211 protein-coding genes and 8 tRNA genes (2 of these 219 cut by a window edge) are annotated in these 230686 nt (G+C 49.1%); 98 read left to right on the top strand and 121 right to left on the bottom strand.

Features of this window, described 5'->3' with window-relative positions; all coding sequences use genetic code 11:
• The 4 genes from AWQ23_RS11265 to bchI form a co-directional block, all read left to right on the top strand.
• Nucleotides 1-150, top strand: the end of a protein-coding gene (locus AWQ23_RS11265; protein ID WP_062435468.1) for a hypothetical protein. 246 nt of this gene lie to the left of the window's left edge; 150 of the gene's 396 nt are visible here — the last part of the coding sequence; its start codon lies off the left edge, out of view; its stop codon occupies nucleotides 148-150.
• A 274-nt stretch (nucleotides 151-424) separates the two neighbouring features.
• Nucleotides 425-1264, top strand: a complete 840-nt coding sequence (locus AWQ23_RS11260) for a pentapeptide repeat-containing protein (RefSeq protein ID WP_062435465.1) — start codon at nucleotides 425-427, stop codon at nucleotides 1262-1264.
• Nucleotides 1265-2023: a DUF429 domain-containing protein gene (locus AWQ23_RS11255; RefSeq protein WP_062435462.1), complete on the top strand. Its 759-nt coding sequence runs from the start codon at nucleotides 1265-1267 to the stop codon at nucleotides 2021-2023.
• A 54-nt stretch (nucleotides 2024-2077) separates the two neighbouring features.
• Complete coding sequence (gene bchI, locus AWQ23_RS11250; protein WP_012307853.1) at nucleotides 2078-3160, top strand: magnesium chelatase ATPase subunit I; 1083 nt, start codon at nucleotides 2078-2080, stop codon at nucleotides 3158-3160.
• 67 nt (nucleotides 3161-3227) lie between these two features.
• Here the strand turns inward: bchI and uvrB are convergent, their stop codons facing one another.
• Complete coding sequence (uvrB, locus tag AWQ23_RS11245; protein WP_062435459.1) at nucleotides 3228-5249, bottom strand: excinuclease ABC subunit UvrB; 2022 nt, start codon at nucleotides 5247-5249, stop codon at nucleotides 3228-3230.
• A 192-nt stretch (nucleotides 5250-5441) separates the two neighbouring features.
• On the opposite strand from uvrB, the gene AWQ23_RS11240 reads away from it, so the two are divergent.
• The gene (locus tag AWQ23_RS11240; protein WP_012307851.1) at nucleotides 5442-5810 is read left to right on the top strand and encodes a hypothetical protein; all 369 of its coding nucleotides are present in this window, start codon (nucleotides 5442-5444) and stop codon (nucleotides 5808-5810) included.
• Between the two features lie 78 nt (nucleotides 5811-5888).
• On the opposite strand, the gene AWQ23_RS11235 is transcribed toward AWQ23_RS11240, so the two are convergent.
• The 8 genes from AWQ23_RS11235 to AWQ23_RS11205 form a co-directional block, all read right to left on the bottom strand.
• Nucleotides 5889-6356 (bottom strand): GNAT family N-acetyltransferase, encoded by a 468-nt coding sequence (locus tag AWQ23_RS11235; protein WP_062435456.1) that lies wholly within the window; start codon nucleotides 6354-6356, stop codon nucleotides 5889-5891.
• Between the two features lie 149 nt (nucleotides 6357-6505).
• The gene (locus tag AWQ23_RS11230) at nucleotides 6506-7096 is read right to left on the bottom strand and encodes a hypothetical protein (protein WP_062435453.1); all 591 of its coding nucleotides are present in this window, start codon (nucleotides 7094-7096) and stop codon (nucleotides 6506-6508) included.
• A 29-nt stretch (nucleotides 7097-7125) separates the two neighbouring features.
• On the bottom strand, nucleotides 7126-7581 hold the full coding sequence (locus tag AWQ23_RS16020) for a hypothetical protein (protein ID WP_157072222.1): 456 nt from the start codon (nucleotides 7579-7581) through the stop codon (nucleotides 7126-7128).
• Nucleotides 7582-7660: 79 nt separating this feature from the next.
• Nucleotides 7661-10534 carry an RNA helicase gene (locus AWQ23_RS11225; RefSeq protein WP_062435450.1) on the bottom strand — a complete coding sequence of 958 codons (2874 nt, stop codon included), beginning with the start codon at nucleotides 10532-10534 and terminating at the stop codon, nucleotides 7661-7663.
• 212 nt (nucleotides 10535-10746) lie between these two features.
• Nucleotides 10747-10995, bottom strand: a complete 249-nt coding sequence (locus AWQ23_RS11220; protein ID WP_062435447.1) for a DUF5340 domain-containing protein — start codon at nucleotides 10993-10995, stop codon at nucleotides 10747-10749.
• Between the two features lie 42 nt (nucleotides 10996-11037).
• Complete coding sequence (locus AWQ23_RS11215) at nucleotides 11038-12033, bottom strand: hypothetical protein (RefSeq protein ID WP_062435444.1); 996 nt, start codon at nucleotides 12031-12033, stop codon at nucleotides 11038-11040.
• Nucleotides 12002-12622 (bottom strand): aminoacyl-tRNA hydrolase, encoded by a 621-nt coding sequence (pth, locus tag AWQ23_RS11210; protein ID WP_030007320.1) that lies wholly within the window; start codon nucleotides 12620-12622, stop codon nucleotides 12002-12004. Before pth ends, AWQ23_RS11215 begins: the two co-directional genes overlap by 32 nt.
• Nucleotides 12623-12637: 15 nt before the next feature.
• The gene (locus AWQ23_RS11205) at nucleotides 12638-12868 is read right to left on the bottom strand and encodes a DUF2811 domain-containing protein (protein ID WP_030007319.1); all 231 of its coding nucleotides are present in this window, start codon (nucleotides 12866-12868) and stop codon (nucleotides 12638-12640) included.
• Nucleotides 12869-13380: 512 nt separating this feature from the next.
• Between AWQ23_RS11205 and AWQ23_RS11195 the strand changes: the two genes are divergently transcribed.
• Nucleotides 13381-14484, top strand: coding sequence for an aromatic ring-hydroxylating dioxygenase subunit alpha (locus AWQ23_RS11195; RefSeq protein ID WP_062435438.1), 1104 nt, complete (start codon nucleotides 13381-13383; stop codon nucleotides 14482-14484).
• Here AWQ23_RS11195 and AWQ23_RS11190 read toward each other — a convergent pair.
• Nucleotides 14481-14873 (bottom strand): SHOCT domain-containing protein, encoded by a 393-nt coding sequence (locus AWQ23_RS11190; RefSeq protein WP_062435435.1) that lies wholly within the window; start codon nucleotides 14871-14873, stop codon nucleotides 14481-14483. The two genes, AWQ23_RS11195 and AWQ23_RS11190, sit on opposite strands and share 4 nt — an antisense overlap.
• 123 nt (nucleotides 14874-14996) lie before the next feature.
• Here AWQ23_RS11190 and AWQ23_RS11185 point away from each other — a divergent pair, with 123 nt between their 5' ends.
• Together AWQ23_RS11185 and AWQ23_RS11180 are read left to right on the top strand one after the other, a co-directional pair.
• A complete protein-coding gene (locus tag AWQ23_RS11185; protein WP_012307841.1) occupies nucleotides 14997-15314 on the top strand; it encodes a DUF1825 family protein in 318 nt (105 codons plus the stop codon).
• Nucleotides 15314-16087 (top strand): HAD family hydrolase, encoded by a 774-nt coding sequence (locus AWQ23_RS11180; RefSeq protein ID WP_062435432.1) that lies wholly within the window; start codon nucleotides 15314-15316, stop codon nucleotides 16085-16087. Before AWQ23_RS11185 ends, AWQ23_RS11180 begins: the two co-directional genes overlap by 1 nt.
• A gap of 4 nt (nucleotides 16088-16091) precedes the next feature.
• Here the strand turns inward: AWQ23_RS11180 and AWQ23_RS11175 are convergent, their stop codons facing one another.
• The 3 genes from AWQ23_RS11175 to AWQ23_RS11170 form a co-directional block, all read right to left on the bottom strand.
• Entirely contained in the window at nucleotides 16092-16865 is a 774-nt protein-coding gene (locus AWQ23_RS11175; protein ID WP_062435427.1) for an ABC transporter permease, read from the bottom strand.
• A 26-nt stretch (nucleotides 16866-16891) separates the two neighbouring features.
• Complete coding sequence (locus AWQ23_RS16205) at nucleotides 16892-17059, bottom strand: hypothetical protein (protein ID WP_198158647.1); 168 nt, start codon at nucleotides 17057-17059, stop codon at nucleotides 16892-16894.
• Between the two features lie 74 nt (nucleotides 17060-17133).
• A complete protein-coding gene (locus AWQ23_RS11170) occupies nucleotides 17134-18090 on the bottom strand; it encodes a ParA family protein (protein ID WP_062435421.1) in 957 nt (318 codons plus the stop codon).
• Nucleotides 18091-18274: 184 nt separating this feature from the next.
• Here AWQ23_RS11170 and AWQ23_RS11165 point away from each other — a divergent pair, with 184 nt between their 5' ends.
• Nucleotides 18275-19375 carry an acyl-CoA dehydrogenase family protein gene (locus AWQ23_RS11165; RefSeq protein ID WP_071884925.1) on the top strand — a complete coding sequence of 367 codons (1101 nt, stop codon included), beginning with the start codon at nucleotides 18275-18277 and terminating at the stop codon, nucleotides 19373-19375.
• Nucleotides 19355-19426, top strand: a tRNA-Gly gene (locus AWQ23_RS11160). Before AWQ23_RS11165 ends, AWQ23_RS11160 begins: the two co-directional genes overlap by 21 nt.
• A 169-nt stretch (nucleotides 19427-19595) precedes the next feature.
• Here the strand turns inward: AWQ23_RS11160 and AWQ23_RS11155 are convergent.
• The 8 genes from AWQ23_RS11155 to tatA form a co-directional block, all read right to left on the bottom strand.
• Nucleotides 19596-20639, bottom strand: coding sequence for a hypothetical protein (locus AWQ23_RS11155; RefSeq protein WP_062435418.1), 1044 nt, complete (start codon nucleotides 20637-20639; stop codon nucleotides 19596-19598).
• 100 nt (nucleotides 20640-20739) lie between these two features.
• The gene (locus AWQ23_RS11150; protein WP_232308898.1) at nucleotides 20740-21573 is read right to left on the bottom strand and encodes a peptidase M10A and M12B matrixin and adamalysin; all 834 of its coding nucleotides are present in this window, start codon (nucleotides 21571-21573) and stop codon (nucleotides 20740-20742) included.
• A gap of 7 nt (nucleotides 21574-21580) precedes the next feature.
• A complete protein-coding gene (gene secG, locus AWQ23_RS11145) occupies nucleotides 21581-21823 on the bottom strand; it encodes a preprotein translocase subunit SecG (RefSeq protein ID WP_062435414.1) in 243 nt (80 codons plus the stop codon).
• A 59-nt stretch (nucleotides 21824-21882) separates the two neighbouring features.
• A complete protein-coding gene (gpmI, locus tag AWQ23_RS11140; protein WP_062435411.1) occupies nucleotides 21883-23460 on the bottom strand; it encodes a 2,3-bisphosphoglycerate-independent phosphoglycerate mutase in 1578 nt (525 codons plus the stop codon).
• A gap of 157 nt (nucleotides 23461-23617) precedes the next feature.
• Nucleotides 23618-25150: a Gldg family protein gene (locus tag AWQ23_RS11135; protein ID WP_062435408.1), complete on the bottom strand. Its 1533-nt coding sequence runs from the start codon at nucleotides 25148-25150 to the stop codon at nucleotides 23618-23620.
• Between the two features lie 29 nt (nucleotides 25151-25179).
• Nucleotides 25180-25971, bottom strand: coding sequence for an ABC transporter permease (locus AWQ23_RS11130; protein ID WP_198158727.1), 792 nt, complete (start codon nucleotides 25969-25971; stop codon nucleotides 25180-25182).
• Nucleotides 25961-26938, bottom strand: coding sequence for an ABC transporter ATP-binding protein (locus AWQ23_RS11125; protein WP_062435402.1), 978 nt, complete (start codon nucleotides 26936-26938; stop codon nucleotides 25961-25963). The genes AWQ23_RS11130 and AWQ23_RS11125 overlap by 11 nt, the downstream gene beginning before the upstream one ends.
• A gap of 38 nt (nucleotides 26939-26976) precedes the next feature.
• The gene (gene tatA, locus AWQ23_RS11120; RefSeq protein ID WP_041443593.1) at nucleotides 26977-27153 is read right to left on the bottom strand and encodes a twin-arginine translocase TatA/TatE family subunit; all 177 of its coding nucleotides are present in this window, start codon (nucleotides 27151-27153) and stop codon (nucleotides 26977-26979) included.
• Between the two features lie 164 nt (nucleotides 27154-27317).
• Between tatA and AWQ23_RS11115 the strand changes: the two genes are divergently transcribed.
• Nucleotides 27318-28049: a phycocyanobilin:ferredoxin oxidoreductase gene (locus tag AWQ23_RS11115; RefSeq protein WP_062435399.1), complete on the top strand. Its 732-nt coding sequence runs from the start codon at nucleotides 27318-27320 to the stop codon at nucleotides 28047-28049.
• Nucleotides 28050-28064: 15 nt separating this feature from the next.
• Here AWQ23_RS11115 and AWQ23_RS11110 read toward each other — a convergent pair whose 3' ends face one another.
• The 7 genes from AWQ23_RS11110 to AWQ23_RS16015 form a co-directional block, all read right to left on the bottom strand.
• Nucleotides 28065-28394: a hypothetical protein gene (locus AWQ23_RS11110; RefSeq protein WP_012307825.1), complete on the bottom strand. Its 330-nt coding sequence runs from the start codon at nucleotides 28392-28394 to the stop codon at nucleotides 28065-28067.
• Nucleotides 28395-28527: 133 nt separating this feature from the next.
• A tRNA-Arg gene (locus AWQ23_RS11105) sits at nucleotides 28528-28600 on the bottom strand.
• 31 nt (nucleotides 28601-28631) lie between these two features.
• On the bottom strand, nucleotides 28632-30308 hold the full coding sequence (locus AWQ23_RS11100) for a hypothetical protein (protein WP_062435396.1): 1677 nt from the start codon (nucleotides 30306-30308) through the stop codon (nucleotides 28632-28634).
• A gap of 75 nt (nucleotides 30309-30383) precedes the next feature.
• Nucleotides 30384-32078, bottom strand: coding sequence for a hypothetical protein (locus tag AWQ23_RS11095; protein WP_062435393.1), 1695 nt, complete (start codon nucleotides 32076-32078; stop codon nucleotides 30384-30386).
• Between the two features lie 69 nt (nucleotides 32079-32147).
• The gene (locus AWQ23_RS11090; protein WP_062435390.1) at nucleotides 32148-33125 is read right to left on the bottom strand and encodes an ABC transporter ATP-binding protein; all 978 of its coding nucleotides are present in this window, start codon (nucleotides 33123-33125) and stop codon (nucleotides 32148-32150) included.
• Nucleotides 33126-33318: 193 nt separating this feature from the next.
• Nucleotides 33319-33516, bottom strand: coding sequence for a DUF2949 domain-containing protein (locus AWQ23_RS11085; protein ID WP_012307821.1), 198 nt, complete (start codon nucleotides 33514-33516; stop codon nucleotides 33319-33321).
• Between the two features lie 446 nt (nucleotides 33517-33962).
• Entirely contained in the window at nucleotides 33963-34100 is a 138-nt protein-coding gene (locus tag AWQ23_RS16015) for a hypothetical protein (protein WP_157072221.1), read from the bottom strand.
• On the opposite strand from AWQ23_RS16015, the gene AWQ23_RS11080 reads away from it, so the two are divergent.
• The 4 genes from AWQ23_RS11080 (at nucleotide 34099) to AWQ23_RS11065 (ending at nucleotide 36641) form a co-directional block, all read left to right on the top strand.
• Entirely contained in the window at nucleotides 34099-34440 is a 342-nt protein-coding gene (locus AWQ23_RS11080) for a histidine triad nucleotide-binding protein (RefSeq protein ID WP_012307820.1), read from the top strand. The two genes, AWQ23_RS16015 and AWQ23_RS11080, sit on opposite strands and share 2 nt — an antisense overlap.
• Before the next feature lie 49 nt (nucleotides 34441-34489).
• A complete protein-coding gene (locus AWQ23_RS11075; protein ID WP_071884924.1) occupies nucleotides 34490-35050 on the top strand; it encodes a gamma-glutamylcyclotransferase family protein in 561 nt (186 codons plus the stop codon).
• A 42-nt stretch (nucleotides 35051-35092) separates the two neighbouring features.
• Nucleotides 35093-35581 (top strand): thioesterase family protein, encoded by a 489-nt coding sequence (locus AWQ23_RS11070; protein ID WP_012307817.1) that lies wholly within the window; start codon nucleotides 35093-35095, stop codon nucleotides 35579-35581.
• 73 nt (nucleotides 35582-35654) lie between these two features.
• Nucleotides 35655-36641, top strand: a complete 987-nt coding sequence (locus AWQ23_RS11065; RefSeq protein ID WP_062435387.1) for a saccharopine dehydrogenase-like oxidoreductase — start codon at nucleotides 35655-35657, stop codon at nucleotides 36639-36641.
• Nucleotides 36642-36698: 57 nt separating this feature from the next.
• Here AWQ23_RS11065 and AWQ23_RS11060 read toward each other — a convergent pair whose 3' ends face one another.
• The 8 genes from AWQ23_RS11060 to AWQ23_RS11025 all read right to left on the bottom strand — a co-directional run bounded on the left by AWQ23_RS11060 (nucleotide 36699) and on the right by AWQ23_RS11025 (nucleotide 43776).
• The gene (locus AWQ23_RS11060) at nucleotides 36699-37316 is read right to left on the bottom strand and encodes a HEAT repeat domain-containing protein (RefSeq protein WP_062435384.1); all 618 of its coding nucleotides are present in this window, start codon (nucleotides 37314-37316) and stop codon (nucleotides 36699-36701) included.
• 52 nt (nucleotides 37317-37368) lie between these two features.
• Nucleotides 37369-38175, bottom strand: a complete 807-nt coding sequence (locus AWQ23_RS11055) for a HEAT repeat domain-containing protein (protein WP_062435382.1) — start codon at nucleotides 38173-38175, stop codon at nucleotides 37369-37371.
• A 136-nt stretch (nucleotides 38176-38311) separates the two neighbouring features.
• Nucleotides 38312-38554, bottom strand: a complete 243-nt coding sequence (locus AWQ23_RS11050; protein WP_012307811.1) for a phycobilisome linker polypeptide — start codon at nucleotides 38552-38554, stop codon at nucleotides 38312-38314.
• Nucleotides 38555-38732: 178 nt separating this feature from the next.
• Nucleotides 38733-39605: a phycobilisome linker polypeptide gene (locus tag AWQ23_RS11045; protein WP_012307810.1), complete on the bottom strand. Its 873-nt coding sequence runs from the start codon at nucleotides 39603-39605 to the stop codon at nucleotides 38733-38735.
• A 118-nt stretch (nucleotides 39606-39723) separates the two neighbouring features.
• Entirely contained in the window at nucleotides 39724-40212 is a 489-nt protein-coding gene (cpcA, locus tag AWQ23_RS11040) for a phycocyanin subunit alpha (RefSeq protein WP_012307809.1), read from the bottom strand.
• Between the two features lie 105 nt (nucleotides 40213-40317).
• Nucleotides 40318-40836, bottom strand: a complete 519-nt coding sequence (locus tag AWQ23_RS11035; protein WP_062435379.1) for a phycocyanin subunit beta — start codon at nucleotides 40834-40836, stop codon at nucleotides 40318-40320.
• A gap of 735 nt (nucleotides 40837-41571) precedes the next feature.
• On the bottom strand, nucleotides 41572-43059 hold the full coding sequence (locus tag AWQ23_RS11030) for an ammonium transporter (RefSeq protein ID WP_062436641.1): 1488 nt from the start codon (nucleotides 43057-43059) through the stop codon (nucleotides 41572-41574).
• Between the two features lie 474 nt (nucleotides 43060-43533).
• Complete coding sequence (locus AWQ23_RS11025) at nucleotides 43534-43776, bottom strand: 2Fe-2S iron-sulfur cluster-binding protein (protein ID WP_062435376.1); 243 nt, start codon at nucleotides 43774-43776, stop codon at nucleotides 43534-43536.
• Nucleotides 43777-44003: 227 nt separating this feature from the next.
• On the opposite strand from AWQ23_RS11025, the gene hemL reads away from it, so the two are divergent.
• Both hemL and AWQ23_RS11015 read left to right on the top strand, forming a co-directional pair.
• On the top strand, nucleotides 44004-45302 hold the full coding sequence (hemL, locus tag AWQ23_RS11020) for a glutamate-1-semialdehyde 2,1-aminomutase (RefSeq protein ID WP_062435373.1): 1299 nt from the start codon (nucleotides 44004-44006) through the stop codon (nucleotides 45300-45302).
• Between the two features lie 129 nt (nucleotides 45303-45431).
• Nucleotides 45432-46694, top strand: coding sequence for a pentapeptide repeat-containing protein (locus AWQ23_RS11015; RefSeq protein ID WP_062435369.1), 1263 nt, complete (start codon nucleotides 45432-45434; stop codon nucleotides 46692-46694).
• A gap of 21 nt (nucleotides 46695-46715) precedes the next feature.
• Here the strand turns inward: AWQ23_RS11015 and AWQ23_RS11010 are convergent, their stop codons facing one another.
• The gene (locus AWQ23_RS11010) at nucleotides 46716-47318 is read right to left on the bottom strand and encodes a hypothetical protein (RefSeq protein ID WP_062435366.1); all 603 of its coding nucleotides are present in this window, start codon (nucleotides 47316-47318) and stop codon (nucleotides 46716-46718) included.
• A gap of 122 nt (nucleotides 47319-47440) precedes the next feature.
• On the bottom strand, nucleotides 47441-48475 hold the full coding sequence (gene trpD, locus AWQ23_RS11005) for an anthranilate phosphoribosyltransferase (protein WP_062435363.1): 1035 nt from the start codon (nucleotides 48473-48475) through the stop codon (nucleotides 47441-47443).
• Nucleotides 48476-48597: 122 nt separating this feature from the next.
• Between trpD and AWQ23_RS11000 the strand changes: the two genes are divergently transcribed.
• Nucleotides 48598-49095, top strand: a complete 498-nt coding sequence (locus AWQ23_RS11000; RefSeq protein WP_030007289.1) for a pentapeptide repeat-containing protein — start codon at nucleotides 48598-48600, stop codon at nucleotides 49093-49095.
• Nucleotides 49096-49175: 80 nt separating this feature from the next.
• Here AWQ23_RS11000 and AWQ23_RS10995 read toward each other — a convergent pair whose 3' ends face one another.
• Complete coding sequence (locus tag AWQ23_RS10995) at nucleotides 49176-50480, bottom strand: ABC transporter substrate-binding protein (protein ID WP_062435360.1); 1305 nt, start codon at nucleotides 50478-50480, stop codon at nucleotides 49176-49178.
• A 126-nt stretch (nucleotides 50481-50606) separates the two neighbouring features.
• Here AWQ23_RS10995 and AWQ23_RS10990 point away from each other — a divergent pair, with 126 nt between their 5' ends.
• Nucleotides 50607-52061 (top strand): carotenoid oxygenase family protein, encoded by a 1455-nt coding sequence (locus tag AWQ23_RS10990; protein WP_062435347.1) that lies wholly within the window; start codon nucleotides 50607-50609, stop codon nucleotides 52059-52061.
• A gap of 81 nt (nucleotides 52062-52142) precedes the next feature.
• On the opposite strand, the gene psbD is transcribed toward AWQ23_RS10990, so the two are convergent.
• Nucleotides 52143-53201, bottom strand: coding sequence for a photosystem II D2 protein (photosystem q(a) protein) (gene psbD, locus AWQ23_RS10985; RefSeq protein ID WP_012307174.1), 1059 nt, complete (start codon nucleotides 53199-53201; stop codon nucleotides 52143-52145).
• A gap of 399 nt (nucleotides 53202-53600) precedes the next feature.
• Nucleotides 53601-54434 carry an acyl-CoA desaturase gene (locus AWQ23_RS10980; RefSeq protein ID WP_062435344.1) on the bottom strand — a complete coding sequence of 278 codons (834 nt, stop codon included), beginning with the start codon at nucleotides 54432-54434 and terminating at the stop codon, nucleotides 53601-53603.
• Between the two features lie 407 nt (nucleotides 54435-54841).
• On the opposite strand from AWQ23_RS10980, the gene AWQ23_RS10975 reads away from it, so the two are divergent.
• On the top strand, nucleotides 54842-56071 hold the full coding sequence (locus tag AWQ23_RS10975; protein WP_062435342.1) for a methionine gamma-lyase family protein: 1230 nt from the start codon (nucleotides 54842-54844) through the stop codon (nucleotides 56069-56071).
• Here the strand turns inward: AWQ23_RS10975 and rodA are convergent.
• The 4 genes from rodA to AWQ23_RS10955 all read right to left on the bottom strand — a co-directional run bounded on the left by rodA (nucleotide 56068) and on the right by AWQ23_RS10955 (nucleotide 59558).
• On the bottom strand, nucleotides 56068-57330 hold the full coding sequence (gene rodA, locus AWQ23_RS10970) for a rod shape-determining protein RodA (protein WP_062435339.1): 1263 nt from the start codon (nucleotides 57328-57330) through the stop codon (nucleotides 56068-56070). The genes AWQ23_RS10975 and rodA overlap by 4 nt on opposite strands.
• Before the next feature lie 64 nt (nucleotides 57331-57394).
• Nucleotides 57395-58540, bottom strand: coding sequence for a quinone-dependent dihydroorotate dehydrogenase (locus AWQ23_RS10965; protein WP_062435336.1), 1146 nt, complete (start codon nucleotides 58538-58540; stop codon nucleotides 57395-57397).
• Between the two features lie 93 nt (nucleotides 58541-58633).
• The gene (locus AWQ23_RS10960) at nucleotides 58634-59170 is read right to left on the bottom strand and encodes a DUF2062 domain-containing protein (protein WP_012307793.1); all 537 of its coding nucleotides are present in this window, start codon (nucleotides 59168-59170) and stop codon (nucleotides 58634-58636) included.
• 67 nt (nucleotides 59171-59237) lie between these two features.
• The gene (locus AWQ23_RS10955) at nucleotides 59238-59558 is read right to left on the bottom strand and encodes a 2Fe-2S iron-sulfur cluster-binding protein (protein ID WP_012307792.1); all 321 of its coding nucleotides are present in this window, start codon (nucleotides 59556-59558) and stop codon (nucleotides 59238-59240) included.
• Nucleotides 59559-59763: 205 nt separating this feature from the next.
• On the opposite strand from AWQ23_RS10955, the gene AWQ23_RS16200 reads away from it, so the two are divergent.
• Nucleotides 59764-59940, top strand: a complete 177-nt coding sequence (locus tag AWQ23_RS16200; protein ID WP_012307791.1) for a hypothetical protein — start codon at nucleotides 59764-59766, stop codon at nucleotides 59938-59940.
• Between the two features lie 34 nt (nucleotides 59941-59974).
• A complete protein-coding gene (locus AWQ23_RS10950) occupies nucleotides 59975-60976 on the top strand; it encodes a zinc-dependent alcohol dehydrogenase family protein (RefSeq protein ID WP_062435333.1) in 1002 nt (333 codons plus the stop codon).
• Here AWQ23_RS10950 and AWQ23_RS10945 read toward each other — a convergent pair.
• Nucleotides 60973-62703: an ABC transporter ATP-binding protein gene (locus AWQ23_RS10945; RefSeq protein WP_062435331.1), complete on the bottom strand. Its 1731-nt coding sequence runs from the start codon at nucleotides 62701-62703 to the stop codon at nucleotides 60973-60975. The two genes, AWQ23_RS10950 and AWQ23_RS10945, sit on opposite strands and share 4 nt — an antisense overlap.
• 135 nt (nucleotides 62704-62838) lie before the next feature.
• Between AWQ23_RS10945 and AWQ23_RS10940 the strand changes: the two genes are divergently transcribed.
• The 4 genes from AWQ23_RS10940 (at nucleotide 62839) to AWQ23_RS10925 (ending at nucleotide 67885) form a co-directional block, all read left to right on the top strand.
• The gene (locus tag AWQ23_RS10940) at nucleotides 62839-64044 is read left to right on the top strand and encodes an aspartate aminotransferase (RefSeq protein WP_062435328.1); all 1206 of its coding nucleotides are present in this window, start codon (nucleotides 62839-62841) and stop codon (nucleotides 64042-64044) included.
• Nucleotides 64045-65455: 1411 nt separating this feature from the next.
• Entirely contained in the window at nucleotides 65456-65848 is a 393-nt protein-coding gene (locus AWQ23_RS16195) for a DUF262 domain-containing protein (RefSeq protein WP_198158646.1), read from the top strand.
• A 1-nt stretch (nucleotide 65849) separates the two neighbouring features.
• Nucleotides 65850-66500 (top strand): hypothetical protein, encoded by a 651-nt coding sequence (locus AWQ23_RS16190; protein ID WP_198158645.1) that lies wholly within the window; start codon nucleotides 65850-65852, stop codon nucleotides 66498-66500.
• 209 nt (nucleotides 66501-66709) lie between these two features.
• Nucleotides 66710-67885 (top strand): TRC40/GET3/ArsA family transport-energizing ATPase, encoded by a 1176-nt coding sequence (locus tag AWQ23_RS10925; RefSeq protein ID WP_012307786.1) that lies wholly within the window; start codon nucleotides 66710-66712, stop codon nucleotides 67883-67885.
• Nucleotides 67886-67951: 66 nt separating this feature from the next.
• On the opposite strand, the gene AWQ23_RS10920 is transcribed toward AWQ23_RS10925, so the two are convergent.
• The 4 genes from AWQ23_RS10920 to AWQ23_RS10905 form a co-directional block, all read right to left on the bottom strand.
• Nucleotides 67952-68956, bottom strand: a complete 1005-nt coding sequence (locus tag AWQ23_RS10920; protein ID WP_062435324.1) for a glycosyltransferase family 2 protein — start codon at nucleotides 68954-68956, stop codon at nucleotides 67952-67954.
• A 9-nt stretch (nucleotides 68957-68965) separates the two neighbouring features.
• Nucleotides 68966-69664: a C40 family peptidase gene (locus tag AWQ23_RS10915; RefSeq protein ID WP_030006592.1), complete on the bottom strand. Its 699-nt coding sequence runs from the start codon at nucleotides 69662-69664 to the stop codon at nucleotides 68966-68968.
• Between the two features lie 69 nt (nucleotides 69665-69733).
• Entirely contained in the window at nucleotides 69734-70183 is a 450-nt protein-coding gene (locus AWQ23_RS10910) for a hypothetical protein (protein WP_062435320.1), read from the bottom strand.
• Nucleotides 70184-70187: 4 nt separating this feature from the next.
• A complete protein-coding gene (locus tag AWQ23_RS10905; protein ID WP_030006594.1) occupies nucleotides 70188-71036 on the bottom strand; it encodes an ABC transporter permease in 849 nt (282 codons plus the stop codon).
• A gap of 188 nt (nucleotides 71037-71224) precedes the next feature.
• On the opposite strand from AWQ23_RS10905, the gene rpmI reads away from it, so the two are divergent.
• The 3 genes from rpmI (at nucleotide 71225) to AWQ23_RS10890 (ending at nucleotide 72739) form a co-directional block, all read left to right on the top strand.
• Nucleotides 71225-71428, top strand: coding sequence for a 50S ribosomal protein L35 (gene rpmI, locus AWQ23_RS10900; protein WP_012307781.1), 204 nt, complete (start codon nucleotides 71225-71227; stop codon nucleotides 71426-71428).
• Nucleotides 71429-71506: 78 nt separating this feature from the next.
• On the top strand, nucleotides 71507-71857 hold the full coding sequence (gene rplT, locus AWQ23_RS10895) for a 50S ribosomal protein L20 (RefSeq protein ID WP_012307780.1): 351 nt from the start codon (nucleotides 71507-71509) through the stop codon (nucleotides 71855-71857).
• A gap of 99 nt (nucleotides 71858-71956) precedes the next feature.
• Nucleotides 71957-72739: a transporter substrate-binding domain-containing protein gene (locus AWQ23_RS10890; RefSeq protein WP_062435318.1), complete on the top strand. Its 783-nt coding sequence runs from the start codon at nucleotides 71957-71959 to the stop codon at nucleotides 72737-72739.
• A 20-nt stretch (nucleotides 72740-72759) separates the two neighbouring features.
• Here the strand turns inward: AWQ23_RS10890 and AWQ23_RS10885 are convergent, their stop codons facing one another.
• Nucleotides 72760-75432, bottom strand: a complete 2673-nt coding sequence (locus AWQ23_RS10885; protein ID WP_198158644.1) for a hypothetical protein — start codon at nucleotides 75430-75432, stop codon at nucleotides 72760-72762.
• Nucleotides 75433-76042: 610 nt separating this feature from the next.
• On the opposite strand from AWQ23_RS10885, the gene AWQ23_RS10880 reads away from it, so the two are divergent.
• The 3 genes from AWQ23_RS10880 to AWQ23_RS10870 all read left to right on the top strand — a co-directional run bounded on the left by AWQ23_RS10880 (nucleotide 76043) and on the right by AWQ23_RS10870 (nucleotide 78644).
• Nucleotides 76043-76522 carry a hypothetical protein gene (locus AWQ23_RS10880; RefSeq protein ID WP_062435313.1) on the top strand — a complete coding sequence of 160 codons (480 nt, stop codon included), beginning with the start codon at nucleotides 76043-76045 and terminating at the stop codon, nucleotides 76520-76522.
• 54 nt (nucleotides 76523-76576) lie between these two features.
• Nucleotides 76577-77677, top strand: coding sequence for an IS4-like element ISSysp2 family transposase (locus AWQ23_RS10875; protein ID WP_062432013.1), 1101 nt, complete (start codon nucleotides 76577-76579; stop codon nucleotides 77675-77677).
• A 436-nt stretch (nucleotides 77678-78113) separates the two neighbouring features.
• Nucleotides 78114-78644 carry a tetratricopeptide repeat protein gene (locus tag AWQ23_RS10870; protein ID WP_062435311.1) on the top strand — a complete coding sequence of 177 codons (531 nt, stop codon included), beginning with the start codon at nucleotides 78114-78116 and terminating at the stop codon, nucleotides 78642-78644.
• A gap of 66 nt (nucleotides 78645-78710) precedes the next feature.
• On the opposite strand, the gene AWQ23_RS10865 is transcribed toward AWQ23_RS10870, so the two are convergent.
• The 10 genes from AWQ23_RS10865 to psbA form a co-directional block, all read right to left on the bottom strand.
• On the bottom strand, nucleotides 78711-84812 hold the full coding sequence (locus AWQ23_RS10865; RefSeq protein WP_083500711.1) for a DUF11 domain-containing protein: 6102 nt from the start codon (nucleotides 84810-84812) through the stop codon (nucleotides 78711-78713).
• A 155-nt stretch (nucleotides 84813-84967) separates the two neighbouring features.
• Nucleotides 84968-89839 carry a hypothetical protein gene (locus tag AWQ23_RS10860; protein ID WP_062435308.1) on the bottom strand — a complete coding sequence of 1624 codons (4872 nt, stop codon included), beginning with the start codon at nucleotides 89837-89839 and terminating at the stop codon, nucleotides 84968-84970.
• Nucleotides 89836-91374, bottom strand: coding sequence for a DUF11 domain-containing protein (locus tag AWQ23_RS10855; RefSeq protein WP_071884923.1), 1539 nt, complete (start codon nucleotides 91372-91374; stop codon nucleotides 89836-89838). The genes AWQ23_RS10860 and AWQ23_RS10855 overlap by 4 nt, the downstream gene beginning before the upstream one ends.
• 60 nt (nucleotides 91375-91434) lie before the next feature.
• Nucleotides 91435-91992, bottom strand: a complete 558-nt coding sequence (locus AWQ23_RS10850) for a DUF11 domain-containing protein (RefSeq protein ID WP_062435303.1) — start codon at nucleotides 91990-91992, stop codon at nucleotides 91435-91437.
• Between the two features lie 138 nt (nucleotides 91993-92130).
• Nucleotides 92131-94788: a hypothetical protein gene (locus AWQ23_RS10845; protein ID WP_062435300.1), complete on the bottom strand. Its 2658-nt coding sequence runs from the start codon at nucleotides 94786-94788 to the stop codon at nucleotides 92131-92133.
• A gap of 582 nt (nucleotides 94789-95370) precedes the next feature.
• Nucleotides 95371-96189, bottom strand: a complete 819-nt coding sequence (locus tag AWQ23_RS10840) for a hypothetical protein (RefSeq protein WP_062435297.1) — start codon at nucleotides 96187-96189, stop codon at nucleotides 95371-95373.
• Between the two features lie 254 nt (nucleotides 96190-96443).
• A complete protein-coding gene (locus AWQ23_RS10835) occupies nucleotides 96444-97271 on the bottom strand; it encodes a bifunctional diguanylate cyclase/phosphodiesterase (protein WP_062435295.1) in 828 nt (275 codons plus the stop codon).
• 289 nt (nucleotides 97272-97560) lie between these two features.
• On the bottom strand, nucleotides 97561-98049 hold the full coding sequence (locus AWQ23_RS10830) for a DUF3122 domain-containing protein (protein WP_062435292.1): 489 nt from the start codon (nucleotides 98047-98049) through the stop codon (nucleotides 97561-97563).
• Between the two features lie 23 nt (nucleotides 98050-98072).
• A complete protein-coding gene (locus tag AWQ23_RS10825) occupies nucleotides 98073-98582 on the bottom strand; it encodes a DUF3365 domain-containing protein (protein WP_232308897.1) in 510 nt (169 codons plus the stop codon).
• Between the two features lie 359 nt (nucleotides 98583-98941).
• Nucleotides 98942-100024 carry a photosystem II q(b) protein gene (gene psbA, locus AWQ23_RS10820; protein WP_062435289.1) on the bottom strand — a complete coding sequence of 361 codons (1083 nt, stop codon included), beginning with the start codon at nucleotides 100022-100024 and terminating at the stop codon, nucleotides 98942-98944.
• A gap of 200 nt (nucleotides 100025-100224) precedes the next feature.
• On the opposite strand from psbA, the gene AWQ23_RS10815 reads away from it, so the two are divergent.
• Nucleotides 100225-101091, top strand: a complete 867-nt coding sequence (locus AWQ23_RS10815; RefSeq protein WP_012307763.1) for a mechanosensitive ion channel family protein — start codon at nucleotides 100225-100227, stop codon at nucleotides 101089-101091.
• Here AWQ23_RS10815 and AWQ23_RS10810 read toward each other — a convergent pair.
• From AWQ23_RS10810 to AWQ23_RS10770, 9 genes are all read right to left on the bottom strand, one after another.
• Complete coding sequence (locus AWQ23_RS10810; protein ID WP_062435287.1) at nucleotides 101080-101991, bottom strand: RluA family pseudouridine synthase; 912 nt, start codon at nucleotides 101989-101991, stop codon at nucleotides 101080-101082. The two genes, AWQ23_RS10815 and AWQ23_RS10810, sit on opposite strands and share 12 nt — an antisense overlap.
• Nucleotides 101992-102001: 10 nt before the next feature.
• Nucleotides 102002-102949, bottom strand: a complete 948-nt coding sequence (locus AWQ23_RS10805; RefSeq protein WP_030006610.1) for a DnaJ C-terminal domain-containing protein — start codon at nucleotides 102947-102949, stop codon at nucleotides 102002-102004.
• A 98-nt stretch (nucleotides 102950-103047) separates the two neighbouring features.
• Nucleotides 103048-105306, bottom strand: a complete 2259-nt coding sequence (dnaK, locus tag AWQ23_RS10800) for a molecular chaperone DnaK (RefSeq protein ID WP_012307760.1) — start codon at nucleotides 105304-105306, stop codon at nucleotides 103048-103050.
• A gap of 107 nt (nucleotides 105307-105413) precedes the next feature.
• On the bottom strand, nucleotides 105414-106238 hold the full coding sequence (locus tag AWQ23_RS10795) for a tetratricopeptide repeat protein (RefSeq protein ID WP_232308896.1): 825 nt from the start codon (nucleotides 106236-106238) through the stop codon (nucleotides 105414-105416).
• 161 nt (nucleotides 106239-106399) lie between these two features.
• Nucleotides 106400-106972, bottom strand: coding sequence for a Uma2 family endonuclease (locus AWQ23_RS10790; RefSeq protein WP_062435282.1), 573 nt, complete (start codon nucleotides 106970-106972; stop codon nucleotides 106400-106402).
• A 77-nt stretch (nucleotides 106973-107049) separates the two neighbouring features.
• Complete coding sequence (locus AWQ23_RS10785; protein ID WP_012307757.1) at nucleotides 107050-107250, bottom strand: hypothetical protein; 201 nt, start codon at nucleotides 107248-107250, stop codon at nucleotides 107050-107052.
• A 75-nt stretch (nucleotides 107251-107325) separates the two neighbouring features.
• Entirely contained in the window at nucleotides 107326-108381 is a 1056-nt protein-coding gene (locus AWQ23_RS10780) for a metallophosphoesterase (RefSeq protein ID WP_062435279.1), read from the bottom strand.
• 5 nt (nucleotides 108382-108386) lie between these two features.
• Nucleotides 108387-109127: an HAD family hydrolase gene (locus AWQ23_RS10775; RefSeq protein ID WP_062435276.1), complete on the bottom strand. Its 741-nt coding sequence runs from the start codon at nucleotides 109125-109127 to the stop codon at nucleotides 108387-108389.
• 39 nt (nucleotides 109128-109166) lie between these two features.
• Entirely contained in the window at nucleotides 109167-111137 is a 1971-nt protein-coding gene (locus tag AWQ23_RS10770; RefSeq protein WP_062435273.1) for a hypothetical protein, read from the bottom strand.
• A gap of 172 nt (nucleotides 111138-111309) precedes the next feature.
• Here AWQ23_RS10770 and AWQ23_RS10765 point away from each other — a divergent pair, with 172 nt between their 5' ends.
• Complete coding sequence (locus tag AWQ23_RS10765; RefSeq protein ID WP_012307752.1) at nucleotides 111310-111606, top strand: 2Fe-2S iron-sulfur cluster-binding protein; 297 nt, start codon at nucleotides 111310-111312, stop codon at nucleotides 111604-111606.
• 132 nt (nucleotides 111607-111738) lie between these two features.
• Nucleotides 111739-111843 carry a photosystem II reaction center protein PsbM gene (gene psbM / locus AWQ23_RS10760; RefSeq protein ID WP_012307751.1) on the top strand — a complete coding sequence of 35 codons (105 nt, stop codon included), beginning with the start codon at nucleotides 111739-111741 and terminating at the stop codon, nucleotides 111841-111843.
• A 93-nt stretch (nucleotides 111844-111936) separates the two neighbouring features.
• Here the strand turns inward: psbM and AWQ23_RS10755 are convergent, their stop codons facing one another.
• Nucleotides 111937-112788 carry a universal stress protein gene (locus AWQ23_RS10755; protein WP_012307750.1) on the bottom strand — a complete coding sequence of 284 codons (852 nt, stop codon included), beginning with the start codon at nucleotides 112786-112788 and terminating at the stop codon, nucleotides 111937-111939.
• A 131-nt stretch (nucleotides 112789-112919) separates the two neighbouring features.
• Here AWQ23_RS10755 and AWQ23_RS10750 point away from each other — a divergent pair, with 131 nt between their 5' ends.
• Nucleotides 112920-113783, top strand: coding sequence for an energy-coupling factor transporter transmembrane protein EcfT (locus AWQ23_RS10750; RefSeq protein WP_041443581.1), 864 nt, complete (start codon nucleotides 112920-112922; stop codon nucleotides 113781-113783).
• On the opposite strand, the gene AWQ23_RS10745 is transcribed toward AWQ23_RS10750, so the two are convergent.
• Nucleotides 113784-114812: an ABC transporter permease gene (locus AWQ23_RS10745; protein ID WP_062435270.1), complete on the bottom strand. Its 1029-nt coding sequence runs from the start codon at nucleotides 114810-114812 to the stop codon at nucleotides 113784-113786.
• 197 nt (nucleotides 114813-115009) lie between these two features.
• Here AWQ23_RS10745 and aroC point away from each other — a divergent pair, with 197 nt between their 5' ends.
• Complete coding sequence (gene aroC, locus AWQ23_RS10740; protein WP_062435267.1) at nucleotides 115010-116104, top strand: chorismate synthase; 1095 nt, start codon at nucleotides 115010-115012, stop codon at nucleotides 116102-116104.
• Here aroC and AWQ23_RS10735 read toward each other — a convergent pair.
• Nucleotides 116101-117036 carry an AEC family transporter gene (locus tag AWQ23_RS10735; protein ID WP_065716821.1) on the bottom strand — a complete coding sequence of 312 codons (936 nt, stop codon included), beginning with the start codon at nucleotides 117034-117036 and terminating at the stop codon, nucleotides 116101-116103. The two genes, aroC and AWQ23_RS10735, sit on opposite strands and share 4 nt — an antisense overlap.
• A 135-nt stretch (nucleotides 117037-117171) precedes the next feature.
• On the opposite strand from AWQ23_RS10735, the gene AWQ23_RS10730 reads away from it, so the two are divergent.
• The 3 genes from AWQ23_RS10730 (at nucleotide 117172) to AWQ23_RS10720 (ending at nucleotide 119527) form a co-directional block, all read left to right on the top strand.
• Complete coding sequence (locus tag AWQ23_RS10730) at nucleotides 117172-117957, top strand: D-alanyl-D-alanine carboxypeptidase family protein (protein WP_198158643.1); 786 nt, start codon at nucleotides 117172-117174, stop codon at nucleotides 117955-117957.
• A gap of 69 nt (nucleotides 117958-118026) precedes the next feature.
• Nucleotides 118027-118869 (top strand): SWIM zinc finger family protein, encoded by an 843-nt coding sequence (locus tag AWQ23_RS10725; protein WP_062435261.1) that lies wholly within the window; start codon nucleotides 118027-118029, stop codon nucleotides 118867-118869.
• Between the two features lie 106 nt (nucleotides 118870-118975).
• The gene (locus AWQ23_RS10720; RefSeq protein WP_062435259.1) at nucleotides 118976-119527 is read left to right on the top strand and encodes a hypothetical protein; all 552 of its coding nucleotides are present in this window, start codon (nucleotides 118976-118978) and stop codon (nucleotides 119525-119527) included.
• A 93-nt stretch (nucleotides 119528-119620) separates the two neighbouring features.
• Here AWQ23_RS10720 and AWQ23_RS10715 read toward each other — a convergent pair whose 3' ends face one another.
• From AWQ23_RS10715 to AWQ23_RS10700, 4 genes are all read right to left on the bottom strand, one after another.
• Entirely contained in the window at nucleotides 119621-120166 is a 546-nt protein-coding gene (locus AWQ23_RS10715) for a hypothetical protein (RefSeq protein WP_062435256.1), read from the bottom strand.
• Nucleotides 120167-120432: 266 nt separating this feature from the next.
• Entirely contained in the window at nucleotides 120433-120918 is a 486-nt protein-coding gene (apcD, locus tag AWQ23_RS10710; RefSeq protein ID WP_012307741.1) for an allophycocyanin subunit alpha-B, read from the bottom strand.
• Nucleotides 120919-121098: 180 nt separating this feature from the next.
• The gene (gene glgP / locus AWQ23_RS10705) at nucleotides 121099-123663 is read right to left on the bottom strand and encodes an alpha-glucan family phosphorylase (RefSeq protein WP_062435243.1); all 2565 of its coding nucleotides are present in this window, start codon (nucleotides 123661-123663) and stop codon (nucleotides 121099-121101) included.
• A 215-nt stretch (nucleotides 123664-123878) separates the two neighbouring features.
• A tRNA-Ser gene (locus tag AWQ23_RS10700) sits at nucleotides 123879-123967 on the bottom strand.
• An 80-nt stretch (nucleotides 123968-124047) separates the two neighbouring features.
• On the opposite strand from AWQ23_RS10700, the gene AWQ23_RS10695 reads away from it, so the two are divergent.
• Together AWQ23_RS10695 and AWQ23_RS10690 are read left to right on the top strand one after the other, a co-directional pair.
• The gene (locus AWQ23_RS10695; RefSeq protein ID WP_062435241.1) at nucleotides 124048-124629 is read left to right on the top strand and encodes a TIGR04376 family protein; all 582 of its coding nucleotides are present in this window, start codon (nucleotides 124048-124050) and stop codon (nucleotides 124627-124629) included.
• A gap of 41 nt (nucleotides 124630-124670) precedes the next feature.
• Nucleotides 124671-125255: a Uma2 family endonuclease gene (locus AWQ23_RS10690; RefSeq protein WP_062435239.1), complete on the top strand. Its 585-nt coding sequence runs from the start codon at nucleotides 124671-124673 to the stop codon at nucleotides 125253-125255.
• Nucleotides 125256-125398: 143 nt separating this feature from the next.
• On the opposite strand, the gene AWQ23_RS10685 is transcribed toward AWQ23_RS10690, so the two are convergent.
• From AWQ23_RS10685 to AWQ23_RS10655, 6 genes are all read right to left on the bottom strand, one after another.
• Complete coding sequence (locus AWQ23_RS10685) at nucleotides 125399-125782, bottom strand: nucleotidyltransferase family protein (protein ID WP_062435238.1); 384 nt, start codon at nucleotides 125780-125782, stop codon at nucleotides 125399-125401.
• Between the two features lie 116 nt (nucleotides 125783-125898).
• A protein-coding gene (locus tag AWQ23_RS15855) for an IS5 family transposase (RefSeq protein ID WP_157072193.1) occupies nucleotides 125899-126692 on the bottom strand; the annotation gives its coding sequence in 2 pieces (ribosomal slippage) (nucleotides 125899-126356 and nucleotides 126356-126692; 795 coding nt in all).
• Nucleotides 126693-126770: 78 nt separating this feature from the next.
• Nucleotides 126771-129476 carry a DNA methyltransferase gene (locus AWQ23_RS10670; RefSeq protein ID WP_062435236.1) on the bottom strand — a complete coding sequence of 902 codons (2706 nt, stop codon included), beginning with the start codon at nucleotides 129474-129476 and terminating at the stop codon, nucleotides 126771-126773.
• Nucleotides 129477-129626: 150 nt separating this feature from the next.
• On the bottom strand, nucleotides 129627-130922 hold the full coding sequence (locus tag AWQ23_RS10665; protein ID WP_062435233.1) for a homoserine dehydrogenase: 1296 nt from the start codon (nucleotides 130920-130922) through the stop codon (nucleotides 129627-129629).
• Nucleotides 130923-130998: 76 nt separating this feature from the next.
• Nucleotides 130999-131478 (bottom strand): hypothetical protein, encoded by a 480-nt coding sequence (locus AWQ23_RS10660; protein WP_041443575.1) that lies wholly within the window; start codon nucleotides 131476-131478, stop codon nucleotides 130999-131001.
• A gap of 87 nt (nucleotides 131479-131565) precedes the next feature.
• On the bottom strand, nucleotides 131566-131853 hold the full coding sequence (locus AWQ23_RS10655) for a YggT family protein (RefSeq protein WP_012307731.1): 288 nt from the start codon (nucleotides 131851-131853) through the stop codon (nucleotides 131566-131568).
• 255 nt (nucleotides 131854-132108) lie between these two features.
• On the opposite strand from AWQ23_RS10655, the gene AWQ23_RS10650 reads away from it, so the two are divergent.
• Nucleotides 132109-132594: a hypothetical protein gene (locus tag AWQ23_RS10650; RefSeq protein ID WP_030006630.1), complete on the top strand. Its 486-nt coding sequence runs from the start codon at nucleotides 132109-132111 to the stop codon at nucleotides 132592-132594.
• Nucleotides 132595-132659: 65 nt separating this feature from the next.
• Here the strand turns inward: AWQ23_RS10650 and accC are convergent, their stop codons facing one another.
• The 3 genes from accC to glgA all read right to left on the bottom strand — a co-directional run bounded on the left by accC (nucleotide 132660) and on the right by glgA (nucleotide 136011).
• Complete coding sequence (gene accC, locus AWQ23_RS10645; protein ID WP_062435228.1) at nucleotides 132660-134006, bottom strand: acetyl-CoA carboxylase biotin carboxylase subunit; 1347 nt, start codon at nucleotides 134004-134006, stop codon at nucleotides 132660-132662.
• Between the two features lie 111 nt (nucleotides 134007-134117).
• Nucleotides 134118-134399 carry a hypothetical protein gene (locus tag AWQ23_RS10640; RefSeq protein ID WP_030006632.1) on the bottom strand — a complete coding sequence of 94 codons (282 nt, stop codon included), beginning with the start codon at nucleotides 134397-134399 and terminating at the stop codon, nucleotides 134118-134120.
• Between the two features lie 139 nt (nucleotides 134400-134538).
• A complete protein-coding gene (glgA, locus tag AWQ23_RS10635) occupies nucleotides 134539-136011 on the bottom strand; it encodes a glycogen synthase GlgA (RefSeq protein ID WP_062435226.1) in 1473 nt (490 codons plus the stop codon).
• A gap of 267 nt (nucleotides 136012-136278) precedes the next feature.
• Between glgA and AWQ23_RS10625 the strand changes: the two genes are divergently transcribed.
• Entirely contained in the window at nucleotides 136279-137136 is an 858-nt protein-coding gene (locus tag AWQ23_RS10625) for an urease accessory protein UreD (RefSeq protein WP_062435221.1), read from the top strand.
• Between the two features lie 48 nt (nucleotides 137137-137184).
• On the opposite strand, the gene AWQ23_RS10620 is transcribed toward AWQ23_RS10625, so the two are convergent.
• From AWQ23_RS10620 to AWQ23_RS10605, 4 genes are all read right to left on the bottom strand, one after another.
• Nucleotides 137185-137859: an HAD-IA family hydrolase gene (locus tag AWQ23_RS10620; protein WP_062435218.1), complete on the bottom strand. Its 675-nt coding sequence runs from the start codon at nucleotides 137857-137859 to the stop codon at nucleotides 137185-137187.
• Between the two features lie 6 nt (nucleotides 137860-137865).
• A complete protein-coding gene (locus AWQ23_RS10615) occupies nucleotides 137866-139047 on the bottom strand; it encodes an NAD(P)/FAD-dependent oxidoreductase (protein WP_062435215.1) in 1182 nt (393 codons plus the stop codon).
• 531 nt (nucleotides 139048-139578) lie between these two features.
• The gene (locus AWQ23_RS10610) at nucleotides 139579-139911 is read right to left on the bottom strand and encodes an STAS domain-containing protein (protein ID WP_030006637.1); all 333 of its coding nucleotides are present in this window, start codon (nucleotides 139909-139911) and stop codon (nucleotides 139579-139581) included.
• 52 nt (nucleotides 139912-139963) lie between these two features.
• Nucleotides 139964-142264: a glycosyltransferase family 2 protein gene (locus tag AWQ23_RS10605; protein WP_232308895.1), complete on the bottom strand. Its 2301-nt coding sequence runs from the start codon at nucleotides 142262-142264 to the stop codon at nucleotides 139964-139966.
• A gap of 545 nt (nucleotides 142265-142809) precedes the next feature.
• On the opposite strand from AWQ23_RS10605, the gene AWQ23_RS10600 reads away from it, so the two are divergent.
• The gene (locus tag AWQ23_RS10600; RefSeq protein ID WP_232308894.1) at nucleotides 142810-143892 is read left to right on the top strand and encodes a hypothetical protein; all 1083 of its coding nucleotides are present in this window, start codon (nucleotides 142810-142812) and stop codon (nucleotides 143890-143892) included.
• An 87-nt stretch (nucleotides 143893-143979) separates the two neighbouring features.
• On the opposite strand, the gene AWQ23_RS10595 is transcribed toward AWQ23_RS10600, so the two are convergent.
• Nucleotides 143980-146655, bottom strand: coding sequence for a DUF3131 domain-containing protein (locus AWQ23_RS10595; protein ID WP_232308893.1), 2676 nt, complete (start codon nucleotides 146653-146655; stop codon nucleotides 143980-143982).
• A gap of 722 nt (nucleotides 146656-147377) precedes the next feature.
• On the opposite strand from AWQ23_RS10595, the gene AWQ23_RS10590 reads away from it, so the two are divergent.
• Both AWQ23_RS10590 and AWQ23_RS10585 read left to right on the top strand, forming a co-directional pair.
• Complete coding sequence (locus AWQ23_RS10590) at nucleotides 147378-149423, top strand: SpoIIE family protein phosphatase (RefSeq protein WP_062435205.1); 2046 nt, start codon at nucleotides 147378-147380, stop codon at nucleotides 149421-149423.
• Nucleotides 149424-149719: 296 nt separating this feature from the next.
• Nucleotides 149720-149806 (top strand) — tRNA-Ser (locus tag AWQ23_RS10585).
• 2 nt (nucleotides 149807-149808) lie between these two features.
• Here the strand turns inward: AWQ23_RS10585 and AWQ23_RS10580 are convergent.
• The gene (locus AWQ23_RS10580) at nucleotides 149809-152199 is read right to left on the bottom strand and encodes a DUF3488 and DUF4129 domain-containing transglutaminase family protein (RefSeq protein ID WP_062436637.1); all 2391 of its coding nucleotides are present in this window, start codon (nucleotides 152197-152199) and stop codon (nucleotides 149809-149811) included.
• A gap of 194 nt (nucleotides 152200-152393) precedes the next feature.
• Nucleotides 152394-152465 (bottom strand) — tRNA-Asn (locus AWQ23_RS10575).
• A gap of 147 nt (nucleotides 152466-152612) precedes the next feature.
• On the opposite strand from AWQ23_RS10575, the gene AWQ23_RS10570 reads away from it, so the two are divergent.
• From AWQ23_RS10570 to AWQ23_RS10560, 3 genes are all read left to right on the top strand, one after another.
• A complete protein-coding gene (locus AWQ23_RS10570; protein ID WP_062435203.1) occupies nucleotides 152613-153212 on the top strand; it encodes a sigma-70 family RNA polymerase sigma factor in 600 nt (199 codons plus the stop codon).
• Complete coding sequence (locus AWQ23_RS10565) at nucleotides 153209-153631, top strand: hypothetical protein (protein ID WP_062435201.1); 423 nt, start codon at nucleotides 153209-153211, stop codon at nucleotides 153629-153631. Before AWQ23_RS10570 ends, AWQ23_RS10565 begins: the two co-directional genes overlap by 4 nt.
• 108 nt (nucleotides 153632-153739) lie before the next feature.
• Nucleotides 153740-154216 (top strand): Spy/CpxP family protein refolding chaperone, encoded by a 477-nt coding sequence (locus AWQ23_RS10560; RefSeq protein ID WP_198158642.1) that lies wholly within the window; start codon nucleotides 153740-153742, stop codon nucleotides 154214-154216.
• Nucleotides 154217-154222: 6 nt separating this feature from the next.
• On the opposite strand, the gene AWQ23_RS10555 is transcribed toward AWQ23_RS10560, so the two are convergent.
• The 3 genes from AWQ23_RS10555 to AWQ23_RS10545 all read right to left on the bottom strand — a co-directional run bounded on the left by AWQ23_RS10555 (nucleotide 154223) and on the right by AWQ23_RS10545 (nucleotide 159514).
• The gene (locus tag AWQ23_RS10555; protein ID WP_062435197.1) at nucleotides 154223-157162 is read right to left on the bottom strand and encodes a calcium-translocating P-type ATPase, PMCA-type; all 2940 of its coding nucleotides are present in this window, start codon (nucleotides 157160-157162) and stop codon (nucleotides 154223-154225) included.
• A 203-nt stretch (nucleotides 157163-157365) separates the two neighbouring features.
• A complete protein-coding gene (locus AWQ23_RS10550; protein ID WP_062435195.1) occupies nucleotides 157366-158349 on the bottom strand; it encodes an ATP-binding cassette domain-containing protein in 984 nt (327 codons plus the stop codon).
• Between the two features lie 37 nt (nucleotides 158350-158386).
• On the bottom strand, nucleotides 158387-159514 hold the full coding sequence (locus AWQ23_RS10545; protein WP_232308892.1) for a septal ring lytic transglycosylase RlpA family protein: 1128 nt from the start codon (nucleotides 159512-159514) through the stop codon (nucleotides 158387-158389).
• A gap of 398 nt (nucleotides 159515-159912) precedes the next feature.
• On the opposite strand from AWQ23_RS10545, the gene AWQ23_RS10540 reads away from it, so the two are divergent.
• A complete protein-coding gene (locus AWQ23_RS10540; RefSeq protein WP_062435193.1) occupies nucleotides 159913-162162 on the top strand; it encodes an ATP-dependent helicase in 2250 nt (749 codons plus the stop codon).
• Here the strand turns inward: AWQ23_RS10540 and argC are convergent.
• The 3 genes from argC to AWQ23_RS10525 form a co-directional block, all read right to left on the bottom strand.
• Nucleotides 162159-163217 (bottom strand): N-acetyl-gamma-glutamyl-phosphate reductase, encoded by a 1059-nt coding sequence (argC, locus tag AWQ23_RS10535; protein ID WP_062435191.1) that lies wholly within the window; start codon nucleotides 163215-163217, stop codon nucleotides 162159-162161. The genes AWQ23_RS10540 and argC overlap by 4 nt on opposite strands.
• Nucleotides 163218-163375: 158 nt before the next feature.
• On the bottom strand, nucleotides 163376-163630 hold the full coding sequence (locus tag AWQ23_RS10530) for a hypothetical protein (RefSeq protein WP_062435188.1): 255 nt from the start codon (nucleotides 163628-163630) through the stop codon (nucleotides 163376-163378).
• A gap of 838 nt (nucleotides 163631-164468) precedes the next feature.
• Nucleotides 164469-165764, bottom strand: a complete 1296-nt coding sequence (locus AWQ23_RS10525) for a PAS domain-containing sensor histidine kinase (protein WP_062435185.1) — start codon at nucleotides 165762-165764, stop codon at nucleotides 164469-164471.
• A gap of 138 nt (nucleotides 165765-165902) precedes the next feature.
• On the opposite strand from AWQ23_RS10525, the gene AWQ23_RS10520 reads away from it, so the two are divergent.
• The 3 genes from AWQ23_RS10520 to pyrC are packed head-to-tail and all read left to right on the top strand — an operon-like array spanning nucleotide 165903 to nucleotide 168848.
• Nucleotides 165903-166853: a branched-chain amino acid ABC transporter permease gene (locus tag AWQ23_RS10520; RefSeq protein ID WP_030006650.1), complete on the top strand. Its 951-nt coding sequence runs from the start codon at nucleotides 165903-165905 to the stop codon at nucleotides 166851-166853.
• Between the two features lies 1 nt (nucleotide 166854).
• Nucleotides 166855-167751 (top strand): branched-chain amino acid ABC transporter permease, encoded by an 897-nt coding sequence (locus AWQ23_RS10515; protein ID WP_062435183.1) that lies wholly within the window; start codon nucleotides 166855-166857, stop codon nucleotides 167749-167751.
• A 56-nt stretch (nucleotides 167752-167807) separates the two neighbouring features.
• Nucleotides 167808-168848 carry a dihydroorotase gene (pyrC, locus tag AWQ23_RS10510; RefSeq protein ID WP_062435180.1) on the top strand — a complete coding sequence of 347 codons (1041 nt, stop codon included), beginning with the start codon at nucleotides 167808-167810 and terminating at the stop codon, nucleotides 168846-168848.
• Here pyrC and AWQ23_RS10505 read toward each other — a convergent pair.
• Nucleotides 168845-169873 carry a hypothetical protein gene (locus AWQ23_RS10505; RefSeq protein WP_062435178.1) on the bottom strand — a complete coding sequence of 343 codons (1029 nt, stop codon included), beginning with the start codon at nucleotides 169871-169873 and terminating at the stop codon, nucleotides 168845-168847. The two genes, pyrC and AWQ23_RS10505, sit on opposite strands and share 4 nt — an antisense overlap.
• Before the next feature lie 312 nt (nucleotides 169874-170185).
• Between AWQ23_RS10505 and AWQ23_RS10495 the strand changes: the two genes are divergently transcribed.
• The 6 genes from AWQ23_RS10495 to AWQ23_RS10470 all read left to right on the top strand — a co-directional run bounded on the left by AWQ23_RS10495 (nucleotide 170186) and on the right by AWQ23_RS10470 (nucleotide 174979).
• Nucleotides 170186-170785: a chromophore lyase CpcT/CpeT gene (locus tag AWQ23_RS10495; protein ID WP_030006655.1), complete on the top strand. Its 600-nt coding sequence runs from the start codon at nucleotides 170186-170188 to the stop codon at nucleotides 170783-170785.
• A gap of 44 nt (nucleotides 170786-170829) precedes the next feature.
• The gene (locus AWQ23_RS10490) at nucleotides 170830-171045 is read left to right on the top strand and encodes an NAD(P)H-quinone oxidoreductase subunit O (protein ID WP_012307699.1); all 216 of its coding nucleotides are present in this window, start codon (nucleotides 170830-170832) and stop codon (nucleotides 171043-171045) included.
• Nucleotides 171046-171060: 15 nt separating this feature from the next.
• Nucleotides 171061-172032 carry a malate dehydrogenase gene (gene mdh / locus AWQ23_RS10485; protein WP_062435172.1) on the top strand — a complete coding sequence of 324 codons (972 nt, stop codon included), beginning with the start codon at nucleotides 171061-171063 and terminating at the stop codon, nucleotides 172030-172032.
• Nucleotides 172033-172042: 10 nt separating this feature from the next.
• Nucleotides 172043-172726 (top strand): 4'-phosphopantetheinyl transferase superfamily protein, encoded by a 684-nt coding sequence (locus AWQ23_RS10480; protein WP_062435170.1) that lies wholly within the window; start codon nucleotides 172043-172045, stop codon nucleotides 172724-172726.
• Nucleotides 172727-172791: 65 nt separating this feature from the next.
• Nucleotides 172792-173892: a branched-chain amino acid ABC transporter permease gene (locus AWQ23_RS10475; RefSeq protein ID WP_062435168.1), complete on the top strand. Its 1101-nt coding sequence runs from the start codon at nucleotides 172792-172794 to the stop codon at nucleotides 173890-173892.
• A gap of 127 nt (nucleotides 173893-174019) precedes the next feature.
• Nucleotides 174020-174979, top strand: coding sequence for a DUF362 domain-containing protein (locus AWQ23_RS10470; protein WP_062435166.1), 960 nt, complete (start codon nucleotides 174020-174022; stop codon nucleotides 174977-174979).
• A 107-nt stretch (nucleotides 174980-175086) separates the two neighbouring features.
• On the opposite strand, the gene AWQ23_RS10465 is transcribed toward AWQ23_RS10470, so the two are convergent.
• A tRNA-Gly gene (locus tag AWQ23_RS10465) sits at nucleotides 175087-175157 on the bottom strand.
• Between the two features lie 91 nt (nucleotides 175158-175248).
• Nucleotides 175249-175950, bottom strand: a complete 702-nt coding sequence (gene modB, locus AWQ23_RS10460; protein WP_062435164.1) for a molybdate ABC transporter permease subunit — start codon at nucleotides 175948-175950, stop codon at nucleotides 175249-175251.
• A 244-nt stretch (nucleotides 175951-176194) separates the two neighbouring features.
• On the opposite strand from modB, the gene AWQ23_RS10455 reads away from it, so the two are divergent.
• Entirely contained in the window at nucleotides 176195-176515 is a 321-nt protein-coding gene (locus tag AWQ23_RS10455; RefSeq protein WP_045441732.1) for a Mo-dependent nitrogenase C-terminal domain-containing protein, read from the top strand.
• Nucleotides 176516-176619: 104 nt separating this feature from the next.
• Nucleotides 176620-176871 (top strand): hypothetical protein, encoded by a 252-nt coding sequence (locus AWQ23_RS10450; protein ID WP_012307691.1) that lies wholly within the window; start codon nucleotides 176620-176622, stop codon nucleotides 176869-176871.
• A gap of 155 nt (nucleotides 176872-177026) precedes the next feature.
• Here AWQ23_RS10450 and AWQ23_RS10445 read toward each other — a convergent pair.
• Nucleotides 177027-177111: transfer RNA gene (locus AWQ23_RS10445), tRNA-Leu, on the bottom strand.
• Nucleotides 177112-177424: 313 nt separating this feature from the next.
• Between AWQ23_RS10445 and rpsD the strand changes: the two genes are divergently transcribed.
• On the top strand, nucleotides 177425-178033 hold the full coding sequence (gene rpsD / locus AWQ23_RS10435) for a 30S ribosomal protein S4 (RefSeq protein ID WP_030006662.1): 609 nt from the start codon (nucleotides 177425-177427) through the stop codon (nucleotides 178031-178033).
• A gap of 129 nt (nucleotides 178034-178162) precedes the next feature.
• Nucleotides 178163-179305, top strand: coding sequence for a hypothetical protein (locus AWQ23_RS10430; protein ID WP_062435159.1), 1143 nt, complete (start codon nucleotides 178163-178165; stop codon nucleotides 179303-179305).
• A gap of 27 nt (nucleotides 179306-179332) precedes the next feature.
• Here AWQ23_RS10430 and AWQ23_RS10425 read toward each other — a convergent pair whose 3' ends face one another.
• The 3 genes from AWQ23_RS10425 to AWQ23_RS10415 all read right to left on the bottom strand — a co-directional run bounded on the left by AWQ23_RS10425 (nucleotide 179333) and on the right by AWQ23_RS10415 (nucleotide 182200).
• Entirely contained in the window at nucleotides 179333-179713 is a 381-nt protein-coding gene (locus AWQ23_RS10425) for a hypothetical protein (RefSeq protein ID WP_030006664.1), read from the bottom strand.
• 82 nt (nucleotides 179714-179795) lie between these two features.
• Nucleotides 179796-180044, bottom strand: coding sequence for a Ycf34 family protein (locus AWQ23_RS10420; protein ID WP_062435156.1), 249 nt, complete (start codon nucleotides 180042-180044; stop codon nucleotides 179796-179798).
• A gap of 128 nt (nucleotides 180045-180172) precedes the next feature.
• Nucleotides 180173-182200: an elongation factor G gene (locus AWQ23_RS10415; RefSeq protein WP_062435153.1), complete on the bottom strand. Its 2028-nt coding sequence runs from the start codon at nucleotides 182198-182200 to the stop codon at nucleotides 180173-180175.
• A gap of 239 nt (nucleotides 182201-182439) precedes the next feature.
• On the opposite strand from AWQ23_RS10415, the gene AWQ23_RS10410 reads away from it, so the two are divergent.
• Nucleotides 182440-183357 (top strand): lipopolysaccharide assembly protein LapB, encoded by a 918-nt coding sequence (locus AWQ23_RS10410; protein WP_232308891.1) that lies wholly within the window; start codon nucleotides 182440-182442, stop codon nucleotides 183355-183357.
• Nucleotides 183358-183395: 38 nt separating this feature from the next.
• Here AWQ23_RS10410 and rph read toward each other — a convergent pair whose 3' ends face one another.
• Together rph and AWQ23_RS10400 are read right to left on the bottom strand one after the other, a co-directional pair.
• On the bottom strand, nucleotides 183396-184118 hold the full coding sequence (rph, locus tag AWQ23_RS10405; RefSeq protein ID WP_062435146.1) for a ribonuclease PH: 723 nt from the start codon (nucleotides 184116-184118) through the stop codon (nucleotides 183396-183398).
• A 115-nt stretch (nucleotides 184119-184233) separates the two neighbouring features.
• Nucleotides 184234-184305: transfer RNA gene (locus AWQ23_RS10400), tRNA-Lys, on the bottom strand.
• A gap of 279 nt (nucleotides 184306-184584) precedes the next feature.
• Between AWQ23_RS10400 and clpS the strand changes: the two genes are divergently transcribed.
• Genes clpS through AWQ23_RS10385 form a run of 3 tightly spaced genes read left to right on the top strand, consistent with a single transcriptional unit; the run spans nucleotide 184585 to nucleotide 186143 of the window.
• Entirely contained in the window at nucleotides 184585-184878 is a 294-nt protein-coding gene (gene clpS / locus AWQ23_RS10395; RefSeq protein ID WP_012307683.1) for an ATP-dependent Clp protease adapter ClpS, read from the top strand.
• Nucleotides 184879-185166, top strand: coding sequence for a DUF2103 domain-containing protein (locus tag AWQ23_RS10390; protein ID WP_012307682.1), 288 nt, complete (start codon nucleotides 184879-184881; stop codon nucleotides 185164-185166). It abuts the gene before it with no gap.
• A gap of 41 nt (nucleotides 185167-185207) precedes the next feature.
• On the top strand, nucleotides 185208-186143 hold the full coding sequence (locus tag AWQ23_RS10385) for a YegS/Rv2252/BmrU family lipid kinase (protein ID WP_062435143.1): 936 nt from the start codon (nucleotides 185208-185210) through the stop codon (nucleotides 186141-186143).
• Here AWQ23_RS10385 and AWQ23_RS10380 read toward each other — a convergent pair.
• Together AWQ23_RS10380 and ureG are read right to left on the bottom strand one after the other, a co-directional pair.
• Nucleotides 186109-186870: a hypothetical protein gene (locus AWQ23_RS10380; RefSeq protein ID WP_062435140.1), complete on the bottom strand. Its 762-nt coding sequence runs from the start codon at nucleotides 186868-186870 to the stop codon at nucleotides 186109-186111. The genes AWQ23_RS10385 and AWQ23_RS10380 overlap by 35 nt on opposite strands.
• 167 nt (nucleotides 186871-187037) lie before the next feature.
• Nucleotides 187038-187637, bottom strand: coding sequence for an urease accessory protein UreG (gene ureG / locus AWQ23_RS10375; protein ID WP_062435138.1), 600 nt, complete (start codon nucleotides 187635-187637; stop codon nucleotides 187038-187040).
• A gap of 165 nt (nucleotides 187638-187802) precedes the next feature.
• Between ureG and AWQ23_RS10370 the strand changes: the two genes are divergently transcribed.
• A complete protein-coding gene (locus tag AWQ23_RS10370; protein WP_062435136.1) occupies nucleotides 187803-189068 on the top strand; it encodes a dihydroorotase in 1266 nt (421 codons plus the stop codon).
• Nucleotides 189069-189141: 73 nt separating this feature from the next.
• Here the strand turns inward: AWQ23_RS10370 and ahcY are convergent, their stop codons facing one another.
• Entirely contained in the window at nucleotides 189142-190518 is a 1377-nt protein-coding gene (gene ahcY, locus AWQ23_RS10365; RefSeq protein ID WP_062435133.1) for an adenosylhomocysteinase, read from the bottom strand.
• Nucleotides 190519-190770: 252 nt separating this feature from the next.
• Between ahcY and grxC the strand changes: the two genes are divergently transcribed.
• The 12 genes from grxC to AWQ23_RS10300 all read left to right on the top strand — a co-directional run bounded on the left by grxC (nucleotide 190771) and on the right by AWQ23_RS10300 (nucleotide 200280).
• A complete protein-coding gene (gene grxC, locus AWQ23_RS10360; protein ID WP_030006673.1) occupies nucleotides 190771-191076 on the top strand; it encodes a glutaredoxin 3 in 306 nt (101 codons plus the stop codon).
• Nucleotides 191073-191549, top strand: coding sequence for a tRNA adenosine(34) deaminase TadA (tadA, locus tag AWQ23_RS10355; protein WP_198158641.1), 477 nt, complete (start codon nucleotides 191073-191075; stop codon nucleotides 191547-191549). Before grxC ends, tadA begins: the two co-directional genes overlap by 4 nt.
• A 52-nt stretch (nucleotides 191550-191601) precedes the next feature.
• A complete protein-coding gene (locus AWQ23_RS10350; RefSeq protein WP_062435131.1) occupies nucleotides 191602-191997 on the top strand; it encodes a phosphomannose isomerase type II C-terminal cupin domain in 396 nt (131 codons plus the stop codon).
• Nucleotides 191998-192030: 33 nt separating this feature from the next.
• On the top strand, nucleotides 192031-192360 hold the full coding sequence (locus AWQ23_RS10345) for an iron-sulfur cluster assembly accessory protein (protein ID WP_062436632.1): 330 nt from the start codon (nucleotides 192031-192033) through the stop codon (nucleotides 192358-192360).
• A gap of 82 nt (nucleotides 192361-192442) precedes the next feature.
• Entirely contained in the window at nucleotides 192443-192817 is a 375-nt protein-coding gene (rpsL, locus tag AWQ23_RS10340; protein WP_012307672.1) for a 30S ribosomal protein S12, read from the top strand.
• Between the two features lie 225 nt (nucleotides 192818-193042).
• Nucleotides 193043-193513 carry a 30S ribosomal protein S7 gene (rpsG, locus tag AWQ23_RS10330; protein ID WP_012307671.1) on the top strand — a complete coding sequence of 157 codons (471 nt, stop codon included), beginning with the start codon at nucleotides 193043-193045 and terminating at the stop codon, nucleotides 193511-193513.
• A 216-nt stretch (nucleotides 193514-193729) separates the two neighbouring features.
• Nucleotides 193730-195811 carry an elongation factor G gene (gene fusA, locus AWQ23_RS10325; protein ID WP_062436629.1) on the top strand — a complete coding sequence of 694 codons (2082 nt, stop codon included), beginning with the start codon at nucleotides 193730-193732 and terminating at the stop codon, nucleotides 195809-195811.
• A 22-nt stretch (nucleotides 195812-195833) separates the two neighbouring features.
• Nucleotides 195834-197063 carry an elongation factor Tu gene (gene tuf / locus AWQ23_RS10320; protein WP_030006678.1) on the top strand — a complete coding sequence of 410 codons (1230 nt, stop codon included), beginning with the start codon at nucleotides 195834-195836 and terminating at the stop codon, nucleotides 197061-197063.
• Nucleotides 197064-197220: 157 nt separating this feature from the next.
• Nucleotides 197221-197529, top strand: a complete 309-nt coding sequence (gene rpsJ, locus AWQ23_RS10315) for a 30S ribosomal protein S10 (RefSeq protein WP_198016669.1) — start codon at nucleotides 197221-197223, stop codon at nucleotides 197527-197529.
• 152 nt (nucleotides 197530-197681) lie between these two features.
• A complete protein-coding gene (locus AWQ23_RS10310; protein WP_012307668.1) occupies nucleotides 197682-198320 on the top strand; it encodes an LON peptidase substrate-binding domain-containing protein in 639 nt (212 codons plus the stop codon).
• A gap of 44 nt (nucleotides 198321-198364) precedes the next feature.
• Nucleotides 198365-199780, top strand: a complete 1416-nt coding sequence (locus AWQ23_RS10305; protein WP_030006679.1) for a GTP-binding protein — start codon at nucleotides 198365-198367, stop codon at nucleotides 199778-199780.
• Nucleotides 199781-199839: 59 nt separating this feature from the next.
• A complete protein-coding gene (locus AWQ23_RS10300; protein WP_062435128.1) occupies nucleotides 199840-200280 on the top strand; it encodes an OsmC family protein in 441 nt (146 codons plus the stop codon).
• Here AWQ23_RS10300 and AWQ23_RS10295 read toward each other — a convergent pair.
• Nucleotides 200277-201215 carry a serine hydrolase gene (locus AWQ23_RS10295; RefSeq protein ID WP_062435126.1) on the bottom strand — a complete coding sequence of 313 codons (939 nt, stop codon included), beginning with the start codon at nucleotides 201213-201215 and terminating at the stop codon, nucleotides 200277-200279. The genes AWQ23_RS10300 and AWQ23_RS10295 overlap by 4 nt on opposite strands.
• Nucleotides 201216-201282: 67 nt before the next feature.
• Between AWQ23_RS10295 and AWQ23_RS10290 the strand changes: the two genes are divergently transcribed.
• Complete coding sequence (locus AWQ23_RS10290; RefSeq protein WP_062435122.1) at nucleotides 201283-201864, top strand: DUF924 family protein; 582 nt, start codon at nucleotides 201283-201285, stop codon at nucleotides 201862-201864.
• 55 nt (nucleotides 201865-201919) lie between these two features.
• On the top strand, nucleotides 201920-202543 hold the full coding sequence (locus AWQ23_RS10285; protein ID WP_062435119.1) for a ribonuclease H-like domain-containing protein: 624 nt from the start codon (nucleotides 201920-201922) through the stop codon (nucleotides 202541-202543).
• A gap of 9 nt (nucleotides 202544-202552) precedes the next feature.
• Here the strand turns inward: AWQ23_RS10285 and AWQ23_RS10280 are convergent, their stop codons facing one another.
• The gene (locus AWQ23_RS10280) at nucleotides 202553-203104 is read right to left on the bottom strand and encodes a phycobiliprotein lyase (protein ID WP_062435115.1); all 552 of its coding nucleotides are present in this window, start codon (nucleotides 203102-203104) and stop codon (nucleotides 202553-202555) included.
• A gap of 89 nt (nucleotides 203105-203193) precedes the next feature.
• Nucleotides 203194-203946 (bottom strand): hypothetical protein, encoded by a 753-nt coding sequence (locus AWQ23_RS10275; protein ID WP_030006684.1) that lies wholly within the window; start codon nucleotides 203944-203946, stop codon nucleotides 203194-203196.
• 153 nt (nucleotides 203947-204099) lie between these two features.
• On the opposite strand from AWQ23_RS10275, the gene AWQ23_RS10270 reads away from it, so the two are divergent.
• Both AWQ23_RS10270 and AWQ23_RS10265 read left to right on the top strand, forming a co-directional pair.
• Complete coding sequence (locus AWQ23_RS10270) at nucleotides 204100-204489, top strand: hypothetical protein (RefSeq protein WP_012307660.1); 390 nt, start codon at nucleotides 204100-204102, stop codon at nucleotides 204487-204489.
• 24 nt (nucleotides 204490-204513) lie between these two features.
• On the top strand, nucleotides 204514-204939 hold the full coding sequence (locus AWQ23_RS10265) for a hypothetical protein (protein WP_062435113.1): 426 nt from the start codon (nucleotides 204514-204516) through the stop codon (nucleotides 204937-204939).
• Here the strand turns inward: AWQ23_RS10265 and hisD are convergent.
• Entirely contained in the window at nucleotides 204928-206241 is a 1314-nt protein-coding gene (hisD, locus tag AWQ23_RS10260) for a histidinol dehydrogenase (RefSeq protein ID WP_062435109.1), read from the bottom strand. The genes AWQ23_RS10265 and hisD overlap by 12 nt on opposite strands.
• Nucleotides 206242-206480: 239 nt before the next feature.
• On the opposite strand from hisD, the gene rpsT reads away from it, so the two are divergent.
• From rpsT to AWQ23_RS10235, 5 genes are all read left to right on the top strand, one after another.
• The gene (gene rpsT, locus AWQ23_RS10255; protein WP_012307657.1) at nucleotides 206481-206780 is read left to right on the top strand and encodes a 30S ribosomal protein S20; all 300 of its coding nucleotides are present in this window, start codon (nucleotides 206481-206483) and stop codon (nucleotides 206778-206780) included.
• A gap of 75 nt (nucleotides 206781-206855) precedes the next feature.
• Nucleotides 206856-207635 carry a TatD family hydrolase gene (locus AWQ23_RS10250; protein ID WP_012307656.1) on the top strand — a complete coding sequence of 260 codons (780 nt, stop codon included), beginning with the start codon at nucleotides 206856-206858 and terminating at the stop codon, nucleotides 207633-207635.
• A 208-nt stretch (nucleotides 207636-207843) separates the two neighbouring features.
• Entirely contained in the window at nucleotides 207844-211155 is a 3312-nt protein-coding gene (gene rpoB, locus AWQ23_RS10245) for a DNA-directed RNA polymerase subunit beta (protein WP_012307654.1), read from the top strand.
• A gap of 112 nt (nucleotides 211156-211267) precedes the next feature.
• Nucleotides 211268-213178, top strand: a complete 1911-nt coding sequence (locus AWQ23_RS10240) for a DNA-directed RNA polymerase subunit gamma (RefSeq protein ID WP_012307653.1) — start codon at nucleotides 211268-211270, stop codon at nucleotides 213176-213178.
• 92 nt (nucleotides 213179-213270) lie between these two features.
• Complete coding sequence (locus tag AWQ23_RS10235; protein ID WP_062435106.1) at nucleotides 213271-217266, top strand: DNA-directed RNA polymerase subunit beta'; 3996 nt, start codon at nucleotides 213271-213273, stop codon at nucleotides 217264-217266.
• Between the two features lie 98 nt (nucleotides 217267-217364).
• Here AWQ23_RS10235 and AWQ23_RS10230 read toward each other — a convergent pair whose 3' ends face one another.
• Entirely contained in the window at nucleotides 217365-218024 is a 660-nt protein-coding gene (locus AWQ23_RS10230) for a Uma2 family endonuclease (protein ID WP_062435104.1), read from the bottom strand.
• 109 nt (nucleotides 218025-218133) lie between these two features.
• Nucleotides 218134-219534 carry an aspartate ammonia-lyase gene (locus AWQ23_RS10225; protein WP_062435100.1) on the bottom strand — a complete coding sequence of 467 codons (1401 nt, stop codon included), beginning with the start codon at nucleotides 219532-219534 and terminating at the stop codon, nucleotides 218134-218136.
• Nucleotides 219535-219633: 99 nt separating this feature from the next.
• Between AWQ23_RS10225 and AWQ23_RS10220 the strand changes: the two genes are divergently transcribed.
• The 5 genes from AWQ23_RS10220 to AWQ23_RS10200 all read left to right on the top strand — a co-directional run bounded on the left by AWQ23_RS10220 (nucleotide 219634) and on the right by AWQ23_RS10200 (nucleotide 224824).
• Nucleotides 219634-220317: a Uma2 family endonuclease gene (locus AWQ23_RS10220; protein ID WP_062435097.1), complete on the top strand. Its 684-nt coding sequence runs from the start codon at nucleotides 219634-219636 to the stop codon at nucleotides 220315-220317.
• Between the two features lie 75 nt (nucleotides 220318-220392).
• Nucleotides 220393-221508, top strand: coding sequence for an ABC transporter ATP-binding protein (locus AWQ23_RS10215; RefSeq protein WP_062435095.1), 1116 nt, complete (start codon nucleotides 220393-220395; stop codon nucleotides 221506-221508).
• A gap of 85 nt (nucleotides 221509-221593) precedes the next feature.
• Nucleotides 221594-222895, top strand: a complete 1302-nt coding sequence (locus AWQ23_RS10210) for an ABC transporter substrate-binding protein (RefSeq protein ID WP_157072217.1) — start codon at nucleotides 221594-221596, stop codon at nucleotides 222893-222895.
• A gap of 85 nt (nucleotides 222896-222980) precedes the next feature.
• Nucleotides 222981-223961, top strand: a complete 981-nt coding sequence (locus tag AWQ23_RS10205) for a carbohydrate ABC transporter permease (RefSeq protein ID WP_232308890.1) — start codon at nucleotides 222981-222983, stop codon at nucleotides 223959-223961.
• A complete protein-coding gene (locus AWQ23_RS10200; RefSeq protein ID WP_012307645.1) occupies nucleotides 223961-224824 on the top strand; it encodes a carbohydrate ABC transporter permease in 864 nt (287 codons plus the stop codon). The genes AWQ23_RS10205 and AWQ23_RS10200 overlap by 1 nt, the downstream gene beginning before the upstream one ends.
• Here the strand turns inward: AWQ23_RS10200 and AWQ23_RS10195 are convergent.
• The 3 genes from AWQ23_RS10195 to AWQ23_RS10185 form a co-directional block, all read right to left on the bottom strand.
• On the bottom strand, nucleotides 224821-225510 hold the full coding sequence (locus tag AWQ23_RS10195; protein ID WP_012307644.1) for a GUN4 domain-containing protein: 690 nt from the start codon (nucleotides 225508-225510) through the stop codon (nucleotides 224821-224823). The two genes, AWQ23_RS10200 and AWQ23_RS10195, sit on opposite strands and share 4 nt — an antisense overlap.
• A gap of 131 nt (nucleotides 225511-225641) precedes the next feature.
• Nucleotides 225642-226166 carry an adenylyltransferase/cytidyltransferase family protein gene (locus AWQ23_RS10190; RefSeq protein WP_062435088.1) on the bottom strand — a complete coding sequence of 175 codons (525 nt, stop codon included), beginning with the start codon at nucleotides 226164-226166 and terminating at the stop codon, nucleotides 225642-225644.
• Entirely contained in the window at nucleotides 226166-226825 is a 660-nt protein-coding gene (locus AWQ23_RS10185; RefSeq protein WP_062435085.1) for a response regulator transcription factor, read from the bottom strand. The genes AWQ23_RS10190 and AWQ23_RS10185 overlap by 1 nt, the downstream gene beginning before the upstream one ends.
• Nucleotides 226826-227068: 243 nt before the next feature.
• Between AWQ23_RS10185 and cruF the strand changes: the two genes are divergently transcribed.
• The 3 genes from cruF to purT all read left to right on the top strand — a co-directional run bounded on the left by cruF (nucleotide 227069) and on the right by purT (nucleotide 230467).
• Nucleotides 227069-227977, top strand: a complete 909-nt coding sequence (gene cruF, locus AWQ23_RS10180) for a gamma-carotene 1'-hydroxylase CruF (RefSeq protein WP_062435083.1) — start codon at nucleotides 227069-227071, stop codon at nucleotides 227975-227977.
• Nucleotides 227978-228055: 78 nt separating this feature from the next.
• Nucleotides 228056-229249, top strand: coding sequence for a 2'-O-glycosyltransferase CruG (gene cruG / locus AWQ23_RS10175; RefSeq protein ID WP_062435081.1), 1194 nt, complete (start codon nucleotides 228056-228058; stop codon nucleotides 229247-229249).
• 45 nt (nucleotides 229250-229294) lie between these two features.
• Nucleotides 229295-230467 carry a formate-dependent phosphoribosylglycinamide formyltransferase gene (purT, locus tag AWQ23_RS10170; RefSeq protein WP_062435078.1) on the top strand — a complete coding sequence of 391 codons (1173 nt, stop codon included), beginning with the start codon at nucleotides 229295-229297 and terminating at the stop codon, nucleotides 230465-230467.
• Here purT and AWQ23_RS10165 read toward each other — a convergent pair.
• On the bottom strand, nucleotides 230464-230686 hold the final stretch of the coding sequence (locus AWQ23_RS10165) for an LCP family protein (RefSeq protein WP_062435075.1). 1241 nt of this gene lie beyond the right edge of the window; only the last 223 of its 1464 coding nucleotides appear in the window; its start codon lies off the right edge, out of view; it ends in the stop codon at nucleotides 230464-230466. The genes purT and AWQ23_RS10165 overlap by 4 nt on opposite strands.

Below are 230686 nucleotides of genomic sequence, written 5' to 3'. Positions count from 1 at the left end.
AGCACAAACTCCAACATTAATAACGCGGCTGCCGATTATCGCTCCCGACTACAGGAATATTGGCGTCAGAAAAAACAAGCCGAAACCTCTGCTGTTAATGGAACTCCGGAGGAAAGTTCGCTCATCACCCCCACAGAAACCTTCGAATAAAACCGACTTTTGTGGCCTCGGCCCATTTCCATTAGGTTCCCCATAGATCGATGCTTGATTACAACTCCGGATCGTCTGTGGGATTTTTATTGGGGAAAATTTCATCTGACAATTATCTTTTCATTGCGGCGATCGCCAATCCCCAGACCAGTAACTCTACAATGCGATAAAGCAGACTAAAGATTCATAAAACTCATAAAGTTCATATTCGCCATGTCTTGGGTCACAGCCTTGGCCCAGTCACAGTCTCAGGAGGAATACCATTTTGAAACGAATGGATGCGGGAGAATTATTAGAACGCTATGCGGCCGGAGAACGGGATTTCCGGGAAGTAGACCTTGAAGGGGCGTTTTTGGGGGGCGGCAACTTTGATGGGATCAATCTGCGGGAAAGTCATTTGTCCCGGATTGTGTTCACGGGGGCATCCCTTAAGCAGGCAAATTTTCGGGAGGCAGATCTTACCAATAGCAGTCTCCAAGCCAATCTCAGTGAAGCGAATTTAATTTCCTGTGACCTGACCGACGCGAATTTAACCACCGCCCAACTCACCTATGGGGGACTCCGGGCAGCCAATTTAACCAATGCTCAACTGGTCTCAGCGGATCTCAGTTGTGCCACCCTCAACGAAGCGATTTTGCGGGAAGCTAACCTGACCAATGCGACCTTAACGGATGCCTTTATTGGGCGGGCGAACTTAACCCAGGCCAACCTAGAAGGGGCCAACCTTGCAAATGCAAACCTCACCAGCACGATTTTGATCGGCGCGAATTTAAAGGGAGCCAACCTTTCCCACGCGATTATGCACGGGGTCAATGCCACCGGGGTGATCGCCGACCACGCAGATTTTAGCCAGGCGAAACTTAATAGCGCCAACTTTACCAACGTTAAACTGCGCCATGCGGTACTCCGGAAGGTACAAATGGCCTGGACGACCATGCGGGGGGCGGATCTGAGTGAGGCGCAACTTTTCCGCAGTAAGCTTTATTGGTCAAATTTCACCAGTGCGAATCTGACCCGGGCCGTACTGCTGGATGCAACGGTGGATCAAGTAAATTTCCACAACGCGATTTTTGATGGGACAATTCTCCCCGAAGGTCTTGATGTGGGTAATTAAGTGAAATTTCTGGGGGTTGATTTTGGTTGGACGTCCGGTGCCAGTGGTTTGTGTTGTCTAGAAATACAAGATCAGCATTTGGCGATCGCCCAGTTTGATCTGCTTCTTGATCCCGCCGAAATTGTCACTTGGGTTGATCAACTGCTCCCGAAAGAAACAATGGGCCTCGTTGCCGTTGATGCGCCGACAATTATCCCCAATGAAACGGGAACACGCCTCCCGGATCGCCTCACCCACAAATATTTTGGGAAATACCACGCGGGTTGTTATCCAGCCAATTTAAACCGCCCCTTTGCGCCCCGCACCACCCAATTGGGCTTGGACCTTGAAGCCTTAGGCTTTGGCCATGCCCCGGAAATTGACGCTCGAAAACCGGGCCGTTACCAGATTGAGGTGTTTCCCCACCCGGCGATGGTGCGTCTATTTCAGCTAGAGCGAATCATCAAATACAAAAAAGGAAAGTTAGGCGATCGCCGCCAGGAATTATTACGTTTGGTGAGTCTAATTGAAGCAGTATTGACGATCCTTACCCCGCAATTGAGCTTAAATCACCGCTGGGACGATCTCGTTCAACCGATCCCAACGGCCAAAGGCAGTGATCTCAAGGAAATCGAAGACCGCATCGATGCCTTAGTTTGTGCCTATGTGGGAGCCTACTGGTGGTACTGGGGCCAGGCGAAAAACCAAACCCTCGGCGATCGCCACTCCGGTTACATTATCGTCCCAGCACCTGTTACGATGGGTGATCAGCAATCATAAATTGTGAATTTTTAAGATAAAAAATTACGTTCCCTTACAAAAGTTTCTATTGATATGACAGTAACGGCTGAAGCTCCTCCCCAAGAAAAAGTAAAACGTCGTGTGGTGTTCCCCTTTACGGCGGTAATCGGCCAAGATGAAATGAAACTGGCCCTCAAACTCAACATCATCGACCCCAAGATCGGCGGCGTGATGATCATGGGCGATCGCGGTACCGGAAAATCCACCACCATCCGTGCTTTAGCCGATCTCCTGCCCGAAATCGAAGTGGTTGCCAACGATCCCTTTAACAGCGACCCCAAAAACCCTGAACTCATGGGCGATGAAGTGCGGCAAAAACTCGAAAACAACGAACCAATCGAAGTCGCCCGCAAAAAAGTGCCGATGATTGACCTGCCCCTCGGCGCAACAGAAGACCGGGTTTGTGGCACCATCGACATCGAAAAAGCCCTCTCCGAAGGGGTAAAAGCCTTTGAACCGGGTCTTTTGGCAAAAGCAAACCGGGGTGTCCTCTATGTGGATGAAGTTAACCTCCTCGATGATCACCTGGTAGACGTTCTCCTCGACTCCGCCGCTGGCGGTTGGAATACCGTTGAACGGGAAGGGATTTCCATTCGTCACCCTGCCAGTTTTGTCCTTGTCGGTTCCGGCAACCCCGAAGAAGGAGAACTGCGGCCCCAACTTCTCGACCGTTTCGGGATGCACGCTGAGATCCGCACCGAACGCAATCCCGAACAGCGCGTTGAAATTGTCGAACGTCGTTCGGCCTTTGACCAAAATCCCACAGAATTTCTGCAACAATACGACGCCGAGCAAAAAGCAGAACAGGAACGCCTTGTCCGCGCCCAGGAACTTTTACCCCAGGTCACCATTGATCGAGAACTAAAGGTGAAGATCTCCGAAGTTTGTTCCGAAGCGGATGTGGATGGTCTCCGGGGTGATATCGTCACCAACCGCGCCGCCAAAGCCCTCGCCGCCTATGAAGGCCGCACCGAAGTGACCGTGGATGATATTCGCCGGGTGGTTACCCTTTGTCTGCGACACCGTCTGCGGAAAGATCCCCTTGAATCAATTGATTCTGGTTACAAAGTCCAGAAAATTGTCGCCCGCGTCTTTGGTCTAGAAGAAGACGAGTAAACCATTTTTTGATTGCATAACATTACATCCTCAGGGCTGGAGAAATTCTCTCCAGCTTTTTTGTTCGCTAGTTATCGTGACTCCCTAAAAGTTGATGGCGGAGTTTTTTAATTTGATCGCGGAGTAGAGCGGCCTGTTCAAATTCGAGATTTTTGGCGGCTTCTTTCATTTGCTCTTCTAGCTGCTTAATCACATCGGGAATTTTTTCGAGGGGGACTTCCTCCATATGTTCAACAACTTGTTGTAATTGCTGGGTATTTAAGCGGCGGGAAATATCGAGAAAAGATAAAATTGCGTTTTCATCGCGTTTTTTGATCGGTTGGGGGGTGATGTTGTGTTTTTTGTTGTATTCGATCTGGATCTTGCGTCTGCGTTCTGTTTCGGCGATCGCCTTTGCCATACTATCGGTAAGATTATCGGCATAGAGGATCGCCTGACCCCGCACGTGGCGGGCGGCCCGCCCAATGGTTTGGATTAAAGACCGTTCCGCCCGCAGGAACCCTTCCTTATCGGCATCCATAATCGCCACGAGAGAAACCTCCGGTAAATCTAAACCTTCTCGGAGTAAATTGACCCCAATTAAAACATCAAATTCACCTTTGCGGAGCGCCTGCAAAATTTCAATTCGTTCGATGGATTTAATCTCAGAATGGAGATATTGCACGGCTACCTCCTGGTCACTGAAATAATCCGTTAAATCCTCCGCCATTCGTTTCGTTAAAGTGGTAATTAAAACTCGTTCTTTTAATTTTTCCCGCTGACGAATTTCCCCTAATAGATCATCCACTTGTCCGTCGGTGGGGCGCACATCAATTTCTGGATCGACAACGCCTGTGGGACGAATGACTTGCTCAATAACCTGCGCTTCTGATTGCTCGATTTCCCAATTACCGGGGGTCGCAGAAACAAACACACATTGATTGACTTTTTGCCAAAATTCTTCAGACTTTAAAGGACGATTATCGGCGGCACTAGGTAACCGAAAGCCATGGTCAATTAAGACTTTTTTGCGGGCTTGATCACCGTTATACATTCCCCGAATTTGCGGCACAGTGACATGGGATTCATCAACCACTAAAAGCCAATCTTCAGGGAAATAATCAATTAAACATTCGGGGGGCGATCCGGCTTCCCGACCCGCTAAGAAACGGGAATAATTTTCGACACCATTACAATAACCAACTTCCTGTAAAAGTTCGAGATCATAACTCGTTCGCTGCTTTAAACGCTGGGCTTCGAGGAGTTTATTCTCTGCTTCTAAAACTGTGAGTTGACTATCTAATTCGGCTTTGATTTGTTCACAGGCGATCGCCAACTGTTCTTGGGGCGTAACAAAGTGGCGGGCGGGATAAATATTAACCTGATCGAGGCTTTGTAAAATTTCACCCGTGACGGGATCAAGGAGACGAATTGCATCAATTTCATCCCCGAAAAATTCGACGCGAATTACCCGATCTTCGTAGGCAGGAACGATTTCTAAAATGTCGCCCTTCACCCGAAAATTGCCGCGACTTAAATCGGTATCATTGCGGTTATATTGCACGGTCACCAGTTGCCGCAGTACCGCCCGCTGATCCAATTCTTCCCCTACTTTGAGAGAAATAGCTGCCTTTAAATATTCACTCGGAATCCCTAACCCGTAAATGCAACTAATGGAAGCCACCACAATCACATCCTTGCGTTCAAACAGCGATCGCGTGGCGGAGTGGCGCAACATATCAATTTCGTCGTTGATCGAAGCGGTTTTTTCAATATAAGTATCGGTGACGGGAATGTAGGCTTCCGGTTGATAGTAGTCGTAATAACTAATGAAATATTCCACGGCGTTGTAGGGAAAAAATTGCCGCAACTCGTTACAAAGCTGTGCCGCGAGGGTTTTATTATGTGCCAAAACGAGGGTGGGTTTCTGCATCTGGGCGATCACCGCCGCCATCGTAAAGGTTTTGCCCGTACCCGTCGCCCCCAAGAGGGTCTGATATTTCGCTTGGGATTCTAAGGATTGCACCAATTTGGCGATCGCCTGGGGTTGATCACCAGTAGGTTCAAAAGGGGCATGGAGACGAAACAAAACATTACTCCCGTTAGACATAACTTAAATTAATGAGATACTTTAGAAACAATGTTGCGAATTTATGACAAAGTGTGTCTAAGATCAGCAAGGAATCTTTGTCCCATCATTTGGGATAATTGAAGTAAAGTAACGAAAAAATTCTTAAAACATAATCCTACTCAAAATTTTGATTCAGTAGGTGTTGGCTCAGATACCTCAAGGAGAAATCCCATGACCACCGAAAATTCGACTTCCACGAACGATAGCACAACTAAAAGTCCCACCCGTTCCCGTAGCACGGCGAAAAAAGACGAGGTGGTTGCTCTCTCTGTAAAAGAGCCTGCCAAATTAGGCCTCCCCAATAATCGTCCCATTGAACCCAGCCATCTCAAGGTGATGCATACTTACCGTTCCTCTGGTGCGGATCGCCCGGTGACCGCTGGCACAATGGAAATTTCTAGCACCATGACCGTTTCTGGGAATCGCCCGATTATGGCCAGCCACCTCCAGGTCAGCGACACTATCGTCATTATGGGGAATCGCCCCGTGGCCCCCAACGAAACCGATGATATGGCGACTTTGATCGGCTACCTCGACTAACTTTACAAAGTGGCGATTAAAAAATGGCGATCGCCAAACCATTTCCCCTATCCCCTAGGGGTTTTTTTGTGGAAAATTTTAACGAAGCTGCTTGATCATCCGGTAGTTCGTTAATGTTTGTTGGTGGCGTTGAACCTGTTGCTCTTGGAGAATCCGAAACCCCAAGGCTACAAAAAAAGGTTTCGCGGTAATACTGGCTTCGACGGTTAAGGTGCTGAGTTGCAGCCGTTGCGCTTGGGCGAGGAGTGCCTGATAGAGTTGGCGACCAATGCCCCGCCGTTGGTGATCTTTGTGGCAATAGAAACAGCCAATGTGACCCGCTGGCGAAAGTTCCGCAAACCCAAGGATTTGTGTATCCTCTTCGGCAACGTAGGTAAAGCAAGCATGACAACGGGTTTCCCAATCGCGGAAATACAGGTCATCGGGTGCCCAGGCTCGCAGTTGGGCCGGGGAATAGTCCTGGGCATTGACGGTATGGACAGTGTCGTGGAACAGTTGGGCGATCGCCGGAATATCCTGAGTTTGAAACGGACGAATCGTAACCATAACAACCCTTTAGACATTTTGTAGAAATGGGAAAATTCCTGCCTTCCTCTTTGGGGCAATTACTCACAGATGATTGGCTTCCGCAAGGGTGAACCTAAACGGGGAAGCGTTTCATTTTGGCGATTATTTTTGATTACTCAACATTCTGTTTATTCGACACTATTCTCACAAAGAGAATCAGTGATTTCAGAAAATTCGCGATTTGCAAGCTCCAAAAGCATTGTACTGAGCACCTCACAAAACTCAATTGTTTGCTGGGGTGTTGTATTGTTTGCATGGACACTCATAAAGCCGTGGCTAAACGCATGACGTAGACCTGTTGCGACATAAAGACAAACATCATGTTTTTCATCGATAAAGTTTTGTAACTCTTTTTTTAGCTTTTCAGACGCTAATTGTTCCCTAAGAAAGTTCAAAATATTAGAAAAATCTCTTAGTTTTGCTGCCAAGATTGGTTGAGATTCTCCAAAACGTTCATGGAGATGTTGCGGGTTCGATCTTGTTGCTTTATGTAGTTGTTCAAGGGCAGTATATGCCAAAAAAACCTTGAAAGTAGCACTGTATCCATTAACTGTTGATTCTTGACGAAAACCTTCTACATCAAGACCTTTAAAACCACTTGCTAGACGATACCTAGCCGCGAATCTATTTATTTCTGACAAATTGATATAATCAGGAATATTTTTATTATTAATCTTATTCCACTCGCAGAACTGTTTCCATTGACTTGGGAAAGGCATACAAGCTCTCTATTTTTTCATGCGTTGAACTACGGAGAAAATATCCGTTGATAGGCGCTCTCTAAATTACCAACACGACTTAATAATTGATTGAGAAGGACTCTATTTCCTTGGTAAACCTCTAGGCGGATGACATTGGGTTCTGAAGGTCGAATGGTTACAGTATATCTATAATTTCCATTGCGAAAAATGTATTGCATTCTGCTTGTAGTACCGATGACCTCTGACGTCTCTAAAAACAAAGAATCTCCTGTTCTCCTATTACGGCCTTTATACATATAGCCAAAGCCTTCGCTTTGAACACGTGCAATAGATATTTCCCATTCCCCATTTCTAAAAACACCACCTCTATTAGGAAATTCACAGTTCGAAGACAGACTATATCCATTATCGAAAAAGCGACAACTGCTTGCTTGGGCAGGCAGGCCTAGTACAGGAATAGTTGAAAAAGCCAAAAAAGTTGCGTACAAAGTTTTTTTGAGCATGAATAAGCTTCTCAATCAATTTAAGCCAATCTTATCTTGAAAGTGTGATTTTGAACTACTGTTGATGGAATTAGCGAATCTAAACGGGGAAGCGTTTCATTTTGGCGATCGCCTCTTTGGCAGTGCGCATGAGAACAGGTTTAATCTCCGGGATTTGGGGGATTTGCCAGAGAACATCGACCGTGCGCCGCAACATCCGCACAATATCTCCCTCATCAAGGCTGGTATTTTCACAGAGTTCAGTCCACTCGACCCCCAAGGCCCACTGCTCTACTAGGCCGATAAATTTACTTTCAAGCCAAACGGGCATGGTCACACCGCAATGTTTTTGCACTTGGTACAGTTGTCGCCGCAATTCCCACAGGCTAACGGGGTTATGGCCTTGGTCTTTTTTGCGGATGCCCAGCACTTCTAAAACGGCATTGGGTTGAGAATAATCTGTCCAACTATCACCCCGGGGCGGTTCGCTGATGATCGCACAGATAGCGGCGGCCAAATGTTCCGGCGCGAGGTGGTCTAATTGGCCAGAAAGCAGACACAGCGCCAACCATAGTTCGTTTTCCCCACGAATTGTTGCCGCAGTACGCCCCAAAACCGTTGGTGTATAGCCGTCGAGGGCGCGAAATTCCTGTAAGACTTCAATCAGGTTCAAGAAATCTTGCCAGTAATAGGAACGTTTGTTGGCGTGTTGACGGTAGAGGGTTTGGCGACGGTTTAATTCTTTGCGGAGGTCTTTGCGCCGCTGGTGACGTTTGAGGAGTTTGCCGGGTTTGTCCTGCTGGCTCAGGGGAGAAGCGGCAAATTTGGCCTGAACAGCGGCGAAGCGTTGTTTTTGGGCTTCTACTTCAGGGGCTTCGGTGAGGGGCAGAAGGTAATCGGCGATCGCCGCCACGAGGGGAAAAGCTTCAGCATCAATTTTGCCATTTTTCCCAAGGGTAAGATTTTGATCAATGGGTAACGGAATTTGCGCCAGTTGATCGGCGGGAAAAAGACCTTCATTGAGGGCCACCACGTCCGTTTCTTTAATTAGGTACCAACGTTTATCGGTGCCCAAACACAGAAACTGCTGTTCCTCAGTTTGTTCTACAAGGACGGCGGGAACCGCTTCTTTGACCCGCAGGTTTTTCCCTTTGAGGTGCAAAATGGAGCCGAGGGGGAGCTGATCCAACAAAGGGGCCAACAGTTTACGGTTTTCGAGTTCCGCCTGCTCCCGGAGAATCCCCAATAGCCGTTCTTCTTCCTTGAGCCGTTCCTTGAGTTTGCTGTAGCGTTCAAACTGCCGTTCATCAAAGGCCGCGAGGTCAATATCGAGGCGGGCAATTTCCGTAGTCAGTTCGGCGATCGCCTCCTGTTCCGGGCTGAGTTGTTGTTGTACCTGATATTCCGCAAAACTCCGGGATAAGAGTTCCTTTGATTCCTCCAGGCTATGTTTTTGTAAAAGGTTCAACACCATACCGTAGGAAGGCGTAAACCAACTGCGCAAGGGTTCTGCACTGGAGAGGGCAAGGCGAGAGGCTTCTTTTGCCCCTTCAAAGGGCGTTTCCACAGTGACCACATAGCCCACTTTATCCATGCCCCGACGACCCGCGCGACCCGCCATCTGCAAAAATTCCGAAGGTGTCAGCATCCGGTGTCCTTCATCAGTACGTTTCGAGAGGGCAGAAATTACCGTGGTGCGGGCGGGCATATTGATCCCTGCGGCCAAAGTCGCCGTCGCAAACACCAATTTCACGAGGCCCATTTCAAACAGCTTTTCGACCAGTTCTTTCCAGGCTGGCAGAATCCCCGCATGGTGAGCGGCGATGCCCCGCAGTAGAGGTTCCACCTGTTCGGGACGGGCGAATTTTGACTGTTGGGCGAGGTATTGCCAAAGCTGTTCGCGCAGGGGGAGATTTTCCTGGAGATAGTCCACTAACTTTTCGGTGGAAAAGGGATTTTTGGCGATGAAATCCAGCACCAGGGCTTTAAATTCTGGGGTGTCATCACATTGATTGAGGAGCTTTTCCTGGAGCTTCCCTTGGTTATCTAAGAAAAAGTGCAGCAGGGTCGCTTCCAAGAGTTTGGCTTCTTCTGGGGAAACGAGGGTGATGTCGTTGAGTTGGGTCACCGAGCGATCGCAGCCCCGCCGACTAAAGATAATGTAAATCGCGGGCAGGAGATCCTTCTGGCGGAGTTGGCGCACAATGGCAAATAAACTAGGACAATCTTCCCGTTGGCGTTTTTTGCGCTTACCCTGGGGGGCATTGGTACGCGATCGCAAGCGCGAATTCATTTTGCTCCCTCCCTGATCCAGGAGCGGGTACAAGCCTTTTTTATTGCTGTAAAGAAACTCTAGAGGTACGGGGCGGTGGTCAGAATCGACTAATTCGCAGCGGTGTTCTTTGCTGTTGGGGTGGTCTTCGTGGGCCGCTTGGCGGGTTTTGTTAATCCAGGCGGTAAAAATCTCTGGGTTGCCGATGGTCGCCGACAGGCCAACAATCTGAATTTCTGAGGGACAATAAATAATTGATTCTTCCCAGACGGTGCCGCGACCGCGATCGCTAATGTAGTGGCATTCATCCAAGACGACCGTTGAAACATTTTCCAGGGACGTGCCCACCTGACCAATGGGGGTTTCGTAGAGCATATTCCGGAAAATTTCCGTGGTCATGACGACGATGGTCGCCTGGGCATTGATGATGATATCGCCCGTGATCAAACCCACTTGTTTTTCGCCGAAGGTTTCGCCAAAATCCCGGAATTTTTGGTTAGAGAGCGCTTTCAGGGGAGTGGTATAAAAAACCCGTTGCCCCATGGCGAGGGCCCGGTGGATCGCATATTCGCCAATGACAGTTTTACCGGAGCCAGTCGGCGCACAGACCACCACGGATCTGTCGGCATCGAGGGCGGCGATCGCCTGTTTTTGAAATTGATCTAACTGAAACGGAAAAACTTGATTTAAATCTACTTGCAACCTAACCCACCTTTGCTCCTGATCCGGTACTTTGGCCTAACGAATTCGGTCTACCGAAATCAAAAAACTGTTTATGCTATGAATTTTTTGTTCAAAATCCATTATAAAGGGGAGTCCTCCAGGCCCAGCGGGAAAATGCCAACCTAGCTTGCCCAAAAAATGTGCTGTGGATAGCGTTTTTCGATTTGAAAAAATGGTGGAGTGTTGAAATTCTATGCTTCTGGGGTGTGATCTGGGGTTTGATTACTGAGGGACCAATGGTACTCGTAGGGGATACGGAGCTGGTCACAACTACGCTCTAGTTGCTTTTGCTGGGAAAAAGCCTTGCGTAGAGTGAGGATCAATTGTTGGATTTGGGTCTGGGTCATGGGATCTTTGGCAGCGACCCGTTGGGCTTTGCGCTCCAAAATTTGCAGGATCGTTTCGTAGTGGATGTGGGAAGGCAAGGGTAAAGGTTCCATAACAATCAAAAAGTATTGCGCAGACTTTGAGGTCTCACTATATCAGAGCTCCGGGGGCAACTTTTGGACGGGCGATCGCCAACCCCAAATTCCCAGGGGCAAAATTTCTGCCAGAATACTGACCCCCCGCATCAAGGCCACGATGGTTAACAGGCTGCCAACACCGACATTTGTATTTCCCACTGTTTCTAAAAGGGCCAGGGCGACCACTTCAAATACCCCCAATCCCCCCGGTGCCCCAGGAATAATAAATCCGGCCAACCACGCCCCACTAAAGACCCCCAGCAGTTGGGGAATCTGGGAGGCACTCAGGGGGGCGATCGCCCACCAAGTTAAAAGAAATCCCGTCCCCCGTAAGCCAATGAAAACCAGTTCTCCCAGCAGGGGTTGCCAGGGATAAATGTTCAGCTGCACCGGGTCATGATCCTGGGTTTTCCCTTGGGAAACTTTTTGGATGACAGGATTAAAAAAGTATGGATGAATGCCACCGAGGACACCAATCAAGCCCAGGGGCACCAATAGTTTTAAAAGCGGCAATTGCTCCAGTTGCGCGAGGCTAAGCCCCAACCCCAAGACCATGGCGATCGCCGCCGCCGCTGCCAATAAAAGCGGTTCCAATAGCACTGCTAAACTCGCTACGCCCCAGGGACTTCCTACCGCCACAATCCGGGTCATTCGTCCGTAGAAATGCCAAATATTCCCCGGCAAATACTTCGCCATATTCGTCCGCAGATATAAGGCGATCGCCTCCCCATAACCAAGGGGTACCCGAAAGATAGCGAGAATCCGTCCCCACACCAACGCCGACCACACATGGGATGCTGTTGTTACTAAGATACTTGTTCCCACCAAGAGCCACCCCCGATGATCCAGACGAATTTGGGCCACCTCTTGCCAATGGTTCCGGAGGGTTGCCAACAAAAAAAAGAGCGTCAGGCCAACAATAAACCAACGCAAATAGGGCTTGAGCCGCGATAACTTTCCTTTCAAAATTCCTGCAATACCCTTATGACTGACTCGATTCAACACTGCGGGCATTATAGAGGCTCATGGCCTTCTCCACCCCTTCCCGGAGACTTAGGGCCAATGCTTCTTCCGCAAGCCCTAGGACATCATTTAAAACAGGCTTTTCTGCTGGTGCAAACTTCCCAAGCACGTGGGAAATAGTCGGTCGGTCTCCTTTGAGTTGGGTTTTGCCGATGCCAATACGTAAGCGGGGAAATTTCTGGGTGCCGAGGTGGGAAATAATGGATTTGATCCCGTTGTGGCCCCCTGCTGATCCTTGCAGGCGCAACCGCAGTCGTCCTAGGGGGAGATCCATATCGTCGTAGACCACCAGCACCGATTCCGGGGGAATTTTGTACCAATCAATCACAGCCCGTAAAGACTGTCCAGAACGGTTCATATAGGTAGTGGGTTTGAGTAAACCGAGTTTCTGGCCATTGCGGCGCACCTCAGCCCAAACCCCTTGAAATTTTCGATTGTCTTGGAGGGTCGCACCCCAATCTGCGGCGAGGCGATCGACAAATTCAAAACCAATGTTATGGCGTGTGTGATCGTACTTTGGTTCTGGATTTCCCAGTCCCACAATCAACTGGGGAATGACGAGTGGTTTGTCTTGACCCATAACCTCACAAAATACTTAGTAGGACTTCGACTGCTCAAAGAGCGTTTCTAAGTATACTCTGGCGCAGGTACGGTAATTTTCTGCTTCCCGTGGGGTTTGTCCTTCCCCGGTTTGGAGCAGAAACTGGGACAATGCCGCCGCAAAAACCCGGTCTTGATCCCAATTGGGATGGGTTTCTAGGTAGTCGGTTAGGGATTGGTGTAGGGCTTCGGGAATTTCGGCCAAAATGCTCACGGTGGGGTTCATCATTAACTTTAGCTCTGTCGGAATCTGCGGGACTGAAAAATTAAACTAGCGAGGGACGAAGGAACGGATCTGGAAATTGCTGAAAAAGGGTCTTGGCGTTTCCTTCGGTTTCGTCGGTCGTCGCCCTATTGTTGTCTATAAAGGGGTGGGCTTGTCAATATTGCAAAATGTTACGCCAAGGCGATCGCCTTTTAGTCATCCACGAAAAATCAAGGGTTTCAAGGGCATTTTGTTTACAGTTCTTCATGTTTACACGCCCTTGCGGTGTGGATCTCGAGTTCAAAAAGAGAATTCCCCAGACCCATGCGAAGCCCCAAGAAAATCGTTTTGAGCTGTGGAAAACCTGGGGAAAGTTGTGGAAAAAATGAAATAGATTGGGGAAACCATGGGGAATCATTGGGGGAATTGTTGCAGGAAAAATAAGAATTGCAAATTTGTGAGGAAAGGTGAATTTTGTCAGGATTTTTGTTTAAATTTTAGAATCAAAATATCCTCCGGTACGCCGCTTCCCCATGCACAATCGCCACCCCCAAGCCGTCGCTAGTTCGAGTTCTGCTACCTCTCAAAAGCTTGATGTGCGCGCCTGTGGCATCAATAGAAACCATTGGTATGTGGCTGCCCGCAGTGCTGAGTTAACGGATCAGCCCCTGGGTTTTACCCTCTGGCATGAAGATTTCGTGCTCTATCGAGATCAAGCCGGTCAAGTCCAAGCCCTCGAAGACCGCTGTCCCCACCGCCAAGTGAAGCTCAGTTCTGGTCAAGTGGTTGGGGATAACTTGGAATGTGCTTACCATGGTTGGCAGTTTGATGCGTCTGGTACCTGTGCCCATGTGCCCTATCTCGCGGAAAATCAGAAGCGGCCCGCTTGTAAGATTCGCACCCTACCCGTGCGGGAACAGGATGGTTTTATTTGGGTCTTTCCGGGGGATCCCGAACATTTAACCGACGAGGCCATTCAACCATTGCCGATTCCAGAATGGGATCATTTAAATTACATCGTCAGTGTGACGACCATCGACTGTGAGGGGCATTTTTCCTATCTGATTGAAAACTTGATGGATATGTACCATGGTCACCTCCATGACAATTACCAAGCATGGGCCTCGGCAAAGTTGGAGGATATCCAGGTAACTGAGCAGCGGGTAGATGCCCACTACGAAGCCCAGAGCTATTACAAAATTGATAAGATTTGGTCGATCTCCCAATTGTTTTTTCCGGCCCTGCGCAAGCTCCACCCGGAACCGTTGGATGTGAGCTATGTTTACCCCAACTGGAGCGCGACTTTGGGGAATGATTTTAAGATTATGTGCTTGTTTTGTCCGACCCACAGCACTCGCACCCGCGCTTATTTGTTGCATTTCACTTCCCTCAATGCCTTCTGGCGACTCCACAAGCTACCTGTGCCGTTCCGCCGTTGGGTAAAGGATCTCTGTTTCAATGCAGCCAAAGGGCTATTGGATGGCTTGGTGAAACAGGATGTGTTGATGATCGAACAAGAACAAAAGGCTTATCTAGAAAATCCCCAACGCCAAAATGTGGAGCTAAACCGGGCGTTGATGGCGGTGCAACGATTGATTAAACAGCAGGCGATCGCCCAAGATCAGACTAATGCTTAGTTTAAGAGTTGGCGGCGTTTTTGCTCAAATTCATATTCGGTGATCAGTCCTTCTACTCGGAGCTTTTCCAGCTCCCGGAGTGCTTCGCCAATGGCAGCAGTTTGTTGGACAGCGGCGATCGCCTGGTCAGACGCTGGAGCTTTTGTTAGACCAAACCGGGCTTGGAACGAGTCAAAATCTTGCAGTAGGTACCAGACCGCTTCGATGGCACAGGCAATTTGGGGGATCGGCGTTGACCAGAGGAGAATATACACAACGCCCCAGACTGGTTGCCCGACATAAAATTTGTGGACGCCGGAGAGGGGCGTTACCGAACCAAGGAGGGCGAGACCGACAGCAACTTTTCGGTCTTTGGGCTGGGTCAAAAATTTGGCGATCGCCTGTTTCATGGCAGCTTAGATGTGGAAAACCATACTTTGCGACGGGAAATGCCTCCACTAAAATTTAAGGAAGACACTCACCCCCTATGGTAGAGCAACTTATCCAAGCCGCAGCAGTGCATAGGAGTAATGATGGGATTTTTTGATTCAGAAATTGTCCAGCAGGAAGCCAAAACTTTATTTGAAGACTACCAAAACTTAGTCCAACTCGGCAGTGACTTTGGTAAGTTCGACCGGGAAGGCAAAAAAATGTACATCGACCAGATGGAAAGCGTCATGGATCGCTACAAAATTTTCATGAAACGCTTTGAACTCTCCGATGACTTTATGGCTCAAATGGCCGTTGAGCAGATGAAAACCCAGCTTGGTCAGTTTGGCATGACCCCCCAACAAATGTTTGACCAGATGAATCTGACCCTCGAACGCATGAAGGCCCAAATCCCTGACTAATGGCAGCAAAAACAATTATCGCCTTTGACTTCGATGGGGTGATCTGTGACGGACGTCCTGAATACTTTCATTCCGCTTGGCTTGGCTATCAAAGAATTTGGCCGGACGAACCCATAACCCCAACAGCAACCTTACAGGCGAGTTTCAATGATCTACGCCCTCTGATTGAAACGGGTTGGGAAATGATTATCCTCCTGCGAGCCTTGCGGCAAGGAATTCCCACTATTCAGCTTTGGCAAGCATGGTCAGCCATTGTTCAGCGAATTTTACAGCAGGAAAATCTCAATGCTGTCCAGCTAATAGAAGCTCTTGATCAAGTGCGCGATCGCCAACTGCAAACCCAATTAGACCAATGGCTGGGGCGGCATCATTTTTATCCAGGAATGGTGGCTTTACTGCAAAACTTACTGGATCAGGATGACGTAACGCCTTACATCATCACAACGAAGGAAGCCCGTTTTACGCGACAGTTACTCCAGCACCAAAATGTCGATTTCCCGGCGGCACAGATTTTTGGCAAAGAGCAAAAACAGCCCAAAACCGTCACTTTAAAACAATTGCTTTCACCAGAGGTAGAGACTTTTTGCTTCATTGAAGATCGCCTCAAAACCTTAGAAAAAGTCCAACAGCAACCTGAATTAAACACCCTGCAACTGTTTCTCGCGGACTGGGGTTATAACACTGCCCCTGAGCGATCTAGCGCTACACAGCAGGGGATTCCCGTCGTAAATTTATCCCAATGGGTTCAAACGGCCACTGAAAAAATTCGCTAAAAGTCTACAGTTGCCGTTCTACTTGGATCATTCGCCGATAGGACAGCCATCCCCCGGCAATCATCGCCAGGGCAAAGATGCCCAAAAACCATAGATGATTGGCGATCGCCCCAATGGTTTCTCCCTCAGCCCAAAGACCCACCAAAGCCTCATTCATGTGAAAAATCGGATTGTATTGGGCCGCATTTAGCAAAGCCTCCGGGAAGAGGGAAGTCGGTAAAAAAGCGCCTCCAAGGATCAGTAACGGTACGCCGAAGGTCGCAACTAAAGCATTCACATCCTCTGTGCGTTTCGCCAGTTGGGTACCTAGAATAAAGCCAACCCCCACATAGGCGATGATACTCAGGAAAATAATCCCAATGCCCACCACCACCGACCCCGTAAAGGTCGCGCCCACAAAAATGGCGATCGCAAAGACCAATAGTGCCTGACCAATCCCTATCAAACAATGGGCCAGGAAAATCCCCAGAAAATAGGCCGTCCCACTCAAAGGAGAGATAAATAAACGCTTGAGGGTATGTTGTTCCCGTTCCGAAACGACCGTTGCAATACTCCCCCCCAAGCAACTGAAAAATAGAGCCGCTCCTACCAGCGTTGAGGGGGCGGCAAATTCCATGGCTTCAGCCAAGCTTAACCCTGCCCGTTCCGCCAAAATAAACCCATTGAGGAAGAGGAGAGAAACCGGAAATAAAATCCAAAAAATTAAGCTCCGTCGTCGCCGCCATAACTCCAATAAGATTCTCTGGCTAACGGCGATCGTTTCGTACCAATATTTCATCCGTAAAGGTGCCTAGCGATCATGGCCTACAGAGTTTGATCCAACTCCATAATCAATTCGTCTAATTCTTCGAGGGCTTGGTTAACATCGAGCCGTAGGGTACCAATATTCGGATTTTCAAGCAGCTTAAGTAATACCGTCCGTTTACCTTTGATCGCGTCAATTTTTGTTTTAAGCACAGCCAGATCTGTCATAGCAATTCAAACTTTGTAGGAATACATACCATCCGCTAAAGACCATACCCCAAAAAATAGGAGCTTGCCCAGGTCTATTCGATATCCGCGAGGTTAATTCGAGAAGGACGCTGCTCTGCGAGGCCCCCTGCTTCCTTGAGTTTCGCCAGGAACTCTTCTGTGAGTTTCATAAATGCCTTCGCTCCAGCCGTATTTGGCATCGAAACAACGACCGGCTGAAATGTATCCAGGGCCTTAGCGACATTCACATCCATGGGGATTTTGTATTTAAAAATTTGCGTACTGGTAAAGTCGTCACTAACCCGTTTCATCACTTGGTTATAGTAGCGATTGAGCAGGCTCCCACCAGAGAGAATAAAAACGATGCCCAATAGATCTAATTTAATCGGATCAATATTTCTAGGGTCAGTATCCTGGTGGCTATCCCGTAAGGCACGGATTCGCCGTTGCAGTAGTTGAATTCCCACCACAGACAAAGGTTCGGGGCGGGCAGGCAAAATATAAAAATCGCTGGCGGCCAAACCACTCCGGGTTACCAGGTTATAGCCGGGGGCACAGTCCATAATGATGAAATCATATTTATCCATCACCGGGGCCAGGATCTTACGAATTAAGACCAGCTCAAAATTGTTCCAGATGGCTTGAAAGTCTAGGCTGGGATCTTTATGGGCTTTTTGGTGCAGCATTTCCGAGACGAGATATTCGTCATAAAGCTCAATGTCACCGGGAAGGAGGTCTAAGCCCTGGACGTTGGCAATGTAAGGGCAAATAATGTCGTTGATGTCCAGGCTTTGTTTGAGGGTCGGCTTGATGGCCATTTCGATGAGATGGCTAATGGTACGGCGGCCTTTGCGGATTCGAGCAAAATCCTGGGGAGGCATCAAACTGAGGGTGGCACTAATCTGGGAGTCGAGATCAACAACAAGTACGCGTTTTTTGTGTTGGCGGGCAAGGCAGGCGGCGAGGTTGACGGTGAGGGTGGTTTTACCAACGCCCCCTTTCATGTTGACGGTACTAATGATGAGTGCCATAGGAACCTGGGAAATAGGTGGTTGGGTGAGTGGATTGACGGGGAAGTTAAGGGTGTTAGGTTAAGATTTTTAGTTATTGTACCGCCATCTTCTAGTTTCCTTTGGGAATTAGGGCAACCGCAAAATTGAGGATGCTAATGGTCAGGGACTCTGTAAAAAAGTAGGGTTAAATTATTTTTGATCAATGGGTCAGTTTACCTGGGAAAATTTAGCAGAATATCTCCGTTTATCGATTGCGCCCCAGGCGGAAAAGCTGGATCAAGATCCCCTTGCTCTCGGTCGAGCCCTTGATGATCTAGGCGATCGCCACCTCCTGGCGCTCCGGGTGCCCGAAAATTTAGGGGGTTCTGGGCTGAGTACGGTGGAATATTACCAAGCTACGGTAGCGATGGCGGCGGCTTCGGGCGCTTTAGCTTTTCTGCAAACCCAACACCAGAGTGCGGCCAGTCGCATTGCCCGGTTCGGCAACTCTGAGCAGCAACGATTATTACCCCAAATGGCCAGGGGGGATGTGCGGATTGGTGTGGGTTTTTCCCATCTCCGGCGGCGGGGTGAACCGGCAGTACAGGCAATTCCCCAGGGTGATCGTTATTGCTTAACGGGGACGATTCCTTGGGTGACGGGCTATGGTTTTTTTCAACAGGCGATCGCCGGAGCCACATTACCCGGCGGCTCAGAATGGTATGGTCTGATTCCCCTCGAAACGTGCCAACAGTCGGAGCAGGGAGAAATTTTTTGTAGTCAACCCCTCCCCCTCGCCGCCATGGGAGTGAGCCAAACGGTGACGGTCAAACTCCAAAATTGGTTAGTTCCTGCCACAGATGTTCTGGTAATTCAGCCCCCTGGCACGATCCACAAAGGCGATCGCCAACAGGTCTTGCACCATGGCTTTTTCGCCCTCGGTTGCGCGCGGGGGGTACTCGATTGGTTGGCAACGGTTGAATTTGATGATTTAGCGGCCTTAGAAGATCATTGGCAGACACTCCATGATCAGTTGTTTCGTGCCATTGAGGAACCCCAAACAGAAAGTTTCCAAACCCAATTGGCGTTGCGTCTAAGCGTGATCCAAATGGCCCAAACCTTCGCCCAAATTGCCCTTACTTGGTCCGGGGGAGCAGGAAATTTACTCACCAGTCCGGCCCAACGTCTTTATCGCGAAGCAATGATGTACAGCATCTTTGGTCAAACCCAGGCCATTCGCGCCGCCATGGTCAAAAGCTTGCTACCAGGAAAAACTTCAGGATATACTGTTAAATCGAATTACGCGGGTGTAGTTCAGTGGTAGAACGTCAGCTTCCCAAGCTGAATGTCGTCGGTTCGAGTCCGATCATCCGCTTTGACTTGGAAAATCAAGATTATTTCCCAGGATTAAAATTGAGTGGTTTTGCTCCATTCAGTTCGAAACAATTATCAGCCCCCCCAAACACCCGAAAAGGTTCCCAGCAGATTATTGAATCCACTGGGAACTGAAATTTTGAGATCATCTAAGGACAAAAATTCGCCTTTTAGTATTTACGCCAACGGTTGAGATAGAATTCGCCGATGCTGGCAACGCCTGTCGCTTGGTGAGTCTGGGCTTCTAAGGCGCGGAGGCGATCGCCTTGCAATTTGTATTGTTGCTGCAAATCCGCATGGGCCTGTTTCAAACTGGCGATCGCCTGGGCTTGGTCCGCTTGGGCGGCTATTTGTGCTCGACTAGACTGTAGCGCCTGTTCGAGTTGAGCGATCGCCTGGCGTTGCTGGGTCATTTGGCTTTGTAACGTTGCCTCAGCGGTACTGGCTGCCTGGAGTTGCTGTTGCAGTGTTGCTGTTTCTTGTTGCAGAGCCGTAAGGCGTTCCTGAAGTTGGGTTTGTTCAGTTTGGGCTTGTTGTGCCGCTACCCCCTGTTGCTGGAGTTGAGCAATCTCTGCTTTCTGAGATTCAAGGGTTTGAACAAGGGTTTTGTTTTCCCCTTGAATTGTTTCAAACTGGGTCGTTACTTGGTCAAGTTCTTGTTGTAATGCTTTATTTTTTTCGTTGGTTACAGCAAGATTTTTTGCTGATTCATTTAACTGTTTTGTTAAGTCTTGAATCTGATTTTTTTGATCAGCAATTTGCTTTTCGAGGGTCGCAATTTTTGGAGACTGATCGGTGACTGTCGGGGCTGATTTTTCGACAGTATTGGGACGAGCCACTGGCCGTTTAAGGGGAGGAGAAGCCTCTGCTAATTTAGCTTCTAGATCGGCAATGATCTTCGCTTGAGAAGCCACTTTTTCTGCTAATTCTGCATCGGGATCAGGGGCCGTTGGTTTGGTATTAGCGGCAGTGGTTTCGGCCAAATCTACTTGTACTTTTGCGGTGTCTTCGGCCTCGTTTTCAACGGACACCAAAAGATTCTTTTCTGCTTCCGGTGCTGTGATTGAGACAGTACCCGCCATTAGGTTCTCGACAAAGGCAGACCGGGAAAAGCCAGATTTTTGAGCCATTTCTGCAAGGCGATCGATGGCTTGGGACGTAAGGGATAGGGTAACAGCATTTTTGCCAGTGGTCTTACGTTTCTTTTTTGCCATGTAGATTGCCTCAAAATTTTCTCTAGCCTTTAACTATAGGATAGGCATCTGCCCACTGTAAAGTCAGAAAAAGCCTTCATAATACTTCACAAAAGAAATCTTATTGACCTTCTTTAAGGCTGTGGGGATCAGCGAGTTTTTTATTGGCAAAAGGAGGCATTGGCCAACCTAAGCGGGTCGGTTGTTGGTAAATTTTGCGGAGGGTATTGATATCAGCGGCAGAGATCCTTGCTTGGGTGCCCATTTGTCTCAGAAAAAGCGCATCTGCAGCATTGGGACTATGACCCCAGATACCAAGGGCGTGGCCCAATTCATGGCAGGCGGTGTTTTGGGTGGCGATCGCCCCTTGGTGATCATTCAGCAGGATGGTCATGCGGTGGCGGAGGATATTGTTGTCATCGATATAAAATTCGTAGCGAGTTTCGGCATTGCGGCCCAGGGAATAACGAATTTCGCCTGTTTCTGGGTCGGTCTCCCTTTGAATTGGGGGAGCTTGGCGCTGGATAATGATATCCGCAGTCTCTATTGTTTCTACCGTTAACAACGGTATGTATGCTTGCCATTGGGCGATCGCCGCAAAAGTAGCCCGTTGCCATTGCTGTTGGCGTTGTTGGGCCGCTGGACTGGCTGCCGGATCAAGGGGAACCACATAAACTTTCACCGGAAACTCCGACCAGATCAAATGACCCAGGGGGGAAGGGGTGACGGCCTCAAAGTAATCTGCCGCAGTTATCGGGTCTGGCGTCCCTTGGAGGGCTTCTGGCAAAGGATGAATTTGGGCTTGGGGTAACCGCGTGAGTAATTCTGGGCCTAAACCATAGCTGCTCCACTGAATCCCTAAGGCGATCGCCAGGCCCCCAAGGAGACCAAACCAAAAACGCCACCCCCAAAGGTGACGCCGCCAAGCACGAAAAATATCGTCCAACCTAGCCAAAAGAATCCTATTGGCCAACGACTGGTGTTAACCAACCCGCACTCAGAATGACTGTCAAGCTCATAAAGGTAATGCACAAAATCCAAGTGGCACGGTTGAGAGCTGTTTCGGCACTTTTTGTACTGGTAAACATCTGCGCCTGACCGCCAATGCCCCCTAAACCGTCTCCCTTGGGGCTATGGAGTAAGACCAGAAGCACAAGGCCAACAGCGGAGACCATCCACACAATTTGCAAAATAGATTCCAACATAGATCAATGACGAACGAATAAATGTTTGATTTCAGCGGGGAAACTTTAGGATAACCGATTTATCGACGTCGGGTCACGGCATAGGGGGCCGGAGCAATGAGAGACTGACCCGTCATTTCCTGTGGTTTGTCAATGCCAAGAATATCGAGGATCGTCGGGGCGACATCTGCTAGACAGCCATTTTCCCGCAACACCACATCAGCACCATGACCTACCACCTTACGGCGTTCCCCTTCAATCAAGATAAATGGCACAGGGTTAGTTGTGTGCGCTGTCCAAGACTTCCCATTTTGATCGGCCATATATTCTGCATTGCCGTGATCAGCGGTGATTAATGTCGTGCCGCCCATTTTGCCGATGGTTGCCACCAAACGGCCTAAACAATGATCAACGGTCTCAATGGCCTGTACCGCCGCTTCGAGTTTTCCAGTATGGCCGACCATGTCTGGATTGGCATAGTTAATCACCACCAGACTATAAATACCTTTTTCGATGGCTTGGCAGGCCGCATCCGTCACTGCCTTAGCGGACATTTCCGGCTTTTGGTCGTAGGTCGCCACCTGGGGGCTAGAAATTAACTCTCGGTCTTCTCCTTCGAAGGCAACCTCTAAGCCACCATTGAAGAAGTAAGTAACATGGGGATACTTTTCTGTTTCTGCGGTGCGGAATTGCTTCAGGCCATTGTCCGCAATCACTTCCCCAAGGATTTTCGTCAGGTTTTGGGGTGCAAAGGCGACCTGTACGGGCAAATTGGCGTCGTATTGAGTAAAGGTGACAAAATTGAGATCTGGAATCAATTCCCGCTCAAACCCTTGGAAATTTTTGTCTACTAGGGCATAGGAGAGTTGGCGGGCACGGTCGGGTCGGAAATTGTAGAAAATCACCCCATCGCCTGGTTCAATGGCGCCTTCCTTAAGGCGTACAGGTGGGATAAATTCATCGGTCACACCGTTGTCGTAGTGGCTTTGGAGAATCTCGGCGAAGGAACGTTGGTCGAGATTACCGTTTTGGGTCATCACGTCATAGGCTTGCTTGACGCGATCCCAGCGGCGATCGCGATCCATGGCAAAGTAGCGGCCACTGATCGTCGAGATCGAGCCGACCCCAAATTTATCGATGTGCGCTTGGATCTGTTGGAGGTAATTAATCCCTTCGGTGGTGTTGGTGTCGCGCCCGTCGGTGATGGCATGGATATGGACATCGGCAATGCCGTTAACCTTGGCTAGGTCTAACAAACCGAGGAGATGATTGAGATGGGAGTGGACACCACCATCTGAGCAAAGACCGATAAGGTGTAATTTTTTTCCGGCTTGGCGGGTTTCTCGGCAAACTCTAACGAGGACGTCATTGCGGAGGAAGGAACCGTCTTCAATGGCATCGGAAATACGCACCAGTTCCTGGGGGACGACACGTCCTGCGCCAAGATTTAAGTGACCGACTTCAGAATTCCCCATTTGGCCATCTGGCAGCCCCACCCTTTTTCCGGATGTATGGATTAATGTCGAAGGGTATGTAGCGAAAAAGGCATCGACATTTGGTGTATTGGCAGCCGCAATGGCATTTGCGTTAGCTTCTTGACGGTAGCCCCAGCCATCTAAGATTACGAGCACCACTGGGGATACAGGTGCGTTCGCCATGATGAATTCTTTCCTCTATTGTGGGTGTCTGTACGGGGGAATGCAAATCGATAATATCACTTTCTGTAATTTAGACTATCATTCCCGAAAATTAATAATGTTTTAATGTTGTTTTCTCAAAGTTTACGTAAATTTATCGGTCATCTCACATATTTTTCTAACGGCGTCGCCAAAGGCAAAAGATTGCGCCGCCTAAACCACCAAGGGGAAATAGGATGGGGGCAAACCAGGCAAGGGTTGCAATTTGCCAACGACGGAGATTTAGACGTCGCTCTTGGGGGGTTCTCGGTTGGATTGCGAGGGGCGCCTCTTCCGTTTGGGCCAGCCAATTCACGGTATTGAGCAAAAGGTCGCTGTTTAGGTATTGTTCTAGCCAACCATTGGTCACAAAGGTGGTGTTACCAATTGCCACAAGGCGAGTTGCCTTCATTGTAGCTTGGGAATCTATTTTTTCCAGGGCCCAGCCAAAGGTCAGGGGGCCGGGGCGATCGCCTGGGGGATCAAAGGTCGGATCCGGGATTTCGGGTTGGCTTTCAGCCCAGGCCTGGTCATCGGTACGGAGAATTGCGGTGGCGGCGATCGCCTCTGTGGTGTCGCTGAAAATGGGGCGCACCGCTTGATAGATGGAGTTTTGTCCAGCAAGGGCCGTGGTGATCGGATGGTCGCCGTATTGATTGAGGACAAGGGTCGATTGTCCTAAACCGAGGAAGTCCGCCCGGTTCCCTTGGTCGAGAATGAGCCGTTGATCGAGGCTGAGGCCCCACTTGTCCAGAAGCGAATTTAACTGGGGATCCGTTTGGGGATCAAGCAGAAGGAGGAGACTTTGGTTATTCGCAAGGGCAGTTTCCAAGAGGGCAACTTCTCCTGGGAGAAATGGCGTTTGGGGGCCAATGACTGCAATCAGATCGGCATCTGGGGGCACTGCGGGAGCTTGGGTGAAATTTAGCGGAGAGACTGCATAACCTTGGGTGGTCAAAAGTTGGGCCATTTGCCCTAGCCCTCCGGGAATTTGGTCGAGGGGCGGTTCGCCGTGGCCTTGGAGGACGTAGAGGTGGGGTTGGCGATCGCCTTGGATTTGCAGAATGCTATTGGTTAGTTGACTTTCTGTGAGGGGTTCCCCCTGGGCTAAAACTTTCAGCAGTTGGGTTTTATCGCCATACTCAAGGTGAACTTCGCCGCGACTCTCGACCTGGAATCGCTGTACCGCCTCGATATTACGGTCTGGATCGACAAAAATGTAGCGAAAATTATTAGGATTGAGCCGTTGATAATTGTCTAAAAAGGGCTTTAAATTCGCATCGTCCGTTTCCTGGAAGAGCCACAGGGTTAGAGGTTGAGATAGATTTTGCAGCACCCCTCGGGTTTGGCTAGAGAGGGTGTGGATTTGGTTTTCGGTGAGATCAATGCGGAGAGGGAGCTGGACAGCTAAAAAATTCGTCAGACAAAAAATGAGCAAAATGGCGATCGCCCCGACAACCCCATTCGTCCCCATCTGGGTAGATCGCTTGCGCCAGAACCGTTGCAGCCCCGTTCCCAAACCTGGAAAATGACTGATCCCCCAACCCAACAACAATAACCCAACCAGAATCAAGCCATAGGCGAAGCCTTCTCCCGTGGCCCCCAGGACGACAGCGCCCGCGACCACCAGGGTCAAGCCGAACCAGATAAAATATCGTGAAAATCGTTGCATGATGCTCTGTTAACAATATCAAGAAACCATCAACGCCGTGTCCAGCGCAAAGCTTCAATGGATTGGGCCGTGAGGACAACCCCCAGAATGCTATAGCTGAGGAGTAAGACCAGGCTACTGCTATCGAAAATTCCCTCGAGGAAATTGTTGTAATGCTTCAGTAAAGAGAAATGTTTGAGGCCATTACCCAACGGCCCCGACAGGCGATCGCCCAGCATATCCAACAGCCACAACATCAGCACTAGGGTAAAGGTCAAGACCGCCGCAATCAGGGAACTGTCTGTGAGAGACGAAACGAACATCCCAAAAGATAAAATAGCGGCCACCAAGAGCAACAAGCCCAAATGCGCTAAAAGAAAAAGACTGAGGGGAAAAGCTGGGGCTGCATTCACTAAGACAATCAGTTCCCACAGCACCATGGGCAAGAACAGTACCGAAAAAAAGGTCACGACTCCCAACAATTTGCCCACTGCCACCGCCCAGTTCGTTACCGGGGAAGTCGCTAAAAGTTCCAAAGTGCCCTGTTTGCGTTCTTCGGCATAGAGACCCATGGAGAGCAACGGCAACAGAAACAACACTAAAATGCCCAGGATGCCCCAAAAAGCCTGGAGAAATTCTGTGGCTACATCAATGGGAGGTAAGGCAACGCCCATCTGTTCTTGGGTCACGACAAAGGTGACAATGCCCTGGGGGCCAATCAGGAGCGTTAGGAAAAAAAATCCTCCCAAAAACCACAGCAACGTCGCAAAAATATAGGCAAGGGGAGCGGTGAAGTAGCTCTGTAGTTCCCGGCGAAAAATCGCCACAATGTTATTCAGCATCAGCATGGAGTTGTTCAGACATCGGATCGTTCGCCTCAGCGTCTAATAATTCTAAAAAAACGTCCTCAAGGCTGGGGCGCAGTCGCTGCATTTCATAGAGACCGACCCCTGCATTGACAAGGATTCTGGCAATGTCTTTACCCCATTCGGGATTGTCCGCAGTGGTGATCCGGAGGCGGGGACGACGGGGATTTATTGATGCTAAAGATTCGATATGAATGACACCAGGTAAGGGATCGAGGAGACGTTGGATTTGCGCCAGTTCGCCGTCGGTCTCTAGTTCGTAACCGTGGTGATTGAGGAAATGATTCTGGAGATTGTGGGGGGTATCGGTGGCGACGAGGTGGCCTTGGTTAATCATTACCACCCGGTCACAGGTGAGACTGACTTCTGAGAGGAGATGGGTGGATAACAAAATAGTGCGATCGCCGCCTAAGGATTTAATCAGGTGCCGCACTTCGATCATCTGAGCGGGATCTAAACCAACGGTGGGTTCATCGAGAATGATCACTGGGGGGTCATGGACGATCGCCTGGGCAATGCCGACCCGTTGCCGATAGCCCTTAGACAGATTACGGATGTGGTGGTTGGCTTTGGTTTGTAATTGGCACTGGGCGAGGGCAGCTTGGATTTTGTGGGGGCGATCGCCAGCATTGACCCCTTTGAGCTGTGCGACAAAATTGAGATAGCCAGCCACGGTCATATTGGGATAGAGGGGCGGATTTTCCGGGAGATAGCCCAGGTGTCGCCGCACTGCCATGGATTCTGTGTGGACATCGTAGCCCGCAATTTTCGCGGTTCCCGTTGTCGCGGGTAGATAGGCACTGAGAATGCGGAGGGTCGTGGTTTTCCCTGCGCCGTTTGGCCCCAAGAAACCGACAATTTCCCCTGTTTCTACCCGAAAACTGAGATCGGCGATCGCCTCTGTTTGGCCATAGGTTTTGCCAAGCTGCTCAACTTCAATCATGGTGCACTAAAAATTTCGTCAACCCCAAATAACTGAGCCTAGCGTTGGTCGGAGTCAAGATAATCCTCTTCCGTCTCCGGAGTTTCCATTTCTTCTTTGAAGCCCCGCAGGGTTTTTCCTAGGGCACTGCCCACTTCAGGGATTTTCTTTGGGCCAAAGATCAACACCACCACCCCTAAAATAATCAACACTTCAGGCCAACCTAAGCCGAACATGGGCGTACCCCTCACAAACATTAATTTATGGGACAATTGTGCCGCATTTGCGGCGGTTCCAGTATATCTTTGGTTCTAAATTCTGGGTCTAGGTCACCGCTCGCGTTACCTACAGGGATCTAGAACATTGTTTTAAACCACTTTTTAAGATTGCTTTTTCGCCCATGACTGCCCCTGCAACCAAGCCAAAATTTTATCCCCTCATCGAACAGCTCGCTGGTGTCATCCTCGAAACCTGGCATCAACACTTAGATCTAGAACCCTTTACCCTGCCGGAGGGCCTCGGCTACATCGAAGGGAAATTAGAAGAGGAACGGCTCACCATCGAAAATACCTGCTACCAGAGCCAGCATTTCCGTAAAATGCACCTGGAAATGGCCAAAGTGGGCGAAAACCTCGATATTCTCCATTGTGTGATGTTTCCCCGCGCGGAATATGCTCTACCAATGTTTGGCTGTGATTTAGTCGGTAATCCCCGTGGTGTGAGTGCGGCGATCGCCGATTTATCCCCGACTAGCGCCGATAAAACTTTGTCTGTAGATTACCAAACACGACTACGACAAAATCAAGACAACTTAAACTTTTCCCAGCCCCGTGATCTCCCGGAATGGGGCGCAATTTTTTCGGAATTCTGCCTCTTTATTCGTCCCAGCAATCCCAGCGAAGAACAGCAGTTTTTGGAACGAGTGCGGGAATTTCTGACGATTCATTGTCAGTTGGCCTTGGGTTTAGAAAAGCTTTCTCCCGCTGACCAGGCCATTTATCTGGCGGGACAACGGCACTATTGCCAAGAACAGCAGCGGAATGACAAAACGCGCCGTGTTTTAGAAAAGGCTTTTAACCCTGACTGGGCCGAGCGCTATATGAGCCAGGTGCTGTTTGATATTCCAGCCTAGATCGCGAACAAAGCTTTAATTACCGCAGCAACGGTCAATGCCCAGACTATCAAGGATTAAATCACTCACGGCATTGGCCACCGCAAATTCGCCGTAAAACGATTCTTTAAAATTAAATGAGCGCATTTCTGTGACGATGGCAATCACGAGGGAACCAAGGTCATTTTCCCCTTCGAGACGTTGACGCACATAAATTTCCCGGGCGCGATTGGCAATTTTTTCGTTGGCTGGTTCCGGTAAAAACTCCGTATCAAGCCAATGCTGTAGGGATTTTTCTAACCATTGTCCCTCAATGGCGGGATCAGTAATCGGTGGTAAGGTGATCGGCGGAATCGGTTCAGCCATATAAATTGCGGAGAAGGTGCACAGTAGCGGATTGACCCTCAGTATATCAATTTCCCTTAGACCTGGGGGCCTTTAAGAAAAACGACCTGCACCTTACGGAAGACAAGTCGTTAATGTTTTTTCTTTTTTTTCACGAGCACGGAGGGATTCGAACCCCCGACCCTCAGAACCGGAATCTGATGCTCTATCCACTGAGCCACGTGCCCATACAGGAATACAAGAATAACATGTTTTAGATCATTCGGTAGGGGTCGGCTGAAAAGTTTTCAGGTCGGATTGTCCGAGACGTTGGATCTGTTGTTGCAGTCCCCAAAGACAGCCAAAAATGATGCCCCACTGGGCGATCGCACTCCAGATCACCATACTGGGCACCGCCATAGCAACGGCACCGAGGGGAAACGCCGAAAAAAGGCCGAGGGTAATGGGCAAGGTAAAGCGTCCATGGAAGACCATGAAGAGGATAAAAGGGACAACACTAGGCCCAATGACGGCAATGCCAAACCAAATGGCGCGTTTTTGACGACGGAGAAAGATCCATTGGGTTAAAACGGCCAGAAGGAAAAGGCAACCTCCCTGGAGTCCTAAAGCTGCGATCACGAGCAATTTTTGGCTGGGCAGGGGGGACAAGAGGACAATGGCCATTTGGTAGCCCGTGGTGAGGAGCAATATCAAGGCGATCGCCCCTAGGGCTGGAGAGCGATCATTCCTGAAAAAAGCCCATTTAAACCGTCGGTGAGCAACATCCTGGTGCCGAAATCTTGCCCAATCCTGTACCCGCTGTCGGGTCGGTGTTAACAAAAGAATTAACCCCAACATTACCACCCAATAGAAGCCTTGTAGGGTTTGAAAATTGGCAAACAGACGTTCGGGGCGATCGCCAGCCCAAACAAACCCAGTCATAAAAATCGTGCTGCTAATGGCGACCCCGCAGCCCATGGCCTTCGTGATCATCGTGGCCTGGGGATCATAAAAACGCCGCCGAATCCCTTGCCAAGCCAAGGCCCCTAAAAGAGCATAATGGATCGCCATAAACCCAAGGCCCCCCAGCCCGATCACCCAAAGGGAAGAGCCATACCATTGGGTCTGAAACCAGTTATGGGGCAAGAAATAACCGATGGTTTCCGGGGCGAGGAAATTTTGGTCGACGAGGTAATAAAAGACATTACCTGGATAAAATAGCCGCACCCAATCAAAGGGGGTATAGCTGGGAAAATTATCCTCAAAGCAAGCCACAGACATCCCAAAGAGATACAGACCAAGGCCACCACTATAGAGCCAGGTGTGGAAGCCCCCCAACAGTTCGCGCCCCACGAAACTCCATAGAACCGCCCCCGTAAAGGCCGTGAAACTAGCGGCGATCGCCACCCCATAAAGCACCATTAGCCAACCCAGAGCAATGCCACCTTGAAAACCGAGCCACAGGTGCCAGGGCAAGACAAAAGCTAGGCCAACGTAAATGAGGCTAGGCACTCCCAAAAGCTTACCGAGCAAAATCTTTGAGACGGGTTGGGGACTGAGGCGCACAAAATCCAGGGTGCCCCGTTGTTCTTCCTTCGCGACATCGGCCCCAATTAAATGGGTACCAACCACCAGGAGAATCCCCAGGGCCACTAGGGTCAGGGCGAAAAACAGGTCAAAATGCCATAACTGCCAGTTGATCAGCCAGTCGTTGCCATCCCTCAAACATTGATAGGTAGACCGCCAGTAGTCATCTTCCGGGCCGGTGCAGTAACGGTTGTAGGGTTGATCAACCAGGGCATTTGGCAATTCTCCCAAGTAGAAAAGGTACAGGAGGAATTGGGTAAAGCAAGCAAGACCAAAGGCGATCGCCACATTTTTACGGGTGAAGCGGCCTTTTAATTCCCGAAAAAGTTGGGGATTCCAATCACCGAGGGGGTTGAGGATTCTATCCATGGTTGATACCTGGGATTATGATTCTTATCAAGGGAGAAGCATTTTCGACCGACGAGACTTCAGGTAGTTTAGAGATTAACCTGCTGGGGTTAGGATTTGCTTTAGCTCTGAGGTGCCAAGCTGCTGAATCCGGCGACCCACAACCCGATGCAGCACGGCGATCGCCCCGACTTGGCCCAAAATGGTGAGAAAAATGCTGGCTAAACTGGCGTTTTCAGTGGCGACCATCGGGATAATTGTCCAGAACCAAGGGGCCGCCTGTAATTCTGGGTTAACGCCATTAATACCGAGGAAAATGAAGGGCAAAATCACCCCACTGGTGACGAGAATCGTGGCGCCGATGCCTTGCCGCTTGCCTTTTTTCAGGAGTACCCGCTGGGCCACAACACAAAGCAGAACAACCATTAAGCCCTGCATCACCACTCCAAGCGCAAAGGAGATTTTGTAAGGGGGAGCGACAATTACAGCCACGGCCAAGGCGATCGCCCCGGTGACAATGGCAACATTCACCATCACCGCACCAATGGCAGGACTTCGTTCCCCAAAGAACCAATCTTGCCATTCTCCTTTTTGGTAACGGCTCCAATCTTGGAGGGACTGGAACGACGGCGAAAGCACCGCCATCAGAGCAAATAAGTAACAACTACCGGCCAGGGAAAGCAGTAGAAAATTAAATAACCAATCGTTGTGGTTGGCGATCGCCCCCAGGGGAGATTGCACCGTAAAGCCAAGCCCAAAAATGGTAAGCAACGCCGTTAGGCTATAACTCTGTTTCTTGCTAAGGAGGGTGCCATTGAGATAATGAAATTTCCGGCGGAACGCTTGGAGAAACCAGTAGATCCCCATTCCATAAAGCAACAGATAAATCAAACCGGCGATTGCCCCATTCTCCCAAAGATAAACCCGGAAAAAAGAAACATCGGCGAGGCTATCGTAGTTAAACGTGAGCAGTTGTTCCGCAGCGGCACTGGCTTGACCCAAATACACCAACATATGCAGCGGATTAAACAAATTGACGCCATCGATAAGATTGCCGACGTGGCTATTTTCCTGGAGGAGAAACGTCGTGCTCCCCATCATCAAGTAAAAAAGTCCCCCCGTCGCTAACCAAGCTTTGAGGGCGGGTTGGGTTGGATTCACCAAACTATAGAGCGCCGCACCACTATAGAAAAAGCCGTAACTAGCTGTTATCACACCGTAGAAAAGCAGGATTAACGGCAACGGAATGCCGCCCCTGAGTCCGGCCCAAAAGTGTAAGGGGAAAACCAAGGCCAGACCGACATAAATTAAACTTGGCACACCTAAAATCTTGCCAATGGCGATCGCCTGGGCCGACTGGGGACTCAATTTGACGAAGTTCAAAGTGCCTGCCTTTTGCTCTTTGCCCAAATCTTGGATTAGTAAATAAACGCCCCCCAACAGCGCCACGAAAAATCCCACCACACTGAGGGTAATAAATAGGTCAGTCCACCACAGGGGCCAATTTAGGTTTAAATTTCCCGCCGCATCAGCCACACAAAAGTTTTGGCTATGGATCAAATGGCTATTGGGATCAAAATCTGCCGGGGCGCGACCGATGCAGTAATGGTTGGTGGTGCTAATCCCAGCACTGGGGAGGGCGATTCTCAGGCTTAAATAAAATATTCCCTGCGTGAACAAAGAGGCGATCGCCGCTAAGCCGAGGGCTTTTTTAGACAGTCGGCCTTTTAGCTCCCGAAAAAGCTGAGGATTCCAGTCACCGATGCGGTCTAGCCATTGATGAAAAACCATGATGTTTTGGAGATGGAGATCAATAAACGATTAAAAAATGTAGGCAAACATAAATTCAAGCAACCACTGCTAGGTTGTTTGTTGGTGGCCAAGCTTCAGGAAAATGCTTTCTAGATCCTCCGTTTTGCCATAAAACTCAGACACTAGAATTCCTGCGGCAATGAGATCCTTTAAAAGTGCCGTGCTTTCTGCGGGAGTTCCCGCAAATTCTACTTGCAAACGATTGGGAGCGCAGCTTTCCCAACCCCGAACCAGGGGCTGCTGCTTTAGTTCTCCCACGAGTCCGTCTAGGTTATCCAGGGTACTAACCACTAAATATTGCCGGGAAAGCCGCTGGTACAAATCCTCTAGGGAGGTACTCTCGACGAGATAACCCAATTCCATAATGCCCACAGAAGAACAGAGTTCTGCCAAATCACTGAGGACATGGGAGGAGATCAGGATGGTCATGCCAGCTTCCTGGAGCACCTTAATAATTTCACGAAATTGCATCCGCGCAATGGGATCTAAACCCGACACCGGCTCATCCAGGAGCAATAGGAGCGGTTCGTGAATAATGGTGCGGGCCAGGCTGAGACGTTGTTTCATCCCCCGGGAAAGGGTGGCAATTTTGTCGTCCCGCTTGTGGGTAAGTTGCACCAGCTCTAGGACTTCGCTTAAACGACGCCGACGACGGGGTTGGTGGAGATTATAAAGGCGCGCGAAGTAGTCTAGATAATCCCAAACATTGAGGTCATCGTAGAGGGGAAAATCATCGGGGAGATAGCCGAGGTGCTGCTTGAGGTGGGGGTTGCTGTCATCCCGCAGGAGGCGATCGCCATGGATATAAATTTCGCCGAGGGTGGGTTCTTCTGCCGTTGCCAACATCCGAATTAATGTGGTTTTCCCAGCACCATTGGGGCCAATCAAGCCGTACACTTCCCCCGGTTGTACCTGAAGTTCCACATCACTCACAGCCACCTGTCGGTCAAACTGTTTCGTCAAATTAAAGGTGGCGATCGCCATTTGGTCAATGATCGGCGAAGAGGTCGATTGCGCAGCAAGCATAGGCCCTTAAATTTTCAACCTAATTTGCCCCTAGCTTAACCACAGTTAACCGCCGCTGCCCTGGGGCGTTACAAAATTGAAACAGCATCTCCCCAAGGATTTTTTCACTAAAAAGCAGGCCCCACTCTTGCGAGAACCTGCATCACGTATCATTCGTTGTGATTGGGTCAATCCAATTCAGCTTGAATTCTTTTTACGCTGTCTCCAGCCATTCATAAATGCGGTCTAACTGCTCTAGGGTCACCAGGCCATACTGCCACAGCACCATGGGTAAAGGATGATGGGCAGAGGTATTACTCCGATGGCGTTCCATCACAGAAATAGATTCCCCAGGGATGGCCAGTTCTTCTTGCAGGAAGTGAATAAATTTTGAGTAGGTGATCGGCGTCATATATGGTTTTGCGCTCCATAACTTATGGAAATTTCACTAATACTTAGCGGTGAGGGAGAGGAGGATATGCGTTGACTGGGGTGAGGGGAAAATTGAAATTATCCTAAAGGACTTTGAGACAAACAAACATTATCTTAAAGGTGAATTTTTGATAAGTCTGTAGTAGAGATCACAAGGGGTTAGATTTCGCCTAGGGAGATGGGAACTCAGTGAAAAAAAGGTGACCCACGCTCTGCTCATCAATACTCCAGCCTTTATAAGTTTCCCCGATTATAGGGAGTGTTTTTCCCTTGTGGTGTGCTGTTTCTGTTTTTGCAACCCCAGATTGGTTAGGATAAAAAGAACCAAATTTCACCGGCAAACCTAGAGGCCCTATTTAGGTCGATGGTGAACGAAAAAGTGGAACTGATAAGGTTAAGGCCCATATCCTACTGTGCTTTTTTGCATTAAGCAAGAATCTTAATATCTTTTTCGGTTTGTTTGCGGTAGCGGGGATTTGCTTCACTGAACTTAATACTCAAGCGCCCCAGGCGAGCAACCCGATAAAATAACTCCCCAGAGACTTTCACAAGGCGATAGCCCATGAGCGATACGATTTTTGGCAAAATTATTCGGCGAGAGATTCCGGCGGATATTGTCTATGAGGACGATCTAGCCCTGGCTTTCCGTGATGTCAACCCCCAAGCCCCTGTGCATATCTTGGTGATTCCCAAAAAGCCAATTCCCATGCTGACAGCGGCCGATGATACAGATCAAGCGCTTTTGGGTCATTTATTATTGACCGTTAAAAAGATTGCCCGCCAGGAAAACCTCGATAAAGGCTACCGTGTCGTGATTAATACCGGTGAAGATGGGGGCCAAACGGTGTTCCATCTCCATCTGCATCTCCTCGGCGATCGCCCCCTAGCTTGGCCTCCTGGCTAAATCCTTGTAGCGTAAACCCCAGGCTTTTATTCCCTTGAGGTAGCGGCCCATGTCCTTTGACCCTTCTGCGCCCCCTTTCCAAACCCACACAGCGTCCCAACCCCGCACCATCACCCACACAGACAGGGCTTTCTATTATTTCGCCTATGGGTCTTGTATGTGTCCTGTCGATTTGGCCCGCACCATTGAGGAGGATGCCCACCAATTCGTTGTGGGTCGGGGCATTTTACAGGATTATCGTCTGGCGTTTAATCGCCTTTCTCCCAAACGTAAAAGCTGTGGTGTTTTGGATGTGGTGCCCCACGCAGGCAGTCATGTGGAAGGTGTTCTCTACCATTTGCCCTGGCGAGTCAGTGAAAAGCTTGATCTGCGGGAGGAAGTCCCCACCAATGGTTATCGCCAAACCCAGGTGACCGTTGAATGCCAAGGCCAGCGGTTCCCCTCGGTGCGTACCTACGTCGTCGTCAATAAAACACCCCAGGAAGTTCCCCCAGACGATTGGTATTTTTATATTGTGATGCGGGGGGCAATGACCGCTGGCCTTTCCCGCGACTATTCTTGGCGATTGTTTAACCACATGAAACGTCTCCAACGGGGTCAGACCCTTTAAAATTTTTGATGCTGTGTGCTTAGGAAGAAGGATTGATATTTTATGGTTGCCCCTAAACAAGAAGAACTCCCCACAACGGCGATCGCCCGTTCCCCGGCCTTACATGCCACCAGTGAACCCTGGTTTGACTATCCAATTACGGTTTATCCCCATCACACCGATTATGCTGGCGTCGTTTGGCACGGCACCTATATTAAATGGCTAGAGGAAGCCCGGATCGCCTGCCTCCAATCCATTGGCCTCGACTACGCCGATCTGGTTCAACTGGGTTGCGAATTACCCGTGATCGCCCTATCAACCCGCTACCATAGTTTTCTGAAGATGGGGATGACCGCGATTATCAAAACCCGCATGCAAGAAATGAAAGGTGTCCGCATGGAGTGGGACTACCGCATTGAATCCCCAGACGGGCAAGAACTGTACTTCACCGGTCAAGTGACCCTGGTTAGCGTTGACCGAGAAAAAGGCAAAATCATGCGCCAATTGCCACCCGCCGTGGAAGAAGTCTTCAAGAAAATTCGTGGGATTTAAGGCCATTTCTGCCGATAATAGACAGTCTATGCTGGACTAACAGACAAAATTTTGACGTTTATCGAAAATCACTATGAGTAATATTATTCGCGTGGGTGTCCTGGGCTTTGGGGGCCTCGGTCAAGCTGCAGCCCGATTACTAGCTCCAAAATCAGAAATGCGCCTCGTCGCCGCTGCCGACCATAAAGGTTATATCTATAATCCTGAAGGCCTCGATACCCAAGCCTGCATCAGCACCTACAATCAGCAGGGTTCCGTGGGTCATGTGCCAGAATATGGCGTCCTGAGTCAAAACAGTATTGCCGATCTGATCGCTAATGCTCAAGTGGATGGTTTTTTCCTCGCTCTGCCAAACTTGCCCAACACGTTTATGGCTGATGTGACCCGGCAATTTATTGCTTCTGGTTGGCAAGGGGTGTTGGTGGATGCCCTGAAGCGCACCAGTGCGATGGAACAAATCCTCTCCCTCAAGGACGAGGTGAAAAACGCAGGTATTACCTACATGACGGGTTGCGGCGCGACGCCTGGTTTGTTGACGGCAGCGGCGGCGATCGCGGCCCAAAGCTATGCAGAGGTTCACAGCGTTAAAATCACCTTCGGGGTGGGTATTGCGAACTGGGAAGCTTACCGGGCGACCATCCGGGAAGATATTGCCCACATGCCTGGTTATGATGTGGACAAAGCGCGGGCTATGAGCGATGCAGAAGTGGAAGCCCTGTTGGATGAAACCAATGGCATTATTTCCCTCGAAAATATGGAACATGCCGATGATCTCATGCTGGAATTGGCCGGGATTTGTTCCCGTAATCAAGTTAGTGTCGGCGGTGTGGTAGATACGCGCAATCCGAAAAAACCCCTCAGCACCAATGTGCAATTGACGGGCCGTACCTTTGAAGGCAAGATTGCAACCCATACGTTTACCCTTGGGGATGAAACTAGCATGGCCGCCAATGTTTGTGGCCCCGCTTTCGGTTATCTCAAAACGGGGGTTTGGTTGCAAAAGCAAGGTTTAACAGGCATCTTCACAGCGGCGGATATGATGCCCCAATTTGTGAAGTAGTTTCGCTTGGAGAATGACATTCCCACAAATCCTCCTGGGTCAGGGGGATTTTTTTGCTTAGAGAAGACTCAGGATGGCCTTCTGAGTTCGGGCACGGATCGCGGCTTCTGGTTCTGTGGTGAGAAATTCGGTGAGTTTGTTTTTGATGACGATTTTTTTAGCTTCTGGAATGGCTTGCGACAAACCCTCTAGTCCGGCGATCGCCCCATAGCGAACCACCCATTCTCCGTCTTCAAGGGCTAGGAATAGACAATCACAGACTTTTTGCTGCTGCAATTCTCGCTCAGAATCTGGCACTTTATGCCATTGAATATTCCCTAACCCTTTGGCCGCAGAGCGCCGCACACTAAAGGCAAAATCCTTATTCGCCGCCTCAATTAGCAGGTCTAAGGCTCTGGGGTCACCAATCCCGGCAAAGATTCGTAGCATCCATGCCCGGGCCCCGTAGTTATAGCCATCGACATTTTCGAGGAGGTAGGGTACAACGGCCTCGCCAATATTGATCAAACCATTGACCGCCGCGACGGCCGCCCCCGGATTATTAAATTTCAGCACTTCTACTAGAGTTGGGATAGCTTGTTCATCTTTTGTTGCGGCGAGTTGCGCCACATTTTTGACCAGGTCTTGGGCTGAGGTGGGGTTGTTAACGGCACGAATTAAAACGTCGACGGTCATGGGTTCAGAAGTTAGCGATCGCAAAAAATGTAGGGATTTGGTTTAAAGGTTCCTAGAGCAGACTATCCATTAATTCGAGCAATTGTAAACCGTCCGCATCGAGGGTTGCGGCTGTCCGTTGTAAATGGGATTCGAGAATGCCCTTGAGGGAAATTAACTTTAAGCTATTTTCGGCATAGGCTTTGGCGATCGCCTGACCCGCCGGAACATAGCCGATAGCGCCCAAATCTAACAGCGCAGACCGTCGTAACTGTAGCTGGTTACCATTCAGGGCTTCCATTAACTGTTCAGCGTAGTGGGCTTCTTGAGTCAGTTGATACAAGGCCCGTAGTGCCGCGTAGCGAATTTTTGCGAATTCGTGATCTAAAAATGGCTCAATCTCGGCGATCGCCGCCGTGGCACCAATCGTCCCTAACGCCTCAATCACCGCTTCATAGGGCTGCACTAAATGGGGTTTGCCCTCAGCCTTGACTGCCGCCGCGACGCCACCTGCGAGTAGCGCTTGTAACGCGGGAATTGCCTGCCGGTCTCCCAACATCTCCAACGATTGGGCCGCCGATTCCCGCACATAATAATCAGGACTTTCTAAACTCTCAATTAACGGTTGCACCGCTGCCGGATTGCCCAGCTTGCCCAACGCCTTTGCTGCGTTCCGACGTAGGGGATAACCTCCATCCGGCGACCGATCCGTCTCATCTTTTAACGCTGCTAGCAACGCATTTACGGCCCGCTCATCCTGCACCCGGAACTTGCCAAACCACCAAGCCGCATAATAACGTTTGCCTGTATCTTCCGTTTGTTGGATGTTGGCGATCGCCTCCTCTAGGGTCCAGGCCTCAGCCATCTGCCAGTCCGACATAAATTCTCCTTTAAATAGCCCCCACAACAAGTCGGAGCAACAGCACTAAAACCAAAGCACTGCTACCCCGTCTAGAAAAAATATTCAAAACAACAATGTTATTAAGCTTATTCAGCGACAGAAAGAAACAACAAAATTATTCCTCGTCAGAAGCAGTCGCACCCGTATAAGGTTTAATCGAAACAATCTTGCCGCCTAGACGCAAAATCCGTTGCATCTCTTGATTCATCCGAGCATAGGGCACATTGATAAAAACACTGCCACTGCGACGAAAGGCATATTCTTGATTGTCTGTTTCTTCTGTTTGGCGCAGCCCTTGCACTTCGTAGGTAAAAACACGCGAAGCCGCTTCCGTTCCATTCGCAAATTGACTCAACATGGTTCTTTCTTGGAACTCCGTAAAAGATTTATGTACAATAAACGCTTAAGGTAAAGTCGCCAAAACCAGGCACAAAATCGAGAAGCTTAGACCCCCTCTCAAATTTTGTCCCTGATTTTCATCAATTATCCACTCCGGTAACAACTCAGAGATCACGCGCAAACGAGACCTCTAACCTTTACTGGCCAGCAGGTGAAATACTGGCGACTCTACCGCCCATCCGCTGAATTTCTTGCAGCTTCTGAGACAGACGAGATACCGGTACGAAGAAAACGCGACTGCTACGACGAATCCGAGGATAACGGGGCGTAGACAACGCAGCAACTTCAACCCGAACAACTTGGTCATCCGCACTCAAGCCAGTGGAACCACCAAGGGATTGACCAGGATGATAATCATCAGCCGCAGACCGGAAAGCCCAACCTTCGTTAACACCAGAAGGCCCAACCACCGCAGAGGTAGTATTACGAGCGAGCTCTTGGGCTAAGCGAGAAGCATTCCCCGCAATTTGAGCGCGATCGCTGTTGGCATAGCCCCGTTGCAGACTAAACATCCGGGTAAAACCAACGGTACGATGTCCAGTTTGAACAACATAACTACGGATGTAGGGCACAATGTTGTCCCCGAAGTTTTCCGTATATTCAGCGCTATCAATGTAAGAATTGATATCAGCTTCAAACCCTTCATTTTGATAGCGATCGAGGTGCTCAATCACCTCTGCTTCATCGTAGGGGGCCCGACCCAACAAGTGCTTGAAGTTCAGTTCAATCACACGGGTTTGGAAATTGTTGTATAAAAACTTTTCTTTATATAGCTCAGACTGGGCCACGGCACGGACAAAATCCCGCACAGAAATAAACCCATTCGTGAACAAAGATTCCGCAGCTGTTAAACGCTCAGAAGACATGACATAGTCATTGCCTAAAACCTGGCGATAAACGGCGCGGATGACGGTTTGTGCATCATCTCGAGAATAGTTAGCGCGCAGTTCGACGGGTGATTGGTCAAACGCAGCGGTTCCCAAGCGAGAGGCAGCGACAGTAACTGGCATTTGCCTAATACTCCTTGTTAAACCAATGTTTTTAGATAGAGCAAGACCCGGAGAAGTAAGTAGAACCCAACACTTAAGCTGAAAACCACTTACCCATCCGGGCCTAGACTAAGCAAAATTAGCTGAGGGCGTTAATTGCGTAGTCGATGTAGTTGTTAGTTTCAGTAGCAGCATCGCCAGTCAAACCATGGTTTGCTTTGATGTGCTTGAGAGCTTCAACATACCAGCTGGGAGAAAGATCGAAAGTACGGTTGATTTCGTCAACACCAGCGATGAGGTACTCATCCATGGGGCCAGTACCACCAGCAACTAGGCAGTAGGTAACCATGCGGAGGTAGTAACCGATGTCACGAGCACACTTGTCTTTACCGCGCTGGTCAGCAGCGAAGTTGTTGCCAGGAGTGCTGGTGGTGTAGGGGAACTTGCTGTAAACCGCTTGAGCAGCACCATTAACGAGGGTGTCAGCTTTTGCAGTCAACGTTTGAGCCGCTTCAAGGGCGAAAGCACCTTGACGAAGACGACCATAGAGGTACTGGAGCTCAGTGTTGCTGAGGAAACGGCCTTGAGAATCAGCGAGTGCTACTGCTTCGGTAAGAGGGGTTTTCATTGTCAGATTATCTCCCTATGGATTATCAATAATTTTCTTTAAAAGGGCGCCTTACAGTATCGGTAAGACTTAAAACGAAAAATGTCAGAGTTGAATTAAAAAAGATTATTCAACAGCTTTTGCAGCAGTTTCGAAGTAGAGTTCGATTTCCTGTTGGAGAGAGCTGCAGTCACCGGGAGTTACACCAGCGGGATCCATAACAATCGCTACAGCAGCTTTACCCATTGCACGTACACCAGCAGCAACGGAAGCACCGGGAACACCAAGCGCAACGTAGGTTTCACGGAGGCCATTGAGGCAGCGGTCGTTGAGTACAGACGCATCACCAGTGAAGGTTGCGTAGGTTACATAACGGAGGATGATTTCCATGTCGCGAAGACAAGCAGCCATGCGACGGTTGGTGTAAGCATTTCCACCGGGAGCGATGAGTTGGGGCTGGTCAGCGAAGAGTTGACGAGCAGCGTTGGTAACAATGGAAGACGCATTGTTGGTCATGCGGCTTACGGCATCAGAACGCTTGGTACCTTCGGCAACAACTTTTTTGAGAGCTTCGAGCTTGTCGCTAGAAATGAACTCACCTCGGGCATCAGCCTGAGAAACAACCCGGGTAAAAATATCAAACATGTTTTTATCTCCTACTTATATTTTGATGAGTGGGATTTATTTTGTGCGGTTTGCTTACTAACAAGAGTGAAGCAAGTGCTGAGGGGCTCTCTTGCTGAAAACAAAATCCTAGAGTCGATAAAAGGTTTTGTTTTCGAGTTGGAAACTTAATCCCCAAAGCCAATTAAGAGTGTCAGCTATTTTTGCTTGTTTTTCACCTTGGCATTTAAGAAACTTTACATTCATTGAATTTTTCAGATTCTCAAAGTTGCCAGATAAAGTTCATGCTAGTTCCTTGGAACCTATGGGGTTTCTAAGGAGTACTGCGAGTGACTCTTAATCTTAGGTAAATGTTATACAACGTCTGCCGGCATTTAAACATTACATCTTGTAAAAAGATCTGTCACAAAACTTCATGTTTATAGGCGATCGCCGCTAATTTTCTCAGGGAATCCTTGGGCTAGACAGAAGAAGAGTAAAGCATTTACAAGGTTGAGCAAAGCAGTTTTTAAGTGGACTCCCCCTTAGGTTAGATCTCTGAATTTTCAAAATTTCGCAGAAAATCAACTCAGGAAACCAAGCGGAAAGACCGGATTAATAAGTTAATATACTCACCGGCTTTTCTCACCTGTGCCAGACTTTTCTGGTCAATCAGGCAACGTAACAAAATGTGAACTCACATAAAAAAACCTCCCTTGAATTAAGGAAGGTTATGAAAGATTTCTTTAGATTATTTTAAGGATTTCCTGGGAGGATTTATCCCTCGGTTTCGGAACCAGTAGCAGTGCCTCGGAAGATGACATCAGACTCTTTAACAAAGCCACTGTAAGCTTCCATGCCGTGCTCACCGATGTCGAGACCCCGGAGTTCTTCGTCTTTTTCGACGCGAATCCCACCGAGGACTGCCGATAGGGCGTACCAAACAATGAAGCTAAAGGCGACGGTAAAGCCACCGATAGAAAGGATACCGACGATTTGGGCAATCAGTTGTTGGATGCCACCGCCAGTGAAAAGCCCGGTTTCTTGGGTAAATAGGCCCACGGCTAAGGTGCCCCAAATACCGCAGACGAGGTGCACAGAAGTCGCACCAACCGGGTCATCAATTTTAATGGCATCAAAGAAGGCCACAGAGAAAACGACGAGTACACCGGAAATTGCCCCGATGATTACAGCAGAAAGGAAACTGACGCCGTCACACCCAGCCGTGATCCCAACGAGACCTGCCAAAATGCCGTTAATAATCATGGACAGGTCTGGCTTTCCATCCTTTACCCAAGAGGTTGCGGTTGCTGTGATTCCCCCAGCCGCAGCCGAAAGGTTGGTGGTGATTGCAATGTAAGGTACGTGGGCATCTGCCGCTAACTGAGAGCCGGGGTTAAAACCAAACCAGCCAATCCAAAGAATTAGACACCCTAGGGTCGCAATACTCATGTTGTGACCGGGAATGGCATGGACTTGACCATCGCGGTATTTACCGAGGCGAGGCCCGACTACCGCAGCACCCACAAGGGCAGCCCAGCCACCAACGGAGTGAACAATGGTCGAACCAGCAAAGTCATGGAAGCCAAACTCGTAGAGCCAAGCACCATCCCATTGCCAGTGACCCGTGATTGGGTAAGACACAGCAACGAGCAGGAAGCTAAAGATTAAGAAGGCGTCGAATTTAATCCTCTCTGCCACGGCTCCGGAAACGATGGTGGCGGCGGTGGCGGCAAAGGCAACCTGGAACAGGAAGGAAACACTTTCCGGTACGAACTGAAGAACTTGAACTGTTTCACCATCAATAGCTTCTTCGATATACCATTCTTCGCCAGTGTAGGGAATACTACTACCGTTGAAGAAAAAGCCTTTCAAGCCAATGAAGCTTGTTCCTTCACCATACATAAAGGCATAACCAATCGCCCAATAAGCAATGGTGGCAACGGCAAAGACGATCAAGTTTTTGGAAAGGATATTGACCGCATTTTTTTGACGACAAAAACCCGCTTCAAGCATCCCGAACCCTGCATTCATGAAAATAACAAGGACGGACGCAATCAACAGGAAGATCGTGTCTAGAATAATTTGCACTTGACCTGCTTGATCAATGGCGACGTCGCTTTGGGCCATTGCTGCAGTCCCCCAAACGACGGTGATGATCGCCGCTAAGGGAATACAGGCAAGCCAGGCAGGGGAGAAATGACGGGAGAGCTGACGGGCCAAGCGAAGCACCACACTGTTATCTGTTGTGTGTGGAGACCGCATGTCTTCCCGTGCCCATCCACGTTGTTGAAAAGTTGACTTAGGCATTAGTTTGAGATGTTGTTTAGGCATTCACTCAATGGAATAACACAAGCAAAATTCGCTAATGGTAGCAGAAGTAACCTTTTGAAAAGCCATCAACGAAAGTTGCCGAAAAATCATCTATGGTCTGAAGCTGCACCAAGCTTGGTCTGGCACCTAAGGGCCTTAAAGTTTCCATGGTGATGGGATTTGGGGTTTTCACCATTGAGGACTTGCTGACATTTATTCAGAGCAAAGATGTTTCCAAAAAATCAAATCCCAACGCAAGTTTAAGGACTGATTGCGGTTATTCTAAGGCACCCTGGTTTTTAAAATGTTTACCACTAACATTCTGTATAAAATGATACGCTTCAGACAGATGAAAGGGGGGATTAGAACAGCTCTAACCCTTGCTATGTGAGCCTTTCCAAAGGCGTTTACTAATGCTGTTGTAATTTACCAAACGGGGTCACTGAAGAGATGAATGGTGATCTCAGGGCGATCGCCAGGAATGCCACTAATGCAAGCGCAAAGATTTGTGCCATCGTCTAACTCTATTTCACAGGCATGGCATGAGCCCATCAAGCAGCCTGTGGGGATCGCCACCCCAGCCCGCCGGGCCACCTCAATCATCGGCTCCCCTGCGGTGGCAGTGACGGTAACATCATTGGGCATAAAGCGAACGGCGATCGCGGACATAAAAGCGTAAAACTCCAGGAGTTGAAGACAATAAACTAAACTAGGGAATCCCCGCTAACCACAGGCGACAAGAATTCCATCGGAAAACATTTTAGGAACCGTTACTGCGTAAAATGATAATCCGCTATAATGGCTCCCTGCATTGGGATGCTTTCCACGAAGCCATCAGAAGCCACTCATTTTAACAAAAATAAGCTTTAAGAAAATTTGCGACAAGGAGAAAACGTTTGGTGACTACAGCCTTAAACACAACCAAATCCGAAGAGATTTTTAGTGCCGCCCAAAAGCTAATGCCTGGTGGTGTTAGCTCCCCGGTGCGGGCCTTTAAATCCGTTGGCGGACAGCCCATTGTTTTTGAGCGCGTCAAAGGCTCCCGCGTTTGGGACGTCGATGGCAACGAGTACATTGACTATGTGGGCACTTGGGGGCCTGCCATCTGCGGCCATGCCAACGATGAAGTCAATGCAGCACTCCGGGAAACCCTCGAAAAAGGAACAAGCTTTGGTGCCCCTTGCCTCAAAGAAAATATCTTGGCTGAAATGGTGATCAATGCAGTGCCCAGCATTGAAATGGTGCGCTTTGTAAATTCTGGTACAGAAGCTTGCATGTCGGTGTTGCGTTTGATGCGGGCTTTTACGGGGCGAGAAAAAATTATCAAGTTTGAAGGTTGCTACCACGGCCATGCGGATATGTTCCTGGTGCAGGCCGGATCTGGGGTGGCGACCCTCGGCTTACCCGATTCTCCTGGTGTGCCCAAAACCACCACTGCTGCCACATTGACTGCCCCTTACAACGACCTTGAAGCCGTCAAAAAATTATTCGCAGAAAACCCTGGTGAAATTGCCGGGGTGATCCTAGAGCCCGTGGTCGGTAATTCTGGGTTTGTGGTTCCCGATGCTGGTTTCCTCGAAGGATTACGGGAAATTACCAAGGAACATGACGCCTTACTGGTTTTTGATGAGGTGATGACGGGCTTCCGGATTTCCTATGGTGGTGCCCAAGAAAAATTTGGCGTGACCCCAGATCTCACCACTCTGGGTAAAGTAATTGGTGGCGGGCTACCTGTGGGAGCCTATGGTGGCCGTAAAGACATCATGTCCATGGTTGCTCCGGCGGGGCCGATGTACCAAGCAGGTACCCTCTCAGGGAACCCCTTGGCGATGACAGCGGGCATTAAAACCCTTGAATTGCTACAACGTCCTGGCATGTATGGACAATTGGAAACCATCACGAAAAGGTTAATTGATGGCTTGTTGAGCATTGCTCGGGAAGCGGGCCATGAAGTCACGGGGGGCAACATCAGTGGTATGTTCGGCATGTTTTTCACGGGAGAGCCTGTCCGTAATTACGAAGATGCGAAGAAATCGGACTTACACAAGTTCAGCCGCTATCACCGTGGGATGTTAGAACAAGGAATTTACCTCGCTCCTTCTCAGTTTGAGGCTGGTTTTACGTCCCTCGCCCACACTGATGAAGATATTGAAAAAACCTTGGCCGCAGCTAAGGTTGTCTTGAATAGCATCTAAAGCCTAAATTTTGGTTTTGTTTTTGAGTTACAGTGTTCTCTCTTTCTGTCACGGAAGGGGGAATTTTTTTGGGGATTGCGAAGGGATGAATCCGCTACAATTGCTTAAAAATTCTGTTTTCAGGGGTTTATGAGCCAAGCGAAACCAAATCCATCGCCTGAGGGGACTGAGCTTGAGGGGAAGCCTCCCGAATCTGAATTAACAACGGCCTCGGAACAGGCGAGATCTCAACCTGTACAAATTCCGCCACCCCGTTCGGATTTGGCGGAGCGGCACTTTTATCTGCGCAAAATTGATCCTGGTAGTCCTTGGCTTATTTCAACGGCGATCGCCGTGACGATGTTGGGGCTATTAAGCCATTGGCTTTGGCTTGGACTGTCCGGCACCCTCGTCACCCTCTTGCTCTCATTGCGGATTATTTTGCCCTCCCTAAAAAATTGGCTAGGGACTTTTTTGACCCCCGAAGAACGTCGCACCCTCATTGGTGTAGTGGCCTTTGTGGTGGCGATCGCCAGTTTATTGAGATTTCTCGGTTTCTATCGATTGGTAGGCTATTGGCTCAACCAGATTGTCTGGGATGAATTTGGCTCCTGGGCGGACTGGGTGGGGGCATTGGGGCAAATTATGATTGCCGTGCTGGCCGTCTATGTCGCCTGGGAACAATACGTTATCTCCCGCGATTTGACCATCCAACAAAACCGTATTACCCAGCAGCAAACCATTGATACCTATTTCCAGGGGATTTCTGACCTCGCCCTGAACGAAGAAGGACTCCTAGAAGACTGGCCCCAAGAAAGGGCGATCGCCGAAGGGAGAACCGCCGCTATTTTGAGCAGTGTCGATGCTGGTGGTAAAGCAAAAATCTTGCGATTTCTTTCCCAATCTCGATTTTTGACTCCCCTGAAGCGAGATGGTCGTTTGGGGCGAGCGATCCTAGACGGAACAGGCAGCTACGCCGAAGACCGAGAATGGGGCGTCCGCGTGATTGATTTAGGAGTGATGCTGGCAGGGGCCGATCTCGCCAATATGGATCTGCGCTGGACAGACCTTAGTGAAGCCAACTTAGTCCGGGCAAATTTACAAAATTGCGACCTAGTCCGGGCAAATCTTTCTCGCGCCATCTTAGTTGATGTAAACCTCCGGCTTGCGGACGTGAAAGGCATAACTTTCTTTTATGGCCCCTTCGAAACGGCTAGTCCCCGCATCAAAGCAAAGTTACCCAACTACCGCACTGGCGAATATACAGGGGCTGTGGTGGAAAATGCCGACTTTACAGGGATAAAGCGAATGAATGAGGAGCTACGTTACTATTGCTGTGCTTGGTGTGGCGAAAAAAGTCGGGCCACGATCCCTGGGGGCTGTGAAGGAATTCCGAATAAGTTGGGCCGTTAAATTAGCCGTAAAAGTAACTGTCTAACTCGTTTCCGCTTTAACCCAGAGGGCTAAACCACCGCCACGACCACGGGCCGCAATCACATCGGGGGAGACGTAAAAGTAACTGAAAAAGGCCTGTTTCCCAATGGTTGTTGCGTAGAAATCTTGCCTGGCCGTTTCACCGCCCCGGATTTGGCCTCGATAAAGCCTCAACCCACCCAAGCTTATGGTTATTTGCGTAAAGTCGAAGGCGAGTAACCGTTTTTGAGTCTGAAATTTCACTGGGCCAGTTAAGGATAAATGCAGTGGCCCCAAGTGAACGTTGTTAGTAACGCTGCCCCGCTGCCAATTCGTTGTTGGGTCTTGCTCCGTCAGAGCGTCATAGGCGATCGCCACCGTGACCCACTGGGGTAAATAGCGTCCCTGACCCAGCACTTTTCCCGCTTGTTTTTGGGCTTTTTTGGTGCCCGTAATAAAGGTGAGCTGCCAGGTACCCAAGAGAGAAACAAAAGGATAAGTCCGCTTCTCCCGTTTGGCTGTTTTTTCCAGGCCAAGCAACTGTGCCGTGAGGGCCTCTGGGGTAGGTCGCCGCTGCGAATTCAAAAGAACAGCACGGGTCAAAATGTCGGCTTGGGCAGTCATAAAAAAAGGGGATTCATCCTTGGTATATGGTTTTTCGGTGAAAATTTATCCAGTGAAAATTTAGCTGTGGTAGTCACAACCATTGGGCACTAGATTTTCCAGGGCGGCGATCGCCATAAAAATTATTTTAAGAAATTGACTAAGGTCTGGAGTTTGTCCCAAGCTGCCCCGCTAGCCATTACCGTTTGAGCTTTTTGAACGCCCGCGAGATGATCCCCCCAGGGCACGACTTCTGCAACCTGGAGCGCCAACCCCGCATTCAAAGCCACCGCATCCCGCTGGGCTTGGGTTCCTTTCCCCTGGAGAATATTCGTTAAAATCTCTTGGTTTACAGGCACATCGCCGCCCTTCAACGCTTGCAAGGAAACAGGCGTTAAACCCAGAGCAACTGGATCTAAAACGCTAGTCGTGACTGCACCACCATTCACAAGGGCCAAATCCGTTTTATCCCCAAGGCCCGCTTCATCTAAGCCTTCCCGACCATGGAGAACCATCGCCTTAGGGGTTCCCAGTTGATTGAGCGCTTGGGCCATCCGTTCAATAAACTGTGAATCATAAACACCAATAATCTGGCCTGTGGGCTGGAGGGGATTGACCAACGGCCCCAACAGATTAAACACTGTACGAATCTTGAGTTCGCGGCGGATCGGGGCCACACTTTTCATCGCCGGATGCCAGCCAGGGGCAAACAGGAACGTAATGCCCACCGCATCAAGGGCCCCATGGACTTTTTCCGTAGGAGCGCCAAGGTTGACCCCTAGGGCTTCTAAAACATCCGCAGAGCCGACTTTGCTCGAAGCTGAGCGATTACCATGTTTGGCAACTTTGACCCCAGCGGCTGCTGTCACGAAGGCCACCGCCGTCGAAATATTAAAGGTAGAAGAACCATCTCCCCCGGTGCCGCAGGTATCAATCACCGGTTGCCCATGGCTTAATAGCTGTTGCTGTCGGGATTGGGCTTTGAGGACTTGGGCCATCCCCGTCAGCTCATCAGCCGAAACCCCCTTTGTTTGTAGGGCCGCAAGTATAGCTCCAGATAGGGCTGGAGAAATCGCCTCTTGTAGCCAACCTTCCATGAGTTGAGAGGCTTGGGTTTGGCTTAGGGATTCGCCATTGATGAGTTGTTGGAGGAGAGCAGACCAATTTGGAGTTGTCATAGATTCGAGGCAAACGTGCTAGAGAGGTTTTCCAAAAACTCTATCGGATTTCCTCCCTTTCCGAGAATCTTTTAGAATATCCTTTGGAAAAATTTTGTTAAATGTCAGGCGAGTTGAGGGTTATGAAGGTTTTAGCGCGCATTGTTGTTTTAGGTTTCGTCATTTTCGGGCTTTGTTGGGGGACACCGGCTTACGGGGCCAGTCCTGCGGCCACATCCCGGTCGGCGATCGACAGTGAAGATCTCGCCGGCAGCAATTTTGCGGGGCAAAACCTCCAGGGAGTTGAATTTTCCCAGGTGAACCTTACCAACGCAGATTTAAGCGGCAGTGATCTCCGGGGGGCTGTTTTTAACAGCACGTTATTGGAAACGACCAACCTCCACGGGGCCGATTTTACCAATGGCATCGCCTATCTCTCTAAGTTTACTGGGGCCGATTTGACCGATGCGATTTTTGTGGAGGCGATTCTCCTGCGATCTACCTTTGAGAATGCCAAGATTGATGGCGCAGATTTCAGTTTTGCTGTGTTAGACGGGCCACAACAGAAAAAGCTCTGTGCCGCCGCCACAGGGGTCAATCCGGTGACGGGGATTGCCACGGCTGACTCTTTGGGCTGTTAATCAAAGCCTGAACATTCGATTTTCATGGGGATGAACTGGGGGAAATGCTCCCCCTTTTTTATGTTGTATCCCAGATAACCCTAGAGGGCTTCTAGGGGGTTAACGGTATCAATCACCGAGAGACTGGCATCTTCATTAACGGTCCAAACGTCGTAGTTTCCAGCCACGTCACCATTTTCATCAAAGTCAACGTTCCCGCTGGCACCTTGGTAGTTAATCGCTTGGCCTTCGCGGACAAGGGCGATCGCCTCACAGGGATCACTCACTTCTTGGCCGTCCCCACTGGTAACTTCCCGGAGGTGATTTTTAATGCCTTCGCCAGTATTCACATCTGCTGCTTCGGCGGCCAACATCATGGCGATCGCCGCATCCCAGGAATGGGGCACATAGGCCGTAACCTCCTTACCTGTTTTTTCGCGCCAGAGAGCTGTAAAAGCTTCTAAGGCCGGGCCATCCGCACCGGGAACCGTCCCCAGAGCCCCCGCAATAATTGACTGGCCAGCGGCGGTCGTACCTACCTGTTGGGTAAAGTCTTCGCTGTAGACGCCATCGGTTAATAGAACAGTGATCCCTTCGCTTAAGCCTTGTTCATAGGCGGCTTTGAGCAATAAACTACCAGTCTCTGCGTAGAGCACCCCAAGGACAGCATCGGGTTCCCCGGCAAAAGCGGCAGCCGCTTCACTATCGAGGGTGGCGGCTTTCGGGTCATAGCGCACCGGATTATCTTTGTTGACAATGGTGCCCCCAAGGTTTTCAAAGGCTTTGATAAATTCTTGCTCAAAGCCCACGCCATAGTCGTTGTTAATCACCACGGTAGAAACCCGTTCAAAGCCTTGTTTTTGCGCTAAAACAGCCAAAGCAGGGGCTTGGTAGCTGTCGGGGGGCGCAGTTCTAGCCCAATAGCCATCAAAATCACCATTCGCAGCCCGTTCTGTAAACACAGGACTGGTACTGCCGGGGGAAACGAGCATCACTTGGTTCCGCACCGCAACATCAACGGCGGCACTAGACACACTACTGGCAAAGGCCCCCACAACCCCGGCGACTCTATCGACTTCCGCCAGCTTTGTCATCGCTGCTCCTCCGGCGGTGGGGTCTGTTTGGGAATCTTCTTGGATGAGGGTAACGGGTTGCTCATTGACGCCCCCGCAAGCGTTAATCGTTTCTACGGCCAGCTCTACGGCGATCGGCATATTTTGCCCAATGGAGGAAAGGTCACCAGTGGTGGGGGTCAGGGAGCCCAATTTCAGGCCCTCAGCGCCGGTATTTGTACTGGTTTCGCCGTTACCATCGGTGGGGGCAGTGGTGTCTTGGCAGGCTCCGGTGAAGGTTGCGATCGCCGCCAGGGAAAGGGCGATCGCCAAATTAAATTTCGATGTTTGCATGGTTCAGATTTTTTCAAAAAAAGATTAAAATCCCCCTCATTTTATGCACAAACCCCAGGATGCAACCCCAAGAAAGGGGAGAAGGCGATTTACAATAGTTAACATTGCTTGAGGTTAAAACTGACTATGGTTGCTGCGCCAAATTCTCCACAACTATCGACCCAACCGGCTTGGTCACGACTTTTTGCGAACCCCGCCCAACCGTTTGATTTAACGCCTCTGCCCGTTCTAGAGGGGGCAATTCCACCAGGATTGCGGGGGAGTTTATTTCGCAATGGCCCCGGACGTTTGACACGGGGAGGGCAGGCCATGGGCCATTGGTTTGACGGCGATGGTGGCATTCTAGGGGTGTACTTTACAGAAGCAGGTGCCCAGGCCCAATATCGCTATGTAGAAACCCCCTACTTTCAGCAGGAAGCAGCAGCAGAAAGCTTACTCTATCCTAACTATGGCACCCTTGCTCCGGGACAAATTTGGCAGCGGTGGGGGAAACCTGCTAAAAACTCCGCCAATACTTCTGTGTTACCCCTGGGCGATCGCCTTTTAGTCCTGTGGGAAGGGGGGAAACCCTATGGCCTCAATGCCCAAACCCTCGAAACCTTGGGAGAGATGGATCTTGGCTTTGCCCACTCTAGCGATACCTTTTCGGCCCACCACAAAATTCAGCCTGAAACTGGGGAAATTTACAATTTTGGCGTGACCTTCGGCCCCAAGGCGACATTCCAGCTTTACCGTTGTCACCCCCAGGGCGAAATTTCACAGCAGACTCATTTTTCTGTACCAGGCTTAAAGGGATTGCCGCTGGTGCATGATTTTGTCTTGGCCGGAGATTACCTCGTGTTTTGTATTCCGCCGGTGCGCCTCCAAATGGTGCCGACGCTATTGGGCCTAAAAACCGTTAGCGATGCCCTTCAATGGCGGCCAGAACTGGGAACGACGATTGTGATCATTGATCGCAATACCCTCCAACCGATTAGCTTTTGCCAACAGGAGGCTTGGTTCCAGTGGCACTTTACCAATGGCTATGTTGATGATCATGGCGAAATTGTGCTGGAAATGGTGCGGTTTCCAGATTTTGCCAGCAACCAACAATTCATCGAAATTCCCCAGGGCAAAATTCACACCTATACAAAGGGCACCCTCTGGCGCTATCGACTGGCACCGAAAACAGCCAAGGTCATCGAAGCCTACGAAATTTGCGATCGCTCCTGTGAATTTCCGATCACCCTCGAATCTCACACCGGGCAACCTTGGCCCAAAACCTTTATGGGTGTCCACCGCCGAGAATCAGATATTGGTCATGAGATCATTAATGTGATCGCCGCCTTTGACCACCGTACAGAAACCTTCACTATGGCAGATATGGGCGCCAACCATTACCCCTCCGAACCCATCCCCGTCCAAAATCCCCAGAATCCCGATGAAATCTGGCTCTTAACCGTTGTCTTTAATGCTCCAGCGCAGCGCAGTGAACTCAGAATCTACGATGGCGATCGCCTGGAGGCTGAACCCCTTTGTATCCTAGAATTTCCTGAAATTATTCCCCCCAGCTTCCATGGCAAATGGCAGCCCACTCTTTAAAATTCCTAAGTAAAAGTTCCAAGAAAAAACCCTCCAACTTGGAGGGTAAGGGCTAAACAATTGAATCTTTGAAAAATGTTCTTAGAGCGCGTTACCACGGGGTAGAACTTCTTCAGGGAATACAAATTGTTCGTGAATTTGGTCTTGCGGTGCCATCCATGCACGCATACCTTCGTTCAACAGAATGTTCTTCGTGTAGAACGTTTCAAATTCGGGGTCTTCCGCCGCGCGGATTTCCTGGGATACAAAGTCATAGGCCCGTAGGTTCAATGCTAAACCCACAATCCCCACAGAACTCATCCATAGCCCAGTCACCGGTACAAACAGCATGAAGAAGTGCAACCAACGCTTGTTGGAAAACGCAATCCCGAAAATCTGAGACCAGAAACGGTTCGCGGTCACCATCGAGTAGGTTTCTTCTGCCTGGGTCGGCTCAAACGCTCGGAAGGTATTCGCTTGGTCACTGTCTTCAAACAGGGTGTTCTCTACCGTTGCCCCGTGGATCGCACAGAGCAGCGCACCACCGAGAATCCCTGCAACACCCATCATGTGGAAGGGGTTGAGCGTCCAGTTGTGGAAACCTTGTAAGAACAGAATGAAACGGAAGATACCAGCGACACCAAAGCTGGGGGCAAAGAACCAGCTAGACTGACCCAAGGGGTACATCAGGAATACACTGACGAATACCGCGATGGGGCCAGAGAAGGCGATCGCATTGTAGGGGCGGATACCCACCAGACGGGCAATTTCAAACTGACGCAGCATGAAGCCGATCAGACCAAAAGCACCGTGGAGGGCAACAAAGCTCCAGAGTCCACCGAGTTGACACCAACGAGCAAAGTTCCAGTTGGCTTCGGGGCCCCAGAGGAAAAGGAGGGAGTGACCGAGGCTGTCAGCAGGGCTGGATACAGCAACAGTCAGAAAGTTACACCCTTCGAGATAAGAGGATGCTAATCCATGGGTGTACCAAGAAGTAACGAAGGTGGTGCCAGTCAACCAGCCACCGAGAGCCATGAAGGCGCAGGGGAACAGGAGGATACCGGACCAACCGACGAAGACAAATCGATCTCGCTTCAACCAGTCATCGAGGACATCAAACCAGCCTCGTTCCTGGGGCGCGCGTCCGACTGCAATAGTCATAAGGACGAAGTCTCCAAAATAGTAAGCAACAAAAAATTACATATAATTTCGGGTGTTTATTTGATGAAACACCTTACTTTCGTCTAGGTTCTAGGCAAAAAATGATAGTGAATCTAGACAAATGTGAGAAAAGTTTACCTTTCTTAATAACCTATTTTAGGGGATAAAGGCTGATTTTGCCAAATATTTTTGCCGCCCTCACTCCCCTAAGACCCTTGAAATTGCCTTGATCTCGCCCCTAAATGACACCGCTGTTCACGGCGTTGGAGCGGGGCTTTGGGGCGGCATAGATTCTTCAATATCCAAGAAGTAATGAGTCTTGCCAAAAAAATAAAAAGATGCCCCCTTTTCAAAGGACATCTACAACAACTTAACTTTCCAGGATGGTCGTTATTTTTGTTACTTAGCCGGAGCGAGGCGAATATTTTTGGCCAATCCCAAGGCTTGTAGGAAACGAATTGTCATCCAAGTCATATCAATTTCCCACCAGTTGAGACCATGGCGCGCGGAATACTGATAGGCATGGTGATTGTTGTGCCAACCTTCGCCGTAGGTGACAAGGGCAACCCACCAGCAGTTCTTGGAGTGGTCGTTGGACTCATGGCTTTTATAGCCAAATTTATGGGTGGCACTATTCACAAACCAGGTACAGTGGAAAACCACGGCAAGGCGGAGAAACACGCCCCAAATCACGAAAGACCAGCCGTTACCGACCCAGGCTTCTCCCCAGGCATAAAGGGCTAAACCCAAGGCCACCTGGATGAGAACCATGTATTTTTGGCAAAAATTGTAGAAAGGATCGTCCTTAATGTCTTTGATGTAGCGATCAATGTCGCCACGGGCAGGAATTTCAAACAGCATCCAACCGATGTGACTCCACCAGAAGCCTTTATTGGAGTCATGGGGATCAGGAGTATGGTCAGAGTGTTTGTGGTGGATGCGGTGTAGCCCAATCCAATCAATCGGCCCCCCCTGACAGGCAAGGGTGCCACAGAAAATCAAGAAATACTCAAGCCACTTTGGTACTTCAAAGCTACGGTGGGACACGAGGCGATGGAACCCTAGGGTAATTCCAATGCCACCGGTAATCCAGTGAAACAATAAAAAGACGCCCACGGCTTGCCAACTAAAGTTACCGGGTAAAAAGGCAAGGAGGGCGACTAGATGGATCAAGCTGAAATAGATAATCGTTGTCCAATCTAGGGGGAGTTTTTGGGAAGTGGCAACAGTCATGAAATATCCTTTCTGGAAATTGTACTGTGGGACATGGTATGCGGAGGCTCCGTATTTTTTCCACTGTCCTACATGATAAACACAAGCACGGCTCAGCAAAGGGAAGATAAGAACACTTTAGAAAGACGGTGCCTATCGTCGGAGAAGTCTTTCAAAGCGAAGCACAAAAATCTTGAAAATTCGGAACTTTGGGCTGAAATAGCGCTTGGGTGTTTTCTAAACTTTACTTTTAGATGTAACCGGGTATTTTCTTCGTTAAATCAGATTTAAATTTAACATTTATTTACGAATTTAATCAAGATTTGCTGAATTTTAGCGCGGAATTATCGGGGCGTCCATTCCCTGGGTTAGAAGTTTGGGGCTTGGTATGATTGGCTCGCTCTTAATTTTTTGCTGTTCGTTTTTTTATGAATTCTGCTGAGATTGTTCGCCGGGCGATCGCCTCCCTGACCCCCACCTTCCAAACCATTGACCAACAAACCCAAACCAATCTCCGCAAAGTTTTGGGAGCCTTTCAGAAATATCGGGTGGGCGTCCACCATTTCAGCAGTGTCAGCGGTTACGGCCACGGAGATCTGGGGCGGGATACCCTCGATCAAGTTTATGCGGAGGTGATGGGGTCAGAAGCGGCTCTGGTGCGGGTGCAGTTGGTTTCAGGCACCCATGCGATCGCCGCTGCCTTGTACGGTGTCTTGCGTCCGGGCGATGAAATGCTCGCCGTGGCGGGTGCCCCCTACGACACCCTTGAGGAAGTGATTGGTTTGCGGGAGGAAGGTCAAGGTTCCCTGGCAGAATTTGGCATTGGCTATCGGCAGTTAGAACTCACCCCCACGGGAGAAATCGATTGGGAAACCCTCAAAACGGCAGTAAAGCCAAAAACACGGCTGGTATTGATTCAACGTTCCTGTGGCTATTCCTGGCGCAAAAGTTTGTCTACAGCAGAAATTCAGCGCATTGTTGAAATTGTCAGGGCCCAAAATCCGGACACCGTTTGCTTTGTGGACAATTGCTATGGAGAATTTATCGAAACCCAAGAACCCACCGCCGTAGGCGCGGATCTCATGGCGGGATCACTCATCAAAAATCCGGGGGGAACCATTGTCACGGGCGGCGGTTATTTAGCGGGTAAAGCAGATCTGGTTGAAAAAGCGGCCTGTCGGCTTACGGCACCGGGCATTGGGAGTCACGGGGGGGCAACCTATGATCAAAATCGGCTGTTATATCAGGGATTATTTCTCGCGCCCCAGATGGTAGCTGAGGCTGTGAAATGCACTCATTTGGTGGCCACGGTGTTTGCTGACTTGGGCTATGAGGTGCAGCCCAATCCCCTAGAAAAACGCCAGGATGTAATTCAGGCGATTCGCTTGGGTTCTCCGGAGAAATTGTTGGCCTTTTGTCGGGCTTGGCAAAAATTTTCACCCATCGGCTCTTACCTCGATCCGGTGCCAGCACCAATGCCCGGTTACGCCAGTGATTTAGTGATGGCCGGGGGGACATTTATTGATGGCAGTACCTCGGAGTTATCAGCGGATGGGCCACTGCGGGAGCCCTATGTTGTCTTTTGCCAGGGGGGCACCCATTACACCCATGCGGCGATCGCCCTCGAAGCGGTAATAGATGCCTTTGGGGATCTCTAGGGGGTGCGGTTGGCGACGGACTGCACCAGACCAATGGCGATGAAATTGGTTAAAAGAGAAGAACGACCATAGCTAAGCCAAGGCAATGGAATCCCGGTGATCGGCGCAATGCCAATGGTCATCCCCACGTTAATCAACACCTGAAACAGCACCATCGACAGCACCCCGACGGCGATCAGGGAACCAAAATTATCTTCGGTTTTGCAGGCAATGCGGATCAGGCGTAGGCACAACAGCCAAAATAAAAACATCACGGCGATCGCCCCCATAAAGCCTAATTCTTCGCCAACCACCGAAAAAATAAAGTCCGTGTGTTGTTCCGGGACGTAGTTAAGCTGGGTTTGGGAGCCATGGTAAAGACCCGTGCCCCACAGTTGACCAGAGCCAATGGCAATGCGCGATTGGATGAGGTGATAGCCGCCCCCAAGGGCGTCCTGTTCTGGATTGAGGAAAAGGGTGAGACGGTCTTTTTGGTAGGGTTGGAGCATATTCCAGAGGATGCCAGCCCCCACCCCGGCGATCGCATTGCCCGCCATTGCCCCAACGGTGCCGAGCCAGCGCCAAGGGAGGGTTAACCAAGCCGTCAGCCCCATTAAGCCAAACCAAATCAGCCAGACGGGAAAAGCAACCCCAAACAAAATAGCTGACACAATGGGCGAGATAATCAGGAGAATCCAGCCAAAATTGGCATTGGCCCAGTAGAGCATCCCCAGGGTGATCGCCCCGAAAACCAGCGAGGTGCCAAGATCCTGGAGCAAAATTAGACTGCCAGGGATCGCCGCAATCATAAACACCTTCAGTAACATGGGCAACCGTGCCGCCGTATCTTGGTGGAGAGTCGCCGCCAGAGAAAGAATTAAACTCACCTTGGCAAATTCCGAGGGTTGCACGTGGAAGCCCGCCACATTAATCCAGCTCTGGGCACCGTTGGCACTCACCCCAATGAACAACACAGCGATCAGGGACAGAATACTCAGGCCATAGACTAACCAATGGCCGACAATCATCGTTTGGTAGCGGGAACGGGCGATCGCCAAACAAACCCCTAGACCCACACCACCAGTGACCCAATGTTGCCACCAGTCCGTCGAACCAATATTGAGCTGGGCACTGCGGATCGCCAGACCAGCCAAGACCGTGAGGCCAACGGTGACTGTCATGAGCCACCAATCGATCCCCCACCAGGGGGCCAAAGCATTCACCAGAGGTTCCGCAATATAAGTCTTGAACGGATGACGACGTTGGGAGCGACGAAACATAGAATCATGTCCGAAAAAATCACTCCTATCTTGCCATAGACAGATGGCAGTCAACAGTAATTTGCTAGTTGTGCTTGTTGGCCATCCCAATCGCTTCGGAAATGTGATTGAGATTGTGGGTCTCTAATTTTTCCAACAGACCCCGCAAGATATTGGGGATAATCCAAGGGCCTTTGTAGATCCAGCCCGTATAAAGCTGCAACAAACTCGCGCCAGCCGTAATTTTTTCCCAGGCATGGTCAGCGGTAAAAATCCCCCCAACACCGATAATCGGCAAGCTGCCTTGGGTTTGTTCGTAGATAAAACGAATTACTTCGGTGGAACGTTGACGTACCGGCGCACCACTGATCCCCCCCGCTTCCTCGGTGACGGGATTGCCAGTTTTTTCAAGGATTTGAGTCTTGAGGCCGTCCCGTCTGGTGGTGGTGTTGGTGGCAATAATCCCAGCAAGTTGATAGTCCTGGGCAATTTTTACGATATTGGCGATCGCCTCCCAGTCGAGATCCGGGGAAATTTTAATAAAAATCGGCTGTTGTTTTGTATTTGCTTGCTGAAGTGCTTCAAGGATCGGTTGAATTTGTTCCCCACCTTGGAGCGATCGCAAGCCTGGGGTATTGGGAGAACTCACATTCACCACAAAGTAATCGGCCACCGCTTGCAATGCCTCAAAGCTCCCCAGATAATCTTGGGCTGCGGCCTCAAGGGGCGTCACTTTCGACTTACAGAGGTTAATACCGATGGGAATGGTGCGGGGTTCGATTTGCCAACTTTCCCCTAGGGTTTTCGCCATCACAGCGGCCCCTAGGTTATTCGCGCCCAAACGATTCAGGGCCGCTTGGTCAGCGGGTAAACGAAACAGCCTTGGCAGGGGATTTCCCGGTTGGGCATGGAGCGTCACTGCGCCCATTTCCGCAAACCCGAAACCAAAGCGTGACCACATCCCTGCCGCCATTGCATCTTTATCACAGCCCGCCGAAAGTCCCACCGGATTCGGAAAATCGAGGCCCCAGAGGGTCTGACTTAAGCGCGGATCTTGGACGCAAAATTCCGCGACCATCTGCTCCTTTGCCAGGCGACTCCAAAGCAAATCCGGCGATCGCTCTAACCAATGGAGGGCGTTAATGAGTTGACGGTGTCCCTGTTCTGGATTGTCCTTAAAGGCTGCCAGGACGAGGGGATAACCGGGTTTTGCAAAGTTCAAGAATGCCATGAGCTTGAGAAGAAAAGAAATGTTGGCTTGAGGAATCGCTTGTCGGGGAACGAGGCCCCAGGAAAATCCTTGAGATGTTGATTAATTAATTTTCTATCGATGATGGTCATGGGGAGGTTGCCGCCGCTGGAACTGCCGGGTCGCCCGGAGCGATCGCCAACGATATATTAGCCAGAGAGAGAGGAAATAGACCGCCACCGCCAAACCCACACCAACCACCGTACAGCCGATAAATAGGGTGCTGATAAAATTCATCCCCGCCAGACTCAAGTCAGACCAGGATTCTAGCTGGGCTTCATCAAAGGTGATCGGCTGTTGGAGTAGCACTTCTCCCACCTGGAAGTTGAAGTAAAAAATGGGCACATAGGTCAAGGGATTACTCACCCAGGTGCCCGCCGCTGCCGTCAGTTTGTTGCCATTAAAAACCGTGGCCAGAAGTAGACCAATGATTGTCTGGAGACCGAAAAGCGGAAAACTCCCGGCAAATGCCCCGCAAGCCCAACCCCTGGCGATCGCCTCTGGTGTGCCTTCTTGCCGTAACACTTTGAGGTACCAATACCGGATCCAACGACGCCAACGGGACAATACATACTTGAACTGTTTGTGAGGCAGCGGTTTCACAGTAACCATACGGATCTCAGCTAAAAAAAATGGGGAATCACTCCCCGAATTGGATGGGTTGAAGTGGAGAAAGAACTTAGGCGCTCTTACCAAATTGGCGATCGTAGACCATTTCTTCCTTATCTGATTCTAGCTTGACGTCAGAACGGGGGTAAGCAACGCAGAGCAGGGCATAGCCTTCGTCTTGTAGCTCAGGAGAAAGCCCGATCCCCTCTTCACGACTGACGCTGCCTTCGGTAATCAGTGCCGCACAGGTCGTACAGACCCCAGCACCACAGGAGGTGGGGAGATCAATGTTGTTGGCATGGGCAACATCGAGGATTGTTTGATCTTCTGGAACGTCGATGGTGTAGGTGTTGCCGCGATGTTTAATCTCTACTTTATAGGAGGTGGTCATAGGGGGGATTTTAACAATTATTTTAAGGTTTCTTTCGCTACATATTTTAAAGGATCGCCGCGCTTATTAAGAAATGTCGCTAAATCTAAACCTTAATTGCGTGGTCGCTGAGGCCGCAAAGTTCGGGTGTTAATTTGAAGGGCGAAATTCCCGTTAGAAAATCCTTTTAAAACGCTTTAATTCGTCCATTTCAAGATTAATTCCTATGTATAACGGCAATACTAAAAAAGACTATATCCAAGCTGGCCTTGTGGCTGGTTTAGGGGCTGGGGTGGCCACTTCCTTTGCGGTGGGCCAGGGGCAACATCCGGCGATCGCCTTGGGGATTACCCTGATGGCGGCGGTGTTTGCGATGGTTTGTCACCGTTATGATCTGATTTAGATTGAAATCGCAGTTTAGTTTTTAAAAATCCGCAATGAAGGCGATCGCCATGACCGCAGCGGGGCGCCCCAATGTCCTCCAGCTTATTGAGGTGCCGCAGCCGCAAATCACAACCCCCCAGCAAGTCCTTGTGAAACTCCAGGCGGCGGGGGTGAATCCCATTGATACAAAAGTCCGTAGTCGAGGCACGTTTTATGATGATCCCCTCCCGGCAATTCTCGGTTGTGACGGGGCCGGGATAATTGAGGCGGCGGGCCGTGATGTCGAAAATTTTGCCGTGGGTGATGCTGTCTATTTCTGCGATGGCGGATTGGGGAAAGCAGGCACCGGAAATTACGCCGAATATGCGGTGGTCGATGCCCGATTCATTGCGAAAAAACCAGAAAATTTATCCTTTGCGGCGGCAGCAGCGGCTCCCCTCGTCTTGATCACGGCCTGGGAAGCTTTAGGCGATCGCGCCCGGTTGCAGTCTGGCCAAACAGTACTGATCCACGCCGGAGCGGGTGGTGTGGGCCATGTGGCAATTCAACTGGCAAAACTGTGGGGCGCAACGGTCTTCACGACGGTGAGTACCCCCGACAAAGCGCGGTTGGCCCGGCAATATGGCGCCGATGAAGCAATTTTGTACCGCGACGTGGATGTGGCCGAAACGATACACAAGTTAACCGACGGGGCTGGGGTTGATGTGGCTTTTGATACTGTCGGCGGCCAAGTCTTTTGGGAGACAGTGCCAGCGGTGAAAACCTACGGCGATTTGGTGACAATTCTCGAACCAGATTTTCAGCTTGGCAATCTCAAACAGGCCCGGCTAAAAAATTTACGGATTAGCCTAGAACTGATGCTAACACCGATGCTTACTGGGGATGTGGCCGGACAAATGCACCAGGCCGATATTCTGCGGCAATGTACCCAATGGTTTGAGGCCGGGGAACTCAATATTCACCTAGGCCAAGCGTTTCCTCTGGCTGAAGCAGCAAAAGCCCACCAAATCATCGAACAGGGTTCCAGCACAGGAAAAATTGCCCTTACCATTTAGGCAAACTGTTGGGCATGGAATTGGGCATAGCGACCCTGGTGGGCGAGTAATTCCTCGTGGGTGCCGGATTCAACAATTTCCCCTTGGTCTAAAACGATAATGCGATCGCTGCTGCGGACAGTGGCCAGCCGGTGGGCAATTACAAACACGGTACGGTCTTGCATAATCCGTTCCAAGGCTTCCTGTACCAGAGCTTCGGATTCGGCATCAAGGGCAGAGGTGGCCTCATCCAAAATTAAAATGCGGGGATTGAGTAAAACAGCCCTGGCGATCGCCACCCGTTGCCGTTGACCACCAGAGAGATTAACGCCCCGTTCCCCCACATAGGTGTGGTAACCCTGGGAGAATTCCGAGATAAATTGGTGGGCATTGGCAATTTTGGCCGCCGCCTCTACCTGTTCTAAGCTAAATTCCGTTTGACCGAAAGCAATATTTTGGGCGATCGTTCCGGAAAAAAGTACCGTTTCCTGGGGGACAATGCCGATCTGCTGACGCAAACTTTTGAGGGTGACGGTGCTAGTATCAATGCCATCGATGAAAATTCTTCCGGCCACCGGATTATAAAAACGAGGTAATAAATTGACTAAGGTCGTTTTGCCCGCCCCCGACGATCCCACCAGGGCAATCATTTCTCCCGGTTGCACTGTCAAATTGATATTTTTTAAGACGGGCTTATCTGCTTCGTAGGCAAAGGAAACATTCTGATAGTCTACTTTCCCCGTCACAGCGGGCAATACCTGGGCATCGGCTGCTTCTAAAACCGTTGGCTGCACGGCCATCAGTTCAAATACCCGATCAACGGAGGCTTCCCCTTCCTTAAACTCGTTGAAATTGCTGGTGGTGATTTGGATTGGGTCAATCAGCAAGGCCACTGCTGCCACATAACTGACGAATTCCGCCGCCGTTAAATTTTCCTGGGCAATCTGCCAGCCCCCCAGGAAAAACAGAAAAATCACCGCCATCGCTTCCAGGAAACCCACCACCACAAATTGCAAGGCTTTAATCTGGGCAGTGCGGAACTTAGCGCGACGGTTTTGTTCGGCTTCCTCGGTGAACCGTTGCAACTCGTAATCTTCAGCGGCAAAGGCTTGCACAAGACGAATCCCATTAAACACTTCCGTCAGTAGAGAAGAAAGGTTAGAGGTGCGAGTTTGGCTGCGGCGGGAAAAATCCAGAAGTTTTTCCCCAAAGGAACCAATCAAAATCGCCATTAATGGCCCAATAATCAAGGCCGCCAGGGTGAGTTGCCAGTTGACATAGAACATATAGCCCAGCACCACGATCAACTGGAGAATGCTGGGCACAAACTGATGGAAAATTTTGTTGATTACTTCCCCCACCCGGTCTACATCTTCCGTGAGGCGGTAGGAGAGATCGCCCGTTTTTGCCCCCTCAAAGTAATTCAAACTGAGACGATGGAGGTGGCCATAGACCTGGGTGCGGAGTTGGAGGGCAATTTTTAGGGCTGCCTTGGCCATTAGGGTATCTTGGCCGTATTGCACCGCCCCCCGGATCAAAAAGATAATTGCTGCCTGGCCTGCTAAGTTGACGATGCCCTGGATATTCCCCGCACCAATATCGTTGGCCATATCACCCGCCAGGATCGCCAAAATCGGCCAAAAAACGGTGAAGCCGACGGTGCAAATAAGAGCTTGGCCAATGGTAAGCCGCTCGGCCTTAAGATAGGGCAATAACTGGAAATAGCTAGAACGGGGACGGCGTTTCAAGGGAATAGGTCTTTAAAAGGGTGAGCAGACCCATGGTAAGCGAATTCGGCGGCAATTCTTTAAGGAAAAATACATCCTGGGGACTATCGGTGCGATGATGATAGGCTATACCTTTATCTATTTTTTCCGGCTTCGATGAGTGTAGATTGGATTACGAGAGCAGATCGTCTCAGTGCTTTACCGCCCTATGTGTTTGCCCGGTTAGATGAGCTGAAAGCAAGGGCACGGGAACAGGGTATCGATTTAATTGACTTGGGGATGGGTAATCCAGACGGATTCGCCCCACAAGAAGCCATTGATGCGGCGATCGCTGCCTTTGAGACGGCCCAATTTCACGGGTATCCGCCCTTTGAGGGGACTGCTAGCTTTCGTAAGGCGATCGCCACTTGGTACAAACGCCGCTATGCCGTTGAACTAAATCCCGATAGTGAAGCTCTGCCTCTGTTGGGATCGAAAGAAGGTCTTGCTCACCTGGCCCTCGCCTACGTTAATCCAGGGGATACGGTGCTAGTGCCGAGTCCCGCTTACCCGGCTCATTTTCGCGGCCCATTAATTGCTGGCGCGAAGATCCACGAAATTATCCTCAAGCCGGAACAGGATTGGGTGATTGATCTCAGCAGCATCCCGGAAGAAGTAGCGAAAAAAGCCAAAATTCTCTACTTCAACTACCCCAGCAACCCCACCACCGCCACAGCCCCTCGGTCTTTCTTTGAGGAAGTAGTAGAGTGGGCGCACAAGTATCAGGTAATGCTCGTCCATGACCTGTGTTACGCCGAGCTTTCTTTTGACGGTTACAAGCCCACCAGCTTGCTCGAAATTCCTGGAGGGAACGAGATCGGCGTGGAGTTTCATACTCTCTCCAAAACCTACAACATGGCAGGTTGGCGCGTCGGGTTTGTGGTGGGCAATGCAGACATCATCCAAGGTCTGCGTACCCTCAAAACCAACCTTGACTACGGCATTTTCTCAGCGATTCAAAAGGCTGCTGAAGCAGCATTGGGACTACCAGACAGTTATATCCAAGGGGTACAAGAACGCTACCGGGAACGGCGAGATGCCTTGATCGAAGCCCTGGGGGAAATTGGCTGGAATATTAAACCTTCCAAAGCGACGATGTATCTCTGGGTGCCCTGTCCGCCGAGTATGAATTCCACAGATTTTGCGCTCTATGTATTGCGAACTACCGGGGTTGTTGTGACTCCAGGCAGTGCTTTTGGGGCTGGTGGGGAAGGTTATGTACGGATGAGTTTAATCGCCCCAGTTGATCGACTCCGGTATGCGATCGGCCTCTGGAAAAAAGCAGGCATCCACTTTGATATGTCTGCTCCAGATAACCACTAGATTCATAATATTTTTGGGATGCATCCTCAACTTTCCAGAAAGGTTGGGGATTGTTTGTAATCCGTAATCCAATAAAAATGGATAAAATTTAGAAGGCAATATGATTTTTTCTCTATGCAACAATTTATATGGTAAATCTATATTAAATATAAACTTTGTTAAATGGAGTAGATTTTGAAGACTTACATATCATTAAAAATCACGAAAAACTCTGACATTAGAGCATTTGTATAAACTACTGTCAGAATTGCACTTTTTGACTCTATATATTCAATTCTTCTGTATACTTTAAGTAATATGATTGATTTGTCATATCGAAGAAAATAATGTAGTGTTTAATTACGACCATCCAAGTATTTTAAAGGTAAGTTTTAAAATACAAACGAAATCACCCAAGCAACTAATTGCATTGCATGACAAAAAAAATTTATATTTTGCTCGGAAATGGTTTTACTATCGATTTTTTAAATAATGTTGAAAAACTTGATGTAATAGATGTAAGAAATCTATTTAAAATGGAGAAAAAGTACGTTGGCCTGGAAATAATCAAATCGGCTTTTTGTCTTACAAATATTGTCCAAATTTATGGAATCTAGGAGCAAGACCTAACTCTGATTTAAACCAAACAACTGAATTAATTGAAGACATCATAACCTGCGCCAATATTCTCCAAAAAACAAGAGAGACGAGGCAAATATTTACACAAAAGCTTACAGAGAATTAGCTACATATTTATATGCTTTATTTGTTTATTATGACAATAAAATAGATGTACCAAATATAGATTTAACAGGCTGGGGCTGGGGAAATTACCTAAAGAAAATATTTAATGATCCAAACATCTCTGAAGTTCACATTGTTACCTTAAATCATGATATTTGGCTTGAAAGAATTCTCCAAAAGCTAAATATTGATTTCAATATTTCTTGTTTCAAGAATCATGATTCAAAGTTCAAAATATATAAACCTCATGGGTCGGTTAGTTTCGTTCACAAAGTCAAAAAAGTAATCGATGATTTTAAAATCGACTATGACACAGATACCAATGATGGAAATGTTCAAGAATTTAATATTCAATATACTGATTTAAATGTACTGAATAAAATTAATGCAATTATACCTCCAGCAGGGGATTCAAGTAGATTAGATTTTAAATGGGCTTCAGAAGTCAGGCAACAAGCAAAAGAGGCGGCAAAACAATTAAACGAAAAAGATGAAATGATATTCTGTGGTATATCTTATTGGCATGTAGATAGATTAGAGATCGATAGTATATTAACTAATATATCTCCTAGCATAAGCAATGTTCAAGTGATAAATCCTTATCCTCCAAGAGTATTAAATGCAGTAATGACTACACTGTTTAAAAACGTAATTTTTTATAATGATTCGAATTCATTGAGCGATTAACATGAAAGTCTTAGACAGAAATAGCAATAATATTAATATTGCAACGTTTTGGGAAAACCACCAATTAAACAAATATAATTATAATCCTGCCTACCAAAGATCATCAGATGTTTGGGCATATACTAAGAAAGCTTTTTTGATTGATACTATTTTAAAGAACTTTCCAATGCCACCCATATTTTTACACCAACATATTGACAATAGTACAGGAAAGACTGTGTACGATGTTATCGATGGCAAACAAAGACTAACTACAATAATTGATTTTATAGAAAATAGAATAAGCGTACCAGATGATTTTAGTGATGGTATCTATGGAGATGAAAAATTGAATGGCTTAACCTTTCAAGACTTTGATGAACGAAATTTAATTGATTGGATTTTGGAAATATGAATTGACTATTGAATATGTTGACACTGATCAATTAGAGATTGTGAACAGTATATTTGACAGGCTTAATAGAAATGGAGAACCTTTAACACATCAAGAATTACGGCGTGCAAAGTATCATGACTCTGAATTTTATGGATTAATTAAAAAAGCAGTTAATATTGATTTCTGGCAACAGCCATTCGAAAAGCTTCAAAAAAATAGACTTGAACATGAAGAATTCACTTCCGAATTGTTATTTATAATTCTTGAAAACAATATATTTACGGGTGATCGTACAGAGGTAATTGACGATCTTTTTTTAAAATATGCCACTAACAAATTAAGTGATGAAGCCAAGGTTCTAAGTGAATTTGAATCAATATCAGAAATTCTTAATTCGTTCGATTTGGATTTCGAAAAATACAAAATATATGGCGTCAGTCATTTATATGGGTTGTTTGGACTAGGCTGGTATTTGAATTCGGAAAATATTAAAGTTGAAGCTATTGATACAAAGCTTAATCAGTTTTATGAAGTACTAAGAAATAGAGAGGATAATCCCCAAATCAATGAATATAAAATATCAATGAGCGCTGGTACTAAAAGTAGATCTCGAAGAATAAAACGAATCAATGCACTCCTAGAATATTTGGGTCAAGATAGAATTAAGTAGCACTTAATATTATTTTTAATTAAGGCATGTCAAGATAAATTACTGAGAGTTTGGCATTTAATTGTAAAAGCCTGGCCGTTTGCTTAAACGCGTGGTCTAAAGATTGCCCTTCGCTGCCGCTAAAAGTCGAGCCATAGCGAAAACCCGAGGCAATGGGAGATAATCAGTAAAGAAATGTAAAAACCTCTCAGCAAAGGACAAACGCAACCATGCGCGTAATTTTAATGACGGGAAAAGGAGGCGTCGGCAAAACCTCTGTCGCAGCAGCTACAGGACTCCGCTGTGCCGAGTTGGGCTATCGTACCCTAGTGCTCAGTACCGATCCCGCTCACTCCCTCGCCGATAGTTTTGATGTAGAGCTTGGCCACGACCCCATCGAAGTGAAACCAAACCTCTGGGGCGCAGAACTCGATGCCCTGCGGGAGCTGGAAGGCAACTGGGGCGCAGTGAAACGCTACATTACCGAAGTTTTGCAAGCGCGCGGCCTTGATGGTGTTCAAGCAGAAGAACTCGCAATTCTGCCGGGCATGGATGAAATTTTTGGCCTGGTGCGCATGAAACGCCACTACGACGAAGGTACCTATGATGTTTTGATCATCGACTCGGCCCCCACGGGTACTGCTTTGCGTTTATTGAGTCTGCCGGAAGTGGGCGGCTGGTATATGCGTCGCTTCTATAAGCCCCTCCAAGGGATGTCCGTGGCGTTGCGTCCCCTCGTTGAACCCATTTGGAAGCCCCTCACGGGTTTTTCGTTGCCTAACAAAGAAGTAATGGATGCGCCCTATGAATTTTATGAGCAGATCGAAGCCCTCGAAAAAGTGCTGACGGATAACACCGTTACTTCCGTGCGCCTGGTCACAAACCCTGAGCGGATGGTGATCAAAGAATCCCTCCGCGCCCATGCCTATCTGAGCTTATACAACGTTTCGACGGATATGGTGGTGGCCAACCGGATTATCCCCGACAGTGTCAATGATCCATTTTTTGCCAACTGGAAAGACAATCAACAGACCTATAAGCAGGAAATTCACGACAATTTCCACCCCCTCCCCGTGAAGGAAGTGCCCCTTTATCAGGAAGAATTATGTGGTTTGGCGGCCCTCGAACGACTCAAGGAAACCCTTTATGGCGAGGAAGATCCGACCCAGGTCTATTACAAAGAAGATACGGTGCGGATGATCCAAGGGGATGGCGGTTACAGCCTCGAACTTTACCTCCCCGGCATTCCCAAGGAACAAATCCAGCTCAATAAAACGGGCGATGAACTGAATATCCGCATCGGCAACCACCGCCGGAATTTAGTTTTACCCCAAGCCCTCGCAGCGTTAAAACCCTCTGGGGCAAAGATAGAGGAAGATTTCCTGAAGATTAAGTTTGCAGCCTAGACTGCCCGAAATCCTTTAAATAAAAATCATCCAACTCTCTGTTCTGTCTCTGGAATGGAGAGTTTTTTATTGGGCCGAAAAATGTTTAGACTGCCCAACAATCGAACGAACCCGGTAAATGGGCCGCCCCTGGGATTCGTGGTAGGTGCGGATCAGCAGTTCTCCCAGGAGGCCAAAGCCAAAGAGTTGCACCCCGGCTAATAAAAGGATCGCTACCAGGAGCAACAAAGGGCGATCGCCAATCGCTTGGCCTAAAAAGAGCTTGAGGAACGATAAATAGCCCCCCAGAATAAAGCCAACGAGCATAAAAATAATGCCGAGGTAGCCAAAAACGTGCATCGGGCGGGTGAGGAATTTTTTCATAAACCACACCGTCAGCAAATCCAGCAGCACCCGAAACGTCCGGTCTAGGCCGTATTTACTACTGCCAAACTGGCGCGCATGGTGCCGCACGGGAATTTCAGAAATAGTCGCTCCCTCAATAAACGCTAGGGCGGGGATGAAGCGGTGCAGTTCCCCATAGAGATTGAGATCTGCTAAAATTTCCGTCCGGTAGGCCTTGAGGGAACAGCCATAATCATGGAGATTGACCCCCGTCACCCGACCGATGAGAGCATTGGCAATTTTTGAAGGGAGCAGCCGTGTCCATTGATTGTCTTGCCGTTCCTTGCGCCAACCGCTGACGAGATCATAACCTTCGTTCATTTTCTGGAGTAGGTTGGGGATATCCGCCGGATCATTTTGTAAATCTGCATCGAGGGAAATAATGATTTCTCCCTGGGCATGTTGGAATCCCGCTGCCATCGCTGGGGTTTGGCCGTAATTGCGCCGCAGAATAATCGCCCGCAGGTCTTCCCGTTCGGTCGCTAATTTTTTTAAGAGTGCCGTGGAGCCATCCTTAGAGCCATCGTCCACACAAATAATTTCGTAGGCATAGTTGTGGGCTTGCATCACCGAGGCGATCGCCTGGATCAAGTGGGGCAAACTTTCCACTTCGTTGTAGATGGGCACCACAATCGACAGGGTTTGCGTGGTGGCAGGCGCTTCGGTAATCGGGGCAGGGCTAGACATCAATGGTGGTTAAATTTGACAGGCTAAGGACGGTGGGGCGTAACTTTCCATGACACGACCAAAGCCACAGAGGGTCTGGTGGTAGGCGCGACTAATCATGTCCCACGGCTCCCAGAGGCGATCGATGCCAATGCCATTGCGGCCCATCTCGATGCCGGAGCTATGGATATAATAGCCTTCTCCGAGGTACAGGGCGACGTGATCAATGCGTTGCTCTTTAGCAAAGAAAATCAAATCACCGAGTTCCAGTTCTTCTTGGGAAATAGGCTCCACGAAATCCCCCTGTTGATAGGAGTTGCGCGGTAACCAAATCCCCTGGGAAGCATAGGCCGCCTGGATAAACCCAGAACAATCATAATTCGGTGCGGTGGTGCCCCCCCATAGATAGGTATTACTCACTCGTTTCGCAGCGTGGGCAAAGATCAAAATATTTTCCATGCGCGCTTCGATTTCCGGGCGATCAACGGGGACAAATTCGTAGGGTTCTTCGGCGACTTCGAGGTGTTGTAAATCTGCTTTTTTGAGCCAGGTACAATAGCCATCTTCGACGGTCATCACCCGCACAGCCTGGTCTGTTTCTTTATTGAGCATTTGCACCCGACGACCAGCGGCAGCTTGGGTACCGAGGGACTGACATTCGGCGTCGTCATATAGATCGAGGGTTTGCAGGCAAAAGTATTCACCACTGGGAGAAGGGGACAGTTGCATAGATTTCAAAGGGGTTAGGGGGGATGGATGCGGGAGGAGAGAAATCAACGGTGCAGCCGTCTTTGCCGCCTATTCTATCCTGACCTCGGCCCGATGCAGCGATAATTGGAGGCGATCGCCATAGGTGAGATCCAGAATCAGGGGAGCAAGGACTTCGAGGGTGGCAGGCGCTTGGAAATGGCCCAGTTTCGTTTCAGGGTGCGGGTAATAAATTAGGCCATCATACCGCTGCTGGCGGTGCTCAATGTAACAGGGACTAAAGGAAAAGGTCTCTGGAGGAAAATCCGGGTGCCATTGCAGATTTGTGAACGTGTGACGGGGTTGAATCAGAGTAAAGGTTTTGGGCGCAATGGAAATATTGAGGGTGCCGGGGAAATAGCCGGATAAATCTAGGCCCAGGTTACGAAAATGAGGTGTTTGCAGCGCAATGGTACCCGCTTCATAGGGACTGTTTTTTGCTTGCCCCGAAGCCACTTGATGACCCCGTGTAAGCAAGCCTGTCACCGTTTGCCAGGTCATAGTTTTAATCCCGCTGGTGGGAAAATTGGTAAGCACCGACAAAGGCTAGGGCGATCGCCACCCCCGCCAAAATGGGAATCGCGTGCCAGGGAAATTCTGAGAGAGGCAAATAGGCCGCCGCCCGCAGTCCGGTGGTGGTGTAGGTGAGGGGAATGCAATAGACAATCGCCCGGAACAGACGGGGTAAAGTTTCCGGGTCGAAAAAGGTCGCCCCCAAAAAGGACATCGGCACAATCAAGAAATTATTAAAAATCCCCACACTTTCCAGGGATTTGACCCGTAGACCGACAATCACCCCTAACCCCGCAAACACAGCGCAGTTCAACAGCAGCAACAGAATGAACAGAGGATTGATAAAGCTAAAAACTTTGCCCGTAAAGAGAATCGCCACAATCAGCACCGACCCCGCCGTCATCAGTCCCCGCAGGATGCCAGCCATCATTTTCCCTAGGTGTAAGGCGAGGGGATGGACGGGCAACAGGAGCAATTCTTCAAAGGTTTTGCTGTAGAGGCGATCGCCACAGATCGAGAAGGTCGTCCCCCCGAAACTAATGGTCATCGAAGACAGGGCAACCATCCCCGGCAAGATAAATTCTAGGTAGGTATCCCCGGCGGGGGGAGTGATCGCTTGATCTAGGGCACTACCGAGTCCCAGACCAAAGGCCAAAATATAGATGAGTGGCGAAACCAAACCCGTTGCTGCCACCTGTTTGAGGCGCACCCGCAACTTTAACCAGTCCCCCCAAAAAACACCGAGGGTATCACCCCAAAGATGGGCGAGTTCAGAGCGTTGACGGGGCGGTGGGGTCGTGGTGGTACGGACTTGATCGGAGACGGCTTCTAGGTTAGTCACGGTGCTTTTTAGGACAACTTTACATCGCTTCACATTATCGAATTTTAGGCGAACTTGCTAGGGTTCATCATTTAGGTAGCTAATGATTCGGGGCTAGATTCGTAAACCAAATCAAACTGCCATGGGCCTTGAAGGATTTGGCATAAACGAGGTATTATTGTAAGCTGTGTCGATTTATAGAAACTTATATGCCTAAATTAAAGACTCGCCGTGCAGCTGCGAAACGGTTTAAGCTGACTGGCAGCGGCAAGAAAATCGCCCGTCGCAAAGCGTTTAAGAATCACCTTTTGAACCATAAGAGCGCAGAACAGAAGCGTCGTCGTCTGTCTGGGATGGCCCTCGTGGACAAGAGCGATGAGAAAAATGTTCGTCTGATGCTTCCCTACGCCTAGAGACAACGAACGGTAGAAACTGTCTGGTTTCTGAAAAATCGAGAGTTTTATTACTTAAATTATATATAGGTAAAGTTTATGCCAAGAGTAAAGCGCGGTAACGTCGCCCGTAAGCGTCGTAAAAAAATCCTTAAGTTAGCGAAAGGTTTCCGGGGTTCCCACTCCAAGCTCTTCCGCACTGCAAACCAGCAGGTCATGAAGGCACTCCGGAATGCCTACCGCGATCGCCGCAAGAAAAAGCGTGATTTTCGTCGTCTGTGGATCGTGCGGGTTAATGCCGCAGCTCGGTTGAATGGTCTGAGCTACAGCAAACTTACCCACCAACTCAAAAAAGCGAACATTGAGATCAACCGGAAGATGCTGGCTGAACTGGCTGTTGTTGACCCCCAAGCCTTTGCCCAGGTGGTTGAAGTGGCAAAAAGTGCCTAGACAGTAACACCATTTCGTAGGTTGTGGCATTATTAAAAGTGAAGAATTGAATTAGCCCCCAGAGTAGCCATTCTGGGGTTTTTTTGTTAGGGGGAACTCATGGCGCGCGGTGGAGTATTTGGATATGGGTTGGCGATCGCCGCTAGCTTCTTTTTCGGGTCAACATCTTTAACCCAAGCCACCCCCCTTGAAACCATCCAAGCACGGGGAATTCTCCGGGTCGCGGTCAAGGAAAATGTGCGGCCTTTAGGATTTCGGGATGAAGCGGGAAATTTACAGGGCTTAGAAATTGAGATTGCGCACCAACTGGCGGCGGAATTATTAGGCGATCGCCAAGCGGTAGAACTCATTCCCCTCACCAACCAGGAACGCCTCGATGCGGTACTGACCGGGGAAGTGGATCTCGTCATTGCCCAACTCGGTCTTAATGCTTCCCGTCAACGGCTCGTGAATTTTAGTCCCTACTATTACCTCGATGGCATTGGCTTCGTGACAAGGGATCGCGAGATCCAATCCCTAAATCAAATCAGTGATCAACGGGTCGTTGTCCTGGAAGGTTCCGAGGCGATCGTCGCCGTGCGCGCCTATTTTCCAGGAGTCACTCTCGTTGGCGTCAACTCCTACCAAGAGGCGTTAAATTACCTCGAAAATAACGAAACCGCCCTCTTTGCAGGGGATCATTCCGTCCTCACGGGTTGGGTACAGGAATATTCAGAATATCAACTCCTCCCCGCTTGGCTCACGGGAAATCCCTTGGCGATCGCCTTTCCCAAGGGAAGACAACACCAAAGCCTGAGCCAAGCCCTCCAGAAAACAGTAACCGATTGGCAAAATAGCAATTGGTTAACGGAACGTATCAATTATTGGGGTCTACCCCAATAGCAACTTAGTCTCAAAAGTAACTAGCGGCGAGTGCCCGTCACAAAAGGAGCATTAGGCTGACCCGTGCTAAAGGAGACCGTGAAACGATCATCCGTAAATTTTCCTGTGGCAAACTTATACTCATCCTGACTCCAACCAAAGACTAAGCTGGGACTATTGTAAAAAGATCCAAATTTAATTCCTGCGTTCACACCATATCTAGCAACCACAGTATCCTCATCAAAAGGTGTGTAATAACCAGACAGAGAGAAGTTATCTCCTAATTGAGTTCCTAACCTGAGCGTCAAGTTACTTTCATCAGAGTTGGGCAAAAGACCGCCGAAGTTTTGATCTGCCGATAAAGTCACTCCCCCAAGTCGGGCCGCCGCACTTACCGTTGCTCGGCTCCCGGTCGAACCCACAAAAATATCGCCAATTTGTTGATCTTGGTCAATCGCGTAATCCAAGCCTGCCGCTAAAGTAAACGAATTGCCATTATTTGCCGAAAAAGTTTTTGCAACATTGCCCCAGAGACGGCTGTAGTAGTCTTTATCAGGATTGAGGTAGCCAATACCACCCACTTCTGCGCGCACCCCAGCATTCACATTTTGATAGCGATAATCCCCTCCGACATAGGCCTTGAGCCAGTCTTGAGTGTCCTCGGCTGTGTAATCAATTAAAGCCCCTAGATAGTAGCGAGTCCGGTTGCGATTATCTGTGCGGTTGCCTGTAAAGCTGAGGTGAGGCACATAATTTGTTCGCTCACTGTAGCGAGTTTTGATGATTTGTGTTGCATCACGCTCAAAAAAGGCCAAGCCAATTTGAGTATAGGCATCCTGAATATCATCAAAGTCCAACAATAGCTGCTGATCAACACCACCAACCTCGTTGAGTAATGTCGCTGCTACTTGAGCACTCAGATTATCTGCAACTTCGGCACCCCCTTCACCATAAGCGGCTGCCACCAGACGCGGCCCACTAAAATCCTTAAAACGACTGCCATCTTCTAAGATTTCAATCTCACGATCAACCACAGGAGAAAGACCGACCCAAAAACTGTTCGAGGTTGCTGCGGGAATATCCTCTGGCGGAGTACTTAGATCCGTAACGCTTTCTGCACGGGAAACACTCCCTTGATAAGCTGTGAAGCTATTGGCAGGTAAGCGAGAATTGTTCGCCGCGCTAAACAAGTTAGCATTAACATTCGGATTTGGTGGTGCATCTCCCCCTTCTAGGGCTGGGTCAACATCCGGCAAGAGTAAGGTTGCTAGCTGCACTGCACTATCGAGGCCAAAATCTTCATCGTTGGGAATCGCTGCAAACCCGCGTACTGTTCGCCCTAAAACGGCTTCCTGGTCATTTTGCTTGAGCACTTGCCGTACATTGGCAATTCCAACACTGTAGGTATTATCTAAATTTTCGCGACGAATGGTTTGGCCCTGGCGACCTGTCTCTGGGCCAACGGCAACAATTCCAGAATTGGGTACGTTTAGTTCAATACCGACTTCTTGACCGGGTAATCCCCGTTGGAAACCAGGTTGCTTGATAAAGGCTAAGTTTTCTTCTGAAACGACCCCACCAAAAGCAATACCCGAATCTAGGAGCCGACTAGGAAGAAGGGTATCTGGGTCATAGCTTTGGGGATCGAAGGCAACTGGGGGTAAAAAACTACAAGTCTCGTCACTGTTTCCTCCTCCGGGATCAAGAATGTCGCATCCTCCTGTGAGGGTGAACTGGTATAAATAGCCCCCCAGAGTTACAGCCTGATCAATCTCAGTTTCCACCTCCCGGTCTTGGGCGGCAGATCGCAGGCGTACGTAAGTTCCCCGAAAATCTGTCACCGCCACGTTATCAGCGGTCGTTCCTTGGAAAATGTCAGAATCCAGCCGAGCAAAGCCGTCTACATTCACATCGCTCGTTGTGGCATCGGACAGGAGGCCAGAGGCGGCAATTTCCCAATCGGAAAAATGAGAAATCGGTACGCCATCCAGATTTTGTGTCGTGATTAAGGGATTAACACGATTGAGAGGCATTTTTTGAAGAAAATCGTCAGTCTCAGGTTCTGGTATCTCTTCTTTTGGAATTGGATCTGGCGTTAAGACAGGAATTTGCGCGACGTCACTGTCTGTTTCTGTGCTGGCTTCTGTACTAGAAACTGGTGACGATGTTGCTACAGGACGCGAATTTTCTTGATTCGTCATAACCCTCTCTTGCTGCTGTATTGGTTCAGATAAGCGAGGGGGTGTCTGAGAGTTAATGACACTCTCCTGTTGGAGATCACGAACTACCGATCGAATTTCACCCAACTCTTGTTGGATATTACTGAGTTGTTCTTGGAGTGCGGAGAGATCGCCGAGCTGCGAAAGGAGCTGGGCTAACTGGATTAACTCAGCCGACGAGAGACCTGTTGCTGGGGCTCCAGAGTTACCTGTGGTAGGGACTTGGGCAATTAGTTGTGCTGTTGGAGGAGCTGCGGCTGATGGCTTTGATTCATCTTGTGCTGTGGTGGCAGGGGCGCGGGCAATGAGTTGCTGCTTTGGATTAGGCCCAGGGACAGTATTCTGAACTACGGTTGAAACTTTTGCTGGAGACTGGACTGCTTGGGCTTCTGGTGCAGAAGTGGGGGATAAATTGACCTGCTCAAGGGAATTATCAACGCTGACATTAGTCGCTTCCATTGCGGCGGCGAGGGTGGCGAAAGGAGTGGAGGCCATCGCACAAAGAAGGCTACGGAGAATGGGGCGAGATCTAGGCAAGGTCATTTTGCTGTGGATTGTAAAAAATAGATGGTCACTAGAAAGATCTACAACAGAAACACAAAAGTAGCACGGCGCAATACAACTGGGCCTGAAGTTGGGCTTTGCTTTTAGCTCAACACCATTTTGCTGTGCCAATCGATAAAATTCAAGGCAAAGATTACTCGATAATATTTCACAATGTTAAATTTGAGTTATCGACAAGCTAACCTTATCAAAACAACAGTATCAATGATGTCTCTCGCCAGAAGATAGCTAAATTTGCTGAAAAAAGCAATATCTTAGATGGACTTACAGCAAGAAATCATTTTTTTGGGAAAGACAAAAATTTAAGATATGAACACCAAGCTCAAATGCTGTTGTATTTTTATGATAAATGGGTATATTGTCTAAGAGGACAAGATTAAATGCTAAAAGTCGTGATGGCTTTTAGATACTTTATCCTTTATTGTTCGCTCTTCTGCTCATATACTTACGTCTTCAGAACTAGCAGTGATTTTTTCCTATCAATTAGGTCACTGCTAGGCATGACAAAACAATCAACTCAACTTAGAAATATCCTAAATCCATGAAAAAATTTTCTTTTGCTTTAGCCGCCGCTAGTGCGCTCTCCCTCGGTCTCGCTTCCACTGCCCAAGCTGGTGAAGGTGGGATCGCCGCCGGTGCCGCTGCCACTTTTGATGCTGGTGATCTGACTAGCCTTTCTGTTGCTGCCGCTGTCGGTAAGGAATCTGCTGCTGTCGCTGTCCGAAGCAATATTAGCAATGTTATTTTGCAAGAAGTAGCAACAGATGGTAGCGGTAATCCTATTGAGGAAGGTCAAACTCCTGATGTCACCACTGGTCAGGGAATCCCTGGAACTGGAACTATTGTCTTGGTGGATGTTGCAGGTCCGGCAATCGCCACGACTGAAGCTTATGCACTGGGTGGTTCTGGAGACATTACAGTCAACAGTATTGCCTCTTCCGAAGCACTTGGCGCTGGTAACGTAGCACCGAATCCTGTCCTTGAAGGTGGCGACGATCTCAGTACAGGACAAAAAGCTTGAAAAGGATAGAGGGAGAGGGTTTGATGGAAATAAGCACAAATCAATCAAGCCCTCATGAATCAGATTAGCGAAATTCGCCGCCAATTGCGACCTCATCTCGGATGGCATGGAGCCAGACTGTCATTTATCGCCCTCTTCCTGGTGGCACTGTTCCGGGCTAAAACCGTCAATCTCGCCGAACTCGCCACCGTCTGGGGAGGCAATGCAGCAGAAGAGTCTAATTACAAACGCATGCAGCGATTCTTTCAGTCCTTTGACGTCAACATGGACAAAATCGCCAGGATGGTAATGAATATCGCGGCTATCCCGCAACCTTGGGTCTTAAGCATCGACCGCACCAACTGGTCATTGGGGACAACTGACTTCAACATCCTAATGCTGTGCGTCGTCCATGAGGGTATCGGCTATCCATTGATGTGGACGATGCTCAAAAAGAAGAGGGGCAACAGCAATAGTACAGAGCGGATGGATTTGCTCGAACGCTTTGAAACCTTATTTCCCAATATCGAGATTGCCTATCTCACGGGAGACCGAGAGTTTATCGGCAAGCCCTGGTTATCGTATCTGATGCTCGATAAGCCTATTCCCTTTCGTCTGCGCCTACGTCAGACCGACAAAATAAGTAAAGGCAAAGGTCAACCCGCCATCGCGGGGTCACATCTGTTTCGCTCCTTAGCCATTGGCGAAACAAGAATACTGCCAGGAAAACGGTGGGTCTGGGGTCGTCAGGTCTATGTCATGGGCACTCGTCTCGACTCGAAACGAAGAGCTAGTAAAAATGAGGATGAGTTTCTGATTATCATCACCACCCATGACCCTCAAAATGCTTTAGCAGATTACCGTCGTCGCTGGGGAATTGAAACCCTGTTTGGAGCTCTTAAGACCCGTGGCTTTTGCTTGGAATCGACCCATTTTACCGATAAGGTGCGTTTGTCGAAGCTGCTGGCTCTGTTGGCCATTGGCTTTGTTTGGGCGATGAAAGCGGGTTTATGGCGACATATCCAAAAGCCGATTCGTATCATCAAGGCCCATGGCCGTCGAGCTCGGAGTTTGTTTCGCTATGGCTTTGACTTATTGCGTCGCTTTTTTACCGCTTCTCCCCAATCTCTACTTGGGTCAGAGTTTCACCCCATACAACTTTTGTCCTGTACTTAGGGCGACGATACTAATCCTGGTATTGCTCAAGCAAACAATATCGGCGATGGTGGTCAGTCTTTTGTTGTTTTTGATCCGAGCACTGGCGACGTTGTTCTTGTAGAGGGTAATGCTCCTAATTAATCTCTGATAGTGATCCTAGACAAATTAAGTCGATAGGAATTTGAAACTAATCAGATAAGGTGTATTGCTTAAGGGTAATGCACCTTTTTTTGTGCTTTTCACTAAGATCTATAGTTGTATTACCAAAGCCTCAGCTAAACCCAACAAGAAACCACGGCAAAGCAGCGGATGGTTAACGGAACGTATCAATCATTGGGGACGCCCCTAAAGACCTGATACACTAGCAGGGCTTAAGTTTCTGTTGATTTTGCCGCAGCAGACTTAGGGAACAATAAAAATTTTTTATAAAACCTGCTATCAATCATTTCCTGTTATGGATCAAGAGTTTCTGCCAATCTTTTATCTGTCTATCCTCGTTGCTCTGCTAGGGGGATTAGCCTTTTTCCTATTCCGTCAAGTTATTAAGACCCGCCGCGTTGAAAACACTTTTTCTAAGCTACAAACCAAGCTCAAGCAAGGATCTGGCACTGCAAAGGAGTATTACGAACTGGGTAGTCTCTATCTCGACAAAAAACTCTACGTCCAAGCGGCCCAGCTACTGCAAAAAGCCCTGAAAATTGAGAATGAGCTGGAACCGGAAAACCAAGCCCTCGTTTACAATGCCCTCGGCTATGCCTATTTCGCCCAGGAACAATATGACCTCGCCATTCGCCAGTACAAAGCAGCCCTAAAGGAAGTCCCGGATTACGTCACAGCTTTAAACAATCTGGCCAATGTGTACGAAAAAAAGCAAATGACAGCGAAAGCCCTGGAAACCTATGAACTTGCCCTAAAAGCAGAACCAGAGAATAAAACAGCGAAAAAACGGGCCGAATCACTCCGCAAACGGTTTGTTTCTCCTTAGACCCCTTCCGGCCTTCGGCCACCTTCCCCAGAGAAGGATGTGCTGGGGCCTTTTTTGGCGGCTGAATTATTTCACACGAGCCCGGAAGCGGATATAGCCATAGGAATTAGCTGGAGTTGCAGGGCTAGTCGCGGGGTCAACATTAGCTAGCTCAACTCTCAGGGTTCCATTTGGATTATCGGCGGCGGTCATGGGTTGTAGGTTGTCTGGACGAATACATCCGCTAGGGGTAAGGTCAGGGCCGAAAAATTGTCCCGCATCAACATCAGCAACGCCCGTTAAATTGGTTTCACTGTTGTTAAAGTTCAGTTTAATACCCATAGATGAACCGTAAGCATCTGGCGAATAATCTAAGTATTGGGATAGGCGATCGCAAATTTTGATATTGCTGGCCGGGGCATTGCCTTGATTGAGGAAATAAATAGTGTATTCAACTGTATCATTCGGTTTAGCCTCAAGGCCTAACTCTCCCACTGTGAAGGTGTTACTTTGATTGCCCGCACTATAACCAGGCCAAAACGGCGCATTATCATTAGCTGCGGTACTGTCACTACTCGTATCATCCCTATACACAGTGTAATTTGTAGTATTGTTTTCGCTGATAACCGCAGTAATACGTTTTACAAGAATTAAATCAGGAGCGTTAGCAACACCATCAGTAATCGTTGTCCGGTCTAAATCCGTATTATTGTCGTCATTGGGATCGGGTTGATCGCCAAAGACTGTAACAAAATTTTCGAGAGTACTGGGGGCGGTGTCTTGGACATACACCGTAATCGTCAAGGTTGGTGCCGTGGCTCCTGGGGTAAGGGTTCCGTTGTAACTGCATTCAATATCCCTCAGATCTTCGGGGGTTGGCGGGCCTGGGGCGGTAAAGCTCACAAGCGGACAAGTCCAATCTGTGCCTGTGCCCGAAACATAATAAAGACCATCAGGCAACTGATCGATTAACTGTATCCCTGTTGCGTCGGCTGTACTGGCGCTTTCATTTTTTACGGTCAATGTATAAACTCCTTGGGCTTCTTTTGTGAAATTGCCGCTATGAGCTTTGTCAACAGACAGATCTGCACTGCCTGTAATACTGGTGGGATCGGTGTCAGTGTTATTATTCGTATCAGCATCTCCCGGCGTTGTGACGATGGCACTGTTGGTGATGGAATTAGTCCCTGTTGGTGTAGTTGGGCCGATATCTACAACAATATCAACGGTATTTGTTTGACCGGGGGCCAAATCATCATTACTTATGCAAGTGACGACCTCTTGGGTACTGGTATTTCCTTGGGTTGTAACACTACAGCTCCAGCCCTGACCAACTGCACTGTTATAGGACAACTCCAGAGGAAGCGTGTCTGTAATGGTGATCGGATTTGTAATGGTGATATTGCCGACATTTTTCACTTCTAAGCTATAGGTTCCTTGGTGACCAATGGCAAAGCTACTAGCCAGGTGGCTTTTGGTGAGCGCCAAATCAAGGTTGCGGGTTTGTACAGGATCTGTTGTACTACTATTGTCATTATTGGGGTTGGGATCTGGAGTGGTCGCAGCATCGACGCTAGCTAAATTCGTAATAGTGCCAGTGGCGGCGCTATTTACATTGACAACTAAAGTGATCGTAGCGTTTTGGCCGACTGTTAGGCCGTTAGTTTTCGTGCAAGTAATAGCTTGACCAGAGGCATTACAACTAAAGCCATCGCCAGAACCGGAAACAAAATTCAAGTTGCTTGGCAAATTATCTATAACAGTGATCGCTTCGCCATCAGAAATATTAGAAAGGCCATTATTCGTTATTTCTAGTTCGTAGACTGCTTGTTCTCCGGCAACTAAACCAGGAATAGTTTCTGGGGGGGGAGAGGTATTTGTGATCGTCGAAATTAATGTTTTAGTGATGCTGAGGTCTGCGGCCTGTTGAACGGCTGTTGAGATGGTATGACGATTTCGACTATTGGAATTATTATCATTTAAAACAATATTGGCGCTGGGTTCTCCTGTTAGGTTTACTTGCGCAGTATTTGAAGTGGGATTAGTGGCAGTACCATCGACGAAAACATTTAGGTTAATCGATGTTGTTGCGCCTGCTGCGAGGTTGCTGCTTCGCGTACAAGTCACATTTTGACCGGAAGCAGTACAAGTCCAACCGGATCCGGTGCCGGAAATAAAAGTAAAACCTGTCGGCAAGGTATCCGTTACAGTAATCGGATTTGTCGTCGAGGCGATCGCCTCCGTTGGGCCATTGTTAAGAATATCCAACCGATAAGAAGACGTCTGTCCAATAGCAAAGCTACCGCCAGGGACACTTTTCGTAACCTTGAGATCGAAATTTGGTGCCACAACTAGAGTTTGTTCATAGCCAAAAAATTCTGCTAATCCAGTCGTTGTACCTGGTGCATAACCATTATTCGCCGTATTCGTATCCCCCGTTGTTGTGACCTGGGCAATATTATTAAAACTAAGTGGTAACGTTTCGGTTCCGGCGGGAATCCAAGTAGCAATGGGCTTGACACGAATCCTGATCGTACTAGAAGTACCAGCCGCCATAGCCGTACTACGAGCGCAACGCACAATATTGTTATTAATGCTATCTGCTGCCGGATTACTAATAGGATTAGCAGGGGTTGGATTTTCAACCAGGCAATTCCAGTTTGTTCCAGATGCCTCAAGTACTTGAAAACGATCCGGCACATCATCTACCACATTGATGTCATCAACCGTAGCATTAGTGCCCAGATTGTTCACCCTCAGAGTATAAACACCTTCTCCTCCAGTCGTGAAATTCGTCGTACCAGGATCTGTTGTTCCATCCATTGCATCTGTTTTGGTAATACTCAGATCAGTAACATTTAAACGAATCGAAGTAGAAGAAAGATTATCATTTGAATCTGTATCAACAAAAGTTCCATCAGTCTTCGGTGCGCTAACTCGGTTAACAATATTGCTGTTGACAATACCTAATGCTTGTAATTGAGCTAGAGTTTTAATGCTGCCAGTGAATGTATAAGTAACAATCCCCGTACCTTTGTTTAAAAAAGCTGTTTTATCAACTTGATATCTTGGGGGATTAGTATTAGGCACTAAATTAAAATTGACGGCTATGGGACTTGTGCGCCCTGAATTAGCAACTTGATTATCACAGACTGTTAAGGTTTGGCCCTGGCTACCAGTTGCAGAACAAGTTACCCCCGTTATGTTAATTTCAGGCGGGATAAAGTCTGAAATAGCCACATTAACACCATTTGGCCCACCGTTATTATTATTAGCGACCGTAACAGTATATTGAATGGGATTGCCGGGGCTTACTGTCGCCGTACAGCTTTCGGTGGTTCCATAATTGCTAGTTCCACCAGATAAAGTACAAGCAGGACTTGGAGTGACTCCGTTAATCTGAGTTAATTGCTTCCGAATCCCAATGTTGTATTTGTCATTATTACCAATCAAAACAGGTGTAGATTCAGTTGCTGTCTTTGATTGTGTTACCCCGTCATTAGCGCTATAAACTCCAACCGTATTAATCAGCGCAGTACTCGTCCCTGGGACTGTATTTGTCTGTCTTCCTCGCACAATTAGGCGCAATGTTGCAGTCTGACCAGGATTTAAAGTTCCAGGATAGACAAATGTAAAAAGTCCGCTATTGCCAACAGCACAAGTTGTTCCACTTGCGGGTAAAACTGGATTATTAATCCCTTGGTTACAAGTCCAGTTAATAACTGAACCATCTGGCCCTACTCCAGCAAAGGTTGTTGAAGCTAATTCAATAATATTGTTATTGCTGTTCGGCAAAGTTTCAGTGATGGCGATGGGGCCGACAGTTGGTGCAACGCCATTATTTCTTACAGCGATTTCATAGGTTAAATTTTCTCCGGTATAAGTTTGACCAGAAAGATTGTAAGTAAAAGCTGCCTCAAAATCATTTTTTGTAATCGTCAAATCAGAAACTGGCAATGTAATCAGAAAATCATCGCTGCTGGTGTTATCACTGCTATTTGCTTCTGTCGTGGCACTGGTAACGGTCGCTGTGTTTCTGACAACGGCGCTAGTACCCGAAGTAATCACACCACCATTTGCCCGAAAAACCAAGGGTAAAGCCGTCGCAGTTGTATTGCCGGGTAAAGGGATAGGATTAGTACCAGAAACGTAGGTACAGGTTAGATTTTGACCATCGATCGTACAATTCCAGACCGTAGGAATATTCGGATTATCAGCCAAGCTAAAAGTAAGTCCCTCCGGTAGCGTATCGGTAATGATCACTGGCGCTGCCGCTGTTAGGCTACTCTGATTTTGTACAGTGAAGGTATAGGTAATCGGAGATCCAGAGAGAACCACCGGGGCATTATTACTGGCTGGATTTGCGGCCGCATCAGGACTACTATCTGCTTTTGTGAGTTTCAGATTTGTGGCTTGGATAATGCTCGTGGGGTCAATATCTGTATTGTTGGCAAGATTAGGATCGGTGGTTGGACTACTTACTGTTGCTTGGTTAAAGGTATTCGCTGCGGCAGTTTCAGCAACATTAACACGGATACTTAAGGTTGTTACTCCTCCATTTGCTAAGTCATTAGGATTGGCACAGGTGATATTACGTGTTCCTGCACCGATACAAGTCCAACCGACAATCGTCCCTGATTGACTTTCTACGCCAATGTTGGAATTGGAAGGATTGAAAATAAAACCTTGGGGTAATGTGTCTGTGATAACAAGATCACTACGGGCTGTATCCAAGCCATTGTTGGTCACTTGGAAAGTATAGATGTTGTCTCCCGGTGTAAAGTTGCCAATATGGCTTTTGTTGATTACTAAATCAGCGCTAGGGTTTGTGACATTAAAATCGACAACCCCAAGACCTGACCCAAAGCCGCCATTGTAGTGAAAGCTACCACCAGAAAAATCAAGGATCAGGTGGTTAATTGTGTAGTTACCATTGCCCCCAAGAATCTTGAAGAGATAGCGCGTTCTAACGGTGTTACCCACCTTGCCGGCAGTGCTTGGATATTGGTCTGGGGTACCATTTAGGGCTACTGTTTCGTACTCACATACGCTAGAACTTGCCAAATATCCTGTCACTGTGGGGTCACTAATCCAGCCACAGGCATTGGCATAGATACTGGAATTGTCAGGGTTGCCGCCAACGTTACTGTAGTCTGTCTGGACATCAAGGATTTGAAAGACAGCATTGGGAAAGTCGGAACTGACGGTTAACTGGGGATAGGCCGTTGCGGTTCGAGTAGTGAGCTCAAAGGCATAGGTTCCGCCCACTTCCACACTGTAGCTGCTACCACCACCACTCGCAGTATCAAGATCATTGGCATTGATCCCAAAAATACTGGCCGCCGTTGTGGGAGCGAGTTGAGTGAAACCAGTCACACTATTACGAGCTTGGGAAAGAATTTTTTCGATATAAATCTGGCGGGGGTGCCCTGTATCGTACTCATTAATAGTGCCTTGGTAAGGATCGGGGTAACTATTGGTATCGACAGTGGCGGCGTTATCAGCGAAAGCTTCAATACGGTAACGTTGGACTCGATTATAAATATCCGAAGTACGAGTTAAGGTCAAAACATAGTAGGCATCGAAGCAGTTTTTGGGCCTGCTTGTTTGTTGGTGATGGTTTAGGGGGGGTGTACTTGTAGTTGATGGAGGCAGGCTCGGCACAAGCCATTGATCTTTGTAAAGTCCTGTGGTGCTCACACTGATAAGAGGATTAAAAGCACCTTCGCGAACAAAGCGAATTCTGAGGTTTTGGGCTGCTGTCGTAGTACTGAGGTTGCAAACCCTGGCGCCCACGAGAAATTTGTCGGGACCATCATTGGGATTATTACTATCTAGGCCGATGATATCCCAGGTGAGGGGTTCAATACTCAGGGGGCCAGAGGCGATCGCCGGCTGTATGTGGAATAAAAGATGTAAGCCAGATAGTTGGATGGTCAGGATTAATGTAACGAAAAAATTAAATAGAAAGCGCTGGGTTTGATGTTTTCTTTTTTGTGTTTTTTTCCGAACTGGATTGGTAGGGAAAGAATTTTGAAGAGGTTGTTCTTTGGGATTTTTTTTCAAAACTACAAATCGGCAAAAATCTCCTATGGCAACAAGAAAGGATAGGGGCAGTAATAGTACTTTAATAAGAGATTTAAAGCACATTATTTTAAGATTTTTTTGGAAATTGGTACTCTTTGCCATGGAGTTTTAAGGAGGGTATTGCGATGAGAATACGAAAACAAAAGACTTAAGGGATATTGTTTATTGCATGGCCTCTATGGGAAGAAAAGTAGTTTGATCCAGGGAAATATTTTATGATTTGACAAAGTTAAGCTCATTGGATTTTTTTAGAAGAATTAATCTGGGGAGGTATTGGCATTCCAGAGACGATCTAAGTCAATGGTTTGACCAAGTTGGCGGCTACGTTGGCGGCCACTGATTTGGAAAAGATTATCTAGGTTGCTTAGATCTTCACTGAGGAGGAAATAAAGCGCTGATTCTAAACGACGAATTTCTCTAGCACTGAGGAAGTTCGAGGTGGGTTCGAGGGCGGGAAGCTCAGGAGTGTTTTCATCTAAACGGCGATCGCCAAGGATCAGCGGTTCGGTATTGGCATTACCAAAGAGGAAACTGTCGTCGGTATCGAGGCGGCGGGCCTGGATCTCCCCCCCAAAGACCGCATCATAAATTTCGGGGGCGAGGGCCTGGAGTTCGGTCTCGTTCAACTCATCCAAGCGGCGATCGCCAAAGATCAGCGGTTCGGTACTATTCGTGATCAACTCATTGGCTGCTGATTCATCTAAACGGCGATCGCCCAGAATTTGCGCCTCTGGTTGGGGCCTGGGCTGGGGTTCGCTGCGGGTGAGGAGCCGTTCTGTCGGGATCTCTGCAATGGGGTCAGATTCTGGCATCAAGCTCGTGACAAATTCGGTGATCGGATTCATCGGCGTAACATCGGCAAGGAGGAGGGTATCGGGATCAGCAAGTGGCACAAAACCGAGGATCCAGTAGGGCAGATAGGTAAAGTTGGGGTTGAGGTCAGCATCGGTGCGGTTATAGGTTTGGACTTGGAGATTTGTATCGTCGGGGGTAAAGGTAGCCTGGGATAAGTTCAATGAAAAACTTTGGGGCCGTTCCTGGCGAGAGTTGCGATTCACTGTACTGGTGGTGTTTTGGGGGAGATCAGGCGGTAACGTCGCTAATTGGGGTAATTCTGTGTTGATTAAGTTACCCACAATGGGATTGCCACCGAGCTGGGTAGAAATGGCCTGGAAGGTAGCAGCAGTACCACTCAGGGTAAAGGTAATCGGCTGTTCTGGAACTTTGTTTTGGGAACTGTTGCCTAGGGATCGGAGTGTGAGGCGATCGCCACTGATCCCGCGACTGAGGAGATATTGGCGGGCGGTTTGCAGACGACGGGCTTCGAGATTATCGGGGGTAAGTTCAGCCAGGGGCGGCAGAATACCTTGGATATCCAATTTTAGGTCTGAATATTGACCCAAAACAGTGACCAAACTATCGAGTACCATTTGTCCTTCTAGGGAAACACTGGTTTTCCCTCGCTCAAAATCAATGGCCTGGGACACATCCAAACGCAGGGGCGTTTTTAAAGCCGCTTGTAAATTAGCATCGGGTTTGGGGGCTTCGACCATTAATTTGCGGGTTTCTGGCACAGCAGCAACGGGTTGCTGGCGACCAAAATCAAACAAACTGTCCAGCTTGAGAGTAACCCCCGCATACAAACCCCCATCCGAGCGACTGCCAGAGAAATCCCGATCATTATTCACCTGACCAGAACTGTAGCCCACCGCAAAGCGGAGATTTGGTGTTGCATAATAGCCCACCTCCGCGAGCCAACCCATTTCGCTATAGCCTGCTGAATGTTGATTAATCCAACGAATCCCACCAGTCAGATCAAACTGTCGGTTGAGGAGGTAAGTGGCCCGGAGTTGGGCGAGGGTCGCAGAAGTCGTTGTTTCAAAGTCTTCGGCGAGCTTGAGGGAGGAATGGCGATAACCGAGCTTGCCGTAAAATTCCCAACGGTAGTTAGGCGCATAGATCGCTTCGGCGGCAAATAAATGTTCCGTGACGTCGTTCCCCCTGCCTGTGAGGAGGGTTTCGGGGATGGTGTTCGGATTTTTGCGATATTCATAGCGGAGGAGGGCGTTAAATTTATCCTCGTAGGGATTGCGGTAGGCGAGACCAACACGCAGTTCCGTGGTGGGAGGTAAACCACGGGTCGCTTGGCCTGCGGCGAAACGTCGGTCAAAATTAGCGAGGGCTGTCAGAGACGGCGATAGTTTGCCCCGGACAGAAGCTGTGATGTTACTGGTGCTGCTGCCGTTGGTATTGCGGAATTCGTAGCCCGCTTCGGCTTGGAAATTTTCACCATCGCCCCCACCTCGATAGCGGCCCCGGATACTAAGACTATCGCCCCCACGTAGGCCGGTCGAACGGGATGCCCCTTGACCTACTGCGCCATCACTACCCACAAAAAGATTACCCACAACTTTTTCATAGGCAAAATCGAGGTCAAAATTTTTGAAGACGGCCCAGTTATGTTTAATGCCAAAGGTCGCTGCATCCTGCATCCCTGTACTAAAGCGTTCCATGTCATAACGGGCGCTGAGGATGGTGTTGTGCCAGGGTTTGTATTCGCCAGTAAGGCCAATGCTGGTGGTGCTTTGGCCAGCGAGGGTACCGCTGTGGTACCAGTTTTGGTTCAGGTTTAGGTTGACGCCCTGGGCGATCTTCCAGTCCAGGCCAATTTGACTGCGATCGCTAAATACGGCATCGGACTCCGCCGAGAGGGTGGTTTGGTTGAGGAGGCGCAGTTTAAGGCGATCGCTGAGGGGCGTTGTGAAATTGGTACGCAGTTGGGTAGAGCTACCATCGTTTTCAGGGTTGAGATAATCAAGGCGATCGCGGAACAGTAAATCGACGTTTAAATTAGATTTACCGAAACGCTGGGCGAGGCCGGCGGTGATGGTGGTGAGTTCGTTGTCCACCAGTCCAGTGGGAATCCCCTCTTGGCCGGCGTTGATCAGATCGCCGAGGGTAATGATGGGGCGAATATTCACCCCCTGATTTTTTTCGTGGTCGTAGTTAAAACGCACTTGGGTGCTGGGGGAGAGCTGGGCATTCAGGTCAACGCCATAGCGAGTCTGGCCGGGGACAAAACTAATGGTGGAACGGTTGGCAAAACCGGTGTCGGCATGGCGATAGTAGGCCCGTCCGGTAAAACCATCGGCAAATTTAGCATCCAATTCAAAGCGGTAGGCAGAACCGGAAACATTCCCTAACTCGGCGGAACTATTTTGGCTCTGGGCGTATTCGCCAATAAATTTGTAGTTTTCACCGAGGTGAATTTGAGCATCAACCCCATAAACTTCGAGATCTCGCTCTCCTTGGTCTTCACGGAAGTAGGTCGCCCCGATCCAACTGGCTTGCCCTGGGTCACGGTTGAAATGGTAGCGTAGTCGTCCGGCATATACTTTATTGTCTTCACCGCTTTCATTTTGGTAGGTGACAACAATCCGCCGCACAAGAATTTCGCCGTTGTCGCCTATTTCTGTGCGCAGTACGGGATCGTTAAAGACAATGCTGCCCCGGTCGTAGTCAATTTCGTAATCTTGGCCCCGGAATAGGCGATCGCGCCAAATAATCGTACCGGGTCGTTCGAGTTCCTCTAGCTCAAAGTACACTTCTTCACTGCCGGGGACAACCAGACGTTGGGTGAGGAAATAAAAACCGCTCGTGCCATCGGGGAGGAGGGTATCCCGCTGGAAGGCTTCTCCGCCCTGGCTATAAAGGGCAGAAATTTGCAGATCGCCGAAATTGTAGTTGAGTTTCGCGCCGTTGAGTTGGCGACTGAGGGCAGTGAACTCCTGGGAAGCGGTGGCAAATTCCGCACTTGTGCCGTAGTCCCCCCACATGATGTAGTCGGGGTCAGTCGCGCCTTCAATATCCGGAGTGCGTTCGAGGCGGAGGTAGAGACTGTCTTGGGAGGGGGTCAGGTTGCGGACGGTGGAATTATCACCGTAAGTGAGATAGGGTTGTTCGGAAACTTGATCGGCGCGAAAGAGGCGATTGGTACAGGTTTCACAGGCTTCATTTAGGGGGCGATCGCCATTGAAAGCCGCGGTGAAGAGCCAATCCCCAATCGTACCTGTGGCAAAGGCTGCGCCATCCACATCAATGACGGTGTCGCCGTCAGCATCAGGGTTGAGGAAATCGCGATAGCTGCTGAAATAGTCTGTATTGTCTGCCCCGACCCGGAGGTTGATTACCCCCGTCAACAGGCTAGGACGGAGGGCGGTTTCAAATTGGACTTGGGTATAGGCTTCTAGTTCAAAGAGGCGGGCGCGAATTTGGACGGGGCCACTGTCAAGGGAGGATTGGAGGGTGGCAGTAAATTCCCCATCCTTGGCATCCACTTGGAAACCCGGTGCTTCAGGCCCGGCATCTTCCCCAAGAAATTCGCCGGCGGTGGCTTCGAGGGTAATTCGACCGCCCCCACTGGCCCGGTTGCCATTTTTATCGAGCAATATCCCTTGGATTGTCACAGGCGATCGCCCATCGGCGGGCACCCGCGTTTCAACGGTCGAGAGCTGTAAATTTGCCACATCCCCCGGCGCTTGCACTTGGATTTCATTGCTAACCGTGGTGCCATTGAGGGTGGCCGTCGCCTTGAGGGTATTCTCCCCAGGGCTAAAAATCACCCCGTACCAGGTTTGACGCACCATCCCCGTACTACCGTTGGTTTCCAGTTGGCCAATTTGATTCGAGTCAATTTCGACACCATTAACGCTGAGGGTGGTGGTGCTGCCTGTGGGCACTTCGATCACGACGGCACTGGCATTTTTCTCTAAAATTGCCCCCGACCCAGGGCTAATAAATTGCACGGTGGGTTGGGCGATCGCCGTTGGCATTGGAGTAGACTCAATGACCGGCGTCAGGGTCTCCCGACTGTCTAGCGGTTCAGTCGCCACGGGTACAGTCGGGGATGATTGGGCCAGTAGGATTTCTCCCTGGATCTCACTTGCCGCAGACGGTTTATTAAGGATCGCTTGAAACTCAGTTTCCTGGGGGCCTGTTTCCGTCAGAGTCGTTACAACCCCACTGATTTCAGCCGTTGTCACCGTTGGCGTTTGGGCCGTTACTTCACTAAACCAACCGCTGAGGGCCAGGATGAGGGTTGTTAAAGGAATGGAGAAACGTCGTTTCATTCGTCTTCTCCGGGGGCGAAAGGAGTCACTGCAAAGTTCATCCGGGCCATGCCACCGGGTTCAAGGCGCACAGCACGGCTGTAGGTGCGGTCTTCGGCGATAAATTTTTCGTTGGGGGCGGGGGCATAGCCAGGGACGCTGGTCAGATCCAGAACGCCCGTATGCCAACCGGGGAGAACATTGGTGACGGAAAAGAGACCATTTTCATCGGCGACGATGCGGTTGCCATTTTCCATAAAGACAACGGCATTGGGGATGCCGGGTTCACCGTACTGTTGTTCCCCATCGAAATTTTTGTCTTCAAAGACTCGCCCAATGATTGTGCCGAGGTCGGAAATTAAGCCGTTGCGAATCCCCACGTTGTAAACAGCGGGGCCATCCCGGACGGTGAAATTGTTGTCTTGGCGATCGCCTTCGACAAAGGCAATATTGCGCCCATCACCCCGCAGGGCATCGGGGGTAATTTCTACGGCATAGACAATGCGGGCCAGGGGGTTATTTTCGGGAGGGGTTCCACCGGGTAAGGGCTCTTGAAACGTAAAGGTAATATCTCGACCATTCACCTGGGTTTCCAGAATCGCCGGACTGTCGCCAATGATCCCTTGCACGGAATCTTCAATTAACTGGAAACCGAGGGGAAGGCGATCGCGTACCTCAACATTTTCGAAACTGCTTGTGCTGAGATTATTGATACTCAGGCGATAAACAGCAATGCCTCCAGGTGTAACGGTGGCTCGGTCGGCGGTTTTCTGGATGGCGATCGCTTCGTTTTGGCAGACGGAAAGCACCGCCGTACTGAAAACGATCAAGGCAGCGGTTTCTGCTTTCGGGATAGTCACCTCTTGGCTCGTTAAGTTTGGGTCATTCAAGCTTAGGGGCAACCCATCGAGGGAATTCGCCACATAGGTAAAGGAGTCCGGTTCGACCGCTATGATCCGAATTTGAATCCGTCGTTCATCAAAGAACGAACCCAGAGGCGGCCGAATGACCAAGATATAGACACTTCCCACGTTTAACTGGTCGGGCCGCAAAAAGAAATTAAACTGGCCCCGCAGATCCGGATTTCCCAGAGTTTCGGTGACGCCAAGGTCAAAGGGATTGTCATTATCTTCGTTGACATTGACCACCCCAGGGGGAAGTGGCACTGGCCCCGTAAGCGGATCGAGGGAAAGCAACGCGCCAATTTCAGTTTGCAGGGGGCCAGCAGCTTCATAGAGTCCCACCAGAAAACCACTGTAATTTTCTAGGGGTTCTCCTCCACACCCAAGGACACGCCCAAAGGGGTCAATGGGTGGTGGCGGGGGAGGACTATCAAAACCAGTGCTCACTGGGTTACTGGTGGTGTTGACGGCTGGGCCATTCTCCCCAATTTGGTAGCTGGCTTCAGCCCGGTTGAGGAGGGTGATCGTTTCTACCGTCTCCGGGGCCTGGGCTAAAACCAAAGGCATACCTAAATTCAAGCCAACGCTAACTAGGGCGATCGCCACTGGCGATCGCTTGAGGATTAGTCGTGAATGGTCAAGAAAATTAGGCATTAAAAAGACTCTGGCCAACGAAGGCCTCCAAAAAAGTAAAGACCAGTGAATGTTTGACGTTTATTGAACGCGGACTTGGTACTGGCCATTCACGCTAGCCCTTGCAGGGACAGCATTTTGGAAGGTCCAACGCACATGGGTATAGCGTTCCGCTGGGGCCGGGCGCGTTTCCACACGACCATCGGGCAAGGTGACGCGAATCGTCGGGTTGGCACTGTAGGTTTTGCCGCCATCGATGCTGTAAGTGATTGTTGCGCCACCCACAGAGGCTGCTGACCCCATCACATAGACAGTATTGGCGGGCAGATCATCGGTAAGGACAAGGCCGGAAATGGGTTGTTCGGTGCGATTGTTGCCGCTGACAGTGTAGCGAATGGTGTCACCGGGTTTGACCCTGGGGGCGGGCCGCATAAAACCACCCTCTAGGCTACGCCAGGCAACTTTTTGTTCACCGCGCCAGTTTTTTTCGATTACCCGCAGATGGCCAGCTAGCTCAACATCAAGGTTCTGCTGGGTTTGGGCGAGGACAGGCTGGGGAGAAATTTGAGGCATCATCTGGGGAACAACGCCAACGCCTAAGGAAATACCAGCCAAGATTGTAAAAAGAGACTTTTTCATGATCCAGGAAAGCTTGTTGTAAATGAAGGATTGAATGGATTCGCCGTCAAAATTTGGGCAACTGTCACGACGAACCTTGTCATCACAAAGAGTTCTGTGAAGCCTAACCAGCAGACTTCACAGAGAGTAATTAGACAGTTAGTTGATTTTCCGCTGGAAGGTAAATGTGCCACTAGCACCAGGGGCGACAACGCCAACATTGTTGCGATATTCAGTGACATCAGTGGCAGCAGTAGTGCCAGGCGTCGCTGGCTCAGAGCCTAAGATAGAAGGATTGCCATTAAAGTACTGAATCGAACCGGTACCTACAGCACTACCCACTACGTTGCTGGTGTCAATAATGCTATTGCCGTCATTGTCTAAAGCCCAATTATTGCCAGCGGCATTTGGATCAAGACCTAAGCCATTTTCACGGATAACCACATTATTGGCCGGGAGAAGAACATTACCAATTGCAGGACTAGTTGGCGCAGTGGTGGCGATGTTTTCGTAAGTAACTACATACTGTAAATCGTCCCCAGGACCGGGCTGAGGAGAAATATCGGTACCTGTACTGGAAACACTACTTGAACTACCATCGGCATAGAATACCTGCACTGTTTTGCTGAGCTTCAGATAGCCAGCATAGAGGCGATCCACTTTGAGGTTGCGAATAGTTTCACTCGCGGGTTCAAAGGTAGTGTTCGTATCGTTGTTAACGTAAGCCACAACCGGGATGCTGAATACATCAAACGCGTTAACGACACCACCGCTGGGTAAATCTACGGAGACTTTATAGTCTAACTCCTGACCAGCAGCTAGAGCTGGAATGGAAACTTGGCTCGCACTAGTCAGGTCAAACTCATCATTAACCGCATCCCATGAGTAGGTAGCCGTTTGCTGGGTAGTTACACCCGGCTGAACCGGTAGAGTAATAGTGACGATAGTTCCAGCAGGAATGTCGATGGAATCCCCTGCTTCATCGATACTGTCATAGCTACCCGCTGTGTCACAGGTTGCACAGACTGTGGCTGCAGCAGCTGGATCAATAGGTCGCAACACAACATTCTCGAGGAGAACTGTTGAGTCATTTTTAACGGAGTTGTCAAAAACGACAGCATTTGGATCAGCAATTGACCCGCCGGTGGTGACTGGTTCTGTAATAGATTTTTCAACGAAATCATCATTGAAATTGGTTGGACCGATCGCCGCGGGGACATTGAACGGGCCATTGACTAAGGCTCCGGTTGTAGGAGTGAGAACCAATTCATTCGGTTCACCATCTGGGGTGTCATTGCCGCCACCATCGTTCGGCGTGCCGTCATTGGGGTCAGAACCATCTTCATTTGCCGGATCACCGAGATCCTCAGGATCATTGGCGGGATCATATTCACCGTAGGGATCACCATCCTTAGGCGTATCACCTAAGAAGTTGTTAGGGTTTTGGTCGCCGGATTCATCAAAGACGATGTTGTCGTTAGGATCGCCCGCTGATGTACCAAAGACTTGGATTAGGTTCCGTACCGGTGAAGCTGTTGCTCCTGTGGCAAAGAGAGTAAATGGACCAACACTCGTACCCGGAGCGATCGGACTAAGGTTACTAGTGTTATAGATAAAACCAATCCGGGTGATGTTTGCTGGAGTTGCAGGAATAGTTGTACTCCATTCTGCATCAGTGGGGGCGATAGTTAAAGCATCTGTTGTATAAACGACTGTCCAGTTCGCATTGGGACCAGTTGGTGGAGTTGTGTTTGGATCTACAAATGCTGCGTTCTGAGGTTTCGCGTCGGAAACGAGGATATAGCTACCGCCAGCGGTAGAACTGTCAATCTTAAGTGGAGTACCCGTTAGAGCAGCAGGAGCGTAGTTACCGGTATAGCCAAAGGGTAATTCATCGCCGACGACAAAACCACCAGTGTAAGTAATGATGTCATCACTGATTGCACCTGTTGCGCCTGGGTCAACACTATCGACCTCTTTCTCAGCGGTGACGAGGGCGAGGGGTTGATCCGCCCCTTGACCAACAGTGAGGGGGTCGGAAGTGTCGGCAGCTTCACGGTTACCATTCGCGCCACCCGCCTCGCTGGTTGTGCGAACTTCATCAACTGCAGCCAGAGTGTCTGTACCACCATCAGAAGCATCGGCACTAGTACCATCATCTGGTCGGTTTTGACTATCAGCGTCATCAGAATTGTTGGAACCGGTACTACCTAAAACAACAGTGATTTGATCACCAGGATCTGCATCCGTCGGTACTGTTCCTTGAACAATGACGGTAATACTATCGTCGGCGACGATACCGGGAACAACCCAACCATTAGTCTGATAGGTCGGCGGATTAGGATCAGTAGTGTCTGCACCAGGACTAAATGAATCATCCCCGTTAACTATAACTTCCTGAGCACCAGTGCCACCGCCAGAAGGCAAGAAATAGTCTGGTATACCATCATTATCAAGATCCAGATAAACTCCCGGAGAGTTTAAATTATTGACTGTGATGTTGGTAACGTCGGGAATATAAATATCTGTTGGATTATTCCCTGTATTGGTTATGAGAAAGGGAATTTGAACAGTATCACCAGGGATGACACTACCGCCATTTGGATCGATAGGTGTTTGGGCAACGTTAGTCAAGCCAGCTGTTTCAGCGACGGTGACAGTGACTTCATTAGAAATGGTTGTTAGGGAATTACCACTGGGATCATTGAATGTTGCTGTCGCGGTGTTATTAATCGTGGTGCCAGCAGCTGTCCCGACAGCGATCGCCTGGGGGATGAGCTGGAATTGACCGGCGGCCATGAGGCCCGCAATCACCAAGGGACTAGCGAGCTTACGGATTGTATTTTTTCTGGGGGTTTTGCACTTTGGCGATCGCCAAACTTGATTGTTCACTTAAAAATTCCTCAAATAAAAATTCGCTAACAGTCAAGAGCGGACAAGAAGCCCTACTCTCTTGCGAGCGCCATAGATGAAAATTAACTTGTTGGTTTTGTGTAAATAAGCAACGATTTCATATTGCCTGTCAGCTTGCTTTCTCAGATTACCCATCAGTTAGGTCGAGCACAGCTGCTCTTTTTAAAGATTTAAACAAGCTTTCTCTCAACTTTGTGAAGGGAATATTAATACCGTTTGCGGAAAAGATAAAGTGTAAATTTTTTTTTCAAGGGCTTGACTGAAGATGTCGAATAATGCGATTCCAACCTCTTTTGCGTAAATCCCTTTAGGTTTGTCAGATATTTTTACTATGAAAAATTTAAACAATTGGTTTTTTTAGAAACATTCAGCATATTCAATTATTTTTCTTTATCAATTGAACATACTCAGCAAAAAAAAGAAGATTTGATGAATTTCTTGTATTTTTTTTGTGTCAAAAAGCAATGAGGGCAGTATCGCAATCTTTTACTGTGCTGTGGCAAAAGCCGTGCGGATCACGTCAACGTGATTTTGAATCTCGCCGGACAAAGGTGTAGAAGTTGCTGCATTTGACCAAGCTGCAGCCGAAAAGAATGCTTGCATTGCGGGGCTTGCGAGACGAGTATCCGGATCAAAAAACTGAAGTTCGCCTTGGTCGTATTGCGTCCCCTTACGGATTTTTAGACCCTGGGGGTGATTGGGGCTGCTGAGGATAATTTCGCCCCACAACACTTCAACGATTTGGCGCTTGTCTTGGGTTGTGACGCGAACACAGATCGGTGTCTCTCCACTGGGCTGAATGACGAGTTCTGAATCGGTGGGGATAGCACTGGCAGCGGCGGGCGAAAGCACCATTTGATAGGCAAAGATTTTGAGACGTTGGGTCGGCGATCGCCCCTCAGGGTTTGGGCGAATGCGGAGACCTTCAGCACAGCCCCGTTGCTGACCTTTTTGCCAACTCAAGGTGATGGTGCCCCCTTCAACCACACAGGGAAACCGATATTGGGTCTGTTGGGGGGCTGGGCCAGTTTGTAAAAGCAGTCCGTCATAGGTTTGGCGATCGCCCACAAGGACAAGACGCGCAAAGGAGTGGTTATTACCCGGCACGATCAAACTTTGGCTGTGATTTTCGAGGCGATCGCCCACCTGGGCCGCTTGTTGACGGTGACTACCCTGCTGCATCATTAGGCGATCGCCCGTGAGGGAGACAATTTGACTCGCATCCGGCGGCGCGGCGATCGCCCCAGGCATTAATCCCAAATACAACAGCGAAAAAAATTGGCTAATTGTCCCAAGCTTAAACATTTCCTATTCCCGACGCTCCTAGACATCAACGTAGATCTCTTCCTGGGAAAAAGCATGAAATCATCGCCCAGCACGATTTCAGCCTAATCAAATCATAGTGGGCGTTACCATTTACCGATGCACATTGCCGTGATGTCACCGCTGAATCTATGTTCTCTGAAAAATTTTGCTGATCAATTTTGAGTAATCACCATCACACTTAATCGAACAAGTGATCTGTCACGAGGCTTTACAGCAACGGATCTATGTTTAACTCAGGCAGCTAAATAGGCGATCGCCCCAGGCATCAAATGACCACCCGTAATCTGCTGAATTTCGAGTAGAGCTGGCATGAGGGGGCGACTAAAGTAATATCCCTGGACTTCATCACAACAAAACTGCCTGAGCATTGCCAATTCTTCTGGATGTTCGATGCCCTCAGCAACCACCTTAAACCCCAGATCATGGGACATATTAATGAGATTTTTGGTGATCGCCGAATTCACTTTATTACAATGTAAATTTTTAATGAAGCAGCGGTCTAACTTCAGGGTATCCCAGCCAAACAACCTGGTGTAATTAAAAGAAGCATAGCCTGTACCGAAGTCATCAATGGCAATCTTGACGCCTAATTTTTGCAGTGATGCTAAAACGGCGCAGATATTTTGAAAATCCTCAATCAAAACTGACTCCGTGATCTCTAGCTCTAGATGTTGGGGCGCAACTTGATGGGACACCAGGAGATCCTGGAGCCGCTCAAAGAAGTGAGGAGCCATGACCTGATGTACCGAAATATTAACGGCCATCCGAAAGGTTTGCTGGGACTGTTGATGCCATTTTTTTAACTGTTTTATGGCCCGCTGCAAGACCCAGTCCCCAAGCTCGTGGATCAGACCCGCTTCTTCAGCAATGGGGATAAATACCGTGGGAGAAATCGAACCGAACTGGGGGTGATCCCAACGAAGTAGAGCTTCAAATCCCGTCACCATCGTCGTTTGAGGATTGACTTGGGGCTGGTAAACGACGGTCAACTGATGGCGGGCGATCGCCTGGGCAAGGGCTAATTCTAAAAAACGTCGTTCTTGGGGGAATACAGTTGCCATAGTCAGTTTTTATCCGTCACACCTTTTTGAATCAAGCGTAGGACAACCATATATGTCGTCCAGCAAGGAGAGGTTCGCTGGTGTCGAGCTTTGTGTCCAAGCTGAAATCTATCACGATCAAGCCAAGACAACTTCATCAAATGTTTAAGATGCTGTGAATTCTAAGAATTCATAAAGTTCATAAAGACAATATAAAAGGCAAAACCAAGATAAAAAAGTAGTCATCGCTACGAAGCCTCCCCAGACCTCCCCTTTGTCCGGAGTTGTTTACCTGTACGAAAATTTCAGCCTAGGCCATAAGTCGCCACTCCAAGAGAACTGCCGGGGGAATCTCGATGGTCGTCTGTTCCTTGAGGGGCAAGCTAAGTTGAACTTTTTGATCGGTGGGCAACTGGGGCAAAATCTTTTTTAAATCAAATTGACCCACATTGGGCGCAGGGGCTTCGGTGGCAAATTGATCGGGTGCTGTGAGGATCGCTTGATTGGGAGCAGATAAACTCAAAGAACCCGGATGGATAAAAGTCGCCTGGCCGGGGTAGGCCACAAGGCGTAGATCAACGGTTTCGACACGACTATCTTTAACCCGTTTAAACAGCACCACCTGCCAAGTTTGACCGTGATTGTCTTGGATGGATTGGCGAGACTGATAAAGGATTTGTCCAGGGGCTTCTTCCTGTTGGCGGATACTGGCGAAACTGGGTTCTGCCCAAACGCCGTTACTCACCAAGAGAATCAGGCTTAAGCTGAGAAGAATCAATCCTTTTTTAAGAAAAAACATTGGCTGAATCTGGGGTGAGGGGTCTACTCAGGGTTAATTGGAGCCGCTTCTAGGCTAGGAATAATGACGGAATACAGTCCCCGTAGGTCGCCAGCTTTGAAGTCGTAGGCGAGATCATCTAAGTATTTAGCTTTGATGAAATTGGGGCGATTGTCCTTCGGGCCGTGGCAAGCCAGACAACTGCTTTCGATATTAATGCGGCGGTAGTAGTGGAGGCGATCGCCTTGGATTTGGCTATAGCTCAGGAGTTCGGGATGTTGCGTAAATTTGGCGATCGTCATGGTTTCCTGGAGATTTTGGGGGGCATGGTCTGGATTGCGATATTTTTTAGCCACCTGCTTAACTTGCCAACCATTGTCTTGACTCAGTTGCCTCGCTTTCATCCCCACTGGCTTACACACTTCCTGCATGGTTTGCGGCGTAATGTCTGCAGTCGGGTCAATGGTTTTGGCCAACTCAGACCGCATTTGGTCGAGATCTTCGATGGCTTGCACCGCACGGGCAAAATCCGGGGGATTGGGGGCTGCTTGCACAGGGACAATTGGCTAAACCAAAGTGGCGATCGCCAAGACACTAATGAGAATGCCGATCAGAAAATGTGAAGACTTTTGACCACTGTTCATTTTCACATTGAATTGTTTGTTTTTAAGAATAAAACGCAAAGTTTTCATTGTATTTTTTCCATTTTTTATTCAATAGTTTAGTCAATTTTTCAGGAAAAATTTGCTTTTTAGGATTAATAATTAAATCTTCTTAAAATTCAAGAAAAGCCTCTACTTGAATGGCAGAGGCTAAGAGCATTTAGAGTATATTTTTCGTTCAGGATTCAGAGCAAACCAAGATTATTCAAAGCAATCATCATGCCACTGCAATCCCAAATTCAAAGTTCCAGTTAGCCATTAATTGCCGGGGCTTGGAGGGCGACAGGCGCTTGATCTCCGGCTGCTAAATCGAGGGGGAAATTATGAACATTACGTTCGTGCATGGCCTCAATCCCCAGATTTGCCCGATTGAGGATATCCGCCCAAGTATTGATCACCCGTCCTTGGGAATCTAACAGAGATTGGTTGAAATTAAACCCGTTCAAGTTAAAGGCAAAACAAGCCACTGCTAAAGAAGCAAACCAGATACCAATCACTGGCCAAGCAGCAAGGAAAAAGTGGAGGGCGCGACTATTATTAAAAGAAGCATATTGGAAGATCAAGCGTCCGAAATAACCATGGGCCGCCACAATATTGTAAGTTTCTTCCTCTTGACCAAAACGATAGCCACTATTTTGGGACTCCGTTTCTATGGTTTCGCGGATCAAAGAAGAGGTCACGAGGGAACCATGCATTGCAGAAAACAACGCACCACCAAAGACACCTGCAACCCCCAGCATATGGAAAGGATGCATCAACACATTATGCTCAGCTTGCAACACAAACATAAAGTTAAAGGTGCCAGAGATGCCCAACGGTAATCCATCCGAGAAAGATCCTTGGCCAATCGAATAAACCAAGAGTACCGCCGTCGCCGCCGCCACCGGAGCAGAATAGGCAACCGCAATCCACGGACGCATCCCCAAGCGGTAGGACAGTTCCCATTCCCGCCCCATATAGGCAAAGATGCCAAGCAGAAAGTGGAACACAATTAGTTGGTAGGGGCCACCGTTGTAAAGCCACTCAGCCAGATTCGCCGCATCCCAAATGGGGTAAAAGTGCAGACCGATCGCATTAGAACTCGGCACAACGGCGGCGGTAATAATATTGTTGCCATACAGCAAAGAGCCAGAAACCGGTTCGCGAATCCCGTCAATATCAACCGGGGGCGCGGCGACAAATGCCAGGACAAAACAAATCGTTGCGGTCAACAGCGTGGGAATCATTAAAACCCCAAACCAGCCCACATAAAAACGATTTTCTGTGCTGGTGACCCATTGGCAAAAGCGCTCCCAAAGATTGGCAGAGCCTTGCTGTTGTAGAAGTGTAGTCATAATTGCGTGTACCAGTTTAAAGTACTGGGGACTAAGCAAATCGCTCAATCGATTTATTGCTTAATCACCTTTTGATTATATAGCACCGTTTCTAAAAAAGACAAGGCTTGCGGAAACTAAAGCTGCAAATAATCTTTTCTGTCCGTTTCTTGAGAGGCGATCGCCCCATTACACTAAAGTCATTACCACCACGCAGCACCATGTCAACCCTGTTCACCAGCATTGCCAATCGCCTCCAAAACGTTTTTAACCTAGAGGTTATCGGTGACCAAATTGCCCAGGGCCTAATCAACCTCGTCGTTGCCCTCATTACCTTCGCGGTGTTCTACTGCCTTTGGAAGATTGTTGATGTGCCCCTCTATGCGTCCTTCAAAAAATCAAAACTCGATAAAACCTCCGCCAGCTTCTTAAGGACCCTCGTTCGCTACGCCATTTTGACCTTTGGCGCGATCCAAGCCCTCAATGCAGTTGGGATTAACATGGCCGCAATCGTCACCAGCCTGGGACTTGTGGGATTAACGGTCGGTTTTGCTGCCCGGGATGCCCTTTCTAACTTGATTTCTGGACTGCTCATTTTTTGGGATCGGCCCTTTGTGATTGATGACCTCGTGGAAATTAATGGTCTCTATGGTCGCGTCGAAACAATCACCCTAAGGAGCACACGCATTGTGACCGTTGATGGCCGGATGTTAGCGGTGCCTAATTCTGTCGTGATCAATTCAACGGTGATCTCTTACACCAATTTTCCGCAGTTACGCCTCGATATTGATGTCACCGTCGCCGTCCATGAAAATCTAGAGCGGGTACGACAGATCCTCTTGTCTTTGGTCGATGATCGCAGCATATTTACTGACACACCGCCCGCTAAAGTGGTGGTGACGGCTCTCAATGACTATAATGTGGCACTCCAACTTCAGGTTTGGTTACGCAATGAGCGCACCCATATTCCCGAACGCTTTGCCCTCCGAGAAAAAGTTTTTACCGCTTTAACCGCAGCAGGGATTGATATGCCCTTTGAAACAATTCAGCTCACTCCCTTGGCTGTGCAATTGCAATCAGAAATCTAGACAAGACGCCTGAAGCTGCGAGAAAAAATCGATTGGTTTGTCCTGGTGGGGATGTTGAAACTTTAGGTAATAAGCATTAAGAGAATAACCACAATCCCCTGGCAAAGGACTGTGATTGGCATCTTCGTAAATAGCCGGTAAGCCCCCTGGAAGATAAAGGCGATCGCCGACCAGGGGAAAGCCCATTGCTGCCATGTGAATCCGAATTTGATGGGGACGTCCAGTGAAAATTTGCACCTCAACCCGTGAAACTTTTGCTAGACGTTCTAGAACTCGCATTTCACTATGGGCAGATAAACCATCTGCTGTGGCGGCAAAGATTTTCCCCAGACTAGGATGACAGATTTTGCCGATGGGCGTGGTGATGGTGATTTGATCAGGATAATCGCCCGCTGGAATGACGGCCCGATAAATTTTTGTGATTTGATGTTCTCGTAATTGGCGTGTTAGTGACTGCCGCCCCAAAGGCGATCGCCCCAGGATCATCAACCCAGAAGTCCCCCGTCCCAAGCGATGAATCGGCACTGGTGTTTCGTCAGGAAATTGCCTTTTGAGTTGCGCTAACAACGTATTTTCTAAAAAATTTCCCGCTGGCAGCACCGGTAAACCCGCTGGTTTATCGATGATCCAAAAATGGGGGTCTTGGTGCAAAATTTGGAAATTTAACGGCACATCTGGCTCTTCCCAAGGGGGACGATGATACTCTAGCCGTTGATTTTTTGCTAAACGTTGTGTGGCAGTGGCCGGTTTGCCGTCTACAAAAATTTGCTGATTTTCAAAACGTTCTGCCCATTCTTGTCGCGTTGAATGGCGATAAAATTCTGCATAAAAATCCAAGACCGCTAGGCCCGCTTGGGAGGGTTTCACGCGATCCCGGTAGACCCAGCCTTGATTGAGCATTTTACAAATTTTACGAATACTGATAAATATTTTTGCGGGGATTAAAACTTTCGACTTCCCGTAATTTTTCGTACAAAGCCCGCTCTTCTTCGGTAATTTCTGGTGGTAAAACTAACTGCACTTCCACCAGTTGATCGCCACGAGAGCCGGAACTACGAGGATACCCTTTATTCGCCAAACGTAATCGCTGACCCGGTTTAACCCCCTTGGGCACGGTCATTTTTACTAGGCCGTCAATGGTCGGAATTTCGATGGAACCACCCAAAATAGCTTCGCTAGGACTGAGGGGCACTTGGCAGTAAATATCGGCACCCTGCACTTCAAAGAAAGGATGGGGGGCCACAGTAATTTTGAGATATAAGTTACCGCCATTGATGCCCTGATTGCGCAACCGAATGCGCTGGCCATCGACCATGTGGGGCGGCATATCAACTTCGAGCGATCGCCCATCTTCGAGGCGAATCCGTTCCCGTCCCCCCCGATAGGCTTTTTCCAGGGGCAGGGTGAGACGTGCTTCCACATCCCGTTTAGCAGGGGATTTTGGGGTAGCCACTTTGGTTGTTTTTGTGGTGCCGGGGCGAAAATCTTCGTAGCTATTGCTCCGGACCCGGGCGGTGGTCTGCTGTCGGTCTTTCGGCCCAAAGGGATTGACACTGCCAATATTGGCGAACTGGCTAAAATCGTTGCGCTGGGGTCGATTGGTGCGGTTAAAACCAGGGCGACTGTATTTTCCCCCCATGGCCCGGGTGAACTGGTCATACTGCGATCGCCGCCCATCATCGGACAGCACTTCATAGGCCTCGTTGAGATCCTTAAACTTTTCTTCTGCTACCTTATCCCCTGGGTTGACATCCGGATGATAGCGCCGCGCTAACCGTCGAAAGGAGCGCTTAATCTCATCACTAGAGGCATTACGAGGAACGCCTAAAATTTCATAATAGTTACGCAAATTGTTCATATTTAGGCGACAGAGTGAGGAATTCTCTCCTTAGATAATGGCGCACTGTTCCCAGATGTGATGTTTATTATGCCGGAATTACGAAGTAAAACAACTGTCTAGAACCATTCATCGTCCTCGTCCCAATCATTTTCGTAGGGGATATTGCGCCCTTGGCCTTGGCTGTAATACTTGCGGGAGACGTTCCGTTGTTCGTAGGGATCGCGACTGGTGGGTCGCGGTGGTCGAGAAGCGGGCGGTTCCACGGGACGACGGGGGGCAGTACCATTCCCGTAACGGTCATCTAGTGGGCGATCGCCCCCATAATTTTGACGTGGTTGGGCAGCTCCATAATCATAATTGCGGGTCGGTTGCGGTCTTTGGGGTGGCCGGGGGGCGTAATCATAGTTGCGCTGGGGTGGTGGCGCATCATAGCCCCGCTGGGGTGGGTAGCCAGCCCCTGGTCGGTAGTTAGAACGGGAATCATAGTACAAATCATCCTCGTCATCACCGATCAAGGTTTTCTTAATCGTGTCAAAGAAAGAATCATCTTCCCCTTGGTCATACTGGAGGCGTACCTCGCGGTTAAGCTCATACAACGCATCCTGTAAATCCGCCTGGGCGCGATCCAAACGGCGATCGTCATTTTGTTTGAGACTCTCTAAAATTTCCTGGGACAAACTCTCAATGCGGCGACGATAATAACTCGCAAACTGGCTACCAAAATCAAGGGTGACCTCCTTCAATCTGCGTTGGGCTTGATCCGTTAAAGCTTTGGCCCGGTTCCGTTTTTCAACCTTCTCCCGTCGCTCTCGATCCTCTTGGGCGAACTGTTCCGCATCCCGCATCATCCGGTTCACTTCACTATCTGTCAAGGTGGAGGAACCCTGGATCGTAATACTCTGTTCCCGTCCAGTGGTTTTATCCCGCGCCGACACCTGCAAAATACCGTTTGCATCAATATCAAAGGACACCTGAACCTGGGGAATCCCACGGGGCGCTGGTGGAATTCCCGTTAACTTAAAACGACCGAGGGATTTATTCCCCTGGGCCATTTCCCGTTCCCCCTGAACCACATGAATCTCGACAACGGTTTGGTTATTTTCTCCCGTCGAAAAAATATCTGAACGCCGCACCGGAATTGTCGTATTCCGGGGAATCAGCTTTTTTGTCACTCCTCCAATGGTTTCTAGGCCCAGGGACAGAGGCGTCACATCAAGGAGCAAAATGTCTTTGACTTCTCCACCGAGGATCCCCGCTTGGATCGCCGCTCCCACTGCCACTACTTCATCGGGGTTGACGTTTTGATTGGGTTCGCGGTCAATGAAACTCCGCACGAGACCCTGCACGAGGGGAATACGGGTAGACCCCCCCACAAGAACTACTTCTCGAATTTGCACAGGGCTAATGCCTGCATCCTGGAGGGCGCGTTTAATGGGGCGACGCAAACGACTGATCAATTCTCCGCAAAGGCTCTCAAAGGTGGCACGGTCGAGTTGGGTTTCGAGGTGCTTCGGGCCTTCCTCGGTGGCGGTAATAAAGGGAAGATTGATTTCAGTGACCGTGACCCCAGACAGTTCAATTTTGGCTTTCTCAGCAGCTTCCGTGAGTCGTTGGAGGGACTGGCGGTCTTTGCGCAGATCAATATTTTCCGCTTCGAGGAATTTTTCAGCGAGCCAATCAACAATTTTTTTATCGAAATCGTTCCCACCGAGCTGGGTATCGCCACTGGTGGCTTTCACTTCAAAAACGCCATCGCCCACTTCTAGGACGGAGACATCAAAGGTCCCGCCCCCCAGGTCAAAGACCAGAATCGAGGAACTGCCTTGTTGTTCCAAGCCATAGGCAAGGGCGGCGGCGGTGGGTTCGTTGATAATCCGCAGGACTTCGAGACCGGCAATACGTCCGGCATCACGGGTTGCCTGGCGTTGGGCATCGTTGAAGTAGGCGGGTACGGTGATTACGGCGCCTGTGACGGGTTCACCGAGGTAACGTTCGGCTTCGTCGGCAAGACGACGGATAATTTTGGCAGAAATTTCTTCGGGGGCGAATTCTTGGCGGAGACGGGGACAACGAATTTTGACGGTATCGGTTTCGGTGCGACGAATGGTATAGGGGACTTGTTTGGATTCGGGGGTGAGTTCGCTGTAGCGGCGACCCATGAAACGTTTGACGCCGTAGTAGGTGTTTTGGGGGTTGAGTACGGCTTGACGGCGCGCCATTTGGCCGACGAGGAGTTCGCCATCTTTGTTAAAGCCAACGACGGAGGGGGTGGTTCTGGCTCCTTCGGAATTTGCAATGACAAGGGGTTTGCCGCCTTCCATCACTGCAACGACGGAATTTGTGGTTCCTAGATCGATGCCGACTACTCTACCCATGCGTTTTTTGATTCTCCTTGGTGTGGCCCGACAATCTATATATATTAGGTTGCGCCACGATTGTTAACAATATTTGCCCTTTATTTTATCGGAGCGATTGGGGAATTTCAGAGCTGACCTTGGAGGCTTTCGAGAATTTTGAGGGCTTGGGTTTGGTTTGTGGCTTGGTTTTGCTGCTCGAAAAGGGAGACAGCTTGGGTCATATCGGCGATCGCCTGTTCGAGATTATCGAGTTTGTAGTGGGTAATGGCGCGGTTGTAGTAGGCTTCGGCGAATTCAGGATTGCCAGTAATGCTAGCGGTGTAGTCCTGGAGGGCGGCAGTGTGATTTTCAAAACGGTTGTGGGCCAGGGCGCGATTGTAGTAGGCCTTGAAATAGTTGGGTCGGAGGGTCAGGGCTGCATTGTAGTCGGCGATCGCCTTGGCATGGTAACCGTTGGCGAGTTCGGTTTGGTTAGCGTTGCGGGCCTGGAGCGCGAGATCGTCGTAGGCGTTGCCCCGGTTAATGAAAAAATCTGGATTGTTATTTTTGAGGATAATCGCTTGGTCACAATCGGCGATCGCCTGTTCGTAGTTGTCGAGCAAATAGGCGGCGTAACAGCGGTTTCCGTAGGCGTCGGCAAATTCGGGCTTGAGCTGGATCGCCTGGCTGTAGTCATCGTAGGCCGCCTGGTATTCCCCCAGGACATGGTAGCTGTAGCCGCGATTGTAGTAGGCGTCGGGGTCGGATTCGTCGAGGTTAATGGCCGCTGAAAATTCGGCGATCGCCTCCTCAAAATTCCCTTGGGTGAGGGCATCGACCCCCGCGTTATACCGTTGGATCGCGTTGGTGGCGTTATTGTTTGTTTCAGGGGCAGTCTGGGACAATCCGGGGGTGCCGGAGCCGAGGAGGAGGACTGTTCCCAAAAGGATCCAAGGGGTGCTGCTGTTCATGGGAATTTTCGTTCGGGGCTGCGCATAGTTACCTAGTTCCATCTTAGAGGGCTATGACAGCGTTAAGTTCCCGTCCTTAAGACTTTGCATTAGTTTGATGATTGGTGGCGATCGCCTAACTTACCGCATTCCCACACATTTGCCATGGTGAATAAGCAAAATTACAATTCGATGTCTTCGTAAATATCGGCTAGGGCCAGATCGCAGTCGATGGAAACAAGGTGAATCACTTCACCAATGGTCGTATATTCCGTGAGGCTCCATTGTTTTGGGCCTTGGCGATGGTAATGCTCCACAAATAACTGCTCCGGTTCGATGAGCAGATAGTCTTGAAACTCTGGGATAGAGCGATAGTAATGGAACTTTTCGCTGCGGTCATAGTTTTTTGTCGCAGGGGAAAGCACTTCGGCAATGAGGCAGGCATTTAAAACGGTATCTTTTCGCCCCTCCTGCAACACCAAGGGCTTGCCAGTGACCATCACATCGGGATAGGTATAAATTTGCTGGGAGGGAATCCAGAGTCGCTGATCAATGTGAAAAACTCGATAGGGACTTTTTTTGAGTCTTAGTTTTAAAGCAATATATAAATTGCCACTAACTTCATTGTGAATAGGTGTCCCACCAGCCATAGGTTTAATCACTCCTTGGATATATTCGTGGCGATCGCTTGCCTGTTCTTCTTGGGCTAAATAGGCTTCGGGGGAAATGGGTTTTGCCAATGTTTGTGGGGTCATGGTTTTTTTACCTGGGACTTTACCGCTTGCCTTGCCTTCAAGCTAACATAAGTTTTTCGCGCAGATTGCCTTAGCGATTAGGATTTGGTGTTGCTTTGGTCGTCGGGTGATTCCTTTGATTTGAAGACTGTCATGATGCCTTTGTCATAGTTGGAGGCGATCGCCAAAAAAGCGCCCCCCAAAATGTAGAAAGGCAAGGGCACAAAAAATCCTTTGATCAGCTGAAAAATTTGCACTGCGATAAACAGGACGACAACACTCGTTAACCAAACTTGCATTTGTTTTTCTCCTCAAATCCCGACAGTCTAGGTAATTTTTAGCGCATCCAGGTTGGCGATCGCCAGAAATCTTGCTCAAGTGGCCCGCAGATCGCGGCGTTGCAAATGTCCCCTCGGAGTATTCAAACTGCCGGGTAAAGTGCCGTGATCAACCACAGTCAGGCGATCCATGTTGTAGGTGGTGTAGCGCAAGTTTGTGCCGCCCCTGGGAATATCAATCATCGTGAGGCTCCGGTAGGGGGAAAGATTGCCTTGAACTAGAGAACGCGGCCCATCTCCTAAAGCACCAGTATGGAGCAGTTCCAATTGCCCCTGGTGAGCCGGATAATAGGCGTGTTGGTGACCGCTGATGTAGGTGTGGACGTTGTATTTTTCGAGCAGAGCCTGGAGGCGATCGCCATCATGGAGATAATTTCCTGGTTCTGAGCGGCTGCCCGAAGCGACAGGATAGAGGGATAAATGCCCTAGGGCGAACCGTAAACGACTCCGTTGGGCTTGGTCACTGGCGAGACTGGCTTCGATCCAAGCCAACTGTGCTGGACTAATGCGGGCGGTGGAAGCATCCCACACTGAGTAAAAAATATCGTTTTGAGTAAAGCTGTAATAGAAAGGGAAATGACGACGGTCAACAAAGTCTAGGGTCGGGGTATGGGTAGGGTTGCGCCAATATTGACTGGCCGCCTGACGATCTGCGGCAAAGGCGTATTGTCCATTGCGCAGGGAGCCGGAAGCGTCGTGGTTCCCTAGGGTGAAGGCGAAGGGAATGTTTGCTTGGCGCAGGGGTTGGGCAACGTATCGTTCAAAGGCTTGCCACATGGCGGCGAGCTGGGCTGGGGTGAGGCTGCTTTTTTGACCTGCGACCATATCGCCCGCACAGAGGACGAGATCCGGTTGCCAATCAGGAATTAAGGCGATCGCCCGTTTCACTTGGGACAGATACTCCGTGGAACCATAGGCGCTGTTCAGGTCGCTAATCACAACCAGGCGCGTCTCTCCTGGGGCTGGGGCATTAAGTGCAGTCGGTGTAGGATTAGCGATCGCCTGAGATTTTGCAATAATCCCACGCGAAATAAGTAAACTCCCTAGGGCCAAGCCCCCATAGGTTAAAAACTGTCGTCGATTCCCGTGCATTGGTTTTAGCCCCGCAAAATTTTCACTTCATCGAGGTTGGCGATCGCCACATCCGCTGTTTCTAGGTGTGCTTGGGTGGCATCTCCCCAACAAATTCCCACGGTGCCCGCGGCCCCTGCCGCCTTGGCCATTTGAATATCCCCTGGGGCATCGCCAATCATTAGGGTTTGACGTGGCTCAGTGCCTAAGGTTGCACAGGCTTGCAAAAATAAGGCTGGATCGGGTTTGAGGCCAAATTCTGCGCCCATTTTTAACTGAATATAGTCTTGCAACTCATAGGTTTCAACGAAGATTTCCACATTGGCGGTGCTGTCCATGGAGAGAATGCCCAGCTTCAACCCAGCATCATGGCAAAATTTCAGCACCTCTAGGCTGCCGGTAAACAGCGGTGATGTGTCGCTGCGATCGCCAAGGATTTCTTCTGCTTCGGCAAAGGCTTTTTTGGCAATGTCAAGGGCCTCAAACCAACTGCGCCCCGTTTCGGCAATGTAGGCAGCGGCGGCGATCGCATTTTCCGGGTGACTACCCACCGCCATTAAGCCCGTCGGGTCGAGCACTCCATCCACCATGCCAAAGGCCATCAGGAGCGGTTCTCCCACCCCAGGAATTTGGGCATCGATCAACCGAGCGCGTTTTTGGGCCAGTTCCCGCAGGTAGTTTTGGGAGTCGGCGAGGGTACCATCTTTATCGAAAATGATCCCCGTAATGTTTTCAAAAAGGCGATCGCCCACTTGCACTGTAATCATCGTAAATGCTGCTAATCCGTTGCCAAAGTCAATAATATTTTAGGTGCCGACGGTGAGCCGATATTTTAAACTGAGCAGACTCAGCCAGAGGGAAGGATATTTTTCCGATAGCCAAGCTTCGGATTTTTCGAGCCACTGGGGCAACCAACCCATCAACAGCAGACTCAACACCGCATCAAAACTAAAGGCAAAGTAAGCACCGACCCAGCGGATAAAGTCCTTCGCCCCAGCCATTTGCCAAATCCACATAATTAAAGCCGGGTTTTGGCGGGCCGCAACCAGGGCCAGCTTATTAAACATCAGCCAACTGGTGCGATCCTTGATAAAGGTCTCAGCCACCTCTGGGGGAGAATCAGCCAACAACCCAAAAAAGGTATTCAACATGGCATTGATCCGTTGGGGGGGTAACTTCATCCCCGTCGGCACCATCATCCCCTTAGAAAAAAGCCAAGTCACCGCAATATTACTTTGGTAGGCACGGATCTTGCTCAAATTCTGCTGGTCGAGGAGATCTTTTTGGAGGGCAATATCCAGCAGTTTCGTCAGACGGTCTAAATTGCGCACGAGGGAACCAAACCCCGTAAAGACCAGCGGAGACTGGAGGGAAGCCGCATCCCCAATGGCGAGGAGTCGATCAAAGGCCACTTGGCGATCGCCTGCGCCCACATTGAAATAACCCGGAATATAACCAAACGTCGCCTTCTCAAAGGTGAGTTGTGCCATGTCACAGCGGCGATACTCTGGCAAAATGCTGAAAAAGTCTTCGTACATTTCCAACAAAGACCCCGGATTCTCCGGGTTTACCTCGTGGTAATGGAACAGATAAATGGTCATCTCGTCCCCTTGACCCGGAAACAATTCCCAAATTAACTGTCTGCCCCGGGAAATATCCCCATGGGAATTTAAAACATCCCCATATTCGCTATCCCACACCGCCGGGTCAAACCCCTTCACCACGGCCCCTACTGTCGGACAAACGCTATCAAAAGGACGTCCCTGGTTCAACTGCGCCGCAATGGGAGAAGCCGTCCCCATCGCATCCATCAGCAGCCGCGCCTGAACAATTTTTTCTTCCCCGGTCGCCAATGATTTCGTGAAAATCTGCGCCCGTTCCCGGCCAATATCTGCCCGGATAAATTCCGTCTGATCCCAAATTTCGCCCCCAGCAGCCCGTAGTTTTTCACCACATTTTTCGAGCAACAGTTCCGAAGCCACGGCAATATTCAGCACCGTCGGCGTGTAAAGAATATTCGCCTTGAGGTGGGGCGGATTATTCCCATCAAAAAACTTGTTAAATCCGTTTTTATATTCACGGGCAACTAAGGTTTCAATTTCTGCTTCATCGAATAAGCCCAGATTAATCAGGCTTTGGAGTTCACTGCGAGAAATATTCCACTCCCGGTTCATCCGCCCAAAGGGCAACCGCTCAATTAGCAACACCTTGTAACCCAGTCGTGCCATAACAGCAGCATGAATCACCCCTAAAGCGCCACCAATGTAAACCAAGTCATATTGGGCGAACTGGGGATCGGCGGGCTGATTTTTTTCAAAAATAACGGGTTGGGGCGCTTGGGGATTTTTCACCGTTTCTCGCCAGCGTTTTTCCCACCAATAGGCCCGCTGCAAGTCAAACTCTCCCTGGGGAAATTTCTGGAAATATTCGACTGTTTTCGGATAATCTGCGGCCAAAGCGTCAAAAATGGATTGGCCTGGTTGAATTTCAGGGGGGGCTGGGTACTGATTGGGGAAAGCCTGTTCTAAATCTGATTTGAGTTGGTGACAGAGACTCTGGGGCTGGGGAAATCCTGACGCCCAGGCAAATACTTTTAAGTAGGTGGTACGCTGCACATTCCAGGTGAAAATCGAGAGTTCGGCCCCATTGGCGACTAGGCGAATGCCTGTGGGGGTCTGCTGCTTTTCTCCGTGTCGGGGTTGCCAACTGGTCTGTAGCCAATGGCAAACTTTGTCAGTGTCGGGGGTAGGGACTTCGAGATAAAGCAGTTCTTCCATGGAAATTACAGATGGGTGAGGGGTGATGTCGCTCTGGATTATCATACCCGCTTTGATTTGCCCAAGGGAGAGGCCTTAGGATCGAGAAAACAGCGTTGGGTTCGTAATTTTTCTTATAAAAACTTAACCTTGTTAAAATAGAATTGATCATTTATTCAAGATAGGAGGGTTCATGGCTAATATCACCTACGTTCCGGCAAATAAGGACGTGATTGCGGCAGATGGTGCAAATTTACGGGAAAAAGCCCTGCAAAATGGCGTAGATTTGTACACTTTCGGCGGAAAATTGATGAATTGCGGTGGTGTTGGCCAATGCGGAACCTGCATTGTCGAGATTCTGGAGGGGATGGAAAACCTGTCGCCCAAGACTGATTTTGAGAAGCGGCGTCTCAAGCGTAAGCCCCCCAGCTATCGCCTTGCTTGCCAAACCTTGGCCCATGGGGATGTTGTTGTAAAAACCAAACCCTAAGGGCAGCCTCTTTGGTTTTTTGTTTAGGAAGATATTCTTTGGGAATCCCCGTGGCGATCGCCCCTGGTAAGGAGCCAGAGGTGATATTCTTGATATCATTGTGATCTAGCTCGATGAAGAGGCGATTATTCAATGCAAGTTAACGATCTCGGTTTCATTGCAACGATTCTTTTTGTACTCGTACCCACCGTTTTTTTGTTGATCCTTTATATCCAGACCAACAAAACGGCTTCCTAAGAAAAACCATTTTAAAAAAACACGATAAAAAACAATGGGGGACAGATCCTTGGCGATCGCCCCCTTTTTTATGGCTGTGAATCGGGTTTCTTTTTAGCTGGCATCAGTCCGAGCTAAGAGCACAGGACAAGGCGCATTGACCCGCACATAGTCCGATAGAGACGTGCCCAGCAAGCGATCCAGGTCAGGCATACTCTTAGCAATGGAAGGACGGCGATCTGGGGAACCTAGGATTAACAAGTCAATGTTTTGGTCTTTGGCGACATTGCAGATCGTGGCCCCAGGGCGACCCCCAACGACTAACGTTTTGTACGCAATGCCCATTTGTTTAGCCCGTTGAATCGCTGGGGCGAGGGCCGGATTCGCGTCCATTTCTGCTTGGGAAAGGGAAAGATTCCCTGGTAAATCAGGGTTAACCCGCAGGAGTAGCAGTTCGCAGCCACCATAGTCCCGCAGCATTTGCAGGGCTAGATCCAAACCATACATCGCCGCATCGGACTTATCGATAGCGACCATAACTTTTTTGACCGTGCGCACATAGATGTCATCCTTAACCAGGAGCATCGGGCGATTGGTGAGCTGGAAGACGTATTGACTCACAGAATTAGCGAGGATCGACTGTAGCCGTTTGAGTCCCCGGGAGCCCATCAAAATTAGGTCGGCATCAATCTCATCGGCGACTTTGCAGACCACGTCTTTAGGGTCCCCTTGGCGCAGGATGGTGTTAACGTTGCCAGGATCGAGCTTGAGGTCTTGGATCGCTTGGGCGAGGAGCTTACCACCGGTTTCGTAGCCTTTTTGTTCGATGTCGGGAGTCAGCTCTTCCTTCACAACATGGAGAATATTAATGCTAGTGTCTTTGAAGGCAGGGAGCTTGAGCAAGTTTTTCAACATATCCTGGACTTGCCCAGTGCCAGAATCAGCGAAGAGAATTTTTCTAATCATGGGACGACTGTTAACGGGGTTTTTCAAATGGGCTTTTATCCCTAGGATCCAGCATACTCCCTTCTGAGGGCGGGAAATTTTAAGGCTTATTACATAATAGAAGTTGATTTTTTTACGGAATTTTCACCACGATGGATTTGATGCGATCGCTGCCCATTGGGTTATATCTGGAGCAGCCCCAAACCTGGCTCCACCGACTAGACCCCCGGGTGAAACTCGCTTGGTTGATGAGTTTTTTGATTGGGCCGATTTTGGCGAACAACCTGTGGCGCTTGGGTTTGGTGGGATTATTAATCGCGATCACCCTAACGGCATTAATTCCCCTGCGGGTCTGGAAACAGCAGATGGGGTTGCTGTTGATTTTTTGTTTGGTGTTGTTTGGGGTGACGTTAATCACTCCCGATGGCTTGGTGCTTGATCATCAGCCCCGTTTACCGGCAGAGGATCTAGATATTCAGCAAAACTACGAATATGTGGTGTGGCAGTTTAAATTTATCTCCGTCACGCGCCTCAAACTCGATTTGGGCATTAAGCTCAGTACACAAATTTTTACGTTGCTCTACAGCACCAATCTCTATCTGTTGACCACGGCAGCGGAAGAAATTACCACGGGTTTAGAGTTTCTCCTGGGGCCGCTACGCCGACTCAAGGTTCCGGTGACAGAAATTTTGCTCACCCTGACCCTCTCACTCCGGTTTATTCCCCTTGTGTTAGAGGAAATTCAGAATTTAACGCGTTCAGTCCGCACAAGGGCGATCGCCTGGAAGACCCTAGGGTTCAAACAGAGTGCTCAACTGTGGCTGATGGTCTCCGAAAAACTCCTCGAAAATCTCCTGATGCGAGCCGAACAAATGGCAACGGCAATGGATATCCGGGGCTTCACCAGTCCAAACCAGCACCTTGTCCGTTGGCATCAACTGCGCTTCCACCGTTGGGATTGGCTGATCCTTGTGTTGCTGCTGCCCTTTTGGTCATTGCGCTTCCTCTGGGGCTAGTTAGTAACGAATCCGTGGGTCGATCAACGCATTCACAATATCAATCACCAGACTGACTACCACCACAATTGCCCCGAAAAACACCATAATCCCCTGGACCGTTGGATAATCCCGCAAGGAAATTGCCTCATAAAGACGGTTGCCTAAACCTGGCCAGGAAAATGTCACTTCCGTTAAAACCGCTCCTCCCAACAAAGCTGCGAAGGTTAAACCCAAGACCGTGATTACCGGAATGAGTGCATTTTTCAGGGCATGGTTCCAGAGAATTTTTCGTTCAGGAATACCCCTGGCCCGTGCCGCTTCGACATAGTCCGATTGCAACGTTTGGCGCAGATTAACCCGCACAATGCGCTCAAAAATACCACTGAGAAGGATTCCCAACGTACAGCAGGGCAACACCAAATAGTACAAAGCTGTTCTGAGTTGCAAAAAACTTCCCGTGAGCAGACTATCGAGGGTATAGAGGCCCGACAAGGTGGGCGGGGGGGGAACATCCAACGGAAAGCGTGTCCCCAGGGGAAACCACCCCAACTGCACCGAAAAAATGAGTTGCACTACCATTCCCATCCAGAACAAAGGCAGTGCGTAGGTGACAATCCCGAATAATCGCCCGCCCACATCAAACCAAGTGCCTTGGCGGGAGGCTGCAATCATCCCCACGCCAGCCCCCACCACTACCGCAACAATCATGCCAAACAAGGTTAATTCTACGGTTGCGGGAAAATGCTGCTGAATCACCTCCCACACCGGTAAGCCGCGACTGGTGAGGGATGTCCCCAAGTCAAATTGCAATAGGTTACCGAGGTAACGGACATACTGTAACCAGAGGGGCAGATTTAAGCCTAGTTGTTCCCGAAGTAGGGCCTTGGTCGCTTCAGGGGCACGGTTGCCGAGGATTGCATCAGCAGGATCGCCTGGGGTGGCCCGGAGTAGCAGAAAGACGACGGTGATAATGGTTAACAACATCAAGGGAGCCAGGAGCAGACGCACCAAGATGTAGTACTGGAGAGCTTTACTGCGGGAAGCCATGGGCAATGGGTGGGGAGAGATAGAACTGGAAAAATTATAGGAAACTGCGGTCGTTCCCCAGAAAAATTATTCTGGGCTAGTGAGGGGAATTAACGTTATGACAGGCGGTAGGGTTGGGGAACTGGGTTACAATACAGTCTCGAAATTTTCTGAAATTTCGGCACAAATTTTTCTCTTTCATCATTGCGATCAGACCTATGGGCAACAGCTTCGGACATTTATTTCGGATTACAACCTACGGTGAATCCCATGGGGGTGGCGTTGGCGTCGTGATTGATGGTTGTCCGCCCCTCGTGGAAATTTCTGAAGCGGAAATCCAGGCGGAATTAGACCGCCGTCGTCCGGGCCAAAGTCGCATTACAACTCCCCGGAACGAAGCCGACCGCTGTGAGATTATGTCTGGGGTCTTTGAGGGAAAAACAACGGGAACCCCCATTTCAATCCTGGTGCGCAATAAAGATCAACGCTCCAAGGATTATTCGGAGATGAAGGAAAAATATCGTCCTTCCCACGCGGATTTTACCTACGATGCGAAGTATGGCATTCGCAACTATGAAGGGGGTGGTCGCTCTTCGGCGAGGGAAACTATCGGTCGGGTAGCAGCAGGGGCGATCGCCAAAAAAATCCTCCAGCAGGTGGCCGGGGTAGAAATTATCGGCTATGTCAAGCGGATCAAAGACTGTGAAGCCGTTGATATTGACCCAAATCAAGTCACCCTCGAACAAGTAGAAAGCAATATTGTTCGTTGTCCCGATGCGGCGGCGGCGGAAAAAATGATTGCCCTGATCGATGAGATTCGCAAGCAAAAGGATTCCATTGGGGGGGTGGTTGAATGTGTGGCCCGCAAGGTGCCCGTCGGTTTGGGGATGCCTGTATTTGATAAGCTCGAGGCAGATTTAGCCAAAGGGGCCATGTCGCTCCCGGCCAGCAAAGGTTTTGAAATTGGTTCTGGCTTTGCGGGCACTTTGCTCACGGGCCAAGAACACAACGATGAATTTACCGTGGATGACCAGGGCCAGATCCGCACTAAAACCAACCGTTCCGGCGGTATCCAAGGGGGCATTTCCAACGGCGAAAACATTGTCCTGCGGGTCGCCTTTAAACCCACTGCAACCATTGGGAAAGAACAACAGACAGCGACGCGAGCCGGTGAAGAAGCAACCCTCGCCGCGAAAGGCCGCCATGATCCCTGCGTGTTACCCCGTGCCGTACCGATGGTGGAAGCGATGGTCGCCCTCGTGCTGTGTGATCATCTCTTGCGGCACCAAGGGCAGTGTCGCACACTCAGCTAACGAAACCACAAGAGCCAAATGGGCAGTGTTCCCAACAAAAGTAGGGTGCCAGTGGCCAGAGAACTAACGGCTAACTGGCGATCGAGGGCATAGGTTTCGCTGACGATCAGGGTGGCAAAGGCGGGCGGCATCGCGATCTGCAACACCAACACTAGACAAATAACGTTGGGCAGATTAAAAAAGGGCAAGATCAAGCCGAACAGGAACGGGGCGATCGCCATTTTGATCAAAAGACTACTGCGCACTGGCGGTATTTCTTGGCCCGGTTCCAATTCCCCTAGGCGCATCCCGATCAAGATGATCGCCAAACCAATGACTACCCAGGAAGCGATTTCTAAACTCCATTCCAAAGGTTCCGGAAAAACGAGCGGCTTACAGGCCAACCCCAACACCAAACTCCAGAGGGAAGGGTTGATGCCCACCTGGGTACCCATATTTTTCAGGCGCGTCCCCCAAGTTTGATTTTCCCCCTGGCCGTAGTAGGTGGCCACCATCACCCCGACCCCATAGCCCCACAACAGACTGCCCAGTAAGTCGTAGAACAAAGCCCAGGCAAAGGTTTCTGGCCCGGCGATCGCCAAACTGATCGGATAGCCCAGATAGCCCGTATTCCCAATGCTCGAAACCAACAGAAAACTGCCCTGGGAGGGGAGCGATAAATCGGGGGTACGGTAGCGCAACCAGAGCCAAGCCACCCCAAAACAGAGTCCCATTGCCAACCAAGCAACGACCGGCGCAAACCAGAGAGTGCCTGTCAAATCCACCTGGCGCACAAAGCCAAACACACTCAAGGGAATGCCAAACCAAAATAGACCTTTGCCCAGATTGCGCCCCAGGGATGCGGGGAGATATTTCCCCAGGAGCCAACCGCCCCCAATGCCGAGCCCCAACTTGCCGTAGATGAGCGCCAATTGCAGCAGCAATTCTGCCATAGAGTCCCTAACCTTTGATCCTTGTTTGAGCCTAACACCAGATGATGATTTTGCCGGAGAACTTCCCCATTGCGAAGAAAGCAACATAAGATAGAACCACAAAATATTTAGGGAGTGCAGCGGTAGGAATTGAGCGTGTCCGAAGAATTTGATGACCTCTCTGTCCTGGATGACATTGATATTCCTGAGGTCGTGCGGGACGAAGATCCAGAACAAAGCGAAAAAACCACGGGATCTAACCCCAAGCAACGCCTCTTGTTGGGGTTGGGGGGAATCCTCATTGTCGGGTTTGGGGCGATCGCCTCACGCCAGTTTTTCCAGGCCACCCCAGATCCCGCTGCTCCAGAGGATCTTGCCAGCGATGTTTCTCCGTCCGAATCAGGCAGCAATGATACCGCAACCAGCGAACAAATTCTCGGTCATTTTCCCTACCCCGAAGCCGAGGTCAGTGAACTGGTCGCCGTGAGTGCCGATGGTCGCCTCAAATTACGCCCCGCCGCCGCCGAAAAGTTTCTCCAAATGCAGGCCGATGCCAGACAAGCCGGGATCAACTTAGCCTTACTCTCGGCCTTTCGCACCATCGAAGAGCAACAATATTTATTTTTTGACATTAAAGAGCAGCGCGCCCAGGACACTACCAAACGGGCCGAGGTGAGTGCGCCCCCCCGCTACAGTGAGCACCATACGGGCTATGCCATTGATCTAGGGGATGGAAATTTGCCAGCGACCCACCTCCAGGAAAACTTTGAAAATACAGCGGCGTTTCAGTGGCTCCAAAATAATGCCGCCCGTTATAGTTTTGAGTTGTCTTTCCCGCGAGATAATCCCCAGGGCATCGCCTACGAGCCTTGGCATTGGCGCTTTGTGGGGGATCAAGATAGTCTGGAAACGTTTTACAAATCCCGCAATTTGAATCCGTAGCCCTTTTCTTGGGAAACGATTGGGAGAGAAAAAGGTGATGTGCGCATATTCTCAGAGGAACATTAGATCATGGTAGAAACCCTCGATCAACAGCGTTGGTGGGTACAACGGTGGCTAGAATTACTGGATTCTTACCGCTTTAAAAAACGCCTCGAACGGGCGCGTATCTATGCCAAAGCGGGCAATGTGTTGCAAATTGATTTCGTCGAAGCCCAGGCGATCGCCCTCGTGCAGGGGAGCGAACCAGAACCCTACCGCGTTTCTCTGAAACTAGACCCCTTTAGTGACGAAGCTTGGGGCTATGTGGTGGAAAGTTTAGCCCAAAAAGCGCTCTTTTCGGCCCAACTGCTAGCCGGGGAAATGCCGGCGGCCATTGAGCAGGTCTTCACGGCAAATGGTTTGAATTTGTTTCCCTTTACCCTGGCAGATATCCACTCCCGCTGTACTTGCCCCGATAAAGCCAACCCCTGTAAGCACATTGGCGCGGTTTATTATCAACTCGGCGATCGCTTTAACGAAGATCCCTTTGTGATTTTTCAACTGCGGGGCCGCACCAAGCAACAAATCCTAGATGCACTCCGGGACTACCGACGGCAACATTTCGCCACGGCAACTGCGACCAATTTACCCAGCCATGACCAGGCTGAACTTGAGACAGTCCAACCGCAACAGGCATCTGAAACCATCGATGTCAAACAGTTCTGGCAATATGACCATCCCCTCGATCCAGATTTGGTTGTGATTACGCCGCCCACCGATGGCACCACGAGCCTCGATCTTTTGGGGGCGATCGCCCTCAATCCAGAGGATGCCCAAGCTTTCCAAAGTTACCTCAATTATGTCTATGGCATGGCCAGTCAAAAGGGGTTAATGCAGGCTTTACAGGGGTTGAATGCGAGCGAATCAGCCTAAATCCAGAAAAATTCGCTAAAATCAAAAGCCGATTGCCTTGAAATACAGCAAAAAGGTCACAATCGATCTGTTTTTTTAGTGGTTTTGCCTGGAGTGTATTGAAATTATGTGGATTATTCCCTTTGTGATTGGTTGTGGTGTTGGTGCGGGGGCGTTTTACCTCGTCAAAAAAGATGACCTGAATCGGCTGGGCACTTTAGAAACGGAACTGAGTCAACTGCGACGGGATCTACAAACCAGCGAAACCAACCACGAGCAACGGTTGCGAGAGGCGATCGCCACCTTACAGCAAGAGTATCAAGGCAAAATTGCCACCCTGGAAGCGCAACTTGCCGCCACAAAAAATCCGGCCCCGGCAGAAACAGCAAGCCCGAAGGATTACACCATCCCGGATACCCTAGAACCGCCGATCCTGGCCGCCACCATCCAACCCCGCACCGACTCTACCCCCGTCTTGGTGAGTAGCCCCAGTGGTAAACCCTGCATTCCGCCAATTCTCGCCCAAGGGGTGACGTTTCAAACCGTCGCAGCGGCGATCGCCTCCTTTGAACCCCCAATTCTCGCTGCCGAAATTCACTGTCGCCCTGAAACCTCAAGCCCCAGCCTCGCCACCCCCAGCGGCAAACCCTGCATTCCGCCGATTCTTGCCCAAGCCTAAACCAATTTCCCCTTGGGGAGATGCCATAGGATAGAGAGATCTCTTCCCTGGAGAAAGGTCGCAAATAAAAAACTGACTTCCCAGGGAAAATATCTAAGCGGCTTGGAAAATAGACCAGAATTGGGCGATCTCAATTTGAAACTGAGAAAATAAATATCCCCCCAAGGCAAAACTCCCCAGGCCCATCCCACTGAGAATGAGGAACACCTGCCACACCCGATAACCGCGAATCTGTAAATCTAAGTGACACAAAATCCCCGCTGAAAGCAACACAAAAAAGCGGACAAATTGCTCGAGCCAACAAATAATCAAGACCGCCGCAAAGGCCCAGGCTAAGACCGATGTAAAGGCCTTGGCATCGGAGCGCAACCAAGTCCCAAATAACAATTGCATGATTCGTAGAGGAGCCACTAAGACCACCATCAAAAGCAGCACAAGTCCCCCGCCAAATCCCCAGGCCATCTTAAAGGCGATCGCCTGATCAATAGGCCAGAAAAACCATGTCTGATGCCCTAAGAGCCATGCCTGCCACGCGGGAATCATTTCCCCCACCAGCCAACCAAACACCCCATAGGCCAAACAAAAAAGTCCCAAGGAAATCCAAGGAAAACCATAATTTTGGGTTCGTGATGCTGTCATCTCTATTCTTTACCCACGGACAAATCCTGTTACTTGCTAGGATACCCAACAACCATCCTTCCCTGGGGAAGGTGGCTGAAAGCCGGAGGGTGCCATTCTCCCCTTGAGGGGAGTTAGAGGGGTGGCCCTTGAAGGGAGCAGAGGGATGACCCTTGAGGGGAGTTAGAGGGGTGGCTCGAAAGCAATAAAAAATCAGGGTGCGCAAACAACCCTGATCCCCGACGGAATAATTGAATTGAATTAGACCGCAATCCCAGAACTCAACCCTAGGACATTGCTTGGGTAATGAAGTCAAAATAAGGAGCAGCAATTCTTGCTTCCTCTGAATCAAGCACACCAAGGGCGGCATCCTTGAGGCAGCGAATCGCATCAACCATCCCAGGCACCGGTACACCGAGGGCGTTGTACATTTCCTTCACCCCGATTAAACCAATCCTTTCAATGGGATCTTTGTCGCCAGCGAGGATACCGTAAGTCACCAGACGTAGGTACCAACCGTAGTCCCGCAGACATTGGTTATATTGCTTCGTGGTGGCTGCATTCCCGCCCGAGGTTCGATATTCTGGGTGAATGCTAAACAGTTGCTTTTGGGCTTGGTCAACGATTTTCTTTTCGTTGTCGGCAAGGGCCTCCGCAATGCGGATCCGTACCGCCCCAGTGGCTAAAAAGTTTTTAATCCCCGAGAGTTCACCGCTGCTGGGATAGCGGAGTTCGTCATCGGCTCTCAGGATAACTTGACTAACGACGCTCATATTATTGCTGTTTTAATAAATGGATTCTTGCTTAGTTTAATAGCTTAGACTATTGTCTCACAAGGCATTCGGGCTTTAATGATTGCCCGATAATTTTAAGAAACGTAAACTCTCTCAGGGAAAGTTCTTCCCCAGTATAGGGGTAAATTGCCATTGGCATCGTCTCTTGGACGGTTTGTTCTAGGCCCAACGGATGAGCCGGGGTTCGGTAGCATCATCTAGGTGACGGTGGTGGGGAAGAATACGTAGGGCCATGCCTTGGTAGCCACTTTTTTTGTATTGCACGACGCCTTGGTAGATTGCTTTTTGGTCGGTGGTCAGGCCCTGGAAGGTCATAGGGTAACTTTCGCCGTTAATGAGTTCGTCCTGGTCATTGATGGTGCCGAGGTAAATTTGCACGGCCAGATCGTCTGGGGTCAGGGCCGCGAGATCGAGAATTGCTTTGACATGGACGGGCTGTTGAATGTCGATTTCGGCGGACTCCCCGACATCAAAGGCTTCGACGCGGATATTGTACCAGGCCTTAAAGAGTTGGGATTTCCAATCGGCGAGTTCTTGGACGGCTTGGTAGCGATTGTCGCTGAGTTCAAAATGGCGATCGCTCAATTTAAAATAAGCCTTCTGGGCATAGTCCCGGAGCATCCGCGACGTATTAAACATGGGGCAATTGAGGCGAATGGCCTCCTTCATTTTATTGACCCAGCCTTCGGGGACATCGAAACTGTTGCGCGTATAGAACAGCGGCACAATTTCTTTTTCTAGCAGTTCATACAGGGCACTGGCTTCTACCCGGTCTTGGTAATCTTGATCATCGTAAATTTCCCCGTGGCCGATCGCCCAACCGGTGCGGGTATAGTCGGCCTCATCCCACCAGCCATCAAGGACGCTTAAATTCGGCAAGCCATTCATCGCCGCTTTCATCCCGGAAGTGCCAGAGGCTTCCCGGGGTCGTCGGGGGGTATTGAGCCACACATCGCACCCGGCAACCATTTTGCGGGCAATGTGGATATTGTAGTTGGGTAAAAAGACAACGTAATCTTCGAGGCCTTCTTCCTGGACGGTATGGATGATGTTGCGGATCAGCTCTTTCCCCGGAATATCCTTTGGGTGTGCTTTCCCGGCGATGACAAATTGCACCTGACGCTCTGGATTGCCGAGGATAATTTTTTTAATGCGTTCAATGTCATACAAAAAGAGGTTAGCCCGTTTGTAGGTGGCAAAACGGCGGGCAAAGCCGATGGTCAGGAGGTTGGGTTTGAGCACCTGGCGGGCTTTGGCGATCGCCGCTTCAGTGGCTCCTTGTTTTTGCAGTTGCTTGGCGAGGTGCTGCCGAATATAGACAACCAAATCGGAGCGTTGACGCTCGTGGTTACGCCACAGTTCTTCGTTGGGAATGGTGCTCACTTTTTCCCAGATATGGCTTTCGGCGGGGGCTTCATCCCAGGTGGGGGCCAGGTAGCGGTCGTAGAGATCTTGGGTGGCGGGGGCGGTGACGCTGCGGGCATGGACACCATTCGTGATCGAAGTAATCCCGACTTCGTCGCGGGGAAAATCAGGCCATAAGCTATGGAACATTTCCCGGGAAACTTGGCCATGGAGTTGACTCACACCATTGATAAAAGCACTGTGTTTGAGGGCAAAGATCGCCATATTAAAGGGCGCTTCTAGATCTCCAGTATTTTCTCGCCCAAGGCCCAGGAAGCGGTCTGGGGAGAGGCCAAATTTTTCGGCATAGTGGCCCACATAATGGAGGGTTTGCTCCGGGGAAAAAAGATCGAAACCAGCAGAAACCGGGGTGTGGGTCGTAAACATTTGGGTCGAGAGGGCAAACTGTTGGGCATGGCGGAAGGTTAAGCCCTGCTCTTGCATGAGTTTGCGGATGCGCTCCAGGATCAAAAAGGCGCTGTGGCCTTCGTTCATGTGGTAGACCGTCGGTTTGTAGCCTAGTTTTTCGAGCATGCGCACGCCACCGATGCCTAGGAGGATCTCTTGGTGGAGCCGGAGATCGCGATCGCCTCCATACAGTTCATCGGTAATGTCGTGGTCGTAGGGGTTGGTATTCTGCTCAATGTTGGTATCTAACATATAGAGGGGCACCGTCCCCACATCGATGCGCCAAACCCGTGCATAGATCATCCGCCCCGGAAATTCCACCTCAATGATCAGTTCATTTCCCTGGTCATCTTTTTCTAAATGGAGGGGCATATTGTAGAAATCATTGATCGGATATTCTTCCTGTTGCCAGCCGTCATGGTTGAGATACTGGGCGAAATAGCCCTCCTGGTACAGTAAACCAACGGCCACTAGGGGTAAACCGAGATCACTGGCGGATTTGAGGTGATCCCCCGCAAGAATCCCCAATCCCCCGGAATAAATCGGCAGGCAGTAGCTGAGGCCATACTCCGCACAGAAATAGGCATAGCATTCTTTCCCTTTGGTTTCGCCCCGTGCTTTGTGGTACCAAGTGTGTTGTTGGAGGTAGTCATCGAGCTGTTCAATGGCCCGTTCCATATGGGCGATAAAACCGTCATCCTTGGCTAGTTCATCGAGGCGGGCTTGGTCAACGCGACCCAACATCGCCACCGGATTGTGGCTCGTCTGCTGCCATAGGTCTGGATCGAGGCGAACAAAGAGACTTTTTGCGGCGACATTCCAATCCCAGTGGATGTTATGGGCGAGGCGGCGTAGGGGTTCCAGGACAGGGGGTAAAACGGCTTTGACCTGAAACTTGTGGGTCGGTTTCATGGGAAAAATCCTTCAACGGACAACGGGATAATCTGTCTTTAATAAATAGCGAATTCCCTTTGATTTTCTGGCGATCGCCCCTGGGGAATTTATAAATCGATAGAACTCCACACATTTCTTCTGAAAGCCCAAGGAACCGGGGAAATACTAAAAAATCCCGCCAATCGTAGGGAGTTGCGGGAAATACAGGGGAATATATTTAGTTGATTTTGGTACGGAGAGAGAGGGATTCGAACCCTCGGAGCCGCGTACACGACTCGGCACATTAGCAATGTGCTGCTTTCGACCACTCAGCCATCTCTCCTGGCGTGACGATAAATGATTGTAGCAGACCTCCCTAAAAAAAGCTAACCTAAAGTCAGCAATTGTGAAAACGGCGAAATTATGGGTCTTTTTAGCGAAGTTGGGCAGTTTTTTGAGACGCGATTAGAGGAATTTCTCAAGGCACATCCCCAGTTAGAACTCCAGGCGATCGCCGAGCAACTCCAAGAACAAGAACGGGAAGCCAACCGCCTCACCCAGGATCTACAACGGCAACTGACCCAGGTGGAGCAACAGATCGCCCAGGTGGCCCAGGATATCCAACATTGGCACCAGCGGGTACAACAGGCCGAAGCAGGTCGGAGACCGGATCTCGCCAGTGCGGCCAAAGCTAGGGAAGCGGCTCTCCTCCGCCAGGGGAATCAACTCTGGGGCAAGATGCAAGGCACTAAAAAACGCATTGAACAGGCCCAGTCTCTTTTGGTGCAGCTCCAGCAGAAACGCCAGGAAGTGAAGCAAAAAATGGATGAACTGCAAGCGTCTCAAAAGGTGGAGGATGCCTACACCAGCAGCTGGGAAAACTTTAGTAGCACCAGTGGCGATCGCCAAACCTACAACAGTGCCACTGATCCCCTCGAAGCCCAGTTCCAAAAGTGGGAAATGGACGAACAAATTCGGCAAATGAAGCAAAAAATGGGTCGCTAGTTTTTCGCCAAGCCACTCAGCTTAGATTGAGGAAAATAACGATGATTGCAACACCTCAGTTTCCAGAAAAAATGACTGCTGCGGAATATCTCCAGTGGGAAGAACAGCAGGAACTTCGCTATGAATATATTGATGGTGAAGTTCTTGCAATGACCGGAGGTACTTTACCCCATAATGATATTGCACTCAATTTTTATAGCCTCTTGCGGCCCCATTTGAAGAAGCGAGGTTGCCGAGTAAATGTATCTGATGTGAAAGTGCAAGGGAAAGCAAATCGGCGTTATTTTTATCCGGATCTGGTAGTCAGTTGTCATCCTGAAGATCTCAAAGCGCGTAAATGGATTCAGTATCCGAAAGTAATTGTTGAAGTTTTATCGCCAAACACTTCAAGTTATGACAGCAAAACGAAGCTGAAATATTATCGACAAATGCCTAGCCTAGAAGAATATATTTTGCTTGATTCTGAGCATATTTATGTAGAACTTTATCAACGGCAAACGGGAGAAATGTGGGGTTATCGAGATTTCGGGGTTGACGATACGCTGGTGATTCCAAGTATTGAATTTAAGTGGGCAGTGGCAGATATTTATGCTGATGTAATTCTAACGGCAGAGAATAGTGAATAATTAGGCGATCGCATCGATCAATAAGTCACTATCAAGGGCATTCGATTGTCGAGCTTGATTAGCACGATGAATTCTCTGGTAGGTTTTTTCTAAGCTAACAAGTTCATCATTAATATGTCCTGCGACTTTCAAATAAGAAGAAATCATATTTCCTGGTGGTTCTTTAGAATGCTTTGGTAAACTTCTGATTTGACTGTGTTGATATCGACCAGATTGATTTCAATCTCGTCACTGAGGCTTTGTACTGTGTCCATAGCTAACAACGTTTCACTTGGCTCTAGTCCCCATGAAGCAATGTCAATATCTGACCACTGGGTAAATGTTTCTAAATCAAGAATTGAACCGAACAAAGCAACTTTAGAGGCATTAAATTTTTCTTTTAAGATTATTGCTGCTTGCTTGGCTAAATAAAGACTATTTTTCTGATGATTTTTGTTGAGTTCTGATTTTTTTTGTGACTTTTTCAACGCTGATTGATAGTAGAAATAGAGTCTTTCTTGGTCTTGTAATAATTCTTTGATGGTCATTGTTCTCATTATTCAATGTAAAATTAAGATGTTTTGTTTTTGCGGGCTTTTTTCTGTTTTGTACTTTGTAGGAGTGGTGTTATCAGTTTCTCAGAGGCCATTTATAAAGTAAATCTTTAGGATGTTAGCCGACGTAACATCAGACGACTCATGGAAGCATAAATCCCTGCCTCCGACACTTCTGATAATTGCTCATAGTCTTTACTAAGGCGACGATAATAATTCAACCAACCAAATGTACGTTCAACAATCCAACGCTTCGGGAGTACCATGAATTCTTTACTGTTTCTGCTAATCACTTCCACCTTTGCTTGCACCATTAACCAAAGACTTAAGGCAAAGCGTCCTCCTCGATATCCAGCATCTACCCACATCAACCGCAATCGCTTCAACATCTGCTGTTGCTGCTCCCTTAGCTCCATCACTGCAGCAAGGGCAAAGGTTCGTTCTGAGCTATTTCCCTCGGAGACCATCACTTTGTAAAGTAACCCTAAACTATCGACTAGCAAGTTTCTCCGTCTTCCTTTGACCTGTTTCCCGCCATCGAAGCCATAGACATCGCCCTTTTTTCTGTTGTCTTGACCGATTGGCTATCGGCAATCAGGACGCTAGGTTCTGGGGTTTTCCCCACTGCTTGACGGCAGCGAGTCCGCAAAGCATGGTTGATGTTTTCCCAAACTCCCTGCCTCTGCCATTTGCGATAGTAGTAGTACACCGTGGAGGAGGGAGGAAAGTCCTTGGGCAGATAGGCCCATTGACAACCGGTTTTGAGGAGATAGAAAATCCCATTGCAGACCTGTCGCATATCAGTAGTACGTGGATGACCGCCGGACTTTGGAGCAGGAATCAAGGGTTCTAGTAAAGCCCATTCTGCATCGGTCAGGTCACTGGGGTAAGAAGCTTGAGACATTGGTGCTATTCTCCTGTGTCGTTACGCTTATGCTTGACCTTAACGACTTCACGGGCAACAATCCTGTTCTCTTTATCTTTACTTTATAAACACCCTCTCATATTCGTTAAATAAAAATTCGATGCGGTTGAGTTCGCTGGTAAAAGCTTGGGGACGGTAACAAAGATCCACTGCTTTATCGAGTTTTTGGTGAGCTTTCATCAGGTCGGGGGGCATAGTAAGCGGATCGTAAAGATCGGCAAGGCTACTATCGGGATATTTATCTCTGGTGTCTAACACTAACTGCGCTGCTTTTTCGACTGTTTGTTTTTGTTTCTCGGTTACGTCCTGTGGAAAAGGAAAATTGTTATAGACAATAGTATTAGAATAACGGTAATCATTTTTGATTCTTCCACATACATACTTCACCCAAGTCATGTGCATTTCTGAAGTCAAAATACCGAAGAGATTTAAATCAGCATTTGGAATACAGTTACAACTATCAGCAACAATGTTATTTACTGAGAAAAAACCAATTGGAATATATTTACGGTTTTCAGAAGAGTGACGAGGAATCAAAATATAATCAGTATTTGGTTGTCTGTTTTCTGTGAATAATGTTGGAAAATCAGCCCACTTTACAGTTGCTTGCTTTGTACTTGAGAGTCGCATAGCTTTAACTGCATTCACCCTTTCTAGGAGTATAGGCAAGTTTTTAAGTTCATTAGGCTGGATGTCAACTAACCAAAAACACCAGCGGCTTTTATTTTTAATAAATTCACTAGCTGAGATAAAAGGCTTAACGAATTTTTCACCAGCAGGTTCTTGCTTTAGATAAGTTTCTTTTTCATTATTGGACATTAGTAAGTTTCCACCGTCGGCAGGTTTACTCCCATAAACCATTTCAGAAACGTGACTAATTGGCTGGGAAAGCTTTTGACAATATAAATCACCACCTTCTGTTAAATAAGGAGTAATATTACGGGCATTTTTTTGGACTGGTTCGCCCTTGATATCTACATAGTCAAAAATTCTTTTGCTTTTTATGTTTTCTATTCCAAAGCCAATGATTACACAATGAACAGCAGCTTTTCCTTTAGCTTCGTTTGTCCATGAAAAAGTTCGATGAGCGAAATGTATTTTTATTTTGTATGAGTTAAACAGAACATTCCACAAATCTCCTACTTGTTCACCTTGAGAAATCGAATTGGTACTTACAAAAGCAACTTTGATAGTTGTATCTTGAATCAACTCTGCTGCATTGACATACCATGCCGTAACATAATCCAGAGTTTTACAACCTTTTGAGCCTTTAAAAACCAATTCCATATCAGATTTTTGCTCTTTGGATTGTAGATGCTTACCCACAAAAGGCGGATTACCGAGAATATAATTTAGCTTTTCCTTTGGGATCACTTCTTCCCAATCAAGCCGTAACGCATTCCCATTCACAATTCTGGCAGCCTTCTTTAGCGGCAACCGGACAAAATACTGCCCAAACTCATTACTCACTTTGATATTCATCTGATGATCGATGAGCCACATTGCCACCTCTGCCACCCGCGCCGGAAACTCATCATATTCAATGCCCCCAAACTGATCCACATCCACCTTCAGGAACAAACGAATATCAATAAACCCCTCCTCCTTCTTGTAAAGCTCTTTGAGGATCAATAACTCTAGATCTCGCAATTCCCGATAAGAAATGATCAAAAAATTTCCACAGCCACAAGCCGGATCAAGAAAATGTAATTCCCCAAGCTCATCATGGAGCCGCTTTAACGCCGTTGGACTGCCTTTTGCTTTTTTAAATTTCTCGTGCAACTCATCCAAAAACAAAGGCTTAATCACCTTTTGAATATTTTTCTCAGACGTGTAATGCGCCCCCAAATTTCGTCGAGTCTGCTGATCCATCGCCGCTTGGAACATTGACCCAAAAATGGCCGGAGAAATTTTCCCCCAATTAAATCCACAAGCTTCTAATAACATTTCTCGCATTTTGCGATCAAAAGCCGCAGGCGCTAACTGCTCTTCAAATAACTTGCCATTCACATAGGGAAACTGCCCTAAACTCTCATCCAGATTTTTTAACCGCTTCTCCGGTGGCGTATTCAACACATGGAAAATATGCCCCAAGTGCATCGCCAAATCACTACCATCTTCTTTGGTATGAATATCGAGATATTCCTCAAAAATTCCCTTTTCAAAAATGCCTGTGTCATCTGCAAATAAACAAAATAACAACCTCACTAAGTAAACTTCTAGATCATGACCCGTATAACCAATCTCCCTGAGACGGTCATGCAGCTTACCCATCAACTCCGCCGCGTGAATATTAACCGGATCTTCATCCTTATAGGTTCGCTGCTCATATCCCGCAATAAAATCAAACAGATGAACATAATTGACGAAATCTTTTAGGAGAAATTCATGGGTCTGATCCGTTTCGAGGTCATAAAGCCGGAATTGAGCGAAATTCGACACCAAAATATATCGAGGTAACTCATGTTCCTTTAACCCCGGAAAATAGTCTTTTGCCTGTTCAAACGCCTTATCTAAACTTTTTCCCCGCGATTTATGCTCAACAAGGATATTTCCCTTCCATAACAGGTCAATAGAACCTTTCTTATTCCCTAATTTGTTAACTGACTTCTCAAATGTTGCGATTCGCTTACGAGAAATGCCAAATACCTGAAAAAAATCATTCCAAAACGATTGTGCTTCTGATTTTTCTGACTCCTCAAATTCCCACTCCTTCGAGAAGGCGATCGCCCGACTTTTGATTTCATTCCAACTTAAAGGCATTATTTCTCGATATCCTCAAAAAGTATCGCTAAAGAGGCATTTATTCACTAACTTAGCCCAACTCTGGAAAACATCGTCAGAATTGTAGACAAATTAACAAAAAATCCTCCAGAAATTTGGAGGATCAAGAATTTTGCAGTTGAATGATTACTAAAGGACGCGGAGAATACTCGGCACTTCCTTGATTGCCTCTAGGCCTTCAATTTCTCGCATGGCTTCCCGGAAATTCGCCTCATGGACATCATGGGTCACGACGACGATCTCAGCGCAATCATCCTGAAGACCAATCTGAACAACTGATTCCAAGCTCACTTGGTGCTGCCCAAAGCAAGTCCCCAGATCGCCGATCACACCGGGCAAATCCCGCGATAAAAAGCGCGCATAAAAACGAGTTTTTAGGGTATCAATGGGTAAAATTTTGCTGTAATGCTCGTGGGTGCAGCCCAGGAGGGGGTTGAGTTTCTGGATCACTTGGTCAGAATGCAACAGACCCACCACATGAACAATGTCAGAAACTACGGCGCTGGCCGTTGCCCCAGCCCCAGCCCCAGGGCCATAGAACATTACCTGGCCGAGGGGTTCCCCTTCCACGAGGATCGCATTAAAGACACCATTGACGCTGGCGATGGGATGATCTTCTGGCACCAAAGTCGGGTGAACGCGCAACTGTAGGGCATCTTCTTCGAGGTCTGGTCGTTCGGCGATCGCCAATAATTTGATCACAAAACCGAGCTTTTTCGCAAAACTGATATCTGCCGCACTAATGGAACGAATCCCTTCGCAGTAGACATCTTCCCGATTAATTCTGCCGCCAAAAGCCAAGGAAGCAAGAATTGCAATTTTGTCCGCCGCGTCGCCCCCATCCACATCGGCACTGGGATCGGCTTCGGCATAACCCAATTTTTGGGCTTCCGCTAATACTTCCCCAAAGTCCGCTCCGTGCTGGGCCATCTGGGTGAGGATATAGTTGGTGGTGCCATTGATAATGCCAATGACACGGGTAATGCGGTTCACTCCTAAAGATTGCTTGAGGGGTTTAATGATCGGAATGCCACCGCCCACCGCCGCCTCGAGAAGCACATAGACCCCCGCTTGGTTCGCTGCGGTGTAAATTTCTTCGCCATATTTGGCAATCACTGCTTTGTTGGCCGTGACCACATGTTTCCCATTGGCGATCGCCGCCAGGATGAGAGTCCGCGCTGGCTCCAGGCCGCCCAACAACTCAACCACCACCTGAATCTCTGGATCTTTGACGATGGCCTCTAGATCAGTGGTTAGGCAACCCGCTGGTAAATCAATGTTGCGGGGCTTGTCTAGGGAGCGCACCCCTGCCCGTTTCAAAACCACTTCCCCCAACAGCGGGTGGCGGCCTTGGGGCGACAGCAAAATTTCTGCGGTGCCCGTGCCAACCGTTCCTAAGCCAAGTAAACCAATTCCGATAGCCACAATGTTTTCTCTAGTGCAACATCAAGATAATGTTTCCATTATCCCCCATTACCTGATCTCCCAACTTAGGGATCAACTACTTCCGATGGTGAATTTCTAAAATATAGGGATAATATTGCCGTTGTCCCCGGGAGCCAACCCAGACTTGATACAGTCCTTTTTGCCATTCGCCGCGAATTGCCGGATTTTGACCCACCGCATCGTCATTGCACCATACACCACCGGGGCCTTTGACCACGAGCACCGTATCTCCGGCACTTTCAACGCTCAGTTCTAAATCATTAAAAAATGTCATGAGGCTGAGGCGATGGTCGGCATGGTTATCGATAAAGCCAACACAAGACCCCGTGGGAGTATCCTCGATTCCTAAAAATTCTGCGGCGGGTTCACTTCCCCCACTGACCCCCCGTAATAGCTGGGGATTGGGGGCAAAATTAGGGCGCAACTGGAGATTTTCAAAAATGGCTTGTTTTGGTAACGGTTGGGCCATCACCGGGGCGATCGCCAGTCCCATCCCCCAAGCCCCCGTTAACGCCAATAAGCACCGTCGCCACATATCGAATATCCTTTTTTGATTCCAGCATTACCTCGCTAGACGTGGATCAAAAGCCTGGGGTTCCAACGGCTCGCCCCTTCAATCCACCTAACGCAATAGCATCACCAATAGACCCTGCTGACCCAAGAGTACCTCCCGCAGGAGGGTGACGATCCCGACCCAAATCACCGGAGAAATATCAATGCCTCCCAGGGGCGGCACCAGCTTTCTGGTCGGGGCCAAAAGCGGTTCCGTCGGCAATACCACCAAGCTAAAGGGCAGTTTCGTTAATTCCGCCTGGGGATACCAAGTGAGCACAATGCGGAAAATAAAAAATAAAGTCATCGCGCCCAACAGCAGATTGAGCCCCAAACTTGTCACAGCTAACCAAGACATCGCATTCACCAAAAATTCATTGCGTTAAGACTTAATTTAACTTAACTGCGACCTTGATTTTTACCGAACCCATTGAAAATGGGGGCAACGACCTGGGATTTTCAGAAACTGCATCAGTCTGCCTGGGTGCCCACTATAAATTATTATTGGCGGTTTGTTTTGACCATTGCCCTTAAAACCAAAGCACATAACCCAAAGGGCCATGGCAAGTACCACAAGCCAATGATCAACAAACAAAATTTAAGGACAAAAGCCGTGAAAAAGTTGATTCTCCCTGCCTTCTTCCTCTGTGCCCTCAGCCTCGGTGGCTGCGGTATGGTTCAGGAAATAATTTTTGAAAAAGCGATTGAAGCTGGCTCCGGCGAAAAAGTCGATATCGATATGTCCAAAGAATCCGTCGATATCAAAACCAACGAAGGGAATCTGTCTGTCAGCAGCGGCGACAATGTCAAACTCCCCGACACCTTCCCCAAGGACATTTATTTCGATAAAAATGCGGAAATTAGAATGGCGATGGATTTACCGGAAGGGGTTTCTGTCACCTTTGTTACTAATGAAAGTGTAGCCGCTGTCAAGGACAAATACACCGCAGAAATGGCCAAAAACGGTTGGACTCAAGAAATGACCATGGACGTCAACGGGCAATCGATGTTTGGCTTTCAAAAGCAAGAGCGCGCTTCCCAAATCATGATCTACGCAGACCAAGACCAGACTTTGGTGCAAGTCATCGCGAAGAAGTAAGGGCACTTCCCCAATCGTCGCTTATGGGGGTTGCCCTCAAGGTTAGAGACTATTTGCGATCGCCCCTAGGGCAACATGTGCTGCTGGATAAAGTTTGTATCGACATCGGCCTCCAAAAAAGCCGGGTGATTCAAAATCTTTTGGTGGAAGCTAATGGTGGTCGATACTCCAGTAATCGCACATTCTCGGAGTGCCCGCTTCATGCGGCGAATGGCGGTATCTCGGTCTGGCCCCCAAACGATTAATTTACCGATCAAAGAATCGTAGTAAGGAGAAATTTCATAGTCGGTGTAAACGTGGGAATCCATCCGTACCCCAGGGCCACCGGGGGGAAGGTAACCACTGATTTTGCCTGGGGTCGGTCGGAAATCATGGTCGGGATCCTCGGCGTTAATCCGGCACTCGATGGCATGACCAGTTAAGTTCACTTGATTTTGATTCAAACTGAGGCGATCGCCTTGGGCAACTTTAATTTGTTCGGCGATCAAATCTAGTCCCGTCACCATCTCTGTGACCGGGTGTTCCACCTGAATGCGGGTATTCATCTCCATAAAGTAGAAATCCCCATTTTTATCTACGAGGAATTCCACCGTTCCCGCCCCGACATAATCAATGGATTTAGCCGCTTTGACCGCTGCTTTCCCCATTTTGTCCCGCAGTCTGGGGGTGAGGATCGCGCTGGGCGCTTCTTCGAGGAGTTTTTGGTGCCGTCGCTGGATCGAACAATCCCGTTCGCCGAGGTGAATCACATTGCCGTACTGATCCGCGAGGATCTGAAATTCAATGTGGCGGGGCCGTTCAATAAATTTTTCGATGTAAACGCCGCCATTCCCAAAGGCTGCTTCTGCTTCCCCCTGGGCCGCTCGGTACAAACGGGGTAACTCCTCAGCGCTGGGCACAAGGCGCATCCCCCGGCCGCCACCACCCGCCGTGGCTTTGATCATCACAGGATAGCCAATTTGTTGGGCGATTTCTAGGGCTTGTTCTTCGGAGGCCACCAACCCAGCACTACCGGGTACGGTGGGGACTTTTGCCGCCTGCATCGTTTTTTTGGCAGTGGATTTGTCCCCCATGGCGATCATTGCTTCTGGGGAAGGGCCAATGAAGGTGATTTGGTGGTCGGCACAAATTTCTGCAAACTTGGCATTTTCGGCGAGGAAACCGTAGCCTGGGTGGATTGCGTCGGCGTTACTGCTGAGGGCCGCAGCGATAATATTGGGAATGTTGAGATAGCTTTTGCTGCTCTGGGGCGGGCCAATGCAAATGCTCTCATCGGCGAGCTGAACGTGGAGGGCTTGGCGATCTACGGTGGAGTGGACGGCAACTGTGGCAATGCCGAGCTCCTGACAGGTGTGGATAATGCGTAGGGCAACTTCTCCGCGATTGGCGATGAGAATCTTTGAAAACTGCATGGTGTTCCGTTGGCGTTTGCGTCCCCAGTGTGATGGGTAGCCAACATTATCATGGTAAGGGGTATCCCTCGGCAAGCGGCGATCGCCCCGGAACAGACTTTCACGATTCCCCTAAAACAAGCCCTGGCGAAATTCGTCATTTTCACCCCGGTCATCTGTTTGGTAACGGGATGGGGGGCGATCGCTACTCCAGGCCCACCAAACGGTGCCACATTGACATTCATAAAACTCCTGCCAGCGGCGACGGTGCAGCGCATCGGTCACGGGAGCATAGCGATTTAACCAAGCCCGTTTCGCATCATGGGGGAGCGCTTCACAGCTAGGACAATGGAAACTGAGGGCATGACTGGCATTTTTGATCCACTCAGGCGGATAGGGGCTAAAGGCATCCATAGGCACGGACAAAGGAGAAACTTGCCTACCATGGTAGCGACTTCCCTGGGAATTGTTAGGAACCTCGGTTTAGGCTTTTGGGACAAACTTCCCAGGTGGGCTCTCGGTTAAACCTCAAAACGTCTTTGCCCAGCACCCATCAGGCACGGATAAACTCGTAGAGATCGATGTATTCATTGCCGGGGTTGTTCCAGGAATAGTCATATTTCATTCCCTGGATTTGCAGCTTCCGGAACTCTTCTGGGTACACGGTGTATAAACCAATGGCCCGTTCCATGGCGGATTCGAGGGCATGGTTATCCGTTTGGTAAAAGACATAACCATTGCGTTCTTCGGGGGGATGTTTATCATCATGATCCCGGTCAAACACGGTACTCACGAGGCCACCGACACCACGGACAATGGGCACCACACCATACTTCAGGGCAATGAGTTGGGTCAGGCCACAGGGTTCGTAGTTACTGGGGACGACAAGCATATCAGCCCCGGCATAGATCATGTGGGACAGTTCGGCGTTGAAGCCCAGCTCGATGTGACAGTTGGGGTTGTCGTTGAGGTGGAATTTCTCGTGCCAGAACCAGGAGTTGATCGAGCCTTCGGTGGCGGAACCAAGCAGGACAAATTGGGCTCCCCGATTCAAGGCATAGTACATGGCATGGTGAACGAGATGAACGCCTTTTTGGTCATCGAGACGGCCAATGTAGGCGATGATCGGTCGGTCATTGTCTTCAAGTAATAGGCGATCGCGTAGGGCTTTTTTGTTTTTCGCTTTATTTTCGAGGCTATCCCAACTGTATTGCAGCTCGATATTGTGGTCTACTTCTGGGTTCCAAGTGCTGTAATCGATGCCGTTGAGAATTCCCTTGAACTTGTCTTGGTGGAGATGGAGGGTATGGCTCAGACCACAACCAATATCGGTGTAGTGGGCTTCCCAGGCGTGGTGGGGAGAAACGGTCGTCACCGCATTGGCATAGACGATGCCCCCTTTCATGCAATTTAAGGCAAAGGGATTAAAGTTATCCCGGAGGCGATCGTAGTGGAAATAGTAGCCTTCGTTATTGAGACCCGTCGCCCATAAGACGTCAGCGCCCGCAATACCCTGATGTTTAAAGTTGTGGATGGTGTAGCACACCCGCTGATTCCACAGGCCATGCCACTTGTACATTTCAAAGAGCATCACCGGAACGAGACCGGTTTGCCAGTCATGGCAGTGGATAATATCGGGACGTTTGTTGGATTTTTGTAAAAATTCGAGGGCCGCCTTGCTAAAGAAGGCAAAGCGCATGTGGTCGTCTAAGGCTCCATAAAAAAAGCCCCGACTGAAAAAGTTATCACCGGAGTGGGGTTCGATAAAGAAACATTGTTGGCCATGGACCCAGCCATAGAAAACGGTGCAGTGGATCGCACCGCCAAACCAGGGTACCCAAAGATCCCGATAGGCTTCGTGCATCCCCCAAATGTGGTCGTAACGGAGACAATCATATTTGGGCAAAATGATTTCGACACAATGACCGCGCAGACTAAGCTCGCGACTGAGTCCGTAAACCACATCTCCAAGTCCACCTACCTTCGCGACGGGGGCGCATTCCGAAGCAATCTGGACGATGTACATAGGGACTCCTTATGTTTCTGAAAGAATGGGAAATTCGTAAAATTTTTTCAAAGATAAAGCATCTGTCTGTGAGCGGCAACTATACGGAGGCGGAAGTTTGATTAGGATTCTTGAGGTTTGTTTGCTCCATTGTTTTAGGAACAAAATATTTGGCGATCGCCGTTGGGCCTGCCCGGATCAGTGGGATGATCGGGAAAATAGACTGCTGTTGGGGGCTGTTTTGGCAGCAATTTTTAGTCCCCCTAATCCCATCAATTTCAGACAAAAATGCAAGATCAACAACAGGTGATTCACAAAGCGCAGCCCTGGCACGGCAAGGTGGGCTTAATTTACGGGCAACGCCAGGGCAAGACGGAAATGCAACGCTGTTTTACCCAAGCGCCGTTTCGCATCCAGCGGCCTTTTTATCCGGAAGGAAATCGAGTGTGTCACACGGTCTTGCTCCACACGGCAGGGGGCATTGTCGGCGGCGATCGCCTATCTCTGGATCTCGAACTACATCCCAAAAGTCATGTTTTCCTCACAACGGCGGCGGCCAACAAAATTTATCGTACTAACGGGGAAACGGCGCAGCAGGACGGCATTATTCACCAAGCACCGGGCAGCATTTTGGAATATTTTCCCCAGGAAATGATTATTTTCGATGGGGCAGAATATCATCAGAGCTTGCGGGTCAATCTGGCTCCCGGTGCGGTGTGGTGTGGCTGGGAAGTTCTTCGGTTTGGGCGCACGGCCCGGGGCGAAAAATTCATCTCTGGTAACTGGCGGGGGCTGACAGAAATTTGGCAAGATGATGAACTGCTCTGGGGCGATCGCCAATGGCTACCGGGAAATCCAGAAGTCTTTGCTGCCTGGAATGGTCTCAATAATCAGCCGGTGGTGGGAAGCCTGGCTTTGGTGGGTTTAGAGATTAGCGAGGCCCAAATTACGGAATTGCGACAAACCATGGCCACCATTCAGCAGGGCTTGGGCGGGATCACACAATTACCCAAAGGCGTGCTCTGTCGCTACCGGGGCCACTCCAGCACGGAAGTAAAACGCTGGTTTATCTCCCTTTGGCAAAATTGGCGATCGCTCTATTCCCCGCAACTACCAACCCTGTCCCGCGTCTGGCAGACCTATTGACCAACATTCTCCCCTTGAGGGGAGTTAGAGGGGGGTCCCTTGAGGGAGTTAAGGCTGGCGACTGTAGGGAAAAGGCCGATCCCGTTCGATGAGGTGCGCCTGCATCCCCAATCGTTTTGCTGCTTCGTAATCTTCCAGGCGACTGTCGCCGATGTGGAGCGCTTCTTCTGGTTGACAATCATGTTTAGCGAGGGCTGCCTGGAAAATTTTGGGGTCTGGTTTCGCCGCCCCGGTTAGAGAAGAAATAGTCACACTCTGGAAATAGGGGGCTAATTCTAAGGCGTCTAAAACTTGTAACAAGCGGGAGTCGAAATTGGAGATCAAACCCAATTCAATGCCCTGGGTGTGCCAAGTCTGCACCGAAGCCAAGGTTTCTGTGAAAATAAACCAGGGTTCTGCCGTCGCAAAATGCTGGTACAAATCCGTAAAAAAAGCGCGAAAATCGGGAAACTGTTCAATCACCCCGGCAGCAGTAAACGTTTCCTGGGCGATCGCCTCCCACCAAAGAAATTCCTGTTTCGGGATCAAATCAGCATCAATATTCGGAAAGGCAGGGGCTGGTTTACGCTTAAAAGATTGACGAAACCCTTGTTCCAGACGATCTGGATCGGCGCTGACACCGTGGCGTTGGGCGATTTTCCCGTAGGTGGCCCCGACCCCGTCCTTGACCCCGAAGAGGGTTCCGACCGCATCAAAAAAAATGACCTTCGGCTGTGTTTCCATTATTTTTTACTTTGCTGACTGAGCCAATAATTTTGCAAGGGGTTGCACAAGCCAATTTAGACCAACCTGTACTTGGTGTTCCCAGGTGGGCAAACGATAGAGGTAGACCAAACGACGGGCTACATGGGCGAGATTACCTTCGAGTTCAATGCCTAAACCGCTGAGGGTGGCATTGTTTTCGCCGAGGGTCAGCATTTCGCCGAGATTGAAAAAGTTAAATGGCAGAAGTGGCTTATTGGCAATGAGGCCCCGCAAATTCCAGGCGCACACATCGGCCTGTTGAATGGCAACTTGGGCTGTCATCGGCAGATCATCGGTTCCCTGGGCCACGTCACCGAGGGCAAAGATTTCAGGTTGATCGCTAATTTGCAACTGGGAATTAACTTGCAATTTTCCATTATCAGCATGGGGAAGAGTTAACTCTCGAATCCAAGGGGCGATCGCCGTTCCGCCAGTCCACAAAACCAGGTCTACCGGAATCGTATCGATTTCCCCCTTGTAACGGAGGCTGAGGCTATCGGTGGTAACTTCCGTGACTTCCGTGGCGTAGTCTATCCAAATTCCTCGTTCTTCTAGGGCGTCCTTGGCGGCCAGTTGGTTGAATTTAGGTGCATTTTTCAGGATTTCATCGCCGCGATCAATGATCCGCAACCGACCGCGATCGCCCAAGCGATCTGCCAATTTACAGGCCAATTCCACACCACTGTAGCCGCCGCCCACGATGGCAATGCGAATTTTTTCGGCCGTGCTGGTTTCTAAAACCCGTAGGTTTTCCTTTAGCCGCAGGGCATCCTGGAGGGTTTTAAAGGGAATCGCATGGTCTTTTACCCCAGGAATATCAAGGGTTTTGTTGGTGCCCCCAGCCGCAATCACCAGGTAGTCGTAGGGAATTTGGCGATCGCCACAGATCACTTGTTTCTGGGTCGGGTCAACGGTTTGCACCTGGGTTTGGATAAACTTTACCGGGCCATGGCGCAATAGATCCGTGTAGGAGGGGGCCACTTCCCAAGGCTGCATCTCCTCGGTGATCAGTTCATACAGCAGTGGACTGAAGACAAAATGATCCTGCTGGTCGAGTAATGTAATTTCTGGATAATGGTTGGCTTCCCAGGGAAATTGCAACAGACGCAGGGCTGTGTACAGTCCGGCAAAACCGCCGCCGATAATGACGATGTGGGGCTGACTCATGGGAAAAGAGGATGATGGCGTGCAACGTTTAACTATTGTGCCTTAATTTCCCAAGGGGGGTAGGCCCACTGCGGCAATAAAAAACCGCCACTGGGTGAGGACGGTCTAGCTTGATAAGCAATCGGAGGGTATTGCTAACCTAGCGCGGGGATCACTGGGGAAATGTAATCTTTTTAACTTCTTTAGGTTTTTTCCCGTCTATTTTGGGTGCAATGATGCCCATAATCTCCAATAGTGATGCACACGGAGGAGACTCAAGCACAACTAAAATCAAGCTGATCAAAAAGTAGTAAAAAAGAACTTTAGTAATGGATAAGAAGCAAAATCATGTTCCAATACTCCTTTGATTTCTGTCTGTCAAGCAGTCACACCCTACAGAATAGACAAAAGAATTTTAGGACAAAATATGTAATTGGAACTCTTGATTCAGTCTTGTTGCCGCTCGATATACTCTGCTTAAAAGCCCTACCTATCATGATTTTTTTTAGCAGCAATCACCAATAACAAACCAAACTCAAGAAGACAAAAATACTATGCCTCAGAAGCTTCAATCACTTTCCTATTAAATTCATCACGATCTTTAAAGGTAGTAAAAATACGATCCATCTTTGTTAGCTCAAAAATCATACTTACTTGGTCTGTCAACGAGCATAAGTATAATTTTTTATTTTCGGCACGAACTACTTTCAGAATAGCGACCAACGCACCGATACTTGAGCTATTCATAAACTCAATTTGATTTAAGTCAAGCAAAATACCATCTATTTCTCCCCTTAATAGATCAATTATCTGCAATCTCAGTTCATTTGTATTGGGGCCATCTAATATCCCCTGAGGTTCAAGAATCACAAATTCCTTAGACATGAGCTTTTCTCCAAATGCAAATAACGATGACTTACTTGTCTCCTAAAACAAGCTATTGCTCTTCTGGCTGCCAGTAAGCAGCTCTGATAATACTCCACAAAAGACCTAAATGGTATACACACCATACGGCATTAATGAAGTAAGTCAATTCAGAAAGTCCATCATAGAATAATAACTGAAATCCTCCCCAGATCAAGGCCATTATTGTTGCCAAAAAGAAAAATATTTGAACCGGAATTAGACTGAAGTATATACCAGACTGGCGTTGTTTTGGGGTGACTTCAAACTTAATCGATGTTCCAGTAAAAACGCTCAAAACAGCCTGTATCTGCAAAGGGAAAAGACCGATCATATATTGTTCATTACGCCAAAGCTCACGCCATGATATTCCCCAAGCGGAAATCCATAATGTTATTCGATTTAACATATATGCTGGAATAAAATGCCACGCAAAATCAACTCCAAAGGAGCCCACTGGAATTAGTCCTGTCCCCAAAGAAATTAGCGGACAAGATAATAAAATCAAAACAAAAAAACCGGAAAAATAACTGTACATAGTTTGGAAATATTGAATACGTTGTCCAAAACTTAAACCAGTTTTAAATAAAGGATTATCTCGAAGTAAGACTTGAATTGTGCCCTGAGCCCATCGTAGTTTTTGCTGCAACGTAGATCGCAGATCATCTGGAGCCAAACCTTCTGCAAGAATTTCATTATGATAAATAGATCTCCACCCTGTCGCATGTAAACGCATCGCTGTATTCATATCTTCAGTAATACTAATGCTAGACAAAGCCCCAATCATTTCAAATTCTTCTAATTTATTTTCATTACTAATATAATCATCAGAAAAATGTTGCAGCCCCATTTGAACCAAGGCTTCTCGTCTTAGAACAGCATTTGTTCCCGTGTAAAAAGCTGCATTCATGCCGTCTTTTCCCTGTTGGATAGGGCCATAAAAAAAGTGGGCATTATGACCAAAAGGATCATCACTGGGAAGATTTGAAAAAGCTTGAGGCGTCTGTACAAAAGCGACATGATTTAATTCATAACAGCCATTTTCTATATTGAATCTATAAAAATGTGGAATTACTCTTTGTAAAAAATTTGGTTTAGGGATATGATCAGCATCCAGAGTGAGAATCAATTGGCCATTGGTTTCTCCAGAAAAAATTGCATGATTTATGTTGCCAGCTTTGGCATGATGGGGACGACCTTTTGGTTTTTGACGAGCAATGTAGCGACATCTGGGGAGATCGATCAGTTGCTGCGTATACCTATTAACTTCGTCTTCTAATTCTTTGATTTTTTTCTCATAAACATCAATTATACTTTGAGAGTTTGTGGAATCACTCAATATCAACTGTTTAAGGCCTTGAAGATAATTTTGATACTTTTCTTTTTCGTCTTGGGCATCAACAGGAGAAATTTCTTTGACGACAATCAAACAATTTTGTTCATCGTCAGTGCGAATATAGAAGAATTGATCTGCCAATTGATAAATAATAGAAATGCCTCGCCCATGTTCAGCGTCCTCTTCGACATCATTGAGATCTTTTAGATGGCTTTCTAAATCAAAAAAATCACCTTTATCCCAAATTCTAAGAACAAAAGCATAATTGAAAATCGCAATTTCTAAAGTAATTGACTGCTCTTGAGGTGAATTTTTATGGGCATGGACAATAGCATTATCTAACCCCTCTCCGAGGATTGTTTGACAAATTATCCAGTCTCGATCTGAAATTGTATTTGGACGAAGATCATTAAGCCAATCAAGGACATTCTTCAATTCTTGGTGATCGCTAGGAATAATCAAGCGATAGCTATTAATAAATCCTTCTATCTCGACTAGATCTTTTTTAATAGCATTCAATTGAGCAATATGCGATTGACGTAAATATTTTTGTATTTGAATTGTTTCTGCTATTTCTTGTAGGGCCGGCCGCTGTAAATCTTGAAGACAGAGCTTTTCAGCCATTGCTCTCATTTCGGGAGAATTACCATCGTCTAAAATATAGACTCGGAGTTTTTCCAATGGATAGTCCATTGATAGTGCTGCCTGAGCCGTTGTGTAGACCATTTCACTCGGCTCATTGTAACAGGTAATAAAAACATCAACTGAGGGGAAATTTTTTGATAAAAACTGCGGCTTGAGAGCAGATAAGTTTTTATTATTACGCTCAATCGGTCGCCATATAGAATAGAAAAAGAGTATTCCTCCAAGAAACATATAGGTCTCTGCACAAACGAGAGGTATGGCAAACCATAATGCCTGAGGATTTAATGACTCTGTCCAACGCCAATACAAATACCAAGCACCTATAATCAGATTGATTAAAATCATATAGCGCATTAACAATGTATGCTTTCGGAGTGTGACTCGTTTGTTTTTAAATGAGGGGACTAGTTCCAACATGGTTGATAAATAAAATGAATAAAAACAAGCTTGCCAAGAAGTTAAATCAAAGAAAAATAAATTCGATTTAGTCTAGTGCCCAAGTTCAATTACATATTGTTTTGACTCAAAAAAATAGTGTTTTATGAGACAAGTCGATTGTATTTTTGAATTGATTTTTTTGTAGAATGTATTCTTTTCTTAAACACTGCATTTCTCTTGCATGACCTCCATAAAACCTTGCCCTAAGATTATTAATAACAAGAAAATTTTCTAGTAAGAAGAACGATTTTCATGAAAAATAGCCAATTAAATTTTGACTTGATCTTTTCTAGATAGATCATTTGCTTACTCATTTAGTTAGTATGTATTAGCAGTGATTTTATTGCCTATGGCTTTCCTTAGACAAGTCACACTCAAATTGAGTTTATATTACATCCAAAAAAACAGTTTATAATCTCTGTTAAGAAAAATATTTATAAATCATTTTGTCTATCTTCACTATGTTACTGAATATTGACAGCAATACCACCCCGATTGAAGTACCAATCCAGAGGGAAGAACGAGAGATAAAAAAGGTTTGGTATCTAGCGGCACCGCAAAATTTAAACCCTAGTTTACGAGAAACATCTACATCCTCTGAAGATGTAACGGAAGATTTACAGACTATTTTTGAGACTTCTTCTACAGACAATGAAGAACAACAGACAAAAAATCTAACATCTTTTTGGGATTTGGAATCAGTCACCATAGATTTTCGCTACTTTACCACCAATTTTGAGCAGGATAATCTTTTAATTCAACCCAGCATTACTGGTACTTTACCTAATGGCGATCGCCTGAGTTTGACAAGTGGCTTTAATCGATTCCAGCAACCAGAGATTGATTCGATCCAAAATATTCCTTTACAGTTTGATTGGGAAGGAAAAATTGCTGGTTTAGAGAGTGCTATTGGGACTGGAATTGATTGGTTTGATCGCGTTACGCCAGCTCTTAGTTTTCGGGCTAATAGCCGTGTGAATATCGGTGAACGAGCCAGTTTGTCTTTTTTTGTCGAACATGCTCCCTATAAATTTAATGCAAAAACCGTTGAAAATGAAATCACAAATTGGCGTTATGGCCCCAATCTATTCTGGCAAATTTCTCCAGATACAAGTTTTTTTAGTTTGGTTCGTTGGGGTCGTTACAGTGATGGCAATCATGAACAACAATCCTTTAGTCGATTAGAACATACTAGCGGTGAATTTCAGCTAGCAGCGAATCTTTTTAACTGGCGTTATCGCGAAGATAAAGAAATAGAAAGTGGCTATTTTTCACCAGAAGATTTTCTTGTTATCAATGGTGAATTGATTTGGAATAAAAATATTTTTTCCTGGCTGGATTGTAATTTGTCCGCATCTGTTGGCCAGCAACGCCTCCAAGGACAATGGGATTTTGTATATGGCTATGGTGGTCGCTGTACCACAACACTTGCTGAAGATATTTTCTGGGATCTAGATTATCGTTTTAGTAATGTTTTAGGAGACAACAGTAACAGTCGATATAATAGCGAAACATGGAGAACAATATTGCGGGTACAGCTTTGATTTTTTAACTAATGATTTCTGAGATTTTGAGACACGAAAAAAGAAGATTCTACTTAACAAATAGAAATAAAAATGAGACGTTTATAGTTAGTCATTTACATTAGTTTTGAGATCCCAATATTGGCGATTTCCAGTCCCTTTAAGTTCGATGCGAGGAAAGCTCCGACTGGGGAGTCCTAAGCCATGGCGATCGCCATTTTTGATTTCCTGCCACCAGCGACTTTCTAGATTTTGATGGGGTCGGATAATCGGTTGTTGAGCCATGTATTTATAGAGCAAAGCCTGCAAGATCAAGCTATTTGTACCGCTGGTCAGTCCGAGGCTAGGCTGTCCGCTCTCTTCGTACAAACCTTCGTAATAGCCTAGGTTTGGATCGTATAGGTCTAACGTTGCTTGCCATAGGGTTTTCCCATAGTCATCATCTGGAAACAATGCATGGTAAGCAGAGGCGATCGCCGTACTGACAACACGGCCTTGTGGTACCAGGTTTCCCCCGTCATCCACTGCGGCCCAAGGCTTCCCATTATTAATGACCGTACTGTGGATCACATAGGGGGGTTCCTGAATTAGCGTGGTTCCCGATGCGCTCAACTTCCCCGTCTCTCCATAGCGTTTTGCCTCTGCTCGATAGATACTGTCAATAAAATTACGACTTTGGGGGTCAAAACCAAATTCCAAACCATAAAGCAGAAAGGGATTCGTGATAGTGCTGGCTCTCTTCTGTTGTTGACCCTGGTTTACTTGAGAGCGCGCCACGGGAATTTTTTCCCCAGCAACCGTTTGGGTTACATAATCATCCCCAATGGCAGAACGATGGACATCAAAACCCCAAAGCTGAAATCCTCGCGCAGCATATTCTTCATAACCAAACAGGTGAGCTGGCTGAACTTGGAGACGCTGTTGTCTGCCCCGGTTATTTTTCTCCACACTGATATTCGCAACTTGGCCATCGCGCACAACCCGTAGATACGACCAATCTAAAACTACCTGATCGACTGCCTCTTGATATTCCGGGTGGCAAGTTTTTAAAACATGAAGAGAGGTCAAAAGCCGACCCAGATCTAAGCCAGACCAACCATTGTTGCTGTGGTTACCACCATAGTCGATGGGTTTCAGGGTCAAAGTATCATAGGCGCGGTAGGGCAACTCCGCCCCAAATAGCTCCATTTCTTGCAAGGCACCGAGAAAGTGGCGCACGCGCTGATCAAAGGTTTCTGGGGAAATTATATTAAGGGTACGGGCCGCATGGAGTGCAGCCAAATAATCTCCCATTCCCCACGCGGTTATGCCTTCTAAATCGCTTCGATCTGGCACCAGACCTGTTTTTCGATGGTTGGTTTCAAAATATTGCCAGGCGATTTCTGCGTAACGACGATCGGTAGGATTTACTTCCTCGCCTGGGGTGGGACAATTACTGGATTTCACTGAGCGGACGGGGGCGAGCACCGCCACATCAATTTCCTCAGCTTGGGGTGCGCAACTAACCGTAGCACTATTGATAGATGGCGCAATGGGAGCAACTGAAACCCTTGGCGCAGAGGAGCTAGGGACTGAGCTTTGCCCCTCAACCATCGGTTTAAAATCTCTTGCTTTGTAATAGAGAATTTCAAGGATCAACCCATTGGTATTTCCCGTTAAAATATCGTTGAGGGGTGGCTGCGGATCATAGAGGCCCGACTCATAAATCCCCGCATAGTAACCTCTACCGGAATTTGTGCTGTCTTTGATATGGTCAAAAACTTTCTGGGCATAGGCATCGTCTGGATAAATGTAACGCCAACCAAATGCCGACTTTGAACTGAGGGTACGCAGTTCTGGATATGATTCGTTGTTTTCTGTGATTACAGCCCAGGGCTGACCATTGGCATAAACCGTGTTGTAAAGAAAGTGGGGGGCTTGATTAATGTTGTCTTCTGAGACAGAGGTCAGCAGTCCCGTCTCTTCATAACGACGTTTCTGCGCTTCAAATACCCGACGAGCATGGTCTGCTCGTTCTCCCTGTAAGCCAAATTCGATGGCATCTAAAATGTAGGCTTCGCTGACAACATAGTTATTAGCATTGGTCTCAAAGTAATCGCGGGTATCAACCGGAATTTGTACGCCATAAATATCGACAAATTCAAAAGGTTCGTGGGCGATCGCCGCTGGCACCTCAAATCCCCAGAAGGAATAGCCCCGGGCCGCATATTCCTCATAGCCAAGACGTCCCTCCTGTACCTTGAGAGTCGAGCCGTCGGGTAAAACCATCGCACCATAGAGGCTGCCATTTTCAACGGACTCAGCAACATTCCAACTTGAGACAATGCCGGACACCCAGTCTGAATATTGAGGATGGCACATCTGGATAATATGAAAAGCAGCAAGGAGACGGCCCATATCGAGGGCAGACCAGCCAATGCCTCGTTCAATGGGATTATTGCCATAGTCTACGATCTCTTTAGTTGCGCTGTTATAGACTTTATTGGGCAGGGTATCTTCAAAGAGTGGCAGTTCGGCGAGGCTCGTCAAAAACTGATTTAACCGACTATCAAAGTCCCCTTGGTTAATCAGCCCCATTCCCCGGGCCGCATTCATGGCCATTAGGTAATTGCCTAAATCCCACATCGTACTAGCCGGGAAACTCCCAGCAGCATTCGATAATCCAGTACTGGGTTGTACATTATCGACAAAGTATTTCCAGGCAGACTGGGCATATTTTTGCTCTTCGGGAGTCAGAGGCGCGGCGATCGCACCACACATTTCTGGAGCGGGTTGTGCTTTCACCAGTGACGTTGGCATAAAATTCAGCCCATAGGATAAGAAAAGACCTAAAACCAAACAAGCGAGAAGACCCTTCGCTCTGCGAATCATGTAAGAAAAAGACATGCGTTCTTATTCAAGTAACAGAAAGGAAATATTAGTCACACCTAGATTGAAGCTGACCGAAGAATGAAGATGAAGAACAATCACCCTGGAGAATGACCGTAGAAATAACTTGGTGATTAAAAGTCGAACTCGGTTGGGGCGGGATTTTTCTACTTAAATATTCCAAGAGAATAACCAGTCCAACACCAGATAGCACACCCACTACCACAGTACCTATGACAAGTACTGTCGGAGGAGCTTCAAAATTTTCATCATCCATACGCCTGAAAGAGTTGAGTCCTCCCTAGATGTCAAGCAATGCTTAAAAATAATTAATATTTTAATGGTTTACCATTATTTACTGACTTTTAATTAGAATGATAGTATAACAAGATTTTAGTTTCTCAAACATTCTGATTAATAAAGTCATAGAATGCTAATCAAACTATTCTTTGTGGAGTTGAGTTCGATGAAATAAATATTAATTGTTTTTGCCTACTTTTTGTTGATAATCGCGATAATGCCACCGGCAAGAATACTAAATTTTAAGAAAAAAATAGCCTTTAGACATTTCTTGATTAAGTCAACAAAATATTTGCACTTCTTTTTTATATTATCCACTAAGTTCTGTTAAATATAAAATGCAATCAACCGCCGAAATTCTTCTTATTGATGATGATTCTCTATCCAGAAAACTAGTTAAACATATTTTAATCAAAGCGAATTATCGAGTGATTGAAGCAGAAAATGGCGAGCAAGGTGTTGCACTTTTTCAAGAGCGATCACCAGCCTTGGTTTTAGTAGATGCTTTGATGCCAGAGCTTGATGGCTTTGATTTTTGTCAAATCATTAGAGAATCACCACAAGGCAAGGATACTCCCATAATGATGTTGACTTCCCTTGGGGACAATCAATCTATCGACAAAGCATTTCAAATAGGTGTAAGCGATTTTATTACAAAACCTATTCGCACTTCGGTATTGCTTGGCCGGATTCAACATATGTTAAAGCTAGTTGATACGATACAAGCACTACGCGACAGCAAAGCAGTATATCAGACACTTGTCAGCAGCCTTCAAGAAGTTCTCTTTCACCTTACTCCGGAAGGAAATATTACTTTTGTAAATCCGGCTTGGTATAAAATTATGGGCTATCAATCAAATGAAACAATCGGTCGGAACTTCTTCGATTTTCTTCATCCCAAAGAAAAAAATCATAATAAAACAAAGCTTCAAAAAGTACTAGAAAATAGTAATATAAGGTCTTATAAAACTCGTTTTATTACAAAGTCAGGGGAAGTTCGTTGGGTGAATATTCAGGTTTCTGGAAAAGTTGAAAAACAATCACCAGAATCATCTGGGATAGCTGGAAGATTATACGATATTACTAAAGATTTTTACAATGAAAACTATCGTCAATTAGAACATATAATCAATAAAATAATTTCTCGCTCTGATAGCATTGATTTAACCATTCAATACATATTACAAGCAATTAGTGGGAATTTGGGATTTTCGCTTGCAGAGTTTTGGTTATTAGATCCTCAAAAACAAGAATTAAAAAGAACCGTTCGCTGGCATTCAAAACAATACAAAATCAAAAATTCAAGCGATGTGCCAAACTCTTTTTATCTAGAAGATTGGATGGAGAGTGTTTATGATATTACATCTCACATCAGTGAACTTCAGTCCCAACAAGAAATCATTAAAATTGAGAGTGATTCTCAATCTTGTCAGACTATTTCATTTAAATCTGTTCAAAGCTGCATTCTCAACCAAAGTCAAGAAACACTAGGTCTGATGGTTTTTTTTAATGCCAAGCAACAGAAAAACAATAATGTTTTTTCCAGAGATTTAGAGGTTTTAGGAAAACAAATTGGACAATATCTTAAAAGAAAGCAAGTAGAAAAAGAGTTGCAACAAAAAAATAATTTACTACAATTTGAACTCAACCAAGCAGCACGTTATGTAGAGTCACTCTTACCCCATAGAACCATTAGTTTAACCCATTTTTCAGTACGAATTGAAACACTTTTTAAACCTTCCAATGCCCTTGGTGGAGATATTTTTGATTATGCATGGCTTGATCCAGAGAACCTGATGTTTTATGTCTTAGATGTTTCAGGACATGGGATTAAATCCTCATTACTTTCGGTATCAATTTTGAATATCTTACGCCAACAAAATTATACAAATATGGATTTATATGAGCCTAGAATTGTTTTAGATAGCCTAAATCAATTATTTCAAATCAGTGAGAGTGGTGAAGATTATTTTACTATCTGGTATGGAGTTTTGAATACAGAGTCTAATATTTTAAAATATGCTTCAGCGGGCCATCCTGAGGCTTTGCTTCTGACTCCAAATAAACAGACGGTAGACTATGAAATTCAAGGGCTTAATTCGGGCAATATTGCTGTGGGGTTATTTTCTGACTTTCCCTTTGTTTCGGCTGAAATTAAAGTCCCGAAGAAAAGTCGACTCTTTCTTTTTAGCGATGGCACCTATGAATTTTTTATCAATGAAAACAAAAACATATTTGGGCTACAAAACTGGCGTCAGTTAATCTTGTCCTATGCTCGATCACATTCATCACCCGATTTGCAATTTCTTTTTCAACAAATCAACCATCTCAATTATGACTACGAGTTGGAGGATGATTGTTCAATCATGGAAATAATATTTTAATCAAAAATATCTCATGTATTTAAGTCACGTCATTTTAAAATTAAATTTCTCGAAGAAATAGCTTTCAAAAAAACAAACTCAAAAACTCCGATGACGTAAAAAATTACAATGAATTAATACCGAATCGCTTGAATTTTACCTTTTGTCAGAGAAGGAGTAACCCATCATTAATACAATCATAGAACGAATGAACTGTTAGCCCCGGAGTGCTTGCGGGGAGCCAGTAACTTTTGGATTCTTTATGGCAATCGGACTAGCCAAGACCCTGAATTGTGCTTAGAATAGTTTAGGCCCCTGGAGAGGTGGCAGAGTGGTTGAATGCGGCGGTCTCGAAAACCGTTACTGGGGCAACTCAGTCGGGGGTTCGAATCCCCCCCTCTCCGTTTTAGGATTGACCTCGATAAAAGGAACGTCGTAGACGTTTGAGTTGCTGCCGGAGGTAGTCTGTATTGGCAGGTTGCTCACCATAGCGCCAGTTGACATAGGCTTCGGTCAGTTCCGTCAAAATTTCTAAGGTTTCAGGACGATATTGCGGTTGAATCGTCCGCAAAAACTCCCAGGGGGTTTGGGTACGTTGTTTTTGGTGCCCTTTGTTTTGGAGCAGCAGGAGCATTTGTTGGTAGAGCTGTTCCATCATTGGTAATCGAGCAAAGCGGCGTCGTTGAAACCAGTTGCGAATTTGTTTAATGACAAACCAACCGCCCATGCTGGCGACAGCAACGGCGATCGTCCCCGTAATGGCCCCAACGAGGCCACTGGAAACAAAGCCCCACAACCGCGAAACCACGTAGCCTAGTATTTTCAGGGTGGTAAACCATAACCCTTCAAAGAAGCCAAGAATCGGCGACGGCACCCAACCCGCAACCCAACGCCAAAATGATCTCAATACGCCAAAAGCACCACCATCCTCAAAGGAAGGCGGGACAACTTCATAACCCGGCAGTGGATTGAACGCAAACCAACCCTGACCAGGAAAATAGGCTTCTGTAACAGCGTGGGCATCAGTATTGTGGACGAGGTAATAGCCCGTAAATGGATTGAAATCCCCTTGGTCAAATCCCGTTGCAAACCGGGCCGGAATCCCAATAGAACGCAGCATGATTGTAAGGACTGTGGCGTAATGGTCGGCATAGCCCCCCTTGTATTTGAACAGGAAAGCTTCAACGAGATCTTCATCGTCTGCGAAGAACGGAATTTCTTGGGCTTGGGGGAAGCGTTGCTTCAACCCTTGGGCGAGATAGAGGGCCTTTTCATAGGGGGAAGTGATGGGGCTATTGGCCTGGGAGAGAATTTCTTCGGCAACGGCCCGTACCTCCGCTTTGATTTCTGGGGGGATATCTAGATATTTCTCGGTGACAAAGGGCGGATAATCTGTCCCTGCTGCCGCCAATTCCGTCCGGTTACGATAGGGTACTTTAGAGATAACGGTATAGGTTAAGCCTTCTAAAAGTCCCAAAGGCGATCGCAAATTTCCCTCTGGATCTTGGCCAATCTCCGCCGTGGGAAAATAAAGCTCCGTCGGATACTGCATCGCCGGGACAATGTTCGGCAAAGACAAAACGGCGGTATAGCTCTGGATAATTTTTTTCTTTTCCACTGGGTTGGGGATAAAAGGCGTTAGGAAAAAACGTCCTGCCCAGCGGGAACGCTCCGTGAGTTGCAAATCATCGGCATTGGTGACTTCCCAGCCCTGGCCTGTGTAACGGTCAAAGGACATCACGCGCCAAAAACCAGGGGCCTGCGATCGCACCCGCATCACCAGCACCTTTTCCATCTCACCCCGGAGATTTTGGTTGATTTTGCTATTGAAACCGTAATACTGGGTTTTATCGAGTTCTCCTTGACCTTCGCTGGGACTACTGCCTTCACCCGTGCCTGCGGGACTATTCCCAAAGGTCGCACCATCGGTATTTTCATTCCCTTCGCCGCCAGGATTCTCATTCTCATAACCGGGATTGACGAGGCTAAGGTTAGTCGGGCTAAAACGCTCATTTTCAGGGGCATCGGCGGGCAAACTCACAGGCAAGGTGCTGAGTTGATAGCCAGGAAAACGGGGCATGATGCTAAAGAGTCCCAAGCCCAATACCAAGGTGATCCCCAAAATTGCGCCCAGGCGTTTGGGTGACAGGGGAGAATTTTTCAGGAGGTCAGCGCGACCTTTACGGGCACTGGAGCGCTGCGGCCAAAGGATCGTCTCCAAGCCAGCTAGGCCAAGGCGTGAACGGTAATCTAAAACTAAAACTGGGAGGGCGATCGCCAAAAATAGAATTAACCAGGGCGCGAAGGTCAAGGTTTGAGAAACAGTGCCTGCCACCCCCAACAAAATAAGGCCGATCACCATCGAATAACCCAGATCCTTTCGGCGGGGCAAATCGAAGCTATGGAGAATTTGCAGTTGAATGAGGAGCTCTGCTAGCACCAAACGCGTATCGTTTAAATTGGCATACAGATTCCGGAAAAAGAGCAGCAGCATGCCCAACATGCCGATGGCAATAAAAAATTTTGCCCCCACATTCGCCTTCTGACGGTTTTGCCAACTCCAGACTCCCCCCAGGAGCGTTAAGGGCACCGCTAAAACACTGATCGGCCAGCCAAACCAGATCATGTTTCCTTCTGAAGCCACATCCGTCGCGATAATACCGACAACCACCAATAGCTGTACCAAGGCCCGCAGCAGTACGGAATCTTCGCTTTGGGGTTTGGGAAAATTACGCAATTGGGCCACTAAATCCGCAAAGGATTTCGGTTTGAGGCGTTGGGAAGAGGGTGATGTCATCGTGCTGTAGGCGGAAATCAAAAACCTTCTACTAGACTACCCTTATCCTTCAAATTCAGCATAAATCCCACTGAAGCCATAAAGCAGAACAGCAGCCTACAGTTTTTTGAAATCCTGACGTAAACCGATAAATTCCAGAACCAGAAAATTCTACGGCCCAATTAGCAGGACTATCGGGTGACTTAATTCTTGTACTCCCCAGGCAAGATTCGAACTTGCGACCAATCGATTAACAGTCGACCGCTCTACCGCTGAGCTACTGAGGATTGTGTGGAGCGTTGTGTTCCAACGGTTTAACATTGTAGCCACAGTTTTTGGATTTGGCAATACCTTGGTTCAAGTTTTTTTTGAACTGGTTGAACTTTTTGGGCCAAGGTTCAGTCTAAAGGGACGTGCGATGACTGGAGAGGGATATGCCCGATCAAGCTGTTGACCACCCTACTGCCATTTCGGATAGGGAATTGGTTTGTCTTTGCCAAGGGAAAATAGGATCTATTCGGGGGCGACGCGATCGCCAAAGTTTCCGAATCCTGTACCGACGCTATCACCAAAAGGTACGGTCTACTCTGTATCAACTCTGTGGGGTGGCGCTCTTGGATGATTTAGTTCAAGAGGTTTTTTTAAAGGCCTGGCAGGGGCTCCCGCGCCTCAAAAATCCGGACTATTTTGCCACCTGGTTGTACCGCATTACTTGGAATGTAGCGACGGATCAACGGCGACGCTTTGCGAAGCAGATGACCTTAATCACAGGCTTAGAGGCGCAAATTGATGCGGTAGCAGATCCGGGGCCGGAGGGGCTGAGTCAAATTTATTATCAAGATTTGGTGCAGCGGGGTTTGCAGTCGCTAAGCTTGGAACACCGGGCGGTCTTGGTGCTCCATGATCTCAAGGATCTGCCCCAAAAGGAGGTGGCTGAAATTCTTGGGATTCCGCCAGGAACGGTGAAATCTCGCCTCCACCATGCCCGGCGATCGCTGCGTCAATTTTTAGAAACCCAAGGAGTCAGTCTATGAATTTCCATGACCATGACAACTTAATTCGGTTTTTAAAGAACCACGAACCCTACGGGCCACCGCCACCAGGGGATCACGAAGAAAGGCTTTTGGCGCGACTCAACCAAACAGAACCGCCAAACATGACAGCTTCGCCCCAGGGGAAATGGTGGGTTCCGACAGTGATTGCTGCCGGGCTTGTGCTCGTGGTTGGCCATGGACAACTGCACCAGGAATTTGGGTCGCTACCAGAGGTGATGCCGCAACAGTATTGGGGGAGAGTTGAACAACCCCAGCCAAAGGCGATCGCCGGGGGAGCCGATGAAGAACTGGAGGCCTTTCTTGAAGAAAGCTGGTCTTACTCCTTTGGGGAGAACCTTTATCAGGAACAGGAACTGTCCTACGAGTACGTTGATTTTGTTGTCAATACTGATCCCTAGTGCCTCGCAAAACATTCCTAAATTTCAACACTGGGCTAATGCCGTCCTAGCGGAATCTGTGATTAGTTTTGGAGATGAATTTTAATCATGTTTAAAAAACAAGTATTAATGGCTTCTGCGGTGGCCCTCTCGTTGACAGGGGAAATGGCGATCGCCGACTCAACCACGAAAGCCACCCACTTCACCGTTGCCCCAGCACCAGTCCTCATGAGCCAAGGGGATGAGCGGGAAGCAGATCTCGTTGATCGGCTTGACCTCAGTACCGCCCAGAGACAACAAATCCAAGGAATTCGCGCCAATTACCGTAGCCAAATGGGAGCCAAACGGGCAGCAATTCAACAGGCAAAAAATACCATGCGGACATTAATGCGCAATAGCACGACTACCCGCAATCAATTAGAGGCCCAACACCGTACCATTACAAACCTGCGCCAAGATTTAGCAGACCTCCATTTCCGGCAGATGTTAGACATTCGTGAAGTGCTCACCCTCGCCCAACGGGCAGAATTGGCGCAGCACATGGCCCAAAAACGCCAGGGCGATCGCTTCCAACGGTGGCGGAGCTGGTTTGGCTGGCGACAATAGTCAAAATTATTGAGACGAACCTTGCGCTTTGCGCCAAATTTCCCCGAACCACAACACAAAAGAGGTTCCCCCGATAATCCATAGCCAATCGCGGCAGGCCAGGGGGACGGTACGAAAGGCACTGCTCCCCCACTGCACCATAGCCACTTGACCGATAAAAATGGTGGCAATAATCGCGCTAAAAGCTGGATTTTTCGAGAGCCCTGTAAACGCAGAAATCGAGAGGCCAAAACAGCGGGCATTAAATAAATTCCACAGTTGCAGAAAGACGAAAATCGCAAAAAAGACGGAAAGCTCGTAGGTATTGATGGTGCCATCGCGCATTTCATATTCCAAAATGCCTACCATCAGCACCAAAAATCCACACCCTAAGAAGGCAATTTGTTTGGCCATAGCCCCGGTGATGATAAATGCCTCGGCTTGGCGGGGCGATCGCCCTAGGACTTCTGGATTGGGCGGTTCCGTGGCTAAGGCCAGGGCAGCAAAGGTATCCATAATTAAATTGACCCACAGCATTTGGGTCACCGTTAGGGGAAGCTCAATGCCAATAAATGGCCCCAAAAGAGCTGTCCCCAGGGCTACCACGTTAATGGTGAGCTGAAAGAGAAGAAATTTTTGAATATTTTCATAGAGCGATCGCCCCCAGAGCACCGCATTCACAATGCTGCTAAAGGAATCATCTAAAAGAATAATGTCACTGGCTTCCTTGGCGATCGCCGTACCACTCCCCATGGCGAGACCCACCTGGGCCTGTTTGAGGGCCGCCGCATCATTCGTCCCATCCCCCGTCACACCAACCACTTCTCCCGATTGTTGGAGCAACTTCACCAAGCGTAATTTATCTAGGGGGCAAGCGCGGGAGAGAATCTTTAAGGACTTCACGGCTTCCCGTGCGGTATCATCATCCATCGCAGCAAACTCCGGCCCCGTCAGGTGCAAGGCTTTAAAGTTAACCTCTTCTGTTTGGTGCCAGAGGCCAATTTGTCGGCCAATTTCCCTCGCCGTTTGGGGACTATCACCGGTAACAATTTTGACCTGAATGCCGGCACGGAGACAGGCTTTAACGGCGGCAGGGACATCGTCCCGCAGGGGGTCAATAATCGCAAAAAAACCAAGCCATACCAGGTGCCGTTCGATCTCTGTGATTTTAAAATGCTTGAGATCCCCCAGGGGACGGTAGGCAAAACCCAGGGTCCGCATCCCCCGGCTTTGGTAGTCTTGGAGCGTTTTGATAATGGCAGCCCGTTCGGTGAGGGGCATAACCCCACCAGCACTTAATTGATAATCACAGCGTTTGAGTACAACTTCTGGAGCGCCTTTAACGTAGAGAACTTCCTCCTGCAAAATGGGCGATTTGCCGAGGCTGGTCATGTACTTTTTTTCGGCAGAAAATGCCCCCTGAGAACTGAGGTCAAAATTGTAACGGTAGTCGAGGTAGTCAAGGTTTTGTTGATCGAGCCAGAGCAAAAGGGCTCCCTCTGTGGCGTTCCCAATGACCGTGGGCAGCGCTTGGGTGGCGTACTCTAGGTCGGCGGTACTGTTAGCGGCGATCGCCTCGGCGAGCACCTGACGAACATGGGTGGCTTGCGCCGGTTCAGCCTCCACCAGCCCAGGGATACAGGTTTCATGGACATGCATTTGATTACAGGTCAATGTCCCGGTTTTATCGGAGCAGATCACGGTGGTTGCGCCAATGGTTTCACAGGCATGCATCCGCCGCACCAGATTATTTTCGGCGGTCATGCGGCGCATACTGTAGGCCAAAGACAAGGTGACACTCATGGCCAGTCCTTCTGGCACAGCCACCACGATAATCGTCACGGCTACCATGAAGTAATTGAGGAGCGTCAGCCCCATATCTAGGGGAAGCCATTCTCTCACTGTGGGGGATAGCCAGTGGGTAGCAACACCATAGCCGAGACTCCCCCCTAACCAGAGGCTACCCCCAAGCAACATCAAGGGGGTATTTTTTAGGGCCGCCGGGGCTGGAACAGCGAAAACTTCGGGTAACTTCCCCAAGCGTTCGAGTAGTTCTTGGCCATCTTCGAGAACCGGCAGCCACACGGGTGCTGACATCATGGCGATCGCCCCCAGTAAACAGGCCATCACGTAACCCTGGGAACCTGTTAGCCTCAGTTCTTGGGTGAGGAGACCCCGGATTAACAGAGCAATAAACGTTAGGAGAGCTACGGTTAAACCCACCACCCCAATTGCTTTACTCAAAGTTTCGAGTTGTTGATTGAGGGGCGTATTGGGATCATCTTCAACGGTGGCCACCGCTTGGGCTAACTTGCCAATTTCAGTGCGATCGCCAACGGCAATGACCTCACAAAAACCATGGCCTTGGGTGACTATGGTACTGCGGTAGACACAATTAAACGGGTAAGCGGACTGCTCGGCTTCTACCTGGAAAGGATCCGCTTGGGCTGATTTGTTAACGGGTTCTGATTCCCCCGTGAGTTTTGCTTGATCAATATGAAGGGAAACGCTTTCAAGAATTTTGGCATCGGCGGGAACTTCATGGCCCTGTTCGATGTAGATAATGTCGCCCACCACCAAATCCTGGCGCGGCAGACTGTGATATTGAGCCTCGCGAATCACCTTGACCATGACTTGATCGTAAACATGGTTGAGGAGGGCAAATTCTTGGTTCGCTTTAAATTCATTAAAAAAAGCAACGACAGTAGCCAGCAAGATCGCGACAATAATCCCCAGACCTTCGGCATATTCGCCCCGCAACACCCCCACCGCAAGGGCGATCGCCGCCGCGATCATCAGAATGCGAATCACCGGATCAGTAAATTTCTCTAAAAAAAGTTGCCACCAGGGACGCCGTTGGGGCGGGGTTAAAACATTGGCGCCATATTCGGCACGATTCGCCTGAACCTGTGCGGCCGTCAACCCTGCATAGGGCAGATGGCGATCGCCTGGAGATGCAATAGTCATAGGTAGTAATGCTGGGAAAAGGCTGACCCTTACGGTAGTGGTCGCTACTTCTACTCCTATGGTAGGTTTCACCCTTTGGCCGATGGGGCGGAACGTTAGAAAAATTTAGTCTCTAGGTTACTACCCTAAGCCCTTTTTCTCTAGAAATCAAAAAGGTGATCGCCTTTTTGAAAATATCACCGAAAAAATGCTGTACTTTGCCCCTAGGCGACGATGCCTTCACTAAACACCCGGCCAATTACTTCTTCAACGGGGGGATCATTGACGCTGAGATCCGCTACGGGCAAATTTTCTAAAATTTTGGCGATGCTCTGGGTCAAATTTTCTCGCTTCACCAAAAAACGTACCGCTTGACCATCGATGTGTTCCACTTCCCCAAAAAAGCTCAGGGCCTCGCGGGAATAGGTTTCTGTTAATTCGACCCGCACTTCTCGATAGGGTGCAAAGCGATCCAGTAACTTTTCTAAATTGCCATCGTAGATCAGTTTTCCCTGGTAGATGAGCAATACCCGCTCGCAGAGGGCGGTAATATCCGCCATGTAGTGGCTGGTTAAGAGAATTGTCGCCCCGTAACGCTGGTTATATTCCCGCAGAAAGTCCCGCACCGCCACCTGGGCATTTACATCTAAACCAAGGGTCGGCTCATCCAAAAAGAGCACCTGGGGATGGTGCAATAGGGCGGCCAGGAGTTCCGCCTTCATCCGTTCTCCTAGGGAGAGTTTACGCATGGGTTGGGTCATCTTCCCTTCTAGGGAGAGCATCGCGCTGAGTTCTGCCAGGCGTTCTTCAAAAACAGGTTCGGGAATGTCGTAGACAGCAGCATTAATGCGGAGGGAATCGAGGGCAGGCAAATCCCAAAGAAGCTGTTGTTTTTGCCCCATGACCAGGCTGATTTGCTTGAGAAACGCCCGTTGCCGCTGGAAAGGAATCGCCCCTGCCACACGTACTACCCCCGTGGAGGGATAGATTAGCCCCGTGAGCATTTTGAGGGTCGTGGTTTTGCCGGCCCCGTTTGGCCCCAAAAAGCCCACAATTTCGCCGGGTTCAATGTTAAAGGTGATCTCCTCAACGGCTTTAATTTGTCGGTATTGCCGCTGGAAAAAGTGTTTGAGGGTTCCCTTAAAACCGGGTTGCTTGAGGGCGACGGGATAAATTTTACTGAGGGAATCGACTTCAATAATTGGCATGGTCAGGGAACGGGCCTAGGCAGCACTCAAGATAGACCTAGATCATATCAGGGGCGATCGCCTCTGGTTCGGGCGATTTTTGTTCCATAATCGTGGCCTTGTAAGGAATCACACCCGTTTCCACGCTATTGAGACAGCGGGCGGCACCAAGGGATAAGTCCAGGCTCCGGGGCGGAATATAGGGGCCACGGTCATTAAGGCGGATGATTACACTCCGGTCATTGTTGAGGTTGGTGACCTTGAGGTAGGTATTGAGGGGCATTGAAGGGTGGGCCGCCGTCAGAGCATATTGGTCATAGGTTTCCCCATTGGCCGTCAGGCGACCGTGAAAGTAGGGGCCATACCAGGAGGCTAGTCCTTCAAGGGATTGACCCGTTTCTTCGAGCTGGTACATTTGCTGCTGGGCGGTGACCATATCCAGCGCCGGGACACCGAGGGCGAGACGGAGATTATTCGCCCACTGAATGGCGAGGATCTCATGGTTGAGAACGTTCTCATGGGTAATTGTTTCGTCCACCACTAAAAGAATGTCATCACCAAAGGCGATCGCCGGTTTGTCTTCATGTAACGTCGGGGCGATCGCCGTGGCTTGGAATTCCGCCATCGCCACCAGTTGTTCAAGGCGTTGGGCCAACCGTTCAGCCTCCTGTTGGGAACGAATGGTGGCAACGGGCTTATTCTGAAGCCAAAGTTGATGGCTTTGGGGGTTGGTGGTGGGGCGGTCTGCGTCGTAGCTAATCAGCTGTGCCCCAGACTCAGCAGCAGCTTGGGGTATTGCTTCCGGCGTAGGCACCACCGCGACGAGGGGGGCAGTGGCCAGCGGCACTTCTAACTGGAGTAAAGCATCGAGGCCCAGACTTTGGGTAAATCGCTGAAATAAATTAAAGGCCCACCACTTAGAGACCTGGGGCGTGAGTTGTTCCGGGTTTGTATCGGCCACGAGTTGCGCTTCCGGGGCCTTATCCAGGGTACTCGCTAAACGGCACAGGGGATTTTCGGCCAGGGTTTCCCGTTGGGCGTTGAGGCTCACTGTTTTGACTGGGTCGGCACTGGTGGCGATCGCCTTAGTTTGAAAGGGAGCGAGGTTAACGGCTGCCGCGCCGAGGCCCATCACCAGGGAAGCGCCCAAAGTAGATAATAATCCTGTGAATTTCGGTAAATGCATACAGAATAAAAGAAAAGCTAAAAATCACAGACAGCACCCATTGTTTAGCAGAGATAATCTGAAACTGGGTTTTAGGTGCCGCGTCACATTGCAGGTTCATCAGATAAATTGCTCTATGTTTTATAGCCCATGAATTTCCGAAAAAAGTTGGCCTTCAGCGACAATCCGAGGCTGAATTGACAGGAAATCCCCCCCTCCGTCATCCCAAAAATTCTTCCAGGCGCTTACTATGACCACCTTTAGGCACCGCTGGGCAAATCTCTGGTTAACACGACATTATGATTTCTTATTTAATGTTTTTACTAATGCAAAAAATCGCCACTGATAACGAAAGCTAATTTAAAATCCCGCTATTTTGTTCGTTCCGCTACAAAACTTCCAGGCAGTAAGTGAGACCCATGAACCACCTTAGTGTGCATCAACAGCAATTTTTAACGCAACTGGCCGCTGGCCTCCGCCCTGGCCAAGATGCGTTGGCCCAATGGCGGTCTGGAGAAATGGCGATCGCCGCCGTTCCCGGTTCCGGAAAATCCCATGCCCTAGCCGTTGCCGCTGTCCTCACCCTTGCCCGGCAATCTTTGCACCACGGCCAACAGTTAGTCATTGTGACCTTCACGCGAGCTGCGGCCGAGGGGATTAAGCAAAAAATTCTGACCCACCTCAAGGCCGCCCAGTTACCTATCGTGGGTTTTTCGGTACAAACAATCCATGGTTTAGCATTGCAAATTGCCAGTCGGCACCCGGAGGTTTCTGGCGTGGATCTAGATAGCCTTTCTCTCCAGGATATTCCCGCAAATCACCCCATCCTCCGCGCCGCCGTTGAGCAGTGGATTCAAGCCCATGGGGAACAATATGAACGTCTTTGTCAGGGAGCACGCTCTGATCAGGAAAAAACGGAGCAACTGCGCCGCCGTTTTGCCCTCAGCACAGAAATTTTGCCAGACCTTGCCCATACGGTGATCCATGAAAGTAAAAGTTCTAATCTCTCGCCCCAGGCCGTAGCCAAACTGGGAAAAACCCTGGACGATCCCTACCAATCCTTGGCGATCGCCGCTGGCATTTATCAGAATTACCAACGACTGCTCCAGGAGAACAATGTCCTTGACTACGACGATCTGGTGTTAGGGGCCATCCGGGTGCTGCAACAGCCGGAGTTACAGCAATATTGGCAGGGACAAATTTACGGGATTTTTGAAGATGAGGCCCAGGATTCTAGCCCCCTCCAAGAGCAATTGATCCGCCTCCTGGCCACAGCTCCCGAATCTGGAGAATGTAACCTCGTGCGGGTGGGCGATCCAAATCAGGCGATCAATTCCACCTTTACCCCCGCTGATCCGTTTTATTTCAATCGCTTTTGTCAGGCCGTAGACTGTGCCGAAATTCACTACGCGGGCCGCTCTAGCCTGCCAATTATCACTGCGGCGAATCAGATGCTCCACTGGGCCAGCCACACCCTTTCGCCGCCGGATCGGTTTGCGTTTCGCTGGCAAGAAATTTTCCCGGTGCCCAGCCATGACCCCCAACAAAATGCCAATCCTGATCCCATTGGCGCGGGGGTAGAACGCCATTACCCCCAGGATATTTACGCGACGGTACAACAACTTGGCGATCGCCTCGAAACTTTATTAACCGCAAACCCAGACCACAGTGCGGCAATTCTCGTGCGCAAACAACGTCAGGCCAAATTTATCACCGAGCAATTAAGGGAGCGATTTCAGCCAACAACGATTCGCCTTTATGACGCCCGCAGCGGTAACGATGCCAACCATCTGGTGCTAGAGCTTTACCAAATTTTGCGGTTTCTAGAACGGCCCCACTCCCCTGACTGCCTGAAGGGTGCCCTCGATGTTTTAGGCGATCGCCAAAAAATCCCCACCCAGGATTTAGCCCGTCTCGCCACCTATCCCGAAAAATTTCTCTATCCAGGCCCCCTCGACCCGGCCCTCGCCTCTGGCCCCGCCCAGGCCGCCCAAACCCTCTGTGTTCAACTGCTCCAGGCCCGCTGGCAACTGCCCCACTACCAACTCTTACCCTTTTTGGCGATGACCCTAGACTATCGCGATGTCGAACTCGCCACAGTGCAAAAACTCGCCGAACGCATCGCCCAGCAAACCCAGGGCCAAAAAAATTTGCGCCAGAGCCTCGAAGTTTTAGAAATGCTCCTCCGGGATGGTTTTGAAGGCATTGAACTCGACACCGACGCCCGCTACACTCGCCCGCAGCAAATTACGGTGATCACCATGCACAAGGCGAAGGGCTTAGATTGGGACTATGTCTTTATTCCCTTTTTGCACGACTCCGAAATCCCCGGCATGAGTTGGGTGCCTAGTGGGGCGCAATTCCTTGGTGATTACAACCTGGCGCAGGTGGCCCGGGCCCAAATTCGTCATTTTGTCCATGGCCAAGACCAGGGGCGATCGCCAACGACACCAGCGACGATCGCTACCCTTTGGCAAGAAGCCCAACAGCTTAAAACCGAAGAAGAATACCGACTTCTGTATGTGGCCATGACCCGCGCCAAACGACTCCTGTGGCTTTCTGCGGCTAAACAAGCTCCCTTTTCCTGGAGTACCTTTAAACCCCACCAAAGTTCATTGCAGTCCCAGAAACCCTGTCCAATTTTTGACGTTTTACAAGGAAAAATTTAAGGATAAAACGCCAACTGCGGTAAGCCTGCCGTTTCCTCCCAGCCCAGCATAATATTCATACACTGAACGGCTTGGCCCGACTGACCTTTCAGGAGATTATCAATGGCGGACATCACAATGACGCGGCCCGTGCGGTGGTCTACTTCAATTCCCAAATAGCAGAGGTTTGTGCCACAGGCCCACTTCGTCTGGGGATAAACACCGTTGGGTAGAACTTCCACACAGGGAGCCGCTCGATAAAAGGCGCTGTAAATGGTCAGTAAATCATCGCGTACCAAACCCGGATCCCGGAGGGTTGCGTAGACCGTCGCCAGAATGCCCCTGGGCATCGGGATGAGGTGGGGGGTAAATTGCACGCGAATATCTTGGCTGGCGAGTTTGCTACAAATTTGTTCAATTTCTGGGGTATGGCGGTGGGAGGCTACTCCATAGGCTCCCAGGGAAGCATCGGCTTCAGCTAAGAGTAAATTAATTTTCCCTTGGCGACCCCCGCCGGATGTGCCGGATTTGGCATCAATAATTGCGGTTTCTGGCTGAATCAAGCCCTGTTTGAAAAGGGGGGCCAGGGCCAAGAGGCTAGCAGTGACATAACAACCAGGACAACCCACCAGTTGGGCGCGGCGAATGTCATCCCGGTAGAGTTCTGGCAGACCATAAACGGCGATCGCATTGGTCTCTTGGTCGGTGCGTTCTGTTTTATACCAAGCCTGGTAGGTGTCGAGATCCTTGAAGCGATAGTCAGCCGAAAGGTCAAGGACTTTGCAGCCCCGTTCGATCAGTTGGGGGGCAAGGTCACAGGCCAAGCCATTGGGCAAACCGAGAAAAACCACCTGGCAACGGCTGGCAATCACATCGAGATCAATGGGCTCAACGATCATTTTGATGCGGTGGCCGACATGGGGATAAAGTTCTGCGTAGGGTTTTCCGGCACTGCTGTTGCCCCCTAGATAGGTCAGCTCCACTTGGGGATGATCACTCAGCAGACGGACGAGTTGCATACCACCATAGCCCGACGCGCCGACAATCCCGACCGAAACCTTTTCCGAACTGCTCATAAATCCTGCTATTACCTGAACATTGCCTGGGGGCGATCGCCCTTGTTGGCTGCAATTGTACAGGGAAACGCTAAGGACAACCGATTTTATTTTGCGCCATCACCGTGGCCGAGAAAAACCGTTGTCATTCGGAGGGAAACTCGCCGATCAGTCTGGCCCTAAATCAAGCGACACAGTTGATCTTGATGGAGCACAACTTCCCCTTGGGACGGGAGCCAAGCGACCCAGGATTGTTCTCCGTGGGGACATAACAAAAGCGCATATTCTTCTTCGGCGATCGCCTCAGGGGTTTGGGCTAGCTTAACCCAATCACTGTTTGCTTGGGCCGGCGCAAAAGTCGTATCAAAGGGGTGTTCCGTTGTGTTGGGGCAGTAGCAAATACTGGATAAATCAAGGGAAGGGGTGCGTTGCATTAGGATTTCCTCCGAGACAAGCATTTGAAATGCAGAGAGCAGATGATTAGTCAGTCTAATCACAGTAATACTTTGTATTTAATGATACAGAAAATATTTCAAAAATCAGAGTCTGCCATAGAAGTTTACGGAGTGTTGCCTGGGACAACCGTGCCAAGATCTACTGATTCCCCCTCATGATCAGGTACAAATGAACGATATTTTTCCTAGGAACAAGAGCGATCATTGTGGGCATAAATGAGTTTCATTAGCCCCTCAAAAGACCTTATCCTGGAAATTCCCCCTTGAATGGAGGGGGGGGTTAGATGTTAGGATAAAATTGGATAGGGATAATTAAATTTTTTGAAACTTTAGTTTTCTACACAGAGTAATAACCCCTTAAGCCCAAGCAGAATGCCATTTAGGCGCTGCCTTGGGGAGTCCCCCTTAAGTGGGTCGATCTATTTTAGATCTTAATTGGTTCGGGAAAATACGGCCTAATTGTGGCTTTTATTTTCGTTGAATGTGTGTGTAAAAAGCGAAGAATGGGAATATTAAAGCTGTAAAGAAAAGCGAATAATAGTCTCAGGTCGATCCCTTTGGGAAAAATTTGAGGACTTAGCGTAATTTCCAGTTGTAATTTCGGATTATGGGGAACAAAAAAGCAATTTTACCTGTGGCATAAAGATTAACCACCGGGAAAGTTGGTGCTTCGGAATGCAACTTTTCGCTGCAGTTGATTGTCTCTGTCCAGCACAGAGAGACACCATCTAGTTCAGATATGTGGGGGAAGATCATATGCCAGTGCAAATTTATTTCTTGATCGTTGTTTATCTATTCACGATCCTGTGGGAGAAAATTAAATATCAAGATCCTCATTAGGCAGTTGCAGCGGTAGGGTGAAGGTTAGCCAAGCGCCTCGATATTTGGGGTGATTGCGGGCGGTAATTGTGCCGCCGTGGGCAGTAATAATTTGCTGCACGATCGCTAAGCCTAGCCCACTCCCCTGGCGCAAATCGGTATTATCTCCCGGTCTTGTTCTTGCTTGGTCGCCCCGGTACAAGCGCTCAAACACAAATGGCAAGTCTTCTGGATCAAAGCCAACGCCTTGATCGATCACTTCTACGGTAACGAAGTCTGAATCGACTTCAGGGGGAGATACAGTAACAAAAATGGCCTCCCCAACGGGATTGTATTTAATGCCATTGTCAAAAAGATTGAGAAAAACCTGAGTCAGGCGATCGCCATCGGCGGTCATTTTTAATGTGTCTGGCCCCTGATATTGTCGCGTGACTTGTTTTTGTTGGGCGAGGGGGGTGAGGGTTTCCCAAGCATCGTTAATCAACTGCACCAGATCAAAGGTTTGGTAGCTCAGCACCTGATGGGGGTGGGACTCTAGTCGACTCAGTTCTAGCCAGTCCTGGACAAGGTAAAACAAACGATTAATTTCCTTAAGAATTTGACCAGCCCATTTCAATTCCAAGCCCGTTAGACGCTGTTCTAGGGTTTCTGCGAGGAGCCGCATCGCCGTTAGGGGCGTCCGCAATTCGTGGGTCAGATCAGACAGTAATTTTTCTTGGGAACGTTTCAGAATGTGAATCGGCTCTTGGTTTTCTAAAAAAACCGCCACATCGCCACGACTTAAAGGGATAGTGCTTCCCCGCAGGTGTATCGGTTGGTTGGGGCCTTCAGCACGGGTTTGGGCGTCATGGCTCGGAAAAAATTCCCATTCCTGGCTTTGGGCGGTGCGAGCGCTGCGGGTGGTTTCGATGAGCTGGTCTAACTCATAGGAGCGGACTAATTCCAGCAAGAGACGAATTTGCCCTGGCTGCCAACGATTCAAGCACAGGAGCTGTCGGGCCTTTGGGTTGCACAAAATGAGTTGATTATCCATGTCAACCCGCAGATACCCAAAGGGGGCATTTTCGATCACCCGATACCATTGGTCTAACTCTGCCTGGAGTTCTTGTTTTTCTTCGTAGAGGCTTTTTAGTTCCCGGCGGAGGGAAGAAAGGGGCGCAAAGAGAAGCTCGTCACTGGGATGTTCACCGTAGGAGTAAAGCATTTGTCGGACTTGTTGCTTTTGGCGCTGCTGCCAGGTGAAACAAATAATGCCTGCTGTGCCACAGCCAATGATTATCGGAATCCAAATCATGCTTTGATACGGGTGCTTTTGGCGATCGCCGTTATTTGCTAGGGGTTACTCAGGATGATGGCGTTGAGAATGGGGCAGGACTTTCCCATTGGTGGTATTACTATTTAGAAACCACCGTGCCGTTCTTCGCCTGACAACATGGATCTTACCCTGTTCCTCCAGCAACTTCTCAATGGTCTTTCCATTGGTAGTGTCTACGCGATTTTTGCCCTGGGTTATACCCTTGTTTTTTCGATTCTTGGCATTATTAACTTTGCCCACGGAGCGATTTTTACCCTAGGCGCTTACTTCACTTATCTCTTTGCCGGGGGACAATTTGGCTTCAATGGCTTCTTGGCCCAGGTGAAATTACCCTTTGCTCTACCCTTTGGTTTGGCGTTGTTAATTGGCTGCGGTTTCGCGGGCTGCGTTTCGATGTTAGTAGAATGGCTCGCGTTTCGTCCTTTACGCCTCCGGGGCGCCGATCCCCTCCTGAGTTTGGTTTCCAGTCTGGGGGCTGCCGTGGTGATTGTGAATGGGATTCAGCTGTTGGTGGGCGCAGAGATTTATACGTTTCCAGCGGATATTTACGGTGGTTTGCCGGAGTCGATTAATTTTGGCTCTCCAGAGCGACCGATTCTGATCCGGACAGTACAGCTCATTATCTTGATGGTTTCCGCACTGGTTGTGACCCTGTTGACCTATGGCATGACCCGAACGAAATTTGGGAAAGCGATCCAAGCGGTGGCAGAGGATAGTACGACTGCCAGCTTGTTGGGGATTAATACGGAACAGGTGGTGCGGGTGACGTTTTTTGTGAGCGGTGCCTTGGCGGGACTGGCGGGAACATTGGTGGGTTCTAGCGTGAGCATTGCGGGGCCTTATTTCGGCATTAGCTACGGTTTGAAGGGATTAGGCGTAATTGTTCTAGGGGGTTTGGGGAATATTCCGGGAGCGGTGCTGGGCGGTTTAATTATCGGCATGGCAGAAGCGTTTATTCCAGCGGATTTTTCAGGATATCGGGAGGCGATCGCCTTTGCGTTACTGTTTGGGATGTTGCTGCTCCGGCCCCAGGGGTTATTGGGCCAAAAAACGATTCAAAAGGTGTGAGATGGCGACATTTTTGAGTACCTATGGCTATTTGATCGTCTCGACTCTCCTGGGGGCACTGTTGGGGATATCGGTTTACCTACCGTTGATGGCGGGACAGCTTTCTCTCGCGACACCGGGTTTCTATGCCCTGGGGGGTTACATTGCGGCGATCCTCTCGACCCAGGCGATCGCCTTTACGGGGCCAACCTTTCCACTGCCTTGGCTCCTGGGGGAAATGGCCTTGGCGGGGTTAGCCTCTGGGATTGTTGCTCTGATCATTGGCGTGCCTGTGTTGCGGTTGCGGGGGATTTATTTGGCGATCGCCACCATTGCTTTAGTGGAAATTGTCCGGGTATTGTCGCTAAATTTGCCCATTACCGGGGGCGCTGTGGGGATTTTTGGCATTCCCCAACCCTTTCGCAGTCCCCTCGGTTATCTGTGGTTGGTGGGGCCATTGCTAATCATCGTGGGCGTTCTAGTGTGGCGTCTAGAAAATACGAAGGTGGGCCGTGCCTTTAACGCCATCCGTGAGGACGAACTCGCCGCCAGTGCCATGGGTATTAACCCAACTCAATATAAGGTGTTGGCGTTTGTACTGGGGGCAATTTTAGCGGGTGTTGTTGGGGCGATCGCCGCCCATTTTCTCAACACCTGGAATGCGCGCCAGGGTACCTTTGATGCCAGTATCACCTACCTAGCCTTTGTGTTGGTCGGGGGCAGTCGTACTTTTTTAGGGCCGATTCTGGGGGGCATTGTCCTCACGGCTCTCCCGGAAGTGCTGCGGGGTCTAGGGGATGCGCGGCTGATCTTTTTCGGTTTGCTTTTGCTGCTGGGGACGATTTTTTATCCCCAGGGTTTGATTACCCCCGAACTGCTACGTCGTTGTTTACCCACTGCCTTGAAGCCTAAAATCTAATTTTTAGCGTTAAATCGCCGCTTTTTTCCCTTGTTTGACCAATTTATCTTGAAATAATGGAAACACTCACCTTCACTCGCCCCGATGACTGGCATTTGCACCTCCGCGACGGGGAAGCGCTCAAGGCTGTTTTGCCCGATACGGTGCGCCAATTTGCCCGGGCCATTGTGATGCCCAACCTCAAGCCCCCCGTGCGGACCGTTGCTGAGGCCGCTGCCTACCGCGATCGCATTTTGGCCGCCATTCCCCCAGGGCAAACCTTTGAACCCCTGATGACCCTCTACCTCACGGACAATACCAGTCCTGCTGAAATTCAGGCGGCGAAAGAATCCGGGTTTGTGAAAGCGGTGAAATATTATCCCGCTGGTGCCACAACCAACTCTGACTTTGGCGTCACAGATATCCGCAAATGTGATGCTGTGTTTGAGGCGATGCAAGCGGTTGATCTGCCCCTGCTGCTCCATGGAGAGGTGACCGATCATCGGGTGGATGTGTTTGACCGGGAAAAAGTTTTTATCGAAACTTATCTCCGTCCCCTGAAGGAACGCTTTCCGCAGCTACGCATTGTTTTAGAGCACATCACCACCAAAGATGCGGTGGAATTTGTCCTGGCGAGCGATGAAAAAGTGGCGGCGACGATTACCCCCCAACATTTGCTGTTCAATCGCAACCGTATTTTCCAGGGCGGCATTCGGCCCCATTTCTACTGTTTACCGATCTTGAAACGAGAGACCCACCGGGAAGCCCTGTTAGAAGCGGCAACCTCTGGCAATCCAAAATTTTTCCTCGGCACCGATAGTGCGCCCCATGGCCGCGATCGCAAAGAAAGTGACTGCGGTTGTGCGGGGTGTTATTCGGCACTCCATGCCCTAGAGCTATACGCCACGGTATTTGAAGCAGCAGATGCCTTAGATAAACTTGAAGGTTTTGCCAGTTTCCATGGGCCAGATTTTTACCAACTGCCCCGCAACACCGCAAAAATTACTTTGACGAAAACCCCTTGGCAGATCCCTGAGGCGTTGCCTTTTCCGGAATCAAGTCTTGTGCCCCTTTGGGCTGGCCAGGAATTGAGCTGGAAGTTTACCCCAGTCGCCTAGGAATTTTCGTACCAACTGGCGCGCCAGGCGGCCTCGGCTTCGGCGATCGCCAAATCCTGTTTTGCCTTTTGGTAATACTTTTGCAAATTACGGAGCTTATCAACCTGTTCCCGGAGACGGCGGCGCTGGGCCGACACTTCCGGTTCCGTAAACTCGACTTCTGAAACTTTGAGGTGTACGGCCGTTAGGTGGGTACGGTGCTTCCTCTTCTTCTTTTTTTTACCCAGTTCAGCTTCGATGACGACGTTTACTAAATGGCTCGGCATCTGACCGCCATGCTGTTGATTATCGGCTTGGATCGCCATATCGAGGACGGTGGTTGGGATATTTTCCGGGAGAATCTTGGCGTCCTGGAGCTGGTGATTAACCGTTTGGGAGACTTGGTTAAGGGTGCGACGAATACGTTTTTCAGTGGTTTTGCACCATTCGAGCCAATAGTCTGGGCTATTTTCATCGGTGGAGACTTCGACCGCAGGCCCCTGCATCATTTCGGCCAAACTATCGGCGATGCGCTCTGCCAACTGGGACAATTCCCGCCGCTTTTCTTTGTCTTCGAGTTGGGTTGGTAGTTGATCATCTTTATCTATTTTGTCTTCTGGCTGCTCATCGGTGGCGATCGCCTGATCGAGGCTTTCAAAAACTTCAAACAATTCTTGATCAAGATCCTCGCTATTTTCCATGTCGCCAGCATCAACAAAAAATTCGGCCATTACTTCCGATTCCGCTTCACTCGGCTGATCCTCTGGCTCCGTTAGGAGGGTGTGTAGGCGTGTCTGGAGATCGATTCCCAATTGACGCAGTTCCTGTTGTAGGGCTTGCCGCTGACTATGGGAAAGTTGCAAAAACTTTTGAGGATAAATCTGGGTGCAGAGTTGGTAACTGGCGAGAACCAATTGACGTTTGAGGCTATCTCCGAGGCAATTGAGGTAATCGCCATAGGCGCTGGTCAGGGCTTCACGCACCCCCACTACCCGCTCACTAATGGTGGCTAAATCTCGACGAACCTGTTCAATTGCTTTGACCATTCACTTCCTAAATTTTATTGGTGTACGGGGGCTTATTTGGACGGGTAACGATGTAACGATTGCAAAAATTAAACCTCAAGATGTTTTATTGTCTGAGATGGTCGACGAAAAGGAAAGGGAGGATGCCGCACTCCCCAAGGGGCGATCGCCCCACCTAAGCCGTCAATTTCTGCTAGGGAAAGTCAAGACGACGAATGTTGCCTAGCTGTCCCCCTTTTTCCTAAGCTTAGACAATCAGCCCCCAAAGCTGACCCCAATCTTTTTAGAAAATCCTTTACCAAACCATTTATCAAATTATCAAAGCAATTTCCTATGTCCCACTCTACCGATGCCCATACCCTTGCCCGCTGGATGGCAGGAGAATTTTCTAACGAAGCCCAGGCCCTCGCCAATCCGCCCCTCTGGGCTCACATCAAAGTTTGTATGCGCCCCCTGCCTAATCAATTTTTCGATGGCTATGGCCTCTACCTCGAACAGGCCTACAGCTCTGATACCTCTGCTCCTTACCGTTTGCGCTTGTTTCATATCAAGCCCGTCGATGACCACATGGAACTGGTGCATTACAAACCCAAGGATGATGCCAAAACCAAATATATGGGTGCTGCCCGCAACCCTGCCATGATGCAGCACTTTGACATGGCCGATCTAGACCCGATGCCCGGTTGCGACATGATCGTCACCTGGAGTGGGACGAGCTTTAAGGGCACTGTCCAGGCCGGAAAAGGCTGCCGGGTTGTGCGTTATAACAAAGAGAGCTACCTCGATAACAGCTTTGAAATCACCGATAACGCCTTGATCAGTATTGATCGCGGTCGTGATCCGGTTACCGATAAAATCCTCTGGGGCTCCCTGGCAGGGGCGTTTGAGTTTGAAAAGATCAACAATTTCTCTGGGGAAGTTCAACCCCATTAACCTCTAAAATAAAATTCATCACAATTAGGAGAGAAGCAAAAATTATGGCGGCTAAACTAAAGAAAGGAAGCCTTGTGCGGGTGATTAAAGAACAATTCACCAATAGCCTCGAAGCGAAAGCGAGTGATTCCCGTTTACCCGCCTACTTTTTCGGAAGCCAAGGCGAAATCCTCGATCTCGACGATGAATACGCCTTTGTGCGTTTCTATACCCCAACCCCCAGTGTTTGGCTCCGTCTCGATCAACTCGAAGCTGTCTAAATTTGGAATAGTCCCATGTGTGCGATCGCCGTCCCTTCCATTTCCTGTAAAGCGCCCCAAGTGACGGTGATCGGTGCCGGGAAAGTCGGTAGTACCCTAGCCCAACGGGTCATCGAAAAAAACCTCGCGGATGTGGTCTTGCTCGATATTGTTGAAGGTCTTCCCCAAGGCATTGCCCTTGATTTATACGAGGCCCAGGGTTTAGAAGGGCACCATAAAACCATTCTCGGCACCAATGATTATGCTGATACAACGGGTTCCGACATTGTGGTGATTACCGCTGGGCTGGCCCGCAAGCCCGGCATGAGCCGAGAAGATCTGCTCCATTACAATGCCAAGATCGTTGTCCATGCCGCAAGGGAAGCTATGGAGCGCAGCCCCCAAGCCATTTTTATCGTGGTGACAAACCCGATGGATGTGATGACCTACCTCACCTGGAAAGTGACGGGTTTGCCAGTGAACCATGTGTTGGGGATGGGAGGCGTCTTAGATTCAGCCCGTTTACGCACCTTTATTGCGATGGAACTAGGGGTCAGTACCGGGGATGTTTCAACCCTCGTCCTTGGGGGCCATGGAGATTTAATGGTGCCGTTGCCCCACTACTGTACGGTGAGTGGTATCCCAATTACTGAGTTGATGGATGCCACTAAAATTCAAGGGTTAATTGAACGCACCCAGAACGGTGGCGCAGAGATTGTGTCCCTCCTTAAAACGGGCAGTGCTTTCTATGCCCCGGCTTCGTCTGTTTGTCACATGATTGAGTCCCTCATTCAGGATCAATCTCGTCTGTTACCTGCCTCGGTTTATCTGCAAGGTCAGTATGGTTTGACGGATTTGTTCTTGGGGGTGCCCTGTCGGTTGGGGTGCCGGGGCGTAGAAGCAATTGTTGAGATCCCTTTGACCGATGCTGAACTGGCACAATTGCATCGCTCTGCGGCTTCGGTACGGGATAGCCGAGATCAGGCCCTCTCTAAACTGAGTTTTTGATAGACCGTCCATGGCAGTGTCGTTGGAATATTGGTTAATTTCCCTGGAAAAACTGGGACAGTCGAAGGCACTGTGGTGGCTCTTGAGCGATGACGAACGACAGCGGGCCAAGGAGTTTAAATTCCTAGACTTGCAACGGCGTTTTATTCTGGCACGGGCTGGTTTACGGCAAATCCTTGGGTTTTATCTCCAGCGAGATCCAAGGGCGATCGCCTTTGATTATGGTGACCACGGGAAACCGCTATTGCCGGACATTGCGTTTAATTTATCCCACACAAAAAAATTAGCCCTTTGTGCCATTAGCTTAGATGTTCCCCAAGGTCACTTAGGGGTGGATTTAGAAGCAAAAAGACGAAAAAGTGACATTTTAGGGCTTGCAAACCGATTTTTTACAGCAGCAGAATTTGATTTCCTGCGACAGCTCCCAGAAACAGTGCAACAATCGGCCTTTTTACAACTCTGGACAGCCAAAGAAGCTTATCTAAAAGGCACCGGTTTGGGCTTACAGGGGGGATTAGATGCCGTTGAAGTGCACCTAAAACCCACGCCCCAACTCATTACCCCCGCCCCGCAATCTTGGTCATTATTTTTGGGGGAGCCGGATCAAAATCATTGGGGGGCGATCGCCATTGATCAACCCGGTGCCCAGTTTACAAACCGGGGGGAATGGATGCTATATGATGGGGCAGTTTGAGGCTTTCCTTCGTCTTTTTAAAACAAGCTTTTTAATCTCCATCCCTATAAAAATCACAAATCACTATGGTCGGCTATCTCGTCTATCTCACCATCTCAGCGGCAACCTATGGCATTTTTTGTCTGGGCCTCAATTTGCAATGGGGCTTTACGGGCCTGATTAACTTTGGTCATGTGGCTTTTATGACCGTCGGTGCCTACACCACAGTTTTACTCTCCAGCCAAGGCGTACCCTTACTGCTTTCTCTCGCCATTGGGGCTGGGGTCGCGGCTTTACTGGGGCTGCTCATTGGCCTCTCAACCCTGCGGCTGCGGGAAGATTATTTGGCAATTGTGACCATTGGGGTGTCTGAATTGGTGCGGTTGGTGGCCCTCAACGAAGAATGGTTAACCAGGGGAGCCTTTGGGGTGCAGGGTTATCCGTTGCCCCTGGGAAGTTTTCGACCGAACCAAGTGGGTAAGATTTCTTTGATTTTTTGGTTGACGATCATTGCAATTTTTGCGGCATGGCAACTGTGGCGGGGGTTGCGCTGGCGCTGGAAAAAACTCAAAAAACAGGAAAAATCTGGTTTAGGGGTGATTGTCTGGGGCATCCTTGGGGGCGGCATCATCACCAGTTTGTTTATCAATGGCTGCATTGCCCTCCAAAATTACAACTACAAAGCAGGGCTGATGTTGCTGTCGGTGGTTGCCTTGACTTTGGTGTATGCCGGTCTGGAATATCTGGTGCAATCCCCCTGGGGTCGGGTGCTGAAGGCGATTCGCGAAGATGAGGAAATTCCCCGTGCCCTCGGTAAAAATGTTTTTTGGTATAAGTTGCAGGCCTTTATGCTCGGTGGGGCGATCGCCGGTGGAGCGGGTTCTTTTTATGCGTGGCAGTTGACCAATGTTTATCCGGCTAATTTTGATCCGTTAGTCACCTTCAACGCTTGGACGATTGTGGTGTTGGGCGGCGCTGGCACGAATCCCGGTACTTTAATTGGTGCGCTCATTTTCTTTGCCTACGACTCCCTGACGCGGTTTGTGTTGCCCCAGTTAAATTTGGTGGATGATGCCCGCCTCGGCGCATTACGGATTATGGTGATTGGTCTAATTTTGATGGTGCTGATGGTATGGCGGCCCCAGGGAATTTTGGGGAATAAAGATGAGTTGACCCTTGGTAAATAATTGGCAAAATTTCCGGCATTACTGTCATTACTGCTGAGATAAACATAACGTCCTGGCATTTCCTACGTTAATCTAGTTAATCTATGGGAAATGCTTTTTTATCGCCCATTATCTCCGTTCATTTGCCATGTCTACCGTTAGCTTACTTGCGGCCCAAGCCTACGAACTGCCCGAACTGCGCCAATCCCTTGAAACTTTGCTGGAGCCTTTGGGGGGGATGGCGGCTTTTGTGAAACCAGGCGATCGCGTTTTGCTAAAACCAAATATGCTCACCGGGGCGCGACCGACCAAAGAATGCATTACCCGTAAGGAAGTGGTTTACTGCGTCGCCCAGGTGGTTTTAGAAGCAGGCGGCAAACCCTTTATTGGTGACAGTCCGGCGTTTGGATCGGCCCAGGGGGTCGCGAAAAATAACGGCTATTTACCCTTGCTCGAAGAGTTGGGGATTCCCCTGGTGGAATTCCATGGCAAACGGTACCGCACGGCAGGGGACAACTACCAAAATTTACGCCTCTCGAAGGAAGCAATGGAGGCGGATGTGGTGATTAATCTGCCCAAGGTAAAATCCCACATGCAACTCACCCTGACCCTGGGTGTAAAAAATTTGTTTGGTTGTGTGCCTGGGAAAATGAAAGCTTGGTGGCACATGGAAGCGGGCAAAGATCCCGAACAGTTTGCGACGATGCTCATCGAAACGGCCCAGGCGATCGCCCCGGATTTGACAATTCTTGATGGGATTATTGGCCATGAGGGAAATGGCCCCAGTGGTGGTGAACCGAAGCAATTGGGCGTATTGGGGGCTTCTACGGACGTTTTTGCCCTAGACCGGGCGATGGTGGATATTTTAGGCGTTGAACCGGAATTAGTGCCGACGGTGGCGAAATCCATGGAACTAGGACTCTGTGGTGATCTGGCAAACATTCACTTTCCCCTAGCGACGCCGCAACAGTTGGCGATCGCCGATTGGAAACTCCCCGAAGCCCTAATGCCCATCGACTTTGCCCTACCCCGCATTCTCAAGTCCACTTTTCGACACCTCTACATTCGCTTTATCAAAGAACCCATGGCTTCCTATAGCGGCAAGTAGGTTGAGTTTGGCCCTGCCTAGTTGCAAAATTTAGTCTGGGCCAGCACAAATTATCTAACCTAGAATGCCTTCTCGAACAATTGCAGCTTTTGGTTTCCTGTAAACTAAGCGGGTGAGGGGAATCGAACCCCTATCATCAGCTTGGAAGGCTGAGGTTTTACCACTAAACTACACCCGCAAGCGGTTTAGACACTCACACAAATCTAGCATCTTTAAGTCACTTTGACCAGAAAAATCATAAATTTTTTCTCTTCTCCCCCAAGGGATTGTTACCGGAAAAATTGTGGTTTAGTCGCGGTACGAGATTCTAGGTATTGGGTCATTAATAGGCTGAGGAAAGAAATCCCTGTCAAAATCGCCACAAATATGGCCGCAAGGGTCTGATCGCCCGTTTGCACCGCTTCATAAATGGCCATGGGCATCGTTTGGGTTAACCCAGGGATATTGCCAGCTACCATCAGGGTTGCGCCAAATTCACCGAGGGCCCGGGTAAAACTCAGCAAAATTCCCACTAAAACGCCACGGTTTGCTAACGGCAGCCACACCCGCCAAAAAATTTGCCATTCCGATTGTCCCAGGGTCGCCGCTGCCTCCAAATAAATAGGATTGACGCTTTGTAGGGCTGCTTTGGTGGTTTTGAACATAAGTGGCAGAGCCATGACCGTCGCCGCGATGGTGGCCCCTTGCCAGGAAAAAATTAGGCGAATTTGAAACCATCGAGCTAACCAGAATCCCAGTAAACTCTGTTGACTCAAGAGTTGTAGTAAATAGAAGCCAACGACGGTGGGCGGCATCACCAAGGGTAAAGTGGCGATCGCCTCTAGCCAAAATTTCCCCCAGAACTGATAGCGCACGACGCCATAGGCCAATCCTCCCCCAAAAAACGTCGATAAAATTGTAGCGAATCCGGCCACCTTGAGGGAAATCCACAGGGCAGGCAATACAACGGCGATCGCCTCAGGCGAGAACATCAAACCCCAGACCTCAAAACGCGCTTAAAGTTCAAAAAACAGCGGAGAATCCCAGAAAAAATCTCGATTTGCCGGAAAATTGTCAATTCAATCACGTTTTTTCCAAGCCAATTTATCGATACTAAAATAGAGTTAACCCCCGAAACAAGTCAGCATTTGTTTGGCGATCACCCCAAAATCCCCTACACCAAATTTTCCCATCATCGCTCCGCACACCCATCATTTTTATCAAGGGATCATCTCAATGCACTCTTCTCCTAGTAATCGTCATCACCTTCATTATTCTGGCCTTTTTCGCAACCGACGCTTTGATTTATTCCAATCCCTACGATTTTGGCTCAATGCCATCGAATTCACGACCCCCGAAGCCGCCCACCTCGTCTGCCGCTTGATTCCCGCCCAATGTCCCTTTGCCCGCGATGTGAGCCTTTTAGGGCGCGTTTTATTTAGTATTCCGCCCTTGTGTAAACTCAACCCCCTCTATAACGAACTGGTCGCACTCCGCTTCCGAGCCCTCACCTTCCTCGCCGAAACCGGTGAAGACATCAATATGTACTGCCAATGAGAAACACAGCCCTATGGCAGATCCCACAACCTGAGATACACTAGGTCAAGAATCAATTACCCTTTGGTTTTCCTGAATTTGACCCCTGCTGAGTACAAGACCCTATGCCCAGACAAGCAGACGAATACGCTATTTTTTTCCTGATCGAAGGTGGTCACCGCGAGGAAGTTCGCTTTAGCGACATCAAAGAATTTCAAAAATGGTACAGCAGTGTTCTAATTCCCAAGGCTGAGGCCGACGACTTTATCAATGTGCCGATTAAGAATATGCAGGGAGAATTTATGGTTGTTCGCCCTTCTAGCATCAAGGCCATTCGGGTAGAACCTGTATTTCTCGGTAGTATTGAGCGTTTCTAAAATATTTCGTTCTCGGAATTATTTGAACTTCATCGGATCACATTGTCCAGTGATTTCTCCGATACCGTACAGCTCAAAACAGACCCAGTTTCCTTTGAAAAGCACTGAGGGTCGTGACACAAATATTAATCTGAAAGTACGAATTTGACTTTTGATGGGGGTAGAGAGACTTGAACTCTCACGACATTTTACTGTCAACGGATTTTAAGTCCGCAGCGTCTACCATTCCGCCACACCCCCGTTTGGGCACTCTTACAAGTAAATCATAGTTTTTAGGTTTCGACAAGCATTCACCTCTGGCGATCGCCCCAGAAAGACAATTTAGTCACCGTTTCGAGTGGGAGCATGATATGCTTGTTAAATTGTGGAATTTTCTGGAATCCTTGATAATCTTTAGGAAAAAGATTGTCAAATTTTGGAATGTTTACAGCCCGTGGGACGTCAAGTTTCGACCTCCCTCCCGTGGGTAAAAATCTCAAAAAGAGCCGTAGTAAGCGGTTTGGGGTCTTTATTTCTACACTCATTTTTTACTTGTAAGGAGAAAGAAAACCTTATGGCTCGTTATCGTGGAGCACGTCTACGCATCACCCGTAGACTCGGAGAACTACCGGGTTTAACCCGTAAAAGTGCCCGTCGGGAATATCCCCCGGGACAGCATGGCCAGGGTCGCCGCAAGCGTTCTGAATATGCAATTCGTTTGGAAGAGAAGCAAAAGCTACGCTTCAACTATGGTGTTTCTGAAAAGCAGCTCATTCGTTATGTGCGTAAAGCGCGGCGGACGACTGGTTCTACGGGACAGACCATTCTGCAGTTGTTAGAAATGCGCTTGGATAATACTGTCTTCCGTCTGGGGATGGCCGGTACTATTCCTGGGGCGCGCCAGTTGGTAAACCATGGTCACATCTTGGTCAATGGCCGGGTTGTGGATATTCCGAGTTACCAATGTCGTCCTGGAGATGTGATCACAGTGCGTGACCGCGATCGCTCTCGAAAATTAGTCGAGGCGAACATGGAATTTCCTGGTTTAGCGAATATTCCCAGCCACTTGGAATTTGATAAACCCACTTTGACCGGTAAGGTTAACGGCATCATTGAACGGGAATGGGTTGCGCTGCAAATTAACGAGCTACTCGTGGTGGAATACTACTCCCGGATGGCCTAAATATTATTTGGCAATTTTTATTGCAAAGTTCATTGTTTGAGAGAGGGGCAACTATGCCCCTTTTTTTGTGGGGGGAGTGGCTAGAATGAAGGTAATTTCAGAGGCGATCGCCTTTTTCTTTGTATTGCTATGGCCCAGTCTGTTCCGATCCTCAAACAAATCCAGGTTGCCCTTGCCGCAAAGGACTACAGCCAGATGCGTCAACTGCTGTTGCAATGGCAAAAAGTAGAGCCAAAAAATCCTTGGTTTCGCTTATATGTAGCGCGGTGGTATGAAGCGACAGAACAATGGCAAAAGGCCGAAAAAGGTTATCGGCGGTTACTCAAAGGCGTTACTGTGCCCAAAGTGGTCACCCAAGCACGGCAGGGTTTGGCACGACTTGAAGCAAGAGCATTAGCTCTGACCCAGACGGCGATCGCCAAGGAAAAGGCCGCCCCCGGCGGAGATGTCTATGGTCTGATGGTGTTAGAGCCCATTAGTCCCAAACAAAAGAAAACGGCCGCCCAATATTTCGCGACAGTATTACGCACCGATGCCTACTCTGCGGGATTACAACTGCCCCTGAAATCTTGGCGCTTATTCCGCACAGGTGCCTTGGGGGAGCTCCGTTTTTTAAAGAAAGCCCTCACCCAGGGCAATATTCCCAGTTTTTGTCTCTCTTTGGTGCAGTTACAAAATATTCCGGTGATCCAAGTCCAGACCATTGAGCAACTCGATCCTCATTTGGTGCTCCGGGGCCTTGATGAAACCCAACAGACCGTTGAGTATACAGTGCCTTGGTCGGAGATTTCCCAATGGGTAACGGGCATGTTGCCAATTTTTGAAGAATCCCTAGAAAAAGACGGTCGCGGCAAACCCTATTACAAAACAAAAGTCCTTGATTATGCCCAATTTTGCGATTTACATTGGGGCGATCGCCAACTGATTCTCCGGCTGAATGACCAGCACTACCAATTCCAGCAGGGATTATCTTTTCTCGAAGCAACTCAAAATCCCATTGAACAGCTCAGTAACCGCCGCAACTGGAATCAGATGCAACACCGCCTTGCTGAGCACCTGAGCCATAGTCGAAAATGGTCAGACTTTAAGAGTTTCGCAAATAATGCCCGTGACTTTCCGGAACTGCTGCGTAAAATCCAACCCCAAGTGAATCTATTCCGCCAGGAAACTCACCAAGATACCTATTGGGATCCGGCCTGGCACCTCTACAGCACAATTATTTTCGCCCACGGTGCCGAAACCCATTCCGAGACGATCGCCCAAAAGAACTAACGATTGATTTTGCTAACTTAAATAACCCTAAAAAGTCGGCACCGTATCAGTGCGCATATTGGGGTTACTGCCTGAACTGGAGTTGGGGTTGGTTGCATTGGGATTCGGCAGCGCCTCCACCGTCCCCGCACAATAATCAGACGCGGGCCAAGCGGCAATGCGGGTATTATTATTGCGGAAATTTACGAGGAAAGACCGGTATCGCTCCAGACTAGACCGATCTTTGGGACTAATGCGCTTCATGGTATCGAGGACTTGGATCGCCCGGGGCCAGTTTTGCCCGCAGAGGGCTTCTCGCATCTGAACATTGAGAAAGCCATTTTTCATATTGGCCTGGGCGATCGCCTTTGACCCCGGTAGGAGCATTCCCGCCAAGGCACAGGCCCAAACAAAACCCTTTATCTTCATCGGATGTTTCCTCACAGCGATGTTCACGCCCATATTTTACTGGAGAAAACCCGTGGACTTTTGCCAAGGGTTAAGCGATTGTTCAAGTGGGAATCGCCTCCCCCGGTCGGAGCCGCGCCCATTTTCCTTTTTCTTGGGAAAAACTCGCGCAACCCACCACATCCCATTCCATTTCGATCACTTCCCCTTCGGAGCGGATATTGACGTTGATCGTCGGTTCGATGGGCGAAAAATCGGGCTGGTCGGTCAGGTGGGGTTGTTGGTGCTGGGTTTCAACGACATGGTAGGTTTCGCAGCGGTCAACATATTCACAGTCCACGCAAATGCACATGGGGCGCACCTCCAGGGGTTACGGAACTTTGTTTTAGTATAGCGAGATCCCCAGAGGCGATCGCCCCCAAAAAGAATCCCCAATGCCACACACACCAGGGATCTATTACTTTTTGGCAATAATTAGATTTAATGATCTTTTAGGGTTGCCAAGACCTGCTCCGAAACTTTATCCGGTACCTCCTGGAGGTGGTCATATTGCCAATCAAAAAAGCCGACCCCAAAGGTGAGCGATCGCAGTTCGATGATTAAATTGTGCATTTCGGCGAGGGGGAAATAACCCGTGATGTGGTCCCAACCGCGCCAATCGGTCAAACTTTCGTAGCCGAGAATTTGACCCCGTTTACTGCTGATGAGCTGCAAGGCGTTGGAGGTAAATTCATTGGGAATATAGATATTGATCAGCAAAATAGGCTCTAGCAACTGAGGATCACAGAGGGGCATCCCTTCCGTCATGGCAATGCGTGCCGCTTGTTTAAAGGCCTGCTCAGAACTGTCCACGGCATGATACGAACCGTTGGTGAGGGTCACATCCACATCCACCACCGGGAAGCCCAAAGGCCCCTGAGTTAAGTATTCCCGCACTCCCATTTCGACCCCTGGAATGTACTGTCTGGGGACAACGCCACCGACGATGGTTTCGTGGAATTGAAAACCCGTGCCCCGATTGAGGGGTTTAATTTCGAGGTACACATCCCCAAAGGCCCCATGGCCCCCGGTTTGGTGTTTGTAACGACCATGGGAGCTACCACCATGGCGGATTGTTTCTTTGTAGGGCACCCGTGGTAAATGGGTCGTCATCGGCAGGTTATATTTGCGGCGGAGACGTTCAAGGGCGACCTGGAGATGGATATCCCCTTGGCCCCAGAGGATGACTTCGTGGGTGTCACCATGTTGTTCCCAGGCCAGGGATGGATCTTCATCGACCAGTTTGTTGAGGGCATTACTCAGCTTGACTTCATCTTTGCGATTTTCTGGGGCGATCGCCAAAGCATAAACCGGTTGCATCACCGTGGCTGTCCGGAGCGGTTTAAGGGGTTTATCACCACTACTGAGGGTTTCGCCGACCTTGATATCCTCCAGGCGAGCCAGGGCAACAATTTCTCCGGTAATCGCCTTTTGGATCGGCTTTTGTTGGTGTCCCATCAGTTGGTAAATTCCCGCTGGTCGGAGGCCATTGAGGAGCATCCCTTCCTGGAGTTCCCCTTGCCAAACCCGCACTAGGGATAGTTTTCCACCCTGGGGCGTATAGAAGTTCTTTAAAACCTGCACAACGGTTTCCTGGGGGGAAGCTTTGAGTTCCCGACGGGCGGTGGTGTCCACAGGGGCCGGGGCCTCCTGCACCAAAATATCGAGGAGTGGTCGGACACCATAATCTTCGCTGGCAATCCCAAACACCACGGGCACAATCTGATCTGCGCTGAGTTCCTTGCGGAGATCCTGGAGAATTTCTTCTGAAGAAGGGGCGACCTCTTCCAGGAGCATTGCTAAAAGTTCATCATCAAAGTCAGCCAGGGTTTCTAGCATTTCTTCCCTGGTGATTTTTTCTTCAATGTGTAGTTCCTCCGGGAAAGGGACCGGATCTGCTGGACAGTCGGGATGGTAGTGATAGGCTTGTTCTGAAACTAAGTCGATGTAACCCAGGAGGGTTTGCTGATCCTTGCGGATGGGGTACTGTTGGGGCACCAAGGGACGGTTCGAGGCTTCCTGGAGAGCAGCGAGAACATCGAGGAAGTTATTCTTGGCCCGATCCATTTTGTTGATAAAAACGATGTGGGGAATATTCCAATCGTCGAGGAATTTAAACAGGGGCGACAGGGTGAGAATTCTTTCGGTTTCTGGCTCACAAACAATCACAGCGGTGCCGACGCCTACAAGGGCATTGTAAGTTTCCTGGAGAAATTCAATGGAGCCGGGACAATCGAGAAAGGTCAGTTCAATATCTTGATATTTTGTGCTGGCGATGGACAGTTCGACGCTCATGGTATGGTCACGGGCTTCGGGGCTACTGTCACCAACGGTATTTTTGTCTTCGATGCGGCCTTTGCGAGTAGTGGCTTGGGTGAGAAAAAGTAGGCTTTCGAGGAGGGTGGTTTTACCCGCAGAATAGGGGCCAATGATCGCGATGTTACGGATATTTTCGGTCGTTCTGGTCATGATTTTCTCGTCTCGTGATTGAAGCAGGGGGCGCAATGGGGCAATATTTGCGGGGAAGTAGGAGATGATCCGCTGAAAAACGCTGGAACTTATGGGAAAAGCTAATCTTCTTGGGTAAGAGGGACAAGATACGCCCTAGTGGTAAGCCTAACGCCGTTTGGCAGCCTGCCGCGTAAAACTGATATGTCTCGTAAGGTATTTTGCGTTTAAGTTTAAGTTGGATAAATATCTGTAAATCTGTGCTGAATTTGTTTACGCTTCGCAATGTTTTGATCGCGCTGCTCTTGTTGGGTTGGCCGAGGGGAGGGGCGATCGCCCAAGACGTTCCCCAGACTTCAGTGCCGCAAGCATGGCCGAGCATTACCCCAACAACTCCGGCAGCCAAAGCTAAGCTCAGTGAGGGATTAGCCCTCATCCAACGGGGAAATTTAGACGGGGCGATCGCGCAATTTCAACAGGCGATCGCCCTTGATCCGCTCCTGTGGCAGGCCCATTACAATCTGGGTTTAGCCCTGGGGCAACGGGGTGATTTACCAGGCGCAGCCCAGGCTTTTAGCGAAACCATTGCCCTTCAGCCTAATTTTGCGGTGGCCTATGGCAATTTAGGGGGAGTGCTCATTGATAGTCAAAATTGGCCCCAGGCAGAAACCTATCTGCGGCGGGCTTTAACTTTAGATCCCAATTTGGCGATCGCCCATTACAACCTCGGCTTAATTCAGCGTCACCGGGGCAACCGGGACGCCGCAATCCAAGCGTGGCAAAGGGCCCGTGAACTGGCTCCCAATTTTCCTGACGCTACCATCCAACTGGCGGAGCTGTACCTCGCCGGCGATCGCCCCGAAGCAGCCCAACCCTTGATCCAAGATCTCTTGCAAAATCAGCCGAACCTCGCCGCTGTGCATTATCTCCAGGGACGTTTACTCACCCAGCGGGGGGATTTTTCGGAAGCCCTCGCCGCTTTTCGGGCCAGTAGCGAGCGGGACCCAACCTACGCCAATGCCTACTTTGCAGCGGCCCAACTTCTGATCAGAAATAACCAACGTGCCGCCGCGATGCCCCTGTTGGACTATGCCCATTCCCTCTACGGCCAGCAGCAACAGACTCCCTGGCTAGAAGCAGTTCAAGCTCTCCGGCAACAATTCCAAAATCCGCAGTAGGGTCAGAAATAGGCGATCGCCTTTTCCCAAAAAATCCATTAGTGAATGGCTTTTGTTTGTAGGGTCATAATGGTTTGAATCCCTTTTTCTGCAACATCGAGAATTTGATTCAGTTGGGCGCGGTTATAACTGCCTGCCTCGGCGGTGCCCTGCACTTCGATGAGATTTAACGCCTGGCCGCCGATCATCACCACATTGAAATCCACATCCGCCGCCACATCTTCGAGGTAATTCAAATCGAGGTAAGCTTGCCCGGCGATGAGACCCACGGAAATGGCCGCCACTGGGGCAATAATCGGCGATTTCCCTAGGATGCCTGCCTTGACTAAACGCTCACAGGCGATCGCCAAGCCCACATAACCCCCTGTGATTGCCGTGGTCCGTGTTCCCCCATCGGCCTGGAGCACATCCGCATCGATGGTAATTGTCCGTTCTCCCAAGGCTTTGAGATCAATGGCCGCCCGTAAACTGCGGCCGATCAGCCGTTGAATTTCCTGGGTGCGCCCCGACAATTTCATAAACTCGCGCCGTTGCCGTTCTGGGGTTGCGCCGGGCATCATCCGATATTCTGCGGTGAGCCAGCCTTGGCCACTATCCCGTAAAAATGGCGGCACCCCTTCCGCCACGGAAACCGTGCATAAAACCTTGGTATCGCCACAGCTTGTTAAAACAGAAGCCTGGGCAAATTTTGTAAAATCTAGCTCAAACTTAAAGGGACGCAGTTGATCGAAGAATCGATTATCCGGACGCTGCCAAACCATAGCTTACTCAAAAACACAAACACAGCCCATCATACCGGAACCTTTCCCAAAGGCTATGTAGAGCAAAAAATGAGGAAGTCCCACAAACGTGATGCTTGCAGGACTTCCTAAAAAATGGGTCGTCAGAGATTCGAACTCTGGGCCAATCGGTTAAAAGCCGAGTGCTCTACCGCTGAGCTAACGACCCGTCGTGCTTTTCAACACAGTTATACAATGTAGCACCGAATTTTTGAAAGCGCAAGGTTTTGCGTTAACTTTTTTCTGAAAAATGTCGCCAACCGAGTCAATGGGCCACCCACATCTTGTCAAGCAGGGGGGTTCTCTCTAGAATAAGGGGCATTATCGGCGCAACTTTTGCCCCCAGAGGAAGTGATTCTGGTTACTAAACCAAATGCTTCTGTCATAAATTTTTTTACACATTTGTTTTAACGTTCTTCGTCTATCCCAAAGGATTGATTCGGTTACCATGGCCCCTGCTCCCGGCATTCTCAAAGAAAGCGATCGCCAAACAGTCCGTAAGCCTTACCCAAATTTTAAGGTGATTGTCCTCAACGATGATTTCAACACCTTTGAGCATGTTGCCCATTGCCTAATGACCTACATCCCGAATATGACGGCGGATCAAGCTTGGAATTTAACCAATCAAGTGCATTTCGATGGCCAGGCCATTGTCTGGGTAGGCCCCCAGGAGCCAGCGGAACTTTATCACCAACAATTGCGACGGGAAGGTTTGACCATGGCTCCCCTTGAGGCGGCATAGATGGCATCAGAGGAAAAAGGAAGACTCGTTTGGAATCATTCGACCCACATTGAGGGGCTGATCCCGGTGCTCGAAAAATTAGTCAACTGTGAGGGCATTCGCACGATCACACCCGGTGCCCTTAGTCGAACCAGAGGCAATATTCCCCGGTTGAAACTGCGGGTGTCTGTGCCATTGCAAGGGGGCTTTAAGGTCATTGCCCGCAAGGGAAAATCGGTCCAGGAGGTTTTTATCATTACTGACCTCGCCCAGGAACAACTCCAAGCGGCGATCGCCACGGTACTCTAGGAAGTCTAGGGCGAACTTTTCATATCCCCTCGTAGAACGCGATGAAAAAAGTGCATCTCATTTTTAATCCGGTATCCGGTGCGGGCCATGCCCCCCAGGAACTGGAACAAATTCGAGCCAAGCTCCTCGATCAGGTTGAGCTTGAGGTTCAATTTACCTCCCCCGAAGAAAGTGCAACGGCCTTGGCAGAAACGGCGATCGCCCAGGGAGCTGATCTCATCATTGCGTCTGGGGGCGACGGCACTGTTTCAGCGGTGGCGACAGTTTTGATGCACAGTAATATTCCCCTAGCCGTTATTCCCCGGGGGACAGCCAATGCCTTCGCGGCGGCCTTAGATATTCCCACGGCCATCGACCAAGCCTGTGATGTGATTTTGCAGGGGCAGCCCCAACAGATCGACTGCGCCACCTGCAATGGTCAACCGATGATTCTTTTGGCTGGGATTGGCCTAGAGGCGGCGACCATTGGCGAAACTGACCGGGATAGTAAGCAACGGTTTGGTTTCTTTGCCTATTTGTCCACGGCGGTACAACAACTGCAAAAGCTGCAACCCTTCCAGGCGACCCTCGATTTTGGCGATCGCCAACAGACCTTTGACGACGTGCTCGCGATCACCGTAGCGAACTTGGCCCCCAGCACTTCAATTTTGGCCCAGGGAACGGGCGGGGCCTCAGGTCAAGATGCCCTACTCGATGTCACCGTTCTCACCATGGCTGACGAGGGAGAGCTTTTTGGTTTGCTCAGTGCATCCTACGAATTATTCCAGGCAGCTCTCCAAGACAATCCCGCTGATCATCCCCATATCCAATCTTGGCGCACCGCCGAGTTAACGGTAACCACCACGTCGCCCCAGGCTCTCCTGTTAGATGGGGAATTGCTAGAGGAAATAACCACGGCCCAGTTTGCGGCGGTACCCCGGAGCCTCTGGGTGCAACTTCCCCCTAAAGCGGCAACCCCCCCTGAAGAATCACCGTAATCCCTGCAATTAATAAACTCAAACCAATTAGCCCTAAGCTCCCCAAAATAATCACAATACGGGCGCGGGGTTGGTGGGTAATCACCCAAGGGATGAGGATTTTGTGCTGGCGATCGCGCCGGATCAGCTTGCCATAAATGTAAACCGGATCCCCCGCCACCCAAATGTATTCCCGTAGAACCAGCCCCCGACGATTACCCAGGGGGCCTTTGGGGTTAATGTGATTCGCTTCTAAAAAGGCGATCGCCTGGGGATCTTTGAGGGGCATGAAAATGTTTTGCTGCACTTGGTAATGGCATTTGCCGAGGCCCACGTAGTTATCCAGTTCCTGCTGGGGAGACGACAGCACAACCCGACTTTTTCCGATGGCGATCGCCGTACCAGACTGTTGCTGACGGGGGAGCACTTCTAGGATTTGTTGTTGATCGGCGACAAAAAAAGTGCTTTGAGAAGTTTGATCGATGAGGCGTCTCGACTGTTTCCCTTGGGTTTCTATCACCATTAATTGCCATCTTAGACAGGGCGTTTTCGTTAAAGGAGAAAGAATACTTTTGCCGACGCTATATTGTCCCTGAAAATAAATTTTCTCACCAGGGCGAATTTGGCCCAGGGGAGGCTTACGGTAGCTCAGTAAAGGACGTAGTTGCTGACCAATAGTTGCTTTAAGGAGCATTCCCCCAAAGAGAATGAACCAAAAACCGATAAACCAGGAAAAAAAGTAAGACATTATTGAAAGAGGCTTCTTTTACTTTTCAAATCGCCTAAAAAGCCGCCATTATTTAAATTGGATAAGTATCGAAAAATGCCATCAAGAGAAATTTTAAAACCGCTTATGAGTTCATTTGGGAGACAAAAAAAATAGTTCTTTGAATTAGAATTATTTTGTTTTTTACGTTACTCAAGAATATGTTTTTTGATGAAATCAAGCACCGCCTCTAAGCCAGTTTGGGTCTTGAGATTGGTAAAAATAAAGGGCTTATCCCCCCGCATTTTTTTTGCATCGCGATCCATCACGTCTAGGTCAGCGCCCACTGCTAGGGCTAAATCGATTTTGTTAATGACCAACAGATCCGATTTGGTGATACCAGGGCCACCTTTACGGGGAATTTTGTCACCTGCGGCCACGTCAATCACATAGATCGTCACATCCACGAGTTCCGGGCTAAAGGTCGCCGCCAGATTATCGCCCCCACTTTCAACGAACATCAGGGTCAAGGGCTGGAATTTTTCTTCGAGTTCGGCGATCGCCGCCAAATTGAGGGACGCATCTTCACGGATCGCCGTGTGGGGACAGCCCCCTGTTTCAACTCCCATAATGCGTTCTGGGGGAAGTGCGCCGGAGCGGGTTAAAAACTGGGCGTCTTCTTTGGTGTAAATGTCATTGGTGACGACGGCGATCGCATATTGGTCGCGCAGCGCCTTACATAGGGCATCTAAAAGGGCTGTTTTCCCTGACCCCACTGGCCCCGCAATGCCCACTCGCAATGCACTCATTTTTGATTCACTCCAAAATCACCACAAAATCATCATAGTGAGACCGATTCGCTTTTGTCGTAAATGTTGTTGAATTTCACAAAGTCCAGGGGGATTTGGGGCAGAAACAGTAGAATGGGGGACGGATTTTCATGGAAGGGGAATATTTCGGTGGTAAGCGCGGCAATGGATAACGTTGTTTTACGGCAGGTGCGGGTTCTGGATCCCGTGGCCAACTTGGATCATCGCCAAGATGTCTGGTTTAAGGATGGTCAGCTCCAGGCGATCGCCCCCCAATTGTCAGATCTCCCCGCCGCAGTAGAATCCATCGAAGCCGCAGATCTAATCCTGGCGCCCGGTTTAGTGGATCTTTATAGCCACAGTAGCGAACCTGGGTACGAATCCCGCGAAACATTAAAGCAACTCGCCCAAGGAGCCCTCGCTGGGGGGTTTACCCAAGTGGGGATTTTGCCGAATACCCAGCCTCCCCTCGATAATCTTGGCCAACTGCAAAGCTTTCAACAACTCATCCAGCAATTACCCGGCCCCAAACCAAATTTTTTACCCTGGGCTGCCCTGACGAAAAAATGCCAAGGGGAAAGCCTCACGGAATTAGGAGAACTCGCGGCCGCAAACATTGCCGGATTTAGCGATGGCCAAGCGTTAAGCAATTGGCTCCTGCTGCGGCGTACCCTTGAATATTTACGCCCCCATCACCAACCCATCGCCCTCTACCCGCAAAATTTAGCCCTCCATAACGGGGGAACGGCCCGCTACGGCAAAGCGAGTTTAGCCTATGGCCTCGTGGAGGAATTAGTCTCAGTAGAAACCACGGCGATCGCCTCGATCTGTGAACTGGTGGCCGAACTGAAAACCCCTGTCCATCTCATGCGCATCTCCACCGCCCGGGGGGTCGCCTTAATTGCGGAAGCCAAACAACGGGGATTGCCAATTACTGCCAGTGTTTCTTGGATGCATCTGCTCTGGAATACGAAGGCCCTCAGCACCTATGACCCGAATCTCCGCCTGGATCCGCCCCTTGGTAATCCCGAAGATCAACAGGCTTTAATCGAGGGCGTGAAAACTGGGGTCATTGAGGCGATCGCCATTGACCACCAACCCTATCTCTACGAAGAAAAAACCGTCAGCTTTGCCGAAGCCCCTCCCGGCGTGATTGGCTTAGAAATTGCCCTGCCAATCCTCTGGCAAAATTTTATTGTTTCCCAAGAATGGCAACCCCTCCAACTTTGGCAAGCCCTCAGTACCAATCCCCAGAAATGCTTAAGTCAGGAAATAAAGGCGATTGCCCCCGAAAATTGCCAACCCCTAATCCTTTTTGACCCCAGCAAAACCTGGCAGGTTAACCACGAAAATCTCCACTGTCCCCAGACCAATACCCCTTGGTGGCAAAAAACGCTCACGGGCAAAGTGATCAAGACATTTTTAGGTTAAAACCCGCCATCAAAAAAGGGTTGACCCAGATCAACCCCTGTCATGTTTATTCAAGTTAAAAAGAAATCAAGCTTTAGTACTTGTAGCTTTCCGTTTTGAAAGGCCCTGCCACAGGTACATGGATGTAATCCGCTTGGGTTTGGGTGAGTTGGGTGATCACGCCGCCAAAACCTTGCACCATGTAGCGGGCCACTTCCTCATCAAGATGCTTCGGTAACACCTCAACCGTAATCTTGCGTTCACTGGGATCTTGGTTGGCAAACTGACGCTCAAACAAGAACATTTGCGCGAGAACTTGGTTAGCAAACGAACCATCCATAATCCGGGAGGGGTGCCCTGTCGCATTCCCCAGGTTGACCAAACGACCTTCCGCCAAGAGAATCAAAAAGTCCTGGGGATCATCACTGCGATAAACCTTATGAACTTGGGGCTTGATTTCTTCCCACTGCCAGTTTTTCCGCATGTAAGCAGTGTCAATCTCATTATCGAAGTGACCAATGTTGCAAACCACTGCACTGGGCTTCAGGGCAGCAAGCATATTGGCATCGCAAACATTAAAGTTACCGGTGGCCGTCACCAAGAGATCCGTATTCGCTAAGAGATCTTTATTGATGCTCTCTGGCCCATTGTTGATGCCGTTAATGAAGGGTGAAACCACTTCAAATCCATCCATACAAGCCTGCATCGCGCAGATGGGGTCAACTTCAGTGACCTTGACAATCATGCCTTCCTGACGGAGAGACGCGGCGGAACCTTTGCCCACATCGCCATACCCAATCACCAGGGCTTTTTTCCCGGCGAGGAGGTGGTCAGTGGCGCGTTTAATCGCATCGTTTAAGCTGTGGCGGCACCCATACTTGTTGTCGTTTTTCGCTTTGGTAACGGAGTCATTAACGTTAATGGCGGGGATTTTTAGTTCGCCCTTTTCAAGCATTTCGTAGAGACGATGGACGCCAGTGGTGGTCTCTTCGGTGACGCCATGGATGCGGGAGAGCATTTCGGGATAGGTAGTGTGGATGTAGCCCGTCAGGTCACCACCATCATCCAGGATCATATTGGCATCCCAAAGTTCGCCGTCAGGGGTGCGACAGGTCTGCTCAATACACCACATGTATTCTTCTTCGGTTTCCCCTTTCCACGCAAAGACGGGTACGCCTGCCTCGGCGATCGCCGCTGCGGCATGGTCTTGGGTAGAGAAAATATTACAGGATGACCAACGCACTTCGGCCCCTAGTTCGACCAGGGTTTCAATCAGCACCGCCGTCTGAATGGTCATGTGGATACAGCCAATAATCTTTGCCCCAGCTAAGGGCTTGCTTGCACTGTATTTTTTCCGGATGGTCATGAGGGCGGGCATTTCGCCTTCGGCGATCGCAATTTCCTTGCGGCCCCAGCTTGCCAAATTAATATCGGCGACCTTGTAGTCACGGGTGAGGGTTGAAGTGCTCATAGTTTTGCTGTTGAGTTTAATGTCCAGAGAAAAGTGATTAAAAATATATTGTGGCTGATCTAGAAATATATCGATCCGGTAATCATGCCACTCGCTCGCATGGCTCAGATAGAATTTTCCCTTAGGATCAGCAGTGTTTAAAGTATTCTAAAGTTTAACCTTAAGTCCATTGACTTTGTCAGTCCCATGTTGAGTGTAAATGGGCATAATTGGCGGCAAAGCAATAATTAGGGGTATGGGAGAACGTCAAAAATGTTTAATTGCCTGAAGTCGCTATTTGGAAAAAAAGCAACGGGGATTCATGCCAAGGTTGAAATTTATACTTGGCGGACTTGTCCCTACTGCATTGCAGCGAAAATGTTGCTCTTTTTTAAAGGGGTACATTTCACGGAATACAAAATTGATGGGGATGAGATTGCCCGTAAAAAAATGGCAGAGCGGGCCAATGGCAAGCGTACTGTCCCCCAGATTTTCATCAATAACGCCCACATCGGCGGTTGTACAGATTTATTTGCCCTTGAACAAAAAGGCGAACTAAACGTATTACTACGCCAGTGATTACCCAAGCAGAATATCAACGCCATTATCACTGGATGCAAAAGGCGATCGCCCTCGCAAAAGTTGCCGGACAATCTGGAGAAATCCCCGTCGGTGCTGTGATTGTTGATGGCAAAAATCAATGCCTTGCCCAGAGTGGTAATCGTAAAGAAAAAACCCAAGATCCCACCGCCCACGCCGAAATTCTGGTGATCCGTGCTGCCAGCCAGATGCGCCAAGATTGGCATCTCCAGGACTGCACCCTCTATGTCACCCTCGAACCCTGTCCCATGTGTGCCGGAGCGATGATTCACAGCCGTCTTAAGCAAGTCGTTTATGGTGCTGATGATCCGAAAACAGGCGCTCTACGCAGTATGGCTAATTTTCCCGATGCTCCCTTTTCTAATCATTCTTTCCCAGTTCTTGGTGGGATCGCAGCAATGGAATGTCGGCAACTTCTCCAGAATTGGTTTCAACACAATTGCCGTCCCTGACGCATAATGGGAGGCAAGTATTTATGTTGTCATCTACGGTTTTTGAGTGCCCATGATCTTGACGGGACAATCCAGCAGCTCTACCACCACGGCCCCAACTCAACCATGCCCCACTGATTCTCGACCCTGGGGTACTTTTACGATTCTCGATGAAGGGCCAGGCTACAAAATCAAACGCATCGAAGTGAAACCCGGTCATCGCCTCAGTCTCCAGATGCACCACCATCGTAGTGAACATTGGATCGTTGTGTCTGGAACGGCCCACGTTGAATGTGGCGACAAAACTGAACTCCTGACCCCAAACCAATCCACCTACGTCCCGGCCTGTACCAAGCATCGCCTCCAAAATCCTGGCGTTGTGCCCTTGATCTTGATCGAAGTGCAGAATGGTGAGTACCTGGGCGAAGATGATATTATTCGCTTCCAGGATGACTATGCTCGCCAGTAGAGCTTGGTTACCATTGGCTTTTCTTTTTTTGAAATGATTCAAATCACTCCGAGCGCCGCCCAAGAAATTAAACGTATCCAGCGTAGTCGCCAAGCGACTGATAGTTATCTCCGGATCACTGTGCAGTCTGGCGGCTGTTTAGACTACATCTACCAATTTTCTCTAGATGCTGAACCCCAGAGCGGCGATCGCCAAGAAACGATCCGCAATATCAACATCTTGATTAATCACAATGATGTCGAGCAGCTCAAAGACCTCAGCATTGACTACTCCGAAGATTTAATGGGGGGAAGCTTTCGGTTTAAAAATCCCCACACAATCAAAACCTGCAACTGTGGTCAGTCCTTTCAGAAAGAACCTTGACAGTAGCCGATCTTTGTCACTAAGATTGTAATTTGTCAATGTTAATGACCTACGTTAAACCATCCGCGTAGGGCAATTGTCCATGCCAACTATCCAACAGCTTATTCGTTCAGAGCGCTACAAGCTCAAGAAAAAGACTAAGTCCCCCGCTCTTAAGCAATGCCCCCAGCGTCGTGGCGTTTGCACCCGTGTGTATACCACTACCCCCAAGAAGCCGAACTCTGCGCTTCGGAAGGTGGCTCGTGTACGTTTGACTTCTGGCTTTGAAGTAACCGCTTACATTCCTGGCATCGGTCACAACCTCCAAGAACACTCCGTCGTCCTCATCCGGGGCGGTCGTGTGAAGGATTTACCTGGTGTCCGTTATCACATTGTCCGTGGTACCCTCGACGCGACTGGCGTTAAGGATCGGAAGCAAGGCCGCTCCAAATATGGTGCTAAGCGTCCTAAAGAGTAATCTATCCGGTTGAATGATTGGCAAGAGTTGCGATCGCCAATTTTTCCCAGAATTTAGATTCTCCATTGAATTTATTTAAGCTTGTTGCGAACCTCCCAAAGCTCACGACTACCGGTGGAGTGTTCCCTTTATATAAAATTGCTGCCCCTATTTTAAAAATTGCGCCTAGACCACCTAGCGCAACCACTCTAAGAAAACCCTCTATCTGTAAAAGCATAGAAAAATATGTCTCGTCGCTCAGTTACTAAAAAGCGTGTTGTGCCGCCTGATGCCGTGTACAACAACCGTCTTCTCAGCATGACTATCCGCCGTGTGATGAAAAGCGGCAAAAAATCCTTGGCAGCACGGATTGTTTACGATGCCCTCGACATCATCAAAGAGAGAACTGGCAGCGATCCCATCGAAGTCTTTGAAACAGCAATCCGTAACCTGACTCCCCTCGTGGAAGTTAAGGCCCGTCGTGTTGGTGGCGCAACCTACCAGGTGCCCATGGAAGTCCGCCAAGGCCGGGGTACTGCTTTGGCCCTCCGTTGGTTAATCGGTTATGCTCGGCAACGCTCCGGTAAAAGCATGGCGATCAAGCTTGCCAACGAATTGATGGATGCAGCCAACGAAACGGGCGGCGCCATCAAGAAGCGGGAAGATACCCACCGGATGGCGGAAGCGAACAAGGCTTTTGCCCACTACCGCTACTAAAAACAATCTATGCCGGGGAAGATTTCAGTTTGTTTTTCACAACAAAAAATCCCCCGGTGCTAGACGAAACGAAACAGCAAGACTATAATAATGAGTCGCCATTGCTAAGAAGTATTAAGCAACTGTTTTCATCATCATTTTTCGGCGTGCACACTTTAAAGAGATTTTTTTTGATTGTGCGATCGCCTTTAGAAAATCAGTTTGCAGGAGGTCATCGTGCCACGTAGCATCGCCCTAGAACAAGTCCGTAACATTGGCATTGCCGCGCATATTGATGCGGGTAAAACCACGACAACTGAAAGAATTTTGTTCTACTCCGGGATTGTCCACAAGATCGGAGAGGTTCACGATGGCAACGCAGTGACCGACTGGATGGAACAAGAACGGGAGCGGGGCATTACCATTACCGCTGCCGCGATCAGCACGAGCTGGCGTAACCACAAAGTTAATATTATTGACACCCCTGGACACGTTGATTTCACTATTGAAGTAGAGCGCTCGATGCGGGTGCTCGATGGTGTAATCGCAGTTTTCTGTTCTGTCGGTGGTGTGCAACCCCAATCAGAAACCGTTTGGCGTCAAGCTGACCGGTACCGCGTGCCCCGGATTGCCTTCGTCAATAAGATGGATCGCACCGGCGCAAATTTCTTTAAAGTTTATGAGCAAATCCGCGATCGCCTCAAAGCCAATGCCATCGCGATTCAGATTCCCATTGGTAGCGAAAGCGAATTTCAAGGCATCATTGACCTGGTGAAAATGCGGGCCCATATCTACAAAGATGATATTGGTCAGGACATTGAAATCACAGAAATTCCCGCAGAACTACAGGATAAAGCCGCTGAATATCGCACGATTATGATCGAGGCGATCGCCGAAAGTGACGAAAGCCTCCTGGAAAAATATCTAGAAGGAGAAGCCTTTACCGAAGCAGAAATCATGGCCGCACTCCGGCAAGGAACCATTGCCGGGACGATTGTTCCCTTGCTGTGTGGCTCTGCCTTTAAAAACAAAGGTGTACAACTCCTCCTTGATGCCGTTGTCGATTACCTGCCCTCCCCCCTAGATGTCCCCCCCATCCAAGGGGAACTCCCCGATGGCACCCTAGGCGATCGCCCAGCCGATGACGAAGCCCCCTTTGCTGCTTTGGCCTTTAAGATCGCCTCTGATCCCTACGGTAGACTCAGTTTTATCCGTGTCTACTCCGGTGTTATCGAAAAAGGCAGCTATGTCTACAACTCCACAAAAGACCAAAAAGAACGAATTTCTCGTCTAATTGTCCTCAAATCCAATGAACGGATTGAAGTTGACGAACTTCGTGCCGGCGATCTCGGTGCCGTCATCGGCATGCGTGACACAATGACTGGTGATACCCTCTGCGAGGCAAATGACCCGATCATCCTCGAATCCCTCTACATTCCAGAACCTGTCATTTCCGTCGCCGTCGAGCCGAAGACCAAACAAGATATGGAGAAGCTCTCTAAAGCGCTCCAAGCCCTATCCGATGAAGACCCGACCTTTCGTGTCAGTGTCGATCCGGAGACCAACCAAACAGTAATCGCAGGGATGGGAGAACTTCACCTCGAAATCCTTGTGGACCGCATGCTGCGAGAATTCAAAGTTGAGGCAGATGTCGGTCAACCCCAAGTCGCCTACCGGGAGACAATTCGCCAGAAAGCAGATGCCGAAGGTAAATTTATCCGTCAGAGTGGCGGCAAAGGCCAATACGGCCATGTTGTCATCCAGATTGAACCTGGAGATGAAGGCAGTGGCTTTGCGTTTGAATCAAAGATTGTTGGTGGTGCCATTCCGCGTGAATACATCCCGTCTGTAGAACAGGGGATGAAAGAAGCATGCGAATCTGGTATCATCGCAGGCTACCCGATGATTGATCTCAAAGCCACCCTGCTTGATGGCTCTTTCCACGACGTAGATTCCTCAGAGATGGCGTTTAAGATTGCCGGTTCTATCGCAATCCGTAATGCCGTTGACCAGGCCTCTCCCGTGGTGCTAGAACCTGTCATGCAGGTTGAGGTCGAAGTCCCTGAGGAATTCCTTGGTGACATCATGGGTGACCTCAATGCCCGTCGGGGCAACATCCAAGGTATGAATTCCGAAGAAGGCCTGGCCAAGGTTTCTGCAAAGGTTCCACTGGCAGAAATGTTTGGTTACGCTACCGATATCCGTTCAAAAACCCAAGGACGTGGTATCTTTTCGATGGAATTCAGCAACTACGATGAGGTGCCTCGCCATGTGGCTGAAGCCATCATCGCAAAAAACAAAGGGAACGCAAACTTTTAACGATTAAGGAATAACGAAACTCATGGCACGCGCTAAGTTTGAAAGAAACAAAGACCACGCCAATATTGGTACTGTTGGCCACGTTGACCACGGTAAAACAACGCTAACCGCAGCGATCACTATGGCCTTAGCGGCTCAAGGTGGCGGTAAAGCGAAAAGCTATGAAGATATCGACGCGGCTCCTGAAGAAAAAGCGCGTGGTATCACCATCAACACTGCCCACGTAGAGTACGAGACAGAAAATCGTCACTATGCTCACGTTGACTGCCCTGGTCACGCTGACTATGTGAAAAACATGATCACTGGTGCAGCACAAATGGATGGCGGTATCCTTGTGGTTTCTGCAGCCGATGGCCCGATGCCCCAGACCCGTGAACACATCCTCTTGGCCAAGCAGGTTGGTGTACCTAGCCTTGTTGTTTTCTTGAACAAAGAAGACCAAGTTGATGACGAAGAACTCCTTGAGTTGGTTGAACTTGAAGTTCGTGAATTGCTCAGTGAATATGACTTCCCTGGCGATGATATTCCGATCACCACTGGTTCTGCGCTCAAGGCTGTAGAAGCCCTCGTTGCTAACCCCAATATCAAGCGTGGCGAAGACAAGTGGGTTGACAAAATTTTGACCCTGATGGACAGCGTTGACGAATACATGCCCCTTCCTGAGCGGGATGTTGACAAGCCTTTCTTGATGGCTGTGGAAGACGTCTTCTCCATTACTGGTCGTGGTACCGTTGCCACCGGTCGGATCGAGCGTGGTCGCGTTAAAGTTGGCGAAACCATCGAAATCGTTGGAATCAGAGACACCCGCAGCACCACCGTTACTGGTGTTGAAATGTTCCAGAAGACCCTCGATGAAGGGATGGCTGGGGACAACGTTGGTGTACTCCTCCGTGGTGTACAAAAAGATGATATCGAGCGCGGCATGGTCCTTGCTAAGCCCGGTTCTATCACCCCCCACACCAACTTCGAAGCTGAGGTTTACGTTTTGACTAAAGAAGAAGGTGGTCGTCACACGCCTTTCTTCCCCAACTACCGTCCTCAGTTCTACGTCCGGACAACTGACGTAACTGGTACCATCTCTGCTTTCACCGCCGATGATGGCTCCAGCGCTGAAATGGTTATGCCTGGCGATCGCATCAAGATGACCGTAGAACTCATCAACCCCATTGCCATTGAGCAAGGGATGCGTTTTGCAATCCGTGAAGGTGGCCGCACTATCGGTGCTGGTACCGTTTCTAAGATCCTGAAGTAAGCCTAACGGCTGAATTCACTGGTGGGGAGCGGGTTTAAAGCATACGCCTACTCCCCATTCAGGCTCAAAACCTAGCTTGGTAAAATTACACAGCCGCTTTTTCGACGTGTGATTTGTAATCTATCCTGCACCTTGACAAATAAAAACAATGGCAACTCTGCAACAGCAAAAAATCCGGATTCGTTTGAAAGCATTTGACCGTCGCCTACTCGACACATCTTGCGAAAAAATTGTTGATACCGCTAACCGTACCAACGCAACGGCGATCGGCCCAATTCCTCTTCCCACGAAACGTAAAATTTATTGTGTGCTCCGCTCTCCCCACGTCGATAAAGATTCCCGGGAGCACTTCGAGACCCGGACTCACCGTCGCATTATTGACATTTACCAGCCCTCTTCCAAAACCATCGATGCTTTGATGAAGCTCGACCTACCGGCTGGGGTAGATATCGAAGTGAAACTCTAGGCTAAGGCCAGTATTTTCAACCTTAAAAAAGTCATCTTTGAATGATCTTCAATCTGGGTCTTTTCTGAATTTATTTCGGGGAAGACCCTTTCCGTTTCCCTTAGGTTTTGTATATCCGCTACAGTATAAACAGATCGTATTTGTCACCGCCCATGACCTCTTTTTCCGTTGCTGTCCGAGAACTACCGCTTTTCCCGTTACCGGAATTGGTGCTGTTTCCATCGCGGCCTTTACCGCTCCATGTGTTTGAGTTTCGGTACCGCATTATGATGAACACGATTTTGGAGCATGATCGGCGTTTTGGGGTATTAATGGTCAATCCTGTTGATGGCACGATCGCCAATGTGGGTTGTTGCGCAGAAATTGTCCACTGTGAAAAATTACCCGATGGCCGAATGAAAATGTTGACGATTGGCCAACAGCGATTTCGGGTTTTAGATTATGTCCGTGAAAAGCCCTACCGGGTCGGTTTGGTGGAATGGATCGAAGATGATCCCACGACAGGAAATTTATCTTCTTTGGCGGTGGATGCGAAACAGGTGTTGATGGATGTGGTGGGTTTATCCGCTAAGCTCGCCGGTCAAGATCTAGAACTACCGGAGGAATTGCCGGATCTGCCACGGGAATTGTCTTTTTGGATTGCGGGTAGTTTGTATGGCGTTGCAGAAGAGCAACAGGCCCTGTTGGAATTACAAGACACCCAGGAAAGATTGCGGCGGGAGGTGGAAATTTTGACTTCTACGAGAAATCATTTGGCGGCCAGAACGGCGTTGAAAGATGTGTTTGAATAACTGAGATTGTCCCTAGATAGTCATGGAAAAGTTGTATTAAAGCGATGGTGGACTGGTCACAGACGGATTTGGAAGGGGCGATCGCCAACTTTTCAGAGATTCAAACGGAAATCAATTACCAACACGCCCAGGATGTACTCCGCCAGGCATTGCAACATCTGGATCTCACCCAGACAGAACAACAGGGCCTAGAGGGAGAAATTGCCCAGCTTTCACAGATGCTGGATAAATTAGAACAAACCCGTCTGCAAATCGCGGCCTTTGGTTTGGTGGGACGAGGCAAATCCTCGGTCTTAAATGCACTGTTAGGGAAAGAGGTTTTTCAGACCGGGGCCCTCCATGGTGTCACGACGGATATTCAGCAGGTGCCTTGGACATTGCAGACGGAGGCGATCGCCAATAGCGAAATTCAGCGGGCGACTTTTTTTCGGGAAGGCCAGGGACGTTTAGAGTTGATTGATACCCCAGGTATTGACGAGGTGAACGGCGAAACCCGCGAACAGCTCGCTAAATTGATTGCCAAGCAAATGGATTTATTGCTGTTTGTCATCGCTGGAGATATGTCACGGGTCGAGTTTGAAGCCTTGTCCCAACTCCGGGACGTGGGCAAGCCGATGATCTTGGTTTTTAACAAGGTAGATCAATACCCCAGCACTGACCGAGATTTGATTTACCAAACCATCTGCGATCGCCGGGTGAAAGAATTACTCTCCCCCGCAGAAATTGTCATGGTTTCGGCGGCTCCCCTTGTCACCAAAATCACTACCGATGCCACAGGACAACGCCACATCCTTCGGGAACGGGGCACCGCGAATGTAATTGATCTCAAGTTAAAAATTCTTGAAATCCTCGACCGGGAGGGAAAAGCCCTTTTAGCGCTCAATTCCATGCTCTTTGTGGATCGGCTCCATGGCCAACTGACCCAACGCAAACTTCTATTGCGCGCCCAGGCAGCGGATCGCCTCATTGAACGGGCGATGCTCACCAAAGCGGTTGCTGTGGCTTTAAATCCCGTGACAGTTGTGGATGTATTTAGTGGGGCGGTGGTAGATGTGGCCCTGATTATTCGTTTGGCCCAGTGGTATGGTTTGCCCTTAAACCAACGGGAGGCGATCGCCCTGCTCCAGAAAATTGTCTTGAGTATGGGGGGGATTAGTCTTGGGGAAGTGTTGGCAAATCTTGGCCTCAGCTCCCTAAAAACCGCCCTGGGGGTTAGTGCGCCACTTACGGGAGGATTATCGGTCATGCCTTACCTTTCTGTGGCGGTGACCCAAGGGGCGATCGCCGGACTCACGACCCAAATTATCGGCAAAAGCACCCAAACCTATTTAGCCAATGGTGGTTCCTGGGGGGACGCTGATCCGAAAGTCGTCGTTAAAAACATCATTGAATCTTTGGATCGAGACTCTATTTTGCACCGACTACGCCAGGAACTCACGGCCAAATTACAGCCCCAGTAGAGCATCCCAGAAAATCACCGCTACCATGATTGTATCGATACATAATTTTTTAGTAAAAAATGACGAGCCAACCTCTTCCCCACTATTACGCCGTCCAGGCTAGGGCAAGCAACATTAGCAACGTCACCCTCGAAAGTACTGGCCTGAACGCCATGGAGTCTGCTCCTCCTGTAGAATTTGGCGGGCCAGCAGGATATTGGTCGCCAGAAACTTTATTGGTAGCGGCGATCGCCGATTGTTTTATCCTCAGTTTTCGGGGGACAGCCAGGGCCTCTAATTTTGCTTGGGAATCTTTGCATTGTTCCGTGGCAGGCACCCTAGAAAAAGTGGATCGTTTGACCCAATTTACCCATTACCAAATCACCGCAACCCTCATGATCCCCCCGGAGAGTGACCCCGCCAAGGGCGATCGCCTCCTCCATAAAGCAGAAGCCAATTGTTTGATTACGAATTCCCTTTTGGGCACGGTCTCCCTTGAGACAACCATTCAAGTGCATTAAATATTGGCGATCGCCCCCAGGATTTCCTGGGAAATAAAAGGGAGAATGGCGCGATTTTTCGCATTGGCTTCCCCTTCTGTGAACACAACCAATAAATACGGTTGCTGCCCCGGCACTTCGATGTAGGCCGCATCATGGCGGGCGCGGCTCGTCCAACCCGCCTTCGACCACAGTTGACTACCGTCTGGGAGCACTTCCCCCAAAAAGCCTGTTACTTGATTTTCTTCGTCAAATTCCTGCAGATCCGCCGGATCAAGGGAGCGGTTTAATAACCGAATCATACTTTGGCACCGTTCACGGGAGACAGCAACGCCACCCATAATGCTGTGAAATAACCGGGCGATCGCATTGGTGGTGAGCATATTCCGATTTTCATAGTTTGCCCCCAAAAACTGCCGCTCCCGACCATAGGGGCCATTACTCCAAGGTTTTTGATTGACATTGATCGGCGCGAGTTCCGCCCAACCGAGGGACTGATAATAGCGATTGATAATGTTGCGCTGGTGGCTCCAAGTTTGCAATGGTTCTGGGGGAAGTTCCGGGCCGCTGGTGGTTCCGGTGAGGCTATCGACAATGTAGCTCGTGGCGTCGTTGCTCGACTCAACAATCATGTCCTGGATTGCCCGTTCTAGCTCGGTGCTGTCCTGGAGCATTCGTCCCTCTAGCCATTCGTGGATCGCCACTAAATAAAAAAGTTTCACCACACTCGCCGGATAAAGGCGCACATCACCCCGATATTGAAACCCCCGGACTGGGTGCTCCCAAAAAGCTTCTGGGGAAAGGGCACCATCGGTATTGACCACCACCGGATTGTCATAGACCAACCACGTTAGGGCGATTTGTTCGGGACTCAGGCTGGGAAATTTGCGCCAGGTCGTCTGTAAAATTTGCTGTCCTAGTTCCGTGAGGCGATCGCAACTTTGATAGAACGGCACACCCTCTCTCCTTGCTTACATTAATGGTAAGATTCTGGCATATTTTCAGTGGGAGGCACGGTTATCGATGGCGGAACCCTGGCAAACGGTCTTAAATTTTTGGTTTGGCCGACCTGATGCGCCGGATTATGGTCAACCCCGCAAAGAATGGTTCCGCAAAAGCCAAGCATTTGACAATGCCGTTGCTGAAACCCTCGGGCCTTTATACCGAAAGGCGATCGCCGCAGAATTTAGTACCTGGCGTGATGCCCCCGAATCTTGCTTGGCCTTAATTTTGCTTTTTGATCAAGTGCCCCGCAATCTCTTTCGCGGTGATCCCCAAGCCTTTGCCACAGATCCCCAAGCGTTAACCCTCGCCAAACAGGCGATCGCCCAAAAATTTGATCAAGATCTTTTGCCAATTCAACGGGTATTTCTCTACCTTCCTTTTGAGCATAGCGAAAATTTTGATGATCAATGCCAATCTCTCGCCTTGTTTCGTCAACTGGAAAAAAATACTGAAATGGGCAGCGATTTTTTAGAATATGCCCAGCGCCACTTTGACGTTATTCAGCAATTTGGGCGTTTCCCCCACCGCAATCAAATTTTGGGCCGCACCAGCACCGAAGCCGAATTGGCCTTCCTCGCCCAACCAGGTTCCTCCTTTTAGCGGGCGATCCTAAAACAGCTGCGCCATTTTTTTATTTAAAACTTAGACCGAAACCATGGATCAATTTGCACTTTTTGACCAAGACCTCAGCCCCGAAATTTTAGAACGCTACCTCAAATCTGGGGCGATCGCCGTTGATACCGAAACCATGGGCCTCAATCCCCACCGCGATCGCCTTTGTCTGGTGCAACTTTGTGATGATGCTGGCTATGTCAGTGCGATTCGCATTACCCAGGGTCAGACCGCCGCTCCCAACTTAAAAGCCCTAATGGAAGCCCCTGAAATCACAAAAGTTTTTCACTTTGCACGATTTGATCTTGCCCAACTACGCCATGTCTTTGGCATCGAAACTCGGCCTTTTTTTTGCACTAAGATCGCCAGCAAATTGGGCCGTACCTACACTTCTAGCCACGGTCTCAAAGCATTGGTCAAAGAATTAATGGGCGTCGAACTAGACAAATCAGCCCAAAGCTCTGACTGGGGAAATGTGGTGGCCCTCAGCACGGAACAGCTTAAATACGCCTCAAACGATGTGCGCTATCTCATTCCGATGATGCACAAGTTGACGGCCATGCTCCAGCGCGAAAACCGTTGGCCCCTGATGGAAGAATGTCTCCGTTGTCTCCCCACCTTTATTAGTTTAGATCTTGCTTTTTATGACAATGTTTTCGAGCACTAAAAGCGTTCGTTAATTACTGGCTTCAGCGGTGACTTCTGCACTTTTTTCGGGTTCAATGATCCGACGAATTTCTGAATAAAAAGCAGTCTGTAAAACGCCTGTTTTATTCGTGACGATGTTGGTTCTGAGGCGGAGATTTTCATTGCCAAACCATTGCCGTTCGATAATTTTCACTTCTCCCGCTTCCAGGGTAACGATCAAAATTTGATCTTCCCCAAGGCGATACCGACCCTGGGCAAGGGTACGCTCATCCAGGCTGAAGGCTTGCCCTTGGGTCGGCTGGTCGGGATTAATCACAAAGGCAAATAAAGAACTGCCAATCGCTTTCGGTTTGCCCCAATCTACGGAGGTGTCCCAACTGCTCTGGAAGACACGCCAATGTTCATTGGGAGCCTGGGCGATCGCCGCCGCAAAACGGCTAACCTCTGGGTGATCGAGGGGCAGTAGCTCAAAGGCTAAGTTGGCTTTGCCATTATCAGGCTCTGGGTGGTGGGCTTGATAAAATGTGCGCTGGGCGAACCAATTGCCCGCACTCTGATGGATAAAGGCGTTGATATCCATAAAAACAGTTACAACAGGATAAAAGTCAGAATTCGATCCATCATACCGGACTGCCCCAGGGCTGACAAAAGTCAGTTATTCCCAGTCAGTTACTCCCAGTAAAAATCGTCATTGCGCACGGTTTGGGGGGTGCGATAGTTGTAAGGCTCGATGCTCAGGGCACTGCTGAGGATTAAATCTAGGTCACGGTCAGCATCAAAGGCGATTACTTCACCGCTGCTATTACCGCCGAGTAACCAACCCCCCAGGGCACCGAGGCCGCCACCCAGGAGAATTTCCCCAAAATCAATGCTGCGATCGCCTGTGAGTAAAGCAATAATCGCTGCCGCCCCAGCCCCGATCGCTGCCCCTTCTAGGAGATCACCGCCATCGGCACCTTGGTTAATATTTTCAACTCGATCATTGACCCGGGATTCAGCATAGATACGCTGGGTGTCGTTGTTATCAAAAATTAAGCGTTCAGCAATGAATTGGGAACCGCCCCGCACGGGTCGAATTTGTCCCTCAATTTCTGTGCCATAGGGAATTAAAATCTGGCCATTGCGATCCCGCAGGTTGGCGGCTACTTCCACGGTCAAATCAAGGGTTTCTTCAGAAGACACGAGAATGCGCTCGGCGTCAGGGTACATCACCGGAATACTCGTCCCCCGCGCAATGGTGATCGTTTGGCCGTAATATTGACCCTGGCGTTGAATGGTCGTGTTGCGGTTCGACTGGCGTGGGAAAAGTTGGGCCTGGGCTGGATTTAGTGCAGCAAAGGGGGCGATCGCCGTACTCAAGAGCAAGGCACTCAAACAAGTAATGGTGCCGGTTTTCCCAGGAGAGATTGAAGTAGTAGACATGGCAAATATCCCTTTACTGAATAATTAAACTGAAAAACTGATTCACATAGGTCAGTCTTTAAAGACGTGCGCTTGGGGTCGTTTGTTTCCAATGACCAGAGCATCCCTCGTTATAATCATAGGCATTCCCTTGAGAAGGCCCAGAATTTTTGCATGTTTGGACAGTTTCAGCAGAGTAACATTCGCCTCGAAATCAACGCTTCTAGCCAGACCATCCGTGAGAGCCTAACCCAGCCCCAGCAACTCAAACAATGGCTCTGGTTGCAGCGCTGGCCGGAGCTGCCCGCCCAATTGACGACGGGGACGACCTTTACGACCCAGATTGGGGTTGTGCCGATTCACCACACCGTTGAGACGCTCCATGACCACGGCATTCGCTTTCTATTGCGCCAGGGGATTGACGGTTTCCATGGGTGGTCTTGGGATGATGGCTGGCTCCAGTCCCATTTAGAAGGCGTTTCTCTGTTACCGTTAAATTTGGGTCAGACAGTAACGCTGCTCAGTTTACGTCGTTTCATCGAAACCAAAGCAGCAAAATCGTAAACAAAATTTCTGTGTGAATCATTTATGGAAAGGGGATTATTGTGGCTGCCGCTATTGGCGCTATTTATCGGGCTAGCCTGGGCCGGTTGGGCCGAATACCAAAAAATTGAGGCCTATCAACGGTGGGCCGAAGGTTTTGATCAAGCGAAATATGATCTGTATTCGATTCTAGGTTACCGCAATGGTCAGATTACCTACGGTAAAGCGACCCGGCGAGGCATGGTGGATCTGCAAACGGTGGTGATCGCCTCGATCCAAAAAATTGCCCTACGCGTTGATCAACAAGTGATTGATCGCTTAGACGAACCAGAAAAATTACCCCGCCAGGGAAAAGCCTTTTTATTACTCGAAACCCAGGATCAAGAAACGATCGAAATTCCCTTTACCCAAATTGAATTAGCCGCCCAATGGGGCCTGTATCTCCGCAAATTTCTGAGGTTAGGGATCTAGAGATTGACCTTTCTGGGTCCGTAACCGCACGGAATCCCCATGGGAGGGTAGACCTTCGGCTTCGGCCAGGGTTTGTACGGCACTGGCAACGTTTTGGAGTGCCTTGGCAGAATATTGAATAATGCTGGAGTGCTTCATAAAAGTTTCTACCCCCAGGGCCGATGCATAACGGGCTGCCCCAGCCGTCGGCAGAGTGTGGTTTGGCCCGGCGAGATAATCTCCCACCGCTTCCGGGGTTGAGTGGCCCAGGAAAATCGCGCCAGCATGGCGAATTAAGGGTAATAGTTCCCAGGGTTCTGCCACTTCCAGTTCGAGGTGTTCTGGGGCAAAAAGGTTAGAGAGTTCCGCTGCTTTCTCCAGGGAATCCACCACCACCACGAGGCCATAGTGGGCGATCGCCTTTTCGGTTAACTCTTGACGGGGGTGATTTTCTAACTGTTGGGCTACCGCTGCTTGTACCTGTTCGGCGAATTCTTGGTTGGGGGTAAGGAGGATCGCCGCCGCGAGGGGATCATGTTCTGCCTGGGCGAGCAAATCTGCTGCTACATGGGTCGGATTTGCACTATTGTCCGCAATCACCAGCACTTCCGAAGGCCCTGCCAAGGAATCGATCCCCACGCGACCGTAGACCATTTTTTTGGCAAGGGTGACGAAAATATTCCCCGGCCCAGTAATCACATCCACTGCCGGAATTGTTTCGGTACCGTAGGCGAGGGCGGCGATCGCCTGGGCTCCCCCAACGCGATAAATTTCCTCAATGCCTGCTTCCTGGGCCGCCACCAAAACCGCCGGATTGATTTTGAGATCTGGCCCTGGGGGCGTCACCATCACAATTTTTGGCACACCAGCCACCTTTGCTGGAATCGCATTCATCAGCACTGTACTCGGATAGGCCGCGCGGCCCCCTGGCACATATAGGCCAGCTCGATCCACAGCCGTGTAACGTTTCCCTAAAACCACATCATTTTGGCCAAATTGCACCCAGGATTTGGGTACCCGTTGGCGGTGAAAGGCTTCGATCTGCCGACTGGCCAGCTGGATCGCCTCTAGCAGAGGACGGTCAATTTGTTGGTAGGCCGCATCTAGCTCGGCGGCAGAAACCCTTAATTTTTCGGGGGTGAGGGTTTGGCGATCAAATTTTGCTGTGAAATCAACCAACGCGCGATCGCCACTATTTTTTACCGCTGTGACAATCTCTTTCACCGCCGCCTCTTGGGTTAGAGCTACATCATGGGAGGTGCGGTTCGCAATACGTTGTAACTCAGAAGGGGCATCAGTCTGCTGATAGAGAATGCGCAGCATAGAAAATATCAATCACTCATTGCTTAAAATCTTGTCTCATTCTACTGAATTTTCCTAACCAATGGCAGCCATTCCGCGCTTATCCTCGGTTTTCGTGGTAGAATTTCACCTCTGAAATTAGAGACTTCCAACTCCTAACCTAAATTCTGCGGTGATTGATCTCAGTGGGGCAACTTTTGCTACAATGAGATTTTTGATCATCTATATTTATCTGTCCACCTAAATTAACCTAGACCACTGTGGCTAATATTAAATCTGCGATTAAGCGTATCCAAACTGCTGAACGTAATCGTCTCCGCAACAAATCCTATAAGTCTGCGGTCAAGACCCTCACCAAAAAGTGCCTCCAAGCGATTGAACAATATGCAGCGGCTCCCTCTGCAGATGCCCAGGCAGAAGCACAAAAATATCTCTCTGCAACCTACAGCAAAATTGATAAGGCTGTAAAACGGGGAGTTTACCATCACAATACGGCTGCCCGGAAAAAGGCACGGCTCGCAAAGGAATTTAAACAAGCAACTGGACAAGTGGCCGCCTAGGACGAGAGAGCGGTCGCGTTCTCTGGGGTTTTCCCTATTTGCTAATCATTTGAAGGAGCCGCTGTCACTTTTACCATGCAACTTGTTGACACCCATGTGCACATCAACTTCGATGTTTTCCAAGAAGATATCGAGGCGATCGCCAGTCGTTGGCGTGCCGCTGGTGTTGCCCACTTGGTCCATTCCTGCGTCGAACCCCAAGAGTTCACTGAAATTCAAGCCCTGGTTGATCGGTTTCCGGAGCTAAAATTTTCTGTCGGCCTGCATCCCCTCGATGCAGATAAGTGGACAGAGACCATGGCTGCAGAAATCAAGGCCTTGGCCCAGAGTGATTCGCGGATCGTTGCCCTTGGGGAAATGGGCCTAGACTTTTTTAAGGCGGAAAATCACCGTCACCAGGAAAAAGTACTCAGGGCGCAACTTGAGCTGGCGGCGGAACTCGATTTGCCGGTGATCATTCACTGTCGTGATGCAGCGGCAGAATTGTTAGCAATCCTCAAAGAGTTTCAGGCGAATGATCAACCCGTGCGCGGTGTAATGCATTGTTGGAGTGGCACCCCCGAAGAAACTCAATGGTTTCTTGACCTTGGTTTTTTCGTTAGCTTTAGTGGTGTGGTGACTTTTAAAAATGCTGAACAGGTCAGGGATTCCGCTCGTCTAGTGCCCGATGATCGCCTTTTGATCGAAACAGATTGTCCTTTTCTTGCCCCTGTACCCAAACGGGGAAAGCGAAATGAACCAGCCTTTGTCCGCCATGTGGCAGAATACCTTGCTCAATTACGGGAAACTTCTTTGGAAACCCTTGCCCAACAAACGACAGCTAATGCCCGCCAGCTGTTTCGGCTGCATTTCTAAATATCTTTTTTATTTTGTCGGCATTCTCGTCACCTTAGGATTCAACCTAGGGGTCAGAGAAGGTCGCATTCTGCTGTAGGAGCTTTTGTCCCGGACTATCATTGAAGGGCCTTATTGTTTCTACACAAACTCTCTACCTAACCCAAGGCGATCGCCTGCCATCTGCTGCACCATTGCCTCCCAGTTATCCCGACCCAAGATAATACCTATGACTCATATCACCCAAAGCCTGCTTCCTGATCTAATTGATATTCAACGGTCAAGCTTTCGTTGGTTCCTTGAAAAAGGGTTAATTGAGGAGCTCAACAGTTTCTCGCCCATCACCGACTACACCGGCAAATTAGAGCTGCACTTCATTGGGGAAAAATACCGTCTCAAAGAACCCAAGTACAGCATGAGTGAGGCCAAGAGTCGGGATAGCACCTATGGCGTCCAGATGTATGTGCCCACCCGGCTCATCAACAAAGAAACTGGCGAAATCAAAGAACAGGAAGTCTTCATTGGGGATCTACCTCTGATGACAGACCGTGGTACCTTCATCATCAACGGTGCAGAGCGGGTAATCGTTAACCAAATTGTGCGATCGCCTGGGGTTTATTACAAATCCGAAGTTGATAAACATGGTCGTCGCACCTACTCCGCATCCCTCATTCCTAACCGTGGGGCATGGTTGAAATTTGAGACAGACAAAAACAACATTGTCTGGGTGCGGATTGATAAAACCCGTAAGCTTTCAGCCCAGGTACTCCTCAAGGCTATGGGTCTATCCGACAGCGAAATCCTTGACGCCTTGCGCCATGCTGACTTCTACCAAAAAACCCTCGAAAAAGAAGGCAATCCCAGCGAAGAAGAAGCACTCCTCGAACTCTATCGCAAGCTCCGCCCCGGTGAACCTCCCACGGTCAGCGGTGGTCAGCAGCTATTAGAATCCCGTTTCTTCGACAACAAGCGTTACGACTTGGGTAAAGTCGGTCGTTACAAGATCAATAAAAAGTTACGGCTCAACATCCCCGATACCGTACGGGTACTCACCCCCACCGATATCCTCTCGGCGATTGATTATCTCATTAACCTAGAGTTCGATACTGGAAATATCGACGATATCGATCACCTGGGCAACCGTCGTGTTCGGTCTGTGGGTGAACTCCTACAAAACCAAGTACGTGTTGGTCTAAACCGTCTTGAACGCATCATTCGTGAACGCATGACTGTCAGTGAAGCCGACACCCTAACACCAGCCTCCTTGGTTAACCCAAAACCCCTTGTTGCGGCGATTAAGGAATTTTTCGGCTCCTCCCAGCTTTCTCAGTTTATGGATCAAACCAATCCACTCGCTGAGTTGACCCACAAACGGCGCCTATCCGCCCTCGGCCCTGGTGGTTTGACCCGTGAACGGGCCGGCTTTGCTGTGCGAGACATTCACCCCACCCAGTATGGTCGGATTTGCCCTGTAGAAACCCCAGAAGGTCCCAACGCTGGTCTCATCGGTTCCCTAGCAACCTATGCCCGCGTTAATGAATATGGCTTTATCGAAACGCCCTATTACAAAGTCGAAAACGGCAAAATCCTCTTTGACCAAGGCTCTGTTTACCTCACGGCAGGCGAAGAAGACGATCTGCGGGTTGCCCCCGGCGATGTACCACGGGATGAAGACGGTAACATTCTCGGTGAAACAGTTCCCGTGCGTTATCGTCGGGAATTCTCGACTACCACTCCCGAACAAGTAGACTATGTGGCAGTTTCGCCCCTACAAATCGTCTCCGTTGCAACCTCACTGATTCCCTTCCTAGAGCACGATGACGCAAACCGTGCCCTGATGGGTTCTAACATGCAACGGCAGGCTGTTCCCCTCCTCAGACCAGAACGTCCCCTTGTTGGCACCGGTCTGGAGGCACAAGCAGCCCGTGACTCTGGGATGGTTATTGTGTCCCGGTGTGATGGTGTTGTTACCTTCGTTGACGCTACCGTAATCCGCGTGCAACCAACCGGTGAAGGCACCGAGGACGCCGCTGAAATTGTTTATCCTCTGCAAAAATATCAGCGTTCTAACCAAGATACTTGTCTTAATCAGCGTCCCCTTGTAGACATTGGTGAAGATGTTGTCGCTGGTCAGGTTCTCGCGGATGGCTCCGCAACTGAAGGTGGTGAAATTGCCCTCGGTCAAAATGTGACCATCGCCTATATGCCCTGGGAAGGCTACAACTACGAAGACGCAATCCTCATCAGTGAGCGCCTTGTCTATGACGATGTGTATACCAGTATCCACATTGAAAAATTCGAAATTGAAGCCCGTCAAACAAAGTTGGGGCCTGAAGAGATTACCCGTGAAATTCCCAACGTTGGGGAAGATGCCCTGCGTCACCTCGATGAACAAGGGATTATTCGCATTGGTGCTTGGGTAGAATCTGGTGACATTTTGGTGGGTAAAGTGACTCCGAAAGGTGAGTCCGATCAGCCACCGGAAGAGAAACTCCTACGGGCAATTTTCGGGGAGAAGGCACGGGATGTACGGGATAACTCCCTCCGGGTTCCCAACGGTGAAAAGGGACGTGTGGTTGATGTCCGCGTCTTTACCCGTGAGCAGGGCGATGAATTACCCCCGGGTGCCAATATGGTGGTTCGGGTCTACGTGGCTCAAAAACGAAAAATCCAAGTTGGGGATAAAATGGCAGGCCGCCACGGGAATAAGGGGATTATTTCCCGGATTCTCCCGATTGAGGATATGCCTTACTTACCCGATGGTTCCCCTGTCGACATTGTGCTCAATCCCCTAGGGGTTCCCTCCCGGATGAACGTAGGCCAAGTTTTTGAGTGTCTCCTAGGCTGGGCCGGCGAACATCTCAATGCTCGCTTTAAGATGATGCCTTTCGACGAAATGCACGGAGCTGAAGCATCACGGGAAACCGTACATGGCAAAATTCGCGAAGCAGCGAAAAAGCCAAACAAAGACTGGGTCTTTAATGAAGATGAACCTGGCAAAATCCAAGTCTACGATGGTCGGACTGGGGAATCCTTTGATCGAGCCGTGACTGTCGGTAAAGCGTACATGCTTAAGCTTGTTCACTTGGTTGACGATAAGATCCACGCGCGTTCTACGGGGCCGTACTCTCTGGTGACGCAGCAGCCCCTTGGTGGTAAAGCCCAGCAGGGTGGTCAGCGCTTCGGGGAAATGGAGGTTTGGGCTCTCGAAGCTTATGGAGCCGCCTATACTCTCCAAGAGTTACTCACGGTGAAATCCGATGATATGCAAGGACGTAACGAAGCCTTAAATGCGATCGTCAAAGGGAAACCGATTCCTCGCCCAGGTACTCCCGAATCTTTCAAAGTTCTGATGCGAGAATTGCAATCCCTGGGTCTCGACATTGCTGTTCATAAAGTGGAAGCAGCCGATGATGGTACCAGTCGTGATGTGGAAGTAGATTTGATGATGGACAATCAACGTCGCGCCCCTAATCGGCCTACCTATGAGTCAGTCACCAATGAAGATCAAGAGGATTTAGTAGAAGAGGCAGCAGAGTAAGCATCCTTAAAAGTAGTGGGGCCAGCATTTTGCCAAATGTGCCCCATGCTTTTTTAAGCTTGCATAGGCCAAATTTTATTCGTCGAGTCGTTTTTAAAGAGCAGTTACGGGCATGAAAAGTCAACAAGAGCAACATTTCGATTACGTCAAAATTGGTATTGCTTCTCCTGAACGGGTACGCCAGTGGGGAGAGCGGACTTTACCAAATGGTCAAACCGTCGGCGAGGTCACAAAACCAGAAACCATTAACTACCGGACGTTAAAACCGGAAATGGATGGTTTATTTTGTGAGCGGATTTTTGGCCCGGCCAAGGACTGGGAATGCCACTGTGGTAAATACAAGCGGGTTAGACACCGGGGAATTGTCTGTGAGCGTTGTGGCGTAGAGGTCACTGAATCCCGGGTGCGTCGTCATCGCATGGGGTACATCAAGCTCGCTGCGGCAGTTACCCACGTTTGGTATCTCAAGGGGATCCCCAGCTACCTCAGCATTTTGCTGGATATGGCACTGCGGGATGTGGAGCAGATTGTTTATTTCAATGCCTATGTCGTCCTCGATCCGGGTAATGCGACTAACCTCAGCTATAAGCAACTATTGACGGAAGATCAGTGGTTAGAAATTGAAGAGCAACTCTACAGCGAAGATTCTCAGTTAGAGGATGTGGAAGTTGGCATTGGGGCTGAAGCTATCGAACGTTTGTTGCAAGAGCTTGAGTTAGAGGCGGTTGCTGAGGAACTACGGGAAGGCATTGCTAATTCTAAGGGGCAAAAACGGGCGAAGTTAATTAAACGTTTGCGCGTTATTGATAACTTTATTGCGACCGGGGCACGCCCTGAATGGATGGTTCTGAACAGTATCCCTGTCATTCCACCGGATCTGCGCCCGATGGTACAGCTCGATGGGGGCCGCTTTGCCACCTCCGATTTGAATGATCTTTATCGTCGCGTTATCAATCGAAACAACCGTCTCGCTCGATTACAGGAAATTCTGGCGCCGGAAATTATCGTCCGTAACGAAAAACGGATGCTACAAGAGGCGGTGGATGCGTTAATTGATAATGGCCGTCGTGGTCGGACAGTTGTCGGTGCAAATAACCGCCCCCTCAAGTCTTTATCGGACATTATTGAAGGGAAGCAAGGTCGTTTCCGGCAAAACCTCCTTGGGAAACGGGTTGACTATTCTGGTCGTTCTGTCATCGTGGTTGGGCCAAAGCTAAAAATTTATCAGTGTGGTCTGCCCCGTGAGATGGCCATTGAACTGTTCCAGCCTTTTGTGATTCAGCGACTGATTAAGAGCACTATTGTCAGCAATATTAAGGCGGCGAAGAAGCTGATTCAACGGGGGGATGAAAGTGTTTGGGATGTGCTCGCTGAAGTAATTACGGGTCACCCTGTGCTACTCAACCGGGCACCAACGCTACACCGACTAGGGATTCAGGCTTTTGAACCGATTCTCGTGGAGGGTCGCGCGATTCAGTTGCACCCGTTGGTTTGTCCTGCGTTTAACGCTGACTTTGATGGCGACCAAATGGCGGTGCACGTGCCTTTGTCTTTGGAGGCCCAAGCTGAGGCTCGTCTGTTGATGCTGGCTTGCCATAATATTCTTTCGCCCGCTACGGGTAAACCCATTGTGGCTCCTTCCCAGGATATGGTTTTAGGTTGTTATTATTTGACGGCGGAAAATCCAGGGGCACAGCGGGGTGCAGGACGCTACTTTAGCAGTATGGATGATGCGTTGCGGGCCTATGAGCAAGGGGATGTGGATTTGCATGCCTATGTATGGTTGCGCTACCTCGGCGATGTTGAGACCAATGAGGCGGATGATCGGGTGTTGGAATCTGAAACGTTAGAGGATGGTTCTATTTTGAAAATTTACCGTGAACGGAAGGTTCGGGAAACGGCAGAGGGTGAAATGATTAGTCAGTTTATCCGCACAACGCCGGGACGAATCATCTACAACAAGACGATCCAAGATGCCCTTGATTTAACCGAGCGGACGCTCCCAGAAGGACTACCTGTATAAGGTGACTGTAAGCGGAAAGAAAAGGGCGATCGCCTTTTGCTTTCTTTAAGTTTTTCTTCTTAAGTTATTAACACCAGAGATCACAAAAAACCATGACCAAGGAAAAACCCGCCGTTTTTTACAACCGCATCATCGATAAAGGACGTCTGAAGAAGCTGATGTCCTGGGCCTACACGAGTTTTGGTTCTGCCCACTGTGCCACCATGGCCGACGAACTGAAGACCCTTGGTTTTCGTTACGCAACCCAGGCTGGTGTCTCGATTAGTGTCGATGACCTCCAGGTACCGCCCATCAAGCGGCAGATGTTAGACAGTGCCGAACAGGAGATTAAGACCACAGAAGCGCGCTATTCCCGTGGTGAAATCACTGAGGTTGAGCGTTTCCAAAAGGTTATTGACACCTGGAACAGCACCTCTGAATCCCTTAAAGATGAAGTGGTCAAAAACTTCCGGGAAACCAACCCCCTCAACTCCGTTTACATGATGGCCTTTAGTGGTGCCCGGGGTAATCTCTCCCAGGTGCGTCAGTTGGTCGGGATGCGCGGCTTGATGGCAGATCCCCAAGGGGAAATTATTGACTTGCCGATTAAAACCAACTTCCGGGAAGGTCTCACAGTCACGGAATACATTATTTCTTCCTATGGTGCCCGTAAAGGTCTGGTAGATACTGCCCTCCGCACGGCAGATTCTGGTTATTTGACCCGACGTTTGGTGGATGTTTCCCAGGATGTGATCGTTCGAGAAGAAGACTGCGGTACCGCCCGGGGTCTCAAGCTCCGCGCCATGACCGATGGTGAGCGCGAACAGATTTCCCTCGAAGATCGTCTCTTTGGTCGGGTGCTCAATGCTGATGTGGTTGACCCCAAAACCGGCGAAGTCATTGCCCAACGAAATCAAGATATTGATGCTGATCTGGCGAAGAAAATTGCGACTACGGTAGCTGAAGTGGAAGTGCGATCGCCGCTGACCTGTGAAGCGGCCCGTTCCGTCTGTCGCAAGTGCTATGGTTGGAGCCTTGCCCACGGTCACATGGTCGATATGGGAGAGGCCGTCGGGATTATCGCGGCCCAATCCATTGGGGAGCCTGGCACCCAGTTAACCATGCGGACTTTCCACACCGGGGGGGTATTTACCAAGGAAGCCGCCCGGACAATCAAAGCCTCCAAAGCTGGCACGATTCAATTTAAAGATGGCCTCAGCACGCGGCGGATGCGGACGCCCCACGGGGATGAAGTAGAGCAGGTAGAAGTAGCCGGTACTCTGGTGTTGAAGCCCAGCGACAATGGCAAAATGGTCAGCCATGCTCTCTCACCGGGTTCCTTTGTCTTGGTGGCAGAAGGAGCTTCCGTCAAGAAAGGTGATCTGCTCGTTGAAGTTGGTGCGGGTCAGAAAACCCAAAAATCCACCGAGAGAGCGACCAAAGACGTTTCCTCCGATCTGGCTGGGGAAGTTCTCTTTGATAACCTCATTGCCGAAGAAAAAACGGATCGTCAAGGCAACACAACCCGCTCCGCCCAAAGAAGCGGTTTGATGTGGGTTTTAGCTGGGGATGTTTATAATCTGCCGGCTGGGGCTGAACCCGTCGTTGAAAACGGCACCCATGTCAATGTGGGTGATATCCTCGCTGAAACAAAATTAGTTTCCCTCTCCGGTGGTGTTGTACGACTCATTCCCAATAGTCGAGAGATTGAAATTGTCACCGCTTCGGTACTTCTAGATGAGGCGAAGGTACTCCACGAAACTGGGGGCGGCTCAGAACAATACATCATTGAAACCTCTAAAGGGGACCAGTTCCTTCTGAAAACAGCCCCCGGCACGAAGGTACAAAACAACGCCAACATCGCCGAACTCATCGATGACCGCTACCGGACGACCACCGGAGGCATCATCAAATACTCTGGCGTAGAAGTGGCCAAGGGCACGAAAAAACAGGGCTACGAAGTGCTGAAAGGAGGCACACTCCTTTGGATCCCAGAGGAAACCCACGAGGTAAACAAGGATAGCTCCCTGCGTATCGTCGAAGATGGCCAGTACGTCGAAGCGGGCACAGAAGTCGTTAAGGATATTTTCTCTCAGTCGGCTGGGGTCGCAGAGGTCATTGAAAAGAATGACATTCTCCGGGAAGTGATTATTAAGCCGGGTGAATTGCACCTGACTGAAGAGGCGATCGCCGATAAATATCACGAACAACTGATCCAGCCCGGTGAAGAGGTGATCCCTGGGGTGACCATCGACAAACTGAGCTACGGCGAAAAAGTGATCAGCACCGAAGGGGTCGCGCTCCTTGTCCGTCCCGTCGAGGAATTCCAAGTCGAGGATACCCCCGTTGAACCGTCCCAGGGTTCCATTAACGAACAGGGCGCAGGCCGGAATATCGAACTCCATGCTGTCCAGCGCTTATTCTTTAAAGATGGCGAACGGGTGAAATCCGTTGATGGTGTTTCTCTCCTGAGCACCCAATTGATTATCGAAATTGGTGCCATTGAAGGGGAAGATGAAGATGTCCTCGCGAACCTCTATGCGGACATTGAACTTCAAGATGATCCCACCGATGACGAAGTAAAACGTCTCCAGTTAGTGATTCTTGAGTCCTTGATTCTCCGCCGTGATTCCGATAGTGATCCCTTTGGCGGCCAAGTTCAAACTCGACTCATGGTCGAAGATGGTCAGGAAATTGCCCCTAGCGCAGTGGTGGCCCGCACGGAAATCCAATGTAAAGAACCCGGTGAGGTTCGAGGGATCCGTTCTGGCCAAGAAGCGATCCGCCGTTTGTTGATTGTGCGTGATAGCGATCGCCAAACCCTCGCCATTAACGGCAACGCCAAGGTGAAAGAAAATACCCTGATAGTTGCTGGCACCGAAATTGCCGAAGGCGTTGTGATCGAAGATTCTGCCCAAGTCCTTAAGGTCAGCGACAAAGAAATTGTCCTCCGTCATGCCCGGCCCTACCGTGTGTCTGGTGGTGCAGTCCTGCACATCGACGAAGGTGATCTTGTCCAACGGGGTGATAATCTCGTGCTGCTCGTCTTTGAGCGGGCAAAAACTGGGGACATCATCCAGGGTCTCCCCCGGATCGAAGAACTCCTCGAAGCCCGGAAACCCAAGGAAGCAGCAGTGCTCGCCCGTCGCCCTGGCACCTGCCAAGTCGAATACCTCGACGACGAAACCGTGGATGTCAAAGTCATCGAAGATGATGGTGTCATTAGCGAGTATCCGGTTAGCCTCAACCAAAGTGTGATGGTAGTTGATGGTCAACGGGTTGGCCCAGCAGAACCCCTCACTGACGGCTTGAATAATCCCCACGAAATCCTAGAAATTTTCTTTGATTACTACGCTGAGAGTAAGGGGATATACGAAGCAGCTTTGATTGGTCTCCGGGAATCTCAACGGTTCTTGGTAGAAGAAGTGCAGCGGGTTTACCAGTCCCAGGGCATTGACATTTCTGACAAACACATCGAGGTGATCGTGCGTCAGATGACGGCAAAAGTCCGCATCGATGACGGTGGCGATACCACAATGTTGCCAGGGGAGTTAATTGAGCTACGTCAAGTAGAACAAGTTAACGAAGCCATGTCCATTACTGGTGGTGCACCGGCCCGTTACACTCCAGTGCTCCTAGGGATTACCAAAGCGTCCTTGAACACCGATAGCTTTATTTCTGCGGCTTCCTTCCAAGAGACCACACGGGTACTCACCGAAGCGGCCATTGAAGGGAAATCCGATTGGTTACGGGGTCTTAAGGAAAACGTGATTATCGGTCGCTTGATTCCGGCCGGAACGGGGTTTGCGAGTCAAAATGATTTCGTGGACGAAGGCACTTTACGGTCTCCCAATGGCTACAGCAATGTTGTGACCAATGACAATGGTGCTGGGTTATCGAGTCGTACCTATGATGACCTCGATGGCAGCGAAATTCTCGATGATCAAACAGCGCGGGCCTTTACAGAAGGAAAATCAAACCGTAAGGATATTATCTCTGGCGATGAATTGATTTCTGATGATACGCCGATCCCGTCGGATGTCCAGGGAAAAGCACCTGTGATTGATGATGATGCGATGATTGATGATAATTGGATGAAGGATCAATAATGGCAATCTGATCGCCAAAAATCATCAAACAATGTGGGTTAGTCTTCGGGCTAGCCCATTTTTTTATGTGGCTAAAAATTCATTTTTAAATCGCCTTTTTAATTGTCTTCATCTGTTATTTTCTGTTTTAAGAAAGCTTGAAAATTACGCATTGCCTCCATCTCATCCTCTACTGCCTCAGCGAGAAAACGATATAAATCTTCTTTCTGCACAATCGAGAATAATGGACTGGTTTCACATTCTTCATATTCGCCATTGTTTAGCGTGAATATGCGTAGAATTTCGCCATTATATCGCCAAAATTCAGGGACTCCCATGGCTGCATAAAGTTGATTTTTATTAATATCTGTGTTGGTGATATCCACTTCTACGATGAGATCGGGCGGCGGATCTTTGTCAAAATCAACATTACGTCCTGCAACCTGGGGCTGATTTTGAATGTAGTAGGCACAGTCGGGCTCTGCTCCTTTCTTTACATCCTTACGATTTATGGTTGTTGAACCCATTGTCTTCATTTTTAATCCTATTTCAAGGACAAGGAGTCGAATAAAGAGTTCAATGAGTCGTAGGGCAAATTCGTGATCTTCTAAAGACACGGTGATTTCTAACGTTCCATTACAAAAGGAGAGGCGGGAATGACGGTCTTGGGGTAATGCTTGAAAAATCTTGAGATAGTCATCCCAACTGAGGTTATGAAATGCGACCCGCTGTTCTCCCACTGGTTTAGGAATATTTGTTCTAATTGGTGTTGCGACCATGGTATTTCCTCTTCACAACAAAACCTAAATCTATCTTACTGAGGTGCATTGGTTTAGAGTGGCGATCGCCTCAGGCAAAAGGGAAGGCGATCGCCTTTTTTATTCCCGATTAATTGCTGGGTAATTGACTCATTTTTTCGAGGTCGAGAACTTGGGCCAGGGTCGCTTCATCCATTAAGCCCCGTTCGAGGACAATTTGCCGGAGGGTTTTGCCCGTTTGCAAGGATTCCTTGGCGACATCAGCGGCGTTGAGATAACCGATATGGGTATTGAGAGCCGTGACAAGGGAAAGACTACTTTCGGCGTAATTATAACAGCGTTGTTCGTTGGCGGTGATGCCTGCAATACATTTGTCACTGAGGGCTTTGATGGTGTTGCCGAGAATTTCGATGCTGTGGATTAAATCATAGGCAATCAGGGGCATCATCACGTTAAGTTCTAATTGACCTGCTTGGGCGGCAAAGGCGATCGCCGTATCGTAGCCCATCACCTGAAAGCACACCATAGAAGTCATTTCCGCCATGACGGGATTGTACTTACCGGGCATAATCGAGGAACCGGGTTGCACAGGGGGCAGTTGAATTTCCTTAAAGCCAGTGTTGGGGCCAGAATCCATCAGGCGCAAATCATGGGAAATTTTCACAAGATCCTGAGCAAGGTTACGCAACGCACCGGACACATTCACAAAGGGCGACATACTTTGCATCGCTGCCATTAGGTGGGGGGCAGAGGTCACAGGTTGCCCGATCAGTTCACTTAAAATTTCTGCCACCCGAAAACGATATTGGGGATGGGTGTTTAAACCTGTGCCAGAAGCACTACCGCCTAAACCTAAAACCGTTAAATCTTTGGCGGCGGTTTCGATGCGCCCCATGTGGGCGGTTAAAATTTCTGCCCAAGCGCGGAATCCTTCCCCAAGCCGGACGGGAACGGCATCCTGCATGTGGGTGCGGCCAGATTTGACGATGTGGGCAAATTCTTCTGCTTTATTATCCAAAGTGGCGATCGCCCCAGAGAGAGCTGGATATAAACAATGTTCGAGGGCTAATAACCCACCGATACGAATCGCCGTGGGAATCACATCATTGGTGGATTGCCCGTAGTTCACATGATCGTTGGGGCTAACGGTTTGGTAATCGCCCTTTTCGCCACCGAGAAGTTCGAGGGCACGGTTCGCCAAGACTTCGTTGACATTCATGTGGTGGGAGGTGCCAGCCCCCGCTTGGTACACATCGACGACGAATTGCTCTCGTAATGCCCCCTGCAACACTTCATCACAGGCTTTTACAATTGCCTCGGACATCTGGGCTTCAATACAACCGAGTTCCGCATTGGCGATCGCCGTCGCTTTTTTAATCAGAACGCAAGCATCGATATAGGTAGGGAGGGGTTTAATGCCGCTGATCGGAAAATTTTCCGTCGCCCTCAGGGTTTGGATGCCATAGTAGGCGTCGTGGGCGATTTGGCGATCGCCCATAGAATCTTTTTCAATGCGAAAATCTGCGCTCATATATTTTGACTGAATCGAGTTTGTATCCCCCTAGTTTAAAAGGATGGCACGAAATTCAGATCTTACAATGGAGCTAATCAATGCTCTGGAGGATAACCGATGGTTGCTTCGATGAAGAATGCCCGCCAGAAAGAGGCGATCGCCCCTTGGGTTCCGTCCCAGTGGGAAGCGTACCAACAACAGCGGGATTTACCCACCGATGATCTTAATAAACAAAAGTTGTATTTTTATCAAAATTCATTATTAGTTGAAATGGGCGCAGAAGGAATTAATCACGCTTCAGTAAATAATCTATTTACTTTACTCATTGGTTTTTGGTTTGCGTTCAATTCAGACAATACAGGACATTTAATGGGCGGCTGTCAACTAGAAAAAAGCTCAAAAAAAATTGCCGCTGCGCCTGACTTGGTTTTGTATCTTGGGAAAAATCATCCTGTGTGGAAACAAGGCGATCGCCGTTATTTAAACTTAGATGAATGGCGCGTGCCAGATTTAGTGGGTGAAATTTCTGACACGACAATTTTCCATGATTTAGACCGTAAAAAAGAAATTTACGCTGCCTTAGGTATCCCTGAATATTGGGTGATTGATATCCAAGCCCAACGTTTTTTTCTCTTAGTTTTAAATGGAGCTGGACGCTATGAATCCGTTGAAACATCTCAGGTTTTAAAGGACTTACCGAAAGCGTTATTGGAAGAAGCCCTAGAACGTGTTGCCTCAGACGGCAATGCCCAGGTGGCCCAGTGGTTTATGGGACAATTGCAAGCCGAACAGCCCCAATGATGTGGTTTTAGTTTTGGGAAATTTAAGGATTATTCGCTTTAATGGGGAATAATTGTTGTCAATCCAAAACTTTCTATGGCTAGCGTAACGTTCGAGCAAGTGACGAAGCGATTTGATGATTTTGTCGCCGTCAACAACCTCAACCTTGCCATCGAAGATGGTGAATTCTTAGTATTTGTGGGACCGTCCGGCTGTGGGAAAACAACTTCTCTCCGGTTGCTGGCGGGTCTGGAATCGATTACCGATGGGCAAATTTGCATTGGCGATCGCCGGGTCAATCACCTCTCCCCTAAAGATCGCGACATTGCGATGGTGTTCCAATCCTACGCCCTCTATCCCCACATGAGCGTCTATGAAAATATGGCGTTCAGTTTGCAATTGCAGGGAGTTAATCAAACCGAAATTAACAAGCGTGTCCAGAGTGCCGCCGCCCAGTTAGGCATCGAAAGACTATTACAACGCAAACCCAAAGAACTTTCTGGGGGACAGCGGCAACGGGTCGCCGTGGGGCGGGCGATCGTCCGTAAACCCGCCGTCTTTCTGATGGATGAACCCCTTTCTAACCTTGATGCAAAATTGCGTGTCCAGGCCCGTAAAGAGATTAGTAAACTCCACCAAGACCTCAACACCACCTTTATCTACGTCACCCACGACCAAGTGGAAGCGATGACCATGGGCGATCGCATTGCCGTGATGAAGGATGGGATTTTGCAGCAGGTCGATAGTCCCGGCAATCTCTATAACAATCCCAATAATTTGTTTGTCGCTGGATTTATTGGCAGTCCTGCGATGAACTTTTTTGACGTCGAACAAACCACCAATGAAGGGGAACCCTGTCTCAAACTGGGGGAAAACTTAATTTCAATTCAAAAGTATTTACCGCAACTTATAGTCGATGGTGGCGTGACGTTCAAGGATCGGCCCCTTACCCTAGGGATTCGTCCTGAAGATATTTATCATCCCCAATATTTACCCCCTGATATTCCCACTGTCGCTGTGCAAGCGACGATCAATATGATTGAAATGATGGGCAATGAACTCATTGTTTATCTCACAACGGCTGAACAAGGGGAATTCGTCGCGCGCTTCGACCCCCGTGCTACGGTTAAACAGGGAGAAACCCTTGATGTGTTATGGAATGTCCAACGCTTGTATCTTTTTGATCGCGAAATGGAAACCGTTATTGCATAAAATCATCTGCTATTTTTGGGGCACTTAAACCCCGTTCAAAATAAAACTTCTCTTTTAATTTATTTGCTGAATTCAACTTTTATGAATGTTTTTTGTACAAAAAAAATCTCCCCTTAAGCTTACTTCCCTTGCACTTAGTTCCGCACTGGTTTTAACGGGCTGTGTTGGCGAACAAACAACCTCTGGAGACGATGCAGCAAGCGATACCAAACAAGTCACCGTTTTCGGAGTAATGATCGGGGAGCAACAGGAAAAAATTGAGGCGGCACTGGCTCCCTTTACCGAAGAAACAGGCATTGAAGTGGTTTACGAAGGCACAGATACCTTTGCGACAACCCTGCCGATTCGGGTTGATTCTGGCAATCCGCCTGATCTAGCGATGTTTCCCCAACCGGGGCTGATGGCGGATTTCGCGCGGGAAGGTCGGTTGGTTCCCCTCACAGAATTTATGAGCCTTGAGGATTTGCAAGCGGCCTATGATGAGTCTTGGATTCAGCTCGGTAGTGTGGAAAATGTGCCCTATGGGGTGTGGTATCGGGCTTCGGTCAAAAGTTTGGTTTGGTACAACCCGCAGCAATTTGCGGCGAATGGCTACGAGATTCCCTCCACTTGGGATGAAATGCTAGCTCTGAGCGATCGCCTTGTGTCTGAAGGCAAAACCCCCTGGTGTATTGGCATGGAAAGTGGCGATTCGACGGGTTGGGTCGGTACCGATTGGGTCGAAGAAATTATGCTACGCACCGCAGGCCCCAATGTCTATGACCAGTGGATCAACCACGAAATTCCCTTTAACGATCCGGCGGTGGAAAATGCGGTCAACATTTTTGGCGACATTGTTCGCAACGAAGATTATGTCTATGGTGGCGTGGTGAGTGCCCTGAGTACGCCCTTTGGGGATTCGATTCAAGGATTGTTTGGCGAAGATCCCAACTGCTACCTACACAAGCAAGGGAATTTTATTGAGGCGTTTTTACCAACGGACATTAACCTCAATGAAGATGTGGATGTGTTCCCGCTGCCGCAGATTAATCCGGAGCAAGGTTTACCGATCCTCGTTGCGGGGGATGTGTTCGCAATGTTTAATGACACCCCGGAAGCGCGCCAGTTGATGGAATATCTCGCCAGTAAAACGCCCCACGAGGTCGCCGCAGGACTAGGGGGTTATCTTTCACCCCGGCAGGGCATTGATTTGGCCCTATATCCCACAGATTTGAGCCGCAAACAAGCAGAGATTTTGGGGAATGCGGAAGTGGTCCGCTTTGATGCGTCGGATATGATGCCGGGTGCGGTGGGCACGGGCACGTTTTGGTCGGGCATGGTGGACTATGTCGGCGGCGCAGATGCCGAAACGGTTTTAACCAATATTGAAAATAGTTGGCCTGAGTAACATCCCCCTAAATCCCCCTTCAAAGGGGGACTTCGATTCCCCTGAATCCTTCTTTAACTGAGACTGTAAGTATTTCATGGAGGTCATGATGGAATTCTGGACGCGTCTACTGAACGTGGTCTTGGCGATCGCCATTGGTTGTGGCGGTGTGATTGGGCTGTTTTATTTAGCCAATCTTGCGATTAATGCCCTGCCGAAACCCTGGAATCAGCGACTATTGCCGTGGGTTTATATTTCTCCGGCATTATTATTGCTTTCTGCCTATTTAATTTTGCCGACGGTGCAAACGTTTTATTTGAGTTTTCTAGATGGGCGATCGCAAAATTTTGTCGGACTCAAAAACTATATTTTTGCCTTCACTGACCGGGCAATGTTAATTGCGTTTAAAAATAATTTGCTTTGGCTTGTTTTGGTTACAGGTGTCAGCGTCAGTTTGGGATTAATTATTGCCGTACTGGTTGATAAAGTGCGCTATGAATCAATTATTAAATCCTTGATTTTCTTGCCGATGGCAATCTCTTTTGTGGGGGCGAGTGTCATCTGGAAATTTATGTACGCCTACAAACCCGCTGGGGATGATCAAATTGGTGTTTTAAATGCGCTGTTGGTGAATTTTGGCTTTGAACCCGTGGGCTGGATTGTCGAACAATCGGTAAATAATTTTGCTTTGATTGCAATTATGATCTGGCTTTACACGGGCTTTGCGATGGTAATTTTATCTTCAGCGGTCAAAGGTATTCCCGAAGAAGTGATCGAAGCGGCGCGGATTGATGGGGCGAATAGTTGGCAAATTTTTTGGCGAATTACAATTCCAATGATCCGTTCCACGATTCTTGTTGTCAGTACCACGATTATTATTTTGGTCTTGAAAGTATTTGATATTGTTTTTGTGATGACGGGGGGCAATTATGGCACGGAAGTGATTGCCAGTCGCATGATTAAAGAGATGTTTAACTATCGAAATTTTGGGCGTGGTAGTGCGATCGCCATCGTGCTTTTAATCTTAATTATTCCGGTAATGATCAGTAATATTCGACGGTTTAGAACACAGGAGAAATTACGCTAATGGCACAGCAAAAGCAAACTCAATTTTGGCAAAAAACACCGATTCATATTTCGTTATTGGTGATCGCTTTTATCTGGACATTGCCGTCGGTGGGGTTACTGATTAGCTCCTTTCGGCGACGGGATGCAATGCTGGAAACGGGCTGGTGGACAATCTTTCAACATCCCTTTGAACTAACCCAATATCACATTGGAAATTATGTGGATGTGCTCCAAGCGGAGGGCATGGGACAGGCCTTTTTTAATAGCTTGACAATCGCCATTCCCGCGACGGTAATCCCGATTGCGATCGCCTGTTTTGCCGCCTATGCCTTTGCCTGGATGAAATTTCCGGGGCGACAATTTTTATTTATCGTGGTGGTTTGTTTACTGGTTGTCCCGCTACAAACGACCCTGATTCCGATTCTGCGGGCCTATCGAGATTTTGGTCTGTCCAACAGTTTTCTGGGGGTGTGGCTTGCCCATGCGGGCTATGGCTTACCCTTGGGGATTTATCTTCTGCGGAATTATATCGGCGAACTACCAAAGGATTTAATCGAAGCAGCGGCGGTGGATGGCGCGTCCCATTTGAAGATTTTCACGAAATTAATCGTCCCCCTCTCGATGCCGGCGATCGCCTCCTTTGCGGTCTTCCAATTTCTGTGGGTGTGGAATGATTTGCTCATCGCCCTAGTTTACTTGGGCACCACAAATGACGTTGCCCCCGTCACGATCCAACTGAGTAATTTAGTCGGGTCACGGGGCCAAGACTGGCACCTACTCACTGCCGGAGCCTTTATCTCGATGATCGTTCCCCTCGGCGTTTTCTTCAGCCTACAACGCTATTTCGTACGGGGAATTTTAGCGGGTTCAGTGAAATCCTAGTCCTTTGTCCATACGGGATGTTGGAACAGCGCGAGGATCGTTTTTGCGCCCCGTAACTGGTTAGAGGTAGGCAGATGTCCCCTGGGTGCATCCAGATTCCAAATAAATGCTTTGGGATAACGCGCCCAGGTTCGCCCATCTCGCCAGGCAATTTTTTCCCAGAGGGCATTGAAGTCTTTACCGAGGGAATTCCATAATTTACGCTGTACCGAAAAGCCAAATTTCCCGCCAGAATAAACCTGCCACAGCTGATCGAGGGTGAGCAGATCCTCGTCGGGAAACCGCTCTACCTCCGTAAAGTAGAGCCATTTTCGTTTCATAGCAGATTCTCCTGCCAGTTCACACATTTTCTGGAGGGTTAAGATATCCGCTTCCAGAAACTCCTCTTCGATCAATTTGTCTTGAATAATCTGGTAATCAATCTCTCGCGCTGACTTGAGTTCAACGACCCCCTCCGGAAATTCTTGCTGCATGAACAGTAAATTTTCGGCGGTTTGATTCTGGGTGAGCACCTGGCAAATTTTTCCCATGACAGGGGTTGCCGCTTGGCCCTGTTGCGCCATCAAAAATTCTCTCAAGCAAGCAAAACCAGCATCCCCTTGGTCAATCAGTTGGGGGATTTGTTCTAGCTGCTTTTTCGCCGATAATGCCGAAAATTCTTGCAGTAAATCGCTGGTTGCCTCCATGTAAACTGTGTCTCCCCAATGTGTTGCGTCAAAAAATTGTGATGGATGTAGTGCGTGGGCGATCGCCGTCAAAATCTACTATTGAGTCAAGCAGAGCGATAAAGCTTTACCCAGTGGGACGGAAATCACCATCAAACCAGACTATCACAGGACACAGTAGGAAATATTGACTCTTGTTTAAGAATCTTTTGGATAATGCCACTGGTGGAGGTCGGAATTTCAATCTGGATCAGCTCAATTTTGCCGCCGTAGGCCTTGACGGTAGGCGCTTCTGGGAGTGTTTCTGGCGTGTAATCACCCCCCTTAACATAAATATCCGGTTGTAGGGCAGCGATGGTTTGGGTGGCGGTGGGTTCATCAAATAACACGACGGCATCCACAACAGCGAGAGCGGTCAAAAGTTCAGCGCGTTGGGCTTCGGGGATGATGGGACGATCGGGTAAATGGTCGGGTTGGGGTTTAATCTTTGTGACCGAGCGATCGCCATTTAAGCCAATCACCAAAGTTTTGCCCAGTTGTTTCGCAGCGGTTAGATAACGGACATGGCCCACGTGGAGCAGATCAAAACAGCCATTGGTAAACACAAGGGGACGCCAGCGGTCTGGATCAGTGGCGATCGCCCGCTGCAACACCGCCAACTCATAAACCCGTCCCATTAGTTGTCCTCAGAATGATTTGCTGGTTTTTCATAGCCATTTTCATAGGCAAACCGCACCAATTGAGACCGATTTTCAAGGTTTAATTTATTCAAAATACTACTGAGGTGCGTCTGGACAGTGCGCGGACTGACATAAAGATGCTCACTGATTTGCTTATTAGTCCAACCTTGAACCGCCTCCCAAAAAACACGCATCTCGGCGGGGGTTAACGGGAGTGGTTCTGGGGCTTGCTTCATCTGCTCAACGTTAGCCTGGGCAGCGAGCCGTTGCATTTCTGCACGAATGTTCTCTATTCTGGCTAGCTGGCGCTCAATCTTTGCGAGTAATTCCTTCATTTCAAAAGGTTTGGCGATATAGTCGTCGGCCCCTGAAAAATGACCCTCAACGCGCGCCTCCACATCAGTCTGACTCGACAAAAATAGGAAAGGAATCAACTGTCCTGCCGGTTGAGAACGAATATACCGGCAGAATTCAAAACCATCCATTTCTGGCATACGAACATCAGAAACGATTAGATCCGGTTGAAATTCCAGCCAAATATCGAGTCCCTGCTTTCCAGACAGAACGACCGCGACGAGATATCCAGCTTGCGTGAGTAAATTTTCCAGGATCTTTTGCAAGATAGGATCATCATCGATCACAAGAATTCGTTTCATGTCATTGCACCAACTGAAAATAAAGATTTACGGGTTAGTCTACAGACTACAGACATTTCGGAAAGCTCTTCTCCACCCAAAAAACGTGGTTAGATCAAGGGTATTACAGATAAGAGCGATACGAGTGGTTATTTTGTAACCAATCTACAGATTTATTTACAATTTTTTGTAAACTATGGGGAGTGTCAATTGCTTCTCAGTTCAATTTTGCGCCCCAGGGACGCCAGGAGGTCAGCGCCAGTTATGAAAATTAGGCTCAAGCCAGAAGAATATTTATTGTGGGGTCATGGGTTGGCCATGGCCTTTGGTTTAGCGGGCTTACTGCTTGTTTTACCAAATGCCGACTTCATTGCCAGCCTGCCCGATTTTGGCCAGGTTGCTTTTCGTCTCTCGATGGCCAATGGTGGTGTGATGTACATGCTCCTGGGGATGGCTGCGGTCACTGTCTATGCCTATCGCCTGCTGGGGAAAAAATATTTATTGTCTTTTCTTATTCCAGCGCTAGCAGTGTCGGTATCAGCGGAACTAATGGGCACCAGTACGGGGTTTCCGTTTGGGGCTTATCACTACACCAGCGGTTTGGGCTATAAGATTGCGGGGTTAGTCCCGTTTACCATTCCTCTGTCTTGGTTTTATCTGGGCTTTAGTAGTTTTCTGATCGCGCGGGTGGGTTTGCAGAAATATAATTTGCCTCGGTGGATCTATTCTTTAGCGGCGATCGCCCTTGGCGCTTTGCTGCTCACCTCTTGGGATTTTGTTTTAGATCCGGGGATGAGCCAAACCGCTGTGCCTTTCTGGGAATGGGAAGTGGTCGGGCCATTTTTTGGGATGCCCTACGAAAATTTCTCCGGTTGGTTTGGAACCGGTTGTGTGTTTATGGGCATTGCCAGCCTGTTTTGGGGCAAGGAACCCCTTGAGCTGTCCCGGGAACAGTTGATGTTGCCCTTCGCCATGTATCTTTTGAATTTTGGCTTTGCGACGATGATGAGCATTGGTGGCGGCATTTATCCACCGATTTTGTTGGGAATCCTGCTGGGCTTGGCACCGGTTACTGTGTTGTACTTCAGTATCCCCAAAGCAAGCCAAGCAACGACGACGCTGCCGATGGTGGATACCACGACTGAGAAAATGCCCGTGGGCGCCGGTCGTTAACTATTTTTTTCGTATTGCCCCCATCCTCTAAAATTGGGGGTTTTTTGTGTTTATTTTTAGCTGGAAATTACTTGAGTTATGGATTTTTCCCCGGTATGGATCGGTGGTCTTTGCTTGTTTGGCTTGCTCATTCAGGGTAGTGGGGCTTTAGTTGTCCTGGCGCGGTTGATGAAGGGGGCCGTGCGGCGATCGCCTTTGACTCCCCAAGCTTCAAATTCCGATAATTTAGCCGCCGTCACAGTGGTGGTGCCGAGCCTCAACGAAGTAGAACGGATTCAACCCTGCCTGGATGGGCTAAGTCAGCAAAGCTATGAAGTGCGAGAAATCCTCGTCGTTGATAGTAATTCCACCGATGGCACTAGGGAAAAAGTTTTAGCCAAAGCTGCAACGGATCCCCGGTTTCGCTTACTAACGGATGATCCGCTGCCCCAGGGTTGGGTGGGCCGTCCCTGGGCGTTGAATTGGGGCTTTGAGCACAGTTCCCCAGACAGTGAGTGGATTTTGGGAGTCGATGCCGATACCCAACCGCAGCGAGGCATGATCGCCAGTGTTCTCCAGGCCGCCGAAGAGGAGGGGTTTGATTTGGTTTCCTTGTCGCCCCAGTTTATTTTGCGATCGCCGGGGGAGTGGTGGTTACAGCCAGCGCTATTGATGACCTTGCTGTTTCGCTTTGATGTGGCGGGGATTCGCCAACCAGATCAAGATAGTGTGATGGCCAATGGGCAATGTTTTCTCTGTCGGCGCGAGGTTTTAAAAAAAGTAGGGGGCTACCGTTCGGCGGCGGGATCTTTTTGTGATGATGTGACCCTGGCGAGAAATATTGCGAAGGCTGGGTATAAGGTGGGCTTCTTGGATGGGGCGAAAATTATTAAAGTCAGAATGTACGAAGGGATGCGGGAAACCTGGGATGAGTGGGGGCGATCGCTCGATTTAAAAGATGCCACCTCCCGGACAGAACTCTGGGGGCAACTGTGGCTACTGACCATGGTGCAAGGCCTACCGATTCCCTTGACGATGCTGCTGTTTGGGGGCATCGAAGAAGGTCTAAGCAATCCCTTTTTGTCTGGTTGGTTGGGCTTAAATGTCTTTTTGCTCCTGGTGCGCTTCGGGATGCTGTTGGCCATTTCCGGCTCCTATGATCGCCAATTTAGCGTCGGTAAAAGTGCATGGCTATTTTGGTTATCTCCCTTTGCAGATCCTTTTGCGGTGGCACGGATTTTCCTCTCAGCCCGACAAAAACCCAAGGCCTGGCGGGGGCGCGTGTACAGCTAAAAACGGTATGATATCCCTGTTTTGTTCTTGGCAATAGGTGAAAAAATGGCGATCGCATTACCGAAAAAAATCATGTTGTTGGGCTCTGGGGAACTGGGGAAAGAAGTGGCGATCGCCGCCCAACGTTTAGGCAATACCGTGATCGCTGTGGATCGCTATGACAACGCCCCAGCAATGCAGGTGGCCGACCAACGGGAAGTCATTTCGATGCTTGATGGGGTAGCCCTCGAAGCGGTCATTCGCAAACATCAACCGGATCTGATCGTGCCGGAAGTAGAAGCCATCCGCACCGAAAAACTCATCGAATTAGAACAGCAAGGCTATACCGTTATCCCCACCGCCGCCGCCACCAACTTCACCATGAACCGCGATCGCATCCGGGATCTCGCCAGCGAAGAATTAGGCTTGCGTACCGCCAAATATGCCTATGCCACCAACCTCGTAGAACTCAAAACCGTCGCCCAGGACATCGGCTTTCCCAACGTGATCAAGCCCGTAATGTCCTCCTCTGGTAAAGGGCAATCCGTGGTACAAACTGCCGACGAATTAGAAACGGCCTGGAATTACGCCATCGAGGGAGCCAGGGGGGACACCGCCAAAATTATCATCGAAGAATTCATCGATTTCGAAGTAGAAATCACCCTCCTCACCATCCGCCAATGGGCAGGAAAAACCCTCTTTTGTCCGGCGATCGCCCACCGCCAAGAACGGGGTGACTACCAAGAATCCTGGCAGCCCGTTGGTTTAACCGCAGCCCAAGTAAAAGATGCCCAGGACATTGCCCGGAAAGTTACCGATAAACTCGGTGGCGCGGGCATTTTTGGGGTCGAGTTTTTTATCACCAAAGACGAAGTGATTTTTTCGGAATTGTCTCCCCGGCCCCACGATACGGGCATGGTGACGCTCATTTCCCAAAACCTGAATGAATTTGAACTCCATCTCCGGGCAATCTTGGGTCTACCTATTCCCACCATTGAATTGCTGAGTCCGGCGGCCAGTGCAGTGATTCTCGCTGAGAAAAATAGCGATCAAATTATTTTTACTGGCGTCGCGGTAGCCTTGGCTATCCCAGACACCGACCTCCGTTTATTCGGTAAGCCTGATTCTCGTCCCTACCGTCGCATGGGGGTCGCCCTCGCCAAGGGGAAAGATGCTACCGAAGCCCGTCAAAAGGCAACGACGGCAGCAGCCACAATTAAGATCGTTGAATCGCTTTAATTAACTGTGGTTTGACCGGGGAGATTATTTGCGAGGGTAAGCCAGTCGCGGCCCAGTTGAATCGTAATATCGGAATTTAATACTCCGGTACTTTCCACCCGCACTTCCCCAAATCCTAGGTTTGCGCGAATTTCGGAAGCCGCTAGATCATCTCCCTTTTGGGCGACGATGCGCGTGTTTTCCAACGGTTCTGACCAGTCCTGGGCGATACTAACCCGA

Source organism: Picosynechococcus sp. PCC 73109 (genome assembly GCF_001521855.1).
In the GTDB taxonomy this organism is placed as follows: domain Bacteria; phylum Cyanobacteriota; class Cyanobacteriia; order Cyanobacteriales; family MRBY01; genus MRBY01.
This window is presented reverse-complemented; position numbering and strand designations above follow the sequence as displayed.

Excerpts from the sequence above, each read along its gene's own strand:
- AWQ23_RS11260 (WP_062435465.1), top strand. The coding sequence starts at position 425 with ATGGATGCGGGAGAATTATTAGAACGCTATGCGGCCGGAGAACGGGAT.
- bchI (WP_012307853.1), top strand. The coding sequence starts at position 2,078 with ATGACAGTAACGGCTGAAGCTCCTCCCCAAGAAAAAGTAAAACGTCGT.
- uvrB (WP_062435459.1), bottom strand. The coding sequence starts at position 5,249 with ATGTCTAACGGGAGTAATGTTTTGTTTCGTCTCCATGCCCCTTTTGAA.
- AWQ23_RS11240 (WP_012307851.1), top strand. The coding sequence starts at position 5,442 with ATGACCACCGAAAATTCGACTTCCACGAACGATAGCACAACTAAAAGT.
- AWQ23_RS11235 (WP_062435456.1), bottom strand. The coding sequence starts at position 6,356 with ATGGTTACGATTCGTCCGTTTCAAACTCAGGATATTCCGGCGATCGCC.
- AWQ23_RS11230 (WP_062435453.1), bottom strand. The coding sequence starts at position 7,096 with ATGCCTTTCCCAAGTCAATGGAAACAGTTCTGCGAGTGGAATAAGATT.
- AWQ23_RS16020 (WP_157072222.1), bottom strand. The coding sequence starts at position 7,581 with ATGCTCAAAAAAACTTTGTACGCAACTTTTTTGGCTTTTTCAACTATT.
- AWQ23_RS11220 (WP_062435447.1), bottom strand. The coding sequence starts at position 10,995 with ATGGAACCTTTACCCTTGCCTTCCCACATCCACTACGAAACGATCCTG.
- AWQ23_RS11215 (WP_062435444.1), bottom strand. The coding sequence starts at position 12,033 with ATGCCCGCAGTGTTGAATCGAGTCAGTCATAAGGGTATTGCAGGAATT.
- pth (WP_030007320.1), bottom strand. The coding sequence starts at position 12,622 with ATGGGTCAAGACAAACCACTCGTCATTCCCCAGTTGATTGTGGGACTG.
- AWQ23_RS11205 (WP_030007319.1), bottom strand. The coding sequence starts at position 12,868 with ATGAACCCCACCGTGAGCATTTTGGCCGAAATTCCCGAAGCCCTACAC.
- AWQ23_RS11195 (WP_062435438.1), top strand. The coding sequence starts at position 13,381 with ATGCACAATCGCCACCCCCAAGCCGTCGCTAGTTCGAGTTCTGCTACC.
- AWQ23_RS11190 (WP_062435435.1), bottom strand. The coding sequence starts at position 14,873 with ATGAAACAGGCGATCGCCAAATTTTTGACCCAGCCCAAAGACCGAAAA.
- AWQ23_RS11185 (WP_012307841.1), top strand. The coding sequence starts at position 14,997 with ATGGGATTTTTTGATTCAGAAATTGTCCAGCAGGAAGCCAAAACTTTA.
- AWQ23_RS11180 (WP_062435432.1), top strand. The coding sequence starts at position 15,314 with ATGGCAGCAAAAACAATTATCGCCTTTGACTTCGATGGGGTGATCTGT.
- AWQ23_RS11175 (WP_062435427.1), bottom strand. The coding sequence starts at position 16,865 with ATGAAATATTGGTACGAAACGATCGCCGTTAGCCAGAGAATCTTATTG.
- AWQ23_RS16205 (WP_198158647.1), bottom strand. The coding sequence starts at position 17,059 with ATGACAGATCTGGCTGTGCTTAAAACAAAAATTGACGCGATCAAAGGT.
- AWQ23_RS11170 (WP_062435421.1), bottom strand. The coding sequence starts at position 18,090 with ATGGCACTCATCATTAGTACCGTCAACATGAAAGGGGGCGTTGGTAAA.
- AWQ23_RS11165 (WP_071884925.1), top strand. The coding sequence starts at position 18,275 with ATGGGTCAGTTTACCTGGGAAAATTTAGCAGAATATCTCCGTTTATCG.
- AWQ23_RS11155 (WP_062435418.1), bottom strand. The coding sequence starts at position 20,639 with ATGGCAAAAAAGAAACGTAAGACCACTGGCAAAAATGCTGTTACCCTA.
- secG (WP_062435414.1), bottom strand. The coding sequence starts at position 21,823 with ATGTTGGAATCTATTTTGCAAATTGTGTGGATGGTCTCCGCTGTTGGC.
- gpmI (WP_062435411.1), bottom strand. The coding sequence starts at position 23,460 with ATGGCGAACGCACCTGTATCCCCAGTGGTGCTCGTAATCTTAGATGGC.
- AWQ23_RS11135 (WP_062435408.1), bottom strand. The coding sequence starts at position 25,150 with ATGCAACGATTTTCACGATATTTTATCTGGTTCGGCTTGACCCTGGTG.
- AWQ23_RS11130 (WP_198158727.1), bottom strand. The coding sequence starts at position 25,971 with ATGCTGAATAACATTGTGGCGATTTTTCGCCGGGAACTACAGAGCTAC.
- AWQ23_RS11125 (WP_062435402.1), bottom strand. The coding sequence starts at position 26,938 with ATGATTGAAGTTGAGCAGCTTGGCAAAACCTATGGCCAAACAGAGGCG.
- tatA (WP_041443593.1), bottom strand. The coding sequence starts at position 27,153 with ATGTTCGGCTTAGGTTGGCCTGAAGTGTTGATTATTTTAGGGGTGGTG.
- AWQ23_RS11115 (WP_062435399.1), top strand. The coding sequence starts at position 27,318 with ATGACTGCCCCTGCAACCAAGCCAAAATTTTATCCCCTCATCGAACAG.
- AWQ23_RS11110 (WP_012307825.1), bottom strand. The coding sequence starts at position 28,394 with ATGGCTGAACCGATTCCGCCGATCACCTTACCACCGATTACTGATCCC.
- AWQ23_RS11100 (WP_062435396.1), bottom strand. The coding sequence starts at position 30,308 with ATGGATAGAATCCTCAACCCCCTCGGTGATTGGAATCCCCAACTTTTT.
- AWQ23_RS11095 (WP_062435393.1), bottom strand. The coding sequence starts at position 32,078 with ATGGTTTTTCATCAATGGCTAGACCGCATCGGTGACTGGAATCCTCAG.
- AWQ23_RS11090 (WP_062435390.1), bottom strand. The coding sequence starts at position 33,125 with ATGCTTGCTGCGCAATCGACCTCTTCGCCGATCATTGACCAAATGGCG.
- AWQ23_RS11085 (WP_012307821.1), bottom strand. The coding sequence starts at position 33,516 with ATGACGCCGATCACCTACTCAAAATTTATTCACTTCCTGCAAGAAGAA.
- AWQ23_RS11080 (WP_012307820.1), top strand. The coding sequence starts at position 34,099 with ATGAGCGATACGATTTTTGGCAAAATTATTCGGCGAGAGATTCCGGCG.
- AWQ23_RS16015 (WP_157072221.1), bottom strand. The coding sequence starts at position 34,100 with ATGGGCTATCGCCTTGTGAAAGTCTCTGGGGAGTTATTTTATCGGGTT.
- AWQ23_RS11075 (WP_071884924.1), top strand. The coding sequence starts at position 34,490 with ATGTCCTTTGACCCTTCTGCGCCCCCTTTCCAAACCCACACAGCGTCC.
- AWQ23_RS11070 (WP_012307817.1), top strand. The coding sequence starts at position 35,093 with ATGGTTGCCCCTAAACAAGAAGAACTCCCCACAACGGCGATCGCCCGT.
- AWQ23_RS11065 (WP_062435387.1), top strand. The coding sequence starts at position 35,655 with ATGAGTAATATTATTCGCGTGGGTGTCCTGGGCTTTGGGGGCCTCGGT.
- AWQ23_RS11060 (WP_062435384.1), bottom strand. The coding sequence starts at position 37,316 with ATGACCGTCGACGTTTTAATTCGTGCCGTTAACAACCCCACCTCAGCC.
- AWQ23_RS11055 (WP_062435382.1), bottom strand. The coding sequence starts at position 38,175 with ATGTCGGACTGGCAGATGGCTGAGGCCTGGACCCTAGAGGAGGCGATC.
- AWQ23_RS11050 (WP_012307811.1), bottom strand. The coding sequence starts at position 38,554 with ATGTTGAGTCAATTTGCGAATGGAACGGAAGCGGCTTCGCGTGTTTTT.
- AWQ23_RS11045 (WP_012307810.1), bottom strand. The coding sequence starts at position 39,605 with ATGCCAGTTACTGTCGCTGCCTCTCGCTTGGGAACCGCTGCGTTTGAC.
- cpcA (WP_012307809.1), bottom strand. The coding sequence starts at position 40,212 with ATGAAAACCCCTCTTACCGAAGCAGTAGCACTCGCTGATTCTCAAGGC.
- AWQ23_RS11035 (WP_062435379.1), bottom strand. The coding sequence starts at position 40,836 with ATGTTTGATATTTTTACCCGGGTTGTTTCTCAGGCTGATGCCCGAGGT.
- AWQ23_RS11030 (WP_062436641.1), bottom strand. The coding sequence starts at position 43,059 with ATGCGGTCTCCACACACAACAGATAACAGTGTGGTGCTTCGCTTGGCC.
- AWQ23_RS11025 (WP_062435376.1), bottom strand. The coding sequence starts at position 43,776 with ATGTCCGCGATCGCCGTTCGCTTTATGCCCAATGATGTTACCGTCACT.
- AWQ23_RS11015 (WP_062435369.1), top strand. The coding sequence starts at position 45,432 with ATGAGCCAAGCGAAACCAAATCCATCGCCTGAGGGGACTGAGCTTGAG.
- AWQ23_RS11010 (WP_062435366.1), bottom strand. The coding sequence starts at position 47,318 with ATGACTGCCCAAGCCGACATTTTGACCCGTGCTGTTCTTTTGAATTCG.
- trpD (WP_062435363.1), bottom strand. The coding sequence starts at position 48,475 with ATGACAACTCCAAATTGGTCTGCTCTCCTCCAACAACTCATCAATGGC.
- AWQ23_RS11000 (WP_030007289.1), top strand. The coding sequence starts at position 48,598 with ATGAAGGTTTTAGCGCGCATTGTTGTTTTAGGTTTCGTCATTTTCGGG.
- AWQ23_RS10995 (WP_062435360.1), bottom strand. The coding sequence starts at position 50,480 with ATGCAAACATCGAAATTTAATTTGGCGATCGCCCTTTCCCTGGCGGCG.
- AWQ23_RS10990 (WP_062435347.1), top strand. The coding sequence starts at position 50,607 with ATGGTTGCTGCGCCAAATTCTCCACAACTATCGACCCAACCGGCTTGG.
- psbD (WP_012307174.1), bottom strand. The coding sequence starts at position 53,201 with ATGACTATTGCAGTCGGACGCGCGCCCCAGGAACGAGGCTGGTTTGAT.
- AWQ23_RS10980 (WP_062435344.1), bottom strand. The coding sequence starts at position 54,434 with ATGACTGTTGCCACTTCCCAAAAACTCCCCCTAGATTGGACAACGATT.
- AWQ23_RS10975 (WP_062435342.1), top strand. The coding sequence starts at position 54,842 with ATGAATTCTGCTGAGATTGTTCGCCGGGCGATCGCCTCCCTGACCCCC.
- rodA (WP_062435339.1), bottom strand. The coding sequence starts at position 57,330 with ATGTTTCGTCGCTCCCAACGTCGTCATCCGTTCAAGACTTATATTGCG.
- AWQ23_RS10965 (WP_062435336.1), bottom strand. The coding sequence starts at position 58,540 with ATGGCATTCTTGAACTTTGCAAAACCCGGTTATCCCCTCGTCCTGGCA.
- AWQ23_RS10960 (WP_012307793.1), bottom strand. The coding sequence starts at position 59,170 with ATGGTTACTGTGAAACCGCTGCCTCACAAACAGTTCAAGTATGTATTG.
- AWQ23_RS10955 (WP_012307792.1), bottom strand. The coding sequence starts at position 59,558 with ATGACCACCTCCTATAAAGTAGAGATTAAACATCGCGGCAACACCTAC.
- AWQ23_RS16200 (WP_012307791.1), top strand. The coding sequence starts at position 59,764 with ATGTATAACGGCAATACTAAAAAAGACTATATCCAAGCTGGCCTTGTG.
- AWQ23_RS10950 (WP_062435333.1), top strand. The coding sequence starts at position 59,975 with ATGAAGGCGATCGCCATGACCGCAGCGGGGCGCCCCAATGTCCTCCAG.
- AWQ23_RS10940 (WP_062435328.1), top strand. The coding sequence starts at position 62,839 with ATGAGTGTAGATTGGATTACGAGAGCAGATCGTCTCAGTGCTTTACCG.
- AWQ23_RS16195 (WP_198158646.1), top strand. The coding sequence starts at position 65,456 with ATGAAAGTCTTAGACAGAAATAGCAATAATATTAATATTGCAACGTTT.
- AWQ23_RS10925 (WP_012307786.1), top strand. The coding sequence starts at position 66,710 with ATGCGCGTAATTTTAATGACGGGAAAAGGAGGCGTCGGCAAAACCTCT.
- AWQ23_RS10920 (WP_062435324.1), bottom strand. The coding sequence starts at position 68,956 with ATGTCTAGCCCTGCCCCGATTACCGAAGCGCCTGCCACCACGCAAACC.
- AWQ23_RS10915 (WP_030006592.1), bottom strand. The coding sequence starts at position 69,664 with ATGCAACTGTCCCCTTCTCCCAGTGGTGAATACTTTTGCCTGCAAACC.
- AWQ23_RS10910 (WP_062435320.1), bottom strand. The coding sequence starts at position 70,183 with ATGACCTGGCAAACGGTGACAGGCTTGCTTACACGGGGTCATCAAGTG.
- rpmI (WP_012307781.1), top strand. The coding sequence starts at position 71,225 with ATGCCTAAATTAAAGACTCGCCGTGCAGCTGCGAAACGGTTTAAGCTG.
- rplT (WP_012307780.1), top strand. The coding sequence starts at position 71,507 with ATGCCAAGAGTAAAGCGCGGTAACGTCGCCCGTAAGCGTCGTAAAAAA.
- AWQ23_RS10890 (WP_062435318.1), top strand. The coding sequence starts at position 71,957 with ATGGCGCGCGGTGGAGTATTTGGATATGGGTTGGCGATCGCCGCTAGC.
- AWQ23_RS10885 (WP_198158644.1), bottom strand. The coding sequence starts at position 75,432 with ATGGCCTCCACTCCTTTCGCCACCCTCGCCGCCGCAATGGAAGCGACT.
- AWQ23_RS10880 (WP_062435313.1), top strand. The coding sequence starts at position 76,043 with ATGAAAAAATTTTCTTTTGCTTTAGCCGCCGCTAGTGCGCTCTCCCTC.
- AWQ23_RS10875 (WP_062432013.1), top strand. The coding sequence starts at position 76,577 with ATGAATCAGATTAGCGAAATTCGCCGCCAATTGCGACCTCATCTCGGA.
- AWQ23_RS10870 (WP_062435311.1), top strand. The coding sequence starts at position 78,114 with ATGGATCAAGAGTTTCTGCCAATCTTTTATCTGTCTATCCTCGTTGCT.
- AWQ23_RS10865 (WP_083500711.1), bottom strand. The coding sequence starts at position 84,812 with ATGGCAAAGAGTACCAATTTCCAAAAAAATCTTAAAATAATGTGCTTT.
- AWQ23_RS10860 (WP_062435308.1), bottom strand. The coding sequence starts at position 89,839 with ATGAAACGACGTTTCTCCATTCCTTTAACAACCCTCATCCTGGCCCTC.
- AWQ23_RS10855 (WP_071884923.1), bottom strand. The coding sequence starts at position 91,374 with ATGCCTAATTTTCTTGACCATTCACGACTAATCCTCAAGCGATCGCCA.
- AWQ23_RS10850 (WP_062435303.1), bottom strand. The coding sequence starts at position 91,992 with ATGAAAAAGTCTCTTTTTACAATCTTGGCTGGTATTTCCTTAGGCGTT.
- AWQ23_RS10840 (WP_062435297.1), bottom strand. The coding sequence starts at position 96,189 with ATGTTTAAGCTTGGGACAATTAGCCAATTTTTTTCGCTGTTGTATTTG.
- AWQ23_RS10835 (WP_062435295.1), bottom strand. The coding sequence starts at position 97,271 with ATGGCAACTGTATTCCCCCAAGAACGACGTTTTTTAGAATTAGCCCTT.
- AWQ23_RS10830 (WP_062435292.1), bottom strand. The coding sequence starts at position 98,049 with ATGTTTTTTCTTAAAAAAGGATTGATTCTTCTCAGCTTAAGCCTGATT.
- psbA (WP_062435289.1), bottom strand. The coding sequence starts at position 100,024 with ATGACTACACTTCTACAACAGCAAGGCTCTGCCAATCTTTGGGAGCGC.
- AWQ23_RS10815 (WP_012307763.1), top strand. The coding sequence starts at position 100,225 with ATGTCAACCCTGTTCACCAGCATTGCCAATCGCCTCCAAAACGTTTTT.
- AWQ23_RS10810 (WP_062435287.1), bottom strand. The coding sequence starts at position 101,991 with ATGCTCAATCAAGGCTGGGTCTACCGGGATCGCGTGAAACCCTCCCAA.
- AWQ23_RS10805 (WP_030006610.1), bottom strand. The coding sequence starts at position 102,949 with ATGAACAATTTGCGTAACTATTATGAAATTTTAGGCGTTCCTCGTAAT.
- dnaK (WP_012307760.1), bottom strand. The coding sequence starts at position 105,306 with ATGGGTAGAGTAGTCGGCATCGATCTAGGAACCACAAATTCCGTCGTT.
- AWQ23_RS10795 (WP_232308896.1), bottom strand. The coding sequence starts at position 106,238 with ATGAACAGCAGCACCCCTTGGATCCTTTTGGGAACAGTCCTCCTCCTC.
- AWQ23_RS10790 (WP_062435282.1), bottom strand. The coding sequence starts at position 106,972 with ATGACCCCACAAACATTGGCAAAACCCATTTCCCCCGAAGCCTATTTA.
- AWQ23_RS10785 (WP_012307757.1), bottom strand. The coding sequence starts at position 107,250 with ATGCAAGTTTGGTTAACGAGTGTTGTCGTCCTGTTTATCGCAGTGCAA.
- AWQ23_RS10780 (WP_062435279.1), bottom strand. The coding sequence starts at position 108,381 with ATGCACGGGAATCGACGACAGTTTTTAACCTATGGGGGCTTGGCCCTA.
- AWQ23_RS10775 (WP_062435276.1), bottom strand. The coding sequence starts at position 109,127 with ATGATTACAGTGCAAGTGGGCGATCGCCTTTTTGAAAACATTACGGGG.
- AWQ23_RS10770 (WP_062435273.1), bottom strand. The coding sequence starts at position 111,137 with ATGGAAGAACTGCTTTATCTCGAAGTCCCTACCCCCGACACTGACAAA.
- AWQ23_RS10765 (WP_012307752.1), top strand. The coding sequence starts at position 111,310 with ATGGCTAATATCACCTACGTTCCGGCAAATAAGGACGTGATTGCGGCA.
- psbM (WP_012307751.1), top strand. The coding sequence starts at position 111,739 with ATGCAAGTTAACGATCTCGGTTTCATTGCAACGATTCTTTTTGTACTC.
- AWQ23_RS10755 (WP_012307750.1), bottom strand. The coding sequence starts at position 112,788 with ATGATTAGAAAAATTCTCTTCGCTGATTCTGGCACTGGGCAAGTCCAG.
- AWQ23_RS10750 (WP_041443581.1), top strand. The coding sequence starts at position 112,920 with ATGGATTTGATGCGATCGCTGCCCATTGGGTTATATCTGGAGCAGCCC.
- AWQ23_RS10745 (WP_062435270.1), bottom strand. The coding sequence starts at position 114,812 with ATGGCTTCCCGCAGTAAAGCTCTCCAGTACTACATCTTGGTGCGTCTG.
- aroC (WP_062435267.1), top strand. The coding sequence starts at position 115,010 with ATGGGCAACAGCTTCGGACATTTATTTCGGATTACAACCTACGGTGAA.
- AWQ23_RS10735 (WP_065716821.1), bottom strand. The coding sequence starts at position 117,036 with ATGGCAGAATTGCTGCTGCAATTGGCGCTCATCTACGGCAAGTTGGGG.
- AWQ23_RS10725 (WP_062435261.1), top strand. The coding sequence starts at position 118,027 with ATGGTAGAAACCCTCGATCAACAGCGTTGGTGGGTACAACGGTGGCTA.
- AWQ23_RS10720 (WP_062435259.1), top strand. The coding sequence starts at position 118,976 with ATGTGGATTATTCCCTTTGTGATTGGTTGTGGTGTTGGTGCGGGGGCG.
- AWQ23_RS10715 (WP_062435256.1), bottom strand. The coding sequence starts at position 120,166 with ATGACAGCATCACGAACCCAAAATTATGGTTTTCCTTGGATTTCCTTG.
- apcD (WP_012307741.1), bottom strand. The coding sequence starts at position 120,918 with ATGAGCGTCGTTAGTCAAGTTATCCTGAGAGCCGATGACGAACTCCGC.
- glgP (WP_062435243.1), bottom strand. The coding sequence starts at position 123,663 with ATGAAACCGACCCACAAGTTTCAGGTCAAAGCCGTTTTACCCCCTGTC.
- AWQ23_RS10695 (WP_062435241.1), top strand. The coding sequence starts at position 124,048 with ATGGGTCTTTTTAGCGAAGTTGGGCAGTTTTTTGAGACGCGATTAGAG.
- AWQ23_RS10690 (WP_062435239.1), top strand. The coding sequence starts at position 124,671 with ATGATTGCAACACCTCAGTTTCCAGAAAAAATGACTGCTGCGGAATAT.
- AWQ23_RS10685 (WP_062435238.1), bottom strand. The coding sequence starts at position 125,782 with ATGACCATCAAAGAATTATTACAAGACCAAGAAAGACTCTATTTCTAC.
- AWQ23_RS10670 (WP_062435236.1), bottom strand. The coding sequence starts at position 129,476 with ATGCCTTTAAGTTGGAATGAAATCAAAAGTCGGGCGATCGCCTTCTCG.
- AWQ23_RS10660 (WP_041443575.1), bottom strand. The coding sequence starts at position 131,478 with ATGTGGCGACGGTGCTTATTGGCGTTAACGGGGGCTTGGGGGATGGGA.
- AWQ23_RS10655 (WP_012307731.1), bottom strand. The coding sequence starts at position 131,853 with ATGTCTTGGTTAGCTGTGACAAGTTTGGGGCTCAATCTGCTGTTGGGC.
- accC (WP_062435228.1), bottom strand. The coding sequence starts at position 134,006 with ATGCAGTTTTCAAAGATTCTCATCGCCAATCGCGGAGAAGTTGCCCTA.
- AWQ23_RS10640 (WP_030006632.1), bottom strand. The coding sequence starts at position 134,399 with ATGGATGCCTTTAGCCCCTATCCGCCTGAGTGGATCAAAAATGCCAGT.
- glgA (WP_062435226.1), bottom strand. The coding sequence starts at position 136,011 with ATGTACATCGTCCAGATTGCTTCGGAATGCGCCCCCGTCGCGAAGGTA.
- AWQ23_RS10625 (WP_062435221.1), top strand. The coding sequence starts at position 136,279 with ATGCAAGATCAACAACAGGTGATTCACAAAGCGCAGCCCTGGCACGGC.
- AWQ23_RS10620 (WP_062435218.1), bottom strand. The coding sequence starts at position 137,859 with ATGGAAACACAGCCGAAGGTCATTTTTTTTGATGCGGTCGGAACCCTC.
- AWQ23_RS10615 (WP_062435215.1), bottom strand. The coding sequence starts at position 139,047 with ATGAGTCAGCCCCACATCGTCATTATCGGCGGCGGTTTTGCCGGACTG.
- AWQ23_RS10610 (WP_030006637.1), bottom strand. The coding sequence starts at position 139,911 with ATGTCTAAGGAATTTGTGATTCTTGAACCTCAGGGGATATTAGATGGC.
- AWQ23_RS10605 (WP_232308895.1), bottom strand. The coding sequence starts at position 142,264 with ATGCGCTATATGATTTTAATCAATCTGATTATAGGTGCTTGGTATTTG.
- AWQ23_RS10600 (WP_232308894.1), top strand. The coding sequence starts at position 142,810 with ATGTTACTGAATATTGACAGCAATACCACCCCGATTGAAGTACCAATC.
- AWQ23_RS10590 (WP_062435205.1), top strand. The coding sequence starts at position 147,378 with ATGCAATCAACCGCCGAAATTCTTCTTATTGATGATGATTCTCTATCC.
- AWQ23_RS10580 (WP_062436637.1), bottom strand. The coding sequence starts at position 152,199 with ATGACATCACCCTCTTCCCAACGCCTCAAACCGAAATCCTTTGCGGAT.
- AWQ23_RS10570 (WP_062435203.1), top strand. The coding sequence starts at position 152,613 with ATGCCCGATCAAGCTGTTGACCACCCTACTGCCATTTCGGATAGGGAA.
- AWQ23_RS10565 (WP_062435201.1), top strand. The coding sequence starts at position 153,209 with ATGAATTTCCATGACCATGACAACTTAATTCGGTTTTTAAAGAACCAC.
- AWQ23_RS10560 (WP_198158642.1), top strand. The coding sequence starts at position 153,740 with ATGGCTTCTGCGGTGGCCCTCTCGTTGACAGGGGAAATGGCGATCGCC.
- AWQ23_RS10555 (WP_062435197.1), bottom strand. The coding sequence starts at position 157,162 with ATGACTATTGCATCTCCAGGCGATCGCCATCTGCCCTATGCAGGGTTG.
- AWQ23_RS10550 (WP_062435195.1), bottom strand. The coding sequence starts at position 158,349 with ATGCCAATTATTGAAGTCGATTCCCTCAGTAAAATTTATCCCGTCGCC.
- AWQ23_RS10545 (WP_232308892.1), bottom strand. The coding sequence starts at position 159,514 with ATGCATTTACCGAAATTCACAGGATTATTATCTACTTTGGGCGCTTCC.
- AWQ23_RS10540 (WP_062435193.1), top strand. The coding sequence starts at position 159,913 with ATGAACCACCTTAGTGTGCATCAACAGCAATTTTTAACGCAACTGGCC.
- argC (WP_062435191.1), bottom strand. The coding sequence starts at position 163,217 with ATGAGCAGTTCGGAAAAGGTTTCGGTCGGGATTGTCGGCGCGTCGGGC.
- AWQ23_RS10530 (WP_062435188.1), bottom strand. The coding sequence starts at position 163,630 with ATGCAACGCACCCCTTCCCTTGATTTATCCAGTATTTGCTACTGCCCC.
- AWQ23_RS10525 (WP_062435185.1), bottom strand. The coding sequence starts at position 165,764 with ATGATTTGGATTCCGATAATCATTGGCTGTGGCACAGCAGGCATTATT.
- AWQ23_RS10520 (WP_030006650.1), top strand. The coding sequence starts at position 165,903 with ATGGATCTTACCCTGTTCCTCCAGCAACTTCTCAATGGTCTTTCCATT.
- AWQ23_RS10515 (WP_062435183.1), top strand. The coding sequence starts at position 166,855 with ATGGCGACATTTTTGAGTACCTATGGCTATTTGATCGTCTCGACTCTC.
- pyrC (WP_062435180.1), top strand. The coding sequence starts at position 167,808 with ATGGAAACACTCACCTTCACTCGCCCCGATGACTGGCATTTGCACCTC.
- AWQ23_RS10505 (WP_062435178.1), bottom strand. The coding sequence starts at position 169,873 with ATGGTCAAAGCAATTGAACAGGTTCGTCGAGATTTAGCCACCATTAGT.
- AWQ23_RS10495 (WP_030006655.1), top strand. The coding sequence starts at position 170,186 with ATGTCCCACTCTACCGATGCCCATACCCTTGCCCGCTGGATGGCAGGA.
- AWQ23_RS10490 (WP_012307699.1), top strand. The coding sequence starts at position 170,830 with ATGGCGGCTAAACTAAAGAAAGGAAGCCTTGTGCGGGTGATTAAAGAA.
- mdh (WP_062435172.1), top strand. The coding sequence starts at position 171,061 with ATGTGTGCGATCGCCGTCCCTTCCATTTCCTGTAAAGCGCCCCAAGTG.
- AWQ23_RS10480 (WP_062435170.1), top strand. The coding sequence starts at position 172,043 with ATGGCAGTGTCGTTGGAATATTGGTTAATTTCCCTGGAAAAACTGGGA.
- AWQ23_RS10475 (WP_062435168.1), top strand. The coding sequence starts at position 172,792 with ATGGTCGGCTATCTCGTCTATCTCACCATCTCAGCGGCAACCTATGGC.
- AWQ23_RS10470 (WP_062435166.1), top strand. The coding sequence starts at position 174,020 with ATGTCTACCGTTAGCTTACTTGCGGCCCAAGCCTACGAACTGCCCGAA.
- modB (WP_062435164.1), bottom strand. The coding sequence starts at position 175,950 with ATGTTCTCGCCTGAGGCGATCGCCGTTGTATTGCCTGCCCTGTGGATT.
- AWQ23_RS10455 (WP_045441732.1), top strand. The coding sequence starts at position 176,195 with ATGCACTCTTCTCCTAGTAATCGTCATCACCTTCATTATTCTGGCCTT.
- AWQ23_RS10450 (WP_012307691.1), top strand. The coding sequence starts at position 176,620 with ATGCCCAGACAAGCAGACGAATACGCTATTTTTTTCCTGATCGAAGGT.
- rpsD (WP_030006662.1), top strand. The coding sequence starts at position 177,425 with ATGGCTCGTTATCGTGGAGCACGTCTACGCATCACCCGTAGACTCGGA.
- AWQ23_RS10430 (WP_062435159.1), top strand. The coding sequence starts at position 178,163 with ATGGCCCAGTCTGTTCCGATCCTCAAACAAATCCAGGTTGCCCTTGCC.
- AWQ23_RS10425 (WP_030006664.1), bottom strand. The coding sequence starts at position 179,713 with ATGAAGATAAAGGGTTTTGTTTGGGCCTGTGCCTTGGCGGGAATGCTC.
- AWQ23_RS10420 (WP_062435156.1), bottom strand. The coding sequence starts at position 180,044 with ATGTGCATTTGCGTGGACTGTGAATATGTTGACCGCTGCGAAACCTAC.
- AWQ23_RS10415 (WP_062435153.1), bottom strand. The coding sequence starts at position 182,200 with ATGACCAGAACGACCGAAAATATCCGTAACATCGCGATCATTGGCCCC.
- rph (WP_062435146.1), bottom strand. The coding sequence starts at position 184,118 with ATGGTTTGGCAGCGTCCGGATAATCGATTCTTCGATCAACTGCGTCCC.
- clpS (WP_012307683.1), top strand. The coding sequence starts at position 184,585 with ATGGCCCCTGCTCCCGGCATTCTCAAAGAAAGCGATCGCCAAACAGTC.
- AWQ23_RS10390 (WP_012307682.1), top strand. The coding sequence starts at position 184,879 with ATGGCATCAGAGGAAAAAGGAAGACTCGTTTGGAATCATTCGACCCAC.
- AWQ23_RS10385 (WP_062435143.1), top strand. The coding sequence starts at position 185,208 with ATGAAAAAAGTGCATCTCATTTTTAATCCGGTATCCGGTGCGGGCCAT.
- AWQ23_RS10380 (WP_062435140.1), bottom strand. The coding sequence starts at position 186,870 with ATGTCTTACTTTTTTTCCTGGTTTATCGGTTTTTGGTTCATTCTCTTT.
- ureG (WP_062435138.1), bottom strand. The coding sequence starts at position 187,637 with ATGAGTGCATTGCGAGTGGGCATTGCGGGGCCAGTGGGGTCAGGGAAA.
- AWQ23_RS10370 (WP_062435136.1), top strand. The coding sequence starts at position 187,803 with ATGGATAACGTTGTTTTACGGCAGGTGCGGGTTCTGGATCCCGTGGCC.
- ahcY (WP_062435133.1), bottom strand. The coding sequence starts at position 190,518 with ATGAGCACTTCAACCCTCACCCGTGACTACAAGGTCGCCGATATTAAT.
- grxC (WP_030006673.1), top strand. The coding sequence starts at position 190,771 with ATGTTTAATTGCCTGAAGTCGCTATTTGGAAAAAAAGCAACGGGGATT.
- AWQ23_RS10350 (WP_062435131.1), top strand. The coding sequence starts at position 191,602 with ATGATCTTGACGGGACAATCCAGCAGCTCTACCACCACGGCCCCAACT.
- AWQ23_RS10345 (WP_062436632.1), top strand. The coding sequence starts at position 192,031 with ATGATTCAAATCACTCCGAGCGCCGCCCAAGAAATTAAACGTATCCAG.
- rpsL (WP_012307672.1), top strand. The coding sequence starts at position 192,443 with ATGCCAACTATCCAACAGCTTATTCGTTCAGAGCGCTACAAGCTCAAG.
- rpsG (WP_012307671.1), top strand. The coding sequence starts at position 193,043 with ATGTCTCGTCGCTCAGTTACTAAAAAGCGTGTTGTGCCGCCTGATGCC.
- tuf (WP_030006678.1), top strand. The coding sequence starts at position 195,834 with ATGGCACGCGCTAAGTTTGAAAGAAACAAAGACCACGCCAATATTGGT.
- AWQ23_RS10310 (WP_012307668.1), top strand. The coding sequence starts at position 197,682 with ATGACCTCTTTTTCCGTTGCTGTCCGAGAACTACCGCTTTTCCCGTTA.
- AWQ23_RS10305 (WP_030006679.1), top strand. The coding sequence starts at position 198,365 with ATGGTGGACTGGTCACAGACGGATTTGGAAGGGGCGATCGCCAACTTT.
- AWQ23_RS10300 (WP_062435128.1), top strand. The coding sequence starts at position 199,840 with ATGACGAGCCAACCTCTTCCCCACTATTACGCCGTCCAGGCTAGGGCA.
- AWQ23_RS10290 (WP_062435122.1), top strand. The coding sequence starts at position 201,283 with ATGGCGGAACCCTGGCAAACGGTCTTAAATTTTTGGTTTGGCCGACCT.
- AWQ23_RS10285 (WP_062435119.1), top strand. The coding sequence starts at position 201,920 with ATGGATCAATTTGCACTTTTTGACCAAGACCTCAGCCCCGAAATTTTA.
- AWQ23_RS10280 (WP_062435115.1), bottom strand. The coding sequence starts at position 203,104 with ATGGATATCAACGCCTTTATCCATCAGAGTGCGGGCAATTGGTTCGCC.
- AWQ23_RS10275 (WP_030006684.1), bottom strand. The coding sequence starts at position 203,946 with ATGTCTACTACTTCAATCTCTCCTGGGAAAACCGGCACCATTACTTGT.
- AWQ23_RS10270 (WP_012307660.1), top strand. The coding sequence starts at position 204,100 with ATGTTTGGACAGTTTCAGCAGAGTAACATTCGCCTCGAAATCAACGCT.
- AWQ23_RS10265 (WP_062435113.1), top strand. The coding sequence starts at position 204,514 with ATGGAAAGGGGATTATTGTGGCTGCCGCTATTGGCGCTATTTATCGGG.
- hisD (WP_062435109.1), bottom strand. The coding sequence starts at position 206,241 with ATGCTGCGCATTCTCTATCAGCAGACTGATGCCCCTTCTGAGTTACAA.
- AWQ23_RS10250 (WP_012307656.1), top strand. The coding sequence starts at position 206,856 with ATGCAACTTGTTGACACCCATGTGCACATCAACTTCGATGTTTTCCAA.
- rpoB (WP_012307654.1), top strand. The coding sequence starts at position 207,844 with ATGACTCATATCACCCAAAGCCTGCTTCCTGATCTAATTGATATTCAA.
- AWQ23_RS10240 (WP_012307653.1), top strand. The coding sequence starts at position 211,268 with ATGAAAAGTCAACAAGAGCAACATTTCGATTACGTCAAAATTGGTATT.
- AWQ23_RS10235 (WP_062435106.1), top strand. The coding sequence starts at position 213,271 with ATGACCAAGGAAAAACCCGCCGTTTTTTACAACCGCATCATCGATAAA.
- AWQ23_RS10230 (WP_062435104.1), bottom strand. The coding sequence starts at position 218,024 with ATGGTCGCAACACCAATTAGAACAAATATTCCTAAACCAGTGGGAGAA.
- AWQ23_RS10225 (WP_062435100.1), bottom strand. The coding sequence starts at position 219,534 with ATGAGCGCAGATTTTCGCATTGAAAAAGATTCTATGGGCGATCGCCAA.
- AWQ23_RS10220 (WP_062435097.1), top strand. The coding sequence starts at position 219,634 with ATGGTTGCTTCGATGAAGAATGCCCGCCAGAAAGAGGCGATCGCCCCT.
- AWQ23_RS10215 (WP_062435095.1), top strand. The coding sequence starts at position 220,393 with ATGGCTAGCGTAACGTTCGAGCAAGTGACGAAGCGATTTGATGATTTT.
- AWQ23_RS10210 (WP_157072217.1), top strand. The coding sequence starts at position 221,594 with ATGTTTTTTGTACAAAAAAAATCTCCCCTTAAGCTTACTTCCCTTGCA.
- AWQ23_RS10205 (WP_232308890.1), top strand. The coding sequence starts at position 222,981 with ATGATGGAATTCTGGACGCGTCTACTGAACGTGGTCTTGGCGATCGCC.
- AWQ23_RS10200 (WP_012307645.1), top strand. The coding sequence starts at position 223,961 with ATGGCACAGCAAAAGCAAACTCAATTTTGGCAAAAAACACCGATTCAT.
- AWQ23_RS10195 (WP_012307644.1), bottom strand. The coding sequence starts at position 225,510 with ATGGAGGCAACCAGCGATTTACTGCAAGAATTTTCGGCATTATCGGCG.
- AWQ23_RS10190 (WP_062435088.1), bottom strand. The coding sequence starts at position 226,166 with ATGGGACGGGTTTATGAGTTGGCGGTGTTGCAGCGGGCGATCGCCACT.
- AWQ23_RS10185 (WP_062435085.1), bottom strand. The coding sequence starts at position 226,825 with ATGAAACGAATTCTTGTGATCGATGATGATCCTATCTTGCAAAAGATC.
- cruF (WP_062435083.1), top strand. The coding sequence starts at position 227,069 with ATGAAAATTAGGCTCAAGCCAGAAGAATATTTATTGTGGGGTCATGGG.
- cruG (WP_062435081.1), top strand. The coding sequence starts at position 228,056 with ATGGATTTTTCCCCGGTATGGATCGGTGGTCTTTGCTTGTTTGGCTTG.
- purT (WP_062435078.1), top strand. The coding sequence starts at position 229,295 with ATGGCGATCGCATTACCGAAAAAAATCATGTTGTTGGGCTCTGGGGAA.